215 protein-coding genes, 3 tRNA genes, 3 rRNA genes and 3 pseudogenes (1 of these 224 only partly in view) are annotated in these 230,686 nt (G+C 51.7%); 114 read left to right on the top strand and 110 right to left on the bottom strand.

Annotated elements, in window-relative coordinates; translation table 11 throughout:
- Positions 1–179: 179 nt before the first annotated feature.
- The 4 genes from G006_RS29335 to G006_RS0108360 form a co-directional block, all read right to left on the bottom strand.
- Positions 180–308: a hypothetical protein gene (locus tag G006_RS29335; protein WP_268743566.1), complete on the bottom strand. Its 129-nt coding sequence runs from the start codon at positions 306–308 to the stop codon at positions 180–182.
- A gap of 204 nt (positions 309–512) precedes the next feature.
- Complete coding sequence (locus G006_RS0108370; RefSeq protein WP_020482730.1) at positions 513–1,628, bottom strand: inorganic phosphate transporter; 1,116 nt, start codon at positions 1,626–1,628, stop codon at positions 513–515.
- A 10-nt stretch (positions 1,629–1,638) separates the two neighbouring features.
- A complete protein-coding gene (locus tag G006_RS0108365; RefSeq protein ID WP_020482729.1) occupies positions 1,639–2,268 on the bottom strand; it encodes a DUF47 domain-containing protein in 630 nt (209 codons plus the stop codon).
- A gap of 129 nt (positions 2,269–2,397) precedes the next feature.
- A complete protein-coding gene (locus G006_RS0108360; protein WP_033194129.1) occupies positions 2,398–3,840 on the bottom strand; it encodes a flavin monoamine oxidase family protein in 1,443 nt (480 codons plus the stop codon).
- A 197-nt stretch (positions 3,841–4,037) separates the two neighbouring features.
- Between G006_RS0108360 and G006_RS0108355 the strand changes: the two genes are divergently transcribed.
- Both G006_RS0108355 and eutC read left to right on the top strand, forming a co-directional pair.
- Complete coding sequence (locus G006_RS0108355) at positions 4,038–5,420, top strand: ethanolamine ammonia-lyase subunit EutB (protein WP_020482727.1); 1,383 nt, start codon at positions 4,038–4,040, stop codon at positions 5,418–5,420.
- A 2-nt stretch (positions 5,421–5,422) separates the two neighbouring features.
- The gene (gene eutC / locus G006_RS0108350; protein WP_020482726.1) at positions 5,423–6,196 is read left to right on the top strand and encodes an ethanolamine ammonia-lyase subunit EutC; all 774 of its coding nucleotides are present in this window, start codon (positions 5,423–5,425) and stop codon (positions 6,194–6,196) included.
- A gap of 32 nt (positions 6,197–6,228) precedes the next feature.
- Here eutC and G006_RS0108345 read toward each other — a convergent pair whose 3' ends face one another.
- Positions 6,229–6,900 (bottom strand): phosphate signaling complex PhoU family protein, encoded by a 672-nt coding sequence (locus tag G006_RS0108345; protein ID WP_268743572.1) that lies wholly within the window; start codon positions 6,898–6,900, stop codon positions 6,229–6,231.
- Positions 6,901–7,232: 332 nt separating this feature from the next.
- Here G006_RS0108345 and G006_RS25235 point away from each other — a divergent pair, with 332 nt between their 5' ends.
- The 4 genes from G006_RS25235 (at position 7,233) to G006_RS0108320 (ending at position 11,559) form a co-directional block, all read left to right on the top strand.
- Entirely contained in the window at positions 7,233–9,038 is a 1,806-nt protein-coding gene (locus tag G006_RS25235) for a putative bifunctional diguanylate cyclase/phosphodiesterase (RefSeq protein ID WP_235048844.1), read from the top strand.
- Positions 9,039–9,308: 270 nt separating this feature from the next.
- Complete coding sequence (locus G006_RS0108335) at positions 9,309–9,515, top strand: hypothetical protein (RefSeq protein ID WP_020482723.1); 207 nt, start codon at positions 9,309–9,311, stop codon at positions 9,513–9,515.
- Positions 9,516–9,990: 475 nt separating this feature from the next.
- On the top strand, positions 9,991–10,833 hold the full coding sequence (locus tag G006_RS0108325; protein ID WP_020482721.1) for an endonuclease/exonuclease/phosphatase family protein: 843 nt from the start codon (positions 9,991–9,993) through the stop codon (positions 10,831–10,833).
- A gap of 186 nt (positions 10,834–11,019) precedes the next feature.
- Positions 11,020–11,559: a hypothetical protein gene (locus tag G006_RS0108320; RefSeq protein WP_020482720.1), complete on the top strand. Its 540-nt coding sequence runs from the start codon at positions 11,020–11,022 to the stop codon at positions 11,557–11,559.
- 73 nt (positions 11,560–11,632) lie between these two features.
- Here G006_RS0108320 and G006_RS25230 read toward each other — a convergent pair whose 3' ends face one another.
- Positions 11,633–12,232 carry an HAD family hydrolase gene (locus tag G006_RS25230; protein ID WP_020482719.1) on the bottom strand — a complete coding sequence of 200 codons (600 nt, stop codon included), beginning with the start codon at positions 12,230–12,232 and terminating at the stop codon, positions 11,633–11,635.
- Between the two features lie 499 nt (positions 12,233–12,731).
- On the opposite strand from G006_RS25230, the gene G006_RS0108310 reads away from it, so the two are divergent.
- Both G006_RS0108310 and G006_RS25225 read left to right on the top strand, forming a co-directional pair.
- Positions 12,732–12,944, top strand: a complete 213-nt coding sequence (locus G006_RS0108310) for a DUF6447 family protein (protein ID WP_020482718.1) — start codon at positions 12,732–12,734, stop codon at positions 12,942–12,944.
- Positions 12,945–13,108: 164 nt separating this feature from the next.
- The gene (locus G006_RS25225) at positions 13,109–14,149 is read left to right on the top strand and encodes a hypothetical protein (RefSeq protein ID WP_020482717.1); all 1,041 of its coding nucleotides are present in this window, start codon (positions 13,109–13,111) and stop codon (positions 14,147–14,149) included.
- A 96-nt stretch (positions 14,150–14,245) separates the two neighbouring features.
- On the opposite strand, the gene G006_RS25220 is transcribed toward G006_RS25225, so the two are convergent.
- Entirely contained in the window at positions 14,246–14,626 is a 381-nt protein-coding gene (locus G006_RS25220; RefSeq protein ID WP_020482716.1) for a hypothetical protein, read from the bottom strand.
- 239 nt (positions 14,627–14,865) lie between these two features.
- Here G006_RS25220 and G006_RS0108295 point away from each other — a divergent pair, with 239 nt between their 5' ends.
- Together G006_RS0108295 and G006_RS0108290 are read left to right on the top strand one after the other, a co-directional pair.
- Positions 14,866–16,653: an alkaline phosphatase D family protein gene (locus tag G006_RS0108295; RefSeq protein ID WP_020482715.1), complete on the top strand. Its 1,788-nt coding sequence runs from the start codon at positions 14,866–14,868 to the stop codon at positions 16,651–16,653.
- Positions 16,654–16,868: 215 nt separating this feature from the next.
- The gene (locus tag G006_RS0108290; RefSeq protein ID WP_020482714.1) at positions 16,869–18,110 is read left to right on the top strand and encodes an esterase-like activity of phytase family protein; all 1,242 of its coding nucleotides are present in this window, start codon (positions 16,869–16,871) and stop codon (positions 18,108–18,110) included.
- A 218-nt stretch (positions 18,111–18,328) separates the two neighbouring features.
- Here the strand turns inward: G006_RS0108290 and G006_RS0108285 are convergent, their stop codons facing one another.
- On the bottom strand, positions 18,329–19,510 hold the full coding sequence (locus G006_RS0108285; protein ID WP_160167667.1) for a helix-turn-helix transcriptional regulator: 1,182 nt from the start codon (positions 19,508–19,510) through the stop codon (positions 18,329–18,331).
- Positions 19,511–19,681: 171 nt separating this feature from the next.
- Here G006_RS0108285 and G006_RS0108280 point away from each other — a divergent pair, with 171 nt between their 5' ends.
- The 7 genes from G006_RS0108280 (at position 19,682) to G006_RS0108250 (ending at position 26,330) form a co-directional block, all read left to right on the top strand.
- Positions 19,682–20,545, top strand: coding sequence for a DUF1566 domain-containing protein (locus tag G006_RS0108280; protein WP_020482712.1), 864 nt, complete (start codon positions 19,682–19,684; stop codon positions 20,543–20,545).
- A 153-nt stretch (positions 20,546–20,698) separates the two neighbouring features.
- Positions 20,699–21,493 (top strand): PEP-CTERM sorting domain-containing protein, encoded by a 795-nt coding sequence (locus G006_RS0108275; RefSeq protein WP_020482711.1) that lies wholly within the window; start codon positions 20,699–20,701, stop codon positions 21,491–21,493.
- Between the two features lie 83 nt (positions 21,494–21,576).
- A complete protein-coding gene (locus G006_RS0108270; RefSeq protein WP_020482710.1) occupies positions 21,577–21,912 on the top strand; it encodes a hypothetical protein in 336 nt (111 codons plus the stop codon).
- Between the two features lie 58 nt (positions 21,913–21,970).
- Complete coding sequence (locus tag G006_RS0108265; protein ID WP_081607903.1) at positions 21,971–23,008, top strand: amidohydrolase family protein; 1,038 nt, start codon at positions 21,971–21,973, stop codon at positions 23,006–23,008.
- 454 nt (positions 23,009–23,462) lie between these two features.
- Positions 23,463–24,476, top strand: a complete 1,014-nt coding sequence (locus tag G006_RS0108260; RefSeq protein ID WP_020482708.1) for a hypothetical protein — start codon at positions 23,463–23,465, stop codon at positions 24,474–24,476.
- 56 nt (positions 24,477–24,532) lie between these two features.
- Positions 24,533–25,447: a tellurite resistance TerB family protein gene (locus tag G006_RS0108255; protein WP_033193916.1), complete on the top strand. Its 915-nt coding sequence runs from the start codon at positions 24,533–24,535 to the stop codon at positions 25,445–25,447.
- 232 nt (positions 25,448–25,679) lie between these two features.
- Entirely contained in the window at positions 25,680–26,330 is a 651-nt protein-coding gene (locus G006_RS0108250; protein ID WP_020482706.1) for a hypothetical protein, read from the top strand.
- A gap of 68 nt (positions 26,331–26,398) precedes the next feature.
- Here G006_RS0108250 and G006_RS0108245 read toward each other — a convergent pair whose 3' ends face one another.
- From G006_RS0108245 to G006_RS0108185, 13 genes are all read right to left on the bottom strand, one after another.
- On the bottom strand, positions 26,399–26,860 hold the full coding sequence (locus tag G006_RS0108245; protein WP_020482705.1) for a hydrogenase maturation protease: 462 nt from the start codon (positions 26,858–26,860) through the stop codon (positions 26,399–26,401).
- On the bottom strand, positions 26,857–28,368 hold the full coding sequence (locus tag G006_RS0108240; RefSeq protein WP_020482704.1) for a Ni/Fe hydrogenase subunit alpha: 1,512 nt from the start codon (positions 28,366–28,368) through the stop codon (positions 26,857–26,859). Before G006_RS0108240 ends, G006_RS0108245 begins: the two co-directional genes overlap by 4 nt.
- A gap of 12 nt (positions 28,369–28,380) precedes the next feature.
- Positions 28,381–28,920, bottom strand: a complete 540-nt coding sequence (locus G006_RS0108235; RefSeq protein ID WP_020482703.1) for an NADP oxidoreductase — start codon at positions 28,918–28,920, stop codon at positions 28,381–28,383.
- Positions 28,910–29,749: a 2Fe-2S iron-sulfur cluster-binding protein gene (locus G006_RS0108230; RefSeq protein ID WP_020482702.1), complete on the bottom strand. Its 840-nt coding sequence runs from the start codon at positions 29,747–29,749 to the stop codon at positions 28,910–28,912. The genes G006_RS0108235 and G006_RS0108230 overlap by 11 nt, the downstream gene beginning before the upstream one ends.
- Before the next feature lies 1 nt (position 29,750).
- Positions 29,751–31,532 (bottom strand): NAD(P)H-dependent oxidoreductase subunit E, encoded by a 1,782-nt coding sequence (locus G006_RS0108225; RefSeq protein ID WP_026146927.1) that lies wholly within the window; start codon positions 31,530–31,532, stop codon positions 29,751–29,753.
- A gap of 333 nt (positions 31,533–31,865) precedes the next feature.
- Entirely contained in the window at positions 31,866–32,129 is a 264-nt protein-coding gene (locus tag G006_RS0108220; RefSeq protein ID WP_020482700.1) for a hypothetical protein, read from the bottom strand.
- A gap of 154 nt (positions 32,130–32,283) precedes the next feature.
- On the bottom strand, positions 32,284–32,490 hold the full coding sequence (locus tag G006_RS0108215; RefSeq protein ID WP_020482699.1) for a hypothetical protein: 207 nt from the start codon (positions 32,488–32,490) through the stop codon (positions 32,284–32,286).
- A gap of 53 nt (positions 32,491–32,543) precedes the next feature.
- Complete coding sequence (gene arsB / locus G006_RS0108210) at positions 32,544–33,602, bottom strand: ACR3 family arsenite efflux transporter (protein ID WP_020482698.1); 1,059 nt, start codon at positions 33,600–33,602, stop codon at positions 32,544–32,546.
- Positions 33,603–33,623: 21 nt separating this feature from the next.
- Positions 33,624–34,070, bottom strand: coding sequence for an ArsI/CadI family heavy metal resistance metalloenzyme (locus G006_RS0108205; RefSeq protein WP_020482697.1), 447 nt, complete (start codon positions 34,068–34,070; stop codon positions 33,624–33,626).
- Positions 34,071–34,133: 63 nt separating this feature from the next.
- Positions 34,134–35,933 carry an arsenical pump-driving ATPase gene (arsA, locus tag G006_RS0108200; protein WP_020482696.1) on the bottom strand — a complete coding sequence of 600 codons (1,800 nt, stop codon included), beginning with the start codon at positions 35,931–35,933 and terminating at the stop codon, positions 34,134–34,136.
- Positions 35,927–36,283, bottom strand: coding sequence for an arsenite efflux transporter metallochaperone ArsD (arsD, locus tag G006_RS0108195; protein ID WP_020482695.1), 357 nt, complete (start codon positions 36,281–36,283; stop codon positions 35,927–35,929). The genes arsA and arsD overlap by 7 nt, the downstream gene beginning before the upstream one ends.
- 18 nt (positions 36,284–36,301) lie before the next feature.
- The gene (locus G006_RS0108190) at positions 36,302–36,781 is read right to left on the bottom strand and encodes an arsenate reductase ArsC (RefSeq protein ID WP_020482694.1); all 480 of its coding nucleotides are present in this window, start codon (positions 36,779–36,781) and stop codon (positions 36,302–36,304) included.
- A complete protein-coding gene (locus tag G006_RS0108185; RefSeq protein WP_020482693.1) occupies positions 36,778–37,149 on the bottom strand; it encodes an ArsR/SmtB family transcription factor in 372 nt (123 codons plus the stop codon). Before G006_RS0108185 ends, G006_RS0108190 begins: the two co-directional genes overlap by 4 nt.
- Positions 37,150–37,342: 193 nt before the next feature.
- Between G006_RS0108185 and G006_RS0108180 the strand changes: the two genes are divergently transcribed.
- Both G006_RS0108180 and G006_RS25215 read left to right on the top strand, forming a co-directional pair.
- Positions 37,343–38,956 (top strand): alkaline phosphatase, encoded by a 1,614-nt coding sequence (locus G006_RS0108180; protein WP_020482692.1) that lies wholly within the window; start codon positions 37,343–37,345, stop codon positions 38,954–38,956.
- Between the two features lie 259 nt (positions 38,957–39,215).
- Positions 39,216–39,965, top strand: a complete 750-nt coding sequence (locus tag G006_RS25215) for a hypothetical protein (protein ID WP_020482691.1) — start codon at positions 39,216–39,218, stop codon at positions 39,963–39,965.
- 222 nt (positions 39,966–40,187) lie between these two features.
- Here the strand turns inward: G006_RS25215 and G006_RS0108170 are convergent, their stop codons facing one another.
- From G006_RS0108170 to G006_RS0108135, 6 genes are all read right to left on the bottom strand, one after another.
- Positions 40,188–41,963, bottom strand: coding sequence for a bifunctional metallophosphatase/5'-nucleotidase (locus tag G006_RS0108170; RefSeq protein ID WP_020482690.1), 1,776 nt, complete (start codon positions 41,961–41,963; stop codon positions 40,188–40,190).
- Positions 41,964–41,974: 11 nt separating this feature from the next.
- Entirely contained in the window at positions 41,975–42,529 is a 555-nt protein-coding gene (locus G006_RS0108165) for a hypothetical protein (RefSeq protein ID WP_020482689.1), read from the bottom strand.
- Between the two features lie 1,330 nt (positions 42,530–43,859).
- Positions 43,860–44,621 carry a competence protein CoiA gene (locus G006_RS0108150; RefSeq protein WP_020482686.1) on the bottom strand — a complete coding sequence of 254 codons (762 nt, stop codon included), beginning with the start codon at positions 44,619–44,621 and terminating at the stop codon, positions 43,860–43,862.
- A gap of 725 nt (positions 44,622–45,346) precedes the next feature.
- Complete coding sequence (locus G006_RS25205; protein ID WP_152428824.1) at positions 45,347–45,991, bottom strand: energy transducer TonB; 645 nt, start codon at positions 45,989–45,991, stop codon at positions 45,347–45,349.
- A gap of 344 nt (positions 45,992–46,335) precedes the next feature.
- Positions 46,336–47,322 carry a FecR family protein gene (locus tag G006_RS0108140; protein WP_020482684.1) on the bottom strand — a complete coding sequence of 329 codons (987 nt, stop codon included), beginning with the start codon at positions 47,320–47,322 and terminating at the stop codon, positions 46,336–46,338.
- Positions 47,323–47,395: 73 nt separating this feature from the next.
- On the bottom strand, positions 47,396–47,914 hold the full coding sequence (locus G006_RS0108135) for an RNA polymerase sigma factor (protein ID WP_020482683.1): 519 nt from the start codon (positions 47,912–47,914) through the stop codon (positions 47,396–47,398).
- Positions 47,915–48,327: 413 nt separating this feature from the next.
- Between G006_RS0108135 and G006_RS0108130 the strand changes: the two genes are divergently transcribed.
- Complete coding sequence (locus tag G006_RS0108130; protein WP_235048843.1) at positions 48,328–50,817, top strand: TonB-dependent siderophore receptor; 2,490 nt, start codon at positions 48,328–48,330, stop codon at positions 50,815–50,817.
- Positions 50,818–51,192: 375 nt separating this feature from the next.
- On the opposite strand, the gene G006_RS0108120 is transcribed toward G006_RS0108130, so the two are convergent.
- The 3 genes from G006_RS0108120 to G006_RS25200 form a co-directional block, all read right to left on the bottom strand.
- Positions 51,193–51,696, bottom strand: coding sequence for a hypothetical protein (locus tag G006_RS0108120; protein WP_020482680.1), 504 nt, complete (start codon positions 51,694–51,696; stop codon positions 51,193–51,195).
- Positions 51,697–52,031: 335 nt separating this feature from the next.
- A complete protein-coding gene (locus G006_RS0108115; protein ID WP_020482679.1) occupies positions 52,032–54,557 on the bottom strand; it encodes an ExeM/NucH family extracellular endonuclease in 2,526 nt (841 codons plus the stop codon).
- A gap of 271 nt (positions 54,558–54,828) precedes the next feature.
- Entirely contained in the window at positions 54,829–55,623 is a 795-nt protein-coding gene (locus G006_RS25200) for a UDP-2,3-diacylglucosamine diphosphatase (protein ID WP_020482678.1), read from the bottom strand.
- A gap of 291 nt (positions 55,624–55,914) precedes the next feature.
- Here G006_RS25200 and phoU point away from each other — a divergent pair, with 291 nt between their 5' ends.
- From phoU to G006_RS0108095, 3 genes are read left to right on the top strand one after another with little or no spacing between them, the layout of a single operon-like run.
- Complete coding sequence (gene phoU, locus G006_RS0108105) at positions 55,915–56,652, top strand: phosphate signaling complex protein PhoU (RefSeq protein WP_020482677.1); 738 nt, start codon at positions 55,915–55,917, stop codon at positions 56,650–56,652.
- Positions 56,653–56,692: 40 nt separating this feature from the next.
- The gene (locus G006_RS0108100) at positions 56,693–58,627 is read left to right on the top strand and encodes a pyruvate kinase (protein WP_020482676.1); all 1,935 of its coding nucleotides are present in this window, start codon (positions 56,693–56,695) and stop codon (positions 58,625–58,627) included.
- Positions 58,628–58,647: 20 nt separating this feature from the next.
- Positions 58,648–59,004 (top strand): hypothetical protein, encoded by a 357-nt coding sequence (locus G006_RS0108095; RefSeq protein ID WP_020482675.1) that lies wholly within the window; start codon positions 58,648–58,650, stop codon positions 59,002–59,004.
- 89 nt (positions 59,005–59,093) lie between these two features.
- Here the strand turns inward: G006_RS0108095 and G006_RS0108090 are convergent, their stop codons facing one another.
- Both G006_RS0108090 and G006_RS0108085 read right to left on the bottom strand, forming a co-directional pair.
- On the bottom strand, positions 59,094–59,867 hold the full coding sequence (locus G006_RS0108090) for a ParA family protein (protein WP_020482674.1): 774 nt from the start codon (positions 59,865–59,867) through the stop codon (positions 59,094–59,096).
- Positions 59,868–59,925: 58 nt separating this feature from the next.
- Positions 59,926–60,414 carry a zinc ribbon-containing protein gene (locus G006_RS0108085; protein WP_020482673.1) on the bottom strand — a complete coding sequence of 163 codons (489 nt, stop codon included), beginning with the start codon at positions 60,412–60,414 and terminating at the stop codon, positions 59,926–59,928.
- A 91-nt stretch (positions 60,415–60,505) separates the two neighbouring features.
- Here G006_RS0108085 and leuS point away from each other — a divergent pair, with 91 nt between their 5' ends.
- Genes leuS through holA form a run of 3 tightly spaced genes read left to right on the top strand, consistent with a single transcriptional unit; the run spans position 60,506 to position 64,636 of the window.
- Positions 60,506–63,094, top strand: coding sequence for a leucine--tRNA ligase (gene leuS / locus G006_RS0108080; RefSeq protein WP_020482672.1), 2,589 nt, complete (start codon positions 60,506–60,508; stop codon positions 63,092–63,094).
- Between the two features lie 22 nt (positions 63,095–63,116).
- Positions 63,117–63,620, top strand: a complete 504-nt coding sequence (locus tag G006_RS0108075; RefSeq protein ID WP_033194114.1) for an LPS-assembly lipoprotein LptE — start codon at positions 63,117–63,119, stop codon at positions 63,618–63,620.
- Positions 63,621–63,622: 2 nt separating this feature from the next.
- Positions 63,623–64,636 (top strand): DNA polymerase III subunit delta, encoded by a 1,014-nt coding sequence (holA, locus tag G006_RS0108070; protein ID WP_020482670.1) that lies wholly within the window; start codon positions 63,623–63,625, stop codon positions 64,634–64,636.
- A gap of 78 nt (positions 64,637–64,714) precedes the next feature.
- On the opposite strand, the gene pepA is transcribed toward holA, so the two are convergent.
- Positions 64,715–65,527, bottom strand: a complete 813-nt coding sequence (gene pepA / locus G006_RS0108065; protein WP_020482669.1) for a flocculation-associated PEP-CTERM protein PepA — start codon at positions 65,525–65,527, stop codon at positions 64,715–64,717.
- A gap of 301 nt (positions 65,528–65,828) precedes the next feature.
- Between pepA and cysK the strand changes: the two genes are divergently transcribed.
- The 5 genes from cysK to G006_RS0108040 all read left to right on the top strand — a co-directional run bounded on the left by cysK (position 65,829) and on the right by G006_RS0108040 (position 68,981).
- Complete coding sequence (gene cysK, locus G006_RS0108060) at positions 65,829–66,779, top strand: cysteine synthase A (protein ID WP_020482668.1); 951 nt, start codon at positions 65,829–65,831, stop codon at positions 66,777–66,779.
- Positions 66,780–66,929: 150 nt separating this feature from the next.
- Complete coding sequence (locus tag G006_RS0108055) at positions 66,930–67,346, top strand: YeeE/YedE family protein (protein ID WP_020482667.1); 417 nt, start codon at positions 66,930–66,932, stop codon at positions 67,344–67,346.
- 14 nt (positions 67,347–67,360) lie between these two features.
- Positions 67,361–67,777, top strand: a complete 417-nt coding sequence (locus G006_RS0108050) for a DUF6691 family protein (RefSeq protein ID WP_020482666.1) — start codon at positions 67,361–67,363, stop codon at positions 67,775–67,777.
- Positions 67,778–67,965: 188 nt separating this feature from the next.
- On the top strand, positions 67,966–68,586 hold the full coding sequence (locus G006_RS0108045; RefSeq protein ID WP_020482665.1) for a peptidoglycan recognition protein family protein: 621 nt from the start codon (positions 67,966–67,968) through the stop codon (positions 68,584–68,586).
- 5 nt (positions 68,587–68,591) lie between these two features.
- Positions 68,592–68,981, top strand: coding sequence for a hypothetical protein (locus G006_RS0108040; protein ID WP_020482664.1), 390 nt, complete (start codon positions 68,592–68,594; stop codon positions 68,979–68,981).
- A 33-nt stretch (positions 68,982–69,014) separates the two neighbouring features.
- Here the strand turns inward: G006_RS0108040 and G006_RS25195 are convergent, their stop codons facing one another.
- The 6 genes from G006_RS25195 to G006_RS0108010 all read right to left on the bottom strand — a co-directional run bounded on the left by G006_RS25195 (position 69,015) and on the right by G006_RS0108010 (position 74,066).
- The gene (locus G006_RS25195; protein WP_051067674.1) at positions 69,015–70,373 is read right to left on the bottom strand and encodes a DASH family cryptochrome; all 1,359 of its coding nucleotides are present in this window, start codon (positions 70,371–70,373) and stop codon (positions 69,015–69,017) included.
- A gap of 61 nt (positions 70,374–70,434) precedes the next feature.
- On the bottom strand, positions 70,435–70,980 hold the full coding sequence (locus tag G006_RS0108030) for a glutathione peroxidase (RefSeq protein ID WP_235048842.1): 546 nt from the start codon (positions 70,978–70,980) through the stop codon (positions 70,435–70,437).
- A 72-nt stretch (positions 70,981–71,052) separates the two neighbouring features.
- Positions 71,053–71,670 carry an urease accessory protein UreG gene (gene ureG / locus G006_RS0108025; RefSeq protein WP_020482661.1) on the bottom strand — a complete coding sequence of 206 codons (618 nt, stop codon included), beginning with the start codon at positions 71,668–71,670 and terminating at the stop codon, positions 71,053–71,055.
- An 83-nt stretch (positions 71,671–71,753) separates the two neighbouring features.
- On the bottom strand, positions 71,754–72,428 hold the full coding sequence (locus tag G006_RS0108020) for an urease accessory protein UreF (RefSeq protein WP_020482660.1): 675 nt from the start codon (positions 72,426–72,428) through the stop codon (positions 71,754–71,756).
- Complete coding sequence (gene ureE, locus G006_RS0108015; RefSeq protein WP_020482659.1) at positions 72,418–72,849, bottom strand: urease accessory protein UreE; 432 nt, start codon at positions 72,847–72,849, stop codon at positions 72,418–72,420. The genes G006_RS0108020 and ureE overlap by 11 nt, the downstream gene beginning before the upstream one ends.
- 407 nt (positions 72,850–73,256) lie before the next feature.
- Positions 73,257–74,066, bottom strand: coding sequence for a hypothetical protein (locus G006_RS0108010; protein WP_020482658.1), 810 nt, complete (start codon positions 74,064–74,066; stop codon positions 73,257–73,259).
- Positions 74,067–74,241: 175 nt separating this feature from the next.
- On the opposite strand from G006_RS0108010, the gene G006_RS0108000 reads away from it, so the two are divergent.
- From G006_RS0108000 to G006_RS0107990, 3 genes are all read left to right on the top strand, one after another.
- Positions 74,242–75,425, top strand: a protein-coding gene (locus tag G006_RS0108000; protein ID WP_235048809.1) for an IS3 family transposase whose coding sequence is annotated in 2 segments (ribosomal slippage) — positions 74,242–74,506 and positions 74,506–75,425 — 1,185 coding nt in all. Because the reading frame shifts where the segments join, the coding sequence is not laid out codon by codon here.
- Positions 75,426–76,114: 689 nt separating this feature from the next.
- Positions 76,115–76,471, top strand: a complete 357-nt coding sequence (locus G006_RS0107995) for a hypothetical protein (protein ID WP_020482657.1) — start codon at positions 76,115–76,117, stop codon at positions 76,469–76,471.
- Positions 76,472–76,556: 85 nt separating this feature from the next.
- Entirely contained in the window at positions 76,557–77,126 is a 570-nt protein-coding gene (locus tag G006_RS0107990; RefSeq protein WP_020482656.1) for a hypothetical protein, read from the top strand.
- Between the two features lie 93 nt (positions 77,127–77,219).
- Here the strand turns inward: G006_RS0107990 and ureC are convergent, their stop codons facing one another.
- The 12 genes from ureC to G006_RS0107920 all read right to left on the bottom strand — a co-directional run bounded on the left by ureC (position 77,220) and on the right by G006_RS0107920 (position 90,806).
- Positions 77,220–78,923, bottom strand: a complete 1,704-nt coding sequence (ureC, locus tag G006_RS0107985; protein ID WP_020482655.1) for an urease subunit alpha — start codon at positions 78,921–78,923, stop codon at positions 77,220–77,222.
- Positions 78,920–79,237, bottom strand: coding sequence for an urease subunit beta (locus G006_RS0107980; RefSeq protein ID WP_020482654.1), 318 nt, complete (start codon positions 79,235–79,237; stop codon positions 78,920–78,922). Before G006_RS0107980 ends, ureC begins: the two co-directional genes overlap by 4 nt.
- Positions 79,238–79,367: 130 nt before the next feature.
- Positions 79,368–79,670, bottom strand: coding sequence for an urease subunit gamma (gene ureA, locus G006_RS0107975; RefSeq protein WP_020482653.1), 303 nt, complete (start codon positions 79,668–79,670; stop codon positions 79,368–79,370).
- A gap of 1,285 nt (positions 79,671–80,955) precedes the next feature.
- Positions 80,956–81,807 (bottom strand): urease accessory protein UreD, encoded by an 852-nt coding sequence (locus G006_RS0107960; RefSeq protein ID WP_020482650.1) that lies wholly within the window; start codon positions 81,805–81,807, stop codon positions 80,956–80,958.
- Positions 81,808–81,819: 12 nt separating this feature from the next.
- Positions 81,820–82,128, bottom strand: a complete 309-nt coding sequence (locus G006_RS0107955; RefSeq protein WP_020482649.1) for a hypothetical protein — start codon at positions 82,126–82,128, stop codon at positions 81,820–81,822.
- 113 nt (positions 82,129–82,241) lie between these two features.
- Entirely contained in the window at positions 82,242–83,015 is a 774-nt protein-coding gene (locus tag G006_RS0107950) for an ABC transporter ATP-binding protein (RefSeq protein WP_020482648.1), read from the bottom strand.
- Positions 83,015–83,824: an urea ABC transporter ATP-binding protein UrtD gene (gene urtD / locus G006_RS0107945; protein WP_020482647.1), complete on the bottom strand. Its 810-nt coding sequence runs from the start codon at positions 83,822–83,824 to the stop codon at positions 83,015–83,017. Before urtD ends, G006_RS0107950 begins: the two co-directional genes overlap by 1 nt.
- The gene (urtC, locus tag G006_RS25190) at positions 83,821–84,933 is read right to left on the bottom strand and encodes an urea ABC transporter permease subunit UrtC (RefSeq protein WP_051067673.1); all 1,113 of its coding nucleotides are present in this window, start codon (positions 84,931–84,933) and stop codon (positions 83,821–83,823) included. Before urtC ends, urtD begins: the two co-directional genes overlap by 4 nt.
- 375 nt (positions 84,934–85,308) lie before the next feature.
- On the bottom strand, positions 85,309–85,695 hold the full coding sequence (locus tag G006_RS27650) for a lysozyme inhibitor LprI family protein (protein WP_081607902.1): 387 nt from the start codon (positions 85,693–85,695) through the stop codon (positions 85,309–85,311).
- A gap of 572 nt (positions 85,696–86,267) precedes the next feature.
- Positions 86,268–87,932 carry an urea ABC transporter permease subunit UrtB gene (gene urtB, locus G006_RS0107930; RefSeq protein ID WP_020482644.1) on the bottom strand — a complete coding sequence of 555 codons (1,665 nt, stop codon included), beginning with the start codon at positions 87,930–87,932 and terminating at the stop codon, positions 86,268–86,270.
- 154 nt (positions 87,933–88,086) lie between these two features.
- On the bottom strand, positions 88,087–89,385 hold the full coding sequence (urtA, locus tag G006_RS0107925) for an urea ABC transporter substrate-binding protein (RefSeq protein WP_020482643.1): 1,299 nt from the start codon (positions 89,383–89,385) through the stop codon (positions 88,087–88,089).
- 164 nt (positions 89,386–89,549) lie between these two features.
- Positions 89,550–90,806, bottom strand: a complete 1,257-nt coding sequence (locus G006_RS0107920) for a hypothetical protein (RefSeq protein ID WP_020482642.1) — start codon at positions 90,804–90,806, stop codon at positions 89,550–89,552.
- A 180-nt stretch (positions 90,807–90,986) separates the two neighbouring features.
- Here G006_RS0107920 and G006_RS0107915 point away from each other — a divergent pair, with 180 nt between their 5' ends.
- The 5 genes from G006_RS0107915 to G006_RS0107890 all read left to right on the top strand — a co-directional run bounded on the left by G006_RS0107915 (position 90,987) and on the right by G006_RS0107890 (position 98,229).
- Positions 90,987–91,835: a hypothetical protein gene (locus G006_RS0107915; RefSeq protein WP_020482641.1), complete on the top strand. Its 849-nt coding sequence runs from the start codon at positions 90,987–90,989 to the stop codon at positions 91,833–91,835.
- Between the two features lie 491 nt (positions 91,836–92,326).
- On the top strand, positions 92,327–92,737 hold the full coding sequence (locus G006_RS0107905) for a hypothetical protein (RefSeq protein ID WP_020482639.1): 411 nt from the start codon (positions 92,327–92,329) through the stop codon (positions 92,735–92,737).
- A gap of 76 nt (positions 92,738–92,813) precedes the next feature.
- Positions 92,814–93,152: a transposase gene (locus G006_RS26625; RefSeq protein ID WP_020482638.1), complete on the top strand. Its 339-nt coding sequence runs from the start codon at positions 92,814–92,816 to the stop codon at positions 93,150–93,152.
- 773 nt (positions 93,153–93,925) lie between these two features.
- Positions 93,926–97,303 (top strand): hybrid sensor histidine kinase/response regulator, encoded by a 3,378-nt coding sequence (locus G006_RS0107895; protein WP_020482637.1) that lies wholly within the window; start codon positions 93,926–93,928, stop codon positions 97,301–97,303.
- Complete coding sequence (locus G006_RS0107890; protein WP_020482636.1) at positions 97,300–98,229, top strand: response regulator transcription factor; 930 nt, start codon at positions 97,300–97,302, stop codon at positions 98,227–98,229. The genes G006_RS0107895 and G006_RS0107890 overlap by 4 nt, the downstream gene beginning before the upstream one ends.
- 74 nt (positions 98,230–98,303) lie before the next feature.
- Here G006_RS0107890 and fabG read toward each other — a convergent pair whose 3' ends face one another.
- From fabG to G006_RS0107860, 6 genes are all read right to left on the bottom strand, one after another.
- A complete protein-coding gene (gene fabG / locus G006_RS0107885) occupies positions 98,304–99,032 on the bottom strand; it encodes a 3-oxoacyl-ACP reductase FabG (protein ID WP_020482635.1) in 729 nt (242 codons plus the stop codon).
- Complete coding sequence (fabD, locus tag G006_RS0107880; protein ID WP_020482634.1) at positions 99,025–99,981, bottom strand: ACP S-malonyltransferase; 957 nt, start codon at positions 99,979–99,981, stop codon at positions 99,025–99,027. The genes fabG and fabD overlap by 8 nt, the downstream gene beginning before the upstream one ends.
- Before the next feature lie 2 nt (positions 99,982–99,983).
- Positions 99,984–100,952, bottom strand: coding sequence for a beta-ketoacyl-ACP synthase III (locus tag G006_RS0107875; RefSeq protein ID WP_020482633.1), 969 nt, complete (start codon positions 100,950–100,952; stop codon positions 99,984–99,986).
- On the bottom strand, positions 100,949–101,977 hold the full coding sequence (gene plsX / locus G006_RS0107870) for a phosphate acyltransferase PlsX (RefSeq protein ID WP_026146921.1): 1,029 nt from the start codon (positions 101,975–101,977) through the stop codon (positions 100,949–100,951). The genes G006_RS0107875 and plsX overlap by 4 nt, the downstream gene beginning before the upstream one ends.
- Positions 101,978–102,187: 210 nt before the next feature.
- Positions 102,188–102,370 (bottom strand): 50S ribosomal protein L32, encoded by a 183-nt coding sequence (rpmF, locus tag G006_RS0107865; RefSeq protein ID WP_020482631.1) that lies wholly within the window; start codon positions 102,368–102,370, stop codon positions 102,188–102,190.
- Position 102,371: 1 nt separating this feature from the next.
- Complete coding sequence (locus tag G006_RS0107860) at positions 102,372–102,890, bottom strand: YceD family protein (protein ID WP_020482630.1); 519 nt, start codon at positions 102,888–102,890, stop codon at positions 102,372–102,374.
- Between the two features lie 69 nt (positions 102,891–102,959).
- Here G006_RS0107860 and G006_RS29330 point away from each other — a divergent pair, with 69 nt between their 5' ends.
- Together G006_RS29330 and G006_RS29325 are read left to right on the top strand one after the other, a co-directional pair.
- Positions 102,960–103,160 carry a Maf family protein gene (locus G006_RS29330; protein ID WP_020482629.1) on the top strand — a complete coding sequence of 67 codons (201 nt, stop codon included), beginning with the start codon at positions 102,960–102,962 and terminating at the stop codon, positions 103,158–103,160.
- Between the two features lie 31 nt (positions 103,161–103,191).
- Entirely contained in the window at positions 103,192–103,554 is a 363-nt protein-coding gene (locus tag G006_RS29325; RefSeq protein ID WP_268743565.1) for a Maf family protein, read from the top strand.
- A 44-nt stretch (positions 103,555–103,598) separates the two neighbouring features.
- Here the strand turns inward: G006_RS29325 and G006_RS0107850 are convergent, their stop codons facing one another.
- The 9 genes from G006_RS0107850 to G006_RS0107810 all read right to left on the bottom strand — a co-directional run bounded on the left by G006_RS0107850 (position 103,599) and on the right by G006_RS0107810 (position 111,206).
- Positions 103,599–104,462 carry an HDOD domain-containing protein gene (locus tag G006_RS0107850; RefSeq protein ID WP_020482627.1) on the bottom strand — a complete coding sequence of 288 codons (864 nt, stop codon included), beginning with the start codon at positions 104,460–104,462 and terminating at the stop codon, positions 103,599–103,601.
- On the bottom strand, positions 104,463–105,038 hold the full coding sequence (locus tag G006_RS0107845) for a lytic transglycosylase domain-containing protein (RefSeq protein WP_020482626.1): 576 nt from the start codon (positions 105,036–105,038) through the stop codon (positions 104,463–104,465).
- 24 nt (positions 105,039–105,062) lie between these two features.
- Positions 105,063–106,259 carry a formate-dependent phosphoribosylglycinamide formyltransferase gene (purT, locus tag G006_RS0107840; protein WP_020482625.1) on the bottom strand — a complete coding sequence of 399 codons (1,197 nt, stop codon included), beginning with the start codon at positions 106,257–106,259 and terminating at the stop codon, positions 105,063–105,065.
- Complete coding sequence (locus tag G006_RS0107835; protein ID WP_020482624.1) at positions 106,256–107,848, bottom strand: MutS-related protein; 1,593 nt, start codon at positions 107,846–107,848, stop codon at positions 106,256–106,258. Before G006_RS0107835 ends, purT begins: the two co-directional genes overlap by 4 nt.
- Positions 107,849–107,880: 32 nt before the next feature.
- Complete coding sequence (gene hemH, locus G006_RS0107830; protein WP_020482623.1) at positions 107,881–108,864, bottom strand: ferrochelatase; 984 nt, start codon at positions 108,862–108,864, stop codon at positions 107,881–107,883.
- 2 nt (positions 108,865–108,866) lie between these two features.
- Positions 108,867–109,412: a GTP cyclohydrolase I FolE gene (folE, locus tag G006_RS0107825; RefSeq protein WP_020482622.1), complete on the bottom strand. Its 546-nt coding sequence runs from the start codon at positions 109,410–109,412 to the stop codon at positions 108,867–108,869.
- Positions 109,413–109,451: 39 nt separating this feature from the next.
- Positions 109,452–110,456 carry a tRNA dihydrouridine(20/20a) synthase DusA gene (dusA, locus tag G006_RS0107820; RefSeq protein WP_020482621.1) on the bottom strand — a complete coding sequence of 335 codons (1,005 nt, stop codon included), beginning with the start codon at positions 110,454–110,456 and terminating at the stop codon, positions 109,452–109,454.
- 130 nt (positions 110,457–110,586) lie between these two features.
- A complete protein-coding gene (locus G006_RS28795; protein ID WP_020482620.1) occupies positions 110,587–110,760 on the bottom strand; it encodes a hypothetical protein in 174 nt (57 codons plus the stop codon).
- A 137-nt stretch (positions 110,761–110,897) separates the two neighbouring features.
- Positions 110,898–111,206: a hypothetical protein gene (locus tag G006_RS0107810; protein WP_020482619.1), complete on the bottom strand. Its 309-nt coding sequence runs from the start codon at positions 111,204–111,206 to the stop codon at positions 110,898–110,900.
- A 1,130-nt stretch (positions 111,207–112,336) separates the two neighbouring features.
- Between G006_RS0107810 and G006_RS0107800 the strand changes: the two genes are divergently transcribed.
- Genes G006_RS0107800 through G006_RS0107785 form a run of 4 tightly spaced genes read left to right on the top strand, consistent with a single transcriptional unit; the run spans position 112,337 to position 118,417 of the window.
- The gene (locus G006_RS0107800; protein ID WP_152428823.1) at positions 112,337–113,488 is read left to right on the top strand and encodes a hypothetical protein; all 1,152 of its coding nucleotides are present in this window, start codon (positions 112,337–112,339) and stop codon (positions 113,486–113,488) included.
- A complete protein-coding gene (locus G006_RS0107795; protein WP_020482616.1) occupies positions 113,485–113,943 on the top strand; it encodes a hypothetical protein in 459 nt (152 codons plus the stop codon). Before G006_RS0107800 ends, G006_RS0107795 begins: the two co-directional genes overlap by 4 nt.
- Positions 113,940–116,588, top strand: coding sequence for a hybrid sensor histidine kinase/response regulator (locus G006_RS25170; RefSeq protein WP_020482615.1), 2,649 nt, complete (start codon positions 113,940–113,942; stop codon positions 116,586–116,588). The genes G006_RS0107795 and G006_RS25170 overlap by 4 nt, the downstream gene beginning before the upstream one ends.
- Positions 116,589–116,632: 44 nt before the next feature.
- A complete protein-coding gene (locus G006_RS0107785; protein ID WP_020482614.1) occupies positions 116,633–118,417 on the top strand; it encodes a sigma-54-dependent Fis family transcriptional regulator in 1,785 nt (594 codons plus the stop codon).
- Between the two features lie 6 nt (positions 118,418–118,423).
- Here the strand turns inward: G006_RS0107785 and lolA are convergent, their stop codons facing one another.
- Positions 118,424–119,050 (bottom strand): outer membrane lipoprotein chaperone LolA, encoded by a 627-nt coding sequence (gene lolA, locus G006_RS0107780; protein WP_020482613.1) that lies wholly within the window; start codon positions 119,048–119,050, stop codon positions 118,424–118,426.
- Positions 119,051–119,052: 2 nt separating this feature from the next.
- Complete coding sequence (gene mrcB / locus G006_RS0107775) at positions 119,053–121,380, bottom strand: penicillin-binding protein 1B (RefSeq protein ID WP_020482612.1); 2,328 nt, start codon at positions 121,378–121,380, stop codon at positions 119,053–119,055.
- A gap of 159 nt (positions 121,381–121,539) precedes the next feature.
- On the opposite strand from mrcB, the gene G006_RS0107770 reads away from it, so the two are divergent.
- Positions 121,540–122,781 carry a glutaredoxin family protein gene (locus tag G006_RS0107770; protein WP_020482611.1) on the top strand — a complete coding sequence of 414 codons (1,242 nt, stop codon included), beginning with the start codon at positions 121,540–121,542 and terminating at the stop codon, positions 122,779–122,781.
- A gap of 86 nt (positions 122,782–122,867) precedes the next feature.
- Positions 122,868–123,137, top strand: coding sequence for a PilZ domain-containing protein (locus G006_RS0107765; RefSeq protein WP_020482610.1), 270 nt, complete (start codon positions 122,868–122,870; stop codon positions 123,135–123,137).
- Here the strand turns inward: G006_RS0107765 and G006_RS25165 are convergent, their stop codons facing one another.
- Both G006_RS25165 and queG read right to left on the bottom strand, forming a co-directional pair.
- Positions 123,138–123,659: a putative metalloprotease CJM1_0395 family protein gene (locus tag G006_RS25165; protein ID WP_020482609.1), complete on the bottom strand. Its 522-nt coding sequence runs from the start codon at positions 123,657–123,659 to the stop codon at positions 123,138–123,140.
- A gap of 235 nt (positions 123,660–123,894) precedes the next feature.
- Positions 123,895–124,971 (bottom strand): tRNA epoxyqueuosine(34) reductase QueG, encoded by a 1,077-nt coding sequence (gene queG, locus G006_RS0107755; protein ID WP_020482608.1) that lies wholly within the window; start codon positions 124,969–124,971, stop codon positions 123,895–123,897.
- A gap of 326 nt (positions 124,972–125,297) precedes the next feature.
- On the opposite strand from queG, the gene G006_RS0107750 reads away from it, so the two are divergent.
- From G006_RS0107750 to G006_RS0107725, 6 genes are all read left to right on the top strand, one after another.
- Positions 125,298–125,993, top strand: a complete 696-nt coding sequence (locus G006_RS0107750; protein WP_020482607.1) for a DUF3047 domain-containing protein — start codon at positions 125,298–125,300, stop codon at positions 125,991–125,993.
- Positions 125,994–125,995: 2 nt separating this feature from the next.
- On the top strand, positions 125,996–126,958 hold the full coding sequence (arsS, locus tag G006_RS0107745; protein ID WP_020482606.1) for an arsenosugar biosynthesis radical SAM (seleno)protein ArsS: 963 nt from the start codon (positions 125,996–125,998) through the stop codon (positions 126,956–126,958).
- Positions 126,959–126,967: 9 nt separating this feature from the next.
- Positions 126,968–129,142, top strand: coding sequence for an FAD-dependent oxidoreductase (locus G006_RS0107740; RefSeq protein ID WP_020482605.1), 2,175 nt, complete (start codon positions 126,968–126,970; stop codon positions 129,140–129,142).
- A 3-nt stretch (positions 129,143–129,145) separates the two neighbouring features.
- Positions 129,146–129,763 carry a TIGR04282 family arsenosugar biosynthesis glycosyltransferase gene (locus G006_RS0107735; protein ID WP_020482604.1) on the top strand — a complete coding sequence of 206 codons (618 nt, stop codon included), beginning with the start codon at positions 129,146–129,148 and terminating at the stop codon, positions 129,761–129,763.
- 509 nt (positions 129,764–130,272) lie between these two features.
- A complete protein-coding gene (locus tag G006_RS0107730; RefSeq protein WP_020482603.1) occupies positions 130,273–130,608 on the top strand; it encodes a DUF1508 domain-containing protein in 336 nt (111 codons plus the stop codon).
- A gap of 56 nt (positions 130,609–130,664) precedes the next feature.
- Positions 130,665–131,282: a hypothetical protein gene (locus tag G006_RS0107725; RefSeq protein ID WP_020482602.1), complete on the top strand. Its 618-nt coding sequence runs from the start codon at positions 130,665–130,667 to the stop codon at positions 131,280–131,282.
- A gap of 67 nt (positions 131,283–131,349) precedes the next feature.
- Here G006_RS0107725 and G006_RS0107720 read toward each other — a convergent pair whose 3' ends face one another.
- Complete coding sequence (locus G006_RS0107720; protein ID WP_020482601.1) at positions 131,350–131,862, bottom strand: YgjV family protein; 513 nt, start codon at positions 131,860–131,862, stop codon at positions 131,350–131,352.
- Between the two features lie 43 nt (positions 131,863–131,905).
- Positions 131,906–133,648 carry an NAD-dependent malic enzyme gene (locus G006_RS0107715; protein WP_020482600.1) on the bottom strand — a complete coding sequence of 581 codons (1,743 nt, stop codon included), beginning with the start codon at positions 133,646–133,648 and terminating at the stop codon, positions 131,906–131,908.
- 269 nt (positions 133,649–133,917) lie between these two features.
- On the opposite strand from G006_RS0107715, the gene G006_RS0107710 reads away from it, so the two are divergent.
- Positions 133,918–135,264, top strand: a complete 1,347-nt coding sequence (locus tag G006_RS0107710) for a peptide MFS transporter (RefSeq protein ID WP_020482599.1) — start codon at positions 133,918–133,920, stop codon at positions 135,262–135,264.
- 304 nt (positions 135,265–135,568) lie between these two features.
- On the top strand, positions 135,569–135,871 hold the full coding sequence (locus tag G006_RS28615; protein ID WP_020482598.1) for a hypothetical protein: 303 nt from the start codon (positions 135,569–135,571) through the stop codon (positions 135,869–135,871).
- Between the two features lie 177 nt (positions 135,872–136,048).
- Here the strand turns inward: G006_RS28615 and G006_RS0107700 are convergent, their stop codons facing one another.
- Positions 136,049–136,399, bottom strand: a complete 351-nt coding sequence (locus tag G006_RS0107700; RefSeq protein ID WP_020482597.1) for a type II toxin-antitoxin system PemK/MazF family toxin — start codon at positions 136,397–136,399, stop codon at positions 136,049–136,051.
- A complete protein-coding gene (locus G006_RS0107695; RefSeq protein ID WP_020482596.1) occupies positions 136,377–136,577 on the bottom strand; it encodes a hypothetical protein in 201 nt (66 codons plus the stop codon). The genes G006_RS0107700 and G006_RS0107695 overlap by 23 nt, the downstream gene beginning before the upstream one ends.
- Positions 136,578–136,839: 262 nt before the next feature.
- On the opposite strand from G006_RS0107695, the gene G006_RS0107690 reads away from it, so the two are divergent.
- Positions 136,840–138,201, top strand: a complete 1,362-nt coding sequence (locus G006_RS0107690) for a transposase (protein ID WP_026146917.1) — start codon at positions 136,840–136,842, stop codon at positions 138,199–138,201.
- Positions 138,202–138,301: 100 nt separating this feature from the next.
- On the opposite strand, the gene G006_RS29515 is transcribed toward G006_RS0107690, so the two are convergent.
- Positions 138,302–138,592, bottom strand: a complete 291-nt coding sequence (locus G006_RS29515) for a hypothetical protein (RefSeq protein ID WP_020482594.1) — start codon at positions 138,590–138,592, stop codon at positions 138,302–138,304.
- On the opposite strand from G006_RS29515, the gene G006_RS28785 reads away from it, so the two are divergent.
- Complete coding sequence (locus G006_RS28785) at positions 138,579–139,097, top strand: hypothetical protein (RefSeq protein WP_200860430.1); 519 nt, start codon at positions 138,579–138,581, stop codon at positions 139,095–139,097. The genes G006_RS29515 and G006_RS28785 overlap by 14 nt on opposite strands.
- A complete protein-coding gene (locus G006_RS28780; protein WP_200860429.1) occupies positions 139,004–139,747 on the top strand; it encodes a hypothetical protein in 744 nt (247 codons plus the stop codon). Before G006_RS28785 ends, G006_RS28780 begins: the two co-directional genes overlap by 94 nt.
- Positions 139,748–139,819: 72 nt before the next feature.
- Here the strand turns inward: G006_RS28780 and G006_RS0107670 are convergent.
- Together G006_RS0107670 and G006_RS26610 are read right to left on the bottom strand one after the other, a co-directional pair.
- A pseudogene (locus tag G006_RS0107670) lies at positions 139,820–140,200 on the bottom strand (Tn3 family transposase); the annotation flags it as partial.
- A 6-nt stretch (positions 140,201–140,206) separates the two neighbouring features.
- Positions 140,207–141,538 (bottom strand): RHS repeat protein, encoded by a 1,332-nt coding sequence (locus G006_RS26610; protein ID WP_200860428.1) that lies wholly within the window; start codon positions 141,536–141,538, stop codon positions 140,207–140,209.
- Here G006_RS26610 and G006_RS29510 point away from each other — a divergent pair.
- The 3 genes from G006_RS29510 to G006_RS27635 all read left to right on the top strand — a co-directional run bounded on the left by G006_RS29510 (position 141,525) and on the right by G006_RS27635 (position 142,318).
- The gene (locus G006_RS29510; RefSeq protein ID WP_020482589.1) at positions 141,525–141,740 is read left to right on the top strand and encodes a hypothetical protein; all 216 of its coding nucleotides are present in this window, start codon (positions 141,525–141,527) and stop codon (positions 141,738–141,740) included. The two genes, G006_RS26610 and G006_RS29510, sit on opposite strands and share 14 nt — an antisense overlap.
- A 99-nt stretch (positions 141,741–141,839) precedes the next feature.
- Complete coding sequence (locus G006_RS0107655) at positions 141,840–142,025, top strand: hypothetical protein (protein WP_020482588.1); 186 nt, start codon at positions 141,840–141,842, stop codon at positions 142,023–142,025.
- A complete protein-coding gene (locus tag G006_RS27635) occupies positions 142,019–142,318 on the top strand; it encodes a type II toxin-antitoxin system RelE/ParE family toxin (protein WP_081607899.1) in 300 nt (99 codons plus the stop codon). Before G006_RS0107655 ends, G006_RS27635 begins: the two co-directional genes overlap by 7 nt.
- Here G006_RS27635 and G006_RS0107645 read toward each other — a convergent pair.
- Complete coding sequence (locus tag G006_RS0107645) at positions 142,286–142,507, bottom strand: hypothetical protein (protein ID WP_160167666.1); 222 nt, start codon at positions 142,505–142,507, stop codon at positions 142,286–142,288. The two genes, G006_RS27635 and G006_RS0107645, sit on opposite strands and share 33 nt — an antisense overlap.
- Before the next feature lie 83 nt (positions 142,508–142,590).
- On the opposite strand from G006_RS0107645, the gene G006_RS0107640 reads away from it, so the two are divergent.
- Together G006_RS0107640 and G006_RS29505 are read left to right on the top strand one after the other, a co-directional pair.
- Positions 142,591–142,776 (top strand): hypothetical protein, encoded by a 186-nt coding sequence (locus G006_RS0107640; protein WP_020482585.1) that lies wholly within the window; start codon positions 142,591–142,593, stop codon positions 142,774–142,776.
- Positions 142,763–143,073: pseudogene (locus G006_RS29505) on the top strand (type II toxin-antitoxin system RelE/ParE family toxin). Before G006_RS0107640 ends, G006_RS29505 begins: the two are co-directional and overlap by 14 nt.
- A gap of 64 nt (positions 143,074–143,137) precedes the next feature.
- On the opposite strand, the gene G006_RS0107630 reads toward G006_RS29505, so the two are convergent.
- From G006_RS0107630 to G006_RS0107620, 3 genes are all read right to left on the bottom strand, one after another.
- Entirely contained in the window at positions 143,138–144,181 is a 1,044-nt protein-coding gene (locus G006_RS0107630) for a methyltransferase domain-containing protein (RefSeq protein ID WP_020482583.1), read from the bottom strand.
- Between the two features lie 35 nt (positions 144,182–144,216).
- Entirely contained in the window at positions 144,217–144,444 is a 228-nt protein-coding gene (locus tag G006_RS29500; protein ID WP_442785759.1) for a hypothetical protein, read from the bottom strand.
- A gap of 437 nt (positions 144,445–144,881) precedes the next feature.
- Positions 144,882–145,322 (bottom strand): cupin domain-containing protein, encoded by a 441-nt coding sequence (locus G006_RS0107620; RefSeq protein WP_020482581.1) that lies wholly within the window; start codon positions 145,320–145,322, stop codon positions 144,882–144,884.
- A gap of 363 nt (positions 145,323–145,685) precedes the next feature.
- On the opposite strand from G006_RS0107620, the gene G006_RS26990 reads away from it, so the two are divergent.
- Together G006_RS26990 and G006_RS0107610 are read left to right on the top strand one after the other, a co-directional pair.
- Positions 145,686–146,342: a methyltransferase gene (locus G006_RS26990; protein WP_020482580.1), complete on the top strand. Its 657-nt coding sequence runs from the start codon at positions 145,686–145,688 to the stop codon at positions 146,340–146,342.
- 116 nt (positions 146,343–146,458) lie between these two features.
- The gene (locus tag G006_RS0107610) at positions 146,459–147,166 is read left to right on the top strand and encodes an endonuclease/exonuclease/phosphatase family protein (RefSeq protein WP_020482579.1); all 708 of its coding nucleotides are present in this window, start codon (positions 146,459–146,461) and stop codon (positions 147,164–147,166) included.
- Between the two features lie 95 nt (positions 147,167–147,261).
- Here the strand turns inward: G006_RS0107610 and ylqF are convergent, their stop codons facing one another.
- The gene (gene ylqF, locus G006_RS0107605) at positions 147,262–148,194 is read right to left on the bottom strand and encodes a ribosome biogenesis GTPase YlqF (protein WP_020482578.1); all 933 of its coding nucleotides are present in this window, start codon (positions 148,192–148,194) and stop codon (positions 147,262–147,264) included.
- Between the two features lie 279 nt (positions 148,195–148,473).
- On the opposite strand from ylqF, the gene gap reads away from it, so the two are divergent.
- Together gap and pyk are read left to right on the top strand one after the other, a co-directional pair.
- Positions 148,474–149,487, top strand: a complete 1,014-nt coding sequence (gene gap, locus G006_RS0107600; RefSeq protein WP_020482577.1) for a type I glyceraldehyde-3-phosphate dehydrogenase — start codon at positions 148,474–148,476, stop codon at positions 149,485–149,487.
- 8 nt (positions 149,488–149,495) lie between these two features.
- A complete protein-coding gene (gene pyk / locus G006_RS0107595; RefSeq protein ID WP_020482576.1) occupies positions 149,496–150,929 on the top strand; it encodes a pyruvate kinase in 1,434 nt (477 codons plus the stop codon).
- A gap of 66 nt (positions 150,930–150,995) precedes the next feature.
- On the opposite strand, the gene uvrD is transcribed toward pyk, so the two are convergent.
- Entirely contained in the window at positions 150,996–153,161 is a 2,166-nt protein-coding gene (gene uvrD, locus G006_RS0107590; RefSeq protein ID WP_020482575.1) for a DNA helicase II, read from the bottom strand.
- Between the two features lie 101 nt (positions 153,162–153,262).
- On the opposite strand from uvrD, the gene G006_RS0107585 reads away from it, so the two are divergent.
- Positions 153,263–153,499, top strand: coding sequence for a YgaP family membrane protein (locus G006_RS0107585; RefSeq protein WP_020482574.1), 237 nt, complete (start codon positions 153,263–153,265; stop codon positions 153,497–153,499).
- A gap of 60 nt (positions 153,500–153,559) precedes the next feature.
- Here the strand turns inward: G006_RS0107585 and G006_RS0107580 are convergent, their stop codons facing one another.
- Positions 153,560–154,000: an FxsA family protein gene (locus G006_RS0107580; protein ID WP_020482573.1), complete on the bottom strand. Its 441-nt coding sequence runs from the start codon at positions 153,998–154,000 to the stop codon at positions 153,560–153,562.
- 72 nt (positions 154,001–154,072) lie between these two features.
- Between G006_RS0107580 and cutA the strand changes: the two genes are divergently transcribed.
- From cutA to grxD, 19 genes are all read left to right on the top strand, one after another.
- On the top strand, positions 154,073–154,390 hold the full coding sequence (gene cutA, locus G006_RS0107575) for a divalent-cation tolerance protein CutA (protein ID WP_020482572.1): 318 nt from the start codon (positions 154,073–154,075) through the stop codon (positions 154,388–154,390).
- Positions 154,372–156,588 (top strand): protein-disulfide reductase DsbD, encoded by a 2,217-nt coding sequence (locus G006_RS0107570; protein WP_020482571.1) that lies wholly within the window; start codon positions 154,372–154,374, stop codon positions 156,586–156,588. The genes cutA and G006_RS0107570 overlap by 19 nt, the downstream gene beginning before the upstream one ends.
- Positions 156,585–157,112, top strand: a complete 528-nt coding sequence (locus G006_RS0107565; protein WP_020482570.1) for a TlpA family protein disulfide reductase — start codon at positions 156,585–156,587, stop codon at positions 157,110–157,112. The genes G006_RS0107570 and G006_RS0107565 overlap by 4 nt, the downstream gene beginning before the upstream one ends.
- 112 nt (positions 157,113–157,224) lie before the next feature.
- Complete coding sequence (gene aroQ, locus G006_RS0107560) at positions 157,225–157,686, top strand: type II 3-dehydroquinate dehydratase (protein ID WP_026146914.1); 462 nt, start codon at positions 157,225–157,227, stop codon at positions 157,684–157,686.
- Positions 157,676–158,110 (top strand): acetyl-CoA carboxylase biotin carboxyl carrier protein, encoded by a 435-nt coding sequence (accB, locus tag G006_RS0107555; RefSeq protein WP_020482568.1) that lies wholly within the window; start codon positions 157,676–157,678, stop codon positions 158,108–158,110. Before aroQ ends, accB begins: the two co-directional genes overlap by 11 nt.
- Positions 158,111–158,129: 19 nt before the next feature.
- Positions 158,130–159,473, top strand: coding sequence for an acetyl-CoA carboxylase biotin carboxylase subunit (gene accC, locus G006_RS0107550; protein WP_020482567.1), 1,344 nt, complete (start codon positions 158,130–158,132; stop codon positions 159,471–159,473).
- A 65-nt stretch (positions 159,474–159,538) separates the two neighbouring features.
- Positions 159,539–160,423: a 50S ribosomal protein L11 methyltransferase gene (prmA, locus tag G006_RS0107545; RefSeq protein ID WP_020482566.1), complete on the top strand. Its 885-nt coding sequence runs from the start codon at positions 159,539–159,541 to the stop codon at positions 160,421–160,423.
- Between the two features lie 4 nt (positions 160,424–160,427).
- Entirely contained in the window at positions 160,428–161,072 is a 645-nt protein-coding gene (locus G006_RS26985; RefSeq protein WP_020482565.1) for a zinc-ribbon and DUF3426 domain-containing protein, read from the top strand.
- A 6-nt stretch (positions 161,073–161,078) separates the two neighbouring features.
- A complete protein-coding gene (locus G006_RS0107535) occupies positions 161,079–162,275 on the top strand; it encodes a class I SAM-dependent rRNA methyltransferase (RefSeq protein ID WP_020482564.1) in 1,197 nt (398 codons plus the stop codon).
- Between the two features lie 179 nt (positions 162,276–162,454).
- Positions 162,455–162,982 carry a hypothetical protein gene (locus G006_RS0107525; RefSeq protein WP_020482562.1) on the top strand — a complete coding sequence of 176 codons (528 nt, stop codon included), beginning with the start codon at positions 162,455–162,457 and terminating at the stop codon, positions 162,980–162,982.
- Positions 162,983–163,169: 187 nt separating this feature from the next.
- Positions 163,170–164,771: a VPLPA-CTERM-specific exosortase XrtD gene (gene xrtD / locus G006_RS0107520; protein WP_020482561.1), complete on the top strand. Its 1,602-nt coding sequence runs from the start codon at positions 163,170–163,172 to the stop codon at positions 164,769–164,771.
- 82 nt (positions 164,772–164,853) lie between these two features.
- On the top strand, positions 164,854–165,975 hold the full coding sequence (gene gmd / locus G006_RS0107515; protein WP_020482560.1) for a GDP-mannose 4,6-dehydratase: 1,122 nt from the start codon (positions 164,854–164,856) through the stop codon (positions 165,973–165,975).
- 4 nt (positions 165,976–165,979) lie between these two features.
- Positions 165,980–166,954, top strand: a complete 975-nt coding sequence (fcl, locus tag G006_RS0107510) for a GDP-L-fucose synthase (RefSeq protein WP_020482559.1) — start codon at positions 165,980–165,982, stop codon at positions 166,952–166,954.
- A 457-nt stretch (positions 166,955–167,411) separates the two neighbouring features.
- Positions 167,412–168,945 (top strand): 16S ribosomal RNA (locus G006_RS0107505).
- Positions 168,946–169,005: 60 nt separating this feature from the next.
- Positions 169,006–169,082: transfer RNA gene (locus tag G006_RS0107500), tRNA-Ile, on the top strand.
- Between the two features lie 117 nt (positions 169,083–169,199).
- A tRNA-Ala gene (locus G006_RS0107495) sits at positions 169,200–169,275 on the top strand.
- A 322-nt stretch (positions 169,276–169,597) separates the two neighbouring features.
- Positions 169,598–172,492: ribosomal RNA gene (locus G006_RS0107490) — 23S ribosomal RNA — on the top strand.
- A 151-nt stretch (positions 172,493–172,643) separates the two neighbouring features.
- Positions 172,644–172,759, top strand: a 5S ribosomal RNA gene (rrf, locus tag G006_RS0107485).
- The 16S, 23S and 5S rRNA genes sit together here with 2 tRNA genes alongside, the layout of an rRNA operon.
- A 131-nt stretch (positions 172,760–172,890) precedes the next feature.
- Complete coding sequence (gene grxD / locus G006_RS0107480) at positions 172,891–173,211, top strand: Grx4 family monothiol glutaredoxin (RefSeq protein ID WP_020482558.1); 321 nt, start codon at positions 172,891–172,893, stop codon at positions 173,209–173,211.
- 123 nt (positions 173,212–173,334) lie between these two features.
- Here the strand turns inward: grxD and rnt are convergent, their stop codons facing one another.
- Positions 173,335–173,961 carry a ribonuclease T gene (gene rnt / locus G006_RS0107475; RefSeq protein ID WP_020482557.1) on the bottom strand — a complete coding sequence of 209 codons (627 nt, stop codon included), beginning with the start codon at positions 173,959–173,961 and terminating at the stop codon, positions 173,335–173,337.
- A gap of 91 nt (positions 173,962–174,052) precedes the next feature.
- Here rnt and G006_RS0107470 point away from each other — a divergent pair, with 91 nt between their 5' ends.
- A complete protein-coding gene (locus G006_RS0107470) occupies positions 174,053–174,835 on the top strand; it encodes an MlaA family lipoprotein (protein ID WP_020482556.1) in 783 nt (260 codons plus the stop codon).
- Between the two features lie 66 nt (positions 174,836–174,901).
- Here G006_RS0107470 and mtaB read toward each other — a convergent pair whose 3' ends face one another.
- From mtaB to G006_RS0107445, 5 genes are all read right to left on the bottom strand, one after another.
- Positions 174,902–176,188, bottom strand: a complete 1,287-nt coding sequence (gene mtaB / locus G006_RS0107465) for a tRNA (N(6)-L-threonylcarbamoyladenosine(37)-C(2))-methylthiotransferase MtaB (RefSeq protein ID WP_026146913.1) — start codon at positions 176,186–176,188, stop codon at positions 174,902–174,904.
- Between the two features lie 7 nt (positions 176,189–176,195).
- Complete coding sequence (locus G006_RS0107460) at positions 176,196–177,425, bottom strand: nucleoside recognition domain-containing protein (RefSeq protein ID WP_020482554.1); 1,230 nt, start codon at positions 177,423–177,425, stop codon at positions 176,196–176,198.
- Positions 177,426–177,441: 16 nt separating this feature from the next.
- Complete coding sequence (gene purB, locus G006_RS0107455; RefSeq protein WP_020482553.1) at positions 177,442–178,800, bottom strand: adenylosuccinate lyase; 1,359 nt, start codon at positions 178,798–178,800, stop codon at positions 177,442–177,444.
- Positions 178,801–178,861: 61 nt separating this feature from the next.
- A complete protein-coding gene (gene mnmA / locus G006_RS0107450) occupies positions 178,862–179,956 on the bottom strand; it encodes a tRNA 2-thiouridine(34) synthase MnmA (protein WP_020482552.1) in 1,095 nt (364 codons plus the stop codon).
- Positions 179,953–180,408: an NUDIX hydrolase gene (locus G006_RS0107445; RefSeq protein ID WP_020482551.1), complete on the bottom strand. Its 456-nt coding sequence runs from the start codon at positions 180,406–180,408 to the stop codon at positions 179,953–179,955. Before G006_RS0107445 ends, mnmA begins: the two co-directional genes overlap by 4 nt.
- Before the next feature lie 125 nt (positions 180,409–180,533).
- Between G006_RS0107445 and clpS the strand changes: the two genes are divergently transcribed.
- Both clpS and clpA read left to right on the top strand, forming a co-directional pair.
- Positions 180,534–180,857 (top strand): ATP-dependent Clp protease adapter ClpS, encoded by a 324-nt coding sequence (gene clpS / locus G006_RS0107440; protein WP_020482550.1) that lies wholly within the window; start codon positions 180,534–180,536, stop codon positions 180,855–180,857.
- A 9-nt stretch (positions 180,858–180,866) separates the two neighbouring features.
- Entirely contained in the window at positions 180,867–183,143 is a 2,277-nt protein-coding gene (gene clpA / locus G006_RS0107435; RefSeq protein WP_020482549.1) for an ATP-dependent Clp protease ATP-binding subunit ClpA, read from the top strand.
- A gap of 33 nt (positions 183,144–183,176) precedes the next feature.
- On the opposite strand, the gene infA is transcribed toward clpA, so the two are convergent.
- From infA to G006_RS0107420, 3 genes are all read right to left on the bottom strand, one after another.
- Complete coding sequence (gene infA, locus G006_RS0107430) at positions 183,177–183,395, bottom strand: translation initiation factor IF-1 (RefSeq protein ID WP_013819653.1); 219 nt, start codon at positions 183,393–183,395, stop codon at positions 183,177–183,179.
- A gap of 92 nt (positions 183,396–183,487) precedes the next feature.
- On the bottom strand, positions 183,488–185,602 hold the full coding sequence (locus tag G006_RS0107425; RefSeq protein ID WP_020482548.1) for a RelA/SpoT family protein: 2,115 nt from the start codon (positions 185,600–185,602) through the stop codon (positions 183,488–183,490).
- A gap of 383 nt (positions 185,603–185,985) precedes the next feature.
- The gene (locus tag G006_RS0107420; protein WP_020482547.1) at positions 185,986–186,459 is read right to left on the bottom strand and encodes a hypothetical protein; all 474 of its coding nucleotides are present in this window, start codon (positions 186,457–186,459) and stop codon (positions 185,986–185,988) included.
- A 358-nt stretch (positions 186,460–186,817) separates the two neighbouring features.
- Between G006_RS0107420 and G006_RS0107415 the strand changes: the two genes are divergently transcribed.
- The 20 genes from G006_RS0107415 (at position 186,818) to G006_RS0107310 (ending at position 203,641) form a co-directional block, all read left to right on the top strand.
- Positions 186,818–187,540, top strand: coding sequence for a hypothetical protein (locus G006_RS0107415; protein WP_020482546.1), 723 nt, complete (start codon positions 186,818–186,820; stop codon positions 187,538–187,540).
- Between the two features lie 58 nt (positions 187,541–187,598).
- Positions 187,599–188,861, top strand: coding sequence for a cobyrinate a,c-diamide synthase (locus G006_RS0107410; RefSeq protein WP_020482545.1), 1,263 nt, complete (start codon positions 187,599–187,601; stop codon positions 188,859–188,861).
- 88 nt (positions 188,862–188,949) lie between these two features.
- Positions 188,950–190,002: a recombinase RecA gene (gene recA / locus G006_RS0107405; protein ID WP_020482544.1), complete on the top strand. Its 1,053-nt coding sequence runs from the start codon at positions 188,950–188,952 to the stop codon at positions 190,000–190,002.
- Positions 189,965–190,462: a regulatory protein RecX gene (locus G006_RS0107400; protein WP_152428821.1), complete on the top strand. Its 498-nt coding sequence runs from the start codon at positions 189,965–189,967 to the stop codon at positions 190,460–190,462. Before recA ends, G006_RS0107400 begins: the two co-directional genes overlap by 38 nt.
- A gap of 145 nt (positions 190,463–190,607) precedes the next feature.
- Positions 190,608–190,868 carry a hypothetical protein gene (locus tag G006_RS0107395; protein WP_020482542.1) on the top strand — a complete coding sequence of 87 codons (261 nt, stop codon included), beginning with the start codon at positions 190,608–190,610 and terminating at the stop codon, positions 190,866–190,868.
- Positions 190,865–191,266: a type II toxin-antitoxin system VapC family toxin gene (locus G006_RS0107390; protein ID WP_020482541.1), complete on the top strand. Its 402-nt coding sequence runs from the start codon at positions 190,865–190,867 to the stop codon at positions 191,264–191,266. The genes G006_RS0107395 and G006_RS0107390 overlap by 4 nt, the downstream gene beginning before the upstream one ends.
- A gap of 44 nt (positions 191,267–191,310) precedes the next feature.
- Entirely contained in the window at positions 191,311–193,923 is a 2,613-nt protein-coding gene (gene alaS, locus G006_RS0107385) for an alanine--tRNA ligase (protein WP_020482540.1), read from the top strand.
- A 22-nt stretch (positions 193,924–193,945) separates the two neighbouring features.
- Positions 193,946–194,206: a DUF4160 domain-containing protein gene (locus G006_RS0107380; protein WP_020482539.1), complete on the top strand. Its 261-nt coding sequence runs from the start codon at positions 193,946–193,948 to the stop codon at positions 194,204–194,206.
- A 12-nt stretch (positions 194,207–194,218) separates the two neighbouring features.
- Positions 194,219–194,461, top strand: coding sequence for a DUF2442 domain-containing protein (locus tag G006_RS0107375; protein WP_020482538.1), 243 nt, complete (start codon positions 194,219–194,221; stop codon positions 194,459–194,461).
- A 376-nt stretch (positions 194,462–194,837) separates the two neighbouring features.
- On the top strand, positions 194,838–195,905 hold the full coding sequence (locus tag G006_RS26980) for a DUF4062 domain-containing protein (RefSeq protein WP_020482536.1): 1,068 nt from the start codon (positions 194,838–194,840) through the stop codon (positions 195,903–195,905).
- Between the two features lie 229 nt (positions 195,906–196,134).
- On the top strand, positions 196,135–196,449 hold the full coding sequence (locus G006_RS0107360) for a hypothetical protein (protein ID WP_020482535.1): 315 nt from the start codon (positions 196,135–196,137) through the stop codon (positions 196,447–196,449).
- A complete protein-coding gene (locus G006_RS0107355; protein ID WP_020482534.1) occupies positions 196,446–196,865 on the top strand; it encodes a PIN domain-containing protein in 420 nt (139 codons plus the stop codon). The genes G006_RS0107360 and G006_RS0107355 overlap by 4 nt, the downstream gene beginning before the upstream one ends.
- Before the next feature lie 178 nt (positions 196,866–197,043).
- A complete protein-coding gene (locus tag G006_RS0107350) occupies positions 197,044–198,264 on the top strand; it encodes an aspartate kinase (protein ID WP_020482533.1) in 1,221 nt (406 codons plus the stop codon).
- Between the two features lie 275 nt (positions 198,265–198,539).
- Entirely contained in the window at positions 198,540–198,749 is a 210-nt protein-coding gene (locus tag G006_RS0107345; protein WP_026601374.1) for a hypothetical protein, read from the top strand.
- A 174-nt stretch (positions 198,750–198,923) separates the two neighbouring features.
- On the top strand, positions 198,924–199,109 hold the full coding sequence (locus tag G006_RS0107335; protein WP_020482530.1) for a heavy metal translocating P-type ATPase metal-binding domain-containing protein: 186 nt from the start codon (positions 198,924–198,926) through the stop codon (positions 199,107–199,109).
- 63 nt (positions 199,110–199,172) lie between these two features.
- The gene (locus G006_RS0107330; protein WP_225587427.1) at positions 199,173–199,424 is read left to right on the top strand and encodes a hypothetical protein; all 252 of its coding nucleotides are present in this window, start codon (positions 199,173–199,175) and stop codon (positions 199,422–199,424) included.
- A 90-nt stretch (positions 199,425–199,514) separates the two neighbouring features.
- Complete coding sequence (locus G006_RS0107325) at positions 199,515–200,129, top strand: hypothetical protein (protein ID WP_020482528.1); 615 nt, start codon at positions 199,515–199,517, stop codon at positions 200,127–200,129.
- Between the two features lie 69 nt (positions 200,130–200,198).
- The gene (locus tag G006_RS0107320) at positions 200,199–202,649 is read left to right on the top strand and encodes a heavy metal translocating P-type ATPase (RefSeq protein WP_020482527.1); all 2,451 of its coding nucleotides are present in this window, start codon (positions 200,199–200,201) and stop codon (positions 202,647–202,649) included.
- Complete coding sequence (locus G006_RS0107315) at positions 202,650–203,492, top strand: sulfite exporter TauE/SafE family protein (RefSeq protein WP_235048840.1); 843 nt, start codon at positions 202,650–202,652, stop codon at positions 203,490–203,492.
- A 73-nt stretch (positions 203,493–203,565) separates the two neighbouring features.
- Positions 203,566–203,641, top strand: a tRNA-Thr gene (locus G006_RS0107310).
- A gap of 728 nt (positions 203,642–204,369) precedes the next feature.
- Here the strand turns inward: G006_RS0107310 and G006_RS29415 are convergent.
- The 7 genes and pseudogenes from G006_RS29415 to G006_RS0107270 all read right to left on the bottom strand — a co-directional run bounded on the left by G006_RS29415 (position 204,370) and on the right by G006_RS0107270 (position 209,432).
- A complete protein-coding gene (locus tag G006_RS29415) occupies positions 204,370–204,855 on the bottom strand; it encodes an IS5 family transposase (RefSeq protein ID WP_327036672.1) in 486 nt (161 codons plus the stop codon).
- Between the two features lie 26 nt (positions 204,856–204,881).
- Positions 204,882–205,136, bottom strand: a pseudogene (locus G006_RS29410) (transposase); the annotation flags it as partial.
- Between the two features lie 767 nt (positions 205,137–205,903).
- Positions 205,904–206,332: a hypothetical protein gene (locus tag G006_RS0107295; protein ID WP_020482525.1), complete on the bottom strand. Its 429-nt coding sequence runs from the start codon at positions 206,330–206,332 to the stop codon at positions 205,904–205,906.
- A 16-nt stretch (positions 206,333–206,348) separates the two neighbouring features.
- Positions 206,349–206,759 (bottom strand): helix-turn-helix domain-containing protein, encoded by a 411-nt coding sequence (locus G006_RS25140; protein WP_020482524.1) that lies wholly within the window; start codon positions 206,757–206,759, stop codon positions 206,349–206,351.
- Positions 206,759–207,175 (bottom strand): type II toxin-antitoxin system RelE/ParE family toxin, encoded by a 417-nt coding sequence (locus G006_RS25135; RefSeq protein ID WP_020482523.1) that lies wholly within the window; start codon positions 207,173–207,175, stop codon positions 206,759–206,761. The genes G006_RS25140 and G006_RS25135 overlap by 1 nt, the downstream gene beginning before the upstream one ends.
- Positions 207,176–207,508: 333 nt before the next feature.
- Positions 207,509–208,516, bottom strand: a complete 1,008-nt coding sequence (locus G006_RS26975) for a CFI-box-CTERM domain-containing protein (RefSeq protein ID WP_020482521.1) — start codon at positions 208,514–208,516, stop codon at positions 207,509–207,511.
- A 673-nt stretch (positions 208,517–209,189) separates the two neighbouring features.
- Positions 209,190–209,432: a hypothetical protein gene (locus G006_RS0107270; RefSeq protein ID WP_020482520.1), complete on the bottom strand. Its 243-nt coding sequence runs from the start codon at positions 209,430–209,432 to the stop codon at positions 209,190–209,192.
- Between the two features lie 867 nt (positions 209,433–210,299).
- Between G006_RS0107270 and G006_RS0107260 the strand changes: the two genes are divergently transcribed.
- Together G006_RS0107260 and G006_RS0107255 are read left to right on the top strand one after the other, a co-directional pair.
- Entirely contained in the window at positions 210,300–211,751 is a 1,452-nt protein-coding gene (locus tag G006_RS0107260) for an alkaline phosphatase PhoX (protein ID WP_020482518.1), read from the top strand.
- Positions 211,752–211,882: 131 nt separating this feature from the next.
- On the top strand, positions 211,883–212,632 hold the full coding sequence (locus G006_RS0107255; protein ID WP_020482517.1) for a PEP-CTERM sorting domain-containing protein: 750 nt from the start codon (positions 211,883–211,885) through the stop codon (positions 212,630–212,632).
- Between the two features lie 319 nt (positions 212,633–212,951).
- Here the strand turns inward: G006_RS0107255 and purM are convergent, their stop codons facing one another.
- A complete protein-coding gene (purM, locus tag G006_RS0107250) occupies positions 212,952–213,995 on the bottom strand; it encodes a phosphoribosylformylglycinamidine cyclo-ligase (protein WP_020482516.1) in 1,044 nt (347 codons plus the stop codon).
- Between the two features lie 96 nt (positions 213,996–214,091).
- On the opposite strand from purM, the gene G006_RS0107245 reads away from it, so the two are divergent.
- Entirely contained in the window at positions 214,092–214,907 is an 816-nt protein-coding gene (locus G006_RS0107245) for a DUF2066 domain-containing protein (protein ID WP_152428820.1), read from the top strand.
- Here G006_RS0107245 and G006_RS26605 read toward each other — a convergent pair.
- The 9 genes from G006_RS26605 to putA all read right to left on the bottom strand — a co-directional run bounded on the left by G006_RS26605 (position 214,879) and on the right by putA (position 229,443).
- Entirely contained in the window at positions 214,879–215,388 is a 510-nt protein-coding gene (locus G006_RS26605; RefSeq protein ID WP_051067672.1) for a hypothetical protein, read from the bottom strand. The genes G006_RS0107245 and G006_RS26605 overlap by 29 nt on opposite strands.
- 19 nt (positions 215,389–215,407) lie before the next feature.
- The gene (locus G006_RS0107235) at positions 215,408–216,775 is read right to left on the bottom strand and encodes a hypothetical protein (RefSeq protein ID WP_020482514.1); all 1,368 of its coding nucleotides are present in this window, start codon (positions 216,773–216,775) and stop codon (positions 215,408–215,410) included.
- A gap of 182 nt (positions 216,776–216,957) precedes the next feature.
- Entirely contained in the window at positions 216,958–218,379 is a 1,422-nt protein-coding gene (ntrC, locus tag G006_RS0107230; protein WP_020482513.1) for a nitrogen regulation protein NR(I), read from the bottom strand.
- Positions 218,366–219,421, bottom strand: a complete 1,056-nt coding sequence (gene glnL / locus G006_RS0107225; RefSeq protein ID WP_020482512.1) for a nitrogen regulation protein NR(II) — start codon at positions 219,419–219,421, stop codon at positions 218,366–218,368. The genes ntrC and glnL overlap by 14 nt, the downstream gene beginning before the upstream one ends.
- A gap of 593 nt (positions 219,422–220,014) precedes the next feature.
- Positions 220,015–220,791 (bottom strand): exodeoxyribonuclease III, encoded by a 777-nt coding sequence (locus G006_RS0107220; RefSeq protein WP_020482511.1) that lies wholly within the window; start codon positions 220,789–220,791, stop codon positions 220,015–220,017.
- Positions 220,792–220,956: 165 nt separating this feature from the next.
- On the bottom strand, positions 220,957–221,937 hold the full coding sequence (locus G006_RS0107215; protein WP_033194099.1) for an alpha/beta hydrolase: 981 nt from the start codon (positions 221,935–221,937) through the stop codon (positions 220,957–220,959).
- Positions 221,938–222,141: 204 nt separating this feature from the next.
- Positions 222,142–222,936: a ParB/RepB/Spo0J family partition protein gene (locus G006_RS0107210; protein ID WP_020482509.1), complete on the bottom strand. Its 795-nt coding sequence runs from the start codon at positions 222,934–222,936 to the stop codon at positions 222,142–222,144.
- A 168-nt stretch (positions 222,937–223,104) separates the two neighbouring features.
- A complete protein-coding gene (locus G006_RS0107205; protein WP_020482508.1) occupies positions 223,105–226,185 on the bottom strand; it encodes a hypothetical protein in 3,081 nt (1,026 codons plus the stop codon).
- Between the two features lie 177 nt (positions 226,186–226,362).
- Positions 226,363–229,443, bottom strand: coding sequence for a bifunctional proline dehydrogenase/L-glutamate gamma-semialdehyde dehydrogenase PutA (gene putA / locus G006_RS0107200; RefSeq protein WP_020482507.1), 3,081 nt, complete (start codon positions 229,441–229,443; stop codon positions 226,363–226,365).
- 123 nt (positions 229,444–229,566) lie between these two features.
- Here putA and G006_RS0107195 point away from each other — a divergent pair, with 123 nt between their 5' ends.
- Positions 229,567–230,686 carry the 5' portion of a type VI secretion system contractile sheath domain-containing protein gene (locus tag G006_RS0107195; RefSeq protein WP_020482506.1) on the top strand. 239 nt of this gene lie beyond the right edge of the window, so only the first 1,120 of its 1,359 coding nucleotides appear in the window; it begins with the start codon at positions 229,567–229,569; its stop codon lies beyond the right edge, outside the window.

Genomic DNA, 230,686 nt, shown 5'->3' with positions numbered 1-230,686 from the left:
ACACACTGAAGCACTCGCCTATTCGCCGCGAAGGTATTTGCTAGCCTGCCGCTAAATTACTATCAACTAAGATCTACGGCTGACAAAATATAAACTTATGACAGTCATACTTATTGCTTTGCGATTATGTTGACTGAATCAAACTTAGTTGCTGTTAATAGAACAGGCCCTAAATTAACTCATTCCCTCGGTTCGGTTTTGCCGTCGCTCAGTCTTTCTTGCTTGTCTTTCTCGAACTCGTGTTTCACGAAAAACAGGCCGCCCATCAAACCCAACAACATCACGATTTCCAGTATTTCTCTCATCATTTCAGCTACCTTTAATTTAGGAAAAAGCCTTGTTACTTCAATGAGGTGACTAATGATTATTTGGATGTGCTAAAAGGATATGGGTTCTTGCAACATTAGTGTCCCTCATGTAACAGACTACCTTGGGAATGCCCATAGTCAATTACTAACCTGATCGTCAAATTCACTATAGCCGTCATTCAAATCAGCGATTTGAGTTCGGACTTAATACTGCAACAGCGGCAATAAACTCACCATGCCCCAGGCAATACCGCCGGCGGCTGGAATCGTCAAAATCCAGGCCCAAACAATCCGTTCGATCACGGAAAGTTTCAGGGTATAGGGATTTTTGGCAAAACCTACACCCATGATCGCAGTGGAGATGCTATGCGTCGTGGAAACCGGCATGCCGAAATGGGCGGCGGCCAACAGAATGGTTGCCGAGCTGGTTTCCGCCGCAAAGCCGTTTATCGGGTGTAGCTTGACCATTTTGTGGCCAAGGGTCTTGATAATTCGCCAGCCGCCCACCGAGGTGCCGAGCGCCATGATCAACGCACAACTGAAAACGATCCAGGTGTCTATATCTTTTTCTCCGCCGTCCGGGCGCAGGAATTCCGCCCAACCCGGCAATTGATCCAGCGTACCGGCGTTGTTTGCCGTAAATATGGCTAGCGCGATGATGCCCATGGTTTTTTGCGCATCGTTGCTGCCGTGGGCAAATCCCATATAACCGGCCGATACCAATTGCGCCTTACCGAACAAGGCGTTGATCCATTTCGGCCGCGAAATTTGCCCCAACAGGCCTCCGGCGGCATTCATGCCGCTGATGATCGCCATCAACAAACCCATGATCAAAATGCCCAAGGTAAACCCGGCAATCGGGGAGCTGATCATCGGAATCACCACTTTCCAGAGCAGGCCTTTGTTTTCGGTCCACACTAAAGCGGTTTTCGACCATATCAACACATCGGGATTATTGTGCCCCGCCGCCAGAGCCGCGCCGCATAAGCCGCCGATCAAGGCGTGGCTGGAAGAAGAGGGCAGACCCAAGGCCCAGGTAATCAGGTTCCAGATAATCGCCCCGGTCAGCGCGCAGATCAGTACTTCTGAGGTAATCGTCACCATGCCGGTATCGACTAGCCCTGAGGAAATGGTTTTGGCCACGGCGGTACCGGACAAGGCGCCGACCAAGTTGGTTACCGCAGCCAGTATCACCGCCTGAGTCGGCGTTAGTACTTTGGTGGCAACCACCGTAGCAATAGAGTTGGCAGTGTCGTGGAAACCGTTGACGAACTCGAATATCAGTGCCGCCAGAATGACCAGCAAAAGCAATGTCAGCATGACGGAGCCACTAAGAATTTTTTAATACGATGTGGTAAACCACGTTGCCGGCATCGCGACAGCGGTCAATGGCTTTTTCCAGGATTTCGAACAAATTGGTTTTCACCAGATAACGGATCGGATCGGTTTCGTTGGCATAGACGTCGCGATACAACTCAAGTATTTGATCGTCGGCTTCCGCTTCAATAGTTTGCAGTTGATCGTTAAGTCTTTTGACTTCGTCCAAATCCATACCTTTACGCAACTGGGCAACCATTTGTTCCAAAACTTGGCAGGCTTGTTCCAGCATGACAGCGCGGCTGTTGAAATCGACATCGCCGATACGCTCCGATGCCAGAGTATAACGCTCGGCAAATTTTTCGACGATTTTAGGAATCTTATACAGCGCGCCGTTTAGGGCTTCAATATCTTCGCGGTCCAATACAGTCACGAAGGTGTTGACTAACTCCTCGCTGATTTGGCCGAATAAATTCTTTTCCCGGCGCCGCGCCTGTTTAAATTTTTCTAATGACTGCTGGGTGGTGGGCGTGCTTAGCAGTTCTATCAAGGCCTTGGCCGAAGCGTGTGCAGATTCCGCACTAGCTTCAAGCAAGCCATAAAATTTATCGCCTTTGCCAAAGATGGTTTGTAGAGAGAACATGGTGTTCCTTAATTGTGACGGTTTTGTTACATATTGTATAACAGCGTTACGGCATGTGTAGAAACCGTCGGCAATTTGCCAACCGCATGTGTTGCTGATGTTATCTGGCGCCACACTGCCAGGCGCGGGTTAATCGTGTTTTTGCAAAATGTCCTTAACCGCGCGAATTGCCGATCGGCTCGCGCCGTTGGAGTGGGTATCTTCGGTAAAATCTCCGGCAAAATAGACGCGGCCTTGCGGTTTTCTCAACGACTCGGAAAGGCTATCGAAGCGCGACCGGCCGACGGGCCATGACGCTATCGCGCGCGGATGGTAACGGTAAAAGCTCATCCGTTTGACCGATTGCCGGAAACCCGGCCACTGTTTGTCAAACGCCGCCAGCAAAGCTTCCCGAATCTGGTCCGGATCGCTCATCCGCGAGTTAAACCGCTCCGCGTCCGCACCGCTGACCAATAAATTCAACAGCGCATCTCCGCCGGATTTTGATCCACCCTCATAAATCACCCCTAAAGGACTGTCGGTCATAATCGGCAATATGCTGTCGCCGTCGCGGGTCCAGAAGCTGCTGGCGGCCTTATCCACTGTGACGTGCGCGGTAAAGTAGGCGCCGGCCGATTGAGTTTGTATCGCCTGTTTTCGCTCGGCGCTCAACGGCGGAGCGAACTGAATGTCGTTGAGCCGGAATAATGGAATCGCAGTGATCAAGTACTTGGCGCGGAATATCTTTTGCCGCAAGCTACCTTGGTCGGACGTAAGCACTTCCACATTATTGTCCGTGGCTGTGATGTGGGTGACCTGCTGGTTCAGCAGGATGCGGTCCCGGCCGATAAAATTGGCCAGCGCTTGCGCGGCTCGTTGATTGCCGCCGACTACATGGCGGGGTGCCAGACCATTGCCGGAAAAATAATGCCATTCGGCAATGCCGTCCAGTGCGCTGATTTTTCGCCAGGAGGTAGCGTATTCCGGTTCGGTTTCAATGCGCACCAATTCTTGGGCTTTGGGCGACAGGCCGCTGGTGCTTTCGATCCAGTCGGCGAAGGAAATTTCTTGCAGCGCCAGCATATCCTCGGACAAGGGCCGCAAAGCCAATTGCCGATAAAGCTCGGCCATTTTTGCGTCCCAGCGTTGATAGGCTTGCAATTCGTCGGTATCCAGCACCGAGGCCAGAAACTCCGGATTGGTACTTTGCGTAAACGGATACAGCTTGCCCTGGTAATAAAAACTGGAAAAACTGCTGTAAGCCGTTTCCATTGGCACATGCAAATCCCGGAAAATCTCGATAGCCGGGTTATTTTCCCAAAATTCTTCCAGACCCACTTCGGCATGCGTACCGTCCGGATAAGCAGCGGTGCGGATGCGGCCGCCGATATGTGGACTCATTTCCAGAATCACGGTTGATTTACCGGCTTTTTTTAAATGATACGCGGCGCTTAAACCCGATAGGCCGGCGCCGACGATCAACACATCGGCGGTAAGCGGTTCGGCGGGTAAGGCGGCGGCGGGCTGGCTCAGCGACAGGGCCAAAACAATGAAGATGGAACGGTTGAGTTGCTTGAGGGATAGGGTAGTCATCTGCGTCGCCTCGGCGTGTTTATGGGTTGCAAGCCGCTTAGCCATTGGAATCGGCAGCCAATTCTCGCTACGGTACGAGCTAAATATTGCAGGCAAGTGACTCGAACCTAACTGACCGTCTGCTGCCTGCCGCGTCACATAATAGTCACAAACTTGTCGTATTCTCGGGTTTTCTCCCATCGTAATCTGCCTGACTGATGAATTATTCCGCAACCGCACAAGGCAAAAGCTTTCATTTTCGCGATTTGCGTATCTTGTTGGCTAAGGCTACGCCGCGCCGGGCAGCGGATGAATTGGCCGGTTTGGCGGCGGATTCCGAAGTCGAGCGTGCGGTCGCGCAGCAGGTTTTGGCCGAGGTACCCTTGCGGCGATTTATCGAAGAGCCATTGCTGGCCCCGGAGCGAGACGAAGTTTCCCGCTTGATTCTGGAGCGCCATGATCCGCAGGGGTTTGCGCCGATTGCGAATTTAAGTGTGGGCGAATTTCGCGATTGGCTGTTAACCGAGGATAACGATTTGGCGGCAATCTCTGCCGGGCTGACGCCGGAAATGGTGGCCGCGGTCAGCAAAATCATGCGCAACCAGGATTTGATTGCCGTAGCCCGCCGTTGCCGGATCGTTACCCGCTTTCGCAGCACCATTGGCTTGCCGGGCCGCTTGTCCACCCGTTTGCAACCTAACCATCCGACCGACGATCCGCGCGGTATCGCCGCCAGTATTCTGGATGGTTTGCTGTACGGCAGCGGCGATGCGGTGATCGGCATCAATCCCGCCACCGACAATCTGCACAACGTCCACACCTTGTTGAATTTGTTGGACGAGATCATTGCGCGATACCAAATTCCCACCCAGTCTTGCGTACTGGCCCACGTCACCACCAGCATGGAGCTGATGCAGCGCGGTGCGCCGGTGGATTTGGTGTTTCAATCCATCGCCGGCACCGAAGCGGCTAATCGCAGTTTCGGTATCGACCTGGCAATGCTGCGCGAAGCGAAAGCCATGGCCGAAGCCTTGGGGCGCGGGAATGCCGGCCACCAGTTGATGTATTTCGAAACCGGGCAGGGCAGTGCCTTGTCGGCAAATGCCCATCACGGTATCGATGCGCAAACCTGCGAGGCACGGGCTTATGCGGTAGCCAGGGAGTTCGATCCGTTGCTGGTGAACACCGTGGTCGGCTTCATCGGCCCGGAATATTTATACGATGGTAAGCAAATCATCCGCGCCGGTCTGGAAGACCACTTTTGCGGCAAGCTGCTGGGTCTTCCGATGGGCTGCGATATTTGTTACACCAACCATGCCGAGGCCGATCAGAACGATATGGACACCCTGCTGACGCTGCTGGGTGTGGCCGGCTGCAACTTCGTTATGGGCATACCAGGTGCCGACGACGTGATGCTGGCGTACCAAAGTACCTCGTTTCACGATGCCTTGTATCTGCGGCAAGTATTGGGCTTGCGGCCGGCGCCGGAATTCGAGGCCTGGTTGCAGCGAATGGGTATTTTCGACAGTCAAAACCGCTTGGCCGTTGCTCGCAACGCTGCGCCATTGCTGAGCAACTTTCATGGCTTGCCGAGGGCTTAACGATGAACGATCCGTGGATTACCTTACGGCAATTTACTCAAGCCAGAATTGCGCAAGGTAGGGCAGGGTGCAGTTTGCCGACCAAGGCACTACTGGATTTTCAACTCGCGCATGCCAGCGCTCGCGATGCGGTACAACAAGTCTGGGATGTGACGGCTTTTGCCGGGGAAGTGGAAAAGCTGGCGCTGGAACCACTGATGTTGGCGACGCCGGTTGTAAGTCGCGAGCAGTATCTGCAACGTCCCGATCTTGGTCGTTGTTTGACAAAATCCGGCCATGAAATACTTGACGCGCGGGCAACCCAGGCTATCGACGTGGCTTTGATTGTCAGCAACGGCTTATCCTCGACTGCTGTGGACGAGCATGGCTTGGCCTTGCTTCAAGCCGTGGTGACGGCATATGTCGAACGCGGATTGCGGCTAGGGCCGATCTGTCTGGTGTCTAATGGCCGGGTGGCCTTGGCGGATGAAATTGGGGCATTGCTGGGTGCGCGGCTGGCTGTGATTATCGTTGGCGAGCGGCCGGGTCTCAGTGCCGCCGATAGTTTGGGGATGTATTTAACCTATGCACCCAAGCCAGGCAATACCGATGCCGAACGCAACTGCATCTCCAACATTCGTCCGCCGGCGGGTCTATCTTATAACGCGGCCGCAGCCAAGCTGGCTTACTTGAGCGAACAGGCCTTGCAACGCGGCTTGTCAGGCGTGGTTCTTAAAGATGATATGCCGGAACAATCGCTTACCGAGACTGGTGACGCAATTTTGTTGAAGGAATGAGTGGGTAAAGCATTAGTCATGATGCATCAGTTCTACAAGGGCGAACCCATATAGGCTTTGTCGGAAATCCCGCCCCATGACCAGCTTTTTAAACGGTTTGTATGGCGGACATCTTGACCATCAATCATGAAAATGCAGTACTCGGCCAGGTTTTTACAATGGTCCCGGCATGATTCAAGAGCGTTCAGAATTTGCAGGACGGTTAATCCCGGTCCGACTTGACGTGGATCCTGATTGATAAAACCTAGTTGGTGCCGGACAGCTTCCCATGTGGCATTCTCGCTGTCGATATTGCCTTTCAGTAGCCTGTGAGCGTTGTTGGCGTCCAGGTTGTTCAGCACATACACCAGATGCTCCAGTGCTATGCGGATGTCATCGCTTATTTTTACAATATCTCTGACCAGTTGCGCATTGGGTACGCCGCTTCGGGGTTCATACAGAGCCAGAATCAATTTGCCGATTTTTCGCGTTTCATTCGTGAAATAGAGCAGGGTTCCGGAAATTTTAGAGATAGACAAGACCACTCTCAAGTCCCGAGCCACCGGGTTTTCCTGGGCAAGTAAGTGCATAATGGCTTGATGGGTTTGATTCTCGCGTGCGCGAATTTCTTTGTTGAGGGCGATGACCTCAAGCGCTGATTCCAAATTTGCCTCATCCATGGCTTCCATGACCAACTCCCATTGCACCAAAATCAAGCTGAGCATATCCACGCTTGAGTGATGTAGCCGGTCAAGCTCGACATCGACGTGTTTCAGGATATGGGGCATGGCTAAGACATTATTTTCAGGTGTCATCGTAGGTACCTTATTCGCTGGGCGCGTTTCCGAATATTTCCCTCTCAAGCCTTACCAGCTGAATCGCCGGCGTATTGTTTAAACTACAGAGTGATCTTTTTCAGGGGCGCTAAACGAGGTCATCTTACTGTAACTTTAGAAATATATCTTTAGATAAGCTATGCAAGGACTTTCCGACGCGTTTTGCCATATTCGCCTACATTGCATTAATTCAGTTCATTACGATGTTTTTGCCAGACAAGATGCTAGAAGCAAACGCTAAAGTTGCCAGCCCCCAGTTACAGGCGATGAAAGAGCTGTCCGATGCCGAAACACCATCGGTTCGGCGCTTATTGCATTATGTTGCGCCCGTTGTTACCCAAGAACGCTGTATCGATGTGCTGGACCGTTTTGTTCAGGATAAAGAATTACTGGCCGTTGCGGTTGTCGATCATCAGCGGACCCCGGTTGGCATCGTGGATCGCGGGCTGATCAGTGAAATTTTCCTCAGACCATTTTCCCGCGATTTGTTGCACAACAAACGTGTCGTCGAGATTATGGATGCCAAGCCGATTATCGTGGATATTAACGCGGGCATCGACGATGTCGCGCAGATCATTATCGACGCCGGCATGCGGCATATGGTCAACGGCTTCATCATACTGGAGAACGACGTCTATGTCGGCATGGCAACCGGTCACGCGCTACTGGAAGATATTACGCATCGCCGCCAGCGTGATCTCTACGTACTGGCACATTATGACCAACTGACCGGTTTGCCGAATCGCTTGTTATTTAATGATCGTTTGGAGCAGGGCTGCCGCAATGCGCAGCGTAACCACAAAATGTTGGGCCTGGTTTTTTTTGATCTTGATCGATTTAAATATATCAACGATACGATGGGGCACAGCTTTGGCGATAGGCTATTGCTGGAAGTTGCCGCGCGATTATCGGCAAGCATCCGCCGCAGCGATACCGTCGCCAGATTGGGAGGCGACGAATTTGTGCTTATTTTGCAGAATCTCGAAAGCGAAGCTGATGCCATTGTCGTGTTGACCGGGATTGTCGACAAGCTTCGGGAGCCGATGCCCATTTTCGAGCGCGAAATACAAATCACCGCCAGTTTAGGCATGGCTTTTTTTCCGGACCACGATCGAACCATTGATGGCTTGATTCGTAAAGCCGATGCGGCGATGTACGAAGTGAAAGAGCGCGGGCGTAACGCATTCCTGATTTACAACGCCAAAATGGATCATGGCAAAGTCGAACGCATGAGTTTGGAGACTCAACTGCGCATGGCGCTAAACAATGGCGAATTGTCCTTGTCTTATCAACCGCAGATCAAACTGCCCTCGCTGGCGGTGGTGGGTGTGGAGGCCTTGCTACGCTGGCATCATCCGCAATTGGGCGCGGTCCCACCGAGCACTTTTATTCCGATTGCCGAAGAAACCGGCTTGATTATTTCCATTGGCGAATGGGTGCTTAGGGAAGCTTGCCGTCAGCATTCCAGTTGGATAGAAGAGGGTTTGCCGGCGCTGCGCATGGCTGTGAATATTTCCGGCGTGCAATTCAAGCAGCGGGATTTTTGCACACTGGTAAAGCGCTTGGTTGAAGAGGGCTGCATAGACCCGCAGTATCTGGAATTAGAGTTAACCGAAAGCGTCGTGATGACGCAGGCAGAGCACGCAGTGCAAACTTTAATGGATTTGCGGGCCTTGGGCGTCAAACTGGCGATTGACGATTTCGGCACAGGGTATTCAAGCCTAAGCTATTTACGCAAATTTCCTTTGGATCGAATCAAAATAGATCAGTCCTTTATTCGACATATCAAAAATACACCGGCCAACGAAGCAATTGTGCGCGCCATTATTGCCTTGGGGGAAAGCCTGGGTCTGGAAACTGTCGCGGAGGGCGTGGAAAATAGCGATGAACTGGAATGTGTTACCAGTCATCACTGTCATGAGGTGCAAGGCTATCATTTTGCCAAGCCTTTGCCGGGGAATGATTTTAGTGTGTGGCACCGGCAATTTATTAGTTCCAACCGGTGTTCAGCCGGGAGTAATGTTTAAGTATCGCGCGCGCTCGGAAAAAATCAGGTTGATGGTTTTGCGTTAAGACCATAGTTTTTGCAGCCGACGCTTGTAGCGAGTGTGGGCTTTTTCAAATAGCCGATTAAGCCGGTCTTTTAGTATTGGAGGGGTGCAGAATCCATTTTGGTTGCAACGATTGCAATTTTGCTCAATTAATCGCCTGATGCTTTCTTGCAAACACCAGGCTTGCTCCACTAATTTTTTTACTGATACTTTCACGTAATATTCTTCTTTGATCAGGAGCTTGGTATGTCGGCGGAAAAAACAAAAGATGATAGAAAAAAAGTTTCTTTGAATAAAGAAACGTGTAAAACATTGAATGCGTTTTCCAGGTTAAACGCAGTAAAGCTGCGCTTGGTTATTGATTCCATGGTTGATATTGTCTTAAGTGATGAATATCTCAGCAGTCGGGTAATAGCACTTGCCTCGGAAAAAGAGAATATGGAAAAAGAATAGCAGAGTCAGAAAATTTGCCCGTCATCATCGCGTCATAATCTACCCAAATAATCGGTGGATATTTTTGTTGAATCAATAGCGAGAAAAGTCGTAGATGTTTAGTCGCAGCCGACGACGGTGTTGATATGTGTTGTATTGGCCGGCAATTTGGCCGGTAAAGTCATTTTAAGCGGAACATATGCAAGCTATAGAGATAAGAGCGGAATGGAATAGTGATAAAGCTGCTTGGATAGCCACCAGCAGTCTATTCGACCAGTTTGAAATCGAAGCGGCTACCATCGACGAATTGATCGACTGCCTCAGAGTTCGTATCACGAAGGTTATAGGGCTAGAGCAGATTAGCCGCGCTCCGGCGAGTCAACGAACCTTTATCCTTACCAAAATCTGGCCGGTCAGTAGTCAGGTTTCTCTTATCTAGGATAAGGCTTTAGGTTCAATCTCGGCGGATCAACAAATCAAGAATGATAGATCGGCCATGCAACTCTCGCTGCTAACTCTCAACCTGCACACCTATCAGCAGCATCCCCGACATTGCTGTTTCGACACCATGCATCAGCATGAGCGAGAAGTGCATATCATCGCTGAAGCGATAGCTCACTTGGGAATGGATGTCGTATGTTTTCAGGAGGTGGGCGAGTATTTGCACGACCCCATCACTCAGCCCTATGGCGAATCGCCTTCCAATATGGCTTTCCGGATTTGTCAGAAATTACGTGGGTGGGGGCATTGGTACCACATTCATCAAGACTGGAGTCATATCGGTTTTCATCGCTGGCGGGAGGGCACCGCCATCATGAGTCGATACCCGATGCGACATAACTATTCGGCCTATGTCTCGGACGATTGGCGTAAAGACAATTACATGTCGCGCAATGTCACCGTTTCTTGCATTGATGTGCCTTGGTTCGGCTTGTTGCATGTCGCCAACGCCCATTTGAGTTGGGCGCATCACGGGTTTTTCCAGGAATATTCCCGACTCAAACAACTAGTCGATTCTCGCCGCTATTTCGGTGTTAGAGCCGATTTAATGGTGGGCGATTTCAATGCCCCCGCCGGGGAGCACGCCTACAACCATATCGTAGGCAATGCGGAATATATCGATCAATTTTATGAATTGCATCCACACCATTTTTACCAGCCCAGCTATCACGGCAGGATAGACGGCTGGAAACACAGCCCTCCCAAGCGAATCGACTATATCTTTAAAAGAAATGGGCATCCGCTAAGAATCAAATCCATGGATATTATTTTTAATGATGAATTTTATCCTGTCGTTTCCGACCATTTTGGTTATTTTGCCAAATTCGATTTATTTTAAGTGTTGGGTTGCATAAAATTCTTCGGTTAGCCGTGGGGTGTGATTTATTTAATATAGATGAAATATTTTTCATGTTAAATAAAATCACGCTGGCAAAGCCATCTCAAAGCGCGGTTGTTTTATCGAGATGGCGTCTAATAGAGCTGGTGTTTACCAAGTTTTTGACGCAGGCACTGAGTAATTCATATGAAAATACGGTTTTTGGCTATTTTAATGATTATGGTCTTGCCGGCTTGCGGAACCTTAACGGCAAAAGACCCGATTTGGCCGGATGATTTACCCAGGTATGCTTATTTTTTTAATGAATACCAGCGGGACGTAGTAAATACTAATAGTCAAACACTGGATCAATACTTAACCTGGGTGAAACGCTTTTATCAGGGGTGGGAGCTTTACCCCAGTGGCTGGAATAATATTAAACAAGATTTATTGCTGAGAATTAAAGACCCGGTTTTGGCAGGCGAAGTGAAAGAAAAAATGGATGATTTGGGATTATCTATTTCTCGCGAATGGGCAAAAAATAACGATACCCGAGTTATAAATACCCGGCATGTATCAATCTGGGGCAATGCCTTGCTGAAGTCTTTACAACAAGGTGAAACCTTGGAAATTATCGAGCGGATTGCTGCGGATGTACACGATTTAATTGCCAAGAAGATTTCTGCCGATGTGATCACTGAAAATCGTTTCTATGCAGAGGAAGACATTTTTAAAGATGTCAATTAACAGGTCTTATACCGCGAGATGGTTTGCTTATGCCGGTATGGAAGGTGTCAATTCAAGGCGTACCCAACAGACTCTAAGGCATTAAACCCTGAACATTTAACACGTCTTGGAGCGATTCGAAGCCATCGACATGAAAGGCCGTGATGCCAAGGTTTTGCGCGCTTTGGACATTGGCGGAACAATCATCGAAAAAATAGACTTCAGAAGGCTCAACCTCACACTGGCTTAAGGCCAATGCAAAGATCTCGGGATCGGGCTTGATAGCGCCGAGCAAATGCGAAAACAAGGTGATGTCAAAATCGTCCTCAAGCACACCAAAGTGTTGCCAATGCAGCGGATTCGAGTTGCTTAGACAGCCCACCCTGTAGTTTGTACGTAAATCGCTAAGGGTTTTTCGCGCGCCTGGAAAAAACTGCCGGGGCCAGGATGCAAACTTTTTCAGAAATATCCGTGGCGTAACCCGTAGTCCCCATTCGGCGATGAATCTCTCCGCAAACTCCTCGGGTGTGCTTTCGCCGCGCTCAAATTGCTGGACCGCTGGCGAATGTAACCAGCGCGTCTTAAGTGCTGAGTTTTCGAGAGGCTTGGGCAGCAATCGATTCAAATGCTCGAACATGGAGCTTTCTATCAATACTCCGCCCAAGTCGAATAACAATAGTGAAGGAAAACGCATCTAAATCTCCTAGTATCAAACCCAGCTTGATTACGGCTAATTCGTCACCATGCCGCGCGAACATACTAGGAGAAGAATGTGTCTTGATTATTTCAACGAAGGCCTTTGAAAAAATATTGGTAACGACGGGCGTTGATGCGTCTGTTTTTTAAGCGAACGCTTGGTCTGATTTATTCGAGTTAGGTACTGTATTTTGGTCCCTACAAGCTTGCGGATCAGGATCTAATTCGGCAAGGAAAATAACGCATTATCTGATCTGAAGTTATGTAGTGAGGCTGGTTGCTGTTGTTAAAAAACTGTAACAATTGCCGGGTAAAATTGCCTCCATGATTAAGCATCACCGCTTCTTTTGGAAGACAAAACTTTAAGTTAAAGCTTTATTGATATGGGGACCCCTAAAAGTTTAGAGAGCCCAAGAGATAAATCGCTGGTTATGCGAACTTATTGGTATTGCTGCCTAAAAAAGAAGCTCTTTTAAGCGTAATTAACACAAATTGATATGACCACCGAAACCCCAACAGTCCCCACTTTAACGATAGGCGATAAAACTCACCCTATCGACAGCCTTAGCGAGATCGCTAAAGCGCAAATCACCAATTTGCAAATCGTGGATGCCGAAATTCAACGGCTTCAGCATCAAATCGGCATTGCCCAAGTCGCCCGTGAGAGCTTTCTGGCCACGTTACAAGCCGAATTTGCCAAACTGGGTTAACCCAAGTTTTTGGCCTTACCTGCTGTCACGATACTTACACACGCTCTTTATAAACTTGGCTGGGGTAGCGCGAGTCATGTTGCTCCGATGCTACCCGATAAGCCGTCGCAGTCACCTGGCTAAGGTGGCGATGGTCAATAACAAACAAGTTTCTGGAGTAAGTGATGAAGACTATTAAAGCACTCGGCTGCTGTGTGCTGATTTTCGGTACTACGAATTGTGTTATGGCGGATGCGGATAATCGCCATGAGCGCCGGGAAGCGCCGCATGCCGATAAATTTTCCATCGCCTTGATCGGCGACCTGCCGTATTCCCCGGCCCAAGAACCCGAGTTTGTGAATTTGATGGCCGATCTGGATCACGCCAAGATCGCCTTTACGGTGCATGACGGCGATTTCAAAGGCGGCAGCGTGCCTTGTAAGGACGATTTGTACCAATTGCGCGTGAAGCAATTTAACGATTCGAAACACCCGTTTTTCTACGTGTTCGGCGATAACGAATGGACGGATTGCCATAGAGCCGCTGCCGGCAGTTACAACCCGTTCGAGCGCTTAAGCTATCTGCGCAGCCTGTTCTCCCCCAACGATCAGCGCAGCATGGGGCAAAAACAATTGCCGCTGGAACGCCAAAGCGCCGAATTTCCGGAAAATATCCGCTGGAACTATGGCGGCGTTTTGTTTGTGGGTCTACACGTGCCTGGCAGCAACAACGGTCTGAGCACGCGTGCCGACTTTAAAGCGACCGCCGAGCAAGAGTATGCGCAACGTAACGCCGCCAATCTGCAATGGTTGCAAGACTCTTTCGCCTTGGCCGCCGAACAGCATGCCGCCGGCGTGATGTTGTTTGTGCAGGCTAATATGTGGGACTTTATTCCCGCCGCCAATCTGACCGGCTATGAAGATTTCATCGTGGCCTTGGCAGCCGAAACCAAAGCTTTCGGTAAGCCGGTGGTGCTGGTCAATGGCGACAGTCACTATTTCCGCATCGACAAACCGTTGCCGTCGAAATTGCCGTCTGAAGTTAAAGACAGTGAATTCCCGTTCATCATGCCCTGGGAATCCAGCGCGCCAAGACTGCAAAACTTTACCCGTGTCGAAACCTTCGGCAACCCTAATTCGCATTGGGTGAAAGCTAATATCGATAGACACGATCCCAATGTGTTTTCTTTTGAAGAGCACATTGTTAAGAAAAACATCGCTCCTTAAATGTTAGCTTGGGTCAAAAAGTGCTTGGTATATATGCATCGGCACTTTCTGCGCTGCTATCGACAAGGTGGGCGGTAAGTTCCTAAAATCCGGTTGTTAATCGGTCGAGGAACTTGGCCGTCCAGTAGGTACTTTCTCGACGTTCTCTATGGCTTTTTTGAGTTCGTCGGGATTGGCCTGCGTCAATAAATACAAGCCAGCCCGGAGAATTTCACTTTTCTTCACATGAATTCCAGCCGCTAGGCAGGTTTTTTTCAGTTCCGAAATTTTCCGATAATCGTGTTCCGGGAAGGAAAAACTATCTCGAATGACTTTGGTTTTTTGAGGTTTGCTTTTTTTAGTCAAAGGTTTTTCTTCGCTACCGATGGTTTCGGCGATCAGTTCGGGTTCGGGATTTATTGTTGATCCTTCAATAATGGCTGCTGTCGGCGTAGATTGACTGGCTTTATTATCCGACTTCGATTTCTTGGTGTTCATCACGGTTTCCTATCGGGTGAGGGAGGTTAACAGTATAAACCGTATATACCGTTTTTACAGAAATCTATTCAACTGAAAGATAAGCACAATTGCGTCCTCAGACTATTTTGGGTCGTTATAAAAGCACACTCGGGCTTTTTGAAGGGTTGCGCCATTCATCAAATTGTCACCGAGCGGTTTTAGACTCCGGAGTTGCCAACTCTGTCACGTTTTTTTGTCTTAAATCCTTGGAGACCATCATGAAATTCAAAGTAGTTCGATTAACCGTCGTCGCGACGCTGGTCGTTCTGGGCGGTAAAGCTCAAGCGGCCTTGCCTAACGGTGTGGCTGCCGGCGATGTCAGCCAAACTTCCGCCGTGCTGTGGGGCCGGTCCGATACCATCGGCGATTTAAATTTTCAGTACGCGACCGATAGTGCTTTCACCCAGGTCATCGGTTCCAGTTTTAGAACGGTGAGTGACCCGTTGGCGCCGGTCAAATGGGATGTCTCGGGATTGTCCGCCGATACCACCTATTACTACCGCGCTACTGATAGTGTTGGAGCGGTCGCCAGCGGCCAGTTTAAAACCGCTGCGGCATTGGGAAACACTACTGGTCTGCGTTTTGGTGTATCCGGCGATTGGCGCGGCGAACTGCTGCCTTATCCAGCCGTGAAAAACGCTAGTCAGCGTAACCTGGATTTTTTCGTGGCGATGGGCGATACCATTTACGGTGACGTGGCCTCCAACGCCAACGGCGGTCAACAACAAGCCCAATCCCTGGCCGACTATCGTAACAAGCATGCCGAAGTATACAGCGCCAAGGGTGGCATGAACGGCTTGGCCGATCTGCGCCAATCCACCGCCGTGTTCGCGACGATAGACGACCACGAAGTGACTAACGACTTCGCCGGCGGCGCTGACGTAGCGACCGACGCGCGTTTCAATGCCGATCCGGCCGGCACCTTGATCAATGACAGTACCTTGTACAATAACGGTATCCAGGCTTTTCAGGAATACAATCCGCTTCGCAACGAGACTTACGGTGCCACCGGCGACGCTCGCACTGCCGGCGAAGTAAAGTTGTACCGCAACCAAACTTTCGGCAATGATGCTGCCTTGATGGTGTTGGATGCGCGCTCGTTCCGCGACAAGGAATTGGCCGATGCGAACCCGTTAAGTCAAGCTTCGGTTGGCGGCTTTTTGGCAAATGCGTTTGACCCGAGCCGGACTATGCTGGGCAAGCAGCAAGTCGCCGATCTGAAAGCCGACCTGTTGTCAGCGGAGCAAAATGACGTCACCTGGAAATTCATCGCCGTACCGGAACCGATGCAAAACTTGGGGGTGGTTGGCGCCGGCGACCGCTTTGAAGGGTATGCCGCCGAACGTACCGAGATATTGAAATTTATCGATGACAACAAAATCGATAACGTCGTGTTCCTGTCCGCCGACATCCACGGCACCTTGGTGAATAACCTGACCTACCAAGTCACGCCTTTTAGCGAGCAAAAAGCCACCAATGCCTTCGAAATCACCACCGGTTCCGTAGCCTATGACGCGCCGTTTGGCCCAACGGTTGCGCAACTGGCGGCTGCGGTAGGTTTACTGACTCCGCAACAAAAAGCCTTCTACGACGCGTTGCCCAGCATCGCCGCCAAAGACAGTTTCATCAAGTCGGTAACCAATGGCGCTTTGACGCCGCTGGGTTACGACCCGCTGGGCTTGGATGCCAATCTGGCTAGCGCCGATGGCAAAATCCAAGCCGAATTGCTGCAAGGCGATTACGTCGCCACGCACACCTTTGGCTGGACCGAGTTTGAAATCGATCAGGTCACTCAGCAGTTGCTGGTCACCACCTATGGCATTCCAGCCTACAACGTGGGCGATATTGCCAACGATTTGACCGGCATCGTCAGCCGCACGCCGCAAATCGTCAGCCAATTCAGAATTACACCGACCCCCGTGCAGCCGGTACCGGTTCCAGGCGCGGCCTGGTTGTTTGGTAGTGCGTTGCTGGGCTTGGTGTTCGGCAAGCGCAAAAAAGCCTAGTTAGACGGTTGGCTGGGTATGTCTATTCGTTAAACGTTTGCGCAGTTCTTTCCCCTCTTTGAAAAAGAGGGGCCAGGGGAGATTTTATAAATAAATCCTCCGGTCCCATTAAAAAGGGCAAGCGCCTTAACTAAACGGAATCGGAGTCCTCCTCAGCCAGCCGATTGAGAAATTTTTAGATCAATAGCCAACTTAATTTAATCCGGAGAAACAATATGAAACTTCGCTATACCCTATCCGCCGTTCTGGCAGCGCTGCTCGGCAACACTGCTCAAGCCGCACCTTTTTCCTTGGACTATATTGGTCAAAACATCGTCGCCAGCGGCACCGTGTTCAACGGCACCACAGTGGGCGGTTTGTCGGGGATCGATTACGACAGCGCCAATGGCAGATATTTGGCGATCAGCGATGATCGCTCGGCTTTAAACCCAGCTAGATACTACGACTTGGGCCTGAACCTGGCTCAGTTCAACAAGAATTCGGCGCCGGGGGCGGCCGGCGTGACATTTAATGGTGTCACAAATATTTTGACGCCGAGCGGCAGCACATTTGCGACCAACACCGTCGATCCTGAATCCATGCGTTTGCATAACGGTAGTTTGTTCTGGACCAACGAGGGTCAGCGGGCGACAGCAGGTTTTCAAAACCCCACCGTCCGGGAAATGAATCTGAACGGCAGTTATGTGCGGGATTTCGCCGTGCCAAGTTACTACAATCCCAGTGGCAGTGTCAGCGCGCTGAATGCAGGCGATACCGGTATCCGCAACAACCTGGCGTTTGAAAGTCTGACTTTTTCTAACGATGGTAAAACGTTGTACACCGCTACCGAAAACTCGTTGGCCCAAGACGATGCCTTGCCGGCGACCGTTCTGAACGGCTCCGAGAGCAGAGTATTGGCGTTTGACCGCGCAACTGGCAGTGCGGTTGGTGAATACGTCTATACGACCGACGCTGTGGTGGATGTACCAAACCCAGTCACCAATTTTGCCACCAACGGTTTAGTCGAGTTACTGAACATACCGGGCTTGAGCGATAGTTTTATTGCCGTCGAACGCTCGTTTTCGGCGGGAATTCCCGGCACCGGCAACAACATCCGTCTGTACCTGACCAGTTTAAGCAACGCCAGCAACCTGATAGGTGTTGACGATCTTGACAACGCGCCGGTCTACACCAGCATGACTAAGGAGTTGTTGCTAGATTTAAGCACCCTGACCAACAGCGACGGCACAGCTTTGGCTTTGGACAATATCGAAGCCATTACCTGGGGTGAAACCTTCAACGGCAATCCAACCTTGATCCTGGCCTCGGACAATAACTTTTCCGCTACCCAATTTACCCAGTTCCTGGCCTTCGAAGTAAAGGCCGTGCCGCTGCCAGCGGCTTTTCCGTTGTTCGGCACTGCGTTGTTGGGCATGGGCGTAAATGGTTTGCGGAGAAGAGGCCGGAAACTGGCGTAAGTTATTTACCATAGCTCGGGTGGGCGAGGGTTGATTAAGCCAACCCTCAAATCCCCCAGGGCGGTCATTCCCGCGAAAGCGGGAATCTAGCTTAGAAACTGGGCTCCCGCCTGAGCGGGAGCGACGATATTAAAGGCCGGGAACAATGTCCACCCAGTCAGGATTTGTGTCTGTAGGCATCGGCAAGTAGCCAAAGCCGTTAGATATCTGACGGCCGGTCATCCAAGCTTATTGGAAATCAAAAATAGCCGAATCAAATCCTTTTGACTGTGGCAATGGGTTTTCTGCATCAAGCTGCTTAGCTGGGTGCGCACGGTGTTGCGGCTGACGTCGTCACGCTCCGCGATTTGCTTGGGCGATAGGCCGTCGGTCAAGCCTTGCAATACTTCCGTTTCTCGCCCCGTCAACTGATACGTTTTGGCAAAGCCGGCAACCGGATCGCATTTAGCCACGCCAAGTTTGGACCAATCGCCAAAATCCAGATCAAACGGCTTGGAACCGCTCAGCATCTCGGAATTCTCGGCAATCAGCACCAAGGCCAACGGCCTCTGCCAATCCTTGATCCATTGGCTTGCTGCTGGCAGCGGTGCCACCAAAATTCGGGCGCCCGGCAAGGCATGCAAACACATGCCGCCGCCGAGAGCCGGATGTTTTGTTGCTTGGCGGACTAAAGCCGCCAATTCGTCAGCGGCGCTGGGATCAAAGCAGTGCAAGCGGCCAAACCGGCACGACAAGCCGCCAAAATGCGCCGTCAAAAGTTGTTCCGCTCGCGTGTTCAAGTGCAGGATGCAAGCATCGCCATCGACAATCAGTAAAGGCCATGCCAGGGCCTCAATGGCAGTCACCCCCAGTTCGGCTTTGGCTTGCAGGTGTTGCGTGTGTGAATTTAGCCTGAGTGCCCGTTGCAGATGGGGGCTAATGCGCTTTGCGGCTGCTTGCTCTTGAATGCCGAAAGGCGATTGTTCCTGCGCTCGAAAAAAGCCTAACATGATCTTGCTGTCAGTCGTTTCGTCGACTAAGCCGCCTAACGTATAACGCACGCCGATTGGAATTAAAAATTCCTGGTAAAGCGGATTACGTGCCACGAAGCCATCATCCAGGAATGTGTGGCAAAATCGCCACTCATTAACACCGATATTAGCCATCATTCCCGATGTCATGCGCGGGTCTTCAAGTAGATAGCCATTGACCCAGGCAGTAAAATCCTGACTATCGATATAACTGCCGCCATAAAATTCTTTGCGTATCCTGCCGGTAGCCTTATCGGTTATCAATAAATGCGCGCCATTGGCGCCGATGTAATCAGAGCAATATTCCAAAGTTTCAGTCATACGTTCTGGCGCCATCACCGTCTCGTAAAGCACTCCAATCAACTGCGATAGTTTTTCATCGTCCGCCATTTTGGCTATCCAAATCCAAAGAAAAAATTTTCGTTTTTCATGCAAATGCATGATGACAAACATTTGCGCACTGAATCACACTAGGCCATGAAAATTTAGCTTGACATGGCTAATTTTAGCTTCTCGAGCGTGCAACAGAATTATGAAATCTTGATGACAATTGGAGGAAAAATGAAATCGGTAGGAAAAGTAGCTTGGATGGCGGGCATGGCGTTGGGCTTGAATATGGCGACGGCGGAAGCGGCGTTGACTGCATATAGCCCGAATGGCGTTGAGTTGGTTTACAGTAGCCTGGGTAACGTTACCTGGACGGCCGACGGCAATTTGTTCAAAACCCTGGCTGATGGATATGCCGGTGGCACCTCAGCTTTTTTAAATGCGGTTATTGCCTCGGTGCCGGAAGGGAAGATCAACGATTCACCAAATTATTGGGATACTCCAGCGAATAGTGGCTATCACACCCTGTCCGCCAGCGACTTCAACACCACAACCGGCAGAGTCAATTGGTTTGGTGCCAAAGCCTACGTAACTTACCTGAACAGCATCAACTACGGCGGCAGCAATCAATGGCGCTTGCCAAATTGGACCGACACCGGTGCGGCCGGTCCGCAATATGGCATTAGCGGCACTGATTTTGGCTACAACGTCAACCCTGCTAGCAGCGAGCTGGCCCAACTGTATTACGCAGAGTTGGGTAAAACAGCCTACGTCAACACCAGTGGCGAAGGTCCGCAAAGCAATTACGGTATTCTGGGGAGCAGTACATTTAGCGACACTACCGGTTCCGTTGGCCCATTTAGTAATGTCCATACTTTTGCGTACTGGTTGGGCACTGAGTATACGCCCGATGGTCGCGCTTGGGACTTTTTTACCACCGTTGGTGTCCAGGGCTACGACGGTAAGGACTATCAGTCTTACGCATGGGCAGTCAGCTCCGGACAAGTGGCCGCCGTCCCCCTACCTGGAGCGATGTGGCTGATGGGCACCGGTCTGATCGGTTTGCTTGGCCTGAAATGGCGTGGGCAAGCGGGTTAACAAAGACACCGAAGGTCGGTTTTACTAATTCGAAACCTTGGAATCCAGCCCGATTAGCGCGGTGTTTTGTTCATGAAGGAGTCCAAAACTCGCAACGAAATGCCTCTTTAACCCTGAATTTTTCACTTTTCAAATAAAACACGGAGTAAGGAAATGAGTTTTAAGCAACCGCTAGTCACCCTTGCCTTGGCATTGAGCGCCGCTACGTTTAACGCCAATGCGACATTGAATTCTTACAATGCCAACGGCGTTGATCTGGTTTACAGCAGCGTTAGTAACGTGACCTGGACGAAAGATGCCAATCTGTTGGGCACGTTGCTAAGTAGCACGGGCTTTAGCAATACGGTCAACGCCATTATCGCGGCAAGCCCTATCATCTACGATACGCCCAACGGTTTCGACACACCTGACTACAGTGGGTATCACATTGTAACGGCCTCAGACTTTTCAGGAATCGGCGCTGTCAGCTGGTTCGGTGCCAAAGCCTTTACCTTTTATTTGAATAGTATCAATTACGGCGGCAGCAACCAATGGCGCTTGCCGAGTGCCGGCAGCAATCCAGATTTTGGAATCAACCAAATCGGCAGTGAATTGGGCCAGTTGTACTATAACGAACTTGGCGCCTTGCCTTATCCGGGGACCAACGGCAATGACTATGGCATATTAGGCGATGGTTCGTTCGAAACTTCAGGTTCTGTTGGACCCTTTACCAAGGTACAAACCCTTGGATACTGGTCCAATATGGAACACGCATCTGATCCCAATGTTGGGTGGCATTTCGCGACCAGCTCTGGCGAGCAGTCAGTTGATCTAAAGGTGATGCCTTACTATGCATGGGCAGTCGCCCCCGGACAAGTTAATGCTGTACCAGTACCTGCAGCAGTCTGGCTGATGAGCACGGGCTTGATCGGCTTGCTTAGCTTGAAACGCAGAAAATACGCTGGATGATTGGTTTTTTAAATGCGAAACGCTACGGCTTTTAAGCGATAGGATCATCAATAATTCGTAGGTTTAAATACAAGGGGGAAATAATGTTGTCGATTCTCAAGGTGCTGGCAGTCACAATTCTTATGTTAGGTGTTTTAGTATATGGCGGCTTAATTGTTGGTATATATCATTACGGTATGTGGCCGCAGATCAAGACTGGATGGGAGAAAGCACCCTATTTATGTTTTGGCCTACCGTGTTCTGCTATTGCATCATTTGGCATTGTTTCAATGCTTGAATTGGCCTCTGATTCCAAGGAAACAGAAAAGCTTGCTTTCAAAGCGTTTGGTTTGGATTTTAGTGGTCCGGCAGGCCCAGTAACGCTTTGGATCCTCTGTTTTGTTGCCTTTGTGTGGGCTATCAAGACATTGGCTAAATAGCTTTTCTGTTAGAGCCAAGATGGCTTTCGAGAAAGACTTTCTGTTTATGAGGTAAACCATGCATATCCACAACTGCCACATGCACATCTTCACCGTCGATCATGTGCCGGAAAACTTCCTCCCCTTGGGATTGGCGAAACTGATGAAGCAACCCTATTTGCAAACGCCACTACGCTTCTTGCTGGTCAATTTGAACCCATTTTCCAATCGCGATTTATTTGAGCGTTATGCCAATTTCGTCCGCATTTCCACCAACAAATCGCAGCGAGAGGTATTCGAGGTAGTCAGAGCTTATTATCCCCTGGATACGCGATTTGTCGTGCTGCCGATGGATATGGCGTATATGGGAGCAGGAAAAGTGCCGGTCGAAATCGACGGTCAACACGACGAGTTGGCCCGCCTGGTGCAAAAGTATCCGCAGCAAATCATTCCTTTTGCTGCCGTCGATCCGCGCCGTCCGGGTGTTTTCGAAAGCTTGAAAAGTTGGGTGGAAAACAAGGGATTCAAGGGAATTAAGTTGTATCCGCCGCTAGGTTACATGCCTAATGATCATGGCCTAGTTCCGATTTACGAATATGCACAGGCGAACAATCTACCGGTAATGACGCATTGCTCGCGGGGTGGAGTGAGAAATAAAAAACTGTCGGCTACCGAAGCTGCAAAGTTTTCCGATCCCGATAATTACCGGGAAATCATGGATCGATTCCCTAACCTGAAAATCTGCATGGGGCATGCGGGCGGCGACCAGGATTGGCAACAGTATCTTGACCAGCCTTGGGATGGCAGTGCGCCAAAATCCGAGATGAGCTGGCTTTCGAAAATTCTGGACATTATATGCTCCGGCCAGTATCCCAACTTCTATGCCGATATTTCCTACACCATCTTCCATATTGAAGAAAACGCGCAGATTTTGAAAGTGTTGCTGCAAGACGAGCGGGTAAAAACGCAGATGCTGTTCGGTTCGGATTTTTACATGGTCGAACAGGAAAAATTTCCGGAACGCCGCTTGACCATGTCGCTACGCGCCACATTAGGAGAAGACTTGTTCAGACAAATCGCCGAAACGAATCCAAAGCGGTATTTGGCGCTGCCCTAGATTGAAATAACTACGTTAGGTGGAGACACTCAACGGAAGGATTACTGAAAGGGCCCAAATCCGATTTTGACGTACTCTCTTATTCGCTAGCGAAAATACTTTACCGGACTTTATGAATGCTTTTAAGGAGTTTGCATTGAAATGCCAGAAAACTAATGCTCAATGATTTTTATCTTGATATTTCTGTGTCCAAAAATATTGCCTTGCTCCCAAACTCCAGTTTGGGAGCAAGGTCTTGAAAGCTCGAGCTTTTAGTCGTTTGCTTGAGAAGCAATAGCTTCCGAGCCCATAGCGCCTAAGCTGGAGCTTAGGCTCTAGAAAAATATGGTTTTTCACCAATCTGCTAACAAGGCAGTAAGGCAATGGACTCGCCGATAGGTAATTCGCCAAGGCTAAAAAGCCACACCAATGTATAAATTAATTTAACAGCGGACTTTTCATGGAGAGCAAAACAATGAACTTTATAAAATACGACAAACTTTTACTTGTGGCCGCTTTGTTGTTTGGGCTAGACAACGCTTTTGCTGCTACATCGGCAACAGCAACTGCCGGTTCCGATTCGTCGCGGAACATCAGTTGTTTCGGTGGGGAAGAATGTACCGAAGCGCATGCGATTAGCGGGGCGACGGCTTGGGCCGATGCCTTGGCGATAGCCGGACCCGGTTCGGCAAAAGCCATGGCGAGTGCAACGGCGATCAATACCGGACTTCAAGCAGCCGATGCCAGCGCGATGGTGGAAATTGTCGGAGGCGGAGTGTTGATCAGAGGGGGTGGGGGCATTGGCGATAGAGTAACTGTTAGAGGCAAGGTGGTTGTGGAATCGGCTCTGGACTATGGTTTGTCCGGTATCGCCGGCTCCAATGGCAGTTGTTGTTCAATCAACTCGTTTTTGTCCTTAAGGGTGGCTTTGGAACGAAAAGATCCGGATGTGGGCTATACGGGCGCTGCGGATTTTGAATTCGAGATCGCCGATACTTATGAATCAGTGGCGCCCGCTATCAATGTACCGTTTACCGGTACCCAAGCTGTTTCGATAGTTGAAAACGGCGATGGTGTTTTAAGTCCGAACGCAAAAGGCGCTTACCTAAACGCTGACCCAATAACGTTTGCCTTCACGATGGGGTACGACGAAGAATTTCGGATTCGCGTCGGTTTGGATGTGTCTGCCAAAGCCGACGCCAGCAAAAATCCCGGTTGTGTCATGTACGATCCGGCGTGCGTAATCGACTCCACTCTGGAAGACAATATTGCCTGGATCACGTTGGATGCCGGCCACTCGCTGTATTGGGTTGGTATGGATGCAACGGATGAACAAGGCAATCAGGTCGGTTTTGTTTCAAAAGCCGGTTTCGATTTGTCTCGAAGTTACATTCAACCCGTACCGTTGCCGGGCGCTGCAATGGTTTTTATTTCCGGTGTTAGTTTGGTTTTCGGTCGCCGTAGAAAAATAGTAGCGTTATCGCCTTAACTTTTTCTAAGTATTTTGCGGGCTATCAGCCTTTCATCTTGGACTCACGATTTACTATGGATCAATTAACCCGAAATGACTCATATGTGCCGCTTCTGATGAAGTTGTGCTTTCTTTTGTTGTTAGTCACCAGTGCTTCGGCTGAAGCCAGAAGAGGAAGTGTTAGCGTTTGTTTTGGTACGACTGATCATTTTTACGATTTGGGTGAATTAAAAGTCTCGGATCAGCAAGTCAAACAAACGGGTATGCCGGTCGAATGGACTTCAAGTGAGCATCAATTTGGTATTCATTTACAGGATCACTGTCTGGTTGTTCGGACCGGCACAGAAGTAATCGGCTATGCAATCTATAAAAAAAATTCTAGCCAATATTGGGCTTTAGACGACACTACCATTCAAACATTGCAGAAGTTTGGCGTGCTTCCAAACCCCATGCCGCCGCTGGAGGTGCCAGTGGATGAAACTGTCGGCGGCGAGTGGCTTTGGGCTCTGGCTATCTTGGCTGGTTTGGTTCTAATTGGCGCCTTGGTGACTTTTGTGTCCGATAAGCAGCAACGTCGTGTCGTCGCTAAAGTCGATAAAGTGTTAAATGGTAATTTTGTGCTGCTATTGCGCGAGGTGTTAGTTGATGTTGCGCGGATGGATCGGAATTTTGATGCAAATAAACCTCAGGCGATACTAGCTATTATGCAAAGACTGGGGTTTCACGATAGTTCGCTCGCTACGCTTAACTCAGATGCAGTGTCTTCAGGGAAATTATCAAGAAAGTTATTGATCGCTTATATTAAGGCGGTCGCTGGTAATCTCAACGATCAACAAAGGAATATTTTACTAACCGGGATTGCGACCGTGATTTCGGCGGAAGGTAAATTAGGCAGGAACAAAAAAGCGGTGTTCCGCCAATACATTATCGCCTTGGGTTTTCCAGAAAATCAGGCAGAAAATATCATGGAGATGCTCCTAAATGCTTAATTGATCGGCTTGGCCCCGTTCCCAGGCCGATTCAAAGTGGCTAAGGGTAAATTGCCAATCCATGCGGTTTTTGAAACTCAATTTACCTGGCGGTTTAGGCAGTGGATCTTATTCCGCTTGGACACAAAAAGCGTACCCCTTATTCGACTGATGCGCTATTCGGTTAAATTGAATCTGCCCAAGCGGCTTTATTTTCGGTGTATCCATAAAAATCGTGAATCGGAGAAATCAAGTGATACCTAAATCCCCCGTAACGCATTGTTTGGCTTTGGCTGGCTTGATGTTGGTCGGTTGTCAAAACACGCCCAAACCGTCTCCCACGGCAACAGAAAAGCCGGATGCCGATTTGGTGATGATGCCCGGTGTTGGTGGTCGACAAGCTGCGGGTTCCGCGTTCGGATTGAAGCCGATGACCATGGAGGAATTGACTGCGTGTGGTAAGCGCTTGGTCGCGATGAACCAGGAGTCGGCGCAATTGAAAGTAATCAGTAAACAATTGATCACCAAAAAAGCTGACATTGCACGGCAAGTCGAAGAGCTGGAAGTGGAACGTTCGAAAGTCGATGTGGGTAGCCGGCAAAAAGTCGCCGATTTCAACCGTCGCCTAGAACAAAATCGAGACGTGATTTCCCAATACAATTCACAATCGGAAGATTATAACGGTAAGGTGAACGCGTTGAGCCTTGAAAGCAACCAGTTCAACGCCAATTGTGCCAGCCGAGCCTACCGTGCGTCCGATGCCGAAAAACTGCCCGCAGATTTATTAGCGGCGATGCGGGGTAACTCGCAAGTAACGGATATTCCTTTAATCGATGATGGGTTAAAGTCTGAGAGCCATCCAACTGAGGGAACTCATCTGCCTGGCACTTCATCCAGGCGCTAAAACACTGTGTACCTTTGGTTAAAAAGAAATTTTAGTTTTTACATCTTGGGGCTATTTTACTTTTCGGTTTAATTGCCACGGAAATGCGTTGGTTTCAGAATCTCTTCCAAAAATCGACAAGCTTTTGCTAAATTGGCCGCACAGCGTTCGCTTAACCCGGTGCCCAGTTCGAAGGCTTCGGCCTGGATGCTTAACAAATAGCAAGGAGCAAGCGGTTGCTTGCTGACCGATTGATAGACCGCTAGCAACGCGGCCGGGCTTAGCGCATGGCTGGTGTAGGTGTGGTCTTGGGCCGGGCTTAACGGAGTAAACGCAAAGCTGTTCGGGCAATTTACCGCAGCATCGATAAACACCACCAGCTCGCGGTCTTGCAAATCCAGCGCGTGTTCGATTTGTAACTGAAAGTCGCTAAGCAGCTCGATAGTGCTCAAGTCGAGATGGTCGGCTAAATAGTCCAGTAGCAAGGGGCCAACGGCATCGTCGCCACGGCTGGGGTTGCCGTAACCGAACACCAGAATGGGTTTGGTCATTCGCTACCGTGAATAAATTCGCCGCTGCTATGCCGAATCAGTTTATCCACCAACTTGCCGTCGGCATCGACCAGTTCCAACTGCAAGGGCATCTTGCCGACCGCGTGCGTAGCGCAAGACAAACACGGATCGTAGGCGCGGATCGCCACTTCCAGGTTATTCAGCAAAGGTTCGGTTAATTCCCGGCCGGACAGATATTCCGCTGCCACTTGCCGCACAGATTCGTTCATTGCGGTGTTATTGCTGGTAGTAGAGACGATCAGGTTGGCTTTCGTGACGATGTCGTTTTCGTCGATTTGATAATGATGAAATAGTGTGCCGCGCGGCGCTTCGATTACACCAATGCCTTCTTGGCGCTTTTCGCCCTTGGCCACCAGATCGTTACTCAGCAAATCCGGATCGTCCAGCAAGCTTTGTATGCTTTCGGCACAATGCAGCAATTCGATCATCCGGGTCCAGTGGAAGGCCAGGGTGCTATGCACCATGGCTTCGCCGCTGTGTCGTTTGAATTCCACACGGGCGGCTTCCGCCTGCGGCGTGTCGATAAAATCGCAATTGTTGACGCGTGCCAGCGGTCCCACCCGATACCAGCCTTCGGCTTTACCCAGCGAAGTCAGGTAGGGGAATTTCATGTAGGTCCAGGAGCGCACTTCTTCGCGGATCAGCTCCGGGTAATCGCAATAATCGTAATGGTCGACCAGGGTTTCGCCCTGCTCGTCTTTCACCCGAATCCCGCCGTGATAAAGTTCCAGTGCGCCGTTAGGCTTGGTTAGGCTCAGGTATTTGCTGCGGATGGTGGCGAAGTTGTCGTAGTAGGGAAGGTGGGAGGTGTGGACTTTGGTGACCAGTTGCAAAGCCGCTTGCGCCCAAATCACGATTTGCGCGATGTCTTGCTTTAAATAGTCGCGCTCTTCTTTCGTTAAGGCTTTGTTCATACCGCCGGCAATCGCGCCGGTGCCGTGGATACGCTTGCCGGACACCATGCGAATCACTTCCTGGCCGTATTTGCGCAGTTTTACGCCTTGCAGACCAATATCCGGATAATCGGCCAGCACTGCCATCACGTTACGCTTGCCGATCTCACTTTCAAAACCAAACAGCAAATCCGGGCTGGAGAGGTGGAAAAAATGCAAAGCATGCGATTGCAAGACCTGACCGAAATGCAGCAAGCGGCGTAATTTATCCGCTGCCGGTGGCAAGTTAGCGGGATCGACGCCGACCAATTGGTCGATGGCCTTGGCAGCCGCCAGATGGTGGCTGACCGGGCAGATGCCGCACAAGCGCTGCACCATCACCGGCAGTTCCCAGTAAGGGCGGCCCTGGATGAATTTTTCGAAGCCGCGAAATTCGACGATGTGCAAACGGGCTTGCTGGACTTTATTGTCTTCATCCAGCAGCAGGGTTACTTTGCCGTGGCCTTCGACACGGGAGACCGGATCGACAGCGACCCGTTTTAACTTGCCGGCTGCGACTAAGGCCGGATCGGCGGTTTCAAGGTGTTCGTACACAGCGGTTCCCTACTAGTCGTAATGGACTAATTCATAAGGTAAAGTCGGGTCGCGGCCTTCGATCAATGCGCTGAGGTAGCTCCAGAACACATCGGCGGACGGCGGGCAACCGGGCATAAAGTAATCGATTTTGACGATTTCGTGGACCGGCCGCACCTTATCCAGCAATAAAGGCAATTCCGGATCGTTGGGTATCTGCGGATTGTCCACACCTATGCCGTCTTGGTAGGCTTCCAGCAGACAATCTTCCAGCTTAAAAAAGTTGCGCAGCGCCGGCAGGCCGCCGTTGATGGCACAAGCGCCGACTGCGACCAGAATTTTGCAGTTAGCGCGAAACTCGCGCAGCACATGCACGTTTTCGGAATTGCAAACGCCGCCTTCGATCAAGCCAATGTCGCACGGGCCGCAGTGCTCGATGTCGGTCAGCGGCGAGCGGTCGAATTCGACTACATCCGCCAATTTCAGCAAGCGCTCGTCAATATCCAGAAACGACATATGGCAGCCGAAGCAGCCGGCCAAGGACGTGGTGGCGATTTTAATCTTAGCGGCCATGTTTGATGTCCGGAGCGGGCGGCATGGTGGCGGCATAATGGGAATCGGGTCCGCCATTTTGCTGCGAAGGACTAGGTAGCCTCGTCGGGTCGCAACTGCCATAGCCGCGTGCCTCGCCGGCCTTGATAGCTGCTTTTTCGCAGGCGACCTCGCTGATGGGATGCTGGTCGTAAATGCGTTCGCCGATCGGCGCCAGGTACGCGCTGCGTTTGACCAGGATCGCGCCGGTCGGGCAGACATGGGCGGCCTCGTCGTTGACGCTAATATCGCTGTCTTTCAGCTTGCCGCTGGGGGAGTTGACGATTAGGCGTTTGTTGATGCCGCGCCCGGCGATGCCGAATACCTCTTTGCCGTCTTTTTCCTTGCTGGCGCGCACGCATAGATTGCAGAAAATGCAGCGGTCGTGGTCGATCAAGATATCCGGGTGTGAGGCGTCCAGTTCCCGCTGCGCATAAAAATGCGGGTAGTGGTTATCCAGCATGTTCTGATGGTAGGCCACGGCCTGCAACTGGCAATTGCCGGACTTCTCGCAGGATGGACAGAAATGGTTGCCTTCCACAAATAACATCTGGGTGATGCGCTGGCGGTCGTATTGCAGGTCAGGGCTGTTGCTGATGACGGTTTGGCCGTCGGCAGCCGGCAAGGTACAGGCGGTATTGGTGCGACCGTTGACTTTGACCGTACACAGTTTGCAACTGCCGTAAGGAGCGTAGCCCGGCCGGTGGCACAGATAAGGAATGTACACGCCAGCGCTGCGCGCTGCTTCGATAATGGTTTGGCCGTCGCTGAACGGCACGGTGATGCCGTCAATGCAAAGGGTGCCGCTCATGTCAGTTCTCCACTTGCGATAAATGCGCCGCGTCGTCGTCGCGCTGCGCCATGCGGCGGGCTACCGCCAGGGTAGCGTCCAAATCAAAGCCCGGTGTAAAACTGCTCTGTTTCAACTGACTCAAATACAGGTCCGGATGACTGGCCAGGGTGCTTAAAATCGGATTGGCGGCGGAATCGCCTAGACCGCAATGGCTGTTGTTTTTGACGATCAGGCATAACTCGCTGAGCTCTTCCAGATCGACCGCGGCGCCGTTGCCTTCAACAATTTTCTGCAGCTGATTTTTTAACAGCGAGGTGCCGACCCGGCACGGCGTGCAAAAGCCGCAGCTTTCATGGGCAAAGAAATCGGTAAAGTTCTGGACGATGTCGAAAATATTACGGCTATTGTTGAACACGATAAACGAGCCGGCGGTGGATAGGTCTTCGAAGGCCACGCGGCGTTGCAGCTCCCGGTTGGAAATAAAGGTGCCGGACGGTCCGCCCACTTGCACACCCATCACATCCTCCGCGCCGCAGTCCTGCAAAATATCCTCGATTGTCGTGCCGAAAGGGTATTCGTAAATGCCGGGCCGCGCGCAGTCGCCGCTGATGCTGAGCAGTTTGCTGCCGGTGGATTGTGCGGTGCCCACCTCGGCAAACCATTGCCCACCTTGAATGGCGATGTGCGTGGCCGCGAAAAAAGTTTCGACGTTATCGACCACGGTGGGTTTGCGTTGATAGCCGCAGATCACCGAGTTGGGCGGTTTAACCCGAGGTATGCCGGGCTTGCCTTCCAATGACTCGATTTGCGCGGACGCCTCTCCGCAGATGTAAGCGCCGGCGCCCATGCGGATTTCGATGTCGAAATCAAAGCCGTCCCGGCCAAGGATATTACGACCCAGCAAGCCGCTATCCCGGCGGCGCTTTAACACACGCTGCAATTGCTCGTAGAGAAATAAATACTCAGCGCGTAAATACAATAAACCCTGGTCGGAGCCGATGATCGCCGCACACAGGGTCATGCCTTCAAACACTTGGTCTGCGTAAAGATCGAGCAACATCCGGTCTTTAAAGGTACCCGGTTCGCCTTCGTCGGCGTTACAAATCACGTAGCGTGGGGTAGCTGCTTGGACGGAACAGGTTCGCCATTTCAAGGCTGTTTTAAAGCCAGCTCCGCCGCGGCCGCGCAGGTTCGAACAGTCCACTTCCGCCAGGGTTTCCGCCAAGCCGCGGGCAAAAGTGGCTGACAGCGCCGCGCCGTTATTGAACGGCTGGTTCAGCAGCAAGCCGGGTTTGCGGATCGGCTCGTCAACCGCGAAGAACTCGGTCGGCCAATCAGTCAATGGCGCTTGCTGTTCGACCAGTTCGGCGATTACATCGATTCGGGAATAATCCAGACGCGTCAACGCATAACCGTTAACCAAGCCGGCCGGGCCTTGGTCGCACATGCCGGTGCAGGAGGTGTTGTTAAGACTGACCAGACCGTCCGCCCTGACTTGGCCGACTTTGACCTTCAGTTTTTCCGCCAGGTAATTCAACAATTTTTCCTTACCCAGCATTCTATCGGTAATCGAATCGCTGATATGAATGTCGTAACGGCCCTGCGGCGTTAGGTGCAGGAAACTGTAGAATTCCGCGACGGCAATAATCTGGATGCGGGGGATATGCAGAGCCGAGGCCAATTGTTCGATAGCCGCCTTGGGAACATGCAGGTACTGAGCCTGCACGGCCCTTAGCATCTGCAAGAGCCTTTCGGGTTTATAGTCCGCCTGTGCCAGTACGGACTCAATAAAAGTATTCATCGTCGAGTTACTGGGCAGTTATGTTGAATCGTCGTGTCCCATTGCAATTGAAAAATCATGAGCCACCCCACACACCATTCTTAAATCGGCGCTAGATTTTTCAAATCGTTCACTGGCAGTCTACCTGGAAGAGCGCCCCACAAGATTAGTTGTGGGAGTCGATACATTCCGCTTGCCAAGCGAAAGTGCCTGCCTTGTCTCTCTATGCGTCAATACACACAACTCAGCAGCGCAATGTCTATTGTTCTCGCTGCGGAAGATGCGCAAATTCGCCGTCATCCATGGCGCAATACTAAACAAATTAGCCGGGTGTGGACAGCAAAATATTGCCGATCAAAACGCGGCAATCGGGACGAAGGGCTTGCGGCGTTGGCAGGGAATACGTTTTTTACCGGACTCCCGGATACAGTCGTGCTTGCGGGTTTGATAACAGAGCACGCAACGGTTTAAGCGGCGCTGGTAACGCCCATAAGCATTGGAGACCAAGCGTTCCAGGCGTTCCAATGCACTGTGGTTGGGAGGGAGCAGGCTGGTCTGTCTGGCGTGTAATGCGGCATAAAGCTGCCGGGCTTGATCGATTAAAATGTCATTGTCCATTGTAATCACCTGACTTAATCGCTGATGAGTCGAAAACCGGCGTTGGCATGTGCGATTGAACATGCCGGGTTGAATTATTGCGTGTGCTTATGTTGATAGCTTTGATTTCAATCAACGCAGCTTAAAATTGTTGGTGACTTTGATATGGCGTACGCTAATTAGCTTGCTCGGCATCGGCGGTAAGACACTGCTCGACGACGCGGCGGCTCAGAACCTCGTCTTGCAGCATGATATCCACCATAGACGCCACCACCGTGCGGGTCTTTAACCCGTTAAAGCGGGAAAAGTTTTTCAGTTGGTCGTAAGTCGGTTCTTCCACCGCAATTTTCTTTCTGTCGTTTTTCGATTTATCGGCAGCCATGAGAGAGTGTTCCTTTGTAAGGTTAGGTAAAAGAGTCGTTGGGTAAACGCATGTCAATTTTGAATCAATCCGTGCTTGCGGAAATAGAGGGCAACATTGACCAAGGCGATCATTACCGGCACTTCAATCAATGGTCCTATTACAGCGGCAAACGCCGCACCGCTGTTAATGCCAAACACCGCTACCGCCACCGCAATAGCCAATTCAAAATTATTACTGGCGGCGGTAAATGCCAGCGTGGTGGTTTTGCCGTAGCCGGCGCCGATGGCTCTGCCCATTAAAAAACTGAGCAAAAACATCACCACAAAGTAAATCAAAAGCGGTATCGCAATGCGCACCACGTCCAGAGGTAATTGCACGATCAAATCGCCTTTCAGCGAGAACATCACCACGATGGTAAATAACAGCGCGATTAATGTCAGTGGGCTGATTTTGGGGACGAAAGTTTGCTGATACCAATCTTTGCCTTTGGCTTTAACCAATAGAAAACGTGTGGTAAAGCCGGCCAGAAACGGAATACCCAGATAGATGAATACGCTTTTGGCGATTTCGACTATGGTGATTTCGACCAGGCTGCCTTGCATGCCAAACAAGGGTGGCAACACGGTGATGAACAGCCAGGCATACACGCTGTAAAACAACACCTGAAATACGCTGTTAAACGCCACTAATCCGGCCGCATAGTCGTTATCGCCGTTGGCGAGTTCGTTCCAGACGATGACCATCGCGATGCAACGCGCCAGGCCTATCAAGATCAGGCCGACCATGTAGTCGGGATAATCGCGCAGAAACACGATAGCCAATAAAAACATCAACACCGGGCCGAGCAGCCAGTTTTGTACCAAGGACACGGCCAATATACGCCAGTTGCGAAATACATCGCCGAGTTCTTCATAGCGGACTTTGGCCAGCGGCGGATACATCATCACGATCAAGCCGATGGCAATCGGGATGTTGGTGGTGCCGACGGAAACCGCCGCGTTGAAATCGGTTACTTCGGTCGGAAACAGAAAACCGATGCCTACCCCAAGCGCCATGGCGATGAAAATCCATAGCGTCAGAAAACGGTCCAGAAAGGATAAGCGGGCATTGGGGCATTGTGGGGTGTTCATTGAAATCTCCAAGACAGCTGTTTACTGTTCCGCGCTATCGATTGATGATGGCTTACAGCAACTGCTGGCGGGTGCGAGTTGCACGACTTGATCGTCGCCGAATAAGGGAATGGTCTGCAAGGAATGGAAAGCCTCCCAGGCGATGCCTTGCGGATCGACGGTCCAGTATTTGTCGGACTGGGCATAGCAGCAGTTGGCTTGTTTTTGCGCCGCGACCGGTAACTCGGCGGCAGCCAGGTTTTGCTGGACTGCTTCCAGTTCCGCACCGGACTCGACCTGTATCCCCAAATGATCCAGGCCGGGCTGACGACCGCGACTGGAAATCGCAAAATTGACGCGCGGATCGTTCAGCAGCCACTTGGCGTAATCGGCTTCGCGGACTGTCGGCGCGCTTTGAAACAATGCGTTATAAAAGTCGATGTTTTTCGCCAGATCATCGACGGCGAGATGGATATGCAGGCGCTTCATCGCGTTTACTCCGGGTGAAAGTGGGTAAAGGTGTTCTGTTTTGTTAGCGTTGTTTACTAGTGTTTATTTGCTATGGCCACCGGCTAATGCCAGCAAGCGTTCGACGCCGGTCGGCTCGTCCTGCAACAATGGCACCAGCGCATAGCGGCTGGCATGCCGATTGGCGACGGCAGCGATTTCCGGTAATTCATTGGCGGCGCGTTGCTGCAATAGCGCTGAATGCACGGTGCTAGCGGCCACGCTATTGTTAATCACCCAGGCCCATGGCTCGATGCCGGCCCGGCGTAAATCGTCTTGCAAATGAGCTGCTTCCAACACCGGCGTGGTTTCCGCTAAGGTGACGATCAGCACCTTGGTTTGGCGCGGGTCCTGCAATTGCATCATCGGCGTGGTGAAATGCGTTTTGGAATCGCCCATTTGCCGCGCCACTTCACGATGGTAAGCGCCGGTGGCATCCAATAACAGCAAGGTGTGGCCGGTCGGCGCGGTATCCATCACTACAAATTTCTTCCCGGCTTCGCGGATGATGCGGGAAAAAGCCTGAAACACGGCGATTTCTTCGGTACACGGTGAGCGCAAGTCTTCTTCCAGCAAGGCCCGGCCTGCCTCGTCCAATTTGGCGCCTTTCGTGGCCAGCACATGCTGGCGGTAGCGTTCGGTTTCCGCGTGCGGGTCGATTTTGCTGACTGTCAGGTCCGGCAAAGCGCCGTTCAGTGTGTCCGTTAAATTGGCGGCGGGATCGGACGTAGTGAGATGCACCGGCAAACCGCGCCGCGCCAGTTCCACCGCCAAGGCCGCGGCCATGGTAGTTTTGCCGACGCCACCTTTACCCATCAGCATCACCAAGCCATGTCCATCGGCGGCAATCTCGTCCACCAACGTTGATAGATTAGGCGTGGGTATGGCCCCCATAACATTATTGTCAGGCATTGATAGCGGCGCGGCATCGCTAAGCAATTGTCTGAGAGCCGTCAGTCCAACCAGATTGAAGGGCTTTAGTTCAATGCGGTCCATCGGTAGGCTTCTTAACGTTGCTGGCATATCGGCCAAAGCATGTTGCTCGCGCTGGTAGATGGCGTTGGCTAGAGGGTCTAGTGCGGTTGCGCTCTCCGGCAAGATGCCATTGATTGCCAAAAATTGTTGCGACAAACCGATGGCGTTTAATTCTTCATGGGTGCGCGCCACTTCGCGCAAGGTCGATTGTTGGGCGCGGGCGACCAGGATCAAACGACTGCGTTGCGGATCGGCCAAGGCGTCGACGGCGGCTTTGTATTGGCTGCGCTGTTTTTCCAAACCGGCCAAGGGGCCTAAGCAAGAAGCGTTGCCTTTGCCTTGCTCTAAAAAGCCGCTCCAGGCGCCGGGTAATTGCAATAGGCGGATAGTGTGGCCGGTCGGGGCGGTGTCGAACACGATGTGATCGTAGCCGGCAGTCAAGGCCGAGTCGGTCAATAGTGCGGTAAATTCGTCGAATGCTGCTATTTCCGTGGTACAGGCCCCGGACAGTTGTTCTTCTATGCCTTTGACGATGCTGTCCGGCAACACGCCGCGCACCGGGCCGACGATGCGGTCGCGATAGGCTTGCGCGGCCGCTTGCGGATCGATTTCCAATGCCGCCAAGTTGGGCACGGCCTCAATGGCGGTGATCCGATTGCCGATGGCTATGCCAAATACCTGGCCGACATTCGAGGCCGGATCGGTACTGACCAACAACACCTGTCTGCCGGCATCCGCCAATTGCATCGCCGAGGCACAAGCGATGGAGGTTTTGCCTACGCCGCCTTTGCCGGTAAAAAATAGAAAACGCGGTGCTTGCTCGAGAAATTTGCAATCGCTGTTCACGGCATCATCAATAAAAGTTAACAACAGCTGCTGCCGCTACAACAGCCCGACGGTGCTTGCTGTTTCGTTACGCTAATTGCCGCCCAACGTGCCAATTCGGCGCGATTGGGGTAGCGGCCGGCTAAGGCGACTTCACCATCGACCAAAATCAACGGCAAGGCGTCGGATCCGGAGCGTTCCAGAAAGGCTTTAACCACTGTGTTTTCGGCAAATGCCAACGGGGTTTGCGCCAGGTTAAAGCGCTCAATGTCGGCGCCGTTTTGTTTGGCCCAATCGACATCGGCGGCAAAGCCCACCAATTGCTGATCGACTTCCACGCCGCAAACGCCAGTGCTGCAACACAGGGCCGGGTCAAACACATGAATACTGGTCATGAGGACACTCCTTAACAATTAGGGCAACAAAGTGCCGATGCGATCCAGTTCGGCTTTTAGACGCTCGGGATCGTTTTTTAACTCTTCCAACGGTAAGTCAAAAAACTGTTCGATGCGGTGGCGCAGAATGCGATAAGCGACCATGAAGGCCGCGTCTATTTCCTCGTCAGTACCCTCAACGTGGGCGGGGTCTTCGACTCCCCAATGGCTGCGCATGACCGGGCCCAGGTAGGCGGGGCAGGTTTCGTTGGCGGCATTGCCGCATACGCTTAATACGATGTCCGGCGTTACCGGCAGATCGTTCCAGGACTTGCTGTAATAACCTTCTGTGGAAATGCCTTCTCTGGCCAATAAGGCCAGCGAGCGGGGGTGGATCTTGCCGGTCGGTTTGCTGCCGGCGCTCAGGCCATGCCAGTCCGCCGGCGCCAAGTGATTAAAAGTGGCCTCGCCAAGGACGGAGCGGCAGGAATTGCCGGTACATAGAAATAATACGTTCATGATGGAGTGTCGGTCGGGTTTGAGGGTAAAGAATCGGTGGGCTGGACGTCATTTTCGGAACAGACGGAAAGCGACAAACAGGCATTACCGTTGCAGCAGTTCTCGGTCAGGAACGCCAGCAACTCATTCATCGCCGAAAAGTTGGCGGTATAAATCACGAAACGGCTTTCGTTGCGTGAGCTGACCAAGTTCGCATAAGTCAGCTCTTTCAGATGAAACGACAGGGAAGAGGGCGCAATGCCGGTGGTTTCGCTAATTTTTCCGGCAGCCAGACCTGCCGGGCCAGCCTGGACCAAGGCGCGGTAAATAGCCAAACGGGATTCTTGGGCCAGTGCGGCCAGGGCGGTAACAGCAGTTTTGTTTTCCATATTTCAACAATAGTTGAAATATGGAATCGAGTCAATCCCTGACCTATTTGTTACTCAAAAGTATGCAGTTTCGATGAGACTTGATTAGGACTTAGCGTTGCTTAAACAACGCTTTTAGATGGTGGAATGGTCACGTGACTGTCATATTCGCGCGTTAATGTTGCGGCTCCGAACATCGCTCTAGGGGCAACACATGAAAAAAACACATCCACAAAAATTGGCCGCAGTCGCTGTCGGCGCCTTCGGTTTTACCTTATCGGTAGCCGCGGTAGCCCACGATCATGCGGATCGCGATCACCACAATCATCATAATCCCGCGCAATCCAGCCAAGTACCGACATCCGGCGTAGAGTGGTTCAAAGCCGGCGAAGCAGCGGTATTGGTCAATAAACGAGACGTAGAGCAACTGCGCAAAGCCAAAAATGTCATCTTGTTCGTCGGTGACGGCATGGGTATATCCACTGTCACCGCCGCGCGGATTTTGGAAGGCCAAATGGCCGGGCGCGATGGTGAATTTAACCGTCTGGGTTTTGAAAAGTTTGGCTATATGGCCCATTCAGTGACGGCCAGCGCCAATCAACAAACCTCCGATTCCGCGCCGACCGCTACAGCGATGGTCACGGGTATTAAAGCCAATGACGGCGCTATTTCAGTCGAGCAAAGTATCCTCCGCACTGAAAAAAGCGCGGAAGTGAATGCCGCTAAAAGCGTCAAAACCATCCTGGAACGTGCCGAAGAGCGCGGTATGTCCACCGGTGTCGTCACAACCGCCCGTTTTACCCACGCTACGCCAGCCGTAAACTACGCGCACATTGCCGACCGCGATTGGGAAGCCGACAGCAATCTGCCGGCTGGTGCTACCGTAAAGGATATTGCCCGCCAATTGTTGGAATTCCCTTACGGCGATGGTCTGGAAGTGGCTTTGGGCGGCGGACGTAGTTATTTCATGCCCAATACTGTTGCCGACCCCGAATACCCCACCCAAAAAGGTCGCCGCGCCGATGGCCGCGATCTGACCTTGGAATGGACTTCGCAATACAATAATTCCGACTATGTCTGGAACAAAGCCCAGTTCGACGCGATAAACCCGGCGTCTACCGATCATTTGTTGGGTTTGTTCGAACGTTCGCACATGCGCTATGAAGCCGACCGCGCGCAAGACGCCGCCGGCGAACCGTCCTTGACCGAGATGACCGAAAAAGCCATCAAAATTCTTGAAAAAAACCGCAAAGGTTATTACTTGATGGTGGAAGCCGGCCGGATCGACCATGCTCACCACGCCGGCAATGCCTACCGGGCGCTAACCGATACCGTGGCGCTGTCGGATGCAGTGAAAAAAGCCAAACAACTGACCCGCGACGAAGATACTTTGATCCTGGTTACTGCCGATCATAGCCATGTGTTCACCATCGCCGGCTATCCGTCGCGCGGTAATCCTATCCTGGGTCAAACCGCCGTGGACGGCGTTACCCTGAAGGATTCTTTGGGTTTGCCTTACACTACCTTGTCGTATGCTAACGGTCCGGGTTGGACCGGCGGCTTGCAACGCAAGGAATTTAATCCTGCCAATGAAGGCACCGTGGCCGCCGCTTATACGGGTAGCAAACTGCGTCCTGATTTAACAGCGGTTGATACAGCCAACCCTAACTACATGCAGGAAGCTACAGTACCGATGAGCGCGGAAACCCACGCCGGCGAAGACGTGGCTATCTATGCGGATGGCCCGGGTGCTTATCTGGTCCGTGGTACGCTGGAACAAAACGTGATTTATCATGTGATGGCTGATGCGCTAGGCATGCGCAAATAGTCCGGGAACCATTCCCAAAGCCGAATCAGGGACGCTAGCCGTCCCTGATTTTTTTGTAATTATTCACTACGAAGTACGAAAATCCCTCTCCAGCGGGAGAGGGTAGGGTGAGGGGATGAAAACAAAGTATTTTGCTAGTTTAATTCTCCTCTCCCCAACCCTCTCCATCAGTAGAGGGAGCAATTTCTCGGCGATTTACAGAGTTTTGCAATTCACTGAATAGTTACATTTTTTTGAATACCGTTAAAGTGCAGGAACCATGCTCAACACTATTTTCAAGTTTTTACCCAAACTATTTGCTCTGGGTTTATTGATTGTTTTGGCTGCTTGCAGCCATGTGCCGGCCAAGGATGCCGCTAACACCCAAATTATCGAGCTATCTGCGGCAAACTTGCCGGCGGTAGCCGCCGAGTTTGTCACCACCCGCACTGGCGAAGAGCACGAACACGAAGAACACGAAGCACTGCCCCCAGAAGTCAGCTGGCGCTTCTGGCGCGATAGCCAGCAGATCACCATCGAACGACCGCAACTAGGCTTGGGCGAACTGTGGCAGCGCGACGGCCAGGAGCTGATTCACCGTAAGCTGTATCACCACGACCAGCGGGCGATCGAGTTTCAAGCCGGCGACTTACGCATGCTGGACATCACCCCGTCCTGGCAAAAATTGGCGCTGTTGCTGGATAGCCAACTGTTGGACAAACTCACAGCCGAAGAAATCGAATGGACCGACGGCATCCCGACCCGAGAATATCAAGGTAAAGTCGCGGACACCCAATGGCATGTGGTGATGCGGTTGGATGTGGCCTTGCCGGCGTTGATTGAACGTGAACATGGCGACTTTTCCGAGCGTACCGAATTATTGCACGCTTATCCTCTGAAAGCCGCGCCTTGGCAACCTACACCAGTTAATGGCTACGATGTAATCGATTTTGCCGATTTGGGCGACAAGGAGTCCGATCCGTTCGTGATTAAAGTGCAAGCCCAAATGGGGCATGAACATCATCATTAATTACGTCCTTAAAATCCCTGGATTCGTCATTCCCGCGGAGGCGGGAATCCAGTATAGGTGCTAGGCTCCCGCCTGCGCGGGAGCGACGATATTTGGGGGCCGAATTAATAATCGAGTATCGATGCTGTTTGCTGCTTGACTGAACGGGCAAAAAAAAGCCCGCTGTATCGCGTACCAGCGGGCCCGAGTACCACTACAGAGCTTACAACTAATCCATAAAGCTTAAGGCGCCAGCAAAATCCGATTCTGCGGGCCGGGGGCTACAGTACCGTTAGCGGTAAAGTAGTTTTCCAACGCATCCAGATCCAGCGCGCCGCCCAGGCGGTTGGTGCCTTGCGTCAACACATAGTATTGGTCGCCACCGTCCGCCATGAAATTATTCACAGTAACTCGATAGCTGGCGGCTGGGTCTACCACGACACCGTTGATCTTGATACTGGCTGGATCGACGTTATCGCAAGCTGTGCCTTTTTCTTTCCATTCGTAACTAAAGCCATTAGACACTTGCATGATACGGTTGAACGCTTGGCCCGCAACTGGTGCACCGGCCGGATAGCCGACGGTACAACCGGTGAATTGTTGTTCCAGCAAGGTGTGGATTTGCGCGCCGGTCAAGGTCAGTGTCACCAAGGTATTGCCGAAGGGTTGCACGGTAAAGGCTTCGGCGTATGTCACTTTGCCGTCGCCTTCTGCTGCTGTGCTGGACGGAAAGGTCAAATCGGCACGGATGCCGCCGGGGTTCATAAATGAAACCACCGCTTCGCCAAAGCCGACATTTTGGGTAGCCAACAATTGCGCATCGGCAATCACATCGCCCAAAGCCGATTCGCCGGCAGCGCTAGCGGTTCTGGTAATCGCTGCGCTGATGCTGCCGATCACTCGGTTAGCAATAGGTGTGGACAGGGCTTTGTAATTGTCGACGATGGTTTTAATCGCCGCATTCGGCGTGATGGCCGTGTTGCTGCGATCAACGACAATGTTTTCGGCGCTGACGCTGCTGACTTCGCCGTTGGCGGTGCTGATAGCGACATCAATGTCGGTCAACACCCGGCCTTGCGAATTCGCGCTGGTGACTGAAATCAAGCGGCCGGCTTTGTTGGCGATTTGGCAGTTATAGGCTTGGTGTGTGTGGCCGGAGATCACCAAATCCACTTCGTCGTCCAATTGATTGACGATGGTTTTGATTGGGGAGCCGTTCAAGCCGTCATTACAGTTGTTGATGGTAGAGGCACTTTGGGTGACCGGTATCGTGCCGCCTTGGTGAATCATCACCACCACCGCTTCGACGCCGCGCGCGCGCAATTTTGGGATCAAGGCATTCACAGTCGCCGCTTCGTCTTTGAACTCCAGGCCGGCCACGCCGGTTGGGGTGACGATGGTCGGGGTTTCCTTCAAGGTCATGCCGATAAAGCCCACCCGCACCCCGCCGATGACTTTGATCGCGTATTGCGGGAACAAGGTTTTGCCGGAGGCAGTTTCGACCACATTGGCAGCCAGAAATTTGAAATCCGCGCCTTCAAACGGCACCGGCGTGCCAACTGAAGCGCCTTGGCAGGAGTTAGGATCGGTCGGATGACAGCCGCCGTTTTGCATGCGTTTTAATTCAGTCTTGCCTTCGTCGAACTCGTGATTGCCGACCGCGTTGAATTCCAGGCCCAGACGGTTCATCGTTTCAATGGTCGGTTCGTCGTGAAACAACGCGGAAACCAGCGGCGTGGCGCCGATAATGTCGCCGGCCGAGACCACGACAGTGCTCGGGTTTTGGTTTTTTAATTCGTTGATATAGCCGGCCATCCAATCCACGCCGCCGACCGGGATATTGGTGGATGCCGCGCTGGTGGGTGTTTGCCGGAACGTGCCCGGCGATTCCAATTGGCCGTGGAAATCGTTGAACGCGACGATTTTGATTGTGGTGGTGGGGATGGTGGTCACGGCATTGGCCGCGCCCAGTGTGCCCAAGCCCAATGCGATGCCTATGGCTAGTTTGTTTAATTTCATTGGTTTAACCCTTATTTAGTGGATTTGCGGCGACGAGAGACCAAGCCCAGCAGGCCGGCGCCGGCTGCATATAAACCGGCAGCGGCGGGCAGAGGTACTGCGGTTAGGCTGACAGCACCGACGGTGGCGTTAATCTCGGCGGAGGTATCGTCCAGAGCGGATTGGATCAGCAGGCCGCTGATTTGGTAACTGCCGGCACCCAGCAGAAATTCGCCGCGGCTGTAGTCTGAGCTGGCGTAAGCCAAGTCAAAATCGCTGTAAACAGAAGTTGGATAATTGTTAACGGCGGCCGATGTTTCACCGATTACGCTGGCCGTGTTAAAAATCTTGAATCTATCCCCAGCGAAGCCGGCGTCCACTACGCGCAAAATCGCCGAGCCGGTTAAGGTGAATTCAAAGCTTAAAGCATTGTTATCCAGGTCTATCCATTCCAGACCGCCGGAATTAGACACCGAATTGTCTACGTCGAACGCATGCCAAGCGCCGTCGGCATTAAGGGTAATCGCCTCGGCTTGCGTGCAGATTGCCGACAGCAAGGCCACGGCAAGAACAGATTTTTTGATCATTTAGAATGCTCCGATAAAGACAGCGCGTGCGTTTTTGTTATAAGTCACTGGCTGCTCGTTCATTTGGGGTTGAGAAATTTCCATCGCTATGGGTAAAGCAAGTACAGCCTAAGGAAATTTTGTGATGAACTTGTGATTGCTAAATGAAGATTTCGTGAAATGTAATACAAATGTGTTGCCGGCTTTCTAGCGGCGGTGGTTTCAGACTGTTAGGCCTGAATGTAAGCAATGAAATTCCTGATTAGCAAAGATCTTCAGCTAAGCGTCATACCCGCACGGAAGCGGGTATCCAGTGCCATGGATGGTAAGCTTCGAGTCATCCATGGAGCCTGGATTCCGTCAATCCCTGCCGGAATGACGATCTTTTGGGCGCTAGCTGAAGATTCGTACTAATCAGGATAAAATTTGGGGAATGAGGTGAGCCAGGATTCAGTTGGGGCATCTTGGTTTTCGACTGCTCGAGTTTATAGTTCGAGTGCTGGGCAAAATAACGCCAATGTTGTGGTTCGGAGCTTGGCGGATTGAGTTGTGAAGCAGAATGATTTAGAAAAAAGCTTGGGCATTGGGGTTATTTTCTCCATCGTTCGAGCTCGAAGCTCGGGCATTGGACAAAATTACTCCAATAGTGCGGTATCGAGCTTGGTGGATTGAGTTCTGAACCGGAATGATTGAGAAAATAGCTCGGATGATGGAGGAATTTTTCTCTATTGGTTGAGCTCGGAGCTCGGTCGTTGGACAAAATTACTCCAATGGAGCGGTCCGGAGCTCGATGGATTGAGTTCTGAAGCGGAATGGTCGAGAAAATAGCTTGGGTGATGGTGTTCTGAACTTGAACGATGAACAAAATAACTCCGAAGTTACGGTTCGAAGCTGGATTATTAGGATTCGTGTCGCTATCGCGACGGGTGTTTTGAAGTCGGTTCTCGGACCGACGACCGAGATACTTTCTTTTGCTCCGCCAAAAGAAAGTATCCAAAGAAAAGGCGGCCCGGATGCCGCTTTGATCCTGCGCTCCTCGGGTTCGAACGGGGTTTTCCGAAGGGGCTTCCCAGCCCCTGCGTAAAACGCGATGCATCCCTGCATCGCCCCTAACGGGCTGATCCGTTCAAACCCTCCGGTGCTCGGCGCGGCATACGGGAGAAAACCCCGCCGCGAAGTTTGAAATCCAGCTAATATTTGCGCAGTTTTGTAGGGCGCATTAGCGATAGCGTAATGCGCCGAATGCTTTAAGGCCAACATACGGCGCAATACGGCTGCGCCTATTGACGCCCTACAAATTGCGCCTTAGGGCCTTGCGCGGCTTTTCGCGCAGGTCCGCTCGACTGCCGGGTTATGCCTCGGCTGCGCCACCGTAACAACCGATGAAGTGAGCCTTGCTAACAGCTTCGAGGCAGTACGCGCTGTGGGAATTGAATTTTCTGAGGCGCCATATAACGTCACCGCCAAAATCGAAGAACACGGGTCGGGCTGAACGAAACCAGACAGTTCTTGGTTTCTTCCACGCGAACAAACGGTGTCCGACGTGGGTCTCGTCAATGAAATTCTGAATCCGATGACTTCCGTAGACCTCGACCATGGTAGCGCCCGGCTCGTTCTCGGATATGCGGTGAAAGATAAAGCTTTGCGGTGAGTTTTGCACCGGGCGAACGCACATATCCAATGACTCAGGCAATTCGGGATTAGGTAACATCGCCCCGAATTGAATGTTGGACACAAAGTTCGCTGCATTAACCACCCACGCCATATCTCCGTAAAAACGCTCTCGAGAGATCAGTTCACCATCATTCAGCGGGGAGTTCTGGAATTCCAACACAAAGCCTTCCCGATTCTTTACATCGGCAATGTGTTTTTCACCAGTTAGGCTGTCAAAGTGCACTACCTCCTGAAACTGTTCATTCCAATGCGCCTTCCAATCGCGGTGCCACTGCGTTTCGTTCTCCCACCAGGGGTCGCATGTCTGTTTGATGGAATGCGCCCAGTGCCATACCTTCTGATTCCCGCACTTGGCGATCACGTCATTTCCGCAGAAAAGGCAAACGCCCCTTCCTTTCGGGAAGGCAACGGCTTTTTGTCCATTAACAGCGGAAAACATCACTTGCACTATCTCCGAGAGGCATAACGTAATGTATACGACACTAGATGTCCGATAATCCCGCGCATTTGTCGTATAACTCCAACTGTTTATGTTTAAGTAATTGATTTTATATGTAGGCGTGACTTTAACACCTCAAATGGTGTTGAAAAATACGACACTAGAAGCATGCGGAAATATATCATCCTTGGTACCTTGCTTCTAGGAAATAGAGTATGGAATTCTCTTTGGTTTCGATCAGTCTGTTTTATATCTGTCTGCAATGCGAACTAAGCCGCCAATCCAATAGCTGTCCTATCAGGCCGCTTGGATCGGTTTTTGCTCATCAGTGGAAGGTCAAGTACAAACCGGTTTCCCGGATTATCAGCCGGGTAGGGTGGGCACGTTTTTTGTGCCCACGCGGCATTAAATATACACCGCGAATGGTGGGCAGAAAGAGTTGTCCGCCCTACGTTTTTTGATTTTTCAATAGATTTTGGGAGTGGTTTTTCTCCTCCCATTAAAAAGCAGGGTGAACGCGATAAATATTTTTTTGAATGACACGTGTGTTCTCGAAATGAATGGTAAACGTGTGGGTAAAACAAAATTTCCTGATTTGAGATAAAACGCTGCTAAGCGGTCCACTCCTTCGGATTTGAATCCGCCGTCTTTAACATTAATCAATTTGACTCGAAAACAAGCAACCGCCCAGCTGTTTCCAGCGTGCGGCAAGAAGGGCGGAAAATCTAAAAAGCCGGCGCTTGGTCTTGCAGCGTAAAAATGATCGGCACCAATACCGCGCTGGCTACATTGATTTCCGCTCGTTTGGCCGGCACGAAGCGCCATTGCTTGACTGCTTCGACCGCGGATTCGTCCAGCGATTCGTGGCCACAACTTTGTTCGACGGCAACGCCGACGACCTGGCCTTCCTCGCTGACTTCCACGCGCAAAGTCACTTTGCCCTGCCAGCCTCGGCTTCGGGCGATACTGGGGTACTCCGGCTTGGGATTGTGTTGGTAAGCGGCGTTGAGATACGCCTCGGTATAAGCCGGACTTGGATTGTCGGCGGTTACTTTCTCGGGGATCGACGGCTGAGTGGCATCGTCGATCAGCCGCGGCTGTTGATCAAAAACTTGTTCCTGCATTGAAAAATCGGACGGCGGCGCCTGCGGCGTCACTTTTTTCAACCTGGGTTTGAGTTGCGGCTTTTTAGGTTTGGGTTGGGCAACGCTGGGCGGCGGTGGTTGGGTTCGCTCAAGGCTTGGCTTGATGGCCGGAATCGTGATCGTCGACACCTCCATTTTAATCGGAACGGCCTTTGCCTCCGGCAGGTCGGGGCACAAGAAGCAGCTGACCCCGGCCAAGTGCAGCAACGTAACCGTAACTAACATCAAAAATAGCACGGAGATGTTGACCGAACGTTCTTTATGGCGGGTTGGCTTTAGCAACACCGCATGGCCGACTTCGATGCCAAAGGACGCATCAAGAAAAGATGATGCCGGATTTTGAGCAATAACAAGTCCGATTCGATTAGCTCTAATAAAAGGCACGGTTTTTTAGGACTGGCGGTTAAACATGCGGCGGCTTCCCTGAACTGGCGTCGTTCTTCCAAACAACTAAATTCACCAAATTAAGACAATTTTCAATTAATTATGACAAAAGCCTTGCCGCCAGGAATGCGGCCAATTGCCGCATCGGCGGCTCCGAATATTGCCAGGCTGATTCTGTTTTCGCATCAAGAATGCAAAATTACCAGCCATGGCCCCAACTGAGTCAAACGAATGGCCAAAGATTTTTGCAAGGCGTCCAACATGGCCAAGCTGTCGGTAGGGAACACCCCACTGACGCGCATCTGTTCGATATCCTCACCTTTCAACAGAATCTTGGCTTTTGAATAGCGGTTCAATTCGGCGACCACATCGGCCAGCGTTTGATCGTGGAAAATCAGCTTGCCGCGTTTCCAGGCATTTAACTGATTCAGATTCGCCGCGTGCGGCTTGTCCAGACTACCGCTACCGGCATACAGCAAATGCTGACCTTCTTCGACCCGCATTGGCGCGACATTGGATTTATCGGTCAAGCGCACCGCCACCGCGTGTTCCGTGACACTGACTTCGACAGCACCCGATGCACGCCGTGCTACGTCGAACACCGTCCCTAGGGCCTTGACCGCCGTATCGCCGGCTTCAACCTCAAACGGTCTGTGCGCGTCGGCGGCGACCTTGAATTCGGCTTGCCCCCTCAGCAACACCACCCGGCGTTTGTCTTCCGCCCAGTCCACTGCCAACGCGGTATCGGTATTCAGCAATACGCTACTGCCGTCGGCCAGTTGAATCTGCTTTTGTTCGCCAACCGCTGTCGCATAATCGCTCAGTAACCAATCTTGGAGTATGTCTCGACCAAACAGCACAGCCAACAGCAGCGAAGCCACCAGCGCCAGACCGGACCAAGGGGACCGGCGCCGATTAGCCACCATTTGCCGCACCGAGCCGATTGACTTCGATTGCAAATCGGCGGGCGGCGATCCTTTGACCGCCTGCGCCACCGAACCCCACAGCGCCTCGGCCTCTGCGTAAGCCTGCCGGTGCGCCTGGTCTTGCCGATACCACGCCTCGAATTGGCGACGAGTGGCGTCAGTGACAGCCCCGGAACGCATCTCCACCAACCAGTCTATCGCCTGGTCGGCCAAGCTATCGCCGGAATCGTCTGGGTCGGTATTCATTGAGGCAGGGTGAACAAGAAAAGAGGGGACACACGATATAGCAAGGCCGGCGGAAAATAAACCGTTACCGGCATTAACCCCATTCACGACTGGCGCGGCAATGTTTCAAGGTCTTGGCAATCCGTTTGGCGATAGCCCGCTCGGACACACCCAGACATTCGCCAATTTGCGCGTAGGTCAGACCTTCGACGGCACTTAAATAAAACGCCGTGCGGCACTCTTCCGGCAGCTCGTTCAAGGCCGCATTGACGGCATCCAGATCTTGCCAGATCATCAGGCGTTGTTCGGCATCCGGATCATTGCTGGCGACCGCTTCCAACAGTTCCGCCGACACCTCTTGAGCTGGCGTATAGCGGGCACGCACCGATTCCTTGCGAATATGATCCACCACCAGGTTGCCGGCAATGAAAAAAGCCAGCGCCCGCCTATCCTGGGTGGGCGCGCGTTGCTCGGAAAACAGAATCCGCAAAAAAGTTTCCTGAGCCAGATCCTTGGCGGTATCCGGGCAGTTCAAGCGGCGCAGGAAGAAGCCGATTAAATCGTCCCGGTTTTCCCGAAAGAAGTGATCAATAGTGTCCGGAACTGCGTTCATCTGGGTTTTTAAAAGACTGGGTTAGCAATACAGACGTTTTAAGAAGCAAAATCAGCACCAAGCGCGTTTGTTTCCTCACCGCGTTAAGCCCGCTATCGGCCGGAAATCCCCGCCATTCGGGCTTTGACAGCCGCCTAAGCCGCCGCCAAAAATACAATTTATCAAGAATGAGTAGGATTTGCCCGGACTTTACCATCCATAAAACCGCGCGATATACCGCATATCGTGTGATATGCCGCATTCAGAAAATAAGCCGCGTGCGAACGGGAGGGCCTTGGCTGCGTCTACTATCTATCTCCATCGCGGCGCATGTCCGCAATTTTTCGGGTCCGCTGTTCATGATTTTTGTGCTGAAACGTTGTGAAGAGTAACGCCGGCAATCGGCGCCGCCTTTTACGCATTCAGGAGATTTTATGAGGACACCCACATTCGCGACCATGACCGCGCCTTTTGCCATCACGGCCCTGGCGTTGAGCATTGCCAGCCACACGGTCCACGCAGACACCGCGCAAGATGGCGCCCGAACTTATGCCATTGCCGCCGGCGGCTTGACCGAAGCCCTGACGTCTTTTGCCGACCAGGCCAATCTGAAACTGGTCTTCAACGCCGATTTGACACGCGGCCTGACGGCCCCTGCACTGAATGAGACAGTCACAGTCGAGCAAGGACTGAGCAAATTGCTGAAGGATAGCGGGCTGGGTTATCGCTTGATGGGCAACGATACAGCCATCATCGAAGCTAAACCGGCGGTGAATAGAAGTTCGCCGCAATCGGCTGCCACTATGCCGACGGTAACAGTATTAGGCAAAACCATTTACGAAGCGACCGATCCTTACAACGCGGATTATGTAGTACCCAGCGCCAGCGCCGGCACCAAAATCGATACGCCGGTCATGGAAACGCCGTTGAATGTGCAAAGCGTGTCCAAACAGGTGCTAAAGGATCAGCAGGTCATTACTCTTGATCAGGCTTTGAAAAATGTCAGTGGCGTAACCACTAACAGTTCAGGCGGCCTGGAAGGCGGTTTTTTTGGTGGCACGGGACAATCGATCATCCTGCGTGGTTTTGAATCACAGACCTACTTCCGCAACGGCTTTCGTTTGCAACAAGGTGCATCAAGCCGGGAAATGGCTAATGTCGAATCGGTTGAAGTATTAAAAGGACCGGCAGCGATCCTGTACGGCTTGGTAGAGCCCGGAGGCATGGTCAATGTCGTCACCAAACAGCCATTGGCAACGCCTTACTATGCCGCCAGCCAGCAATTTGGCTCATACGATCATTATCGAACCACATTGGATGCGACTGGCCCACTCAACACCGATAAAAGTTTGCTTTATCGAATGAACCTGTCTTATCAAAACAGTGGCTCGTTTCGCGACTTTGTGGGCAAGGAAGACGTATTCGTAGCGCCAGTCTTGAAATGGCAGATTAGTCCCAAAACCCAAGCCACCTTGGAATTAGAGTATAACCATCAGCATCTTGGCCTTGATACGGCGTTTGTCCCATTATTTGACCGTAAGTTATTCGACATTCCCCGTCGCCGTAATTACAGTGAGTACACGCCAACCACGAGGGAAACGGTCTATGGTGGATTGAATTGGTCGCATCAATTCAACGACGACTGGTCTATTAAACACAGCTTTGCTGTGAATCAGCAAACGATTGATAACCCTCATTTTGTTTATCCTGTCTCCGCTGATAACGCCAGTGTCACCCGACAGCTTTGGGGGGTTGAGAGTCAGTTCAACACCTACTCCACCAATATCGACCTGACAGGCCATTTCGACACCGGCGTGCTCGCACATACCGTATTGTTGGGCGGCGATTATTACCGCTTGGATAATCATCACCACGACGCCACCAGTTTCGCGGACCCAGCAAATTTCATTTGGGACAACTCGTTAGTAGATTTGCTCAGTCCCAACCATCCAGGCACACCCTTTACCCAGCCCTTGCAGTTGATAGGCAATAGTGACAATCGCACCGACCAATTCGGCTTTTATATTCAGGATCAAATCAAATTGCCTTTTGATCTGCACATCATGGGCGGCATCCGTTACCAAAATCTGCATCAACATAATTTGACCGAATTTGGTGATATTTTCGGTGGCGGCACAGACACTTCGGCATCCAGCAATGATGCTGTCACACCTCGCGTCGGGATTTTATGGCAGGCGCAAAACTGGCTGAGTCTTTATGCCAATTATGTTGAGAGTTTCGGTCCCAATACCGCGAACGCCAGACTGGAATCGGGTAAACCGGTGCCGCCGACCAGCGCCGAACAATACGAGGGCGGCATCAAAACCGAGTTTTTCGATGGCCGCCTACGCGCGACGTTCGCCTATTACGATTTAACCAAATCCAATGTTGCTACTGCCAGCCCGACGCTGGCGGCACAGGGTTTGTCGGTAATCACCGGCGCCGTGCGCAGCCGAGGACCGGAGGTGGATGTACAAGGTGAAATTTTGCCCGGTTGGCATGTGATTGCAACCTATGCCCATACCGATGCCCGGATTGCCAAATCCGACGATGAAGGTTATCAAGCGGTCGGCACGCGCTTCTGGAACGTGCCCACTAACACCGGCAGCTTTTGGAATGTTTTTGAGTTTCTGGAGGGCGATCTAAGAAGTTTTAAAGTCGGTGGAGGTGTGACACTGCGTGATGGGCAACGCGCTTGTTGCGATAAACCCGCTCTCACCACTCCCGGTTATGCCACGCTCGATTTATTGGCCGCTTACAGTATCAATTTAGGTAAATCTAAGATCACAGCGCAATTGAATATCAACAATCTATTGGATAAGCACCACTTCACGGGCTTGAATACGATTAGCGATGCGAGTTCGGGAATTGTCGACTTTGGTCAACCTCGCAGTTTTGTAGGCTCAATTAACATTCAATACTAGCTAATCAAATCTACCGGGAGAGTTTTGCAAGGTTTAGAGTTTGAATATCCAAACCTTCCAACCCAGTCGGCAACGGCCTACAAAACCGTCCGCTCCAACAGCCAATATACCGGGTGGGCACGGTTTTTGTGCTTACCCGGCATAAACCTATACCGATAATCGGTTTGCAGAAAAGCGTTGCTCATCCGACGTTTTGTTTTCGCTTGATTTTGGGAGTGGTTTTCTCCCGTTATTCTTTTGGATACTTTTCTTTGGCGGAGCAAAGAAAAGTATCTCGCCTGTCGGTGCGAGAACCGACGTTAGAATAAACCGTCGCGTTAGCGACACAAAATCTTAAGCCGATGGCATCTAGGTAAGCCAGGATTTATCCAGTTTTTAGCCTCGCTTCCGCCGAATCCCCCCCAAACTCACCACCACCCCACTAACAAACATCAATAAAGACGGCGGCAACGGCACCGCAGTGATTTCAACGCCAACGCTGCTATTAATCGCCAGTGCACTTTGATTCAAAAAGATCAAACCCTGATTGAGATCACTCAAATCGCTGGTAATGGCAATATTCAGATTTCCCGCCGTAACAGCTTGAAAATGCAAAACCGCCAGCGAGATCAAGGAACCCACTTCATTGAAACCCAAGCCTGGGAATGCCAAACCAGCAGCGGCCAAGTTCACGCCATCCTGTGTTGAAATATCGGTGAATAACGAGTTGATAGTGCTTCCCAGAAATTGCGCCGCACCCATGCCGCCAAGTTGGGCATTAAAACCAAAGCCCAACACCAATTCGTCTGGACTGGCGTTAGCCAACGGCACGAATGCCACCAATGCAACGTCGAAATAATCGCCAACGTGGGTAAGGCCCGAGGTTTGATTCAATGCCAAAAATGTGGGCTCGCTCGGCGAGATTGGTGATGGGAAATATCCGGTATTTGTAATATTTGTAATAGGTGGAGTCGTAGCTTCAAGTTGAATATTGCCCCCCGGTAAAATAACGATGTCACCCCCTTGAAGCGGTGGCCGTGCAGTTACTTCCAGTCGGGGTCTGGCTATCGACACCGTCCCGCTTATTAGATCCTGATTTTCCGGTACCGAAATACCACTAGCCTGATTCGTACCTGACCAGAACAGACCAACCAGCAAAAGGCATTGACGCCATGTCATATTTTTCATAAAACCTTCTTCAATAAATAAAAATTAATCGGTAATTTATGCGGCGCTTATGGCTTGCTGATAGCCGCGTAGCTATTGAAATAGCCGTACCAAATCCGGTAGTCCGCCATGCTGACGCAACCTGACTTGTCGTAATCCGCTTCCCTGTTAAAGCCAACCTTGCCGCTGCATTTGCCGACCTGAGCTTTGATCAGGCCAGCGTCGTTGTTATCGACATCGCCGTCGTTATCCAGGTCGCCGGGCACGAACAGTTTGATTAACAACGGATCGTGGTCGGATGACCGATAAGCATCGGCCGCGTAGAAACTGCTTACTTGATTCGCCGATTTGAACTCGGTGTTGTAATCCAGGGATCTCGGTTCGTCGGCATTGATATGCCATTCGCCGACGCTTTTGACTTGCGACGCTAGCGAGGCGTTTGCCAGAGCGTGATCCAGATAACCGGCCGCGCCGTCGAACACGTAACTATAAGCCGCCTGATTGCCAATGAAGGTTTCCAGCAGATTTTGATAGCCGGCGTTTTTCAAGGCGCTGATCGGGTCTTCCTGCGCATAGCTGTTTAAGTCACCGATGATCAAGGCATTGCTGGCGCCGTTGTGGGTTGGATCGCTAGCCAACCAACTCGCCAGGGCTTGCGCGGCATCGGTGCGGGTTTGGTTGCAATTGCCTTGGCCGTCGCCAGTATCCGGGTCGTTAACGTCATCGCAAGCCGAACCTTTGGATTTGAGATGGTTAACCGCGATGGTCAGCAGTTTGTTGGAGGCTTTATCCAAGAAGGTTTGCGCAATGGCCGGGCGGTTTTTGGTGTCGAGAAACAAGGGATTGACGGAAGAATCCAAAATCGCCACAGAGCCGGCTGTCGATACCTTTGCGGGTTTATAGATGAGGCCAACCGCGATTTCGTCGGTGCCGATTTTGTTCAAGCCGGGATTGATGAAAGCGTAAGTGCCGGCGCCGGCCAGTTGATTCAAACCGTTCACCAGATCGGCGATGGCGCTGGTGCTGCCGTAACCGTCGTTTTCGATTTCCATCAAACCGATCACGTCAGCATTTAACGCATGGATGGCGGGAATGATTTTGGCGCGCTGACGATTAAACTCCGCGAGCGTATCCGCGCCGCGAGAAGTTGGGAAGCCTACGCCCAGGCCGTTACCGTTAAAGTAGTTCAACACGTTAAAGCTAGCGACTTTCAGAGAACCCAAGCTTGATAAGGTCGGAGCCGGGCTGCGGCTGTTGTCGGCGACAAAGGTCAATGGTTGAGTCGGTTGCAGGCGATACACGCCAAAGTCGTAAGCCAATACACCGGTAGCTCCAACTACCGAGTCGCCGCTGCGCAACGGAGTAGCGGCGCTCAAACCAGTCGGTTGCGGGTAAATTACCGGATCCGGATTTTGTACGTTGATACCGTCGTCTACCAACAGTTGGTTAGCCAAATTTTGTGCGGCGACATCGATAGCGGCCTGGCCGGGTGTGGCTACTTGCGTGGGTGTGAATAAGCGGCCGCCGGACGACAGCAAGAATTCGCCGAAGCGGCCCAGGTTGAAGTTTTCGGTGACGGTCAGGGTTTGCGGCAATTGAATCAGCATGCCTTCCCAGCGCTCGGGATCATTGCCGGCGCTGTCGAAAGGCAGGTTGACTTCAACCGCGGCTGGCAAGGTATTGCCGGAAGAACAGACATCGACCGAGCTGACGGCTTCCATGCGGGTCATAGAGAATGTTTCGGTCACGGTGCCGACGATGTGTACTTTGTCGCCGACATTGACCGGTAAGCTGGATGAGACGAACAATCCTTCCGAGGTGGCAGGGTTCGCATCTGCACCGCTGACTTGTTGCACGAAAAAGCCGTTTAAATTCGTGCTGCCTTGGAAATCGGCGCTAACAACGGCTTCCACATGTTGCACGCTGCCGCTCAAGGGACTAACGCCGCTTGTGCCTTGGATTGCGCTAATTAGCGTTGCGGCTTGGCCGCATTGGGAGACGGGTGGCGGTGGTGGGGTGACGCCGCCGAAGTTCTGGCCGTTGTTGATTGCTGCAAAGGAACTTGTCGATTCCGCGTTCCAGGTAAAGTCTTCGTAACTAGTGCCGCTGCCTTGTAATTGTAGCGATTGGCCGCTGGCTGTAGTGCCGGGTTCCGAAACGCCAATGTCGATGCTGTTCATGCCGGTAGCCGGACCGTCAGCAGCAATGAAAGAACCTTCATAGCTTAAAAATTGTACGACTGTGCTGCCATTGACCAATGCAATTCCGTCTGGTGCGCCATTTTCTATCCCGCTGATAGAAAAGCTTAGAGTGCCAACGCCGTTACCGGATTGGTCGCCGATGGTTCCGCTGAGTGCAGTGGTTTTGTAAACTTTGCGAATGGTGCTGTTCCCGTTGTAAAACACCAACGACCAACCGCTTAAATTAGTACCTGCGGGTCCGACAATCTCCACCGCTTCGCCGGTATCAGCGCCGCCGTTGTCGTAATGTATTTCGTTGATAAACACCGGCGTGGCAGCCTGGGCGTTGCCGAAAAAACTGAGGGCACTCACTGCCGCCAGCAGCGGATAGCTGCGGATATGCTTTGCGATCATGGTCGGATGGTCTCTGTGCTTAAAAATCAGTAAACAGGCCTTGGGCCTGAGCTGACTCGCAGAGAAACGCACTCGTCGGTCTAAGGGGGAAGGCGACGAGCGCGTCATTGGGTAATTTCCCAAAATTCTGCAAGCCCGGTCACATTTTCCGGGATAACAGAGGCGGGAGGGTTAAGATACCGTGACGGTTTAGCGAAGTTTTTGTGACATGTAATACAAACGCCAATCAGACCAGTCGTGCTAAGGGTTTAGCAATTAGCCGGATGACGGTTTAGCCAAGGTGCGGCAATTCTCCGTCATGCTGCTGCGTTAATTGCGGCGTTTCTTGCGCCAGCCAGCGGATCAATTCCAGTCTGCCGTCCTGATGTTCGACTATCGCCGTGCAGCTTTCCACGAAGTCGCCGGTATTGACGTACAAAAAGCCTTCTATTTCCTTGATTTCGGCATGATGGATATGCCCACAGATTACGCCGTCCAGGCCTTCGTTTTTTAGAGTGCGAACAATACTTTCCTCGTAATCGGAAATAAATTGCACCACATTCTTGACTTTGAACTTCACAAACGCCGCTAATGAGAAGTGCGATTGCCTACCGAACAGGCGTCTAAACAGCCGCAGGAAACGGTTGATTTCGATCAGCCAGTCGTAGCCCAAGCTGCCGATCTTTGCCAGCCACTGGTGATGTTTGGCGATAGTGTCGTATTCGTCGCCATGCACGATCAGGAAGCGTTTGCCCTTTGCGGTGGTGTGAATGTCCGAGTTTTTCACGACGATGTCGCCGAACACGTAATCGTCGTAATCGCGGACGTTTTCGTCGTGGTTACCGGGTACGTAGATAATTTGCGTGCCGTGTCTGGCTTTACGCAGGATTTTTTGAATGATGGTGTTGTGGTCGCGCGGCCAATACATTTTTTTGGACAAGGCCCAAAAATCGATGATGTCGCCGACCAGGTACAGTTTTTCGCTGTCGTTATGTTTTAAAAAATCCAGCAGGGCATCGGCCTGGCATTGGGTCGAGCCAATGTGCAGGTCGGAAATCCAGATGGTGCGATAAAAAGAGGTATTCATAAGCAAACGCCAAATATTGGTATCGGACGAAGGCTATTCTTGTCTGCGTTTATGACAACAGCATGACAGAGTCGGCTTGTCGCTTTTTTGCCGGTGAATGTGGGCGACGGATTTTTTTGGGGGCTTTTTGCAGGCTTTAGACTATGGCTGTTAGAAATATGTTTTTTAAAAACAATAGCTAACGAGCCACGTTTCGCGTGTCTGACAGGGTTATGTCACATTCCTGTAATGTACTTGTTCTAAGGTTTGCTTATTACCGAGACCCTGGCTAAACAAGCAAGAGAACTGACGATGACGAAGCAAACAGACACACCCAATAATGTGCATACCTTGCATGCGTATGACACCGATTTGGGGCATATGCACAGTTTGATGCTGGATATGACGGACCTTTTGGTTTATCAGCTGGAGCAGGCGATGCAGGCCCTGGATTACGGCGACGGCGAACTGGCGCAAAAAGTCGTTTCGCGGCATAAAAAGGTCAAACATTTCGAAAGCAAGATTGATGGCGAAGTATTGAACATCATTGCCCGGCATTGTCCGGTGGCAAATGATCTGCGCTATGTATTGTCAACATCGAAAATCGCGGTGGAGCTGGAGAAAATCGGTGTCGAGATTGTCGAGTTCGCCAAGCTGATTACGGTGTTGTTCGACCCGAACACTAGCGACCCCAATCAAAAGCTGCTGACGGACATAGTAAAAATGGGTGGTTTAATCAAGCTGATTTTGGATAAACTGATGGTGGTTTTCGAAAGTCGGGATTCCAAGCAGGCTTACGCCCTGTTGCAATGCGACAGGGATTGCGAGTCGGAATTGCAGGAGGGTATCAAGCATCAACTAACCTTAGTATTGCACGATGCCCGCATGATCCGCCGAGCTCTGGATGTGATGCAAATGATGAAAGCCATGGAGCGTTGCGGAGAGCATTGCCGGAACATCGCCGAGCACGCGATTTTCATGTTGGACGGTATTGATGTGCGGCATGGCGGTCTTGCGATTAAGGAAAGTTGCATTAACAATCCCAGCTGATTAAGCGGACAAGCCGACCGCTTGGCTTTAGAGGCGATCTTTGACAACGAATCCCGTTACCAAAAACACTTATTTGCAAGACGCCGTGGTCGATGAGGTCCTGAGAGAATTGATGGACATTCGCGCGGAAATGATTGCCGAAACCGCGGGGTGTCAACAGCGCATCGATCAAGTGGAGGGCAATAACCGGGATAGCGCCCGTAATATGCTGCATTATCTAGCGCTGCGCCGCCGCGACCTCAGGCCCTTGCAACTAAAACTGGCTGCCCTGGGGCTGTCGTCGTTGGGGCGAGCGGAATCGCATGTATTGGCAACCATCGATGCGGTTTTGGAGGTTTTGCATCGCTTAACCGGACAGGAGTGGGTGCCGCCTAATCAAGAGACGGTAGTGGTGGATTTTGCCGCCGGCGAGCGATTGCTGGTCGACCATACTCATTGCTTGTTGGGGGAGGCTGCAAATGGCCGTGGTGTGCGGATCATGGTGACCATGCCCAGCGAAGCGGCGGAAGACTATTCGCTAATTCACAATCTGCTTGAGCAAGGCATGGATTGTATGCGCATCAATTGCGCCCATGATGACACGGTGGCATGGATGCAAATGATAGCCCATCTGCGACAAGCCGAGCGCGCGCTGGGCAAAACTTGTCGTGTCGTGATGGATCTGGCCGGTCCCAAGTTGCGGACCGGCCCGCTCGATCCGCGATTAGCGGTGCTGCGAATTCGTCCGACGCACGACGACCACGGCCGACTCATCGCGCCGGCGCGCGTCTGGTTAACGGACGTGTCGCAACCCACTGCTCCGCCTTCACCCGCTAATGCCTGTTTGCTATTGCCAGGCGAATGGCTACGCCGTTTATACCTGGGTGAGCAACTGAAATTCACCGATGCCCGCGGCGCGAAACGAAACCTGGCAGTGGTTGACATTACTGAGCAGGGTTATTGGGCGGAGGCGACGCAAAGCGCTTATATCGTTCCCGGCACGGTTTTGAATCACGAGCGTAAGGTGGCTCATGCCGATGATCGCCAAGTGACTATCAATCTGTTACCGCAAGCTGAAAATGCCATTTTGCTAAAACAGGACGATTTGTTGATCTTAACGCGTGACCTGGCGCCCGGTCGGCCGGCAACTTATGACAGTAGCGGCCAGGTGCTGACGCCGGCCATGATCGGTTGCTCCATTCCGGAGATTTTTGACGATGTTCGAGCGGGAGAGCCGATCTGGTTCGATGATGGCAAAATTGGTGGCGTGATCGATAGAGTTGAGTTTGCCCAAGTTCTGGTCAGAATCACCCATGTGCGTGCGCGCGGTGAAAAACTGAGAGGCGATAAGGGGATCAATCTGCCCGAGAGCAGACTAGGGATCAGTGCGTTGACGGCCAAGGATATCGAAGATCTGGGTTTCGTGGTCGAAAACGCTGATGTCGTGGAATTGTCTTTTGCCAATAGCGCGCATGATGTCGAGTTGCTGCATGAGCATATGGCGCGTCTGGGGGATAGACGGCCGGCGATCGTGCTAAAAATTGAAACCAGGCGGGCGTTCGAAAACTTGCCGGCCATGTTGCTGGCTGCTATGCGAGCGCCTTGTTGCGGGGTGATGATTGCTCGTGGCGATTTGGCTGTGGAGTGTGGGTTTGAACGGCTGGCCGAAGTGCAGGAAGAAATATTATGGATCTGCGAAGCTGCCCATGTGCCGGTGATCTGGGCGACGCAGGTTCTGGAAACTCTGGCCAAGGAGGGGATGCCCTCGCGGGCGGAAATTACCGATGCCGCCATGGGCGACCGGGCGGAGTGTGTGATGATCAACAAGGGGCCGCATGTGCTTAGCGCGGTGCGCGTTTTGGACGATATTCTCAGGCGTATGCAGCAGCATCAAGCCAAGAAACGCGCGATGCTTCGCGAACTGCGGCTGGCGCATACGTTGAAGCCCCAACAAGCGTCTATCAACGAGTGTAGCTTGACCGAAATAATTATTTAGCGCAGCTAGGGAGTATGGAAATGAGTCAGATGTTGCAGTTCCCGCTTCAAAATTTTGATGCTTACTGTCAAGATTTACATAAATTGCAGCTTAATCCAGGGTATATCATGTATGCAAACCGGCATGCGGGTAATGATCAACCGGCAGCCCGTTTGATCCCGCCAAATCAACTCGAAGCAGCCTTGGCGCATATCGATGCACCTTCCGACGACACCTTTAAGCAGCTGGTGCGGTTGGGTGTGTTATTGGACACGGAATGGGATCGCAGCACCGAGAATTGGGTGATCGTTTCTTTCGAAGGCTGGGAGGTGTTGCACAAGGCCTTTTGTCGGTTGAACATGAGGGTTGAGAAATCAATGATGGAGTTAATCGGGTAAACCCTACGTTCACGCACCGGTTTGTAGTGTCCTTTAAAACAAAAAAGCCAGCATTGCTGGCTTTTTTAATGTTGGTGTTTGCTAAACGGCTATTTGTGAATTTCCAAATGCAAGGCCCGGTATTCTTCGGTCAACTTATGGGTTGGCGCGTAGTGAATCAAAGGCTGAGCATCGCTATGCGACTCGCGGACTTTCACCGAGGTGGAGATTTTGGTTTCCAGTACCGGCAAACCTTCGGCGATCAGTTCATCAACCAACTGGCGGGGCAGGTTGGCTTGTTTCTGATATTGATTAACGATGACGCCTTCTACTTCCAGTCTGTCGTTATGATCGGCTTTGACTTCAGCGATGGCGCGCATCAGTGTGTACAGTGCTTCGCGGGCGAAGGTGTCGCAGTCGAAGGGAATCAGGCATTTTTCGGCGGCGATTAACGCGGACAGGCTGTAAAAATTCAGGATAGGTGGGGTGTCGATATAGATTTGATCGAAGCCTTCCAGTTTTTCCAGAGCTTCTTTTAATTTGTAGATTTTATGCCGGGATTCCAATCTGCTTTGTAAGCCTTCCAGGTCGGAATGGGATGGCAGCACGTAAAGGTTGGGGAAGGGGGTTTCATGAATCAAACCGTCCAAGCCTTCCTTGCCGCCGCCGAAGAGGCCGAGGCCTAGACTGTCCTTGAAAAAGTGGGCGATGGTCTTGTCGGAATCGGCGACCTTGTTTCCAAGTAAATATTGGGTTGAGTTGCCTTGCACATCGAGATCGATCACCAGGGTTTTTTTACCCTCGACGGCGCTGATGGCTGCCAGGTTACAGGTAATGGTAGATTTACCCACGCCGCCTTTCTGATTGAAAATCACCCTGCGCATAATCGCCCTCGATTGTTAAAAAATAAAAGCCCGCATTATAAGGTTAAAGCCTGCAATATCAAACGCGTGAGAAACTGTCGCCTTTGCACTCGGGGCAGGCCGGTATAACGCTGGTGGACTTGAAGGCGATTTGCTTGCCGCAGGCATCGCAGACGAAAGTGCCGGGGCCGGCTACTTCACCGCTTTTATAGGGGTGGTACAGCTTGGCTTCCATCTCCAGTGCGGCCAGCTTGACCTTGGTTTTGTCGGCGATGTCCATGAAGGCGTCCAAGGCAAAGTTTTCGATCAAATCGATGTCAAACTTCAACCATTCGGACAGCGAGTTGCTGTCGTTTTGTTGCGATGGCGCGGTGGCAACATGCTCCACGTCGCGCATCACGTAGTCGGCGATTTTATTGATTTCTTCTTGGGTATGGCCGCCCAGTGCGCTGGTTTTTTCCTTGGCTATTTCCAACGCGTCGGCGACGGTGTGCAGCGTATCGTCCAACGCTTCGTAAAGATGGCCCATCAGATCGTCGTACGCTTTGATCAGTTTGTTTTCGCCCATGGCTGCTCCCGGTGTTGTTTTAATTTTCACGCTTTAGCTTTAAGCGTCTCTAAGGTATTCTAGCGCCTTTTTACAGCAAAAGACGAATAGGATGGAAGAGCATTACAAGCCGTCGGAAATAGAGCAAAAAGTACAGGCCGACTGGGAAAAATCCGGGGTTTTTACTGCCTCTGAAGATACCGGCAAGGAAAAATACTATTGTCTGTCGATGTTTCCTTATCCCAGCGGCAAGCTGCATATGGGCCATGTCCGCAATTACACCATTGGCGACGTGATCAGCCGTTTTCAAAGGATGCAAGGCAAACATGTACTGCAACCGATGGGCTGGGACGCGTTCGGTTTGCCGGCGGAAAACGCGGCGATGCAAAACAAGGTGCATCCCGCCGACTGGACCTATTCGAATATTGATTATATGCGTGACCAGCTGAAACGGCTGGGTTTTGGTTACGACTGGAGCCGCGAACTGGCGACTTGCGATCCCAGCTATTACCGTTGGGAACAATGGTTCTTCCTGCGTCTGCTGGAAAAAGGCTTGGTTTATAAAAAGACCGCGCCGGTCAACTGGTGTCCGCACGACCAAACCGTACTGGCGAACGAACAGGTGATCGACGGCTGCTGCTGGCGCTGCGACACCCAAGTCGAGAAAAAGGAAATTTCCCAGTGGTTTTTAAAAATCACCGCCTATGCCGACGAGTTGCTGACCTCGCTGGATAAACTGCCCGGCTGGCCGGAGCAGGTCAGAACCATGCAGGCCAACTGGATCGGCCGTTCCGAAGGTGTGGAGATGGATTTTGCGGTCGATGGTTTTGACGCGCCGATTCGCATCTATACCACCCGCCCCGATACCGTGATGGGGGTGACTTACGTTGCGGTGGCCGCCGAACACCCGTTGGCATTGAAAGCGGCGGAGAACAATGCCGACATCGCTGCCTTCATAGAATCCTGCAAGCAGATGGAAACCTCGGAAGCGGCGATGGAAACCATGGAAAAACGCGGTATTGCTTCCGGTTACCACGCCATTCATCCTTTGACTGGCGCATCGGTGCCGGTGTGGATTGCTAACTTCGTATTGATGAACTACGGCACTGGTGCGGTCATGTCGGTACCTGCGCACGATCAGCGCGATTATGAATTTGCGAAGAGATATGGCATTGCCATCAAGGAAGTTATTGCCGCAGCCGATGGTGCGGACGACAGTGTCAGCGAAAAGGCGTTTACCGAAAAAGGTGTGTTGAAAAATTCCGGCGAATTCGACGGCTTGAATTTCAAGCAAGCTTTCGATGCCATCGCCGCCAAACTGGCCGGCTTGGGCAAGGGCGAACGCAAAACTAATTTCAGATTGCGCGACTGGGGCGTTTCTCGGCAACGCTATTGGGGTGCGCCGATTCCTGTGATTTATTGCGATGACTGCGGTACCGTGCCGGTGCCGGACGATCAGTTGCCGGTAACCTTGCCGCGCGACGTAGTGCTGGATGGCTCGCAATCGCCGCTGGCTGCACATCCGACTTTCCCGCATACCACTTGTCCGCAATGCGCCAAGCCGGCGCGGCGCGAGACTGATACCTTCGATACCTTTATGGAATCGTCCTGGTATTTCGCTCGTTACGCCAGCCAGGATTGCGACACCGCGATGCTGGATCAGCGCGCCAATTATTGGTTGCCGGTCGATCATTATATCGGCGGTATCGAACATGCGATTTTGCATTTGCTGTACGCGCGTTTTTTCACCAAGTTGCTACGCGACGAAGGTTTGGTGGTTTGCGACGAGCCGTTCAAGAATCTCCTGACGCAAGGCATGGTGATCGCTGAAACCTTCTATCAAATCGACGATCACGGCCATAAGCGCTATTTCAATCTGACCCAAATCGATGTCGAACGCGACGCCAAAGGCAAGATTATTGGCGCCAAGTTGCTGGAAGATGGTTCGCCAGTCACGGTCGGCGCAGTGGAGAAGATGTCCAAGTCGAAAAACAACGGCGTCGATCCGCAAGTCTTGATCGACAAATACGGCGCCGATACGGTGCGGTTGTACACCATGTTTACTTCGCCGCCGGACCAATCGCTGGAATGGAACGATGCCGGTGTGGAAGGCGCGTTCCGCTTTCTGAAACGTTTGTGGCGGCAAGTCTATCTGCACGTCGAAGCCGGTTTGCCGAATCAGTCATTGGATAAGGCAGCATTGAGCGACGATCAAAAAGTGTTGCGCCGCCAGTTGCATCAGGCCTTGCAAAAAGTCAGCGACGATATGGCCCGTCGCCATACTTTTAACACCGCGATTGCCGCCAACATGGAGTTGGTTAACGCGTTGAATAAATTTGATGACGATAGTGCCAATGGCAGGGCAACTCGCCAGGAACTGCTGGAAGCCATCGTCTTGATGCTGGCCCCGATTATTCCGCACGCGTCACAAGAGCTGTGGAACGAGTTGGGCCACAACGATGACATCGTGGTGGCGGCATGGCCGGTTATTGATGAATCGGCGTTACAACAGGATGCCATCGAGATGGTGGTGCAGGTCAATGGCAAGTTGCGCGGGAAATTATCGGTAGCGGCGACGGCTTCCAAAGAGCAAGTCGAAGCGTTGGCTTTGGCTGACGAGAACGTGCAGCGTTACCTGGAAGGTAAGCCGGTGAAAAAGCTGATTGTAGTGCCGCAAAAACTGGTGAATATCGTTGTTTAAACGCTGGATTTTCGAGAAGCAGATGATTAATCACTTGAGCCGGATGGTCTTGTTTGGAACTTTGGCGCTGCTGCTTGGCTGCGGATACCATCTGCGCGGTTCGATAGAGATGCCGGAAGTGCTGAAAAATATGTATGTATTTGGCGCTTCCCAGCCCTTACAGGGCGAATTGCAAGCGATCATGAAAGCCTCGAAAGGCAAAATCGTCGGTTCTCCCAACGATGCAGGCGTGGTAGTTAAGGTGCTACGGGAAGACATGCGTAACCGGGTGCTGACCATCGGCTCAACCGGTAAATCCAGTGAATCCGAGTTGGAATACTATCTGCGCTTTCAATTTTTCGACAGTAAGGAAAATGCGCTGATGGACGAACAAGTGATCGAAATATCCAGGGAGTTTTTTAACGACCAAACTGCAGTGCTGGCGAAAGGCAACGAAGAGCAATTGATTCGTAACGAAATCTATAAGCAAGTGGCGCGGATGATATTAGCCAGAGCCAGGATAGCCGTCGATACGCAGAAAAAATAAGTATGCGCCTAAAGCTTGACCAGTTAACCGCCGCCTTGCACAAAGAACTGGCACCGGTTTATCTGGTTAGCGGTGACGAGCCTTTACAACTTGGCGAAGCGGCGGACGACATTCGGCGCGCGGCGCGCGAGGCTGGTTTTTCCACTCGCGAGGTCATTGCTGTCGATACCGGCAACGAGTGGCCGCAATTGACTCTCGAAGCCGAATCCCTTTCTATTTTTTCCGACAAAAAGCTCATCGATTTACGCATGCCTTCCGGCAAGCCGGGTTTGGAAGGCAGTAAAGCCCTAAGCGCGTATTGTCAGCGTCCACCCGAAGATACCGTATTGCTGATCACGGCCGGTAAGCTGGATAGTGCGGCTCAGAAGTCGCAATGGTTTCAGGCCTTGGATAAAGTGGCGACCGTCGTGCAGGTGTGGCCGTTACAAGGATCGGAGTTACTAAACTGGTTGCAGCGCAGGGCGGAGCGGAAGGGCATGCATTTGGAAGGGGATGCTCTAAAGAGTCTAGCGGTGCGAGTCGAGGGCAATTTGCTTGCCGCAGCCCAGGAAATTGAAAAGCTCTACATCTTGCACGGCTCGAATAGTATCTGCAAGGCCATGGTTGAGGACGATGTGGCTGATAGCGCCCGCTTCGACGTGTTTAAGTTGATGGACGCTTTGTTGGCGGGCAAGGTCAATCGAGCCGTTAAAATTCTTGCCGGGCTCAGAGCGGAAGGTGTCGCGGCGCCGGTGGTACTGTGGGCTATTAGCCGCGAAGCGCGAACGCTGGTGAATATCAAGACCGAATTGAAACGCGGCGGCAACCCAGAAGTACTTTACAAAAAATATCAGATATGGGATAAGCGCAAACAGTTGGTGCAAGAGGCCTTGCAGAGGTTGAAAAGCAAGGATTTGCAGGGTATTTTGCAGGCCAGCGCCAATGCTGATAGCCAGATCAAAGGCCAACTGCCCGGCGACGAATGGGAAGGCTTGTTTGGGATTTGTTTGTTGTTTTCCAAGGGATTACAGCTTTAGACTTCGGTCCGGAATAATTCATCGCCCAAGCGATAGCGTAGCTTGGGCGATGAATTGGACGTGCTTTAGATATAGAGCTTAAGCAACACTGTTTTTGCGTTTGCCGGCACTAATCAAGCCGATCAGGCCAGTGCCAAACAGCCACACAGCAGCAGGTACAGGTACAGCTGTCAATTGGATCGAGCCATCTACGGCAGCAAGTACGCCGGTGCTTTTGTTTTGGCCCAAAACGCTATTAATTCCCGACAGTAAAGATGAGTTGTTCAAATTGATCGAAAAAATTGAGTGGCCGCCGGTTATGCCTGGGGTGTAGACGTTGGAGTCGTAGCTACCAAAAATACCGGAAAAATTTAAATCCAGTTGCTCGGCGCCTACGCCTGCTGGCGATATGACCCCGGAACCGCCGGTTACGGTGCCGGATAAAATTGCAGCTCCGTTGTTGAAGCCGCTATCGCCCGTAAAACTGTAATCGGGTGTCGTGTCAAAATACAGGTTAACTGCTCCGCTCGAGAAGTTGAAGGATTGGAAACCTGAGAAATTACTGTAGGTGCCGTTCAGGGTTGCAGCCACAGTCAATTCAAAACCCGAGCCCGCGCCGGAGATATTCAATTCCGGAACATTGATGCCGGCATTATTCAGGAAATGACCATCCACCATGGTTTGGAAATAAGCAGTAAAGGTAGTTGCGCTGGTAAATTGCACCAAGGTAATGCCTGAACCAAAATCGTAAGTATCAAATGGGCCTACTATCGCTTCGTCGCCAGTAGCGCCAGGAGCGGCTGTATAATTCGCCGTTCCGGCCCATGTACTCGCCATTGAAACAGGAGCCACCAAGCTTAATCCCGCAGCCAGAAGCATGGTTTGCTTTAAACGATTTGTGAAAATATTCATATTTATACAACCTCAAAAAATAAAAAATTACTCCCCCTTCGCAGAGGCTTATACCTGTTTTTGTTATTCAATTCAAATAACGATTCTATTACACCGTTTGATCACTGGAAGAATACTGATTACAAGCGGTGTGCCACGGGTTTTATGCAAATAAACTACTTGAGAGGTGAATAAAAATAGGCCTGCTGCTTGGATAGCTTTTCTAAGAAAGGCCGTCAGCGAATGGTTTTAGAATCCGGCACAATAGGTCGGGTCATTTTTCTTACACAGAGTAACCCCCGTATCCCACAGGAAACCCGCCATGCCCGCTTGGTACTCAGATAATTCCCAGTCGATAGGTCGAACGCCTTTGGTGCGGATCAATCATATCAGCCAAGGATTGAACGCGACGCTGCTGGTGAAAATTGAAGGCCGCAATCCGTCCTATTCGGTGAAATGTCGGGTCGGTGCGGCGATGGTCTGGGCCGCCGAGCGTCAAGGCTTATTAAAGGCAGGCAAAACTTTACTGGAAGCCACCAGCGGTAATTCCGGTATTGCGTTGGCTGCGGTGGCTGCCGCGCGTGGCATTCCCATCACGTTAACGATGCCGGACAATATGAGCCAGGAGCGCCGCACATTATTATTGGCGTATGGGGCGAACTTGCTGCTGACCGATGGCGCGCTGGGTATGCGCGCAGCAGTGGAAAAGGCTGAGGCGATTGCCGCGGCCGACCCTGAGCATTATCTATTGCTGGAACAATTTAAAAATCCGGCTAATCCGGCGATCCACGAGCAAACCACCGGCCCGGAAATTTGGCGCGATAGCGGCGGCCAGGTCGATATCTTTGTCGCCGGCGTCGGCACCGGCGGTACGATTACCGGTGTGTCGCGTTATCTGAAAAAACATTGCGGTAGACCGGTACTCAGTGTCGCTGTCGAGCCGTCCGGCAGTCCGGTATTAAGCCAGACCCGCGCCGGGTTGCCTTTGCAAGCCTTGCCGCATGGCATTCAAGGCATAGGTGCCGGCTTTGTGCCGCAGATTTTGGATTTGTCGTTGATTGACTTGATCGAGCCGGTGGAAGACGCTGAAGCCATCGCCTATACACGACGCCTTGCTAAGGAAGAGGGCATTATGGCCGGTATTTCCAGCGGCGCGGCGCTTGCTGTTGCAGTGCGTCTGGCCAAGCGTCCGGAACATGCCGGCAAGATTATCGTCGCGGTGTTGCCGGATTCCGGTGAACGTTATTTGAGCTCGTCGCTGTTCGGCGAGTAAAGAGAATGTCAGGGATAGTCGCTGTTAGCGTGCGTGAGCAATTTTAAAATGAGTGTAATCAAAGCGATTTTTATCGGCGTTAAAGTGCGGTAACCCTGGTTTGGTATTGCGGTTTCTGATTCAATACCGGATTTTTGGCAAGACTCACGCATGAATTATTTGACGATTTTATCCGCGCTGGCCGGGGGCGCGATGATCGGGCTATCTGCAGCCCTATTGCTGTTTACCCATAAACATACCGCCGGCATCTCCGGCATCGCGGCAGGCATATTACCGCCTTGGAGCGAGAGCAGTGTCTGGCGTGGCTGGTTTCTGGCCGGCCTGCTGGCCAGCGCGCCCCTGTATCGCTTGAGCGGCGCAGACATCGCGCTGGACTTGGATGCCTCGCCCGGTCTGCTGGCAATTGCCGGCCTATTGGTGGGGTACGGTACGCGGCTTGGCGGCGGTTGCACCAGCGGACATGGTGTTTGCGGTATCGCCCGCTTGTCGGTTCGTTCCATCGTGGCGACGCTGACCTTCATGCTGACTGCCGGTATCACAGTATTTATTGTTCGTCACTTGCTCTAAACCGGACTTTCTTGATGAAAAATACAGTTTATTTATTCGCTTACGGCCTGCTGTTTGGGTTGGGTTTGATTGTGGCCGGCATGAGCAATCCGGCCAAAGTCTTGGCGTTTCTGGATGTGGCGGGGGCATGGGATCCTAGTTTGGCCTTCGTCATGGCTAGTGCTTTGTTGACGCTGGGGCTGGCGCGCTATTTGATGCATCGCAATAATGACGCCGCTGATCGCGAGCAAGAACCTTCCGCTAGCGTACCGACCGGTGTGGATGGCAAACTGATTGCCGGTGCGGCGATATTCGGCGTCGGCTGGGGGCTGTCCGGTTTCTGTCCAGGACCGGCTCTGCTGGGATTAAGCGCCGGGGTGTTGGGTAATTATGCGTTTGTTGCGGCGATGTTTGCCGGGTTTTGGTTGTTTCGCTTGTTGCATCAACGCTAGGTAAGCTGCGGTCTGATAGGGGTATAAAACGCTAGCGGCTGGTTTTGCCGGAGATGCAAAATTGCTCGAATATGCCGGTTTTGGCAAATTATCGGCTTGGCTGGAAAGGCGTTACTACTGGATGGTCACCCGGCCATTCGAACGATCAGGGATGGGGTAGCGTTAAGTAATAATTTTTGGAGATAACGGTGGCGGATAGTGTAAAACCGACATTGAAGGACGGTAAAGTCTTAGCCGCTCAGGTAACCGACAAGATTTCCACGAAGATCGAGAAAGGTAATTTGGTAAACGTGCATGCAATTGTCGTTCACCAAACCGGCAGCAAAACATCGGCTTCGTCCTTCAGCAGCTACGAAAATGGGAAAAACGGCGCGCATTTTCTAATCGACGTTGATGGCAGCATTTATCAAACCGCGCGGGTAAATCAAAAATGTTGGCATGTCGGCGAAATTCGCAGCCGTTGTTATCAGTTTGGAAATTGCAGTACGGACGAGCTGAAAAATGTAAAAGCTATTCTTTTCGAGCAAAAGAAGTCTTACGTGGCGCGGGTAAATAAACTCTATCAGCACGAAAAAGCTAAAACGTATCCAGATCGCTATCCAACGAATGAAGATTCCATAGGCATAGAAATCGTCTCCGGTTTTTCCGCCGATAAGGGTTATGATTTGGTAAGCGACGAGCAAAATGCATCGCTCAAATGGTTGATAGATACCTTGGAGGAATTGTTGGGGTTGACCGCCAACGACATCTATAAACACTCCGAGGTCGGTTATAAACAACCTAGCGAAGCAAGCTCCGCAAAGTGGTAAATGTGATGCGTTCGGTTCCGTCACACACAGTACGCACCGCTTTTTGGGTTTTCGCGGCCATATTCTCGTTAAATGCCTTTGCGATTGATGGGTTTACTCAGGTGCGGGTAGTAATGGCCGGTGCCGACCAGCCTGGGGCGTTCTGCGAGGACTTTAAACTTTCCACGCCGAAAGCAAAAAGCGTTTTGCGCAAAGCCAGACCGATAACATCGGTGGAGTATCTGGAAGGCTATTTCTATTTACCCTGTTTTGTGAAAGGAACTGCGAATTTTCACGGACGTCCCAGCAAATGGACGATACGCGCCGGTGGTAATATTTCCGTAACGCAAGACGATGGGCTGGAATTTTATTTGGGGTGCGAATCCTGCGCGAAAAGTTTTGGAATAAGCCGTTAGCATCTCAGCAAACAGAGGAGTTGGATCGTTAGCCTAAGCCGACAATATAGATGCCAGTTTCGCGGCGGCCGGGTCCACCGGCCAATCGGCGGCATCGACCGAATCCAAGGGTAGATTGCGGATTTCAGCCTGCCACTTATGAATGAACTTCCCGTCTGGATCGTATAACCTGGTTTGTTTTTCCAGATCAAAATGCCGCTGGCCGCGCGGGTCAGCGCCCACCCCGGCTTGATATTGCCAATTACCCCAATTACTGGCCACATCGTAATCCAGCAAATGTTGCTCAAAATAAGCCGCGCCAAAGCGCCAATCCACGGCCAATTCATTGACCAAGCAGCTGGCGACGATTTGCCGACCGCGATTGGACATATAGCCGGTGGCGTTGAGTTGTTTCATGCAGGCGTTTACCAGCGGATAAGGCGTGTAACCGTGACACCATTTTTGAAAGCGTTCCGGATAGAAGCAGGTCAATGGCCGGCGTTGTTTGATGCCGCGAAACGCAAATAGCTGCTTGCCGTACTGATGGCCGTACCATTGAAAATACTCCCGCCAGAGCAATTCAAAATACAGCCAATAGGTTGATTCATTGGCGCCATTGTCTTGTTCGTAGCGGCGTAAACTGGAATAGATCTTTCGTACTGACAGATTGCCGTGGGCCAGCCAGGGCGAAAACTTAGTGGAATTTTCCCAACCGTCCAGTTCGTTGCGCTGGTCTTTGTAACGGCTGGGGTAGCTGCTGTGGAAATACGCTTTAAGATGTTTTTTGCCCGCCGTCTCGCCGCCACGAAAGGCCAACTCCGCATCGAGTGCTGAACTGGCCGGTAAATACACCGGGAAATTCAATAGCCAATCCGATTTGGGCTCGGGGCTGGGCGGCAGAGCATCGGGCGGCGGTAAGGGATGGTCGATGGGCAACTGCTCGACCCTGTCCTTGAATGGGGTAAAGGACTGCGGCAATTGGGCAAAGGGCAGGTCTTTCAGGTTGAACAGGGTTTGCGTGTCCGATTCGACAAAACGCAGGCCCGGCAAAAGCTTTTGCAGGCCCTGCCATTGTTGCCGTTCCTGAAATCCGCAGTGGCGGCTGCGATAAATTACCGAAACGCCGTGTTTTTTGACTAGCGTGCTGATAGCCGTTGCGGGTGCTTCGTAACAAACCAGTAATTGCTGACCGATTTGCTGGAGATTTCTATCCAGGTCCTGCAAGGCTTCTTTTAAAAACCGCCAACGCTGGGCCGACAGGTTGGCCATACCGTACTGGTTGGGTGCCAGCCAGGCAGGGTCCAGACAATAGACGCAAAGCAACTGATCGACGACCGCGCTGGCTTGTTGCAGGTTGGGATTGTCATGCATCCGTAAATCATTACCAAACCAGTAAAGCCCTATTCTGCGCATTGTCGTCTCGTCCGAATAAAAAATGCCGGCATGCCGCCGGCGAGAGGTGAGGTTTACAACACTATTTAGCGGATAGCAAGGCGCTGATCTTCGAATCCAGCTGTTCCGGCGTCACATCGCTGGGAAAGGCCGCCACGCTATTTCCGCTACGATCAATCAAGTATTTGTGAAAATTCCAGGCCGGCGCCTGCCCAGTGGCTTTAACTAACTTTTGGAAAAAACCGTTCGCCCCTGTCCCCTTCACCTGGCTTTTTTCCAGCATGGGGAAGGTCACGCCGTAATTGATATAGCAGACGTTAGCGGTTTTCTCCGCTTCGGCGAACTCCTGATTAAAATCGTTGGATGGGAAGCCGACTACCACCAAACCTTGATCCTTATACTTTTGATACAAGGCTTCCAGACCTTTGAATTGCGGCGTGTAGCCGCAATTGCTGGCGGTATTGACGGCTAGGATCACTTTGCCTTGAAACGCCTGGCAAAAATCGATTTGCTCATGGGAGCGAAGCTTGGTCATTTTGTAATTCAACAATTCCGGGCAAGTCTCGGCTCCGGCTACCGACACGGAGCAAGCCCACAAGCTGGCTATTAAAAACGCGGTTTTCATCATTTTTCCCTCCTAATCCATTATCCTTGAGCATACCAGTGCTGGCTAAAAGTCAACCTTGACTGACTATCGCCATTAATGCGTTTGCAGCATGCCTTGCTTGACAATAAAGTCAGCGACCGCTTCCAAGCCATTGCCGGTTTTGATATTGGTAAACACGAACGGCCGCTCGCCGCGCATCTTTTTCGCATCGCGGTCCATCACTTCCAGCGAGGCGCCGACGTAAGGCGCCAGATCGATTTTATTGATCACCAATAAATCCGAGCGGGTGATGCCGGGGCCGCCCTTGCGCGGAATCTTGTCTCCGGCCGACACGTCGATCACGTAAATCGTCAGGTCAGCCAGTTCCGGGCTAAAGGTGGCGCTGAGATTGTCGCCGCCGCTTTCTACCATTACAAAATCCAGCTCTGGCCAGCGCTCGCACAACTCATCCACCGCTGCCAGATTCATCGACGCGTCTTCGCGGATGGCGGTATGCGGGCAGCCGCCGGTTTCCACGCCCAAAATCCGCTCTTCCGGCAAGGCCTGGCTACGAATCAAGAACTGCTGATCCTCGCGGGTGTAAATATCGTTGGTGACCACGCCGATCTCGTAATCGTCGCGCATCTTCTTGCACAAGGCATCCACCAGCGCTGTCTTACCCGAGCCGACCGGGCCGCCGATGCCTACTCGTAATATTTGTTTATCAGTCATGTTTTCATCCAAAGTAGCCCGGATGTAATCCGGGGTGAAGGTTGCTCAAACCTCGATTGCATCGAGGCTACGTTTTTGTTGTTTCACGATCTGAATAGCCGCGAATATTGCATCTCATGCCGGCTGCTGGCCAGCGTCCAGCCAAAGCAACTGCCGCCGATTTCGGCATCGGTTAATTGCAAAGCCTGATCGACCAAAGCCGGCAATTCCCCCGCCAGACTTTTTAATAGCTTTTGCCCGGCCACTTGCCCCAACGGGACCAATTTGACCGCGCACAACACCTGATTTTCCAGCCAGCCCCATAGATAACCGGTGACTGCGTCAGTTTTGCTGATTTGCCATCGTGTTGCAGCCAGGGCAAACAAAGCCGCCAGGGTGGCATCCGGCCGCTTTTGCCAAGTCTCCGCTTCTGGTAATTCCAAGTTCACCAGTAAGCGTGCTAAGGCTTGGCCGGTTTGTCTATCCTCTGCGCGCAATTCGGCGGTTTCCCGACAGGCCATCAAGGTTTTGCTCCAAAGTTCTACTCCAGCCAAATCGTTCGCGTGCCAGGCGTCGTAAAGCCGAGCCAGAATCGGCGCATCCACTTGGGTTAAGCCATTTTGCAACAAGCCGTGCAGCCAGTCGGCCACTTGCTCGGTGCTGGTAAGCCAGCCATCGTCTACCGCCCGCTCCAGCCCTTGCGAATAGCTGTACATGCCGATCGGCAAGCCGGGGCTGACCAGTTGCAGCAGCCTTATCAGAGACAAATCAGTGACCATGGCTATGATACGCGCCGCTTTCCGGTTCAAAGGGCAGGGTGTGATGTTCGACCGTCAACCCCAAACCCACCAGCATTTGATCCAGCACATGATCGGCCAGGTAACGCAATTCGTCCGGCAGAATTTGCAGGGCGATATGGCGGTTGCCCAGGTGGTAACAGGCTTTGGCGAACAATAATTGGTCGCTGCATTTCACCACCGACAATTGCTCTGGCGCTGCGTCGATGCGCACTTTAAAGCCTTGGCCGTTGGTTAGGATTGCCCCGTGTCTTAGGGTTTGGCCCCGGGGTAAAAATACGCCGACTTGGATGCCGCCTTTTGTGGTTGCCGGTTGGCGGGATTTTTGCCGGGCCTCGAAGGGGAGGGTTAGGGTGTCGTCGGGGGTTTCTTCGGTATTGGTGGTTTCGGTGAGTTTTAGCATTGTTTTACTTTGTGTAGGTTGGGTTAGGCGATAGCCGTAACCCAACACGTTGGCTGTGTCGCTGTCGCGACGGGTTTTGTTTTAAGTCGGTTTCACGAAACACATGCATGTGTTTCGCCCTAAGGGTGCTCCGCATGCAAATCGGTTATCCTACCGATTTGTCGGCCCGACAGCCGAGGTACTTTTCTTTGGGCGGTCAAAGAAAAGTGCCCAAAAGAAAGGCCGCCCCATGCCGCTTTAATCCTGCGCGCCGAAGGGTTTGAACGGGGTGTTTCGAAGGGGCATCCCAGCCCCTGCGAAAAAAGCGCGGATTCCTGCCGCGCCCCTTCGGGCTGATCCGCTCAAACCCTCCCCAAATATAAAGCTCTCCAGTCAATTATCGCTCCGACCCCGACACTCTGGAATCGTTAATCTGACCTACGAGAGCTTAATGGCCCAATTTTCTTCTTAATAAAGGTTATTGAGGTTTCTGGAGGCATCTTATTAATCGTTAAGTCGCTAAGGGTTTTACCATTGTACTGGGCAGAAATTATTTTATCTTCCAGTAACTTTAGATAAATTAGGTTAGGCCTGTCTTTATCAATTAGAAAGTACTCCTGTTCTTGGGCAATTCGTTTGCCTAGGCCATATCCGGAATAAATAGTGAGAAATGAACAAAATAAAAGAAGGCTTAAATTATAAAACTTTATACCGAATGAGTTGAGAATGTTTTGAGCCAATGATTCGCTGCCATTAAATTTTTTTAATTCCTCTTCCTCTAGACTATCAAAATAACTTGCAAAACTTTTTGTCTTATCTTTCCTAAAAATGGGTGGTATAAAATAGATAATGATCCATATGATTAATATGATGGCTATCCAAAAATAATCACGCCACAGCCTAATTCCAAAAGCCATCATTGAAACAATCAACATCAAGCCAAGAGGCAGAAAGTGCTTGAGTAATATGTTTTTTATGGGATCTGATATTTTTATTGTTTTGCCAAATATACTGAATAATGATTGAGCATAAAATGCAATAAAACAAAACACCGAAAGCACATAACCAATAGCGATATAAATATTAACAGTAGATATCGAAATCAATTCAACTGGTATGTCAAAAATTGAATTGTATCCAGCCTCGTAGGCGATTGCCGTTGCGTAAGCAATCAATGGAACAATGGCAATCACTAGTGATTCAGTGACAAGATTACGCAGGTTATTGTTTGCATTCATGAATTAGCCTAGTAGGGTGGGTACGATTTAGTGCTCACGCGGAATTAATGCCAAGTGGTGGGCAAAATTGCCCACCCTACGCCTCAAATTTAACTTTCCAATCTTATCTGTAGTGGTCTAATAAAAACGGACACCCGAATAGGTTGATAAACTATCAACCTTCAAGGTGAAACGAATGAAACGAGAAAGGCGAAGTTTTGATGCGGCGTTCAAGCTGCAAGTAGTACAAATGATCCATGAACAGGGACTCACGGTTCCTCAGGTTTGTCAGGAGCTGAAGCTGGGCGAGACTGCGGTACGTCGCTGGCTGAAGCAGGTGCAGGCCGAGCAATCCGGTCAACCGGGCATAGGTAAGCCGTTAACCCCTGACCAGCAGCGGATTCGGCAGCTGGAATTAGAAAATCGGCAACTGCGTTCGGATAACGAATTGCTAAAAAAGGTTTCGGCCTTCTTTGCCAAGGAACTGCGATGAAACACCAAGTGATTCACCAGTTAACGGCAGAGAAGGTCGTCACGGTGCAGCAGGGTTGTCAGTTACTGGGCGTCAGTCGGTCGGGATGGTATGCGGCCCAGAGACGAGCACGGCAGCCTCAAGCGCTTTGCGGCACGCGGGTTCGACTGCGCAGTCTGTTCGAAGCCACCGGTCAATGCTATGGCAGTCGTCGTCTGCGCAAGGAACTGGCGGAACAGGGAATCGAGATTGGCCGTCATCGGGTGCGCAGCCTGATGAAGGAACTCCAGATCAAGCCGATCTGGAAACCCAAGTTTGTGCATACCACCGATAGCAACCACAACCTGCCGGTGTACGAGAACGTGTTGGATCGCCAGTTTGAGCAAGCCGAGGCCAACCGAGCTTGGGTCTCGGACATTACTTACATACGGACCCTGAGCGGTTGGCTGTATCTGGCGGTGGTGTTGGATCTTTATTCGCGCAAAATCGTCGGTTGGGCCATGGCACCCAACATGCCGACAGAACTGGTCTGCACCGCCTTGCAAATCGCCATCGCCCAGCGCCGACCGCCGCCGGGCCTGATCGTCCATTCCGACCGGGGTAGTCAGTACGCCAGTCACGAATATCGGGCGTTACTGGCCCATCATGGTTTTCAGGGCAGCATGAGTCGTAAGGGCAACTGCTGGGACAATGCCGTAATGGAGCGATTCTTTCTGAATCTTAAAATGGAGCGCGTCTGGCACCGCCAGTATGCCAACCATACCGAGGCCATCCGAGACGTGACCGACTATATCGTCAATTTCTACAACAGTCGGCGCTTGCATTCGTCATTGGGCTACCTGCCGCCCAACGGCTATGAAATGAAAATGGCAGATCAACAACCTATTTTGGTGTCCGAAAAAAGTTGACCACTACAATCTGCCGCGATGGGGTTTATCCCCTGATTTCGCGCAGGGGAGCTCGTAGGCTGGGTAGAGCAACGCGAAACCGAGCGATAAAGCTCAAAGCTGGGTTTACACTATCGTTCCAACCCAGCCTACCAAAAAACCTTTCCTGCACACAATTACCGCTGAAGTGGACTATTCCCGTTATTCCGCCCCGAGCATCGGAGCTTTTGGCGAGATTAGCCCGAAGGGGGAGCGGCAGGGATGCCGCTCGTTTTCGGAGGGGCAGGAAGCCCCTTCCGAAAACCCTCGCCAAAAGCGAGAAGCGCAGGATTAAGGCGGAATTCCGGGTGGCCTTTCTTTTGGTGACTTTTCTTTGGCCAAACAAAGAAAAGTCACTCGGCTGTCGGGCCGAGACCCGACATATAAAACACCCGTCGCGCCAGCGACACAAAAACCCAAAACCCAGCAAAGCTATATCCAATAAAACTGTGAAAAACCTCACACTTTCCCAGCCAACAACTTAACAGATAGCATCTCTCGATTTCCCTAAATTAACACCGTCCCCGCTAATTACGCCGCCAGCAAAACAGCAGCGTAAATGCCGCCGGACATGCTGCCCTTGAATTTCAAAGTAAGCCAATTTTTACCCGAGAAGCAAGTACAGCGTTAATTCATCCACTCGCGTGTTTAATTTACAAAAGGTGAAGGTCATGAAAACAATCAAAAATCTATTCTTAATGCTATCTGTCGTTGCCGCTTCCATGTTCGGTGCCAGTGCTGCCAATGCGGCGAGTTGCAGCGGAGGTTGGACCTATGTATCCGGCGTCTACGAATATAATGTAAACGGTACGACATACGGTTATATCTACACCGTGCCGGAACACAACGTACTGCCAGCCTATACCAACTATTTCGTAACCTATAACAAAGAGGCTTTGATTCAGGCCAAAATGGCGCTGCAAAACCATCAAAGTCTGTATTTGTATGGCGACTCAGGTACTGCTGCCTGCCCAACCACCGGATCTTACCGCTACCTAGGCACTTTAACTTATCTGTACGAATATTAATCGCTGAATCCGATCATGCGGAATCTTTGGTCTGATTCATCCGGCCGAGATTCCGCTCCGAACAAACTCAACCTAGGTCACGATCATGAATAAACTTGTCTCAATACTCGGTGTGGCTAGCGTTTTTGCGAGCGGATATTTTGCCGGTCAGCAATTCCCCGGTCGCGGCGAGAGTCAGCGGGCGGCGCTGCCGGAGAATACCGCTTCAGTTTTCGCACCTGTCATCGCGGTGGGCGCGAACAGAAAGCTCGATATTCCGCCGGCAAACGCCGCAATGTCTCCTGACACTCGATTACCCCCGCACGAGCGGCAGCGGCTGGCGCTCGCCAATAGCTTGTCGCCCGAGGATGAGGCGGCGCGTAGCGAAGCCAATACCGATATGATTGCGTCGATGCGAGCCAATCACTTACCGGAAGAGCAGGTTGCACAGATGGAGCAGACTCTGAAAGAACAAGAGTCAGCCGCAGCCGTTCAGCCTGAAGAACCGGTAGTGGAACGAACCAGCGCGGAATTGAGTGCTGAGTTGCGCGAAAGCCTAAAGCAATCCGGTGCTCCGCCGGAAATCATCAACGCCATGGCTCAGCAAATCGAAGCCGGCGCTACCACCACGGATGAACCGGTTCTACCGCACAAAAACCATACCCCAGGTTCCTAGTTTCAACTGATGGCGAATGCCGCCTCGCTGCCGCTTCATACAGTTTGTTTTCGGCAGGGCCACGGATGGCTCTACCGAAAACCCTGACCCTTCTCAAAACAAAAAATACCTCTGCGCCATCGGCAACACCACCGCAGGTTCGCAAATCAACAACTCCCCATCTGCCCGTACTTGATAAGTTTGCGGACAAACCTCCATCACTGGCTGATAGTCGTTCAACTTCAAATCCGCCTTACCGATATTCCGGGTGTTTTTCACCGTACCCACCCGTTTTTGTAGCCCCAATTGCTCGGCCAAGCCGGAAGTCACAGCCGCTTGCGGCAAAAAGATCATTGAAGTATTCGCGGCGGTGCGGCCAAAACTGCCGAACATCGGCCGGTAATGCACTGGTTGCGGGGTGGGGATGGAGGCGTTGGCGTCGCCCATCGGCGCGGCGGCGATCAGGCCGCCTTTGATGATCAAACTGGGCTTAACCCCGAAAAAGGCCGGTTGCCAGAGCACCAGATCGGCCAGTTTGCCGGCTTCGATGGAGCCCACTTCGTGGCTGATACCGTGGCTGATGGCAGGATTGATGGTGTATTTGGCAATGTAACGCTTGATGCGGAAATTGTCGTTTTGCGCGGTGTCGCTGCCCAAGGCGCCGCGCTGCGCTTTCATTTTGTGCGCGGTTTGCCAGGTGCGGATCACCACTTCGCCGACTCGGCCCATGGCTTGCGAGTCCGATGAAATCATCGAAAACGCGCCCAGGTCGTGCAAGATGTCCTCGGCGGCAATGGTTTCGCGGCGGATGCGCGATTCGGCAAATGCCACGTCTTCCGGGATGCTGGGATCGAGATGGTGGCAGACCATCAGCATGTCCAGATGCTCATCGACAGTGTTGACCGTGTAAGGCCGGGTCGGGTTGGTCGACGACGGTAATACGTTACTCAAACCACAGGCCTTGATGATATCCGGCGCATGACCGCCGCCGGCGCCTTCGGTATGGTAAGTGTGGATGGTGCGGCCCTTGAACGCAGCGAAAGTGTCTTCGACAAACCCCGATTCATTCAAGGTGTCAGTGTGGATCGCCACTTGCACGTCGTAGTCCTCGGCCACGCTTAAGCAGCAATCGATCGCCGCCGGCGTGGTGCCCCAGTCTTCGTGTAGTTTCAGGCCCATTGCTCCGGCTTGGATTTGTTCCTCCAGCGCGCCGGGCAGGCTGGCGTTGCCCTTGCCCAGCAAGCCAAAGTTCATCGGCAAACCGTCCAGCGCGGTCAGCATTTGTTGCAGATGCCACGGCCCCGGTGTGCAGGTGGTGGCGTTGGTGCCGGTGGCCGGGCCGGTGCCGCCGCCGATCATGGTGGTGACGCCGGAGCACAGCGCTTCTTCGATTTGTTGCGGGCAGATGAAATGGATATGGGCGTCGATGCCGCCGGCGGTCAAAATCTGGCCTTCGCCGGCAATGACTTCCGTGCCGGGGCCGACGATGATGTCCACGCCGGGTTGAATGTCGGGATTACCGGCCTTGCCGATCATGAAAATCCTTCCCTGCTTGATGCCGACATCGGCTTTGACGATGCCCCAATAATCGATGATCAAGGCGTTGGTGATCACCAAATCCACGGCCTGATCGTTGCCCAATTGGCTTTGGCCCATGCCGTCGCGGATTACCTTGCCGCCACCGAATTTCACCTCGTCGCCGTAGACGGTGTAATCGGCTTCCACTTCCAGAATCAAATCGGTGTCGGCCAGCCGCAAGCGGTCGCCGGTGGTGGGGCCGAACATGTCGGCATAAGCCGCTCTCGAAATCTTGCTCATGCGGTTTTCTCCAATGCGCCCATCACCTCGCCCCTAAAGCCGTAGACTTTGCGTTCGCCGGCAAAGGCCACCAACTGCACCTCGCGTTGCTGGCCCGGCTCAAAACGCACAGCCGTACCGGCCGGGATGTCCAATCTAAAGCCACGCGCCGCATCGCGGTCGAAATTTAGCGCCGGGTTGGTTTCGTAAAAATGATAATGCGAGCCAACTTGTATTGGCCGGTCGCCGCTGTTGGCAACCAGCACTTTAACGGTGGCGCGACCGGCGTTGAGTTCGATGTCGCCTTCGGCGGGGAAGATTTCTCCAGGAATCATATTGGGCTCCTTTTAAGTTTGTTTTTCCGCGTGGGCACGATAAATCGTGTCCACCCTACATGTTGGGTTTTCTTTGCTTTCTGACGGATTTTCGTAGGGTGGGCACAGGCTTTTTGTGCCCACGCGATGCCTAAACAATCGGCTCATGCACTGTTACCAGTTTGGTACCGTCCGGGAAGGTCGCCTCCACCTGCACCTCGGTCAACATCTCGGCGATGCCGTCCATCACGTCGTCGATGCTCAATAGCGTGCGACCATAAGCCATCAACTCGGCCACGGTCTGACCGTCGCGTGCGCCTTCCATGATCGCGGCGGAGATATACGCTACGGCTTCCGGGTAATTAAGTTTCAAGCCTCTGGCTTTGCGGCGCTCGGCGAGGAGGGCGGCAGTGAAGAGGAGGAGTTTGTCTTTTTCTCTTGGGGTTAATTGCATGGCGGTGCTTTTGTATGTTCGTGTTTGGCTTGGGTTGTGTCGCTAACGCGACGGTTTTTTATATGTCGGTTCGCGGACCGACAACCGCGATACTTTCTTTTGCTTGGCCAAAAGAAAGTATCCAAAGAAAAGGCCGCCCCATGCCGCTTTGATCCTGCGCTCCGAAGGGTTTGAACGGGGTTTTCGGAAGGGCTATCCATAGCCCTCCGAAAACGCGATGCATCCCTGCATCGCCCCTGCGGGCTGATCCGCTCAAACCCTCCGGTGCTCGGCGCGGCATCAGGGGAGAAAACCCTCCCAAAGTCTTAAGTACTAAAATCTGGATAACAGTATCTACCACGCTAGTTATTGTCATTTTGAAAAACTCTTGAGAACAAGGACAAGGGATATGAACACCAGACAGAAAATAAATGAGCGACAAGCGCATATGTAAGTGCTTCGGATGGATGAAGAGGACTAGGTATAAAAAAATACACTGCTGATAAAGTACTTAAAATCGAAAAGACTATTCTCGAAATAGTCATCTTTTCACTTAACTGTGACAGTGCCAAAAGCCAAGGCCAACACGCTATGCCCGCAAGCAACAACAAAACTCCTATTGAAAGTACTAGTTCTGTGCCTCCAAAACTTGAAAACTCGTCATGCATTCCCTGATGCTTAAAGAACGCAATTCCAACTAGCCCAATATTTATAAAGAATGATGTAAGTACAAAAACTTTAATAATAAATATGTTCATGAGCGATTTTTGAATTTGAAAGTTCGCAAGCTGGGCTGAACAAATTGAAGCGCATCGTTCGCGACAGATGCGCCTCCTATCGTCGGCAGCATCCTACAATAGAGCATGAAACTCAAACTACAAAATCATCCAAAAACCTTTGTTCGCGCCACGGGTTTAACACCCTATGCCGCGCCGAGCACCGAAGGGTTTGGACGGATCAGCCCGCAGGGGAGCGGCAGGGATGCCGCTCGTTTTCGGAGGGCTAGGGATAGCCCTTCCGAAAACCCTGTTCAAACCCTTCGGCGCGCAGGATCAAAGCGGCATGGGGTGGCTTTTTCTTTGGGTACTTTCTTTTGGCCAAGCACAAATTCGTCTGGAACGAATTTGAACAGCCGATAGGCTGGCCCGGAGGGCGAAAACCACGGATGGTTTTCGTAGCGAAAGTATCTCGGCTGTCGGGCCGAGACCCGACTTTAAAACAGCCGTCGCGCTAGCGACACTAAGCCCCTCACCCCAACCCTCTCCCGGAGGGCGAGGGAGTTAAACCCCCGAGCAAAATCAAAATTTCATGTCGCCCAAATCCTTGGCGCACAAACCTCTTTCCCAGCAACATCCCCCCTCACCAATCCCCAAACCCTCTCAAAAAAAACCTTCAACAAATCCGCCCTAAGATCCAAGCCCCGACAAATCAACAAACCCTCAATCAAAGTCGCCCCGCGATTAACCTCATCCCCTATCAATTCCTGCACCGCCGCCAACTGCAAAGCCGTAGCCGGATAAACAAACAGCGTTCCGAACGCTGAATGCCCAAACAAACCCCAACGGGCTTGGAAGGCTTCGGCATCCAGGCGCAAGCGTTCCAAGTAAACCAATCGCCCGGCATGGCTAATGCGCCAGTTTAAGGTCGCTGCGCCGTTCTCGAAGCCTTCGCCGGCGGCTGGGCGGCCCAAGGCCAATATTTCCCAGCCGATGAAGTGGGCCTGATCGGCCAAATCGATATTCATGCTGGAATTTAAGCGCGCACCTTCGTAAACGATAGTTTCCTGCGGCAGCCATTCCAAACTGGCGTTTTCAGCAACTGTGAGGTTGATGGTCTGCCGCGCTTCGCCGCCACCGCTGCGATAAAACTTGCCGGCGGCAGGGGTGGTGATGAGTGCTTGGGCATCGTTTTCGACCGTCGCTGAGATAGTCAAATGATCGCCTGCCACGACGCCGCCGGGTGGGTGCAGCAAATACACGTGGCAGACGCCGCCTTCCGGATAGAAGGGGCGTTGCACGGTCAACGGGCCGCGGTGGCTGCGGTTGACCAAGGCGGTTTTGGCACCGCGTTGACTAAAGCCCAGTGTTAATTCGGCTTCCCACGCCGTGGTATCAGTTGAGACCGCGGGATTGGCTGAAGCGACGCAGTTGGCTGGCATGGTGCGATTGGGTTACAAGTTTTTGGTCTTGGGCGCGATGGCCGAGTTTTCCGACAAAGGCGAATGCTGGGGTTTGTTTGCGGTACGCTGCCGCATGATATGCAATATAACCGGGCCGAACACGAATCCCAAAATTAAGATGCTGATCAGCAGGGTCGGTAGGTCCGGGATTTCAAACAAAGGATGCAGTGCGGCGCGGGTCAATTGCAATAGGTTGCCACCACCTTCCATCACCGCTTCGTAACTGGTATGTGCCTCGCTGCGCACTGACCACACCAATAACAAAGCACCCGCCGCCAGCAAAAGTTGTTCGGATTTCATCTTCCTTTCTCCCTGATCCTGCGTTGAATTAACACGATGGGCTATGCCCGTTTTGCAAATCTTCCTTTATGACCTTTAGGTTACTAGCCCCTCTTTTGCAAAGAGGGGAACATTCAGACTGTGAGGTAACGCTTGACCATATCATCGGCCAACTCGTCCATTGCACCGACCGCCACATGCCGGCCGCGATCCATGATGCAGAACTGATTAGCTACTTTACGAGCAAAGGGCAGCTTTTGTTCGACCAACAACACCGTCACCCCCAGTTCTTTATGGATACGGTCGATGGCTTGATGGATTTCGCCGGGTTCCGGTTTGGGAAGCGGTGTCGCCACGCCGCGCGACTTGTTCAGACGAATGATCACGTCGCCGATTTCGCTGACGATGTTGGGCTGGATGCCTTCGGTGGGTTCGTCCAGAATCAGCAGGCGCGGATTCAACACTAAGGCGCGGCCTATGGCCAATTGCTGCTGCTGGCCTCCCGACAGGTCGCCGCCTCGGCGCTTCAGCATTTGTTTCAATACCGGAAAAATCTCGAAGATGCTGTCCGGCACTTTTTTGATGCCGTGCTTGTTGGCGGCGCGCAGGCCGGTTTTCAGGTTTTCCTCCACGGTCAACAGCGGAAAGATTTCCCGGCCTTGCGGCACGTAACCGATGCCCAGTTCGGCGCGGGATTCGGCCTTGGCTTTGGCCAGTTCCACGCCGTCGAATTGAATGCTGCCGTCCGCGACCGGTAACAGGCCCATGATGGCTTTCAGTAAGGTGGTTTTGCCGACGCCGTTGCGGCCCATGAGGCAGACGCAGGCGCCGGCCGGTACGCGCAAATCCAGATCCCACAGGGTGTGGCTGGCGCCGTAGTATTGTTGCAATGCGCTGATATTTAACATCATCCCCCCAGGTAAACTTGGATCACACGCGGATCGTTTTGTACTTCGTCCATGGTGCCTTCGGTCAGTACCGAGCCTTCGTGCAACACTGTCACTTTACGGGCGATGCTGCGCACGAATTCCATGTCGTGCTCGACGACGACGATGGAGTGTTTGCCTTGCAAGGACAACAACAGTTCGGCGGTACGTTCGACTTCCTGATGAGTCATGCCGGCGATGGGTTCGTCGACCAGCATTACTTTCGGGTCCTGCATCAGCAGCATGCCGATTTCCAGCCACTGCTTCTGACCGTGCGACAGCGCGCCGGCCAATTGTCGTTGTTGGGCGGGCAGGGCGATGGTTTGCAGCACATCCTGGATGCGGTCGCGTTGCTCGCCGGTTAATTTATGAAATAAGGTCGGCCAGGTGCGTTTGTCGGTTTTTAAGGCCAGTTCCAGATTTTCGAATACGGTCAGGGCATCGAACACGCTGGGTTTTTGAAACTTGCGGCAAATGCCGGCCTGAGCGATGGCCGGTTCGTCCAGTTCCAGTAAATCGATGGTCTGGCCGAAAAACACCGAGCCGCTGTCGGGTTTGGTTTTACCGGTAATCACATCCATCAGCGTGGTCTTGCCGGCGCCGTTGGGGCCGATCAGGCAGCGCAATTCGCCGTCGTCGATGTACAGCGAGAGATGGTTCAGCGCTCGGAAGCCGTCGAAGCTGACGCTGACGTCTTCCATGTACAGAATCGGGCCGTGGCGCGCGTCGACTTCGCCATCCAGCGGCAGGCTGGCGCCGCCTTCAGTGGTAGTTGCAGCCGAGATCATCATGCCGGTTGTCCTCCGGTAGCGTTAAGAGTGGGTTTGGGTTTGCTGCGACGGCGCAGCAGGCCGACGATGCCGTCCGGCATTAACAAGGTCACCAGAATGAAAGCGCCGCCCAGGCAAAACAGCCAGGCGTCAGGCATCAGGCCGGTCAACACGGTTTTGGCGTAATTGACCAGCACCGCGCCGATGATCGCGCCGTACAAGGTGCCGCGCCCGCCGACCGCCACCCAGATGACGATTTCCAGTGAGTTGAGCGGCGAGAATTCGCTGGGATTGATGATGCCGACTTGCGGCACATACAACGCTCCGGCCAGTCCGGCCAGCATCGCCGCGAATACGAACACCCACAGTTTGAACAATTCCACCCGGTAACCGAGAAAACGCACCCGCGATTCCTGATCGCGAACCGCCGTGACGACGCGGCCCAACTTGCTATTCACGATCCAACGGCACAGCAACAGAGCGCCGATTAGGCTCAGGCCGGTCATCAATAACAACACCGAGCGGACTGCTTCGGATTGGATGTTGAAACCCAGGATGTCTTTAAAGTCGGTGAGGCCATTATTGCCGCCAAAGCCCATTTCGTTACGGAAGAACGCCAGCAGCAAGGCGTAGGTCAAGGCTTGCGTGATGATGGACAGATACACGCCGGTGACCCGCGAGCGAAACGCCAGCCAACCGAACACGAAGGCCAGCAAGCCGGGAGCGAGGAATACCATCAGCATAGCAAACCCGAAGTTCTCAAAGCCGTGCCAATACCAGGGCAGTTCGGTCCAGTTCAGGAACACCATGAAGTCCGGTAATTCGGCATTGCCGTAGACGCCGCGGGTACCGATCTGCCGCATTAGATACATGCCCATCGCGTAGCCACCTAAGGCAAAGAATGCGCCTTGGCCCAGTACCAGAATCCCGGCGTAGCCCCAGACCATGTCTAGCGACAGGCCGAGTAGGGCGAAGGTTAGGTATTTGCCGATTAGGGAGACACTGTAGGCCGAGAAGTGTAGAGCCGAGTCTTCGGGGAAGATTAGGTTACAGAGGGGGATTAATAGGGTGACGCTTGCTAGGGTGATTAGCACTGAAGCGTAGGTTTTGTCTTGGTTGAATATGTTCATAGCTATTCCGTTAAACCAAATTTTGTGTCGCTATCGCGACGGTTTTTTGTAAGTCGGGTCTCGGCCCGACAGCCGAGATACTTTCTTTTGCTCCGCCAAAAGAAAGTACCCAAAGAAAAGGCGGCCCGGATGCCGCTTTGATCCTGCGCGCCGAAGTTTTTGAATGGGGTTGACGGAAGGGGCTTCCTGCCCCTCCGCCAACGCGATGCATCCCTGCATCGCCCCTATCGGGCTGATCCATTCAAAAACTTCGGTGCTCGGCGCGGCATACGGGGTTAAAACCATCAGCCGCCTGAATTTGCGTAGGGTGGACAACTTTGCCCACCTTTGGCTGTTGTTCCGCGTGGGCACTTAATCGTGCCCACCCTACGGCTATTATTCGAAGTTACTTAAAATATTATTCAATTCTCTAATTTGTTGTTCGGCCATACCTGACTTGCAATATGTGTAGGATGATGCAATCCATGATGATGAACCTCCATTGATCCCTGCCTTTACAGAGCAAAACTGTTCTCGATATTTCATCCATGTCATTTGAGATTCCACTAAATCATCAGCTTGTTTTTTATATGAACCGGACTTAGAAAGAATTTCTAATAACTTTTTATATGCAACATCTAGCTTTTTTTCTGCAGTTTCTAAAGTTGATTTAGCATCACAGTCGGACCGTATTCCGCTACCTGTTGTAAGTTCGTCGCATTCATTTGAAAACGTGTTTGACGAAAATAACACTAGAATAAATTGCAATACGATTAATCTCATTGGAAACCCCGTAAATTGAAATATGTTTCAACAGAGTTTAGGAGTTATCTCTTCGTTTTGTACATCCAATAAGCTTTCTCTCGTTCCAACTCGGCGCATATGACGGCTAGCCCTTAGGATGTGCTGAGCGAATGCGACGCGCATCTGTCGCGAGCGATGCGCCTCCTATTGTCGGCACATCCTACAAATTCTTACCATCGTCACGCTGTCCATCCACTCAAAATCTCGCGAGTGGTTTACTCCCCTCTGCCGCGCCGAGCACCGCAGGGTTTGAACGGAATAGCCCGTTAGGGGCGTCGCATGGATGCGGCGCGTTGCATGCAGGGGCTGGGAAGCCCCTTCAGGCAACCCCGTTCAAACCCGAGGAGCGCAGGAAACAAGCGGCGGTGGGGTGGCCTTTTCTTTGGATACTTTCTTTTGGCCAAGCAAAAGAAAGTATCTCGGCTGTCGGGCCGAGACCCGACATCAAAACAACCCGTCGCGATAGCGACACAAAACCCCAAAGCCATCAACCACATCAAAAGCCGTCGTGTTGGGTTACGCTTCGCTAACCCAACCTACATATTTTGGAATTACGATTCAGCAGCTCTCCCTTTCTGCGGAAACAACCCCCTCGGCTTCTTCTGAATAAACAAAATAATAAACACCAGCACCAAAATCTTCGCCAACACCGCCCCGGCATAAGGTTCCAACACCTTATTGGCAATACCCAACGAGAACCCGGCCACCAAGGTCCCGAACAAGTTGCCGACTCCGCCAAACACCACCACCATGAACGAATCCACGATGTAAGCCTGTCCCAAATTAGGTCCAACGTTGGTGATCTGACTCAAGGCCACGCCAGCCACACCGGCGATACCCGATCCCAAGCCAAAAGTCATCGCATCGACGCGCGCCGTGGGGATACCCATAGCTCGAGCCATGCCCCGATTTTGCGCCACGGCGCGGACTTCCAATCCCAATTTTGTGCGTTTCAAGATTTGCAGCAGCGCGGTAAACACCAGCAGGCAGAAGATCAGGATGTAGAAGCGGTTCCAGGTCAGCGAGAGAAAGTCGTTGATCTGCCAGGAGCCGCTCATCCACTCGGGCGTTGAGACGCTGCGGTTCAAGGGTGAAAAGATGGAGCGCACGGCTTGTTGCAAAAACAAACTCACGCCAAAGGTAGCCAGTAAAGTTTCCAGCGGTCTGCCATATAAAAAGCGGATGATGCCTCGTTCGATGGCTATACCGACCAAGGCGGCAACTAAAAACGCCATCGGGATCGACAGGATCAAGGCCGTGCCCAAATAATTCGGCATGATTTGCTGCATCACATAGGTGGTGTAAGCGCCCAGCATCATCAGTTCGCCGTGGGCCATGTTTATCACCCCCATCACCCCAAAGGTGATGGCCAGGCCAATCGCGGATAACACCAGTACCGCGCCCAAACTCAAACCAAAGAACACAGTTTCGGCGACTGCATAGGCTTGCATGCGCTCGCGGATTTTGATCAGTGCCGCTTCCGCCAGATTGCGCACGTCGCTGTCGGCTTCCAGGAAATTGCCGTCGGCGTCTTTGTCGATAACGGCTTGCAGTTTGTTGACCACGTCCTGGCTGTCCAGGTCTTTTAAGGCGGCGATAGCGGCTATGCGTTGGTCTTTTTCCGGGCTGTTGATGTCTTGCAATAACAGCATTTTGTTGATCGCAGCTTTGATGTCGGCATCGGTTTCGTTGGCCAGATGATCGCGTAATAAAATCACGGCTTTGTCGTCTATCTCATTGGCCAATGCTTGTACTGCGATCAGACGCAATACCGGATCTGCGTCGTTCAATTGCAGCAACGCGATGGTTTTGCGCAGCACGCCGCGCAGCTTGTTGTTTAAATTGATTTTGCCTACCGCGCCGCGCTCGACTTCTGCCAATGCCGCGCCGCTGAGCGGATCGCTGAGTTGGTAACCGGCCGCGCTTTCCTGCGCAAGGACCAGCTTGCCTTCCGCTTTGAAGTCGAACAGTTTGCCGTCCTGCAGGGCTTGCAATAATTTCAGGTTATTGCTGTCACCGCCCAGGGTTTCGATGGCGAGTTCGCGCTCTGTCATACTACCTGTTCTGAGTTGCTCCAACGCGCTACCCGCTTCTTGGGCGAGGGCTGTGTGCATATTGAGCAGCAGCATCGCCAGCAAGTAGCCGGTAAATTTGAGAAGCTGTTTAAAAACGCCGCCGACTATTAATCCGGCCTGAGTAGAAGTTTTAGTCATCATGCTCAAGAAGCTGTCCTTGGGGGAACGATAAGCCGGGTGTGAGCCGGGCGGCGTTTTTAAACGGGTTCTGAAACGGGGTGTGTGCATCGTCTGTCCTCTTTTGGGGGCGAGGCCCGCGGCATCCTGCCGTGAACCTCGCGGGTAACATCCGCTGTTAATAGTTCTGTCCCGAACACTTTTTGGTTTTGGTGTTGTAGTTGCCGCAGCTGATCGGCGCGGTCCAGTCGGCGATGATCGGTTTGCTGTCGGGCAGGAAGTCCGACCAGGCGTCGCCATCGACCAGTTTGTTGGTTTGCCAGACGGTGACGAATTGGCCGTCGTCTTGGATTTCGCCAATCAACACCGGTTTGCTGATGTGATGGTTAGGCAGCATTTTCGACATACCGCCGGTCAGGTTGGGGTATTCAACGCCGATCAAAGCTTTTTGTACCGCGTCTGAATCAGTGGTGCCGGCTTTCTCGACCGCTTTCACCCACATGTTAAAGCCGATGTAATGCGCTTCCATCGGGTCGTTGGTGACGCGTTTCGGGTTCTTGATGTAGTCTTTCCATTGCTGAATAAAGGCCGCGTTTTTAGTCGTATCCACGCTCATGAAATAGTTCCAGGCCGCCAAGTGGCCGACCAGCGGTTTGGTGTCCATACCGGAGAGTTCTTCTTCACCCACCGAGAAGGCGATGACCGGGATTTTTTCCGCAGAGATGCCTTGGTTGCCCAGCTCTTTATAGAACGGAATGTTGGCGTCGCCGTTGATGGTGGAGACCACCGCAGTTTTCTTGCCGGTAGAGCCGAATTTTTTAATGTCGGCGACGATGCTTTGCCAGTCGGAATGACCGAATGGCGTGTAGTTGATCATGATGTCCGCGGGTTTAACGCCTTTGGATTTCAGGTATGCTTCCAGGATTTTGTTGGTGGTGCGTGGGTAAACGTAGTCGGTACCGGCCAAGACCCAGCGTTGCACTTTCAGATCGTTCATCAGGTAGTCGACCGCCGGAATCGCTTGCTGGTTAGGCGCCGCGCCGGTGTAGAACACGTTTTTAGACGACTCTTCGCCTTCGTATTGCACAGGGTAGAACAGGATGCTGTTCAACTCTTCGATGACCGGCAACACCGATTTCCGGGATACGGAGGTCCAGCAGCCGAAGATGGAAGCCACTTTGTCCTTGGTGATCAGCTCGCGGGCTTTTTCCGCAAACAAAGGCCAGTTGGAGGCCGGGTCAACGACCACCGCTTCCAGCTTCTTGCCCAGCAGGCCGCCTTTTTTATTTTGTTCGTCGATCAGCATCAGCATCGTGTCTTTTAGAGTGGTTTCGCTGATCGCCATCGTGCCGGACAGGGAGTGCAGTACGCCGACTTTGATGGTGTCTTCGGCGCGGGCGGACGAGGCGCCGAGCAATGCGGCGGACAGGGCCGCAACAGTCGCCAGTTTATGGAAGGAATTGCTCAATATTTTCATCGTAATAATCCTATGTCGAGAAGAAATCGTGGGCTATGGATTGCCCGTTTCGTAGGGTGGGTATGCAATGCCCACGCGTGAAGGCTTCAGCTTCGTGTGGGCACCTAATCGGTGCCCACCCTACGGTTTGTCGCGTTGGTGTAAATTTGCGTACCCCATCATCATTAAATTTGCCACTGGAAGCCGACCATGACTTGGCTGGCGTTCTCGCCGCTGGCGGTGGATTTGTAGTTCAAGCCCTTGGTCAACAAATCGCCGTATTGGTAGCTGGCGAAAATTTTGGCGTTGTGGCCGTCGATGATGTAGTTGACGCCGCCTTCGTAAACTTCGCGGTTGGGGCTGTTATCCGGCGACACATTCACGTAGCGCAAAAACGGTTGGAATTGGCCGATGCCGATTTTTTGCGGGAACAGATACATGCCGCTGACGTCGTAGGCGTTGCCTTCGAACATAGAGAACTGGGCCGGCGCGCCGACAGCACCCTCCGCATCGCGGATGGCTTGGCTATACGGGCCGGTAATACCGTAGTTTTTGTACTCGCCGTTGAAGGTGACGACGCCGCCGCCCGGCAACACTTTTTCCATCAACACGTCGGCGGTGGTGCCGCGGAAGCTGCCGGGAGAACCCAGCGCACCGGCGCCGTCTTCTTGATATTGGTTGGCGACGCCGACGGTCAGAATGTCGCCGCCTTTGCCGTAGTAAGTGCCGGAGGTGTAGTAGCCGGGATTTTTCTCGACGTCCCAGAAGTTGTAGGCAAAGCGTTGCGCGTACAGGATATTGTCATCGACGTTGGCGCCGCCGCGCAGACCGCGGAAGAAACCGGCCGCGTATTGGAAACGACCGTCGAACACCGCGCCCCAGAAGGTGGCACCGTCGTCACGGCCGAATGAGCCGGCCGAGGTGCCGTCGGATTTGATGGTCAGGTTGTAGTCGGAAGGCTCGAACGGCGTGCCGGCGGAGAAGATGTTGTACACCGCACTGTAGAACGGACCGTTCATCTCGCGGCGCTCGGCGGGTACCAGCATCCGGCCTACCCACAAGTTGGCGTAGGGCGTAACCTCGAATTTGCCGATTGCATCCAGCACCCGCACTTCGCCGCCGTTGCCGCAGGTTTGGCAGTCGGTGTTGAATTCGACTTTCAGATATTTATGAATCTGACCGTTGATGTATAAACGGATATTGTCCAGATTAAAATCGTTGCTCCATTTGTCGGCGTTTGCGCCGACCGAGCCTTCCTGGGCCCGGAAACTGGTCCGCAAACCGGCGCCGACGCTGACCCATTTGGTATCGTCGATTTTAAACGTCGCGCCAGCCTGCGCTTCGGGCGCCTGTCCCAGGCCGATGGCGCCCAAGGCCACCCCGCTCAGCAAGCCGATTGCCCGGCCGCTTAGTTTTTGTGGGTTAAAACCAGTCATTTGCATTCCCCTTCATCTGGATTAAACAAACCATTGCCGGCGGCGATGGCGATTGAAAACGTCGGGGAGATTGTTGAATTTTGCAGACAGCGCCACAATCGGGTAAATGACTCATCAGTCATTTGACGTATGGCTGGGAAATTGGGGTTTCCGTAGAGTGATCAGCAAGTTAAAGAGGATATTGCTATGAAAAACTGGTTAAGGCTGAAGTGGTTTTGGGATTTAGAGCGTGCTGAGCGCGGCGGAAGTGGGGGGCGCTTTAACGGCGCCTTGAAGTTTTCGTCGCGGTCAAAGTTCTTTCCGCCCAGGATCAGGCCTTCAATTCTAATCGGCTACGGCGTCTTACTAGCCGCAGGCTTTTCGACAGCCTGGGCCCAAGCCCCTGATGCCGGCAAACCGCTGTCGGCTATCGAATTTGTGGTCAGCGAAGATAACCTGAGCCAGTTTGGCTTTGCGGTGGAATCGCAAGCTCTCGCTGAGCGTGTCCGCGCGAATTTGGCAGAGTGGGAGTTTCCGCTAACCAACAAAGCGCCATACAGCCATAGCCTACAAGCCAAATTGGGCAAAGTTGCTCACCGCGAAACCCCGGTGGGTTTTTCTTTTTCCAGCGGCAATTCCGACCCGCGCGCGACCGATTTTCAAAAAGCCGATGTGTTGCCGATTACCTGTGCCTTGCGCGATGCCGGCAATCAGGCTGTATTGATAGAGCGCGAATCGACCTTTAGCGCCCATGCCCTGGATAAGGATGTGTTGCCGGCGCGGATTGTCGATAAATTGGTCGATCAGATCGGCACCGCCTGTCTGGATGTGCTGGAACACGCGCCGTTGCCGAAACAGGCCGGTCGCGTGAAAACCGAACTGTTCAAACCCAAATGGATGCCGGATGTGCGGGTGGAGGTGAGAGAAGTTCAGGGTCCGGTTGATGCGAATGGGGTGGCGCAGCCGGCGGCTGTGGGCGACGAGCCGAAGAAGGAGATTATTATTCATAACCAGGGAACGCCGGTGATATTTCAGTTTGGATATGAGAGGAAGTGATGTTTAGCTGGGCATGATTTAAGTGTCACGCTTAGAAATATGGTTTATCCATTTGGTTGCGGGAAGGTTTGTTCCTTCTCCCTCAGGGAGAAGGCTAGGATGAGGGGGGTAAGAAGGTGTCGCTGGCGCGACGGCTGATTTTAATGTCGGGTCTCGGCCCGACAGCCGAGTAACTTTTCTTTGTTTGGCCAAAGAAAAGTTACCAAAAGAAAGGCCACCCGGAATTCCGCCTTAATCCTGCGCTTCTCGCTTTTGCCGAGTGTTTTCGGAAGGGGCTTCCCAGCCCCGCCGAAAACGAGCGGCATCCCTGCCGCTCCCCTGCGGGCTGATCTCGCCAAAAGCTGCGATGCTCGGGGCGGAATAACGGGAGTAACCCCGTCGCGGGGATTGGAAGCAATTGGATGATTTTGTATGTTTGGTGTTATGCAGTGTTGTAGGATGCGGCTCTAACTTCTTAAAAGCATATACAACCCAACGAGGTCAATTTACCCATGGACGAAAAATTATTCGCAGTTTTGCTTGGAACTATCGCTGGCGCGATGGGTTACTGGGTAACAACATTCTGGATGAAGCCAATACTCCAGTATAGAGATCTTCGTATTAAGGTTTTCGCCGATTTTATTTTCTATGCCCAAGTTGTGAACGCCGAGGGACTTAATGACCGGATGAAGGTTCTGTACGAAGATCGTATTACATCAAATCGACGTAATTCCGCCGACTTGGCTGCTTGTCTCACTGAATTGCCTTTTTGGTACAGATGGTGGATTCGTGCATGGGGACACGCTCCAGAAAAAGCTGTAAAACACCTTATTGGATTTTCCAATACGACTAACTACGACGCCGCAGAAAAATTAATTCGAGCAATCACGAAAGCTTTGGGTTTCAAGATGGAAATAACGTAGGGTGGGCACACGCTTTTTGTGCCCACGCGGGGGGAACCACAAACCCTGATTTAACCATCAAAAATTAACAACCAAAATGTCCCGTTACCGCCGCTCGCACAATCCCGGTGATACGTATTTTTTCACGGTGGTGACGTATCGGCGGCAAGCGATTCTATGCGATGAACCGGTACGAGAGGCTTTGCGCAAGGCGATTGCAAGCACTCGCGCGAAACGGCCGTTTACCATTGATGCCTGGGTTTTGTTGCCGGACCATTTGCATTCGACTGCATGGATGCAGGAGGTAGGGCAATGCATGGAGCAATTGCCGAGCATTTGGACATTGCCGGTTGATGATGGAGATTTTGCAACCCGTTGGAGCGTGATCAAGCTGCAGGCGAGCGTGGCATGTGGAGATACATACCGGCGGGTCTAATGGATTAACGTATTGAAACAAAAACATCGGGAATCGACCTTATGGCAACGCGGTATTGGGAGCATCAAATGCGCGATGACACCGATTTTGCCCGGCATATGGATTACATTCATTACAACCCGGTGAAGCACCTATGTCGTTAAGATAAGTTTTAGCCAGGTTACTTCCCCTCTTTGAAAAAGAGGGGCCAGGGGAGATTTTTTAAATAAATCCCCCTCAATCCCCCTTTTTCAAAGGGGGAAGCACGGGTATTCAGCAACCAAGCGAATTTCCCAAAGGGTATAAAGGCCTTATTCTGCGTTTCATCGTTATGTTGAAGAAGTGTGTTCGTTGAATCGGGGGGGGGGTGGCGTTGACGATTTGGTTGCGGGGGAATGAGCGGTCTGTCCGCGTGGGCACAAAAAGCCGTGCCCACCCTACGCCTACGAAATTGGGATGGTTTTCGTCCCGTATGCCGCGCCGAGCACCGGAGATTTTGGTGGGAAAAGCCCGAAGGGGTGCGGCAGGGATACCGCACGTTGGCGAAGGGGCAGGAAGCCCCTTTCGCCAACCCCCGCCAAAAGCTTCGGAGCGCAGGATAAATCGGCAGGATAGCCGATTTGCATGCATTGCACCCGTAGGGCGAGGCACATGGATGTGCCGAGTGAGCTAAGCGGCATTCGGGTGTCTTTTCTTTTGGATACTTTTCTTTGGACAAGCAAAGAAAAGTATCGCGGCTGTCGGTCCGCGAACCGACATCTAAAATAACCCGTCGCGTTAGCGACACATCAAAAATGAAAGCCATTCACCAAAACATCACCAAAATCCGCCGCGACTACAACGCCCTGGTTGCCAACGAAACCCTGGAAGACTACGCGCTACGCTACGCGCCGCGCAGTTTCCGGAAATGGAGCGAGTTCCAGGTGGCTAACACCGCGTTCGGCTCGACGTCATTTCTGGTGCTGGAAGCGATCGGTGGCTTTCTGTCGATCAATTACGGCTTTACCAATGCCTGCTGGGCGATTCTGATCGTCGGCATCGTGATTTTCATCACCAGCTTGCCGATCAGTTATTACGCGGCCCGCTACCATATCGACATCGACCTACTTACTCGTGCGGCCGGTTTTGGCTATATAGGCTCCACCGTTACTTCGCTGATTTACGCCTCATTTACCTTCACGCTGTTTGCGCTGGAGGCTTCGATCATGTCGCTGGCGATTGAATTGTATTTCCAGATTCCGCTGGCCGTCGCGCATGTGCTCAGTGCGGTGATTGTGATACCGCTAGTGACTTTCGGTATCACCACCATCAGCCGGATGCAGTTATGGACCCAGCCGATTTGGCTCGCGCTGTTGATTGCACCTTACATAGCCGTGGCGCACGCCGAGCCGGAAGCGCTGATGACCTTAAAGACTTACTTCTGGATTGCTGGCAGCGGCGAAGGATTTGATTGGCTATTGTTCGGAACCGCCACCACCGTGGCATTTTCGATGGTGGCGCAAATCGGCGAGCAGGTGGACTTTCTGCGCTTCATGCCGGATAAGACTAAGGCCAATAAATTCAAGTGGTGGGCGGCGATGCTGGCGGCCGGTCCGGGCTGGATCGTGTTTGGGGTGCTGAGGCAAATCGCCGGTGCTTTGCTGGCGCATTTGGCGATTCGGCACGGCATCAGCCCGCAGCATGCGCACGAACCGACGCAAATGTATCTGGTGGCGTATAACGAGCTGTTCGAGAATCCGCAATGGGCCTTGGCGACCACGACCTTATTCGTGGTTCTCAGCCAGATCAAGATCAACGTCACCAATGCCTATGCCGGCTCGCTGGCCTGGTCGAATTTTTTCTCGCGCTTGACGCACAGCCATCCTGGGCGGGTGGTGTGGTTGCTGTTTAACGTGCTGATCGCCTTGTTGTTGATGGAATTTGGCGTATTCGGCGCGCTGGAAAAGGTGCTGGGCTTGTTTTCGAATATGTCGATTGCCTGGATCAGCGCGGTGGCGGCGGAGTTGATGATCAATAAACCTTTGGGACTCAGCCCGAAGGAAATCGAATTCAAGCGCGCGTATTTGTCCGACCTGAACCCGGTAGGGATGGTCGCGACGTTTGTGGCATCGGTGGTGTCGATTCTGGCTTATGTGGGGCTGTTCGGCGAATGGCCCAAGGCTTTTTCGGCGTTTATCGCGCTCGGATTCTCTTTTGTGCTAGTGCCGGTGATCGCGATGTGTTGCGCCGGCAAACATTATCTGGCCCGAGACCGGAAAAAGCATAATCGCAAATCGCATGACAAATGCTCGATTTGCGAGAACGAATTCGAGCATGATGATATGGCCTATTGTCCCGCTTACGCAGGCAGTATTTGTTCGCTGTGTTGTACGCTGGACGCTCGTTGTCTGGACGCCTGTAAGCCGGGTTTTCGCTTTGATGACTATTTGGAGAGTCTAGCCAGGACTTTGATGCCGGATTTTATCGGCATCACCGCGCGTTTGCGGCTGTTGCGCTTTGGGCTATTGTTCGGTTTTCTGACGATTCTGACCGGGATATTTATCAGCATCATTTATTACCAGGATTTACTGAGCGTCCGACAGAATCAACCGGCCTTTGGCTTGTTGATCAACAACTTCCTGAAAATTTATGCATCCTTGCTGGTGTTTATCGGCCTTTGTACCTGGTGGCTGATTTTGAACGCGGAGAGCCGGCGGGTGGCGCATGAGGAAACCGCCAAGCAAACCCAATTGCTGCTGCAGGAAATCGAACAACACAAGCAAACCGATCTGAAGTTGCAGCAGGCCCGGCGGATGGCCGACGCCGCCAATCAGGCCAAGAGCCGATTCTTGAGCAATATGAGCCACGAGATCCGCTCGCCGCTGAACAGCATTGTCGGCTACGCCCACATTTTAAATCAGGACCCGAATATCCCGGAAAACCGCCGGCAGGCGGTGGACACTTTGAAACGCAGCGGCGAGCACTTGAGTGCGCTGATCGAGGATATTCTGGATATTGCCCGGATCGAGGCACGCAAATTCGATTTTAAATACCAGCCCATCGATTTTCCAGGGTTTATCGAACATCTGGTACATGTTTTCAAAGCGCAAGCAGAAGACAAAGGCTTGAGTTTCAATTGCCAGCTGACCACAGTGCTGCCGCAACGGATACGCGGCGATGAAAAGCGGGTAGGGCAAATCTTGATGAATTTGCTGGGCAATGCCGTCAAGTTCACCAGTCAGGGCGGTGTGGTGTTTCGGATCGGTTACAGCAGCGGCGTCGCCAGCTTCCTGGTGTCGGATACCGGTAGCGGTATTGACGAGCAGCAATTGCAAAATATTTTTCAGCCCTTCACGCGGCTGGATACACCGACCGGCAATGCGGTGTCAGGTAGCGGTTTGGGGCTGACCATCAGCAAAATTTTAACTGAGGTGATGGGTGGCGAGTTGACGGTGCAAAGCCGAGTGGGCGAGGGTTCTACGTTCAGCGTAAGGCTGTTGTTGCCGAGTTTGGGTGTAGAAAATGAAACCGAATCGCACGGGCCTGTCATTGGCTATCAAGGCGCGCGCCGGCGGATCATGGTGGTGGACGACCAGCGAGAACATCGGGAGTTATTGTTGTCCTTGCTCGAGCCATTGGGGTTTTATCTGGAAGAGGCCGATTCCGGCGAGGCTTGCTTGGAGAAAGTGGTGGAACAGCAACCCGATTTGATCTTGCTGGATATTTCCATGAGCGGTATAGACGGTATAGAAACCGCGATGCGTCTGCGCGAGCGCGGTTTACACATGCCGATTGTGGTGCTGAGCGCCAATGCCTATCCCGGTGATCGGCTGGCGGTGTTAAATGCCGGCTGCAACGATTTTCTGTCCAAGCCTATTCAGGTGCCGCAGCTGATGAGCAAGCTGAAGCTATATTTGTCGCTGGCCTGGATCTATCAAGACGACGCCGCGCCGGCGGTTTCCGAAAAACTACCCGAACCGATGCTGGTGCCGCCGCCGGAATTGTTGCAAGCCTGCGTGGAATATGTACGAATCGGCGACTTGTTGGGCTTGAAGAAAGTACTGGCACAACTCGGTCAAACCGAGCCGCGCTACAGCGCCTTCTTTGCGAAGCTGATGGTTTTAGCCAACCAGTTTCGGGTGGGCGAAATCAGGAAGCTTTTGAATATGCACAAACAGGAGGTGTCCCGATGATGGACGTATCCGCCAGCAATGGCACGGTGTTGATAGTCGACGACACACCCGGCAATCTGGCCCTGTTGTCCGATACGCTGTCCGAAGCCAATTATCGGGTATTGGTGGCTACTGACGGTTGTTCGGCCATCGAACAGATTCAATACGTCAAACCCGACATCATTTTGTTGGATGTGATGATGCCGGGCATAGACGGCTTCGAGACCTGCAGCCGGCTGAAAGCCGATCCGACGACCGCGCCGATTCCGGTGTTGTTCATGACCGGTTTGAGCGAGCTGGACGATTTGCTGCGCGGCTTTGGCGAAGGGGCGTTGGACTACATCGTTAAGCCAATTCGGCCGGCGGAAGTGCTGGCGCGCATTGAAGTACATTTGACGCAAACCCGTAATTTACGGCGGGCCGAGAGCTTGCTGGACCATCACGATTTTGCCGCTATAGCCGCAGACGCACTCGGCCGTATCGTATGGTTGACGCCGGCAGCTAAAGAATGGCTGGATGATTTTTGCGAATTGCAGGGATTGGCTCGGGCTGCGAATGACATGCTCCCGGAGTCGCTGCGGGGCTGGTTTCAACGCTGGTTGCGGCAAAGCGGGCGAAATGATGCGGAAGCCGAATCCGAGGCACATCGTTTGGCGCCGGGTTTTACGCTTAGAGTCAGCGCCTGTCAGAATCCGGATGAATATCTGCTGCTGTTGCAACGGGAAGACGCGCAATGGACGCCGGAAACCCTGCGCGACAAACTGAAGCTGACGTTTCGCGAGGCCGAGATTTTGATGTGGATTGCCCGCGGCAAAACCAATAAGGAGATCGGTATCATCCTCACCACCAGTCCCAGAACGGTGAATAAACATCTGGAACATATATTCGAAAAATTGGGTGTTTCCACGCGGGCGGCGGCGGTGGCGATGGTGTTGCAGCGCGGTTAGTTCAAAGCTAACAAAAAGGCCGGCAATCTTATGGATTGCCGGCCTTTTTTGGGTCTGGAGAAACGTTGCCGCCTTTAAGGCATGTACATGCCGCCATTCACATGCAAAGTTTCGCCGGTGATGTAGGAGGCTTGCTCGGAGGCCAGGAAAGACACCGCATGGGCAATTTCTTCCGGCTGACCCAAACGGCCCAGCGCAATCGAACCCAGCAGCGCATTCTTAATGTCTTCCGACAGTTCCTTAGTCATATCGGTATCGATAAATCCGGGTGATACGGTATTTACGGTGATGCCGCGCGAACCGACTTCTTTAGCCATGGATTTAGCAAAGCCGATCATTCCAGCCTTGGCCGCCGCGTAGTTGGCTTGACCGGCATTGCCGGTGGAGCCCACGACAGATGAAATGTTGATGATGCGGCCGTAACGGACTTTCATCATAGCGCGCAACACGGCTTTGCTCATCCGGAAGATCGAGGTCAGGTTGGTGTTGATAATGTCGTCCCATTCCTCGTCTTTCATCCGCATCAACAAGTTGTCGCGGGTGATGCCGGCGTTGTTGACCAATACTGCTGGGGTGCCGTAGGCGTCGCCGGTGGTTTTTATAAAGCTTTCGATGTCGGCGGCGTCGGCGACATTGAGTTTGTAGCCTTTGCCGTTCTCGCCCAGATAAGCGGAAATAGCCTCCGCGCCGCTGTCTGAGGTGGCGGTACCGACGACAAAAAAACCGTCGGCTACTAACTTTTCGGCAATGGCCCGGCCTATGCCGCGGCTGGCGCCGGTAACAATGGCGAGTTTTTTATCCACGGAGTTGCTCCACAACGTTGTTGATGGTTTCGGGGTCGTATAGTGTGTAATGCGCGGCATCCGGCGCTATGCGTTTGTTTAAGCCGACTAATACTTTGCCGGGTCCGCATTCGACAAAGGCGGTAACGCCTTGTTCGTGCATGAATTTGACGCTTTCCACCCAACGTACCGGTTTGAATAATTGTTCTTTCAACGCGTAGCGAATCACTTCCGGCGAACCGTGCGATTTGACGTCGGCGTTGTGGATCAGCGTGCTATTCGGCATCTCGACGTTAAGGCCTTGCAGTATTTCGTTTAGCTTGTCGGACGCGGCTTCCATCAGAGCGCAGTGGGACGGCACACTAACCGGCAACTTTAATGCGCGTTTGGCGCCGAGTGCCTTCAAGGCTTCCATCGCGCGTTCCACCGCAGCGGTTTCGCCGGCGATGACGACTTGGCCAGGCGCGTTGAAATTGGCGGCGGCGACGATGTCGCCATTGGCGACTTCGGCGCAGGTATTGACGACTTGATGATCTTCCAGGCCCAGAATAGCCGCCATCGCGCCTTTTCCTGTCGGTACCGCTTCCTGCATCAGTCGACCGCGCTCGGCCACCAGACGAATGGCGTCTTCATAGCCCAACGCGCCCGAGCAGACCAGGGCGGTGTATTCACCCAAGCTGTGGCCGGCCATCCAGGCGGGTTTGATGTCGGATTTTTCGCACCAGGCCCGCCATACCGCAACGCCGGCCGCCAGCATAGCCGGCTGGGTGTTATGTGTTTGGTTCAAGTCGGTGTCCGGGCCGTTCGCGACCATATTCCACAGATCGAAACCCAGCACGTCGGAAGCTTGTTCGAAAGTTTGCTTGACCAATGGGTTGGCGGCGGCCAGCGTGCCCAGCATGCCGACAGCTTGCGAGCCTTGTCCGGGAAATACGAATGCCAGATTGTAACTTTGTTCTATCGTCGTCATGTTTAGTACCTAATTAATGCGGAACCCCAGGTAAAGCCGGCTCCAAAAGCTTCCATTAATACGGTTTGTCCGCGTTGAATGCGGCCGTCGCGCACACCTTCGTTAAACGCCAATAACACGGAGGCGGAGGAGGTGTTGCCTTGGTTTTCCAGGGTCAGAATCACTTGATCCATGGACATGCCCAGTTTTTTGGCAGTGGCGGCGATAATGCGCGTGTTGGCTTGATGCGGCACCAGCCAATCAATGTCGCTTTGCTGTAAGCCGTTGGCTTCCAAGGTTTCATCGACAATTCGGCCCAGCGTGTTGACGGCGACCTTGAACACTTCGTTGCCGCGCATACTGATGTAAGCTGGCTCGTTTTGTTTAGCCACTGCCGCTACTTGCGGATTGGGGCAATACAATAAATCTTCGTAGCCGCCATCGGAGTGGATATGCGTGGACAATATGCCCGGCTTATCGCTGGAGGTCAGCAAAATCGCGCCGGCGCCGTCGCCGAACAGGATGCAGGTGCCGCGGTCGGTCCAATCGACAATGCGTGAGCAAATTTCCGTGCCCACCACCAGTACGTTTTTGGCAAAACCGGTTTTCAGGTATTGATCGGCGATGCTTAAACCGTAAACGGAACCCGAGCAGGCTGCCTGAATATCGAAACCGACGCATTGCTTGATGCCCAGGCGTTCCTGCAATAGGCAGGCGGTGCTGGGATAGACGCGATCCGGCGTGCCGGTGGCCACGATGATCATGTCAATGTCATCAGCGGCAATCCCGGCCATTTCAATAGCTTGTCTGGCGGCGATTTCCGCCATGCTGGAAGCGGTTTCGTCGGGGCCGGCTATGCGGCGACTTTTGATGCCGGTTCTTTCATAGATCCAGCTGTCGGATGTGTCCACCGTGGCGGAGATTTCGTCATTGGTGCGTATGGTTTCGGGCAGATAGCCGCCCGTACCGATCACATGAGTCCAGCGTGTCATTCATCAACCTTTTGGGTCAGCGCGAGTTCTAGTTTTTCGCTGATTTTACGAATAACGCCCTGCGCCACTTCTACTTCCGCCAAATGGATGGCAGTTTCGAAAGCCAAAGCATCGGCACCGCCGTGGCTTTTGATAACCAGGCCGCGCAGGCCGATGAAACTGGCGCCGTTATAGAGGCGCGGGTCTATGCTGTCTTTGAAGCGCTTTAAAACAGGATAAGCAATCAGGCCGGCTAATTTGGTCAGCCAGTTTTGCGAAAAACTGTCTTTCAGTTTGCCGCCTATCATTTTTGCCGCGCCTTCGATCGATTTCAGGGCCACGTTACCCACGAAACCGTCGGCGACGATCAAATCGACTTTGACGCTGCCGGCGTTGATCGAGTTGCCTTCTACATAACCGATATAATTTAGCCCGGAGTTTTCCAGTAATTTAGCGGCGGCTTTGACCTGCTCGTTGCCTTTCATATCTTCTTCGCCGATGTTCAGCAAGCCGATACGCGGACGCTCGATGTTTTCCACGGCCTTGACCACTTCTTCGCCCATGACGGCAAATTGGTACAGATGTTCGGCGCTGGAGTCGACATTGGCGCCCAGGTCCAGCATGTGGGTGTGGCCGAAAGTAGACGGCAGCGTGGAAATGATCGCCGGGCGTTCGATGCCGGGAATCATTTTCAGCACAAAACGGGCTGTTGCCATCAATGCTCCAGTGTTGCCGGCGCTGACGCAGGCGTCGGCCTTGCCTTCCTGTACCAGATTTATCGCCACGCGCATGGAAGAATCTTTTTTGTTCTTCAAGGCTTTTTGCGGCGCTTCGTCCATTTCGACAACTTGCGAGGCGTGTTGAATACTGATCCGACCTTTAAATTCGACCAGCGCTTGGGATAGCAAGTTACCAAGAACCGCTTCATCGCCAACCATGATCAGATTTAAATCCGGATTTTTTTTTAAACAGGCCAGTGAGGCAGGCACGGTAACTTGAGGACCGAAATCCCCGCCCATGGCATCAATTGAGAGAGTTGAGCTCACGCTTAGGACTAACTCCAGTAGTTGAAAGGAGCCAACTACTGTCCAGCGACGCGTTGGCTTACCCAGAGACTATCAATAAATCAAATATTACTGCCTGTCGTGCTGACGATTGCGTTGGAAAACGCCTTGCTTGCGGCCGGTCTTGCACTGAGGGCTGTTCGACTCGCCTTGCGAATGGGCTGCGAGTCGGACTATGGCAGTTTAAAACGATTAATCTTCGTCGTTGCCGGCAATGATTTGGCGGCCTTTGAAGAAACCGTCCGGCGTCATGTGGTGACGCAGATGGGTTTCGCCGGTCAATGGATCCTGAGCCAGGGTTTTGCCGACTAATGCATCGTGTGAACGACGTTGACCGCGTCTGGAACGCGATACTTTGCTCTTTTGTACTGCCATTTCAATCTCCAGTTTTTTTAAGTTTTGCTAAAACAGAAAAAGGGTTGTTAGCCTTAGTCTGACTATCTATTGCGCTGTAATCGGCATCTTCCGAACGGTTGTGCGCGAGACAATCGTGTTCATGCCGAGGGTAGTCGGGCAATGCCAGCAGGATTTCGTCTTCGATCACGGCGTTTAACGATAGGGTGTCGCCGTCCAGTAATAGCGGTTCGCAATCGTCCAGTTGCTTTGCTTCCTGTAGCGAAGAGACAACAGCCAATTTAAAATCGATATCCAGCGGCCAAGTCAGTGCTTGCAAACAAGACTGACACGCCAATTCCACAACACCCTCGATATGGCCGGCAACGACGATGCGTTTGCCTTCCTTACCAAATTCGATCTTGGCGCTAACGCTGCCGCCATGATCGATCACGCTATCAGACAAGCGCTCGAGCGCAGCGATTTTTATATCCCCGGATAGCGCGCCACGTCTTTCGGCGAACAATAAGGGATCGATATGGTCGGGAAACTTGTCTGACATAACTGTACAATCATACAGATAACTAACTGTTGCGTCAAACGCACACCTACTCAAACCATTACCTAGCCGATGAGCACCATAGTACTTGCCTCGAGTTCGAAATACCGCCGCCAGTTGTTGGAAAAACTGGGTCTTGATTTTCTAAGTTGCAGCAGCGACATCGATGAGAGCCCGCAATCGGGTGAATCGCCGGACGCTTTGGTACACAGATTGTCGCTGGCTAAGGCTGAAGAAGTCGGCAAAACATACCCTAATCATTTAATCATTTAATCATTTAATCATAGGTTCCGATCAGGTTGCCGTGCTAGGCCAAGAGATATTGGGAAAACCCGGCGGGCGCGACGCGGCAATTCAACAACTTGCCAAACAATCCGGCCGGGCTGTGCAATTTTATACTGGTGTCTGTGTTTTGAATAGCGCATCCGGCCGAAGCTTAAGCGATATGGATGTTTGTAGCGTGCATTTCAAAACGCTGACATTGCCGCAGATTGAAAAGTACATCGATATGGATCGGCCCTTCGATTGTGCCGGCAGCTTCAAATCCGAGGGCTTGGGTATCGCGCTATTCAGTAAAATTGTCGGCGAGGATCCTAATGCCTTGGTGGGTTTGCCATTGATAAAGCTGGTGGCGCTGTTGGAAAGGTTTGGCGTCAATATTCTCTGATTTGTCGCGAGTTAAGGGCGGCAGAAATTACTCGCCAGTACCGTTTAGTGAAATTTTTTGTTCGGCCCGAGTAATTCAAACATCTGCAAAAACTCGTCTTCCACCTGCGCCATCATTGAGACAATTTGTTCACGAGTTAAACGCACTAGCGTTAACGATTGATTGGAGAATTCCGCAACGGCTAATTCCAGGCCATCGGCTTGTTGGCCGCTATCGACCAAGCGCGCCGCCATATGCAGCAAGTGAGCGTCCAATTTGTGCGCTTGGGCATCGGTAGGGTTCAGATAGCAACCTATGGTTTCGTACAGGGATTCCGGTAAGCCCCAGGTTTTTAGCAATTCTCCACCGACCTCTGCATGAGTAAAGCCGATCAGTTCTTGTTCGAAGCCGGCCAACAAGGCACGATTATGGTTGGTGGCAAGCAAGGCTCTGAGATATTGCTCGGGCATTTTTTGACTTAGCAGCAGAGAGCCTATGTCATGCAATAGACCGGCTAGAAACAGCCTTTCGGTATGCAGCACAGCGCTGGCTTTTGCCAGCAGCCGGGCAATGACCGCGCAATGTATGCTGCGCATCCAGAACGAGGTCATGTCGATCAGTTCGTCGGGAATTTTTCCGAAGCGATCAACGACTGTGGTAGCCAATACCAGATTACTCAAGTCGTCGATGCCTATCACGGTAACCGCCCGGGAAATGGTGTCGATTTTGGCTTGGAAGCCGTAGAAAGGGCTATTCACCACGCGCAACAAGCGCGCGCTGAGGGCTGGGTCCCTGGCGATAACCTTGCCGATGTCCGCCAGCGAAAAGCGCGAATCGCGGATCATCTCGCTGAGTTGAAAATAAATATCGGGCAGGGAAAACAGTTCGGTCGAGCCGGCAATCAATTGCTTGATGGCAGTGGCTTTCAACTAACTTTTCCGGTATAGCGCCATTACGTGCTGCACATAATGGCGGGTTTCGGGATAAGGCGGCACGCTGTTATTGTATTTCATCACCGCGCCTTCGCCGGCGTTGTAACCGGCCACTGCCAAGGTCAGATTGGAGTTGAACATCGCCAGTAAATCTTTCAAGTAACGGGTACCACCGTCGACATTTTGCTCGGCATCGCGCCGGTCGGTGACACCGTAGCGGCGCGCGGTATCCGGCATTAACTGCATCAAACCCACCGCGCCGGCCGACGATACGGCATTGGGGTTATAAGCCGATTCGGCTTGAATCACCGCGTGCAGCAGTTTGGGGTCCATTTGATGTTTGGCGGCAGCCTTGGCAACCAAGTCGTTAAATTTGAGTTTATTACCGGACATGAACTTTAGGTCACGGCTATAAGTACGCGGCCGGGTGCGGATGATCAAGCGGTAATCGAAGCCTTTTTTCGGCTCATCGGTGTAATACACCCGACCGCTAGGATCGGTGTATTTGAAAATGTCCGCCCCCGCATCGGTGATTAGCGTTATCGATAGTGTGACAATCAGCAGGGGTTTCATCGCGTCACCTTTTACCGATTGAACTCATTCAGTCACGCTAATCAGGCTGGCCGCCCGGACTGCTTTGGCTCGAGCCTCGCTGACGTTGTCGGCCGTGGCGAGTGCTACGCCCATGCGCCTTGACACGAAAGCTTCCGGTTTGCCGAACAGGCGAATGTCGGTATCGGCTATAGCCAATGCTTTTTCCAAGCCCTGATAGGTCACGGCTTTGGCGTCTATGCCGCCCAGAATCACCGCGCTGGCGGCGGTTTTATCCAAAGTGGTGCTGACCGGCAAGCCAAGAATGGCGCGGGCATGTAAATCAAATTCACTTTGCCGTTGGCTGGCCATCGTCACCATGCCGGTGTCGTGCGGTCGGGGACTGACTTCGCTAAACCAGACTTGATCGCCGTCGATGAACAATTCCACGCCGAATAAACCCAAGCCGCCCAAGGCAGTAGTCACTTTGTCGGCGATTTGCTGGGATAAGGTAATAGCCTTTGCGCTCATCGCCTGCGGTTGCCAGCTTTCCCGATAATCGCCGTTTTCTTGGCGGTGGCCGATCGGTTCGCAGAAATAGGTTTGTACCTGGCCGTCGCCATCCAGCGCGCGCACCGTTAGCAACGTAATTTCAAAATCAAAATCGATCTTGGCTTCGACAATCACTTTGCCGGTGTCTGCGCGACCGCCAGCCTTGGCGTAATCCCAGGCGGCTTGCAATTGATCGGCGCTTTTCACCATGGACTGACCCTTGCCGGACGAGGACATCGTTGGCTTGATAAAACACGGGTAGCCAATGCCGCTATCGACCGCGGCTTTCAATTGTTCGAATGTGTCGGCAAAAGCGTACTTCGAGGTGGGTAGGCCGAGCTCAACAGCGGCCAGTTCACGGATGCCCTCGCGATTCATCGTCAATTGAATCGCTCTGGCGTTGGGTACGACGGTAGTTTGGCCTTGGACTTCAATTTCCGCCAGTGCATCGGTGGCAATTGCTTCGATTTCGGGGATGATGTAATGCGGCTGTTCGCTGGCAATCAGCGTTTTCACCGCATTTGCATCGGTCATGTCTATCACATGGCTGCGATGCGCGACTTGCATGGCCGGCGCACCGGCATAGCGATCAACTGCAATCACTTCCACGCCGTAGCGTTGCAGCGAAATGGCGATTTCTTTGCCCAATTCGCCGCTGCCCAGTAATAAAGCTTTGGTGGCGCTGACGCTGTCAGGGGTGCCTATTTTCATGATTTCGCTAAATAGTTATCGATGTCTTGCTTGGAAAAACCAATTTTCTTCGCCACACGGTCGGCGTGACTGACCCGGGAAATGCCAGCGATCAATTTAAAAGTCGGCAAGTCGTCGGCAAATTCCACCTGTTTGGGGACTGCGATTTTTCTTTTCACAAACTCGTCCACCAGTTGATGGTTATGGGTGATTAAAATGGTGCTGTTGCCTTTGCGGTAAAAACCGTCCAGCACGTCGATAGACGACTGCATCTTCTCTTCAAAGGTAGTGCCTTCCGCCATTTCGTCAAGCACCACCAAGCTTTTTGCGGTGCTGGCCAGAAAAATATCGCGAGTGCGTTTCAATTCTGTGCCGAAACGGCCTTCGCCGTCGTCGAGGTGACTAATCTCTGGGCACTGATAGAAAATCCGGTCGGCGACGCTCAAGCTGGCAGCTTGGGCCGGCACGAAACAGCCAATCTGCGCCAACAATTGGATTTGCGTGACGGTTTTGCAAAATGCGGTTTTACCGCCGCTATTGGGACCGGTCACGCACACCAGGCGCTCCTCGTCCATGCTGAAATCGTTGCCGACATAATCTGGGTTTTTCTGGCCCAGTACCGGGTTCTTCGCCGCGACTAATTTTATATTGTGACGTTCGCTGGCATTCATTTCCGGCAGCACCATCTCGCTACCATAATCTTCGGCGTATTTGATAAAGGCCAGCAATTCGTCGAGTTGGCCCAGGCCATCCAACATGTCGCCGAGCGCCTGTGAATTTCGATAGATGTTGCGTAAGGGAATGATGCAGTTGTCCCGATCGTAACCGCCGATTACCGGAATATAAGCCAAGGCCAAAGGCAGAAAAAACACCGAAGCCACGGACAAGCCGTCGCGGGTGACCTGAAACATATCTGTCGGGAAAATCTGCATCAAGCCCCAAATGGCGGCGATCAACAAACCGATTAACATCGGTTTGAACAGAGTGGGGCGGAAGATAGTCGCCGGCGAGAACGAGTTTTTGCGTTCTTCCTTGCTTTGCAGGCCTTTCTCGCTGTTATAGACCGGGCCGACCATCAGCGAGTATTCGTTGCTGTGGGAAAAGTTGCCGATTTTCTCGAAGACGCTTTGCAAATAAGGGCTTTGCGGCTTGCCGGAGTTGTAGATAGCGCCGACCAGATTCAAGACCACGCGCACGCCGCGTACATATTGTTTATAGCCGTAACCTTCGATTTGATGGTCTTCGCGAGCTGTGCCGAAACCACCGAGAAATTCGCCGAATAACAATAAATAAAGCCGGTTTTCCGCTGAGGCAGCGTTGGCGATAATATTTTCGACGTTGGCGCGCACATCTGGATTGTCTTGAATTTCCCGCACCGCTACTTGTTTGGCGGCTATCGCATCCAGATCGTTCAAGGGTTGGCTTAGCGAGCGATACAGCACGGTTTTACCGGCTGTAGTGCTGGCGTAGTTGACGTAATCGAATAGCTCGTCCACTTCTATGGTGTTAAACGCACCCTGATCGATCACGCCTTCACCGGTAGGTAAGGGTTGGCTGGCGCGCACTGCCGGCCATTCGTCATTCCAGCTTTGCAAGATGTTTTGTTGCATATTACCCCCGGTTTTTATGTGCCGCGCTTTGTTTAGTGCACGGTTTTGATTAAATCAAGCATCACCTCGACATGAGCGTCGCTGTCGTTTAAACACGGAATGTAGCGATATGTCTCACCGCCGGCTTCCAGAAAAATTTCTTGGTTGGCGATGGCTATCTCTTCCAGTGTTTCCAGACAGTCTACCGAGAATCCCGGACAAATCACGTCCACGTTCTTGATGCCTTGTTGCGGCAATTCCTGCAACACTTCCACGCAATAGGGCTTCAGCCATTCCGCTTTGCCGAAGCGTGATTGAAACACCAGTTTCCATTGTCGGTCGTTGAGTCCCAATTGCTCGGCGAGCAGGCGACCCGTGGTTTGGCACTGATAGAAATACGGGTCGCCCCATTCGGTCAGCTTGGCAGGCAAGCCGTGAAATGACAGTAGCAACAATTCGGCCTGACCATTAGCCTGCCAATGCTGACGTACTGATTGCGCCAAGGCTTCGATATAACTGGGGTGTTGATGGAAGTCGCTGATGAAATGCAGGCCAGGCATGTGCCGCCAACTGACAAACTCCTCGGCCACCACGTCGAAAATCGAGGCGGTGGTGGTGGAGGAATACTGCGGATACAAGGGCAGAATGACGATCTCGTGGACACCTTGTTTCTGAAAGTTTTGCAGTTTTTCCCGCAAGGCCGGCTTGCCGTAGCGCATCGCGCAATCGATGCTTAAATGGGCGCCATCTACACCGGTGAAACCTTGCAACTTGGCGGTCAGCTTTTCGGTGAATACGATCAAGGGCGAGCCTTGCTCGGTCCAAATCGATTGATAGGCATGCGCCGATTTTTTAGGGCGAAACGGCAGCACGAACAGATTCAGAATCAGCCACCATAAGGGTCTGGGCAGATTGACTACGCGCGGGTCGCCGAGAAATTCGCGCAGGAAGCGGCGCACATCGCCGGTTTTAGGGGAGGCGGGCGAGCCCAGATTGACCAGCAATACTCCGGTCTTTTTTGTGCCGGTTTCGGTCATGATTATTTACGGTTGATCAGGTTCAGGAATTCGGAGCGGGTGCTGATTTCTTCCCTGAAGATGCCCAACATGACCGATGTGGTCATCACCGAGTTTTGTTTTTCCACGCCGCGCATCATCATGCACAAATGTTTAGCTTCGATGACCACTGCCACGCCGCGGGCGTCGATGGCTGTTTCTACCGCCTTGGCGATTTGCCGAGTCAATTGTTCCTGGATTTGCAGGCGGCGACCGTACATATCGACGATCCGTGCCAACTTGGACAAGCCCAAGACTTTGCCTTTCGGCAGGTAGCCGATGTGGCATTTACCGATGAACGGTAATAGATGATGCTCGCATAAGGAGTAAAGCTCGATGTCTTTCACGATCACCATGTCTTCGGTGTCGGCTTGAAATATCGCGCCGTTCAATACCTCTTCCAGGGTTTTTTCGTAACCGTTATTCAGGAATTTAAAGGCTTTTGCGGCCCGTTTCGGCGTGTCCCGCAAACCTTCCCGATTCACGTCTTCGCCTATCGCTTGAATGATTTTGGAGAAATATTCTTCCATTGCCGCCCCCGAGTAAAAAAATGTCGTGAGTATACAGCATCAAACTGTAAATTCTAAGGCGTCCAAAATCACCTGACTGCCGGCTCCAAAACGGGTGGCGTTTTCGCTGAGATGGCGGCGCCAGGCCCGCGCACCATCGACACCATGAAACAGACCCAACATATGCCGGGCAATGCAATGCAGTCTCACGCCTTGTTGCAATTGCTGCTCTATGTAAGGCAGCATTGCCAATACCGTCTCTTGCCGCGACTGGATAGGATGCTCGTCGTTAAACAAGCGCCGGTCTACTTCCGCCAATAAATAGGGATTGTGATACACCTCCCGGCCCAGCATGACGCCGTCGACTTGCGTCAATAAATCCAGCGAGCTATCCAAGGATTCGATGCCGCCATTGATGACGATCTTTAGCATTGAGAAATCTTGCTTCAACTGAAACACCACGTCATAACGCAGCGGCGGCACGTCACGATTCTGTTTGGGCGACAGGCCGGACAACCAGGCTTTGCGGGCATGGACGATAAACGTCTCGCAACCGGCCGCCGCCACAGTCTTTATGAAATGTGTAAGTTCGTCGTAGGAATCGCGATCATCGATACCGATCCGCGACTTCACAGTCACCGGCATCGATACCGCTTGGCGCATCGCTGCCACGCACTCTGCGACCAATTCGGGTTCGGCCATCAAGCAGGCGCCGAAGCGGCCATTTTGCACCCGGTCGCTGGGGCAGCCGACGTTTAAATTGATCTCGTCGTAACCATAGTCGGCGGCAATTTTTGCGCATTCCGCTAAATCCGTTGGATTGCTGCCGCCCAGTTGTAAAGCTAGCGGATGTTCGGCTGCATTAAACTGCAAATGCCGGTCGCGGTTGCCATGTAATATGGCGCCGGTGGTGACCATTTCGGTGTACAGCAAGGCGTGTCGGGATAAGGTTCGATGGAAATACCGACAATGTCGGTCAGTCCAATCCAGCATGGGGGCTACAGAGAATCGGCAGTCTAGGTTTTTGTCAGCTTTGGGCCGGATATGGTCGCGGTCAGCGGTCATCGATGGTTAACGTAGTTGGGAAGTTCAATGTCATTCTGCGGCCCTATTATACTGCGCCGGGCTGATTAACAATCGCTGTATAAAAGACGGCTGTGATGGAGTAAGAATGAAGCGAAAGGATAGGAGAATATCAGCTGGCTTTATCGTTATAGATTTTGTCCACTAGCTCTTTAAACCAACGCGGCCTGAAAATCACTACGTATAAACCGATGCTGCTGGTAATCGGGATGGGGCCGATGCTAAACAGCATAAACACGATAAAGACAATCGCACATTTGATTCTGGTCAGGCTGGTCGGATGCATATTGGCCCGCTGCTATTCAGAGCAAAAAAATCCTCGGTGGCGTTTTGACACAGCCTTGTCGAGTTGCTTGGGTTCGGGATGACTATTTGGGTTGTCCGCGCGGACATTTCAATACTATACAGATAGCCGATAAACGCTCATTTGTATTGTTTGCTTGCTTTGTTTTCGGTCAGGCTACCGGCGCATTTGCTGTAAGCTTGTTTGGTATGAAAATGATGGAGCGAATTACTGACCGGCTGGACCAAAGCGCGCGTGCCGGGTTTAAGCGGGCGTGAGGCAAGCGCGTTAATTGTATCCATACTGCCCATGCATTGCTTGTGCTTCGGGATGGTGGCGGCGGGGGCGTTTTGGGTGGCCAGAAATACGCCGATAATGATTAGCACGAAGCTTATGCCGCAACGCTTCAGTTCGCGTACGCAGGTTTTCAGGATGTCTTCTGAATTCATAGTGTGTCTCCTTATGTTGGGGTTATAAAAACTTAGCGAGCTGACCTTTTTGATGCGCAAACAGCTGCGCATTTTGTGGGATTCGCGCCAATCGGTTCGCTGCGACCGGCAAAGACGTTGAACAACGACGCTATTTCGCGACCCGGTTGAATGTGGTCCCAAGCTTAACGATAGTTATCGGCAGTCTTTTATTGTGGTGCGGCCAGCCTTATAGCAAGGCAATGCTTAAACCAATCTGAAGTGAATTTTTGCCACGCGATTTTTTGCATGTATCTCTTGGTGCATTTCCAGTGCTTCACTACGCATGTGGTCGCAAAATGCACAGAGGTCTTCGTGGGCGGTATGTGATTTTTCATGGGCTGACAATAAGTCGCCGCACCTTTTGCAACGAGTAATCTGCTGGAATGTTTTCATGGTGATCGCCTCGTAATCGGAATGTGTGAAAATAATGCGCTATGGGTTTGTTCGGTATCCGGCTCTTTGTAATTGCAGAGCTACGCTACACATCGCAAAACCAATGCCACTAGAAAATCGGGTGCGCCGTAATTATTCTAAGTAATTGTTTAGGCATTATTTTATGGGCTGATCATTCTGAAAAATAGTGAAAAAATGCACAAGAAATTGTTGATTTCAGCACTAAATATCGTATCGCTTACGAAATGTCGTACAAGGTATGCGGAAGAGTCGATGATCCAGGGGCGGTGGAGGCTTTTGCAGGTTGTTGCTCAATTAAAAGTCGGTATAAAGCTTTGGGTGTATGGGGATCTCGCCAGCGCCGAAGCGAGGATTTTTAGGCGGCGGGGGTGTAAATGGTGGATGGCTAAATCGCCATCGAACTGGTTTTATTGACTCCGCCCCTAAATATCGCCGCTTCGGCGCTGGCGAGAGCCCCGCGCCTATATGGGATTCTCTGCGTGGTCTAACGGCGTCGCGGGAATGACGATTCCAAGGAATTTACGGGCCGGGTTAATAGAAAATCCAACCGGTCTTTAGTCATGCTGCTCAGGCGTTTTACCGGAGGTTAAGTTTTGACGAAATATCGTCAACCATTCAAAAATATGTGATACATTTCGCTTTAAACGTATCGGGAGGATATTCCCATTTAACTAGGTAGTGTAGGTGTCCTACCGATGAAATGCTTGAGAGTCAGCATGCGGCAACGATACTATCCGTCCATACTCAAAACGCTAAACGGCGCTATCGTTTCTTGTGTCTGCGCACTCGCCACCCTAGTGCCTGTCACAGCTGTTGCCGCGGGCCATATGGGACATATGTCCAGCCATGGCGCCACCGGGCTACCGGGTGACTTATTATTGTTTCCGGCCTTGACCGGTATCGTGCGTTTCGATCAAGAGCCTCAAAAAAAGCTCAGTAATAGCGACGTTATCCCCGAAATTAACGTGTTTTACACCACCGACTATCAGCGCTTTCGGTTTCTCGGCGAATGGCTGGTCAGCACCAAAACCCATAATCTGGAAAGATTCCAATTAGGCATGCATGTCGGCGACGAAGCTACTCTTTGGCTGGGCCGCTTCCATAATCCCATCGGTTATTGGAACATGCAATTTCACCATGGCGCATTTCTGCAAACCACCATTAGCCGGCCCGGTATCATGGCATTCGAAACGGCTGGCGGCGTGATACCCAACCATTTGACCGGATTTTTATGGGAAGGCGTCCACGATCTGGGCGAGGGCGGTCTGTATTACACGGTTGGCGCTGGCGCGGGCCCGCAAATCAATAAAGGCTTGGAAGCCTTCAATTTGATCGAGCCGGGCGGATCACGTCGGCCTGGTGTGTCATTTCGGCTGGGCTATCAACCTATCAGCTTCGGTGTCGACGAATTTGGTATTTCCGGGGCTTATAACCAAATTCATTCCGACGAACTGGCCGTTAAAAACGTTAATCAATTTGTTACCAGTGCCTATGCCAACAAGCAAATTCAATCGGTAAGACTATTAAGTGAAATTGTCTACGTTAACAACACCTTGGAGAGTCCGTTGGGCGGCAAAACCCACGACGATTTTCTCAGCGCTTACGGGCAAGTCGAATGGGACCTCAATCCGGCCTGGACTTTGGTCGGGCGCGTCGAAGGCACTTTTGGCGGCAAGGACGATCCCTACCTGGCGATGTTTCCCAAATATGTCGAAGACAGGTTTCTCGGTGGCATACGCTACAAACTCAACCACACGAATGCCTTAAAGCTTGAAGCCTCGCGCGATCATTTGCGCCACGATCATTTCGGGCAAGTGATGTTTCAATGGAGCGCGGTGTTTCCATGAAATTGCTTCGCGGGCTTTGCATCGTTGGTTTGCTATTGCTGCTTGGAGCGCAGAGCCTATGGGCTATTACTCGCCATTCTCTGGTATTGGCCACCAGCGCCAACTCGTCGATACCGGCTTTAACCGTGCAAGAGGCCAGAAAATTGTTTCTGGGCGTACCGCTGGAAAAGGGCGGCGAGCATCCCGTGCCCTTATTGAACATCAGCGATCCGTTAATTTTCGAAGTATTTCTGCAAAAAGTGGCCTTCATGTCGGCGAATGCCTATGAAAGCCAAACCATATCGGTGGTTTTCCGCCTCGGCGGTAAACGTCCGGAGAGTTTTAACGATCTGAAGAGCTTGGTCGATACGCTGCAACAGAATCCGGGCACGGTGACCTATTTGTGGGAAGATCAAGTTCGGTCCAATCAAGGCCTTAAAGCGGTGAATGTGTTATGGCAGGGAGCCCTGGAATGAGTCGATTTTTTCATAGTTTTAACGGCCGAATGATTCTGGCTGTTGTCGGCATTCATTTACTGCTGGTGCCGGTGTTGTTGTTCGGCATTTATCGGGTGATTAAACCCAGTTTGGAAGCGCAGTTTGTCAATTACGTCCGCTCCGATGCCTTGCTGTTCAGTAATCTGGTTACGCCGAGGCTGGAGCATAGCAAGGCCGGCGAATTGCAAGGCTTGTTAGGCGAATTTCTGTTAAATGGCCGTTTGGCGTTTGCGGAAATCGCCACCGAGCGCGGCAATATTCGCGCCGACATCGAACTGAACGCTCAGCAGCAATTTCAGGAAGATTTTTTCTTCGGCGAGCACGACGACGATATTTATTTTCTGGCCGTACCGATTCTGAATCCGGAAGACGGCTCGCTGGCGATGTTAAGGCTGGGCTACGACGAACGGCAGATTCAACGCGACATCGCCACCATCTACCAGCGTAGCGCCTATTTTGTCGCGGTTTACATGGGCTTGACGCTGTTGGTGGTTGGGCTGTTCGGGCGCAAATTGGTTATGCCGCTGGAACGCTTGCGCGACGAAGCCGAACAAATCGCTGCCGGCAATCACACCGGGCAATTTAATTCCGGCACCAAGATTACCGAAGTGGCGGCGTTGGCCGAGCATTTGGAAAAAATGCGCCAAGCCTTGCTTTCCGCCCGCGACGCGGCGTTGCAGGCAGCCGGTGCGAAGAGCGAGTTTCTGGCGAATATGAGCCACGAAATCCGCACGCCGATGAACGGCATCATCGGCATGATAGGCTTGGCCTTGCGCACCGAACTCACCCCGCAGCAGCGCGAGTTTCTGGGGATGGCGAACAGCTCGGCGGATGCTTTGCTGCGCATAGTCAACGATATTTTGGATTTCTCCAAGATCGAGGCCCGTAAACTCGAACTCGATCATGCGCCGTTTAAAGTTCGTGAAAGCCTTGGTGACACCTTAAAACTACTGGCCGGACACGCCCACGAAAAAGACCTGGAACTGATGCTGCGTATCGATCCGGAAACTCCGGACGATTTACTTGGCGATGTCGGTCGCTTGAATCAAGTCATTATCAATTTGGTCGGCAATGCCATCAAATTTACCCAGCACGGCGAAATCGTGGTGCAAGTCAAACCTGAGTCGGTCGATGAAAACAAAGTCTGTCTGCAAATAGCCGTCAGCGATACGGGCATTGGCATTTCCCCCGATAAACAGCAGCTAATTTTCGAAGCCTTTGCGCAAATAGACGCTTCGTCCACCCGAAAATTCGGCGGCACCGGCTTGGGTTTGTCGATTTCTTCGCGCCTGGTCGAGTTGATGGGTGGGCACTTATCGTTGGAAAGCGAGGAACATAAAGGCAGCACTTTTTTCTTTACCGCCGTGTTTGACCGGCACACTAAAAGTGAGCTGGATGCGCCTTTTCAACCCCTGATAGACGTCAAAAACCTGCCGGTGTTGATCGTGGACGACAATGCCATCAATTTACGCGTATTCTCGGAAATCTTGAATCATTGGGGGATGCGGCCGACTACCGTCGATAGTGGCGAGGCCGCCATCGCCGCATTGCGGAATATGGCGGAAACCGGGGAAGCCTATGCCTTGATTTTGCTCGATGCGATGATGCCGATCATGGACGGTTTTATGGTGGCGCAAGCCATCAGAGAGGATCAACGCTTCGAGCCGGTGACCATCATGATGTTGTCGTCTGCCGACCGTCCGGACGATTGCGAACGTTGCCACGATTTGGGCATTAATCTGTACGTGCGTAAACCGGTCAAGCATTCGGAATTGTGGAATGCCATTCAATCGGCGTTGGGTAAATCCGCCAAAGCCTCTGAAGCCTCGCTCACAGTATTGGCCGAGCCGCCTCGTAAATTAAGAATTTTGTTGGCGGAAGATAATCCGGTTAACCAATACATGGCGGTGGTGTTGCTGGAAGAGCGCGGCCATACCGTCAAGGTGGCAAACAACGGCCGGGAAGTGCTGGATATATTGGCTACCGATACTTTGTTCGATCTGATCTTAATGGACGTCCAAATGCCGGTAATGGATGGTTTTCAGGCTACCGAAGCGATTCGGGCCGGCGAGCGCGAGACTGGTAAACATATGCGGATTATCGCGATGACCGCACACGCCCTGAAAGGTGATAAGGAACGCTGTTTGGCCGTTGGCATGGACGATTACATCGCCAAACCGGTGCAGGAGCAGGATTTGTTGGCAATGGTGGAGTGCTGGAATATGGCGGGAGCAGAACAAACGGATAACAACAGCGTGGCGTCGGCGCTCTTGGCCGAGCCGGCACTGGATTGGCAACAAGCCTTAAACCGGGTGCGCGGCAGACAGCAGATGTTGTGCAAAATGATGACTTTATTCCAGGAACAGTCGGCGCCGCTTCTGAATGACATGGCCGATGCGATACAGCGCCAGGATGCTGATTTATTGAGGCTATCCGCGCATACGCTAAAAAGCTCGGCCAACAGCATCGGCGCCTTCCCGTTCGGCAAGATCGCCCAGCAACTGGAGACGATGGGCCACGAGGCTGCCTTCGCTGATGCGGCCGCCAGTTACGAGTTACTGCAACAAGCCGGCATCCGGCTGGAGCCGGCTATTCAGGACTATTTGCACGAGTTTCAGGAATAATGCTGCCGCCGATGTTTTGGATAGGTTAAGTTAAGGAGATAGGCATGACTCATAAGCGCCAGCGCGATAAACCGTTAATCTTGATGTTGGACGACAATCCGGTCAACTTGGAAGAGTTGGCAGGCTTGGTCGATGAAGCCGGGTTTGACGTGTTGCGCGCGGAAACGGGAGAAATTGCTCTGGTCCAAGCCGTGGCCCAGTTGCCCGACCTGATTTTGCTTGATGTACTGATGCCGGGCATGGACGGCTTTACTGTCTGCCAGACCCTGAAAACTATTCCGACGACGCGCGATATTCCGGTGTTATTCATGACCGCCTTGGCGGATACCGCCGATAAATTAAAAGGTTTTCAAGTCGGGGCGGTCGATTACATCACCAAGCCGTTTCAGTACGAAGAAGTGCTTGCGCGTGTGCAAACCCACCTGACGCTGCAAAAGTTAAAGTTAGAATTGCAAGAAAAAGAGCAGCGCCTGTCGCGGATTTTCGAGAATGCGATGGATGCGATTCTGACGCTGGACGAAGCCGGGCGGATCACCTTATTCAACGCGGCGGCGGAACAGATGTTTCGTTGCAAAGCCGCCGACAACATCGGCCGGGCGGTGGATCGATTTTTGTCGCCCGAACTTTACAAAACCCTAACCAATTTTCGCAACGGCGTGCCGGCGGAGCAGGCGATTTGGGTCTCGGAAGGTATGAGCGCGGTGCGCGCTGACGAGAGTACTTTCCCCATCGAAGCCACCATCTCCCGCGTGGAAGCCATCGGCCAGAAACTGTATATTCTGATCCTGCGCGATATCAACGAACGCAAAGCCAGACAGCAGGCGGAAGCGGAATGCAATACCTTGCGCGGCATTAATCTGTATCTACAAGAAGAAGTCTTGGCCAGCCGCGACGGCGAGGAATTGATCGGTAACTCCCCGGCATTGCATCAAGCCATGGATCTGGTCAGGCAGGTAGCTAATACCGACGCAACAGTGTTGATTACCGGAGAGACCGGTACCGGCAAGGAATTGATCGCCCGGGCGATTCACAATCTCAGTGCCCGCAAAGACAAAACCTTGGTGAAATTGAATTGCGCGACGATCCCGGAAAATCTGGCAGAAAGCGAGTTGTTCGGTCACGAGAAAGGTTCGTTTACCGGGGCGATTGCCCGCAAATTGGGACGTTTCGAACTCGCTAACGGCGGTACCTTGTTTCTGGATGAAATCGGCGAACTGCCGTTGGAGATGCAGGCCAAGTTGTTGCGGGTTTTGCAAGAAGGCGAGTTCGAGCGGGTCGGCGGCACGCAAACCCTGACTTGTGATGTGCGGGTCATCGCCGCTACTCACCGGGATTTGGCGCAGTTTTCGCAGCAGGGTAAATTCCGTGCCGACTTGTATTACCGTCTGAATGTTTTCCCCATCAATTTGCCGCCGCTACGCGAGCGCAAGGAAGACGTGCCGTTTTTGGTGAAGCATTTCATCGACAAGTACGCAGCCAAATTCGGCAAGAAAATCCAATCGATTCCGGAACGGATGATGGCCGATCTGCAAAGCTATTTCTGGCCCGGCAACATTCGCGAGCTGCAACATATCATTGAGCGGGCGGTGATTTTAACCAAGGGCAGTCAACTGGCCGCTGTCGATTGCGTGAATGTGATGGGTGCCGGCGCACCGACCGCTGCACCTATCGTCACGCTGGACGAAGCCGAGCGCGCGCATATTCTGAAAGCTTTGGAAGCGACCTCCTGGCGAATTGCCGGAAATCAGGGGGCGGCGAAGATTTTGGGGGTGCCATCCACGACTTTGCGGTCGCGGATGGAGAAGCTGGGGATTAGTAAACCAGCCTGATACTGGTTAGTTTTCAAAGACATCCACGCCTTTCGGCGCTTTGAAATTAAACAAGGCGTCGTCCAGCTTGGGATTGAGCTGGATGTTGGAAAAATATATTCGGGTTAATTGTCCGAAATTGTCGCTCAGTTCCATACCGCCCAATTGGTTGCCGTTCAGGCCGATCAAAATGTACTTGAACCCGCTTTCTTCATTCTTGGGCGATAGTTTCACCCAGTTCATGCCGTCGTCTTCTTTGCCTTGTTCCTGTAGGATAAACTTTTCCTCAATATCCACTTCGCCGGTCAACAACAGGGCGGGAGTGGAGCCTAGCGAATCGTCCAACTGTTTGACCGTCACCTGTTCCAGATCGGCATCGTAAAACCAGACTTTGCCGGCATTGGACACAATCTCTTGCACAAAGGGCTTTTGGTAGTTCCAACGAAATTTACCGGGTCGGCTTAGATAAAATTTGCCGAGGCTGTTTTGCGCCGGACGGCCGCTTTTATCGAAGCTGATTTGTTTAAAATCAGCCGATAAGGCAGCGCTACTGGCTAAAAAATTTTTCAGCCGAGTAATCGGCGCATCGTCGGCCCAGGCTGACTGGGCGGTGGCGATCAGGAAAATCAGAGCAAAAATGTGTTTAAGCAACATAGTTAAAAAGGGTTCAGGTTATTAAGCCAGCTTTCGCCGGATTCCGGACTTGCTCCGCAGTCGGCAAATTGGCTGGGTCCGGAGCCATCCACGAACGGCATCAATTTAGCGCCGGGGCAGCCTTCATTGCTGAGCAAGCCGCTGGCAGTATCTATCCAGGTCATCTGTACATTATCGGGCGGTACCAGGCTGACCGGCTTCTTCGACACTTGCCGCATCAGCTCGGACCAGATTTGCAAGGCGCCGGTTCCGCCGGTCAAGCCGGTCGGTTTGTTGTCGTCGCGGCCAACCCATACCACCGATAGAAAATCGCCGCTAAAACCGGCAAACCAGCTGTCGCGTAATTGATTGGTGGTGCCGGTTTTGCCGACTAAGGCCATGTTCTGCGGCAAATAGTTATACGCGGAATGGCCGGTGCCGGCATACATCACTTCTTGCAAAATGGTGTTGGTAATAAAGGTGGCGGCAGGGTCGACCGCTTGACGCACGGTAAAAGGATAACTTTGCAGGGCTTTGCCGTCGGCGGCGTTTACCGCGCGGATCGAGCGCAGCGGCGTGGCAAAACCGTCGCCGGCCAGGGTTTGGTAAAGCTGCGTGACTTCCAGCGGCGTCAAAGGTTGCGCGCCCAACAGGAAGGACGGAAACAAATCCACCGGCCGGCTGACCCCCATGCTTTTTAAGGTGTTGGCGACTTTAGCCAAGCCAATGTCCATGCCAATCCGCACCGTCGCCATATTGTAGGAGTGGGTGAGGGCGCTATGCAGCGGCACGATGCCGTGTTCCTGATTATCATAGTTGTCCGGCGACCAGGTTTTGCCTCTTTCGGCTGGAATTTCCAAGCGGGTATCGCTGATCGGCGTGGCGATGGTGTAGCGGTCCGGATATTCCAGTGCGGTCAAATAGACCACCGGTTTGATCAGCGAACCTATCGGCCTTACAGCGTCCAAAGCGCGATTGAAACCGGTGTCCTCGGCGTCGCGGCCACCGGCCAGTGCGACAATTTCGCCGCTATCGCGACGGGTTACAATGGCTGCGGTTTCCAGATCGTTACTTTTCGGGCTTCTCTCTAAATGCTTCAGTTTGCTGGCGATGGATTTTTCCAATGTGTCTTGGATGCGGGTATCCAAGGTGGTGACGATGCGCAGGCCTTCCGAGGTCAGATCGTCTTCTTTATATTCCTGTTTCAGTTGGCGTTTCACCAGATCGATAAAACCCGGATAGCGATTGGCGGAGCGATGAATCACCGTCGCGACGCCTATCGGTTGTTTTTTGGCTTCGCTCAGTTGCTGTGCGTCGATAAAACCTTCCGTATGCATCGCATCCAGCACGATGTTGCGGCGTTCCAGCGTGTGTTCAGGATTGCGGCGTGGATCATACTCGGACGGCCCGCGTACCAATGCCACCAATGTAGCAACTTGATGCAAATTCAGGGTTTTTAATGATTGCCCAAAATAAAATTCGCTGGCCAAACCAAAGCCATGTACCGCGCTGGCACCGTCTTGGCCCAGGAAAATTTCATTCAGATAAGCTTCCAGAATTTCGTCCTTGCTGTAGCGATATTCCAGAATAAAGGACATCAAGGCTTCTTTAAGCTTGCGGCGCAGCGTGCGTTTGGGATTCAGGAAAAAGTTTTTCACCAATTGTTGGGTGATGGTACTGCCGCCTTGCACCATGCCGCCGGCTTTCACGTTCGACCACATGGCGCGGACGATGCCTTTGGGCGAGATGCCGAAATGGTTGTAAAAATCTTTGTCTTCGGTGGATAGCAGGCCTTGCACCAAGGTTTGCGGCGCTTCGTCCAGCTTGATCAGAATGCGATCTTCTTTCCGCGTCGGATAAAAACTGCCGATTTGCACCGGGTCCATGCGGACGATGGCCAAGCTCTCGCCGGTGCCGGAGTCGGTAATACTGCCGATGCCGCCACTAGTGAAACTAACGCTGATCTTGCGGCTGTCCTGAGGCGTGTTGCCAAAATTGAAGGCGCGGGTACGGATATTGATCTGGCCGCCCTTGATGTAATACGAGCCTTCGCCAGCCAGTTGATTGTCCTGACGGTAATGCAATTCAAGCAATAAGTCTTCCAGGTTTTTGCTGGAGATTTCATAACCGGCGTACAACTCGACCGGGCTGGCATATACGCGGGCTGGAATGGACCAACGCTTGCCCTCGAATTGCTGACGCACCGTGTAATCTAGGTAGCTGACATACACCGCCAATACGAAAGCCCCAATTAGCAGCAGCGAAACCAGCGAGCGTTTCAGCCATGATGCTTGGGGTTGCGATTTTCTGCGTCTAACGGTCGATTTGCTGCTTCTGGGTCGTCTAGGCATTAAGTCGGTATCTGATCTCGCCAGCAGCAGTTAGCGGCGGCTGTGTGAATGGGGCGAAAATGGCACCGGCTGGTTCGGCGCAGTTCATTTAACTTGTTATTATCTAATAAAATGCGTACTTCCGCACAGATTGCTGGAGTTATTGAGGAGGATAGGCGAGTGCTGATACTAAAACTGTTTCCGGAGTGCTTGGCTCAGCTACCGTCGATACTGATGCGTTTCGGTTTGGTGCTGGTGCTTGCGTTGGCAACCATGCCGACTGTCGGCGCGGTCGAAAACCGGGTTGATATTGAAGCCTTTGTGCGTAACGGTTGTCCGCATTGCCAACAAGCCGAACAATTTTTGGCGGACCTGCAAATAGAGCAACCCGATTTAAGAATCGTTATTCGCAATATCTCTGCCGAGCCGGCCGCTTTGGAACGATTGCAACAGATTGCCGAATCCCGGCAAGCCGGGCCAATCAGATTGCCGACATTTCTGGTGCGTGGCGAATATATCGTCGGTTATTCCGCGGAAGCTGGTAGTAGCGGTTTGATTAGGAATGCCTTGCTTGCCGGTGCGCCGCCGAATGAAGCGTCCGATGCGGAGGCCGGTAGCTGCGAAGTGCAGGTCAGCGAGTCGTGCGACGTGCCGGTTAGCCAGCCGGCGCCGCCCGAACTGGAGGTGTTTGCCGTGAATTTGTTCGGCCGGCGGATCGGTCTTGACGAGGTCGGCTTGCCAGCCTTCACGCTAGCCATGGGCTTGCTGGACGGCTTCAATCCCTGTTCGATGTGGGTGTTGATTTTGATGATTTCGATGTTGGCGCCTATGCAAAACCGGCCCAGGATGTTGGCGGTGGCCGGCACGTTCGTTGTGGTCGAAGGGTTGGCTTATTTCGTGTTTATGGCGGCCTGGTTGAATCTGTTTTTGCTGATAGGCTTATCGCGGGCGTCGGAATTGGCTATTGCCGGCATTGCCGTGTTGGCCGGCGCGATCAATCTGAAAGATTTTTGGGCGTTTGGCGTGGGCGTGTCCCTGTCGATTCCCGCCGCCGCCAAACCCGGCATTTACAACCGGATCCGGCGGATCCTGCAAGCCGACAATTTGGCGGGCGCGATCTTGGGTGCCGTGGTGTTGGCTTTGCTGGTGCAGATTGTCGAGTTACTGTGTACGTCCGGGTTTCCGGCCCTTTACACGCGCATACTCACCTTGCGGGAATTGAACGGCTTGGACTATTACGGTTATTTATTGTTGTACAATCTGGCCTATATGCTGGATGACGTCGTTGTGCTGGGTGTGGGGGTCGTGACACTGAGTCAGCGCCGCTTGCAGCAAAAAGAAGGTCGTTGGCTGAAATTGCTTAGCGGCTTGGCGATGGTAAGTTTGGGATTGTATTTAATTTTGCGCGGTTTAGGCGAGTAGATGGCAGGTTGGCGCGGGTCGCTAATTATCAGCGGTTGCCTTTATCACTACACTTGCGATAGAACCGAAACGAGATAGGAGAATTCGTGATTGATAACAAGCGCAGGCACCCGCGCCTAAAGCACCGTGCCAAAATCAGGATGACGGTGCCGGCATCGGCTGAAGCGGTCGTGGTGGACATGCGGGACTTTTCCGAGACTGGATTGTTTTTACTGTGTGCCAACGAATTAATCCCGCCGATTGGCGCGTTAGTGGAAGTGCAAACTACCGAATTCGACGATGCGCCGATACAAACGGCTATCGTGGTGAGGGTGGAGCCGGACGTAGGCTTCGGTCTGGAGTTTGCGCCGCGTTGATTAGGCGGTCAGGTCGAGGAGTTCGCCGTTACGGCTGGGTTGTTTTTGCGAATTTAACAATTCCCCGCGGGCTTTATTTGCCATTGCCGCAGCCTTGGCGGCGATGCTTTGATCCGGGCCTGATGGACTGGCCGGCGCTAATGCCGCGCGGCGGATAGTGTCCGCTTTACGCAGGGTGGCTTCCGGGTTACCGGAAACCTCCGAGACATCGATATTCACTTCACCGCCGGTAGCGTAACGTTGACCATCCGGCCCCGTCACAAACGTAAAACGCGCACCACTGACGGCGATACCGCCGGCGGCACTTAAATGAGCTTGTTCGTGAGCTCTAACTTCCTGGTCTCGGGCTTTAAGCTCGGCAATTTGGCTTAGCTGTTCCGGACTGTATTGGCCGGATTGGGCGCTTCCGCTTTTCGCGGCTTGGGCGATGGGTTCGGCAGACGCTGGTTCACCGGTCGCGGCTAGGCTGCGGCCGGTCAGCCGATATAGAGAGGTTTGATTGGAAGAGGCGGTGACCAGCATGTTTGGCCTCGAGCGGATTCTGTTAACTGGTTCTAAGAATACACCTTGACTTCATTCGAGTTCAAGTCTTTGCATCATATTTAGCCTGAGTTGTGGCGGTAGGCGCGACTGTGGAAGTCTTGCCTATTTTTACTGCCTGGGGCCGTGATTCCCGCGGATGCGGGAATCCGGTTTGTAATTGCACTGGGCTCCTGCTTGTGCTGGAAAGACGATTATGAATTATCAGAAGTTCCCGCTAAATGCTCAGACTGGTCAATTTCTGCAAAGCCCATTGTGTATGCTCGCGGACCATCTCCGAATCGTTACTCAATCTGCCGCTCAATGCCGTCTTAGCCGCGTCGGTTGCTTTGCCATTACCCAGTGCCACGGCGATATTGCGCAGCCAACGCTGATGGCCGATGCGGCGAATGGCCGAGCCTTCGGTTTTTTGCAGAAATTCGGCTTCGGTCCAGCTAAATAGTTCAAGCAAAGTCGCCTGATCCAAACGATGCCGGGGTTTGAAATCGCTTTCTGCGCTGAGTTTGGCGAAGCGATTCCACGGGCACACCAACTGGCAATCATCGCAACCGTAAATCCGATTGCCGAGCAAAGGCCGCAATTCCACCGGAATGCTGCCGTGCAATTCGATAGTTAAATAGGATACACAACGGCGGGCATCGACCTGATACGGGCCGACGATGGCTTGCGTCGGGCAAATATCCAAACAAGCCCTGCATTGTCCGCAGTGGTTGCCGACTGGCTGATCGCTGGGTAAGGCCAAGTCGGTATAAATTTCCCCGAGAAAAAACCAGGAGCCGGCGCGGCGATTGATTAGATTGCTGTGCTTGCCTATCCAGCCCAAGCCGGCTTTCTCGGCGATGGCTTTTTCCAAAACCGGTGCGCTATCCACAAACGCCCGATAGCCGAACGGACCAATCTCCTCGGCGATTTTGTCCGCCAGTTTTTGCAGTCTATTCCGCAGCAGTTTGTGGTAATCGCGCCCCAAGGCATACCGAGATACGAAGGCGGCGGCCGGGTCGTCTAATAATTGCTTGCTGGTGGTCGATGCTTCCGGCAAATAATCCATTCGTGCCGAGATAATGCTGCGCGTACCTTCCTGCAACAAAGCCGGGCGACTGCGTTTCAAACCGTGTGCGGCCATGTATTGCATCTCGCCGTTAAAGCCCTTGTCCAGCCAGTTGTACAGATGCTCTTCGGCGGTATTCAAATCCGTATCGCTGATACCAATCTGCTGAAATCCCAATTCCTCGCCCCAGTGTTTGATGCGTTCGACAAGTGCTTTAAGATCTTCAGCTGGGGGGGGAGTGTTCAATTAGCAGCGCCTTGGGAAATAGTGGGGGACATTGTCGTAGTTTAATACGGCAGGGTACCCAAATAGCTTGATAAGCTAACCTTATCACCCATGAAGATCAACCGCATCGGCGCTAGTTTTCGCTTATTCACCCGGCCCAGAATTAGGGCCGGGTGAATAATAGTGTGTCGCGCTCCAAGCGCTACACTACTTAAGTCACTTGCAACGAATCCCCGTCAGTCACGACAGATTGCTTAGAAAAGCCAAGCTAGCTTGCCGCGCTCGATTTATTATTGACTGGAAAGGCGTGGTGACATCCGCATCAAGTAAAACTTGGACGACCGACTATGATAATTCTCCTGTATCCGGCTTATATCAGCGCCAGATTGACATTAGTGATGCATAAACTATTGCTGTGCCTGGCGATTTTGCTGTCGCATCATCCAGTGAATGCCGACAATAAACTACCTATCGGCGAGTTCAGCCAGAATCGCCTGGAGGGTTGGAAACATAAAAGCTTTAAAGGCGAAACCCAATACCGATTGCAAACACTCGACGGCGTGACCGCGCTGGTGGCCGATAGCCACGCCGCCGGTTCCGGCCTGTTCAAGGAGCAACGCATCGATCTAACGCAAACGCCATTCCTGAACTGGTCGTGGCGCATCGGTAATCGTTTATCCGGCTTGAACGAACAAAGTAAGGCTGGCGATGATTATGCGGCGCGGGTGTATGTGGTGGTCAAAGGCGGACTGGCATTTTGGCAAACCAAGGCCATCAATTATGTCTGGGCCGGCAACAGCAAAAAGGACAGTGTCTGGCCTAATGCGTTTGCCGGCGATCATGCGATGATGATGGCTTTACGCGATCAGGAAGCACCGTTGAATGTCTGGGAACACGAAAAACGCAATATTAGGGCCGATTTCAAGCAATTCTTCGGTGAAGACCTGTCCGCCATCGATGCCGTCGCCATCATGACCGATACCGACAACAGCGGCGGCCAAGTCTCCGCCGCTTATGGCGACATCTGGTTTTCCAAGGATTAAGCATGCACGATACGAAACCTTTGCTGGTCAACAGCGATTTTCCGGCTATTTTTCGCAAGCCGTTGGAGATTTTGCAAATCAATCTGGGTTATCGGTGCAACTTGAGCTGTGTGCATTGCCATGTCAACGCCGGCCCCAATCGCATCGAGATGATGAGTCGGGAGACTATAGATGAAGTACTTGCGCTTGCCGAAACAGCCAACATTCATACGCTGGATTTGACCGGCGGCGCGCCGGAAATGCATGCAGATTTTCGCTATTTGGTGCGAGCAGCGCGTGATCGAGGCATCGAGGTGATTGATCGTTGCAATCTGACCATTCTGGAAGATCCTGAATACGCCGATCTCGCGACATTTCTGGCCGCGCAGCAGGTCAACATCGTCGCCTCGCTGCCGTGTTATCTGGAAGAAAATGTCGACAAACAACGCGGTAAAGGCGTGTTCAAAGACAGTCTGGCGGCCTTACAGCGTTTGAATCGGTTGGGTTATGGCCAGCCGGACAGCGGACTGGAATTGAATCTGGTGTTCAACCCGCAAGCCGCGGTGTTGCCGCCCGATCAACATAATCTGGAACGGGCATATAAACAGCACTTGCAGCAACATTACGGCATCGTCTTCAACCGCCTGTTTGCCATCGCCAATATGCCGATTCAGCGTTTCGGTAGCACCTTGGTCAGTCATGGCCGCTTCGAATCTTATCTGAGTTTATTGAAAAACAGTTTTCGCGCCGAGAACCTTGAAAACTTGATGTGCCTGAATACTCTCAGCATCGACTGGCAAGGCTATGTCTACGATTGCGATTTCAATCAGATGCTGGGTTTGCCCTTGGGCGCCGTAACCAAACCCAAAACTCATATCAGCGAGTTGCACCTGCACCCACTGCAAGGCGCCCCCATCGCTACCGCCGCCCATTGTTACGGTTGCACCGCCGGCCAAGGCAGCAGTTGCGGCGGGGCTTTAGGCTAATCCAGGGATATGGCCACTCGATGCGCCTACCGCTTGACCCCGTCAAGAATTGCCTTGCTACTGGTAATCGCGGGATTGCTCGGGCTGTTTTTCAGCTTTGATCTCCAGAATTATCTGACTCTGCACAACCTAAAGTCGCAGCAGGCGGCGATAGCCGACTATCGCCACATTAATCCACTGCTGGCGGCGGCACTGTATGCCGCGTTGTATATCGCGGTCACAGCTCTATCGCTGCCGGGGGCAACGATCTTAACGTTGGCCGGCGGCGCGGTGTTCGGTTTGTTATGGGGCACGCTGATCGTCTCGTTTGCCTCTAGCATCGGCGCTACGCTGGCGTTTCTGGCCGCACGATTTTTGTTGCGCGACTGGGTCAAATCTCGGTTTAACGCCCGCTTACGGGCCATTGATGAGGGCGTGAGTCGTGAAGGCCCGTTATATTTGTTTACCTTGCGTCTAGTGCCGTTGTTCCCGTTTTTCATGATCAATCTGGCGATGGGATTGACGCCGATCAAGACCAGGACGTTTTACTGGGTTAGCCAGATCGGCATGCTGGCCGGCACCTTGGTGTACGTCAATGCCGGCACCCAGTTGGCGAAAATCGATTCACTCTCCGGTATTCTGTCTCCAAGCTTGCTGGGTTCGTTTGCCTTGCTCGGTGTGTTTCCCTGGCTGGCTAAACACATGCTCGAATTCTTCAAGCAACGCAAAATTTACGCAAACTGGCCTAAACCCGACCGTTTCGACAACAATCTGATTGTGATCGGCGCCGGCTCAGGCGGTTTAGTGTCGGCCTATATCGCCGCCGCAGTCAAAGCTAAAGTGACCTTGATCGAAAAGCACAAAATGGGCGGCGACTGTCTGAACACCGGTTGCGTGCCGTCTAAGGCACTGATTCGCTCGGCCAAGTTGCTGTCGCAGATCAAACGCGCACCCGAGTACGGTATCGCCAAAGCCGAGGCTGAATTTGCTTTCGCGGACGTGATGGAGCGAGTGCAACAGGTAATCAAATCCGTAGCGCCGCACGATTCCATCGAGCGCTATACCGCGCTGGGCGTGGAAGTTATTACAGGCACTGCCAAAATCGTTTCGCCCTGGGCGGTGGAAGTGACGACAGCCGACGGTGTCAAAACCCTCACCAGCCGTTCCATTGTCATCGCCGCCGGCGCCCGACCATTCGTGCCGCCGATTCCCGGAATGGAAAACATCGATTATCTGACCTCGGATAATATCTGGGACTTACGCGAATTACCCAAGCGCTTGCTGGTGCTGGGTGGCGGGCCGATGGGCTGCGAATTGACGCAAACCTTTAACCGGCTGGGTAGTCAGGTCACGCAGGTGGAAATGGCGCCGCGCCTTATGCTACGCGAAGACCCGGATGTATCGGACATAGTCCAGGCCCGCTTCCGGGCAGAAGGCGTGGACGTCAAAGTCAAGCACACCGCCAAGGAATTTATTGTCGAAAACGGCGAACACATTTTGCTGGCCGAGCATGACGAGCAAATCGTCAGAATCGCCTTCGATAAAGTGTTGATCGCCATCGGCCGTGCGGCCAAGGTGCAAGCTTATGGCGTCGAAGAACTGGGGATTGCCGTGTCACCGCGCCTTACCCTGGAAACCAACCAATTCCAGCAAACCAACTATCCAAATATTTTCGCCGTCGGCGACGTGGCGGGGCCGTATCAATTTACCCACACCGCCGCCCATCAGGCCTGGTATGCAGCGGTCAACGCTTTATTCGGGCATATTAAAAAATTTCGTACCGATTATTCGGTGATTCCCTGGTCGACGTTTACCGATCCGGAATTAGCGCGCGTGGGTTTGAACGAGCAGGAAGCGCAAGCGCAGAATATCGCTTATGAAGTCTCCAAATACGACATAGCCGATCTGGATAGAGCAATTACCGACGGGGAGGCGCATGGCTTTGTTAAAGTGCTGACCGTCCCCGGCAAGGACAAGATTCTCGGCGTGACTATCGTCGGTGAGCATGCTGGGGATTTGCTGGCCGAGTTCGTGCTGGCGATGAAACACAACATTGGTTTGAATAAAATCCTCGGCACTATTCATATCTACCCAACCCTGGCCGAAGCTAATAAATATGTGGCGGGCGTCTGGAAAAGCAATCACGCTCCCAAGCGAATGTTGGAATGGTTGAGCCGTTATCATACTTGGCGGCGCCGGGTTTAAGCCATGCAATCGCTGTATCCCGATAGCGTACTGTTGATTTTTTGCAAAGCGCCGACTCCCGGCCAAGTCAAAACCCGGCTGCAACCAGCCTTAAATGCCGAACAGGCTGCCGCAGCACACCGGCAACTGACTTATATGACCCTGGATCGCGCCTTCCAGCAGTCTTTATGCGCGGTTGAATTGCACTGCGCACCAGACGTCGGCCATGACTTTTTTCAGGATTGTGCGCGGCGTTTTCCACTGACATTGAAAGTCCAACACGACGCCGACTTGGGTGAACGCATGCACCGTGCCTTTGCTGATGCGTTAGGCAGATACCGCCATGCCTTGCTGATGGGTTGCGATTGCCCCAGTTTGACCTCTGACGATCTGCTTCGCGCATTGGCGTTGTTACGCGAAGGTCATGATGCGGTTATCGCGCCGGCCGAGGATGGCGGTTATGTGATGATCGGCTTAAACGAGATACAACCGAGACTGTTCAGCGATATGAGCTGGGGCCATGATCAGGTCATGGCCACCACGCGCAGCCGGGCAAAAGACATCGGTTTGAACCTTTACGAACTGGATAGCCAATGGGATGTGGACACTTACTCCGACTGGCTTCGCTATTCGGCTATGTAAAAATTGCATGACTAGCAAGATCTTCAGCTATGCGTCATACCCGCATGGAAGCGGGTATCCAGTGCCATGCATGGTGGGCTTCGAATCATCCCTGAAGCCTGGATTCCGGCAATCCCTGCCGGAATGACGATCTTTTGGGCGCTAGCTAAAATCAGGAAAAGTTATGAGCGGAATCCAACTTGATTCGCAATATTGCCGAGCAGGATTTGTCGGCATTCAGGCATAGGCTGCAAAGCGAATTGGCCGCTACTTGATGAGAACGGTTCACTGGCTATCAGATCGCCCAATGTCGTGTAGCAAAACCGACAATTGAACATCTGTCGAGTTGTTTCTGGCTGATTTTTAAGGATTTTTTATTGGCATAACGCTTGCTTTTGGATTTATAGCCTCTGCCGGTCACGCTTTAGTTCCTCTGCAATCGCGCTTTTCCGATAGCTTGGGAGTAATCGGGAGACTGAAATTTGATCGGCCACGATCTTCCATTCAACTGTTAACTTCCGGGACAGAATATGCCAGCCACTTTTCAACTTAAAGCCAACGACGACAATCAGTATTCCTTTTCTTTTGTGAACAGTAAGGGCGAACTGATTCTGATCAGCGGCGATTACGACAACAAAGAAGAAGCTCTGCAGGGCATTAAAGAAGTGCGAACCGGCTCCTTAATGAGCAACCAGATTGCCGCCAGCAAGGTTCCTGAAGGCGATACTTTTTTTGTGATTAAAGATGCGGCCGGCGCCATCATTGTCAAAAGCGTTTTATTCAACTCGAACATGGTATTCGACAATGCGCTGCACACGGTTAAAGACAATGCCTGCGTTGCCGAAATCGTCGATCTGACGCTGTAAACTTGGGCTGAAAGCGCTGCTTTAATTTTTACATAGCGAAAATAGGTAAAGACAATATGGGTGTCGAGCTAAAAATTGTTCGAGAATTGGCCACGGTATGCGTTACTGCAAGCGAACTGGTGGCGATTGAAAATCTGATTAAAGGCGAACTGGCCAAGCCGGCATTCATCGAGCAATTCGACAAAATGGCAAACTCAATCAAGGAATGTTACGGCGTAAGCACCGCGAGTTTGCAGACTTGGCTGGCGATGACCACCGAAACCGAATTTTGCGAACAATTCGATGCCGCCTATGCCCACCACAAAGCCACTTACCTCAGTATTACCAACCGGCCGCGGGTGGCATCGGAGCGGGCTTACCTAGATTACATGCTGCTCCGGGAATTTAAGGAGACCCAAACCGCTTATCCGCTGCTAAAACTGACCTTCGCACGGCTGGATGAGTTTATCGATAAATGGATAACAAACGATGCTTGGCTGGCGATGTCCATCGAGAATTTGGTAAAAATGCTCTATCGGTTTCTGACCGAGGTCGCCGAGCTTAAGCAAAAAGACCCAACCGATGCATTCACTATTTATCAAACGCTGATGGCCGCGCTACGCCCGTATTGCGCCTTGCTTGAAAATAACTGGATAGTCCTGGAAGAACCCGTTGCGGAGACAGAAACGGCATAAAGCCATTTCAGAAATGCCGTCATGGGGTAGGGGACGGCTCAAGTGTTTATATTGAAGGGGCGCGTTGTTATTGGGCAAACAGCTTGCGTATCGTCCGCAGATTAAGGCCCATCGCCACGGTTTCGGCTACGAACGCCGGCCAGGCTTGCCAGATGTAATCGTTGCTTATCCATGCCACACTGGAAGCCAACAGCGCAACGCGCATGCGGCGATTATCCAGATAAAACAAAGCCAGTGTAGTGTTGATTACCGCAAAGGCCGGCAGTAAAGAGATGGGGCCTTGCCAAGAGAATGCCGTAAGCGCGCTAAACAAGGCCACGAACCCTGCCGCCGCCCAGTGCTTGTAAAAACCTTTCTGCAAACGGTTGGACAGCAGGGTACGCAGGGCGGTGCTGGCCATGGTCAAGCCGGCGGTCCAGGCATCCAGCAACAGGTATTGCACGGCCCACAGCACGGCCCCGGCCGCGGACCAGCGCCGAAACGCCAGGCCATCCGGCAGACAATAAGCCCGCCATTCCACCAGAATGCCAATCCCGCCAATCAGGTAAGCGAGATTCAGCAGATTCAAATCTAATTGCAAGTGCTAAGTCTTACCGCTGAGCCTTCTTAGTAGGGAAATTCCATCAATTCGTTACCGCTGCCCCGGCATATTTGCAAGGCAGATACTCGGCTTTCCAGAGATTGGCTTTAACGTAAGCTTCCAGATCGATGCCCACTAAATCCTGCCGCGTCGCGGAGCCGTCTTCCAGGGCTTTAGCCAATACCCGATTAGCGACAAATAAACTGACTTGTTTTAGATCGCTCACCGGCGGGAAGATCAGGCCGGCAGTCAAACAATTCTCCGCGATGTAGTCGGCCAAGGCATAGGCAGACTCCAAGACCATCGCGTCGCTAATCCGGCTGCACTCGCCCAACACCGCGGCAAGGCCCAAGCCAGGAAATATAAAGGCATTATTGCCCTGCCCAATCGGATAACGCCGGCCTTGATATTCCACATCGGCGAATGGGCTGCCGGTTGCAACCATTGCCGAGCCTTGCGTCCACTCCAAAATGTCTTCCGGCGTGGCTTCGCAATTGGCGGTGGGGTTGGATAAAGGGAAAATAATCGGCTGCGCGTGGTTTGCCGCCATGGTTTTAATCACGGTTTCGGTGAACAATCCCGGCACGCCAGTTAGTCCGAGCAATACGGTGGGCTTGGCATGAGTGACCACTTCCAGCAGGTTGGGTACCCTATCATCGGGAATATCCCAATCGTGATAACTTTCCTGAGTATGCGACAGCGGCAATTTGTAGGCCTCGGTGGTGGCTTCCTTGACCACCAGACCATGGGCATCGACCACGAAAATCCGCTGCAGAATTTGCTCCATGGTTAAACCTTCGCGCAGCATGCCTTTCTTGATGGTACTGGCCACGCCAAATCCGCCGGCACCGGCGCCTACCACTACCACGGTTTGCTCTGCCAGGGTTTCGCCTTTCTTACGGCAAGCCGACAGCAGGCCAGCCAAGGCCATCGCTCCAGTGCCTTGGATGTCGTCGTTAAAACAGGGCATAACATCTTTGTATTTCGCCAATAAATCGAAGGCCACGTTTTTGGCAAAATCTTCCCATTGGATAATGGCTTTCGGCCAGACTTTCTGTACCGCAGTGACAAATTTATCGACCAATTCGAAATAAGGCTGGTCGTGCAAGCGCGTGCTATGCGCGCCCAAATAGAACGGATCGTCCAGCAATTCGGCGCGGTTGGTGCCCACGTCCAGATTGACTGGCAAGGTTTGAAACGGACACATGCCGCCGCCGACGGTATACAGCCCCAATTTGCCGATGCAAATCGCCAAGCCTCCCATGCCTTGGTCGCCGATACCCAGAATCGACGAGGAATCGGTCACCACAATCATGCGAATATCGTGCAAGGGGTAGTTTTGCAAAATGGTTTCGGCCCGGTCGATATTGGCTGCCGAAAAAGTCAATCCGCGTGTGGTGGTAAAGTTGGAGCTGAACTGCTGCACCGCCAAGCCTATCGTTGGGGTGTAGACTATCGGCACCATTTCGTCCAGATGCCGTTCCAACAGCGCGTAAAACAGTACTTCGGTGCGGTCTTGCAGCGCTCTGAGAAATTGATACTTAGAAATATCATCTGCTTGTTTTTGATAATTGGCGTATAGCCGTTCGAGCTGCTGCTCCATATCCGTCACTTGCGGCGGCAGCAAGCCATCCAAGCCCAGTTCGATGCGTTCCTGCACACTAAACGCTGTGCCTTTATTGGTTGCCGGCAACCTGAGTAAAGTCACGCCCCGGATCGAAACTTCTACATATTTGTTACCGTCGGCATCTAGCCGGTAGTCGAAATAATCGCTTAGCGTTGTCATTAAGTTTCCTTGAAAATATTTAATCGAAATCCAGGGGCTAACCAGGAGCTCGAATAGCGCAAACTATGGCGCCTGTTCCCTTTATAACAGCCTAATCGGCGATGCGGTAGCCGAAAACACGCTGAATGGGCACTTTTTTTGTCGCTAATAGTTGCCGTGTTTCAAGGCGGTGCATTTACTGGGGGTTTACCGTAAAAATGCCCCAGATTGGCGCTTGTGAGATGATGTTCAACACGCTCTCCAAAGAAGCTTAACAACACTTTTCCCACGTGAATCAAAGAAACCTATTTGGTCATCCCATCGGCTTGTTCGTGCTGTTTTTCACCGAAATGTGGGAGCGCTTTTCCTATTACGGGATGCGTGCCTTGTTGGTGCTGTATATGACCCAGCATTTAATTCAAGCTGCGCAAACCGATATGTTGGTGTTCGGATTTGCGCCGTTACAGGCCGGTTTGCAGGGCTTGTTCGGGCCTTTGTCCACGCAAGCCCTGGCCTCACAGATTTACGGTTTATACACCGGCCTGGTGTATTTCACCCCGCTGTTCGGCGGCATTTTGGCCGACCGAGTGTGGGGGCCGCGCAAATGCGTGATAGTGGGCTGCGTGTTGATGGCCATCGGTCATTTTTTGATGGCAGCCGAAGCGTTTTTCTTGTTGGCGCTGCTGTTTTTGATTTTGGGTAACGGTTGTTTCAAACCCAATATTTCGACTCAAGTGGGCAATTTATATCCCCCCGGCGATCTGCGCCGTGACGGCGCGTTTACGATTTTCTATATGGGCATCAATCTGGGGGCGTTTTTCTCGCCGTTGATCTGCGGCACCTTGGGCCAGCGCTACGGCTGGCATTACGGCTTCGGTGCCGCCGGCGTTGGCATGTTGCTGGGTTTGCTGGTGTATTTGTTTGGGCAAAAATATCTGGGTGTGGATCAATTTGTTAAACCTGCGGCTGACGTGATCAAGCCTGAACCGCTGACTACTAAAGAATGGCAGGCACTAGGCGGCTTAACGGCTTTAGCAGTGCTGAATATTTTGTTCTGGGCAGTTTACGAGCAACAAGGCAACACGTTGCAACTGTTCGCCGAGCACAATACCGATTGGCATATCTTGGGTTGGGAAATGCCCTCCACCTGGTTTCAATCGCTGAATCCGGCCTTTATATTCTTGTTGGTACCCTTGATTGACCGCGTATCCCGGTACGGCACCAGTCAAGGCCGGCAAAGTTCCAGCGTCGGCAAAATGGCATTCGGCTCGATATTGTTGGGTGCATCATTCCTGGTGCTGATTTTCGCGATTAGCGGTGTGCAATCCACCGAAAAAATCAGTTTTCTGTGGCTGGCGTTATGTACCTTGATTTACACGCTGGGCGAACTTTATCTATCGCCGGTTGGCTTGTCGCTGGTCAGCAAAGTCTCGCCGCCGCGTTTGGTAGGGATGTTGATGGGCACGTGGTTTCTGTCGACGTTTTTCGGCAATTATTTCTCGGGCTACATCGGCAGTTTTTACGAGCAAATGCCAAGACAGGATTTCTTTCTGCTATTGGCAGTGATGGGCGGTGCTACCGGCTTGGCGATTTTTGCTTTCAAACCGCTGTTAAAAAAAGCGGTCGGGGCGGATTAACTATTGCGGATCAGTGTTGGTCGGACAGTTGCCATTGACAGGTTTGGGGTCTGGCTGCTTTTAGCCGGTACTTGGCAATTATTTTGATTCTTCTCTATTCTTTATCCAACCGGTTTTGCAACTGTCGGTATAGCGATGCTCGGTTTATTGCGGCAACTCGAGCACATCATCACATGAACACCAATCGCTACCCGTTTGCTCAAACAGAGCGGCTTGTTCAAACCAACTGAAACCAGGTCGGTAAAGTTTACTATTAACCCGGTCCTAAACTGTAGCCGACAACAAAAGCTTCAGCTACAACCTGTTGGGCCGCAAAACCGCCGCCAACAAAACCGGCTCCGCCATCGGCTATGTCTGTGACAACGCCGGCGGCAAAATCCTGGCCTATCTGTATGATCCGGCCGATAACCGCTCCCGCACACCTGGCTGGAAGTCACAGCGTTCCGAGTCGCCGCCAGCTACTACACTCTCGCTGTTTCGCTCAATTGATCGGATGAGTCCATCTCAGCAACAGGCGCTGCCAGCTTTGGCCGATTCACTGCCGGGTCCGGGCGCACAATCGAATAAACCAAAATGCCTGGATTTGTCTCCCGATACTTGGAAGTGATCGCCATAGCGGCTGCCTGCCAACCCGTAAGTCGCAATCGGTAGGGCGTCAATAGGCGAAGCCGTATTGCGCCGTATGTTTTAGCCCATTCCGGCAGGCATCCGCCGCTCCGCCTGGCGAAAGCCACTGCGCTAAAACCCGCTCGGTTGTTGCGAGCTTTACGCGGGCGTCATCGCGTTACTCACCCAAAATCGTCTGAAGTACCTTGCCCAGCGCTTCGTGATCAGTTATTGACAAGCGTCCCATCACCTTGACGATCTGAGTTTGCTCTAAGGTAGCGAGCAACGGCTTGAGCACCGAGGGTTTGGCCAACCCCGCTGTCTGCCAGTCTTGCAGAATGGCTTCGCCGGTGGTCAGCGGTTGTCTGATCTGGCTGGTGATGGCCATCAAAATCACATCGGGCCGGTTTTGCTGATAGATTTGGCGGCTGATGATCACAGCGGGGCGCTTCTTGGTGGCTTGCAGATTGGTGAACGGAAAGGCTACCAAAACCACGTCGCCGAAGTCATAGCTGGTCGTAGATAGCATCTTCGTCGTTGTTCCAGAGCTTTGCGAACGCGGCTTCGGAGAGGTGGGCAAAGTCCCGCCGCAAACGGTTGCCCTGATCGCGTTGTTGTAAAAAGTCGATAAAATTGTCCACTTCCGCCAAACGATCCGGCGAGAGGTGTTCCAGTTTCTCCACCATATGTTGAACTTGCGGTTGCATAGTTAATCCTCTTTTAGTCGCTGACGGCATTCTAGGCTTGTCTTGTATTGGTCAGAGCACAGTTGGTAGTGGACATTAGTGTGCTTTCTGAGGCATTATTCTACAAGCTGGACGCCGTGACTACCATAGTTGGGAAACTGGTCTGGTTGTACTCACCATGCCACCAACAAATATGTGCCGATTCTGTTGAAAAAGTCCCCTGATATTCGGCTCCCACCGTAGTAAAATACCGCCAACAGCCACTCAATCATGAGGTGACGCCATGATGGGACAACAATCCGGGATTCAGGAGCAGTTGTTTTTCTGTTTCAGTCTCGAAAACCACATTCCCAAAGAGCATCTGCTGCGAGGCATTAACCATTTTCTTGACTTGGGTGATTTTCGCCAGCAATTGGCGGAGTTTTACAGTCCTATCGGCCGACCATCGATTGCTCCCGAACTGATGATCCGGATGCTAATCCTCGGTTATTGTTTCGGCATTCGTTCCGAACGTCGTCTGTGTGAAGAAGTGCATGTCAACTTGGCTTATCGCTGGTTTTGCAAACTGGATTTAGACGATCCCGTACCGGATCATTCCACCTTTTCCAAGAATCGCCTGGGCCGTTTTCGGGAAAGCCAGGCTTTTCGGCTAGTGTTTGAAACGGTCCTGAAACGATGTATGGCAGAAGGCCTGGTGCGTGGCGAGGGTTTTGCCACCGACGCCAGCATCATCAAAGCCGATGCCCAACGGCAACGTCGAGTAGAAAATGGTGACGACATTGACTGGGGCGATCCCGCTCAAGCAGAACGTCCGGTCCGTGAATATCTCGCGGCACTAGAAGAAACGAATGATCCCAAAGAGTCCACCCGGACGCTTTCACTGACTGATCCGGCGGCTACCTGGACGGCCGCACCCGGTGGCCCCGCATTCTTTGCTTATTCAACCAATTACTTGATCGACTTGGAAGCCGGCATCATCCTTGACGTAGAAGCCTCAGCGGTCAATAAAGCCGCCGAAGTGGAGGCGACTCGGACCATGATTGACCGGGTAGAAGAGACGTTTGGTCTGAAGCCCGAACGTTTGGTGGGCGATACCAACTATGGATCAGCTGCCATGCTCGGATGGTTAGTCGATGAAAAAGACATAGAACCGCATGTACCCGTATTTGATAAGTCAGAACGCAGCGATGGCACCTTCGGCCGCTCTGACTTTACTTATGACGCGGAGAATAATCAGTATATCTGTCCAGCGGGTAAGTGTCTGAAACCCGCTTGGCGCAGCAAACAGAAAAACCCTTATCGCTATCGCGCCAGCCAATTGGATTGCCAAGCCTGTCCGCTCAAAGCGCAGTGCTGTCCTAACATGGCAAATCGGCAAATCGATCGAAGCCCCCACGAATCGGCTCGTGATGTCGCACGAGCCATTACCAAAACCGATGCTTATAAGCAGTCACGCAAGGAACGCAAGAAGGTGGAAATGCTGTTTGCCCATCTCAAGCGCATATTGAAGATGGATAAACTACGTTTACGAGGCTTCAGTAATGCCAAAGATGAGTTCCTATTGGCGGCGACAGCCCAAAATCTAAGGCGAATGGCGAAGAGGTTGGCAATCAATGAACCAGTAACCCAATTGATACCCGCATAACGGCAATATAAGGCGTATTTACGCACCGGAAAGCAAAAAACTCACCTGCCAGCTTCTGCAAAACCACGGCAATCAATCAAAACGCAGTTCCCACTGACTTTCAAAAATCCGCCTTTTTCAACACAATCTGCCGCAAACCGTCATCGCCGATGCCGGCACCGGCAAGCTCAATCTGACCAGCACCTACACCTACGATGCGGTCGGCAACCTGACCCAAGTCAACGGCCCGCGCACCGATGTCACCGACACCGTCGCCACCGCTTATGACAACCAACGGCGGCCGACGCAGCTGACCAACGCGTTGGGCAAACTCACCAAGCAAGCCTACGACGCCGATGGCCGTCTGATCCGCAGCGCAGATCGGTACCCAATGGCTGGTGTCCTGTAACAACTACACCCCGAGCGGCAAATTGCTGAAAGCCTGGGGTCCCGCGCAAACCGCCGCCGACACCACTTGTCCGGCCGCGGCCGCACCGGTGACCGTCGCCGACTACGTCTACGACAACCTGGATAGGCTCAACACCCTGACCGAAAACCTGCCGGTGGCCGACGGCGGCAACCGCGTCACCCAGACGGTCTACAACGCCGACGACAGTGTGCAGATCCTCAAAAAAGCCGTGGGCACCGGTATCGCGCAAAACTATGCGACCTACACCTACAGCAACAATGGCCTACCACTCACCGTCAAGGATGCCAAAAACCAGCTGACCACCTACCAATACGACGGTCACGACCGGAAACTGAAAACCCTGTATCCGGACAAAGTCACCGCCGCGCCTCCTCGGCGACCGACTTCGAACAGGTGGCCTACGACACCAACAGCAACGTCACCAGCTTGCGCAAACGTAACGGTCAAAGCATTACCTTGGCCTACGACAACCTCAACCGCCTGCTGAGCCGGACCTATCCGACCGCCGCCGACAACATCAGCTTCAGTTACGACCTGTTGGGCCGTAAAACCCTGGCCTATCAGTACGATCCGGCCGGCAACCGCACCCGCACCACCTGGCCGGAAGCCACCGCGTTCTACATCACCGCCAGCTATGACGCCCTGAACCGGCCGACCGCCCTGCTGGAGAACGGCACGGTCAGCCTGGCCAGCTATGCCTACGACGACCTGTCGCGGCGCACCACCGTCACCCTGGGTAAAGGCACCACCACCGGCTACGGCTACGACACCCAGTCGGCGCTGGCCAGCCTGACCCAAAACCTGGCCGGCACCGCCCAGGACAACACCTGGAGCTACACCCGCAACCAGGTGCAAGACATCAAAGCGGCCAGCTGGACCAACAACAGCTACCAATGGACCGGCTACACCAACGGCACCCGCAGCTACACCGCCAACGGCCTGAACCAATACGCCACCGCCGCCGGCAGCAGCTTAAGCTACGACGCCAACGGCAACCTGGGCGGCGACGGGGTGTGGACCTATGCCTATTTATGCCCTTTAGGGTACAACCTCGACAACCAGCTGACGGCCGCCAACAAAACCGGCTCGGCCAACAGCCTGGCCTATGACGGCGCCGGTCGCTTGAGGGGGTTCTAAGCCCAAACCCCGGAAATTTTGGAAGTTTAATTATAACAATGCCTTATGAAGTAATGATGCAGTAGGCAGAGATTAATTAAACGTTATGTCGGCCAGCATCGCTTCAAAGTCAATTGGGTTGTGGTTGTTCTTAAAGTCATAATGACCCAAAAAATGGATATGTTGCCAAGCCACAGGAGAAATTTTCTGAAGTTGAACAATTACTTTCTCGTTTCCGGCAGCTTTATACTTATCGACTAGCAGCGATAATATGATCGAATTATAGGCAATTACCACATTGGCGATTAGCCTGCCGCACTGATTGGTGATGGCGACTTCCAAATCAGTTCTGCCGATGAGTTGCTTTTTGCCGCTGACTTGCGATGTAAATGAACGCAATTGGTGGTAGGCTTCAATACGGTTTTGCGAACGGTGTACATCACGCTCTATCTGCGGATCGCGTAAATACTTTAAGGGGTTCTAAGCCCAAACCCCGGAAATTTTCACCAGGTTGCTGTCGTCATAGCTTAGGTTGGTGACGACGCCGGCCAGGGTGGTTTGGCTCAAACGGCCGGCGCCGTCGTAGGCCAGGCTGTTGGCCGAGCCGGTTTTGTTGGCGCTGGTTAATTGGTTGTCGAGGTTGTACCCTAAAGGGCATAAATAGGCATAGGTCCAGACCCCGTCGCCGCCCAGGTTGCCGTTGGCGTCGTAGCTTAAGGTACTGCCGGCGGCCGTGGCGTATTGGTTCAGGCCGTTGGCGGTGTAGCTGCGAGTACCGTTGGTGTAGCCGGTCCATTGGTAGCTGTTGTTGGTCCAGCTGGCCGCTTTGATGTCTTGCACCTGGTTGCGGGTGTAGCTCCAGGTGTTGTCCTGGGCGGTGCCGGCCAGGTTTTGGGTGAGGCTGGCTAGCGCCGACTGGGTGTCGTAACCGTAACCGTAGCCGGTGCTGGTGCCGTTACCCAAGGTGACGGTGGTGCGCCGCGACAGGTCGTCGTAGGCGTAGCTGGCCAGGCTGACCGTGCCGTTCTCCAGCAGAGCAGTCGGCCGGTTCAGGGCGTCGTAGCTGGCGGTGATGTAGAACGCGGTGGCTTCCGGCCAGGTGGTGCGGGTGCGGTTGCCGGCCGGATCGTACTGATAGGCGAGGGTTTTGCCGCCGGCGGTGGTGCTGGTCAGGCGACCGGCGTTGTCGTAGACATAGCCGATGGCGTAGCCGGTTTTGTTGGCGGCGGTTTTACGGCCCAACAGGTCGTAACTGAAGCTGATGTTGTCGGCGGCGGTCGGATAGGTCCGGCTCAGCAGGCGGTTGAGGTTGTCGTAGGCCAAGGTAATGCTTTGACCGTTACGTTTGCGCAAGCTGGTGACGTTGCTGTTGGTGTCGTAGGCCACCTGTTCGAAGTCGGTCGCCGAGGAAGCGCCGGCGGTGACTTTGTCCGGATACAGGGTTTTCAGTTTCCGGTCGTGACCGTCGTATTGGTAGGTGGTCAGCTGGTTTTTGGCATCCTTGACGGTGAGTGGTAGGCCATTGTTGCTGTAGGTGTAGGTCGCATAGTTTTGCGCGATACCGGTGCCCACGGCTTTTTTGAGGATCTGCACACTGTCGTCGGCGTTGTAGACCGTCTGGGTGACGCGGTTGCCGCCGTCGGCCACCGGCAGGTTTTCGGTCAGGGTGTTGAGCCTATCCAGGTTGTCGTAGACGTAGTCGGCGACGGTCATCGGTGCGGCCGCGGCCGGACAAGTGGTGTCGGCGGCGGTTTGCGCGGGACCCCAGGCTTTCAGCAATTTGCCGCTCGGGGTGTAGTTGTTACAGGACACCAGCCATTGGGTACCGATCTGCGCTGCGGATCAGACGGCCGTCGGCGTCGTAAGCTTGTTTGGTGAGTTTGCCCAAAGCGTTGGTCAGCTGAATCGGCCGCCGTTCGTTGTCATAAGCGGTGGCGACGGTGTCGGTGACGTCGGTGCGCGGGCCGTTGACTTGGGTCAGGTTGGTGGCGAAGGCGTCCAGCCTGTAGAATAGTGTCCCAGAAGGTACGCCATGTGCACACTATCTAGCTGTACCCTGACCAATGCCGGACAGGCCCAGAATGCCATCAGCGATTAAAAGGAGAAGTTCACCATGCAGCTACACACCGCTAAACAAGAAGCCCTTGCCATCATTCAGCGTTTACCTGATACCGCCGATATGGAAGAAATTATTTACCGGCTCTATGTGCTGGAAAACATCCGACGCGGCCAAAAAGACGCCGAACAAGGCAAGGCCACACCCACCGAACAGGTACTGAGAGATATTCAAGCGTGGTAAAGTGGACCGATCACGCATTGGCTCAGCTTCGCCACATTCACGACTATATTGCGCAGGATTCACCACTATATGCTAAGCGGGTGACTGAAGCGCTGGTTAGTAAAACGATTGGACTGGATAAACTGCCCCACCTTGGCCGGACGGTGCCGGAACTGAGCGACGAGGCTGTGCGTGAACTTTCGCTCTATTCTTACCGCATTCTTTACGAGATCAAAACGACGCATATCGAAGTGCTCGCGGTCATTCATAAACGCCGCGACTTACAGCCTGACGAGATTCTGCGTGAGCAGTGACTTAGAACGGGGGGTGGCTTCCGGCCAGGTGGTGCGGGGGCGAGTGCCGGCCGGGTCATATTGGTAGGCCAGGGTTTTGCCGCCGGCGGTGGTGCTGGTCAGGCGGCCGGCGTTGTCGGTGCGTGGGCCATCAACCTGGGTCAGGTTGGCTATATCGGTCGGTCGAACCAAGGGGGACCATTTTCTCAACACCGAATGCACCGGTAGATGTCTAAATGCCCGCTTACGTGCAGAGCACCGAGGTCCAATCAGACCAATGAGGACAACTCCCTATGCAAACTGTTAAACAAATTGTCCACGATATTGCCAATCACCTGACCGAGCAGGCTACCTTTGACGATGCCATGTATGCTATCTATGTGCGGCAGAAGCTTGAGCAATCGTTGCAAGCAGCAGCGGAAGGTAAGGTCACATCACAGGAAGACATGGAAAAACGCTATCTACATGATGCGAGTTGAATGGTCTGATCTGGCTCGGGACGATCTTGACGATTTAGTCCGTTACATTAGCCGCGATTCGTCCGTTTATGCCCGACGCTTCGGCCAAAAAATCGTGCTTGCCACTCGACGACTGAAGTCTTTCTGGAAAGCGGTAGGTTGATTCCAGAAGCTGACGATAAATCTATACGAGAAATTATTGTGCAGAGCTATTGCGTAATGTACCGTTTTGAATCGAATCGCGTGTTGATTTTTGCCATCATGCACGGCCGCCGTGATGTCGCTGGACACGAGAAAAAGCCATGGGATGACGTCTAAAAAGGGTATTCGCGCTTGAACCGAATCCTCAAAAATTTCGCTCAATTGATCGGATGAGTCCATCTCAGCAACAGGCGCTGTCAGTCTTGACTGATTCGCTGCCGGGTCCGGGCGAGCAATCGAATAAGCCGAAATGCTGGGTCTTGTCGCCCAATACTCGGAAGTGTTCGCCATAGCGGCTACCGGCCAGCATGTCGGCGGTGTTACCGCAGACTCTTAACGGCCGGCCGGTTTCGAAATGATGATGATCGTCCAAGTCGAAACTGTGCGGGTGTTGCTCAATAGTGCCCAAATAAGTCGCGACTTGGCCGAAGTCCTCGCAACGATCTTCCAATGGCATTTTAAAGGCGCGCACTGTCACTGAATCGAACTTGACCATGCCTATTTTTGCGAACACTTCCGGGTCGTCGATGCTGATGGGATTTTGTTTGACCTTGCGGACATCGGGGCAGCCTAAGTCTTGCAAAATGCGCCGGAAGTCTTCCCAATACAAAGCGCCGCCCAGGCATTCGCCCAATAAAACCGGGTCTTGGCGCAGTTCGAATGGGATGCGGCGGTCGGCAAATACATCGGAAAAATACAGTTCGCCGCCGGGTTTCAATACCCGGAATATTTCCGCCAGCACACTGGGCTTTTCCGGCGATAGATTGATCACGCAGTTGGAGACTACTACGTCGATACTGTCGTCGGCGATACCCACGGTGTGCAGGTTTTCGATGTGACCGTGCAAAAACTCAACATTGGCAAACCCAAAGCGTTCGGCGTGCCAGTTGCGATGACGCACGGCAACTTCCAATTGCTCGGGCGTCATATCCACGCCGATTACCCGTCCTGTCGCGCCGACCAGTTTCGACAGCAGATAGCAGTCGCGGCCGGTGCCGCAGCCCAAATCCAGCACCGTTTTACCAGTCAACGCGGGGGGTAATGGTGATCCGCAGCCGTAAAACCGTTCCAAGATTTCGGGATGCAGGTTGACCAGCAAGGCTTTTAAATAGCTCGGCATGGCGTCGATGCTGCAACAGGCGCTGGTTTTTAGATCGTTGCTGGATTGCAAGACCTGGCCGTAGTAATGGCGGACCGATTCGCTGATTTCGATACTGGTAGTCATGAAAAGCCTCGTATTTTTATTATTGAAGATAAGTGCTAGGCGTATGAAATGGCAGCGGAACAGATAGCCATGCAGGGTAAGGTCAGCAGCCAGGATAAGGCAATCGATGCGATCACTCCAGTATTGGCGTTGCCGCGGCCAAGCCGATACCGAATAAAGAACCCACCGAAACGTGGGGGGGGGAAACCGGCATCCCAAATTTGCTGGCGAAAATTACCAATAATGCGCTGACCAGGTTGGCCGGCAAACCTTGAAGTTGTCATGGTCACCGTTAGCATAGGCGTCTGTCGAGTAAGCTTGTGCACAAATCGGCGGTTTAACCGCTAGATTTTTCATCGACTCTGGAAGACGCGATGGGATGAATTCTCAGCGAGGCCTGGCTTAGCAGATACCCGTCGACGTCCCTCCATCCCGACACCGAACGTCCCCTCGATTCTCTTTAACTTTACCATACAAGCCTATCGAAGGGCACACCCGCCCGGGCTTCGGCGAGCTCAGCCTGAACGGAATACTCGTGATAAATAGGGCCGGGTTAATACATAGTTAAACCCTCAAGCCATGAATAGATGTGGCTGAAACGAGATGACAGCATTAAAGCCTTGAGCAACTGGTTATTGCCGGTACAGCCCAATGCCTCAGCAAACGGTAACCGGGTGTGGGGGGCATTGCACCGGTTCAAAATGCCGACATCGCGCGATTTTTATCCCGTTTGCCCGGACTGTGCTTGGTGTAATGCCACGAAGTCGGACATCGCCAGGCTACCGATAACGTTGGCATCGTCGTCCAGTATGTCGTAAAGCACCCCGGTGCCGCGGATGCTGAACAACAGGATGACGTCAATGTCGCCGCCGCCTTCCCGGTGCGGCACGTCGCTGGCCGGGCTGAGGGTGTAGCTGCCGACCGGCCTGATTTCCTTCAATGTGCCGTCGGCGTGGTAGATTCTATGTTCGCCTTGGATGACAAAAATGTGGTTTGGCGCTTTGTGCCGGTGCAGCACGATTTGTTGGTCGGCGGCAAACTTGAACAAGACGTCGGCAATGTTGGCGTCGGCGTCGATGTTCAGAATGAAATAGCGTAAATGCTCAAATCCCTCCAGGGTTTGCCAATCGATACGGCGGTCGTCGAAAAGATATGTGTTCATGGCGATGTGTTCTGTTTGATAGTGGCTGGGTGTGCGACTGATACGCAGGCTGATGTTTGGGCTCTGAATATCGCGAACTGTTGCAGTTTAGGCGAGACGGCGGCTTGGGTAAGCTGATATTTGCCCGAAAAAGTCGGGCAAATTGCCCGCGCTTACGTGGCTGTCGAGCCGCTTGGCCGACATCAAAGGCGGGCAGTTAGCCAACGCTGCGGACCCTGCGCGGCTGGCGATAACGGCATAGGGTTTGGCTGCCAGCGGCTGTTTGTTGTAGGATTTAAGTGTGAACCGGCCAGCCGTTTACGGCAGGCTCCTAAAATGAACGCGTCCATAAGCGTGGCGCAACTCAACTCAACATAGTGAATTATGAAACAGCCGGAGATGAGCATCGATGCTCGCAAGCAGGAATTGGCCCACTATTTGGATAAACAACCTTATATGACGGAGTTGGATGGCATTAACTTGAAGATTGCCAAAAATGTGTTTCCGTCCGATTTTGGACTGACCAGCTCTTTTTTCGGGAACTTCATTCTGCAACAGCCGCCCGCTGAAATGGCTTTGGATATGGGCTGCGGCAGCGGCTATTTCGCGTTTTTGTTAAAAAAAATGGGCTGCGAAAGCGTGATGGGTGTGGACTTTAATCGGGATGCGGTGCATTGCACCTTCGAAAACACGCGCTTGAATCCTGAATTGGCGCCTATCGATTTTCTGCACAGCGATTTATTTGCCGATGTGCCGCACACGCTGTTTGACCTAATTGTTTTTAATTTCAATTATTACCCGTCCGACGGCACCTTCGGGCTGAACGAAGACGGTGGGCGCGATATATTGAAACGGTTTTTCCACCAAGTTAAAGACTACATTACCGAGCACACGCGGATTTATATTCCCTATTCGGAATTTGTCGGCGAGGAGCACGATCCGAAAAATATCGGCCCGGATTTCGGTTTCTCGGTTACCGTGGAAGAAAGCACCGTTAATCATGCCGGCGCGCATCATATTTATAAGGTCATGAAAGCGTAATTCTTTCGTGACATCTGTAATGTCATTTTCGATGGCACGGGGCCAGCATTTAGCGATAGCGGTTTGCCAGGTGCTTTTAGGAATTCCTTTAACGTCTTTTATCTAATGGTGGAACAATGATTGTCGCTAGCTGGAACATCGAAAAGAACGGGCAGGGCTCGGCAATAGAAAAGCAGGCTTTGGTTTCAGGTTTTATCGACAATATGCTCAAACCTGCCATAGTGGATGTGCTTTTTATATGCGAGGTGCATGGGGCTCGGGAAGATGCTTATGTCAATTTCCTCGATAAAGTATACAACCAGACCGATTGGCCCAGTTATTGTGTGCAGTGCTTGCACGGTGGGCATAGCAATAGCTATGTTGTGGCGATTCGTCGTAAACCTGGCCTGGACTTTGGCTTTCAGGGGGATTTTCTAGGCCTGAACCGAGGGTTGTTTTCGGTCCACGCACATGCATTCGCTCACTATAACGGTTACCTTCATTTTGGACACTTCAAGTCCGGTCAAACCGGATTGACAAAGTATCAATTGAAAACAGCCGCAAGTATGCAGGATGCAACCTGGGCGATCACCGGGGATTTGAATTGGGAAATCGGTAACCACGCGAATTTGGACATTCAGGGATCTCATCCACACGATGTCTGGCAGGGGCAAGGCACGCATAAAGCCAATAGCGGATTGGTTAATACCTTAGACTGGGTTTTGGCTAGCAATTTGGTGCGGATTGAGCCGATTCCGCTGGATCCGAGGGTTTATGATATGGATGCGCCCGATCATCGTCCGTTGCTCTTCAATATAACCTCTGCGGACCAAGTTATCTTCTAAAACACCGGTAGCGAAAAATATGTGGCTTGCGGATTCGAGGTGGATAGCTCCCGTTCTCGGCATTAAACATCTTGTGGCCGATTTTTTGAGTGATGCTATGTGGGCGGGGTTAAATGCGGCCCTACACCGCGCCGCCTAGCTGTTTGTTTGGCGGCTTTTTGCTCGCGGATGGCCGCCAGTTCCAGCATTTCCGCTTCTATCATCTCGGGGGTTTCCAGGGTGATTTGACCCAAGGTACCGGCGCGCAGTTCGTTCATTAATAGCTTGGCGGCTTTGTCCAGTTCGACGATGCCGCCGCTACGCAAACAGCCGCGTTTCGCGCCGATGGCTTCTAGCAGTGCAAGTGGTTCTTCGGGCAAGGGTGTCAAACGATAGCGCTGGCTTAACTGGTCTGGGTAGGCTGTACGCAGATATTCCAGTGCATACAGTGCGATGTCGTCGTGTTGGAAAGCCGTATCCTTGATGGCGCCCGTTACCGCTAGTCGGTAGCCGCTGTGGCGGTTTTCCACATTGGGCCAGAGTACGCCGGGAGTGTCGGATAGTACGATGTTATTACCCATATTGATGCGTTGCTGCTGCTTGGTGACGGCGGGTTCGTTGCCGGTCTTGGCGATGGTACGCCCGGCCAGCACATTAATTATGGTGGATTTGCCGACGTTAGGGATGCCCATGATCATGGTGCGGATGACCTTGTTGGCGGCGGTTTTCTCCGGCAGCATCTTTGCGCACAGATCGATAATCTGTTTGATTTTTTCCGGCTGTTGAGTGGTGACGGCCAGGGTTTTTACCGCCTGTTCCCGTTCCAGGTAGGCTTGCCATTGTTTGGTTAGATCGGGATCGGCCAAATCAGTTTTGCTGAGGACGCGGATGGTGGGTTTGTCGCCGCGCAGACTGGCCAGCATGGGGTTTTGGCTGCTGTAAGGAATGCGGGCATCGAGTATTTCAATCAGCAAATCGATGTCGGGCAAGGCGTGCTTGATCTCCTTGCTGGCCTTGTGCATGTGGCCGGGATACCATTGAATCTGCATGGGTTGTGCTGCGGTAAGTGGAAAGTTGACAGGATTGTACCTTTTATTGAGCCGGCTCTATTGATTACTCGTGTGCCTTTAGGGCTTTTAGGTGCCGGATGGTTAAGCGCCCTTTAACAGGGATGGCGCCCTGGCATGTTTAACGGCGGGATTTCTGCACGCCGCAGCGCGCCGCAGCGGTAGACGTAGAGGGCCGGTTGTTGCTACAATCCAGTCTATTTTTGGTGCTTTTGGCACATCTCGACGCAAGTCTTTCACACTCATCCCGGAGAAAACTCTATGGCAATTAAAGTTGCAATTAACGGTTATGGTCGTATCGGTCGCAATGTCATGCGCGCTTTGTACGAATCAGGTCGCACCAACGAGATCCAAGTTGTCGCTATTAACGATTTGGGCGATTCTAAAACCAACGCGCACTTGACCAAATACGATACCGTACATGGTAAATTTCCATTCGATGTGTCTGTCGACGGCGATTACATCGTGATCAACGGCGACAAAATTCGCGTATTTGCCGAAAGAGATCCTGCCAAATTGCCTTGGGCTGAGTTGGGTATTGACGTTGTGCACGAGTGTACCGGTTTCTTTACCAGCAAAGCTAAAGCGTCCGCCCATATCACTGCCGGCGCAAAAAAAGTCATCATTTCTGCTCCTGGCGGCAATGATGTTGATGCCACCATTGTTTACGGTGTTAACCACCAAACCCTGAAAGCATCCGACACCGTTATCTCCAATGCCTCTTGCACCACCAACTGCTTGGCGCCATTAGTCAAGCCTTTGATGGACACCATCGGTGTTGATCATGGTTTAATGACGACCATCCACTCGTATACTAACGACCAAGTGTTGACCGACGTATACCACAGCGACTTGCACCGCGCGCGTTCCGCTACGCAATCCATGATCCCCACCAAAACCGGTGCGGCTGCGGCGGTAGGTTTGGTATTGCCGGAAATGAAAGGCAAACTTGACGGTTTTGCGATGCGCGTACCGACCATCAACGTTTCTGTGGTGGATTTGTGCTTTCAGGCATCACGTAACACCACTAAAGAAGAAATCGACGGCATTTTGCGCGAAGCGGCTGCCGGTCCATTGAAAGGCATTTTGGCGATCAACGACGAGCCATTGGTGTCTATGGACTTCAACCACAACCCACATTCTTCAATCTACGAAGCGGGTCTGACCAAAGTCACCGGCGGCAATTTCGTGAAAGTCCTGTCCTGGTACGACAACGAATGGGGTTTCTCAAACCGTATGCTCGATACCACGGTTGCTTTGTTCAACGCTAAATAAGGGTTTACATGCTGCTACGAAGAACGAAAATCCTGGCTACGCTGGGACCTGCTACGGACAAGCCCGGTGTACTTGAAGAGTTGTTCGAGGCTGGAATCGATGTTGTAAGGCTTAATTTCTCGCACGGTTCGGCGCAGGATCATATTGATCGCGCCAACCGCGTTCGCGAATTAAGCAAGAAAACCGGCCGCAGGGTCGGTATTCTGGCTGATTTGCAAGGTCCCAAAATCCGTATCGAACGCTTCAAAGACAACAAAGTCTGGCTGGAAGAAGGTCAGGATTTTGCCTTGGATATTAATCTGGGCAAACTTGACGGCGATAATACCCAAGTGGGTATCAGCTACGAACCTTTGGCTCGCGAAGTTAAACCCGGTACCCGTTTGTTGCTGGACGATGGTCGGGTTGTACTGGATGTGGTCGACGTGATCGACAATACTCGCGTCAACACGAAAGTGGTGGTGGGTGGCGATTTGTCCAACAACAAAGGTATCAACTTGTTGGGCGGCGGCTTGTCCGCGGCGGCCTTGACCGATAAGGACAAGGAAGACATCAAAACCATCGCGGTGATTCAAGCCGATTACGTGGCGATTTCCTTTCCACGCACGGCCGCTGATATGAACGAAGCCCGTGAGCTATTGCAAGCAGCCGGTTCTTACGCCGGCTTGGTTGCCAAGGTAGAGCGCGCGGAAGCGATGGAAGTCATCGACGAAATCATCTTGGCCTCCGACGCGATCATGGTCGCGCGTGGCGATTTGGGGGTTGAAATCGGCGACGCCAATCTGCCAGCCGCTCAAAAACTGCTGATCAGTCGTTCGCGTGAACTGAACCGGGCCGTGATTACCGCGACACAGATGATGGAATCGATGATCGAGAATCCGATCCCAACCCGTGCGGAAGTATTCGACGTTGCCAACGCCATTGTTGACGGAACCGATGCCATCATGTTGTCCGCGGAAACTGCCTCCGGCAAGCATCCGGTGAAAACCGTGCAAGCCATGGTGCGTATCTGTCTGGAAACGGAAAAGCAACCTAGCGTGACCAAATCCATGCACCGGATGACCGACAAGTTCGAACGGATGGACGAAGCCATTGCGATGTCTGCAATGTATATGGCGAACCATACCAAAATCGCCGGGATAGCGTCTTTGACCGAATCGGGCTCCACGCCGCTATGGATGTCGCGGATTAGCTCGGATATTCCTATCTTTGCCTTCAGCAGCCAGGAACGCACCCTGGGTCGTGTGACCCTTTACAAAGGTGTATTCCCCATTCCGTTTGCCAAAGAGAAGATGGAATCGGTCAGCGTAACCGACAGTCTGATTAAGGCTTTGAAAGTCCGTGGTGTCGTAAAAGCGGGCGATGCGCTGATTCGCACCAAAGGCGATTTGACCGGCGCCAGCGGCGGCACTAACTCCCTGAAAGTTATCACCGTCACCGACTAATTTTTTAGTCGGCTTGCCTTGTTTCGCGGCGTTCGGTTTATCCGGACGCCGCGTCTTCAACCTATTCTAAGCAGCATCCAGTTTGGCATAAGCCAGCATCAGCCATTTGATGCCCGCGTTGCGGAAGTTGATTTGCACCCGTTCCTGTTCGCCTTCGCCTTCCATTTGCAGGACCACGCCTTCGCCGAATTTCTCGTGCCTGACAGGCTGGCCCAGTTTGTAAGTACCCTTGCTGCCCAGGCTTTTGGTTTGCGATGCGCTATTGGTCGCCGGTCTGCTGACGTTGGCGCGTAACCTGATTTCCTGAATTGATTCCTGCGGTAGTTCGCGCAAAAACCGTGAGGCGCGCGGATAGCTGTCTTTGCCGTACAGGCGCCGGGATTCGGCGTGGGTCAGATACAGCTGTTGCATCGCTCGAGTTATGCCGACGTAGCACAGGCGGCGCTCTTCCTGTAACCGGCTGGCGTCGTCCAGCGCTTGCTGAGAAGGGAATAGGCCTTCTTCTAAGCCCACTAGAAATACCAGCTTGAACTCCAAACCCTTGGCCGAATGTAGCGTCATTAACTGCACGCAATCTTCATCGACTTCGCCTTGCATTTCACCGGCTTCCAATGCGGCGTGTGCTAAAAACATGTCCAACTCGCCCATGTTCTCGGCGTTTTCGCTGTCGTAATCGAACAAACGCGCGGCGTTGACCAGTTCCTCAAGGTTTTCTACCCGGGCTTCGCCCTTGTCTTGCTTTTCCTTTTTATACAGCTCGATTAGGCCGCTGGTCTCGACGACTTGTTTGACCGTTTCATGCAGGCTCAAATCCTTGGTAGTTTCGCCGAGCGCAATGATCAGGTTTAAAAAACCACGTAAGGCATTAGCGGCGCGCGCGGGTAACTGGTTTCGCTCCAGCATTACCAAGGCCGCTTGCCATAGTGATAATTGCTGCTCGCGCGCTAGGATGCGCATGTCGTCCAGGGTTTTCGCGCCGATGCCGCGGGTTGGCGTATTCACTACCCGTTCAAAGGAAGGATCGTCGTGTGGATTAGTCGACAAACGCAGATAGGCGAGGGCGTTTTTGATTTCCATGCGCTCGAAAAAGCGTAGGCCGCCGTAAACCCGGTAGGGCGTGGCGGTGGTCATCAAGCGTTCTTCGAATTGCCGCGATTGGGCGTTGGAGCGATACAGAATCGCCGTGTCGCTACGCAAGCCGCCGTCCTTAACCCATTGCCGAATTTTCTCGACCACGAAATAGGCTTCGTCTTGCTCGTTAAACGCCGAATATAGAGAAATGGCCTGGCCTTCACCGGCATCGGTCCATAATTCCTTGCCCATCCGGTTGTCGTTGTTGGCGATCAAGGTATTGGCGGCTTTCAGGATATGGCCGCTGGAGCGATAGTTCTGCTCCAGGCGGACGATGCCGTGTTCGGGATAATGCTTTTGGAAATTGAAGATGTTTTCGATTTTGGCACCGCGCCAGCCGTAGATCGATTGATCGTCGTCGCCGACCACGAATAGATTGTTGTTGCCTTCGGTGAGTAAGCGCAGCCAGGCGTATTGAATGGTGTTGGTGTCCTGGAATTCGTCGACATGAACTTGTTGGAAGCGCTGCCGATAAAACGCCAATAAATCTTCGTTATCGCGCAGCAATTCGTGAGCTCTGAGCAGTAATTCGGCAAAATCCACCAGGCCGGAGCGTTGGCATACTTCTTCGTACGCCAGATAAACCTGCTTCATCTGCCGGTTATAAAAATCGCCGCTGTCCTGCATGTGCTTGGCGCGGATGCCTTCGTCTTTTTGCGCATTGATAAACCATTGCGCTTGCTTGGGTGGCCATTTGCTGTCGTCCAGATTCAGGTTTTTCATCAGCCGTTTGATGATGCGCAATTGGTCGTCGCTATCCATCACCTGAAAGGTTTCCGGCAGATTGGCTTGCTTGGCGTGTTGCCGCAATAGACGGTGCGCTAAGCCATGAAAAGTCCCTATCCACATAGCGCGGGCTGGGGTCTCGAGCAACTCTTCGATACGGCTGCGCATCTCGTTAGCGGCTTTGTTGGTAAAGGTCACCGCCAGGATGTTGTAAGGCGAAATACCGTTGACCTGGATATGCCAAGCGATGCGATGGACCAGCACCCGGGTTTTGCCGCTACCGGCGCCGGCTAGTACCAGCACGGCTTGCATCGGGGCGGAAACGGCCAGACGTTGATCGTCGTTTAGAGAGGTGATGATAGAAGAGACGTCCATTTTTTATAACTTGCAGATTTTGAAGAGCTGTGTATATTTGCTTGCCTTTAAGGGAAAGCCGTGCGTCGGGACTAATAACTACAACACAGAGAGGATTGGAAATGAGCTTCGATTATAAACGTTTGATCAAATTTGAGCACAACATCGGCGAGAAAGATAAGAAAGTCCGCATGGTTTCAGGGGTGGTACTGCTAAGCGTTTCGCTGTTTACCGCCAGCATATTGATGTTGTTGGTTGGTTTGGCCTTGGTTGCGACCAGTTATTCCGGCTGGTGCCCCGCATATTCCAGTATGGACAAAAATACCTTGGGTACCAATACGGCAGCCGATGGTCAATAAGCCTTAGCGGCTAGCTCCGAATCCGCGCCTTTGGCGCGGTTCGGATTCAAAAACATCTTGTTAATCCTGTTTGTTGTATTCGCCTTCAATAATGGTTTGCGAGTTTCGCGCTTGCTGAAATACCGAGCCTACTTGGGATTGCAGCAAATGATGCTCGATGATGTATTGCGCAATCTTTCTGCGTAAAGTCGGGATTAGGCAAGCAAAACCGAGCATGTCGGTGAAAAATCCCGGTGTTAGTAATAGCGCTCCTCCCACCAGTAATATCGGTCCTTCGATCATTTCATAAGCCGGAATTTCGCCTTGCGCCAACCCGGATTGGACGCGTTGCCAAGTGGCGAAGCCTTGCCGACGCAGCAGCCAAGCGCCCAGTACCGCCGTAAACACCACCAATAGGATTGTAGGGAAGGCGCCGATCAAACCGCCAACTTGCAGTAAAACGTAAATTTCCACAAACGGCACGATCAAAAAAGCGATAAACATAATTTGCATGGTTTTCATGGTGAGCTCGGTTGCGGTAAAAAGCCGCTAATACTAAGAGCATCTTGGTGCAAATTCCAGGATAATATCGCGATGTATCAATTGATTCTTTGTACCTGCCCGGATGTAGAGGTTGCCGACAAGCTTGCCGGCGCTCTGATAACCCAAAAATTAGCCGCCTGCGTGAATATACTGCCGGGTGTGCGCTCGGTTTACGAATGGCAGGGCAAAATCGAAGCCGCCCAGGAACATTTACTGCTCATCAAAAGTCATCAAGACCGCTATGCGGCCATTGAAGCGACGCTGAAAAGCCTGCATCCTTACCAACTCCCGGAAATTATTGCGGTCGCGATAGAAAGCGGCTCGCTGGACTATTTGAAATGGATAGACTCATGCCTTGGCATCGACTGATTTTATTATGTTTGTTGGCTGTTTTTTGGCGCACTGCGGCAGCGCTGGATAGTCAGGATTTTTTACCGCCGGAGCAAGCCTTCAAGTTAACTGCCAGGGCCGAAACCGCCGATAAAGTCGAATTGCATTGGGATATAGTCGAGGGCTATCACCTGTATCGCGATAAAACCAAGTTCCAGTCGCAAACCGAAGCGATTCAGCTGGGTCAGGCAAGCATGCCGGAAGGCGTTACCGAGCATGACCCGAGCCTAGGCGAAGTGGTGGTATATCGGAACGCGCTCGATGTGGTGTTGCCGCTGATTAATCAAAACCGTGAAACCCAATTAAAGCTGCTGGTCAAGTACCAAGGTTGTGCGGATGTCGGCGTTTGTTATCCGCCGCAAAAAGTGCTGCTGGATGTGGCGTTGCCTGCGGCTCAGCCCGCTGCAAACGGTGGGGCGCTTAACCAGTTTGTCAAAGGTCTAAAGGGCTTGACGCCCGGTTTGTTTTCCGAAGAGTTATTGCCGCCGGATCAAGCGTTTCAGTTTTTTGCCAGTCTGAAAGATCCGCATACCGTGCAAGCAAGCTGGCAAATTGCAGAAGGTTATTATCTGTACAAGGATAAGTTGTCGGTTAAATTGCAGGGTGCCACGCAGACGCAATTAACGCCTTTGCAGCTTCCTGAAGGGGCTGCGTACCACGACGCTGAGTTTGGCCAGGTGCAAATCTACCGTAACCAGATCAGTGTCGACATACCGCTATTGCGGGGCAGTTCGGCAGCCGAAACGATCAAGTTGCTGGCAAAGTTTCAGGGTTGCGCTGACCGTGGCGTTTGCTATCCGCCGATGCAAGCTGAAGTGAGTGTGGACTTGCCACCTGCGGACGCCTTGCCGCAAGCCAAACCGGCCGCGGTTGCCGAGTTGTCGGAGCAGGACAAAATCGTCAATGCCTTGCGGCATGATAGTTTAGCGCTGACTTTATTCAGTTTTTTCGGATTCGGCTTGTTGCTGGCATTTACGCCGTGCGTGTTTCCGATGATTCCGATTTTATCCGGGATCATTGTCGGTCATGGCGACCAAATCGGTACGCGCAAGGCCTTTTTGCTGTCTTTGAGCTATGTGTTCGCTTCGGCCTTGATGTATACGCTGTTCGGTATCCTGGCGGCTTTGTTCGGCAGCAATCTGCAAGCGACATTTCAAGAGCCTTGGGTCATCGCAGTGTTTTCGGGTTTGTTCGTGGTGTTATCGCTGTCAATGTTTGGTTTTTACCATTTGGAGCTGCCTAAATCGCTGCAATCTGTCTTACATCATTCCAGCGATAAGCATCGCGATGGTTCTTACCTCGGTGCCGGTATCATGGGGGCGCTATCGTCGCTGATCGTCGGGCCTTGCGTGGCCGCGCCGCTGGCAGCGGCATTGATTTATATCGGTCAAACCGGCGATGTGGTGTTGGGCGGTTCGGCGTTGTTCGTGATGGGGCTGGGCATGGGCGCACCGTTACTATTGCTGGGCGCATCAGCTGGAAAACTGCTGCCCAAGGCCGGTGATTGGCTTAATGCTACCAAAGCGGTATTCGGCGTAGCGATGTTGGCCGTGGCTGTGTGGATGCTATCGCGGATTTTGCCGGCAGCGGTGGCGATGTTTTTGTGGTCTTTATTGTTGGTTATTCCCGCTATATTTCTCGGTGCCATCGATCCGCTGCCGGAATCGGCCACCGGCTGGCGTAAGCTTTGGAAAGGGCTGGGTATCATCATGCTGGTGTTCGGCATATTGCAGCTGATCGGCTTGAGCGCCGGAAACAGCAATCCGCTGCAACCGCTGCAAGGTATGGGTTTGAATGCCCAAGCGCAGCCGGTTGAAGGTATTAGCTTTCAGCGGGTGGCGTCGGTTGCGGAATTGGAGCAACGTATCCAGCAAGCATCGGCCAGCGGAAAATCGGTGATGCTGGATTTCTATGCCGACTGGTGTATTTCCTGTAAGGAAATGGAGGCTTATACCTTCACCGATGCACAGGTTAAGCAACAATTGGCTAATTTTGTGGTATTGCAAGCCGACGTGACCGCTAACAATGAGGCAGATAAAGCCTTGTTAAAACGCTTCGAGCTGGTGGGGCCGCCGGGCATTATATTTTTCGGTACCGATGGCCGTGAACGGGCCGCGCAGCGCGTGATTGGCTATCAGGATGCCGCTACTTTTCTAAAAACTTTGCAACAACTATGAATAAAAAAATCATACTGATAGTCGCCGCCATTGCCTTTATCGCGTTAGCGGCCGGTCTGTTTGCCAGACAATATTTGGTAGTCGCCGAAACCAGTAAGCCGGCCCCGCAATTGAACTTTAGCTTACCGGACCTGGCGGATAAGCCGCAGTCTGTCACGCAATGGCAAGGGAAGATATTGATTATCAACTTCTGGGCAACCTGGTGTCCGCCATGTTTGAAGGAAATTCCCGAGTTCATAAAGCTTCAGGATGAATATAAAGACAAAGGTGTGCAGTTTGTCGGCATAGCCATTGAGGATAAACAGCCGGTAGAAGATTACCTGAAGCGTATCAAGATCAATTATCCGGTGTTGATTGGCGGCGAAGGTGCAACGATGTTGGCTCAACAGTTGGGTAATGTAATCAATACTGTGCCGTTCACGGTAATCATTAATCAACAAGGGCAAATCATGCATCATCAGTTAGGCGAATTGACGCGAGAGAAAGTGTTGGAAGTGATTGGGCCGTTGTTGACGACAAAATGACTGAAAAGTCGCTAAAACGCGGTCTAATGAAGTGAAAAGCGGTTTATCTGGACAAAAACCTACAAATTAGGCAGAATTCCTATTTATTTAGTATTTTTGTTCAGCATCGGCAATGGCAAACCTCACTGTTCTCAATGGACCCAATTTAAATCTGTTAGGCGTTCGAGAACCAGGGCTATACGGTAATAGAACATTGCAGAGCATTCAGCAGGCAATGGAGCAATTGGCCCAAATGCTTGGGCATCAATTAAGCTTTCTGCAAAGCAATGCCGAGCACGAAATTGTTGAACAAATACATCAAGCGTATCAGCAGGGTGTCGATTTCATCATTATCAATCCTGCTGCATTTACCCATACCAGCGTGGCCATTCGCGATGCCTTGCTGGCAACCAAGATTGCATTCATAGAAGTACATTTATCGAACGTGCATGCCCGTGAGCCTTTCAGGAAGCATTCGTATTTTTCGGATATCGCCCTCGGCGTTATCTGCGGATTGGGGGCGAACGGTTACCAATTGGCTTTGCAAGCCGCTCATCAGATATTACTAGAGAGAACTCAGAACAATGGATATTAGAAAAATAAAAAAACTGATTGATCTTATCGAGGAATCGGATATTGCTGAAATAGAGATTCGCGAAGGCGAAGAATCAGTGAAAATCAGCCGTTATTCGGCTGCGGCGCCCGTGCAGTACGCAGCGCCTGTTGCAGCGCCCGTGGCGGCTGCGCCTGTTGCGGCGGCGGCTCCAGTTGAAGAAAAAGTCAGCGGTCATGTGGTTAAGTCGCCCATGGTCGGTACTTTTTACCGTTCGGCGTCACCCGGTTCTGCATCGTTTGTCGAGATTGGTCAGTCGGTCAGCAATGGTCAAACCTTGTGCATTATCGAAGCCATGAAAATTTTGAATCAGATCGAAGCGGATAAAAGCGGCAAAATCAAACAAATTCTGGTTGAAAACGGCCATCCGGTCGAATACGGCCAACCTTTGTTCATCATCGAATAACCGACAAAGGGGCTGGACTATGTTTGAGAAAATTGTTATCGCCAATCGCGGCGAGATTGCTTTGCGCATTTTGCGGGCCTGTCGCGAATTGGGCATTAAAACCGTGGCTGTGTATTCCGAAGCTGACCGCGATTTAAAACACGTAAGACTGGCCGATGAAGCGGTCTGTATCGGGCCGGCTGCGTCCGCCGGCAGCTACTTGAATATTCCGGCGATTATCAGTGCCGCCGAAGTGACGGATGCCGAAGCCATCCATCCCGGTTACGGTTTTTTATCCGAAAATGCCGATTTTTCCGAAAAAGTCAGTCAAAGCGGCTTTGTGTTTATCGGTCCAAGGCCTGAAACCATTCGCATGATGGGTGACAAGATCGCCGCAAAAAAAGCCATGCAGGCGGCGGGTATTCCTTGTGTGCCTGGTAACGGCGATCCTTTGGGCGAAGATGAAGAGACCAATCTGAAAATGGCGCGGGAAATTGGTTATCCGGTCATTATCAAAGCGGCCGGTGGCGGTGGTGGTCGTGGTATGCGCACCGTGCATACCGAAAGCGCGCTGCTGAATGCCATTGCGATGACCAAAGCCGAAGCCGGTACTGCGTTCGGCAATAGTACCGTCTATATGGAAAAGTTTCTGGAAGATCCGCGCCATATCGAGTTTCAGGTGTTGGCCGACTCGCACGGCAATGCGATACATTTGGGTGAACGCGATTGCTCAATGCAGCGCCGCCATCAAAAAGTCGTGGAAGAAGCCCCAGCTCCAGGGATTACCGAAGAACAACGCAAACAGATGGGTGAGCGTTGTGCGCTGGCTTGTCAGGAGATCGGCTATCTGGGTGCTGGTACTTTCGAGTTTCTTTACGAGAAAGGTCAATTTTATTTCATTGAAATGAATACGCGGGTGCAGGTCGAGCATCCCGTGACCGAGATGATTACTGGTTTCGATATAGTGAAGGAACAGCTGCGGATTGCCGCCGGCGAGCCTTTGTCGATTACGCAAGAGCAGGTGAAGTTTACCGGTCATGCAATCGAATGTCGGCTGAATGCCGAGGACCCGAAAACCTTTATGCCTAGCCCTGGCGTGATTGATCAGTTCCATATGCCGGGCGGGCCTGGTATCCGTTGCGAAACGCATATTTATAATGGCTATAAAGTGCCGCCGTATTACGATTCCATGATTGGTAAGCTGATTGCGCACGGCGACGATAGGGCTAGCGCGATTGCCCGAATGAAGACCGCGCTTAGCGAAATGGTGATAGACGGCATCAAAACCAATATCCCCTTGCAACAAAGTATTATGGCTGACGCGGCGTTCGCCCAGGGTGGGCAAAATATCCATTATCTGGAAAAGAAATTGGGTATCCATTAATTCGGCTTGGGCGAGGGGATTATGAAAATGGCGTCTCCTTCCCCAGCTAAAAGCTTTTTATAACTATGGCCTGGCATCAGCTTTCCGTTATCACCGACGAAACCACCGCTCCTGACATATCGGAGTTTTTCAGCGAACTGGGCGCGGTTTCGGTGACTTACAGCGACGCCGATGATGAGCCAGTTTACGAGCCGGCCATTGATCAAACCAAAATCTGGACCCGTACCCGGGTCACCGCCTTGTTCGAGCTCGATACTGATCCGGATATCGTACGCAACTTGCTGTTCAATCAATTCATAGGTCAGCCCTTGCAGGAATGGGTAGCTGAGGTTTTGCAGGATCAGGCTTGGGAACGGGCGTGGATGGAGCATTTCCAAGCAATGAAGTTTGCCAATCGTTTGTGGATTTGTCCCAGTGGCCAGGAACAGCACGAGCCGGACACGGTTTGCATGACTTTGGATCCTGGCTTGGCGTTCGGCACGGGAACCCATCCGACTACTGCATTATGTTTGGAGTGGTTGGCCGGTAACGATATTAAAAATAAAGTATTAATCGACTACGGTTGTGGCTCAGGGATTCTTGCCGTGGCAGCGCTATTACTCGGTGCCAAGCAGGCGCATGCGGTGGATATCGATCCGCAAGCGTTGACTGCCAGTCAATACAACGCCGAAAAAAACCAGGTACAGCAACGAATCGATTATTATCTTCCTGAACAGTTTTCCGCGTTTGCAGCTGATCTGGTCCTTGCCAATATTCTCGCTAAACCGCTGATTGAGCTGGCCTCAACTATTGGCGCATTGGTCAGGCCGGGCGGGCAGTTAGTTTTGTCGGGAATTTTGAACGAACAAGCCGAATCTGTAGCAGCAGCTTATCGCGAGCAGGGCTTCGTTGTTGCGCCGCCGGTCAGTCAGGAAGACTGGTGTCGATTGGACGCCTATAAACCTGACTGAATAGATGTATAGCCGATGTCCACATTGCGCTAAGCAGCACGAAGTTACCGTCGAGCATTTACGGCAAGCGCGTGGGTTGTTGGATTGTTCGGTATGCGGCAAATCTTTCGATGCGTTGCGATTCCTTAGTGAAGACGACGATGCGGTGCTAGCGGATGAATCGCCATATCCGGATGATCAAATTTCAGAAAAGCGGCCGCAGACTCCGGCGGTTTGGTTTGTCGCAACCAACTTGGCGTTGCTGTTATTGCTGGCGCAAATCCTGTATTTCGAGGACTATCGTTTAACTATGCAGCCGCAGCTCAGGGCGGGTTTGGATAAAGTCTGTGCAGCCTTTGCTTGCCGGTTACCGCCGTATAAAAATCTCGAGGAATTCAGCGTTTCGCATAGCGATTTGCGGGTTCAGAGCGATAGCAGCTATTTGTTTAGCGCCTTGCTTAGCAATCAGGCACCATTTGCGCAAGTGGCGCCGGATTTAAAGCTTAGTGTGTTGAATTTTAATGGAGAGGTTATTGCAGAGCGGGTGTTTCGCGCTACTGAGTACCTGTTAAGACCAACGGGACTAGCCCCAGAGCAGACGGTCGAAATCCGTTTGGCTATTGTGGCGCCTGCCGCGTCAATTGGCGGTTACACCTTTACCTTACTTTAGGGCAATATGAGCTACCCGGAACTGTTTCTGAAAAAAAACGAAGACAAACGCCTGCGGCAAGGGCATTTGTGGGTGTTCAGTAACGAGGTTGATAGCCAGCGCAGCCCATTGGAGCATTTTACGGCCGGCGACCTAGTCCTTGTCCACGATTCCGGCGGTAAGGCTTTGGGCATAGCTTATGTCAATCCTCATGCACTCATTTGCGCGCGCTTGTTGACGCGTAAAACCAATATCAAAATCAGTGAAAGTTTTTTTAAAGCGCGCTTGACCCAAGCTTTGGGTTTACGCGAGCGCTTGTTCGATAGACCCTATTATCGCTTGGTGTTCGGCGAAAGCGATGGCCTACCGGGCTTGGTGGTCGACCGCTTCGGTGCTGTGCTTTCCGTGCAAATTACTACTGCGGGAATGGAGCGGTATAAGGATTTGCTGGTCAAGGTTCTACTTGAGCTGCTGGCGCCAACCGCTATTCTGCTGAAAAACGATAATAGTCAGCGCCAGTTGGAAAGTCTGTCCTTGGAACCGGAACTGGCTCACGGTGAAATGCCTGAGCAGTTAATAATCGAAGAAAACGGCCTACGTTTTATAGTCAATGTCGCAGAGGGCCAGAAAACCGGCTGGTTTTACGATCATCGCAACAGCAGGGCGCAGCTTGCGCAAGCTTGTCATGGTTTAAAGGTGTTGGATTTATTCAGTTATGCTGGCGCCTGGGGTATTCCCGCCGCAGTGGCTGGCGCTGCGGAAGTGTGTTGTGTGGATAGTTCAGAGAGCGCGTTGGCTTTAGCCGCGGCTAGTGCCGAGTTGAATCAGGTGCGGGATAAAATGCAATTCGTGCGCAGTGACGTCTTCGAGTTTTTGAAGCAAGCACGTGAACAACAGCAACATTACGACGCGATCATACTGGATCCGCCGGCGTTGATTAAACGCAAAAAAGATTTCAAGGCTGGTTACGAAGCCTATCGGCGCTTGAATCATTTGGCGCTACAAGTCTTGTCGAATAATGGTATTTTGGTCTCGGCATCATGCTCACATCATTTGAGTAGAGATAATCTGCATGAAATTCTGCGTTCTTCGGCGCGCCACATTGATCGACACCTGGTGTTTTTCGGTGCCGGTAGTCAAGGCCCGGATCATCCGATTCATCCCGCCTTGCCGGAGACCGATTATTTGAAAACCTTTTTTTGTGCAGTATCCAGCCGGCTATAGTCAATCATGGTGGATTCCAAGCCCCAATGCGGTTTGTGCGGTCAGCGGGTGTTGATTCCCGGTTTTGAGCTCAATACTTTGCTGGGCGAAAAAAAATTCTGTTGCGAAGGTTGTCGCAGCATTTTTCAACTGCTCAATAGCGAGCAAATAATAATAACGACTCCAGAGGAGAAAGAAACATGAAAGCCTGCGAATCTTGTGCAGACCGCGTCAATATCGGCTGCCATCATAAACAGATGCCGGTAATATCCAGAGCTATCGGTTTGCTGTTTATCTATTTGCCGATTTTGACCTTGCCGTTTGTGATTACCAGTGCTTATTTGACTTATTTCAGTCTGAAATTGGTCGGTGCGGAAAATGTCAAAAAATGGGGCGATTTTTTACCGGCCAGGGCGAGTCACCGGTATGATTTAAAAAATCAGATTACGATGGACGGGTCATTCAAATTCAGCATGGCGCAATCGAAATTATTCTGGATTTTGAATTGCACTTGGTATTGTCCGGTGAGCGTGGGCTTATTCGAATGGCATGCTTACTTGGTGAAAGTGGTGGAAAACTGGTGGTGTCCATTTACCCATGACCGTAAAAACAGCTACACAGACGGTGCTATAGATCAATCTTTTTGGCATATTTACCCTGAAGAAAAAGCTAAATTGAATGAAGAAGACAAAAGAAACCCGATTTTCACTGTCGACCCCGATGCCTAAAGGTATGTTATTTGCCCGTAATGATGTGTCACTTGGCTTTAATAAAGCTCGGGGATAATGGTTAGATTTACCGGTCAGCGCTATTGCGATTGCTCGGGTTAGTAAGTAGGACCAAATTTCCATACCGCGTAACAAATAGTGCCGGTATGGGAGAAATTTAAACATCAATTCTTATTTTCGACACGGAATGAATACAGAGAATACGAAACCGGCCATTGTCTGGTCATTATGGGGTGCGGCTTTATTGCTGCTGTGCGTGGTGTTCAGAGATAGCCTTATCGAAATGGCGACGACATGGACTAACGTCGAAGAATACAGTCACGGCTTTTTCATCCCTGTCATCACTATTTACCTGCTGTGGGCGCGGCGCGGCGAACTGGTTTTGGTCCAAGGATTTAATGCATCGCTGCCCGGGCTTGTCATTATAGGCTTAGGATTGATTCTTTTTATTCTGGGCGGGTTGGCAACCATAAAAACCATGGAGCAGTATGCGTTTCTGGTGGTTTTGACGGGGATGTTTGGCAGTGCTTTTGGTCTACGCGGGTTGCGGGTTGGTGCTATCCCCCTGTTGTTTCTAATTTTCATGGTGCCGTTTCCATCCTTCATACTGAATAACTTGTCTTCAAAGCTGCAATTGATTTCGTCTTGGCTGGGCGTGGAATTCATACGGGCTTGCGACATCATGGTTTACCTGGAAGGGAATGTTATCGATTTAGGCAGCTATAAGTTGCAAGTGGTCGATGCCTGTAGCGGATTGCGTTATTTGTTTCCTTTGGCCAGTTTGGCTTTCCTGTGTGCATATTTGTTTAAAGGCCCTTTCTGGCAGAAATTGCTGATTTTTCTGTCTTCAATGCCGTTGACTATTTTTATGAACAGTTTTCGGATTGGTGTCATCGGGGTTCTAGTCGATAACTGGGGCACGGAGATGGCCGAAGGCTTTTTGCATGATTTTGAAGGTTGGGCAGTGTTTTTACTCTGCATGCTTCTGCTATTTATCGAGATGTGGATTTTTAGCCGAATTAGCGGAAGAAAGCTGGCAATGAGCGAATTGGTGCAGATCCCGGAAGAATGGAGTCATACGGCTCGTCTAGATATTGCCGCAATATTGAACAAGTCGGTTTTTGCCGTGTTGCTTTTGCTTTGTATCGGCGCGGGTGCTTCAGAGGTCTATAAAGGACGGGAAGACATAATTCCCGAGCGCAAAGCATTTTTAACCTTTCCCACGACGTTGGGAAATTGGCAAGGACGCAACGACTATTTAACCCAGTTTTATCTAAACGAGTTGAAATTGACCGATTATGTTATTGTCAATTTTATTCAGCCTGAAACCCGTAATAGCGTCAATTTTTATAGCGCTTATTACCAGTCGCAACGCAAGGGTGCTGTGGTGCATTCTCCACGCAGTTGTATTCCCGGAGACGGTTGGCAAATCAGTAGTTTCGAGCAGCGCGAGTTCACTGATTTGCAATTGGATGGGCAGGCATTGCAGGTAAACCGGGCCATTATCCAAAAAGGCGAAAGCAGACAGTTAGTGTATTTTTGGTTTCAGCAGCGTGGCCGGATGATAACCAACGAATATATGGTCAAATGGTATTTGTTTTATGATGCCATCACCATGAACCGTACCGACGGGGCGCTGATTCGCTTGGTTACCCCCGTAGACAAGGTCGAAGATATTGCTGTCGCCGATAAGCGGCTACATCTATTTTTAAAAGATTTGTTACCGGAATTGCCCGCATATTTGCCCGGTAAGGTAATTGAGCCAGTTAATTCGGCTTTACCGGGCTAAGCAGTTATAACGTCGGCTTAATTGCTTGACGACTTTAAGACTGTTTTACGTCGAATTTGACTCAAAAGAAAAGGAGCTGTAAGTGAGTAGAAAAAAAGCATTGATCACTGGCATAACCGGGCAAGACGGATCCTATCTTGCCGAGTTTTTGTTGGAAAAAGACTATGAAGTACATGGCATAAAACGGCGCTCGTCATTATTTAATACCGAGCGCGTCGATCATATCTATCAAGACCCGCATATCAAAAATCCGCAATTTTTTCTTCATTATGGCGATTTGACGGATAGTTCGAATCTCACCCGTATCCTTAGCGAAATTCGTCCGGATGAAGTCTACAACTTGGGTGCCATGAGCCACGTCGCTGTATCGTTCGAATCTCCCGAATATACCGCAGACGTTGATGCTATGGGTACATTACGGCTTTTGGAAGCCATTCGTTTTCTCGGTATGGAGAAAACTACGCGTTTTTACCAGGCATCAACTTCCGAATTGTACGGTTTAGTCCAGGAAATTCCGCAAAAAGAGACTACGCCGTTTTATCCCCGTTCGCCTTATGCAGTAGCCAAACTCTACGCCTATTGGATCACCGTTAATTATCGTGAAGCCTACGGTATGTATGCGTGTAACGGTATTTTGTTCAACCACGAATCGCCGCGTCGAGGCGAAACTTTCGTGACGCGTAAAATTACTCGCGGTCTCAGCAACATCGCTATTGGCTTGGACAAATGTCTGTATATGGGCAATATGGATTCGCTCAGGGATTGGGGGCATGCCAAGGATTATGTACGGATGCAATGGATGATGTTGCAGCAAGAACAGCCCGAGGATTTTGTGATAGCCACTGGCGTGCAGTATTCGGTAAGACAATTTATCGAAATGTCGGCTAAAGAATTGGGTGTGTCTATTCGTTGGGAAGGCGTGGGAGTAGACGAAAAGGGTTATATCGATGCTATTGTCGGTGACAAAGCGCCTGGAATGGCGGTCGGTCAAAACATCGTCGCTATCGATCCGCGCTATTTTAGACCGGCCGAAGTGGAAACGCTTTTGGGTGACCCTAGTAACGCCAAGAACAAGTTAGGTTGGGTACCGCAAATTACCTTACAGGAAATGGTGTCCGAAATGGTGGCTTATGATCTTGAGCAAGCGCAAAAACATGCTTTGCTGAAAAATCAGGGCTATAACGTGGCGGTCAGTAGGGAGTAACGGTATGCTCGATAAGCAAGATAAAATTTATCTGGCGGGCCATCGAGGTATGGTAGGTTCGGCTATTTATCGGCAATTGATTGAGGCCGGTTATCAAAATATTGTGGTGCGTACGCATGCTGAATTGGATTTGACCGATCAAACGGCTGTGCGGGTCTTCATGGAACAAGAACGTCCGGATCAGGTGATTCTCGCTGCGGCCAAGGTCGGCGGTATTCATGCAAACAATGAATATCCTGCGGAATTTATCTATCAAAATCTGATGATGGAAGCCAATGTGGTTCATCAGACTTGGCGGGTTGGATGCAAGCAACTGCTGTTTTTGGGTAGCTCTTGTATCTATCCGAAATTCGCTGAGCAGCCGATGCGAGAAAGCGCGCTGTTGACAGGCGTTTTAGAGTCGACCAATGAGCCGTATGCAATTTCCAAGATTGCCGGGATTAAGTTGTGTGAGTCATATAACCGGCAGTACGGCGTAGATTATCGGTCGGTAATGCCGACTAATTTGTATGGTGAAAACGATAATTTTCACTTGCAAAATAGCCATGTTATCCCGGCATTAATCAGAAAGTTTCATGATGCCAAGATTAGTAATTCTCCGACTGTCAGTGTGTGGGGAACCGGAAAGGCTATGCGCGAATTTTTGCACGTCGAGGATATGGCGGCTGCTTGTCTGCACGTGATGGCCTTGGGCAAAGAGCAATATCAATCTTGCACTGAACCCATGCTGTCGCATTTGAATGTTGGAACGGGCGATGATGTAACTGTTCGCGAATTGGCTGAAACCATCCAAGATGTCGTTGGTTATCAGGGGCAAATTAGCTGGGACAGTACCAAGCCGGATGGTACTCCGCGAAAACTGATGGATGTCTCAAAGCTAAAATCTTTGGGGTGGCAACCAAAGATACCACTTAAAAAAGGTCTGGAGCTTACCTATCAATGGTTTATAGAAAATCAAGGCCAGTTTAAGGCAGAATAGTGTTGCCCAAATCCATACGCCTGCCAAGCATATATATCAAGTAGGTAAGAGAAAGTTTGCCCGAATAGAAATAATCACTTGACGCGGTGTGTATGGGTGATTAGAATGCACGGCTCTTCACTGCTCATGTTTTTGGGTTTTAGCAGTGAAGCGGTCGGCTTAGTTCGGCGGGTTTAAGGTTGTGAGTGGCGGATTTGTTTTAAGTGTTTCGGTTTTTTGAAATGGCTTAAAAATAAATTTGACAGGAATTGAAAACGCTGTAGAATATGTCGGCTCAACAGGGCGAAATGCTCTGGCTCTTTAACAAACGAAATCGAAATAATTTGTGTGGGTATGTGTAGCGACTATGTGCTGTTAGAAATAGTCGACACAGAAACCACGTCAATTCGCAAGAAAAGATGTTCTGTAGTCGAGACCAAGATTGGTCACTCATCTTATTGAGTGACAAGTTAAAATTAAACTGAAGAGTTTGATCATGGCTCAGATTGAACGCTGGCGGTATGCTTAACACATGCAAGTCGAACGGTAGCAGGCCTTCGGGCGCTGACGAGTGGCGGACGGGTGAGTAATGCATAGGAATCTGCCTATTAGTGGGGGACAACGTGGGGAAACTCACGCTAATACCGCATACGCCCTACGGGGGAAAGCTGGGGATCTTCGGACCTGGCGCTAATAGATGAGCCTATGTTGGATTAGCTAGTTGGTAGGGTAAAGGCCTACCAAGGCGACGATCCATAGCTGGTCTGAGAGGATGATCAGCCACACTGGGACTGAGACACGGCCCAGACTCCTACGGGAGGCAGCAGTGGGGAATATTGGACAATGGGCGAAAGCCTGATCCAGCAATACCGCGTGTGTGAAGAAGGCCTGAGGGTTGTAAAGCACTTTCAATAGGAAGGAATACCTGCCGGTTAATACCCGGTAGACTGACATTACCTATACAAGAAGCACCGGCTAACTCCGTGCCAGCAGCCGCGGTAATACGGAGGGTGCAAGCGTTAATCGGAATTACTGGGCGTAAAGCGTGCGTAGGCGGTTGTTTAAGTCAGATGTGAAAGCCCTGGGCTTAACCTGGGAACTGCATTTGATACTGGGCAACTAGAGTTTAGTAGAGGGGAGTGGAATTTCAGGTGTAGCGGTGAAATGCGTAGAGATCTGAAGGAACACCAGTGGCGAAGGCGGCTCCCTGGACTAAAACTGACGCTGAGGTACGAAAGCGTGGGTAGCAAACAGGATTAGATACCCTGGTAGTCCACGCCGTAAACGATGTCAACTAACTGTTGGGTTCTTAAAGAACTTAGTAGTGGAGCTAACGTATTAAGTTGACCGCCTGGGGAGTACGGCCGCAAGGCTAAAACTCAAATGAATTGACGGGGGCCCGCACAAGCGGTGGAGCATGTGGTTTAATTCGATGCAACGCGAAGAACCTTACCTACCCTTGACATCCAGAGAATCTGTTAGAGATAGTAGAGTGCCTTCGGGAACTCTGAGACAGGTGCTGCATGGCTGTCGTCAGCTCGTGTTGTGAAATGTTGGGTTAAGTCCCGTAACGAGCGCAACCCTTATCCTTAGTTGCCAGCGGGTCATGCCGGGAACTCTAGGGAGACTGCCGGTGATAAACCGGAGGAAGGTGGGGACGACGTCAAGTCATCATGGCCCTTATGGGTAGGGCTACACACGTGCTACAATGGCCGGTACAGAGGGCTGCGAACTCGCGAGAGTAAGCGAATCCCAAAAAGCCGGTCCCAGTCCGGATCGCAGTCTGCAACTCGACTGCGTGAAGTCGGAATCGCTAGTAATCGCGGATCAGAATGCCGCGGTGAATACGTTCCCGGGCCTTGTACACACCGCCCGTCACACCATGGGAGTGGGTTGCAAAAGAAGTAGGTAGTTTAACCTTCGGGAGGGCGCTTACCACTTTGTGATTCATGACTGGGGTGAAGTCGTAACAAGGTAGCCCTAGGGGAACCTGGGGCTGGATCACCTCCTTACAAAGACGGCACACCGTTACACGTACTCACAACAAATTATTTCGATTGAAAGACGCACCTGGGTCTGTAGCTCAGTTGGTTAGAGCGCACCCCTGATAAGGGTGAGGTCGGAGGTTCAACTCCTCCCAGACCCACCAACGCATAAAAGGCGAAAGCAATAAGGCGGAAAACGATCAGACAACACTCCTGGTTAGAATAGGTAAGGTTGTGCATAGTTGGGTTTCGGCTTGAGTCTTGGTCTTTAGTCTGTTTTAGGGGCCATAGCTCAGCTGGGAGAGCGCCTGCCTTGCACGCAGGAGGTCGGGAGTTCGATCCTCCCTGGCTCCACCATCACGCTGAACGCTGAGGGTAAACCAGTACGTCACCAGTAGATAGTCGATGTTAGAACATCAGCGCTATGAGGTTTTATCGTAATCAAGAGATAAAGACTTTATAGCATTGGTATTCGTGCCGATAGCTCTTTAACAATATGGAAATCTGTAACTATAGTAATGATCAGCAATGATCAAAACTAAAACGAGTTGCGGTTTGAATGAAGTCATTCTCCAAAGAGAACGGCGGAAAGCAAACAGCATGTCGTTCTCAAGCAGAAAAAATCAGCGAAAATGTCAGCTGACAGTATAACCAAAGTACAGACGTATTCGGGTTATATGGTCAAGTGAATAAGCGCATACGGTGAATGCCTAGGCAGTAAGAGGCGATGAAGGACGTTGTAGCATGCGAAAAGCTTTGGGGAGCCTGCAAACCGGCTGTGATCCAGAGATGTCCGAATGGGGAAACCCGGCGTGCATAAGCACGTCATCTTTGAGTGAATACATAGCTCACTGAAGCGAACCCGGAGAACTGAAACATCTAAGTACCCGGAGGAAAAGAAATCAACCGAGATTCCCTAAGTAGTGGCGAGCGAACGGGGACTAGCCCTTAAGCTAGGATAAGGTTAGTGGAACGGTCTGGAAAGTCCGGCGATACAGGGTGATAGCCCCGTACACGAAAACCTTTTTTTAGTGAAATCGAGTAGGTCGGAGCACGTGAAACTTTGACTGAATATGGGGGGACCATCCTCCAAGGCTAAATACTCCTTACTGACCGATAGTGAACTAGTACCGTGAGGGAAAGGCGAAAAGAACCGCGGAGAGCGGAGTGAAATAGAACCTGAAACCGTATGCGTACAAGCAGTGGGAGCCCCTTCGTGGGGTGACTGCGTACCTTTTGTATAATGGGTCAGCGACTTACATTTTGTGGCAAGCTTAACCGAATAGGGGAGGCGTAGCGAAAGCGAGTCTTAATAGGGCGTTTAGTCGCAAGGTGTAGACCCGAAACCGGGCGATCTATCCATGGCCAGGCTGAAGGTTGGGTAATACTAACTGGAGGGCCGAACCCACGTCTGTTGAAAAAGACGGGGATGAGCTGTGGATCGGAGTGAAAGGCTAATCAAGCTCGGAGATAGCTGGTTCTCCTCGAAAGCTATTTAGGTAGCGCCTCGTGTATCACTGCTGGGGGTAGAGCACTGTTTCGGCTAGGGGGTCATCCCGACTTACCAACCCGATGCAAACTCCGAATACCAGCAAGTGCAAGCACGGGAGACACACGGCGGGTGATAAGGTCCGTCGTGAAAAGGGAAACAGCCCAGACCGTCAGCTAAGGTCCCCAAATCTATGCTCAGTGGGAAACGATGTGGAAAGGCACAGACAGCCAGGAGGTTGGCTTAGAAGCAGCCATCCTTTAAAGAAAGCGTAATAGCTCACTGGTCGAGTCGGTCTGCGCGGAAGATTTACCGGGGCTAAGCATAGTACCGAAGCTACGGATTTACACGTAAGTGTGAGTGGTAGAGGAGCGTTCCGTACGCCTGCGAAGGTTCATTGAGAAGTGGGCTGGAGGTATCGGAAGTGCGAATGCTGACATAAGTAACGATAAAGGGGGTGAAAAACCCCCTCGCCGAAAACCCAAGGTTTCCTGCGCAACGTTAATCGACGCAGGGTTAGTCGGCACCTAAGGCGAGGCTGAAAAGCGTAGTCGATGGAAAACAGGTTAATATTCCTGTACCAGTAGTAACTGCGATGGGGTGACGGAGAAGGCTATATCAGCTGTCGGTTGGAAGTGGCAGTTTAAGCAGGTAGGCATGCATCTTAGGCAAATCCGGGGTGCTCTATGCCGAGACGTGATGACGAGCGGTTCGAAAGAACAGCGAAGTGATAGATGCCCTGCTTCCAGGAAAAACCTCTAAGCTTCAGGTTACTAGTGGCCGTACCCTAAACCGACACAGGTGGGTGGGATGAAAATTCTAAGGCGCTTGAGAGAACCCAGGTGAAGGAACTAGGCAAAATGATACCGTAACTTCGGGAGAAGGTATGCCCTCATTACGTGAAGGTCCTCGCGACTGGAGCGGAAGGGGGTTGCAAAAAATCGGTGGCTGCGACTGTTTAGCAAAAACATAGCACTCTGCAAACACGAAAGTGGACGTATAGGGTGTGACGCCTGCCCGGTGCTGGAAGGTTAATTGATGGGGTTATCTTCGGAGAAGCTCTTGATCGAAGCCCCAGTAAACGGCGGCCGTAACTATAACGGTCCTAAGGTAGCGAAATTCCTTGTCGGGTAAGTTCCGACCTGCACGAATGGCGTAACGATGGCCACACTGTCTCCACCTGGGACTCAGTGAAATTGAAATCGCTGTGAAGATGCAGTGTACCCGCGGCTAGACGGAAAGACCCCGTGCACCTTTACTATAGCTTGACACTGGACTTTGAACCTACTTGTGTAGGATAGGTGGGAGGCTTTGAAGCGGGAACGCCAGTTCTCGTGGAGCCAACCTTGAAATACCACCCTGGTATGTTTGGAGTTCTAACCTCGACCCGTTATCCGGGTTAGGGACAGTGTCTGGTGGGTAGTTTGACTGGGGCGGTCTCCTCCTAAAGAGTAACGGAGGAGCACGAAGGTACCCTCAGCCTGGTCGGAAATCAGGCAATGAGTGCAAAGGCATAAGGGTGCTTGACTGCGAGACGGACAAGTCGAGCAGGTACGAAAGTAGGTCTTAGTGATCCGGTGGTTCTGTATGGAAGGGCCATCGCTCAACGGATAAAAGGTACGCCGGGGATAACAGGCTGATACCGCCCAAGAGTTCATATCGACGGCGGTGTTTGGCACCTCGATGTCGGCTCATCACATCCTGGGGCTGAAGCAGGTCCCAAGGGTATGGCTGTTCGCCATTTAAAGTGGTACGCGAGCTGGGTTCAGAACGTCGTGAGACAGTTCGGTCCCTATCTGCCGTGGGCGTTTGAGATTTGAGGGAAGCTGCTCCTAGTACGAGAGGACCGGAGTGGACGAACCTCTGGTGTTCCGGTTGTCATGCCAATGGCATTGCCGGGTAGCCACGTTCGGACAGGATAACCGCTGAAAGCATCTAAGCGGGAAGCCCCTCCCAAGATGAGATCTCACTGGGACTTTAAGTCCCCTGAAGGGCCGTCGGAGACTACGACGTTGATAGGCACGGTGTGGAAGCGCAGTAATGTGTGAAGCTAACGTGTACTAATTGCCCGTGAGGCTTGACCATATAACACCCAATGCGTTTGGGTAAAGTCAGACGACAATAGCTGATAAGCCACTGAGAACGACAAACTCGATACAGATTTCCATGAAAGCAGGTCAAAGCGAAACGCTTACAACCTGTGCATGACGGCTGCAACAACAGCCTAACCAGTTTGCTTGGTGAACATAGCAAGCGTGAACCACCCGATCCCATCCCGAACTCGGAAGTGAAACCGCTTAGCGCCGATGATAGTGTGGCAGGTTGCCATGTGAAAGTAGGTCATCGCCAAGCGCCTATCCCAAAAGCCCTGCTAGTAATAGCAGGGCTTTTTTTGTATCAAAATCCCATTCAGATAATCACGCTTCAAATTTGCAGTAGTGGTTGTTAGAATCCCATCTCATCAATGTCTAGCGAGAAAACGCATGAGTGCAATAGATAGAATCCAAGCCCAATTAGCCAGCCATCCCGTCGTCTTGTACATGAAAGGCACCCCTGATTTCCCCCAATGCGGGTTTTCCAGCCGGGTGGTGCAAGCCTTGGAAGCCTGCAACGCTGACTACGCCCACATCAACATCTTCGAAGATCCTGAAGTGCGTGAAGCCTTGAAAGAATACTCGCACTGGCCCACCTATCCCCAACTGTATATTAACGGCGAATTAGTCGGCGGCTGCGATATCGTTATTGACCTGTTTAATAAAGGCCAACTCAATAGTATGCTGGCTGGCATTGGTTCGAAACCTTAGTCTAAAAGAACATCCCAGATCCCTACTCTAGCGATCCTATTCCTCTGGGTCGCAATGGGCTTTCTGCCGACACTTAATAATATGTTTGACTGTAATGTGTTCTAAGTCGCTAATTGGGTAGATTTATGTCGCTTCGTACTCGCTTAATTTTTTCCAGCGGTTGATAATCAGGCAAAACAGTTCGGCAGTTTGTTCGGCATCGTAGAGCGCTGAATGTGCTTTCTCGTTATCCCAGATAATCCCGGCAGCTTGAGCAATTTTTGCTAAAACCGTTTGGCCGTACATTAGCCCGCCTAGTGTGGCGGTATCGAAGCTACTGAATGGATGAAAGGGGCTTCGTTTATAGTTGGTTCTTTCAATCGCGGCGTTCAAAAAGTTGATATCGAAAGCTGGATTGTGACCAACCAAAATGGCCCGCTTGCATTTATTACGTTTTACCGCGGCTTTGATAGGGGTAAACAGCTTGGTAAGTGCATCCTTCTCTTCTATAGCCATGCGGAAAGGATGGTATGGATCGATACCGGTAAATTTGAGCGCGGCATCATCCAGTTCGGAGTTTTTGAAAGGAATGATATTGCAGTGATGTTTTTCGGTGACATGTAACCAACCGTCTTTGTCTGGTTCGACTATTACGGCGGCGATTTCCAATAGTGGGTTTTTTTTCGAATTAAAGCCGGCGGTCTCTATATCGACAATAACAGGAAGGTAACCTCTGAAACGGTTGCCTAACGGATTTAGGTTTATTTCCATTGAGTTGTGGTTGGCTAAAAAAGTCGGTTGTACGTTATGTTACGTGAGTTTTGGATAGGTATAAACAATATTCAATTGGTGAGGTGAAGTTATGCAAGACGGGAAAAAAGGTTGGATGATCTTAGGGTTACTGACTGTATTAAGCGGTTGTGCCACAACCCACGGTGTCGATCCTAAAGATCCTTGGGAGGGCTGGAACAGGGGAGTGCAATCGTTCAATGATGGTGTGGACGATTATGTCATGAAACCGGTTGCCAAAGGCTACGATTGGGTTATGCCCGGTTTTGCGGACCAAGCTGTCACCAACTTCTTCAGCAATGTCGATGACATCGGTGTTTGTACCAACGATGTTTTGCAAGGAAAACTCCTGCAATCGGGTCAGGACGGTGCGCGTTTCTTGGTGAACACCACAATTGGTGTTGCCGGCCTTATAGATGTTGGGACGATGATCGATTTGCCGAAACATAATGAAGATTTTGATCAAACTTTAGGCTATTGGGGAATACCTACCGGTCCTTACTTGGTCCTGCCGTTTTTCGGACCTAGTTCGCCGCGTGGCGTGTTCGGGTTGGTTGGCGATGCCGCGATGAATCCGTTTACTTATGCCGGTATCTACATAAATCCAAATTGGATTGGCGCGGCGGTTTCGATTGGCCCTGGTGCATTAAAAGTAATCGATGCGCGTTCAGATTTGTTGGGCATGGAAAAAGTCGCCACCGAAGCAGCATTGGATCGTTACGAATTTTTCAAAAACGCCTATCTTGCCAGACGCAATTACTTGGTTCACGATGGCAAGGTCCCAGACGAAGATGTGTTGAAATTCGACGAAATGCAGGGTGGCGGGCGTGGACCGCTCGATCCGAATCCGTATTGATTTAAACAGTCCCGCTCTTATGCAAAAAAGCCGTAAAGCAAACAGCTTTGCGGCTTTTTTATGGCTTCAAGTCAAACGAACGAGCACGAAATCCGGTCTAGCTTCTATTAGTTCTCCCGCCACTATCTTATTTTCCAGAATGAAGCCAGGTACTACGTCGCAGGCTACCCTTAGATAATTCGGTGTGTAGCCGAAATGGCGGATCGTGCCATCGCTCTGCGCCTCTTTTTGCCCTTCCCATAAAATATTGGCCCGCTCGCCAAGGTTTTCGGCAATGAACCTGCGCTTCATTGCGTCGGCTAATTCATGCAATTGCTTGCTGCGCTGTTTCTTGGTGTTCTGATCGATTTGATCCGGCAAGCCCGCGGCTTTGGTACCTTCGCGAGGCGAATAGCTAAAAATGTGAATATGACCAAACCCCAGGCTTTTGATGTAATCAAAGCTTTCCTGCCATTCCAATTCGGTTTCGCCCGGAAAGCCGACTATTATGTCGGTAGTGATATTGAAATGCGGGATCGTCGCGCGGGCCAGTTTAACGATCTGGCCGAATTCCTCCGTTTTACAGCGTCTGGCCATGCGTCTTAAGACGCTGTCGCAGCCGCTTTGCAAGGGCAGATGCAGATGGGGCATCAGTCGCGGATTTTTGAATAGCTCGAAGAACCCATCGGGTAATTCCCAAGGTTCAAGGGAGCCAAGACGCAATCGAGGAATTTCAGTCTTATCCAGTATTTCGTTAATCAACTCGACCAGATTACTGGAAATGTCGCTGCCGTAACCACCAAGATGTACGCCGGTGATGATGGCTTCGTTGATGCCTTGGCTATACAAGGTGTTGATTTCTTGAATCACATCTTGAACAGGGCGACTGCTCTCTTCGCCGCGAGCAACGGTAACGATGCAGAAGGTGCAGCGGTAGCGGCAACCGTCCTGGACTTTGACGAAGGCCCGCTGCCGGCCGCGGCTGAACAGTGAGACTTCTCCGGGTTCGGTCGACATGGCCGGCATGCTGTCCAGATTCAGCTCGGCCAGGGTTTTTTCCACCAGCTGGTTTTTATCCTGGTTGCCGACGATCAAGTCCACCCCCATCAATTGCGCGGCTTCTTCCTCATTCAGCGTCGCATAGCAGCCGCTGACCACCAATTTGGCTTGCGGATTGTCGCGGTGGATGCGGCGTATCATTTGTTTGGACTTTTTTACGGCGTCCTGGGTGACCGCGCAGGAATTGATCACCACCAGTTGCGAGTCGCACAAGTTGCGGGTGATAGAGTGACCTTTGGCCTGAAAGGCTTGCGCCCAGGTTTCCAGTTCCGCTTCGTTGAGGCGGCAGCCCAGAGTTTTTAAATGGATTTGCATGTTCGGTTTAACCAAAAAACCAGTAAGTCACAAAAATAGCGGCAGTTATGCCACCGATGTCGGCAATAATTCCACAGGCGGCGGCGTGGCGTATCTGTTTAATGTTCACAGCGCCGAAATAAACCGCCAATACATAAAACGTCGTCTCGGTGCTGCCTTGCACCACTGATGCCAGCCGGCCGGCGAATGAATCGGCGCCGTGAGTCTGCATGGTGTCTATCATCATCGCCCGCGCCCCGCTGCCGCTGAACGGCTTCATCAAAGCGGTCGGCAGGCCGTCGATGAAGCGGTTGTCGATGCCGGCATAGTTGACCAACAGCCTTACGCCATCGGTAATCAATTCCAACGAGCCGCTGGCTCGGAATACGCCGAAAGCCACCAGCATCGCCACCAGATAGGGAATTATGGTGATCGCGGTCTGAAAACCCTGTTTGGCGCCTTCGACGAACAACTCGTAAGCATTCAGCTGTTTGTAAGCGGCAGCGGCAATGAAGGAAATAACCAAGCTGAACAAAATCACATGGCTGACCACGGCCGATTGTTTCAACATCTCGGCTTGATCGAGCCCGGCAAAATAAGCCAGTATGCCGCCGACCAGCAGAGTAATGCCGCCGAGATAGCTCAACACCACCTTGTCCAGCAGATTGATCTTCTGTACGACGGCGACCGCCAGCAAGCCGGTAAACGTTGACATATAAGTAGCAATCAATATCGGGATGAACACGTCGGTTGGGTTCGCCGCGCCGAGCTGTGCTCGATAAGCGAAGATCGTCACCGGAAACAGCGTCACCGAGGCAGTGTTGATCACCAGAAACAAGATTTGCGCATCGGTGGCGCGTTCGGGATGCGGATTCAAGGTCTGCATTTCCTGCATCGCCTTGATGCCCATCGGCGTCGCCGCGTTGTCTAGCCCCAGCATGTTGGCGGCGATGTTCATCACCATCGCACCGAGCGCCGGATGATCCTTCGGGATCTCCGGCATCAGCCGGCTGAATAATGGATTGAGAGCCTTGGTCAACAAATCGATGAAGCCGCTATGCTCGCCGATTTTCATGATGCCCAGCCACAAGGCCAGCACGCCGCTCAGTCCCAGCGAAATCTCGAACGCGGTCTTAGCCAGGCTGAACATCGCATTCATCAAGTCGGAAAACACCTTGGTGTCGCCCAGCACCAGCAGTTTGAAGGCGGCGGTGGCGAATGCGCTCAGGAAGAAGAATATCCAGATGAAGTTCAGCAACTACCTGTCCTAATGCTTAGCCGATTTTCTTGGCTAAATCTGCCGCATAGCCGGTGTAGCTGTGCGGTGTGAGTGCCAGCAGTTCGGCCTTGGCAGTGGCTGGAATGTCTAGCTTTTCGACGAAAGCGCGCATGCCGTCGCCGGTGACGCGCTGGCCACGAGTCAGTTCTTTCAATTTTTCGTACGGCTTTTCGACACCGTAACGGCGCATCACGGTTTGAATCGGCTCGGCCAATACTTCCCAGTTTTGCTCCAGGTCTTGATCGATCAACGCAGGGTTGATTTCCAGTTTGGAAATGCCTTTCAAAGTCGACTGGATCGCGATGCTGGTGTGGGCGATGCCGACGCCGATGTTGCGCAACACGGTGGAGTCAGTCAAATCGCGCTGCCAGCGCGATACCGGCAGTTTGTCGGCCAGGAAGCCGAAAATCGCATTGGCCAATCCCAGATTGCCTTCGGAATTTTCGAAGTCGATCGGGTTGACCTTGTGTGGCATCGTCGAGGAACCTACTTCGCCGGCCACGGTTTTTTGTTTGAAATAACCCAGCGAGATATAGCCCCAGACGTCGCGGTCGAAATCCAACAGGATGGTGTTGAAGCGCGACAGGGCGTGGAAAAACTCGGCCATGTAATCATGAGGTTCAATCTGTATCGTGTAAGGGTTGAAGGCCAAACTCAGCGACTCAACGAAGTTTTGCGCGAATTGCGCCCAATCAACATCCGGATAGGCGACGCTGTGCGCATTGTAATTGCCGACCGCACCGTTGATCTTGCCCAGCAGCTCTACCTTGGCCAATTGCTCGCGCTGGCGTTGTATGCGGGCGACGACGTTAGCGAATTCCTTGCCGACCGTGGTCGGTGTTGCCGATTGGCCGTGAGTGCGAGACAGCATGGGCTGATCGGCGCTATCCAAGGCCAGTTGCTTGATCGCATCTATCGTGGCGTCGATCTCGGCCAGCATCAAACCGCGGCCTTCTTTCAGCATCAAGGCGTAAGACAGGTTATTGATGTCTTCCGAGGTGCAGGCGAAGTGAATGAACTCGTTGACGGCATGCAATTCGGCGTCGCCTTTGATCTTTTCTTTCAGAAAATACTCGACCGCCTTGACGTCATGGTTGGTGGTCTTCTCGATGTCTTTTACGGCTTGGGCGTCGGCTTCGGAGAAATTGCTGACGATGCCGTTCAATACCGCAATTGCATCGGCCGACAAAGCCGGTACTTCGACGATCTTGGCTTCCGCGGCCAACGCTTGCAGCCAGCGTACTTCTACTTTTACGCGATAGCGGATCAAACCGTATTCGCTGAAAATGGGGCGCAAAGCGTCAACTTTGCCGGCATAGCGGCCGTCGATGGGGGAGATGGCGGTGAGTGTCATGATGGTTTCCTGTATTAAGTATGGGATGGACTTAATTTTATTCAGCCCATCCGGCATGGAGTTATCGGTTGTATTTGGATTCGATGATGCCACCACCCAAGCAAATTTCGCCAGCATAAAATACGACCGACTGGCCTGGCGTTATTGCACGTTGCGGTTCGTCGAAGCGGACTTTGACACGGATGCCGCCGGTTATGGGTTCGACGACGCAATCCTGATCGGGCTGGCGGTAACGTGTCTTGGCAGCGCAACGTAGCGGTTCGGTCAAGGGTTGGTTGCTACACCAGTCCAATTGTCCGGCTTCCAGCGTGTTGTGCAGCATCAACGGATGGTCGTGGCCTTGGCCGACGATCAGCACGTTGTTGTCCAGGTCTTTTTCCAGCACGAACCAGGGTTCGTCCGGGGCATCTTTGACGCCGCCTATACCCAAGCCTTGGCGTTGGCCGAGGGTGTAGTACATCAGACCGTGGTGTTTGCCGATATATTGGCCTTCGGGGGTGCGCATTTCGCCGGGTTGGTGGGGCAGGTAGCGCTGCAGAAATTCCTTGAACTTGCGTTCGCCTATAAAGCAGATGCCAGTGCTGTCTTTCTTGCGACTGTTGGCAAAACCGGCCTTATCGGCCAGCGCGCGAATTTCCGGTTTGTGCAGGTGGCCGATCGGGAACAGGGTTTGCGATAGAGCTTTCTGGCCCATCGCATATAAAAAATAGCTTTGCTCCTTGTTTGGGTCTAATCCTTTTAATAATCTAAATTCGCCGTTGTGCTGATCGACGCGGGCATAGTGGCCGGTGGCGATGTATTCGGCGCCCAGATCTTCGGTGGCATAGTCCAAAAAGGCTTTAAATTTGACGTGTTTGTTACAAAGGATGTCGGGATTGGGGGTCCGACCGGCTTTAAACTCCGACAAAAACACTTCAAATACGTCGTCCCAATATTCGGCGGCAAAGTTGACAGTCTTCAGCTCTATGCCCAGTTTGTCGCAAACCTGCTGTGCGTCGGCCAGGTCTTCCATTGCCGTGCAATATTCGGTGCCGTCGTCTTCTTCCCAATTTTTCATGAACAAACCGGTGACCTTATGGCCTTGTTCTTGCAGGATTAATGCAGTGACGGACGAGTCGACGCCGCCGGACATGCCGACGATGATGTGTTTACTCATTCTAAATCGATAAAAGACTGTAAGATGGTAAGCGGGTAACGGTGACCTTTCAGGTATTCGTCCACAGTGGTTAAAACCAAAGGGCTGCGCAATTGTTGGCGTTTTGCGTAAATTTCATTGCGGCTTAACCAGTGAGTGTCGATAATGCCGTCATCGAGAGGTTGTTCTGGGTTGTGGTTGTTGACCGTGCCGGAAAAACAGAAGCGAACAAAACTGGGCATATGTGGATTTCTGCGCCATAGTTGTGTGGCGATTAATGCCTCCGGTTCAAATTGCCAAGCTGTTTCCTCGCAAACTTCGCGTTTGACGGCACTGATTAAATCTTCACCTTCTTCCAAATGACCTGCGGGTTGATTGAACGCAAGGCCTCGTGCCGTTGTCTCTTCAACCAGCAGAAAGCGACCGTCTTTTTCAATCACGGCGGCGACGGTGACGTGAGGTTTCCAAACCATGATGTAGATAGAAAACGGTAAAAGGCGCGCATTTTACTCGAAATGTTTTTTATATGCCCAAAGATTGAAATTTAATGTTGAAGACGCTATTTTTAAGACCACAATGATTCACAGCACCAAAGCTTATGTCAGATTTTGAACCCTTGAAAGATGGCGACGGTAACACCGCGCTGCAAGAAGCCAAGCCGCAGCTGAAAAGACCGCCACTGTATAAGGTTATGTTGCTTAACGACGACTTTACGCCGATGGATTTTGTCGTCGAAATATTGACTGATTTTTTTAACATGAGCCAAGAGAAAGCCACTCAGGTGATGTTACAAGTGCATACACAGGGCGTCGGTGTTTGCGGTACCTATACTAAAGACGTTGCTGAAACGAAAGTACATATTGTTAATGAATATTCCCGCGAGCATCATCACCCGCTGATGTGCACGATGGAAGAGGCGTGAGGGGTAACCATGCTAAGTAAAGAACTTGAAGTGACATTGAACGCTGCTTTTACTGGAGCTCATGCCAAAAGACACGAATTCATCACCGTCGAGCATTTGTTGCTGGCCTTGTTGGATAACGTCACGACGATACCTATTTTGATCGCTTGCGGCTGCAATGTTAATGCGTTGCGGGCCGAATTAACCCGGTTTATAGACGAAACCATTTCCCTGATTCCTGAAGGCATACAGCGAGAAACCCAGCCCACTTTAGGTTTTCAGCGCGTTTTACAGCGTGCGGTGTTTCATGTGCAGGCTTCCGACAAAAAAGAAGTCACCGGCGCGAACTTATTTGTCGCCCTGTTTAGTGAGCAGGATTCACATGCGGTTTATCTGTTGAACAAACAAGACATCACCCGTTTGGATGTGGTCAATTATCTGGCGCATGGGGTTTCCAAAATCGAGCAGTTCAGAAAAGATAGCAGCGAGGAGCCGGAAGCCGACCGTGGCAGTAATGAAGCTTTGTCCAGCCCATTGGAAAAATACGCAACCAACTTGAACGAAGAAGCCCTGAAAGGCAACATCGATCCTCTAATTGGCCGCGAGCTGGAAGTGGAAAGGACCATTCAGGTGCTATGCCGCCGCCGCAAAAATAATCCGCTATTAGTAGGGGAGGCTGGGGTCGGTAAAACCGCTATAGCCGAAGGTTTGGCGAAACGAATTGTCGAAGAACAAGTGCCGGATATATTGTTGAATAGTGTCATTTATTCCTTGGACATGGGCGCACTGGTTGCCGGTACCAAATATCGCGGCGATTTTGAAAAACGACTAAAGGCTTTAATTAGCCAGCTTAAAAAAGAACCCGACTCGATTTTATTTATCGACGAAATTCATACCATTATTGGCGCGGGTTCCGCTTCCGGTGGGGTGATGGATGCGTCCAACTTGATCAAACCGGTGTTGGCATCCGGACAATTGCGTTGCATTGGGTCCACTACTTATCAAGAATATCGTGGTATTTTCGAAAAAGACCATGCTCTAGCGCGGCGCTTCCAGAAAATCGATGTGATAGAGCCATCGATAGAAGATACCGTATTAATCTTGAAGGGTTTGAAGTCACGCTTTGAAGAGCATCATGGCCTGAAATATACCCAAGAAGCGTTGCGACTGGCGGTGGAATTATCAGCACGCTATATCACCGACAGACATTTGCCGGACAAGGCCATTGATGTAATCGACGAGGCCGGGGCCAGGCAGCGTTTGTTTGCCGGTATTGACCGCAAAGATCTAATTGATACCGCAGAGATTGAAGAAATCGTCGCCAAAATTGCCAGAGTGCCGGCCCAATCGGTATCGTCCAACGATATTGATAAACTATCCAACTTGGAAAAAAATCTGAAAATGCTGGTGTTCGGTCAGGACGAGGCTATTTCAGAGTTGGCGTCGGCGATCAAATTGTCACGGGCGGGTTTACGCGATACCACTAAAACCATCGGTTCATTCCTGTTTGCCGGCCCTACCGGTGTCGGTAAAACCGAAGTGACGCGCCAGCTAGCAAAAGTATTGGGCATAGAATTGATTCGTTTCGATATGTCCGAATACATGGAGCGGCATACCGTATCGCGTTTAATCGGTGCGCCTCCGGGTTATGTTGGGTTTGATCAGGGCGGATTACTGACCGAAGCGGTGACCAAACATCCCCATGCAGTATTGTTGTTGGATGAATTGGAAAAAGCCCATCCGGATGTGTTCAATCTATTGCTACAGGTGATGGATCACGGCACCTTGACCGACAATAACGGTCGTAAAGCCGATTTCAGAAACATCATTCTAATTATGACTACCAACGCCGGCGCGGAGGAAAGCAGCCGGGCCTCTATCGGCTTCACTCAGCAAAATCATGCTTCCGATAGCATGAAAGTGATCGAGCGCGGTTTTTCGCCGGAATTTAGAAATCGTCTGGATGCCATCGTGCAATTCAAACCGCTGGATATGGCGGTGGTCGGTAGTGTGGTCGATAAGTTTATTTTCGAGCTGGAAGCCATATTGGCCGATAAGAACGTTACATTGACTTTGGAACCTGCCGCGCGGTCTTGGCTGGCCGAGCACGGTTGCGATCCGAAAATGGGCGCAAGGCCAATGGCGCGTTTGATTCAGGAAAAGATCAAAAAACCGTTGGCGGAAGATTTGTTGTTTGGTCGTTTAGCGAATGGCGGTCACGTACGAGTACATGTCGAGAACGATGCGTTGGCTTTTGCCATCGAGAGCAAACAACTTATCGTTTCGGAATTAAATCAAGTCGTGTAGAACGAGGGAAGCAATCGCTTTCCCGGAGACGGGTTAGCGATTGCGGAAAGTGATACGGCCTTTAGTTAGGTCGTAAGGAGTCATTTCTACGCGGACTTTATCGCCAGTTAGGATGCGGATATAGTGCTTGCGCATTTTGCCGGAGATATGGGCGGTAACGATGTGACCGTTTTCTAGCTCGACGCGAAACATAGTATTGGGCAGTGTGTCGATGACCTTGCCATCCATTTCAATCTGATCTTCTTTTGCCATAGTTAAAGCTCTAAATTTAAAACGGCTATGTTAGCATGAATCGTCTGCCGAGCCGCTAAAAAAGTCTTCCGGATCGTCGAAGTTACGATGATTCAGACTTTCCTCCTCACTTCAATAATATTCGGCAAATGACTGATACGTGTCAGCACCAAACTGAGCTGCTCGGTATTTTCAATTTGAATGGTCATAGTCAGAATGGCCGACAAATCGTCGTGAGTCTTTAGCGACGCATTGCTGATATGTACTTTCCCGGCGGCTAGTACCTGAGAAACGTCGTTCAGCAAATTCTGCGCATTAAAGGCGTGAATCAAAATCGGCACGCTGTGGTGTACGGTTTGTTGACCACTCCAATCGGCTTTCAACAATTGCAATTGTTGCTCGGGTGATAAATGCCGGATATTCTCGCAATCGCGGCGATGAATAGTGATGCCGCGCTTATGCGAGATAAAACCGATTATCTCGTCGCCTTTTACCGGCGAGCAACAATGCGCCAGCGTGGTGACCACGTTATCGATATCGTCGATAGTGATCGCCGATTGGGTCGGGGATTTGCTTGGCACCAACTTAATCGGCGTAGGTTCCAATTCCGGAATTTTCAGTGCGCCGGCCAATTGCCTGTTGTTGATGTCGCCGTGTCCTAGCGCTTCGTAAAAATGTTCTATGTCCGAGAATTTAAAATGCCTTAAAAGCTCGTTGATATCGACGGTTTTTAATCCCAGTCGCTTACTCTCCTTATCCAGCAGCAATTTGCCGGCGGCGATATTTTCGGCCTGCTGTTGTTGCTTGAACCAGCTTTTTACCTTACTGATCGCGCGGGGGGTCTTTAAGTAACCGAGGTTGGGATTCAGCCAGTTGTGATTGGGCTGGCCGTTTTTGACAGTGATAATTTCCACCTGCTCCCCGGAACAAAGCTTGTAGGTCAGTGGCTTGATCTGGCCGTTAACCTTGGCACCGCGGCAGCTATGGCCGACTTCGGTATGAATTGCATAGGCAAAATCCAGTGGAGTAGCGCCCTTGACCAAGTCGATCAGCTTACCGGCCGGGGTGAGTACGAATACCCGATCAGAAAATAGCTCGGTATGAAAGTTTTCCAGTAAGCTGTCGGCGTTATCCTTGTCTTCCAGCAGTTGTCGGAGCGACGCGATGTTCTTCTCGGTGGCAGCGTTGAACTTGGTGCCCTCCTTATAGCGCCAGTGTGCTGCTACCCCCAACTCGGCGAAGTCGTGCATGGCTTTGGTACGGATTTGAATTTCGATACGGTTGCCGTCTTCATCCAAAACCACGGTATGCAGCGATTGATAACCGTTTTCCTTGGGGTTGGCGATGTAATCGTCGAATTCGCGTGGAATATGTTGCCATTGGCTGTGCGCCAAGCCCAGCACCATGTAGCAGGCAGACAAACTGTCCACCACCACCCGCACTGCCAATAAGTCGTAAAGCTCATTTATCGCCAGCTGCTTGCGGTGCATCTTGTTCCAGATGCTATAGATGTGCTTGGGTCTGCCGTAGACCTTGGCCTGTATGCCTTCCTGTTTTAAACGGTCGTTAAGGGTCGTTACAAAGCGTTCGATAAAGGCTTGGCGTTGTTCGCGATTGACCGCCAATGATTCGGTAACGAAGCGGTAATGCTCCGGATCGGCATAGCGAAACGCCAGATCTTCCAATTCCCATTTAAATTGATTAATGCCCAGGCGATTGGCGAGAGGCGCGTAAATATCCAGAGTTTCCCTGGCAATAAAGCGGCGGATATTTTCTTGCTCGTGTTGTAGTCCGCGCAGCCGTTGAATGCGGAAAGCCAATTTAATCAGCACCGCCCGCACGTCGTGGGTCATCGCCAGCAGCATGCGCCGCAAGATCTCGGCTTGATTGGGCTGGTTTGCCATGTCGGTACTGTAAATGCTGACATGATTCAGCCAGCTCACATCCTTAACCAAGTCGGCGACCACCGGCCCGAATTGCTCTCGTATTGCCGAGTCGCTAAGTTTGCCGGCAACGCGTGAATCGCTGAGCAGCGCCGCCAGAATAGTTTCCAGGTCGATATGCACACTCATTAAAATCGCTGCGACATCGACGCCTTTGGGGCGGACGGTGTCGTGGTAGTCCACCGAAAGTTGCTCGACCAGCTTCAGTGCTTGGTCTATCTGTAAGCTATCAGCGTCTGAAAAGCCGGGAAACAGTTTGGCGATGGAAGAATTATTTTGAGTCATACCGATATTGTAAGACCAGCAAGGTGGGGCGGAAAATAGCGGATTTGCTGTGAATTGGATTTTGAATCCACGAATCAGAGTAAACGGCTAGCGATGTGCTTTACTCTGTCCGCTTCCTCCGCGTGTCGATGGTGCTGCCGTTAGTAGTACCGGGCGTCGGCAAAGGCAGTCGGCTTAGATATAAGAAAAACACTGATGAGAATGGCCGGAATTTACTAACCCGGCCCTCAATATCGTCGCTCCCGCGTAGCGCGTAGGCGGGAGACCATTTTTCACGCTGGATTCCCGCTTACGCGGGAATGATGGAACCACGGAATTTAAGAGCCTGGTTAATGGGTCGGAAGTCCTAGGATTCCGGAATAACATGCGTGGAGAGTGAGTCTTTAATAGGCATCTTTGTCCGTGATTTTGCCTTTGTCGTTGACCGCAACTTTCCATTTGCTGCCGCCCACTTCGATAAACAATTCGTATTCTTCGCCCACGCCGTTCGGGTTAATCACCAATTCCGCCTTATGCAGCTTATAGCCGGGGAAGTTATCGGCCAGCACTTTGGTCACATCAGGCGATATTTCCAGGCCGTTTGCCAACAGGATTTCGTTCGCAAACAACGCGCCGTCCGCTCTAAATAACTCATGTTTCAGTTCGTCTTCAGTGTCTTTAAAGCTGACTTCCAGCAGCTGTTGACCAAAGTGGGTTTCCTGAGTCGCTTTCAGGTCCTGTGCTTGCGGATGTCGTTTCAAAATATTGGCCCTGACTTTATCCGGGACTGCCACGCTAGCGGAATCTTGGGCTTGAGCTGTTGATAAGCTGCTGTAAAAGGCGGTAGCGGCAAGTAAGGAAAGTAATAATGTGCGCATGTGTGCTCCTGCTGTGTTGGATTTCCCAATGACTTAAATCGCTGGGGATAGTTTCATCGTTATTTTTGCGGTGTTAGCAAAGGGTGGACGTTGGAAAATTCATTCAAAACCAGAACGTGCTCCCTGATAGCTTGAAGGATTCTTGGCGCTTAACCGTGGTCGATTATGCGATAAAAATAAAAATCGCCGGTAGGATTTTTCCGCGAACTTGGCATAGATCAATATTTGCATATCGATTATTCTAAAAGCCATTTGATGCCATTGAGTAGCTGGGGAGCCGCTCTGGCTTGTTAGAGGCTTCCTCAGCGCCAGTCTAGCACCATGGATCGTGCCCACTTTGTCTTTTTCTTAGTCGCCTATGCCCAAACAATATCGCCGTTTTCGAGATATTTCCACCAGTGAGAAAATATTAAACACCGTATTCCTGTTGACCATTGGCTTAGGCTATCTGATGGCTTTGGTGAATTTGTATTACACCCATCAAGGCCGCGACGGCAAGCGCGGGTTGTCAATCGACGATATCGTCATTATGTACCACGGCTCCACCACTCAATCGCGACTGGGCGCGGCGATCAACGGCATCATGGAGCCCAATCTGAAATACAAAAGCGATAAAGAAGTTATTTTGAAATGGATTCAGGATGGCGCTGAGCAACAGCCTTACGAGCAACAGATTGCGCCGATTTTGAGCCGTGATTGTATTCATTGTCACAATCCTGCCGCCAACCCGAGTCTGCCTAATCTGACCCATTACGCCGGCGTTGCCGAAGTAGCGCATAAAGGCGGGGCGTCAACGCCGGCGCTGGTCAGGGTGTCGCACATTCATTTATTCGGTATCGCCTTCATCCTGTTTTTTATAGGCAAAATTTTTCTGCTCTGCGACATGAATATTTACGTCAAGCGGGTGGCGCTGGTGATTCCGTTTTTTGCGATGCTATTGGACGTGGTGTCCTGGTTTGTGACTAAACATATTTCCGAATTTGCCTATGTGGTGGTGCTCAGTGGTGCGTTGATGGGCTTATCGATGGGCGTGCAAATATTAATGAGTGTTTATCAAATGTGGTTTTACCAAAAGGACTGATATTTTGACTTTTTCTCCCGTTTTATCCACGACTACCGACCCGTGTAATTGTCCGGCTATGTTGATCAGCGCTCCGGCTTCCGGGCAAGGCAAAACTACCGTCACCGCCGCGCTGGCTTATCACCATAGGCAGCAAGGCCGCCGGGTAAGGGTGTTCAAAACCGGCCCGGATTTCATCGATCCGCAGATTTTGGCCCACGCCTGCGGACAGCCTGTCTATCAATTGGATTTATGGATGATGGGCGAGGCGCATTGCCGCGAGTTGTTATATCGAGCCGCCGACGAAGCCGATTTGATCTTGATCGAAGGGGTGATGGGTTTGTTCGACGGTGACAGCAGTAGCGCCGATCTGGCTCAGGCCTTGGCGGTGCCGGTCGCGGCGGTGATCGACGCGCAAGGCATGGCGCAGACCTTTGCTGCCGTGACTTACGGCTTAGCCAATTACCGGCCTGGTTTGCCGTTTGCCGGCGCAATAGCCAACAAGGTCGGCAGTGCCGGTCACGCCAGGATGCTTCAGGAAGCCTTGCCGGCGGGCATGCCTTTGTTGGCCGCAATGAGTCGAGACGACGCGGTGGGTTTGCCGTCCCGGCATTTGGGTTTGCTGCAAGCTGATGAAATTGGCGATCTGGATGCCCGGCTGGCGCGGGCCGCGGAATTATTAAACAGCTTTACGCCCTGTGTTTTGCCGGCCCCAGTCGCGTTTGCCAACGTTTCCGCCAATCCGCCGCCGCGCTTGCTGGCCGGTAAACGCATCGCGGTGGCGCGCGATGCGGCGTTTTCGTTTATCTACCAAGCCAATCTGGATTGTTTGCGAGCGATGGGTGCCGAGTTGGCATTCTTCTCGCCGCTGGCCGATAGTGTCTTGCCGGCGGTCGATAGCGTTTATTTGCCGGGCGGCTACCCTGAACTGCATCTGCAAGCGTTGGCAGACAACGTGGCGATGAAGCAGGCTTTAGCTGCGCATCATCGCGCTGGTAAAGCCATCTATGCCGAATGCGGCGGTTTTTTGTATTTGCTGGATAGTCTGGCGGACAAGGAAGGCCATCGAGCGGCGATGGTGGGTTTGTTATCCGGTAGCGCCGCCATGCAAACTAGGTTAGCCAACCTTGGTATGCATAGTCTGCAATTGGAGCAGGGCGAGATTCGCGGCCACAGCTTTCATTTTTCCAAACTGGAAACCGCGCTGCAGCCGTTCGCTACCTCCACCGCGCAACGCAGCTTTGGGCATGGCGAAGGCTTTTTCCGCAACGGCTCCACGCAAGCCTCGTATCTGCACTTGTATTTTCCGTTCAACCCGCAACTCGCTGCCGGCTTTTTCTAAGGTTTGTAGAGCGATTAAAACTGTTTCACAGCCAGGGTCTATGGGATAATGCGCGGCTTTCACCGGCCAGACAACAGCAGGTACTAAAATGGACGAAAACAAGAAAAAGGCGCTGGGCGCGGCGTTGATGCAGATCGAAAAGCAATTCGGCAAAGGCTCCGTGATGCGGATGGGCGACGTCGCCGCCAGTCGCGATATCGAAGTGGTGTCCACCGGTTCGCTGTCCTTGGATATTGCCCTGGGTGTCGGTGGTTTACCTCGCGGTCGGGTCATCGAAATCTACGGACCGGAATCGTCCGGCAAAACCACTTTAACCCTGCAAACCATCGCGCAAATGCAAAAACTGGGCGGCACGGCGGCGTTTGTCGATGCCGAACACGCCCTGGACCCCGTCTATGCGCAAAAGATCGGCGTCAATATCGAAGACTTATTGGTGTCGCAGCCGGATACCGGCGAGCAGGCCTTGGAAATCACCGACATGTTGGTACGTTCCGGCGCGGTTGACATCGTGGTAATAGACTCGGTGGCGGCCTTGACTCCCAAAGCCGAGATCGAAGGCGACATGGGCGACTCGCACATGGGCTTGCAAGCGCGCTTGATGTCGCAAGCGTTGCGCAAACTCACTGCCAACATCAAACGCTCCAACACCCTGGTGATTTTTATCAACCAATTGCGGATGAAGATTGGGGTGATGTTCGGCAACCCGGAAACCACTACCGGCGGTAATGCACTGAAGTTTTATGCGTCGGTACGTTTGGATATTCGTCGCATCGGTTCGATCAAGAAAGGCGACGAAGTAATCGGCAATGAAACCCGTGTCAAAGTGGTTAAAAACAAAGTCGCACCGCCGTTCAAACAAGCCGATTTCGAGATTCTCTATGGCGAAGGCGTGTCATTCTTCGGCGAGTTGGTGGATTTAGGTGTGGAGTTTGGCTTCGTGCAAAAGTCCGGTTCCTGGTATGCCTACAACAACGAGAAGATCGGTCAGGGCAAGGACAACGCCAAGCAGTTCTTACGGGATAACCCGGACAAGGCCGCCGAATTGGAAAAAGCTATCCGCGAAAAAGCCTTTGCCAAGTTAGCGGCCGCACCGGCAGCAGTCAGTGAAGACGACGACGCCGAGTTTGTCGACGGCGATTGAGCGTCGGCAACAGATCGAGACAGTCTGCCTGAGGTTGTTGTCCAGGCGCGAACATAGCCGCCGGGAGTTACTGGACAAATTGGCTTTGCGTGGATTTAATCGCGATGAGGTTGAGCCGGTCATCTCTGAGATGGCCGAGCAGAATTGGCAGAATGACGAGCGTTATACCGAATGTTATGTTCGGCAGCGTATCCAAAGCGGATACGGACCTACGCGCATACGCTACGAATTGCAACAGCGCGGTATCAATGACGCCGATCCAGATGCCCAAGCCGAAGAACAGGGTGGTTGGCAGAATTTGTTGTTGGACGTGTATTTGGGTAAATACGACGACGAAAAATTGCTGAGCCAAAATGAATGGTTGAAGCGTAGTCGCTTTTTACAGCAACGCGGTTTCAGCGGCGAGATGATTAAACGCTTGTTTGCGGAATTGAAAATCAAATTAAGTAGGTCGGGTTAGCGTAGCGTAACCCGGCGAACAGAGCTTTTAGTTGGGTTACGCTACGCTAACCCAACCTACGTTTGTTGGAACAAAAAAAAGAAGTTCGATAGGATGTGCTGAACAAAGTGAAGCGCATCAATCTCAACCAGCGAGATAAGAAAAAATGACAGCCCATTCCTCAAATGAACTCATAGCGTCGGCTTCGCAATTTAGGCAAGTGTATGACGATGCACCCGAGACAATTGTCATTCCCAAGCACTTGCAACACCACCGTATCGTAGTGACGGTGTCATTGTTGGATGAAAATCAAGCTGCTACGCCAATTAGAAAACGCAGACCGCCTGCGCAATTCGCAGGGCGAGTGAAAGAATTGGGTGATGTCATCAACACACTGTCCGCCAATGACTGGGGGTTGGCTGATTGATTGTATTGGATACGCATATTTGGCATTGGTGGACTAATCAGATTCCGGGGCGTTTGCCGTCCGGCATTGTCGATTTAATCGAGCAAGCCGATGAAGTAGCGGTTTCCGCAATTTCCGTTTTCGAGATGGCGTGGTTGGTTCGGCACGGAAGAATCGAATTGGGTGGCGAATTCGAGCAATGGCTTGAAGATGTTATTGAATCAGATTGTGTCAAATTCCTACCGGTTACGCCGCCGATTGCAAGTTTGGCTGTGGCGTTGCCGGAGCATCATAAAGATCCACAAGATCGTCTGATTATTGCCACGGCCTTAATTGAGAATGCGAGATTGTTGAGTTTTGATACTGCGTTTCCGGCTTATCTTGAGATGCAGGGCCGGCTGATCGGCCGTGATTATTGAATCCAATTTAAAAAATTGAAATTAAATTAACCGAACTAACCACAATGAAAACAATGACCAGCGCCGAATTGCGGACCGCCTTTTTGGAATTCTTTCGCCAACACGGTCACGCCGTGCAATCGTCCAGCTCTCTGGTGCCGGGCAACGACCCCACCCTGTTGTTTACCAACGCCGGGATGGTGCAGTTTAAGGATGTGTTCCTGGGCCGTGAGAAACTCGATTTTACTCGCGCAGCGACCAGTCAACGCTGCGTGCGGGCCGGCGGCAAGCATAACGATTTGGAAAACGTCGGTTATACCGCGCGTCACCATACCTTCTTCGAAATGCTTGGCAACTTCAGCTTTGGCGATTATTTCAAACGCGATGCGATTCATTTTGCTTGGGACTTCCTCACCAAAGAGCTGGGTATTCCTAAGGAAAGACTGTGGGTAACGGTATTCGACGAAGATTCCGAAGCCGAAGCGATCTGGCTGGAAGATGTCAAACACGACCCCAAGCGCTTCTCGCGGATCGGCGCTAAAGATAATTTCTGGTCGATGGGCGATGTTGGCCCTTGCGGCCCTTGCACCGAGATTTTCTACGACCACGGCGAACATGTAGCCGGTGGCCCTCCAGGCAGCCCGGACGAAGACGGTGACCGTTACATCGAAATCTGGAACTTGGTGTTCATGCAATACGACCGCGACAAGGACGGCAACCTGACGCCGTTGCCAGCACCATCGGTCGATACGGGCATGGGCCTGGAGCGGATTTCGGCGGTGATGCAAGGTGTGCACAGCAACTACGAAATCGACCTGTTCCAAAACCTGTTAAAAGTTGCCGCCCAGCTAGCTGGCACCAACGATTTGGCGAATAGTTCGTTGCGGGTAATCGCCGACCATATTCGTTCCTGTGCGTTTTTGGTGGCCGATGGCGTATTGCCTTCCAACGAAGGCCGCGGCTATGTATTGCGCCGCATCGTGCGCCGGGCGATTCGCCACGGTTACCGTTTGGGCATTCAAGACACCTTCTTCTACAAATTGGTTGCGCCGCTGGTCGCGGAAATGGGTGCTGCTTATCCGGAGTTGGCTAAGGCTCAGGAGCAAGTCGAGCGGGTGCTGAAAAAAGAAGAGGAGCGCTTCGCGGAAACCCTGGAGCAGGGCATGAAAATTCTGGAAGCCTGCGTCGCCAAACTGGACGGCCATGTCATCCCCGGCGACGTGGTGTTCTTGTTGTATGACACTTACGGCTTCCCTGTAGATTTGACCGCCGATTTCGCTCGCGAGCATAAACTCAGTGTCGATCATGCCGGTTTCGAAGTGGAAATGGCGGCGCAACGCGATCGGGCGCGCGCCGGCGGTAGTTTCGCAGCCGATTACGATCAAGACATCAAACACGACAGCAGCACCGAATTTACCGGCTATTTCCATCTGGACGGCTCGGTGCAAATTCTGGGCTTGTTCAAGCAAGGCCAGCCGGTCGATGCTTTGGAAGCGGGCGACGAAGGCGTGGTGATTCTGGATCAAACCCCGTTCTATGCCGAGTCCGGCGGCCAAGTCGGCGACACCGGCCGCATCGAATGTGGTGAAGCGGTTTTCGAAGTTCATGATACCCAGAAACAGGGTGGCAAACTATTCCTACATAAAGGTAAAGTGTTGCGTGGCACCCTCAGCGAGGGCCAAGCTTGTGAAGTCAGCGTCGATGCTGAGATTCGTAAAGCCACCGAGCGCAACCATTCCGCCACGCATTTATTGCATGCCGCGTTGCGGGCGACTTTGGGGGAACATGTGGCGCAAAAGGGTTCGCAAGTTAACTCGGAGCGCTTGCGTTTCGATTTCTCTCATTTCGAACCGATGACGCCGGCGGAAATTGCGACCGTCGAACGTTTGGTTAACGAACAAATTCGCTTGAATAACCCGGTCGCTGCCGAAATCATGGCCAAAGATGATGCCGTGAAAGCCGGCGCGATGGCCTTGTTCGGCGAGAAATACGGCGATGAAGTGCGGGTGTTGAAAATCGGCGAGTTCTCCACCGAGCTCTGCGGCGGTACTCACGTCGATAGAGCGGGCGATATCGGCTTGTTTAAAATCGTCGGCGAAACCGGCGTTGCGGCCGGTGTCAGACGTCTGGAAGCCGTGACCGGCCAAGGTGCCTTGGATTGGATAGATCATCGCGAAAAAGCTTTGCTAAGTATCGCCGGCTTGCTGAAAGCCGCGCCAGACAAAGCTGCCGATAAAGTCCACCAATTGCTGGAAAAAACCCGTGGACTGGAAAAAGAACTGGAAAAATTGAAGTCTAAATTAGCCAGCTCGGCGGGCGACGAAATGACCAATCAGGCCGTTGACGTTAATGGCGTGAAAGTGCTGGCTGTGAAACTCGACGACGTCGATCCGAAAGCCCTGCGCGATTTGGCCGACCAGTTGAAAAATAAACTTGGCAGCGCGGCTTTGGTTTTAGCTGCGGTCAGCGGCGATAAAGTCAGTTTGATCGCCAGCGTTTCCAAGGATGCGATGGATAAAGTCAAAGCCGGTGAGTTGGTGAATTTTGTCGCGACCCAAGTCGGTGGGAAAGGCGGCGGCCGGCCGGATATGGCGCAGGCAGGCGGGAATGATCCTGCCGGATTGCCGGCGGCGTTGGCGGCGGTGCCGGAGTGGGTTAGAGAGCGATTAGCCGGTTAGTTTTTTCGAACGGTGGATTACGATGCCTTATGTATCCATGTTTTTTGGAATTATCATTCGGATGTTTCATAACGACCATAATCCACCGCATTTTCATGCTGAATATCAAGGACAGCGGGGTGTGTTCGGTATGGATGGAAATATGATTAAAGGCAACATAAGCTCGAAAACTGCCAAAAAATTGATTCAGGAATGGGCATTACTCCATCAGGAAGAGCTGATGCAGAATTGGCAAAAAGCTAACCAAGGTAAGCAGATTGATAGAATCGAACCTCTCAATTAACGGAGAAAATCTATGCAGTACATGCCCGTTGTTGTTGATGCCGAATATTTAAGCGATTACAAAATTAAATTAACTTTCGATAACGGCGAAAAACGAATTGCCGATTGTTGGAAGTGGCTGCATGGCGAGGTTTTCGAGCCATTGAAGGATAAGCAGTATTTTCAGAGGTTTTTTGTCGATGGCTGGAGTATATCTTGGCCAAATGGGGCGGATATTGCGCCGGAGACTTTGTATGAAGAGGGTGAAATCATATAGTCTTTCGATTTAAAGGCTATTTGATTGGAGTGTGTCGCTGACGCGACGGCTTAATTAGAAGTCGGTTCTCGGACCGACAACCGAGATACTTTTCTTTGCTTGTCCAAAGAAAAGTATCCAAAAGAAAGGACACCCGGACGCCGCTTGTTTCCTGCGCTCCTCGCTTTTGACGGGGGTTGCCGAAAGGGGCATCCTGCCCCTTCGTCAACGCGATGCATCCCTGCATCGCCCCTAACGGGCTATTCCCGCCAAAAGCTTCGGTGCTCGGCGCGGCATACGGGACAAAACCCGCCTCCATGTAGGTTGGATTCTCGATAGTGTTATCCAGTCTTCTGACTAACAAACCTATTAGTTTGGTAAACAGCGGAGATACAATTTGGAAAAGAGGTATCAAGTATTTGTTAGCTCAACTTATGCCGATTTAAAGGATGAAAGACATAAGGTTATTCAGACTTTGATGGAGTTGGATTGTATTCCTGCAGGAATGGAATTGTTTCCGGCTACTGATGAGGATCAATTTGAGTTCATAAAGCGAATAATCGATGACTGTGATTATTATTTATTGATTATTGGTGGAAGGTACGGTTCGGTAACAGAGAAGGGTATTAGTTATACCGAGCAGGAATATGAATATGCACTCGGTCGAGGATTAAAAGTAATTGCATTATTGCATGAGCAGCCAAATCAAATATGTTTTGAAAAATCTGAGCCCGATCCTGATCTCCGTGCTCGCTTACAATCTTTTCGTGAAAAAGTTGCTACAGGCAGATTAGTTAAGTTCTGGAATAGCTCCAAAGAGCTGCCTGGAATTGTGGCACTAAGTATGCCAAAAACAATAAAAATGTTTCCAGCAATTGGTTGGGTTAGAGCCGACAAGGTATCAAGCGAAGAGCTGTTGATTGAAATTAATGAGCTTCGCAAGCAAAACGCAGAACTCAGTAAGGCTTTGTCTGATATTGAGCCGAGTATCTTTACAGGAACTGAAGAAAAGGATTTTACGTATATTCATAGTAGACTTAACCGATTGCATGACATAGTAGTTAAGTCTAATTATGAAAATGATGCTGACAATGTTGTTTCTGGAAAAAAATATTCTGTAAATTTAGCTTCTCTAGTTCCGTTTATTTCAGCATCAGGAAAACATAAGTATGACTGGTTTTCAATTTCAGATATTATAATTAGCGAAATTATTTTTGATGAGAATATAAAGAAGGATAAGTTTTCCGTTGTTCATAATCAAAACTTCTCTGACGAACTTTTAATGTATGGATTCCTTGCAAAAATTTATATTCCACCAGTATCTGGTGGTGAAAATAGTATATTAGGGATGGTAAGGGGTGATACTTTTCGGTTAATCTACTCAGAAAAATTAGAGCGATATAAATATTGGTTAAATGTAAATGGAAAAATGCCCGAGCATGTTGATGTCATCGAAAGTTCTTAGAACGCACGGTTCCAAATTTAGCTGATAGGGGCGATTTAGGGATACATCGAGTTGACGAAGGGTTTGGTCAAGACCCGGCAAAATCGAGGAGCGCGGGGAATAAGCGGCATCCGGGTGTCTTTTCTTTTGGATACTTTTCTTTGGACAAGCAAAGAAAAGTATCTCGGTTGTCGATCCGACAAATCGGCAGGATAGCCGATTTGCATGCGGAGCACCGCAGGCCAAACACATGGATGTGGTTCGTGAAACCGACATTAAAATAACCCGTCGCGATAGCGACACATTATTACGACAGGCTTTAAGTTTTCCAGAAGAGGCCCTAACCATGTTGACTTACCAAGCCACAGACAAAACAGTCAATTTAAGTTTCTCCAAAGAGTTTTTATCGGCTCATGAATTGACAAGATTGATTGAAATGCTGCGCGTTAAGGAGCTGATTTCTAAAAGCCAGATGACCGATGATGATACAAGTTTGCTTGATAATGAATTGAAAGAAAATTGGTGGCGGGAGAATCAGGAAAGGTTTCTGGCAAAAATTAAATGAAACCGGTGATTGTTGATACCAATATCGTTTTTTCGGCATTGGTAAATAAAAACTCCAATATAGCCACATTGTTGTTGAGCTCGGAGCAGCCCTTGTTGATGCCTAAATATGGCTTTGTCGAATTGTTTAAATACAAAGAAAAAATCTGCGCGGTCAGTAAGCATTCCCAGGATGAAGTCCTAGAGCTACTTTATGAGTTGATTCGACATATCGATTTCTTTGATGAAAACAGTATCTCGGTCGAGGCTTTACAAAAAGCGTGGGGCTTGGTGAGAGATGTGGATGCAAAAGATTTGTTGTTTGTCGCGCTGACCATCGAAATGGGCGGTTTGTTATGGACCGGCGACAATCAGTTGAAAATCGGACTTGAATCAAGGGGCTTTAATGCGTTCTTTTCACCGACTGCTGATCCCTGATAATTTTGTCGGGTAAATAGGTATCTCGCGTTAAAATTGCTCGTCATCTTGGCGGTATCAAGCAAAAAATCGCTTAGTAAGTACAAATCTAAAAGATGAGATCGCTGGTGATTCTCTTCACTCCAACCCTCTCCGGTACGGCGAGGGAGTAATAAAAAGCCAAAAGGTCAATAAAAACATGGCATTGTACGTCTATAAATTTGGCGGCACGTCCGTTGGTACGGTGGAACGTATCAAGGCGGTCGCCGAGAAAGTGAAAAAAGCCCGCGATGCGGGCGATCAGATTGTGGTGGTGGTGTCCGCGATGAGCGGGGAGACCAATCGCCTCGTGGCCTTGGCAAAAGAGTTGCAGCCGCAGCCGACCGACCGGGAGTTGGACGTGTTGTTGTCCACCGGCGAGCAAGTCACCATCGCTTTGCTGTCGATGGCCTTGCATCAGCTCGGTTGCGAGGCGCGCTCTTATACCGGCGCGCAAGTGCGGATTCTCACCGATAGCGCGCATACCAAGGCGCGGATACGGGAGATCGACGAAGCCAATATGCGTGCTGATCTCGATGCCGGTCGGGTGGTGGTGGTGGCCGGATTCCAGGGCGTGGACGAGCACGGCAATATTACGACCTTGGGACGCGGCGGCTCGGATACCACGGGTGTGGCGTTGGCGGCGGCTTTGAAAGCCGACGAGTGCCATATCTACACCGACGTGGACGGCGTGTATACCACCGATCCGCGCGTGGTACCGAAAGCCCGCCGCCTGGATAGCATAACTTTTGAAGAAATGCTGGAAATGGCCAGCTTGGGCTCCAAAGTCTTACAAATCCGTTCGGTCGAGTTCGCCGGCAAATACAATGTCAAATTGCGCGTGTTGTCTTCGTTTTTGGAAGGCAACGGCACCCTTATTACCTACGAGGAATCAGAAATGGAAAGAGCGTTAATTTCAGGCATCGCGTTTAACCGGGACGAGGCCAAGCTGACCTTGACCGGCGTGCCTGATCTGCCGGGCGTGGCGTCGAAAATCCTGGGACCGATCGCCGCCGAGAATATCGAGGTGGACATGATCGTGCAGAACATTTCCGCGAATGGCACGACCGATTTCACCTTTACGGTGAATCGCAACGACTTTGCCCGCGCGCAGAAAGTGTTGGAAGGTTTGCGCGCCGACTTGGGCGGTAACACGACCATCATTGGCGATAACAGTATCGTCAAAGTGTCGATTGTCGGCGTCGGTATGCGTTCGCACGCGGGCATCGCCAGCACCATGTTCAAAGTATTGGCCGACGAAGGTATCAATATCCAGATGATCTCGACATCCGAAATCAAGATTTCCGTGGTGGTTGACGAGAAGTACCTGGAGCTGGCAGTGCGCGCACTGCACAAAGCGTTTGGTCTTGATCAGGAGTAGTGTGATACGTTGATTTTTGCTCGTTGCGAGCGCTAGACAATCAATAGTCCCCGGTTTTTGTATCGCATTTAGATACAAGGCTGGGGATTTTTTTGAATGCTCTTTACAAAAAACTATGTTAAATAACTTAAAAATAACGAGGCATTTCCCTTGTTTTTGATAGTTTTTTAATACGTTTTTACTTTTAGTCAATATAATCAAATGATTATATTTTGGCATCTTTTATGCTGTTTACCTCCGGTGGATTTTTAATTTTTTCTGCGTGAGGTATGTTAATGGCTCAAGAATTAATTGTTGTAAATCAAGAAGTCGTGGCACAGCAAATCAATACTGCCGGCTTGGTGCTGGGGGCAGGTTTGGCGGTGGCGTCAATGATATTGGTACCTGCCTTGGCGATGCGTCTTGGTTTGAGCGCAAGTTTGACTGGCGCCCTGAGAATTGCATTGATGAAGGCATCTAGCCGAGCCGCACACGGCAAACGATGACCGCACAGATGTATCTACCTGTTACTGGCTTGGTAAGCGTTAGGGCTATCGATAATTTCCTATTTTTACGGGTCTTGGCGGTGCTTGTTTTGTTTTTGCGCCTGGTGTTTACCAGGTTTATTTAGGCGCTATAATCCTGCAATGTGCACAGGTAATAAGTGAGTTCGTGTAACAATGGATGATAATAAGAAAAGCTGCGATCTTTGCGGGTTAGCCGTTGAAGTGGAAGGGTTTAGATTAAAAACCCTGCAAGGCGACAAGCGCTTTTGCTGCGAGGGCTGCAAGGGGATTTATCAAATGTTGCATGAAGCACAGGTTTTACCTGAAGACGCCGACGATTCAAACCAGCCCCAGTCTTAAACTGTAGCGAGGACGCATATGGCCCATGTTCACAATTCAAAGAAGAGCTCGAACGATTCATCCATGACTAAGCAGGTGGTGGCTGGTACACTAGCCACTGCAACTGTAAACACTGGAGGAAAATTGATGACTAAATTAGCGAAGCACCCTCTATTGGTGTTCGGTGCAGGCATGGTGGCGGGCTATTTTGTTTACAAATACAGAAAGGAAATTATTTCCAGCGCCACAAAAACTATTGATGCCGGCAAGGATTTTGTGTTGCATCAAAAAGAAAATCTCGAAGACATCGTTGCCGAAGCGAAAGAAGGCAATTAACCCCGTTCGATTCTTGGACATTTGGCTGTAACTTGAAACGGGTGGTCGCTGCTAAAGCAGGGCCGCCCGTTTTACTTTTCCCTGTTGACTATGGCTATCCAAAAAGAATTTGTACTACGTTACCGCCATGACGGTCATGTGCGTTTTCAGGTGCCCACGCAAGCTTGTCAACCGACGGTGGCAACATTGATAAGCACCAAGCTTGGTGCGATAAGCGGCGTCCAATCCGTTAGCCTGTATCGCGGGCAGGGCAAATTATCTATCAGATACGATGAGGCTATCTGTGGCTTTACCAGTTTGGCGGCAAAGTTGTTTCAAATCCTTGCCGAATTGGAGCAGCAAGGTTATTTCGACAGTAAACCGTTAGCGGAGAAGGCTAAAAAGTCTGTTCTCGGCATCAAAAAGCGATTGAAAGGTACCCGGATTGGCGGGTGGTTCAATGATAAATATCAAGCCGGCAAGGAAACGGTACAGGCGGCCAAAATTATCGGTAAGGTCAGTACCAAAGGCCCGAAAGCTCTGTTTAAAGATCCCGAAAAAGCCACGATAGATTTTTTGAACGATGTGCTGGTCTTGTATTTGATAAAAACTCACTGGACCCGCATCACGCAGGAGTGGTTGGTCAAACCCATCGTGCATCGTTACGAGTGGATGGCGGTGTTTTATATGTTTTTCTTATTAGTGCGTTCGCGCCGGCCCAAGTAGAGATTGTCAACGCCAATCCTATGATTTCCATAGGATTGGCTCGCTAGCCCATCAAATCCTCAGTCGCCCATGGAAACCGATACTCTAAATTACGTGCATTTTTCCGTTCGACATCAGCTAAAAAATCGGATGCGGATCATTACGCCGGTGTTACTTAACGACCCTGAACGCAGTTATATCCTGGAAATACTGCTGAAAAAGCGCCCGGAAATTAAAAGTGTGCGCTCGGTATTTGAAATCGGTTCAGTGGTGATTGAATTCGATTCCAATCGTTTACCGGCAAAAAACTTGCTGATCATGTTGGACGCAGTGTTGGGTAATATCGCGTTAAAGCAGACTGAGTTAAAAAAAGACAAGAAAAAAGCATTCGATGGGCCCCTGCAAGAAGTTGATTTAGCCGTGCAAGGCATGAGTTGCGCGTCCTGCGCCCTATTGATCGAAATGGTGTTAAACCGCGATGAACGGGTTAAAAAAGCCGGCGTCAATTTTGCCACCGAAACCGTTACGGTGCAGGGCCAGATCAGCAAGGCAGAGGTGATCGATAAAATCGAAAAACTGGGTTATAGCGCGATGCCCATTGATACGCTCTCGCAGCGGAAGAAGCTTATCGAAAAGGAGTTGCAACGAATTGACGTAGCCCGGCGTCGATTTGTATGGGCAGGGCTGTTAACCACTCCGGTGGTGACGATTGCCATGACGATGGGCGGCCGCTCCTGGATGCATTGGTTGCAGTTTGCGCTGACCACGCAGGTGGTATTTGGCACCGGCAGCCAGTTTTTCAGCAAGGCGTATCGGCTGGCTAAGCAGCGCGCGGCCAATATGGATAGCTTGATAGCGCTGGGCGTGGGCTCTGCTTACGGCTACAGCATTCCGTCGCTGTTCCGGCGGCGCGGCCATGTCTATTTCGAAGCGGCGGCGGCGATTATCACTTTTGTACTGCTGGGCCGCTATATGGAAGAACGGGCCAGAGGCAAGGCCGGCGAAGCGATCCGTAAATTGGTCGATCTGCAACCGCAAACCGCGACATTGTTGCTGGATGACGGTAGCGAACGTATTGTCGATGTTGACGACATCAAGATCGAAGATGTGATGCTGGTCAGGCCCGGTGAAAAAATCCCAACCGACGGCGTGGTGATCGCTGGTCTTTCCACGGTCGATGAAGCGATGATCACCGGGGAGAGTATGCCGGTGGTGAAGAGCGTCGGTCATGCGGTAATTGGCGGTTGTGTCAACGGCAACGGCGTGTTGCATATCAAGGCTACAGCGATAGGTATGGATACCGTGCTGGCGGGTATCGTGCATATGGTCGATCAAGCCCAGGCCGCCAAACTGCCGATTCAAAAACAGGTCGATAAAATTTCGGCGGTATTCGTGCCGGCGGTGATGGCTATTTCCGGCGCGACGCTGGTGGGTTGGCTGCTGGCCGGCGCGCCGTTCGCGTTTGCTTTCGGCAATGCCATCACGGTTTTGTTGATCGCTTGTCCCTGCGCGCTTGGACTGGCGACACCGGCGGCAATCATGGTCGGCACCGGCCAAGCCGCCAAGCAGGGCGTGTATATCCGCAACGGCGAAAGCCTGGAGATTGCCAGTAAACTGAATGCTATCGTCTTCGATAAGACCGGCACCATCACCGAGGGTAAGCCCAGGGTGAGCAAGGTCTACAAATTATCCCGTCTGGCCGAGAATAAACTAGTGATGTTGGCGGCATCCGCCGAGAACAATTCCGAACATTTTCTCGGCAAAGCCGTGGTGGCATTCGCCCGCGACGCGGGTGTCGAGTTGCAGGATTGCGCTTATTTTTACAGCGAAACCGGCCACGGCATTCGCGCCGAGGTGGACGGTTACAAATTGCTGCTGGGAAATCGGGGGTGGCTGGAGAATCAGCAAGTTGATGTAAGCCGCTTAGTGGAGCAGGCCGACAATTTTGCCGATCAAGGGCAAACCCCGGTGTACATGGCGATCAACGGCAAGGAGGCTGCGGTTTTTGCAATCGCCGACAATCCGCGTCCGGAAGCTGCGGCAGCTATAGCGCGTCTGCATGAACTGGGCATCAAAACCATGATGGTGACCGGCGACACCGAAAGGACCGCTCATTATATTGCGGAAAAAGTCGGGATAGCCGATGTGGTCGCCAACGCCAAGCCCGAGCAAAAGTTGCAAATTATTCGCCAGTTGCAGGACGAAGGACACAATGTCGGCATGATCGGCGACGGCATCAATGATGCGCCGGCGCTGGCCGCTGCCAATGTTGGTTTTGCAGTCGGCAGCGGTACCGATATTGCCATCGAATCAGCCGATCTGACCCTGGTGCAAGGCGATATCGGTAAGGTCACCGATACCATCGAACTTAGCTCATTTACCATCCGCGTCATCAAACAAAATCTATTTTGGGCGTTTGGTTACAACACTATAGCCATTCCGGTGGCGGCGCTGGGCAAGCTTAATCCGATGATCGCCTCCGCGGCGATGGCCTTGAGTTCTGTGTCGGTCATCGTCAACTCACTTCGATTGAACAAATAAATGGAACACAATATGGAAGGTATGGATCATGCCATGCACGGCATGACCGAAATGGCTGCGGCCACGGGATTCGATTACTCCCTGGCGTTCGTTGCCGGATTCTTGGGCAGCGGGCACTGCTTGGGGATGTGTGGGGCGCTAGTATCCGGTTATTTCATGCGGGCCGGGAAAAGCCGCAGTTATCTACCTTATATAGCTTATCAAGCCGCGCGAATTTCCGTGTATACCTTGATCGGCGTATTAGCTGCTTCTTTGGGCGTGGTGCTGGTATCCAGCGGCTTGTTCGGCAAGATCCAGAGTATCCTACAAATGTTGATGGGCGCGGTCGTGATTGTGTTGGCGCTGGGCGTACTGGGCTGGATACCCTGGCAAGGTTCGATACGTTTGATTCCCATGCAAGTGTTGCGCAAAGGTTATGCTGCGGCTAATCAAAAAGGACCATTGCTAGGTTCAGTTATCGCTGGCCTATTGAATGGTTTGATGCCATGCATGCTGACGTTTGCCATGGCTGTAAAAGCCACCACTGCTGCTACGTTGCTTGAGGGTGGGGCGTTGATGTTGGCATTTGGCGCTGGGACTTTACCGATGATGCTGTTTATCAGCGTCGCCTTCGGCAAAATGAGTGTGAAACTACGCGGTTTAATGTTGAAGGCCGCGGCATTCATCATGTTGTTGATGGGGGCTAATACCATTAACAACGGTTTGAGTTTTTACCAAGATCAAAACTTCAACCACAGTCATTTTCTGGTGTTTGTGCAGGATAAACTTGATGAACTAATTGTTTTTCTGCATGAAACGCTCAATTACATCGGCAGTATGTTGAGCAGTATTCAAGGGGGGTGACTGCAATTCGACGAGCTAAGTGAACTTAGTGCTGGAAATGTTCGAAATAACAGGTATAATGTGCGAATAATTTGCTGGTGTAGCTCAGTTGGTAGAGCAGCTGATTTGTAATCAGCCGGTCGCGGGTTCGAGTCCCATCGCCAGCTCCATATTTATCAAATGGCTTAGGTGTTTTTCACCTAGGCCTTTTTTATTTTGAGTCACCATAGAGTCACCACGCGAAATAGAAACAGGTTGTAATTAGTGGTAATCGCCCACTACCAAAACGACGCAGGGATAATTCCCGCCGTTGCCGGTAATCTCCAATCCCAATCCCCCATTGGGGGATGGTTCAATCCCGGAAAGCGCCACCGATCCAGCCAAGCCGAGCCGATATACTGGCCTTGCGTTAGGTTGGCGAGCTTAGCGCGCAGCCGGCCCGTTCTCCCAAATGATCAGGCCGGCATCTTGTCAGCTCATGAAAATTGCAAGGACGCATAGACCGGCAAGCCCTATACGGTGGGCTTTGCCGGTTTTTTATGTAAGTCAAACCGCCGATTTGGCGGATTGGTGTGATTTGCTGAATAGGCCTAGATTCAATCTAGGGTTATTTCAATCGATACCGCGTTTTTCTGCGACATTCCTTAAGCTCTTGTTTTGCCCAAATAACCGGAATGCCAGTTATTGCGTTCTGAGAAGGGGTACGAATATTGTTCGTACCCTTTTCATCGTCATCTAGCCGGCACACTGCTTTATGTGTTTCTGGAAGCGCCAAAGCCTCGCAAATGTCTGACGCCACAAACCAAGTATCTCAATTTTCATCGGTAATGACGCGAATCGACCTGCCTTCAAATTGGAATGGTCCGCACAGTGCTCGCCCCGTTCCTAGATAGTGTCGTCATAAGATAGCCACCCAAAGAGCGATACAGCGGATTTGTACGGCGGCCAAGAATGATGCTGTGTTTTTAGCGTAGCGGGTAGCGATGCCTCGCCAGCGTTTAAGGTGTAAGAAAGCGTTTTCCACCAAGTGCCGAAGTCTGTAAAGCTCCCGGTCGTATTCGCGAAGTTGTTTGCGATTTCGACGCGGCGGTATCACAACCGCCATATTGCCCGCTTCGGCTTGGGCGACGATAGCATCGCTGTCGTAACCTTTGTCCGCCAACAGATGCTGAGCATCCAGGCCATCGATCAAGGTTGGAGCCTGTGAACAATCCGCAGTGGTACCTGCTGTAACAAGTATTCTGACCGGCATACCATGCGCATCCACGGCCAGATGTATCTTACTATTGAGCCCCCTTTTGTGACCCCCATGTCTTGGTTGCCGCCTTTTGCCCCCGCGGCATGCGGGTGAACCTTGATGTGACTGGCATCGATCATCAGCCATTCATAATCGGGTTCAGTCACCAATTGTTCCAGCAGCGATTCCCAAATGCCTTTATCTCGCCAGCGGCAAAATCGGCGATGAGTGTTCTTCCAATCGCCATAGTCGGGCGGCAAGTCGCGCCACGGCGCACCGGTGCGCAAAATCCAGAAAACGGCATTGATAAACAAGCGGTTATCACGGGCTTTACCGCCCCAGGCACCTTCGCGCCCAGGCAAGCGGGGTTCCAATATTTGCCAGACTCGATCCGATATATCGTGTCGGCGATATGCTGGTTCCACCATCTTTTTCCTTCAAAATTATTGAGATAGAGCAATTATCTCATGATTTTGTGACGACACTATCTAGTGTATTGAAAATAAAGGTAACGCAATTTTGCATTACTGAACCAGGGGGCTGCGTACTATGCAGAGCCTTGGAGTCGGCAATACCAAGCCTAAATCCGATGAACGCAAATTTGCTGGCATCTACATGATGTCGGCAATACCGACGTCACTTGAAATCAGGGCAATAGCCGTCTGCTGGACTCACTAATGTTTAGGGAGTTATATTTCAATAACTTGTATCGCTTGCGACATTAATATAGGAACCGTTAAATTGTACGACTCCTATCAAGGCCTGATTTGAAATCAGGGCAATAACCGGAATTCCGGTTATCTAGCGATAACTACTCAAGCCCAGTAAATTGGGGAACGAGCGGTGTCGATGAGCTTGCAAATCGGAACTCCTGGTTCCGATTTGGCCGGTGATGAGGAACGAAACCTCACCCAACAACTGCTACCGCTTTTGTTCCTTGGCCTTAGCCAACTGCGCCAGGAAGTAGGTATCGTAATTCCAGCCTGGTCGAGGCGGCGGCGGTGTGCGTGGCTTTGGTGCGAGCATTAAAAGTGGCTCCGGCAAAAAATCAAAGTGTAGCCCAAAGTCGCGGAGGTAAATCTGTGATGTTCCGGGTTATTTGAAGCCAACCAAGCACTTAAATCCGCTCGAAATCTGTTGGGTGACACGCATAAAAAACCCGCCGAAGCGGGTTTGTGTTCGAAGTTTTTAAGATTTAGAGTGCAGGAGGCGCAATGGTTATTCTTAGTTTTGGTCCTTCCAGGGTTTCGGCTTCAGTTTTCATGGTGACGACAAGGTATTTACAGCCTTCGGGTATTTCTGCCGGGGCAATAGTCAGGCCAAACATTAAAAATAACGACTTTGCATCCTCGGTTGCTTCAATTGTCGCGATCATTTCTTCCGGATTATCCAAAACCATTTGTGTTAGCAGCGTACCGTCATCACGGGTTACCTGTACTTCAACTTTTTTAAAAGGATTATCAATAGGGGTAGATGCCCAAATGTAGCAGCATAATTTCGGGAAAATAAACGGAGTAAATGGTATGGTGACACCGCCCAAATAAGACCCCATAAAAGAGGGTTTATTACCCACTTCTAATCGAATATCGTCGCACCATAGTGAGTGCAAATAGCGGTTGCTCATGATCGTTCTCGCGTCATTAACATGCAGCAGCTGTCACAGTGCTGGGTATTGAAGAGATACCTGACGGTTGATTTTGGGGGTGTCCTGCCTTGCCATTATAAATTTGCGGCTGCCTGCTTGCTTTGGCAGTTAGTTGTAGCTGACTGGCTGCGGGATGTTGCGGGATAATGAAAATTTGTAGATTTCCATCAACTGAGCGAGCCAGTTTAGTCATGGTTTCGATAGTAAAGTTGGCATCCGCTTTAAAAACCTTGTTGATATAAGCGGGGCTGGTATTCAATTTTTTAGCTAGCTCAACTTGTGTCATACCACTACGCGCAAACATTTTGTTAAACGCAACGGAAAAATCGAGTTTTGCCTTTTCAAACCAAAATGCATCGGTTTGTTTGGCATCCGCCAGTAATTGTTTGAAAGACTTAATCGCCATCAGTTTTCCTCCGATTCTTCTACCAGTCTTATAGATCCCTGATCGTGGGCTGTCTGGTATTGTTTTTTATGTCGAATTGCCTTGGTCTTTTCTTTATCAGGTGTTTTCTGTGATTTCTTGATAAAGCCATGTGAAGCAATTATCAAGACATCGCCATTACCTTTAAAAAATAGCAACCTTAAGTCGCCTTTTATCAATTCAAATATTTTTTCGTTATTGTCCACCATATGCCAAAGCTGGCTAGATAGACCGTCCAGTCCTTCTTTGGCAATACGATCGATTAGCGTAAATAAGCCAGTCGCGCTGGCGTTGTATTTTGCCGAAAGTTCGTTGAAAAATGCTTCCAAATCGCACGAGTCCCCGTTCATAACGGCTGCAATTTTATAGCGCGCGCTGTGGATCACCTTCAGTTTCATATATTAACTTATAAGTTAATTTTAGCAATGTGAAAAAGTCGATTCTGCGTAACTAGATGCGCAAATTCATATAATTATTAGCTTTGCGATGCGCTATTTGTCCTGCATTGGCACAATCACAATGCCTTCATAGTCAAAAAACGCATTGTTTACCCCGTCAATGATGCAGGCATCCACCAGGATAAAGCCCATAAACATTTAATTAGGCTGAAATGTTGGTTCGGCTGAGCCGGAGCCAATCTGCTGGGGGTTTTCGCAGGTAGCGACGAGCGGATTGCCATCGCGGTGCACGTTGTTAACCGCGCCCTGCGGCCTGATCTTGTGTATTCAGCCTCATGTGGACAAAAAACCTATCGGCAGAGTGAAGCCGTTATGGGTTGCTCGCGCAAGGTCATCACCGAATGCCAGCGTCGCATCCATCCAGTCAGGGCATTCACTCATGTCCAGATATCGAGTTAAGTCTGAAACGAGCGTTCTGTAGATGCAATGCGCTTCGTCATTTTTCCCAGCCTGAATGAGTTGAACAGCAGGAACCAAATAGTTCCTGTAAATTACCGAGTAGACCTGTTCGCAATTCGCAAGACTTTCTAGCCGTCTGACGATTGTGGGGGCTTGCTGGTAGTACGCTTCTATGTCGCGTTTTCCTTCGTCAGTCAAGATAAGGACATTGTCACGATACTTTCGAAGTGTCTCAAGTACATCACAATTGTCAGGTAAACCCAAGTACTGACAACACGCCGAGGATATGTAGCAGCATCCCCGTTGCCCCCTAGGATGGGCGACACTAACCGATCCGTTGTTGCGTGGCGCAACGGCCCATTGTGGGGCGTTGACTATATTGCCCCCCAGCGCGCCCCAGTGTCCGCCAAAATCAACGGCAAACGCATTGTGAGAACCACCCGGGGCTGGGCCATTCATCATGTTAACTTGGGCTGGTAGGGTGTTGAATAATTGACAGTTAGGGGCATCTGTGGCTAATGCCGTCCAATTGTAATTTTGACCTTGTTCGTTTCCTTGGGATATCACAAGGACCCACTGGAAATTCCCCCCCGGTTGTGGCAATTGCCTTTCGAGATGTGTGAGAAATTCATTAAGGCGATCGAGGCCAAGCCCACCAGAGGAATGGAACATCGCGAGAAAATCGACTTGCGCGTTATTGGCTTGCCCTCCAAATACCGCTACGCCGTAACAGCCGGACATCCCCCAGGTAGTGAGCCCTTTGGGCGCCTGAATGCCTCGTTGCGCGATTGCCGTATTGTTAACTGAGTAAACAAAGCTGTACACTGCAATTTCATACTGTCCCGCTGAGTCTAAAACAGATTGTGCATTATCGACTTGCATAACTCCTCCTCGGTGGTTTGAGTCCATTTGGAGTTTAAGGTGAGTTTCGATCCTAAAACCATCGTATATCTTCTTGATTTCTGTGTTTTTAGGTCATCAGCTTAGATTATTTGCGCGCCTTCTTCTTATCGGGGCCTTAGGCTAGGTAGTGCAACGCGGAACCCAGCAAACGCTTTGAAATAACCGAGATTTTTTTCGCATTAAAATCTTATTCGAACGACAAAATTTATAACCTTCGAATTTGGGTTTCATTATCATTCAACCCAGCCTACTTTTACAATCCTGACAGATTGCATGGTTGATCACAAGGGATCGACGCCACCAGCCAGCCACAAAAAAAGCCGATAACCCAAGATAGCGCTATCGGCCATTAAGTGTGTAGCAATTGCTCTTTGCCTGACGAACCAAGTCTAGGAGTAGATAGAAAACAGCCAGGAAGTTATGCGCGGAAATAAAACGCTGGTCACAAAAAAGCCGGGGGTTTCCCGGCTGCTGGTCTAGTGGATTGTTTGATCTGATGGGGCGGTATCAAGGAATGTCCGTGCGTTGTAGCAGTAGAGGACCGCTGCGACATGTAACAATATGTCACTGTAACGATCCGAGCTTTCTTTAGTATCGAACTCGAAAACTATAGTATCGCCATCGAATCTGATACCTTCTAGTCCTATTGTTTTTAAATAAAAGTCAACGACATCCAGCGCGAATCGGTCAAGGTTGTATGATTGCCCTCGATCCGCGCCGACCCCAAACTCTCCAGCATGTGGAAAATCGTTTTCAATTGAAAAAACACCTGCGGCGGCGTGGTGCCGCCCAATTGCAAACGCCGCAAATATTCTAGCTCGGTCAACACATCCACCAGCGGCGAATCGAAAGCCGGATTGAGCAAGGTTAAATCATGATGATTAAATGCAGGCATGGTGGCAATTATCTGTAACAGGCTGTTTTGCTATCTTTAATAGCATGCCGTAATAGTAGTCAAATCAAGTAATTGTTTATAGTGGCTCAAAAAATTATCTGTAATCGCTAGCAAGCTTATCTGGTAAAGCGGCTATTAGGAAGTCGAATTTCCTGGCTGCTAAGCTTCAATTCAGGAGTGTCAGTCGAACCACTTTTCTAATTCAGCAAAGCGAGCATCCATCCGTTTAAGCATCAAGACAGAATCTCGCCAGGCGTCGTTAGCGTAATTGAGCTGTTTGCTCAGTAAACGGTGATAGGTGCGCCAGTGCATAGCCGCTCAATTTCGACTCTGGCGCCAATCGAAGCAACTTTTTCGCCGTCGCGCAACCATTGCCAGTTGATCAAATTACCAGGGCGCAACAAGCCATCACGTTGCCAGCGCCTGACATCGATATGGCGATAATCTTCTGTGACTTCACGCCAAGTTTTCGACCGCTACCGTATTACTGTAAAGCTCAAGAATCAGTACTGGTTTTGTTACGCCAAACTTTTGGTAGAGACAGGACTGCAAATATCCGCTATCGAGCGTCTTGTTGCCTAATTGCCATGCTGAGTCCCTGATGTGCATGGCTTTTGTCGACAGGTATCGTTGGGGATTGGATATTTGCTAGGTTGAAGGCAGGGGGCTGCAAGTGAGAGTAGATAAGTTGATTTTAGTCGCGGCAAGCTGGGTTCTAGAGGCGTATTACATGTCACGAAAACTTAACAGAACTGCAACTTTAATTTCTTGAGCGCTGGTTAACATTCTTTCTGCAAATTCTGTGAGGCAGATTTTTGCGGAAGACCAAAAACAATTAACCGACTTTGCTTTAGGAATGTTTATTTTATGAAAGCTTTTAAATTAACTCTGATCGCAGCGGCAGTAGCCTCTGTTGTTTCGCCTTTGACCGCTCAAGCGGCAGACACTTGGTTTGATAATTTTACTCCGCTGACAAGCTCGGCTGGTCCGACCGCTAACGAAGCAACCCCAATTACTTTGTCAAACCCAGGTTTTACTCAAGTCACCATCGCTGATCGTGCCACGCAAAACACCTTGGTACCTGGCTCAAATTCAGGCAACTGGGACATGATCACTGCTAACGAAACCGGCGCTAACGCGGGTCGTTATTTGTTCATGCCGTTTGAAACTGGCACCGGTGGCGTACAACGTATCGATTTGCAAGACAGCAACTACAATACTCGCACTACTACTATCGTTGCACCAGGTACTCAAGGCTTTGTATCAGGTGATGCGTCACGCTGGACACCTTGGGGTAGTTATTTAACTGCCGAAGAATCTTGGGGCGCAAACAGCAGCAAAGGTCGTTTGTTCGAAGTGACCAACGCTACGACTGCAACAGCCAATGGCGGTAACTTCATTCAACGCACTGTTGTTCCGCACGTTTCTCACGAAGGTCTGGCTTTCGACAGCAACAACAGCATGTATTTTATCGATGAGTTGAACGGCGGTTCGATTTTCAAATATGTGTCAGCAAATCCATTAGCCACAACCGGTGACGACTTTTTCGCCGCAGGTCAAACTTTCGCCATGAAAGTGGGCGCTGGTAGCCAGTTCGAAGGTAACAACGGTCCAGCTATTACTGGTGGTTTTACTTGGGAAGCTATCACAAACGCTAGCGGTGGCGCGTTAACTGGTGTTTCTGTTCTGGCTAAAGACGGAAATATCGATGGCCGCGCTTCAGCTACAGCAGTGAGTGCTACCGGCTACAACCGTCCGGAAGATTTGGAAGTTCAAAATTTGGGCGGCAATCAGTTGATTTATTTTGCTACTACAGATTCTGACACCAACGCCAATACTACAGATGGCCGTAGCCGCATTTATAACTTCAACGTAGCTACAAACACCGTTAGCCTGTTTGCCGATTCCAACACCATTGATTTGGCAACCGGTTTGGCGGTGGGTGGCGGCTTGAGAAATGCCGATAACTTGGCAATCGATGCCGAAGGCAATATGTACATCATCGAAGACCGCGATGGTGCTATCGACGACGATATTTGGTTTGCCAAAGACATCAATAAAGACGGTGATTTGTTGGACGCAGGCGAAGGTCTGGCTCGTTGGGCTTCTAACGGCACTGTAGGTTCCGAGTTCACCGGCTTGTACTTCGATAAATTCAACGCAAACGTTGCTTACGTCAACATCCAGCATCCTAACAGTGGCGTTGACCGTACCATGATGATCACTGCTACTCCAGCCGCTGTGCCAGTCCCAGGCGCGGTTTGGTTGTTCGGTTCAGCATTGGCTGGCTTCGTTGGCCTGCGCCGCCGCAAAGCTTAATTGCTTAGGGAGGCAGGAACGCCTCCAATTTTAATGAGGGCTCGGCATTTGCCGGGCCTTTTTTGTATTTCTGAATGACTAGTCGACTTGCCTTTGTTAGGCAAGCGAGCACTCAAAAACTGGAGAATCTCATGTTACGCAAAATTTTATCTGCGGCAGTGCTGATGGCGGCTGGCGTTAATGCCCATGCTGCTTTATCAACTGGCGACATCGCATTTACTTCCTTTAACGCTGATGAAGATGGTTTTTCATTCGTGACTTTCGTTGATCTTGGTGCCAACACCGTGATTCACTTCAACGACAATGAGTGGAACGGCAGCGCGATTGGTGCGGGCGGTGCTTTCAATACCGGCGAAGGTATTATGTCCTGGAACAGTGGCGCTTCGACTATTGCTGCCGGAACTGTCGTGCGTTTCAGCAAATATGATCAACTATCGCGCTCAGTATCGGCGGGTTCTTTGTTCGGTGCGTCCGGCGACAATGGTATGAACGCCACTAACGAAACGATTTATGCCCTATTAGGCTCAACTGCGAATGCACCAACGACATTCTTGGCTGCAGTTTCTAATGGAGGGTTTGGCAGTAACGGTACTTTGACAAATACTGGTTTGGCGGTAGGTACTAGCGCAGTCCAATTGAACAGCAGCACCGACTATGCCGAGTATAGCGGGGTACGTAGTGGAAAAACCACTTTCGCAGAATACAAGACTTTGGTGAACACTAACGCGAATTGGACTAACCTGGGCGATGGCACTTTCGCCGCGCAAGTTCCAAATACCACTAACTTCACTGTCACCGCTGCTCCTGTGCCAGTCCCAGGCGCAGTCTGGTTGTTCGGTTCCGCATTGTTAGGTTTTTTGGGCGTTCGTCGTAAAGCTTAAGTTATCAGCGGATTCAAGCAAGCTTTGAACCGGTTGATTCCGATTGAGGTTAGGCAAACTTACCAAGAACGGAATCAACAACATGCCCTTCGTTTTATGCCCTTGTGGGTATTGAGTCTGTCACAGAACTAAATCACCGTAGTTCAAGATCTTGGCAATTTCTTTGGAAATGGCAATTTGAGGTGGCTTGCTTCAAATCAGTTGGCAACTGACTGATCAGGAAATGACTTTATTGGTGTTGAATTGATCGCAGGTGAAACTGAAGACTTTTTAACGCCGTGCCTGTGAATTCACAGGCACGGCGGAGATAGTCTGAGAGTCAGGAGTAGATTACGTGAGGTTTACCGTCACCAGCGACGATTTCGCCGATGCTGAATGCGGTTTCGCCTTGTTGTTGCAATATTTCCAGCGTGGCGGCTTCATCTTCTGCCGCGACGCAGACAATCATGCCGATGCCGCAGTTGAAAGTAACGAGCATGTCGGCCAATTCGACATTGCCTTGCTCTTGCAGCCAGACGAAAATCTCCGGCAATTGCCAGGCCGATAGTTGCACACTTGCGTTCAGACCGTTGGGTAACACGCGCGGCAGGTTTTCGGTAATGCCGCCGCCGGTGATGTGGGCCATTGCATGCACCGGCACGGTTTTTAACAGTTCCAACAGTGGTTTGACGTAGATGCGAGTCGGAGTTAGCAGGGTCTCGCCGAGTGGTTTGCCGTTGACGCTATCGGTCCAGGCCAGACCGCTACGAGCGACGATTTTGCGAATCAAGGAATAGCCGTTGGAATGCGGGCCGGATGAAGCGAGGGCGATGAGTTTGTCGCCCGCCTGTACTTTGCTGCCGTCGATGATGCGGTCTTTTTCGACGATGCCGACGCAAAAGCCAGCCAAGTCGTAATCGCCATCCGCGTACATGCCGGGCATTTCCGCAGTTTCACCACCAACTAATGCCGCGCCGGACTGTTCGCAGCCTTTGCCTATACCTTCGATGACGCTGGCGGCGGTATCGACTTCCAACTTGCCGGTGGCGAAATAATCCAGAAAAAACAACGGTTCCGCGCCCTGGACGATAATGTCGTTAACGCACATGGCTACTAGGTCGATACCGACGCTGTTGTGGATGTTTAAATCCAGAGCCAGTTTTAATTTGGTGCCGACGCCATCGGTGCCGGATACGAGTACTGGGTGTTTGTAACGGTCCAGCGGTAATTCGAACAGCGAACCGAAGCCGCCTAAACCGGCCATGACGCCCGCATTACGGGTTTTGGCCGCGATGGGTTTGATGCGTTCGACTAAAGCGTTGCCGGCTTCAATATCGACGCCCGCGCTTTTATAATTCAGGCGGTCTTGTTGTTGTTCGCTCAATGTCAGTCTCTCGTTAAAGTTAAGGTTGAAACGGGCGATATTGTACTATAGTTCCCATTAATGCACTGTCAGGGTAGGCTTGTGGTCAAGGTTTTTATGAAGGGTAAATCCGGGTTTTTAAAGCTGTGTTTGTGGGGATTGTTGTGCAATTGCCCATTAGCAGAGGCTGTCGAAGTAAAGGGCTTGTATGAGATTGAGCTGATAGCCAATAGTCAGTCCGCCGAGGATAGAACGCAAGCGATCAAGCAGGCCATGTATGCCGTTCTAAGTCGGGTCTTGGTGTCAGAGGATATTTCCAAAATTCCGGTGGTGCAGCAAGCTTTATCCAGTGCGCAAAACTACGTCAAGCAATCGCAATTTTCCTTGATTTCCGCCGACGAACTGCCCGACACCGACGCGCGTTTGCTGAGAGTGCAGTTTGATGAAGACCAATTGATGGAAGTCATGCGCAAAAGCCAAGTAGGCATTTGGAGCGAGATCAGGCCGGAAACCCTGGTGTGGCTGGTCGTCGATGACGAAGAGGGGCGGCGGTTTTACAACGCTGACAGCATGCCGGAATTGGAAAGCGCATTGGCGTTTGCCTCGAAAATTAAAGGCGTGCCGATGATATTTCCGATGCTGGATTTGGAAGAACAGCAAAAAATCTCGCTGAGCGAAGTGCTAAGCGCTGATTCACGCAATTTACTAGCGGTATCTGCCCGCTACGAAGTCACCTCCGTGATGGCCGGTCGTATCGCCAAGAAAGGCGATTGCTGGCAGGGGGAATGGGCGTTTTATTTCGATGGCAAGATCAAGCAATGGAGCGGGGCTTGTTTACCTTTAAAAGCGGCAGCTGTCGCCGGTGTGCAAGGTGCGTACGATGTGCTGTCCAATTATTACGGGGTTAAACCGGAAGCCTCAGCCGCCCACTAAGCTGTAGATGCCGTAAGCGCCGCCGTAAGTGGTTAGAAAATAAAGACACCACCAGGCTGGCTGGTGTATTCACTTGCAATACGTCCTTAAAGATCCGCGCGACGATTGCCATGTCCCATAGGAAAAACAAAGCCAAGGTTGCATAGCTGGGCGTATCTTCCGCCACGGTTACCCAAAACACGATAGGGATCAGAAAGATCGCGACGACATTTTCACAAAACAAAATGGCCGACGCGACTTGTATGAAGGTATAAAAGGTTTTATTCAGTACTAACACCAGCGCGATAAAGCCCAGGGTTAGCAATACTTCCAAGGCTACCTCGAAGATTGCGTCGATGTCGTCCGACATGTTGAATTGAATAAAAAACACGGCGATAAAATAAAAAATCGCATTGTTTTTAAAAAAGCGCGTCGATCTGGGCAGGTCCAAGACCGAGACATTGAACCAGCACAGCGGGAAATAATGTCTGAAGATTTCCATAACGATGCACGCTAATTAATCAGTTTTCCTCAGAGTCGGCATAAGGATACGCGTCGTATTGGCTGCGATATTCCGGTTGCTGACTATGACTGAACTGGTCGTTCAGAGCTTGCACCAAATCTTTGCTTTGCTCGATAAGACCGTTTAGCTTTTTACGGTTTTTCTTGGTTTTACCGACCGGGTCGGTGATCGGCATCAAAATTCGCCAGAAGCTCAGGCTTTTTTCAAACAACCCCGCCAAATCTTCGCTGAGATTTAACTGTTTTTGCCGCTTGTGCAATTGCTTGATCAGGAATTTGGCATGCACCCGGCTGACGACTATATGTAGCGGCGTCAACACGCCGATCAACACCGCGAGAATGGCGGGGCCTATCAGCGGATCGATCAGTAATTCGAGAATGCCCACGGCGATTTCTGCAAATAACATCAACATCACCACAAAACCCAGCACGATTAAGGTGGAGGCGTTGCATCTATCCTTCCAGGTGGTCAAGGCTTCTTCCACTTCCGGGAAAATGGTGTCGTCGATTGCGCGGATGCTGTTTTCTAGTGTGCCGAGTATGCGGTATGAGCGATCATTATTAATGTTGTTGAAGCGCTGGTCGAACAGCGAGGTATCGCCGGATTGCGATAACACAATGAATTGGCCGGTGTGGATGCCCAGTTCGGCCAAGCGGCGTTGCCAGGACGCGGCGATTTCCTGGCTTTTCAACGCATCGATAGTGATTTCGGAATGATCGATGACGAATATAAATTTGTTGGCATCCTGGTGGGCAACGATCTCTGCCAGGGTGTCCTTGATCAAATCGGCGTCGGCTTCGAATAAGTCGTTAAATACCAGTACCAGATCGGAGATGCCTATCACGTATTTCCGCAGTAGGCCGGACACCGGATTTTCCGCCGCCGGATTTAATACCGGAGTGTCGATCAACAGCTTATTTTTCAATTTGCCGCTATTGACGGTGACCAGTTCCAGGTAACCGTTAAGTTTGCTGCCTTCGCCGTTGGCGGCCAAATCGATTTGACGGCTGATTTGATAAAACGGCAAGCGGTGGTCGGCGTCCAATGCGGTACCGGGCAGTGTAGCGGTATTGGCTTGCGGTGTATATTGCAGTACGGTGAATTTATGGCGGGCGGTGTGCAGTTGTACGCCCAGGTAGCGATTGACAAAGTCTGATTTGGCTGGCGAATAACCGCCCAGGGTGCTGACAATTGGCCACCAACTGGTTTTGCGCGCGGTGGTCTCGTCGTTATCGATCAAACCCAGTTCAAACTCGATTTCATCGAGATCCTGAAATATCTTGGCGGTTTTTTGTAAAACCGGGTCGTTCGCCGCGAACTGTCTTTCAAGATTGGTCAGGTGTTTACTTACCGTTTTATCCGCCATTAGATATAAACCTTCTCTGCTTGTTATTGAGGTTAATCAGACGGCGGGAGTATACACCGATGGCATTTAAACGGATAAAAAAACCTGCCGGTTTTTGCCTGCCAAGATGCCTCAGCAAACGGCTATCCGCGACGCCCCGTGAAGCGGGAAATGGCGGCTTAAAGCAGCAGCGGCCGCCGCTCTTATTCTTTAATATCCAGCTCCTTGATTTTGCGGGTCAAGGTGTTGCGGCCGTAACCCAGCAGCAGAGCCGCTTCGTGTTTGCGGCCATGCGTATGATTCAAGGCCGCCTCAATTAACAGGGTTTCCAAGGTAGGGATGGCCTGTTTGGCGATGTCCACTTTACCGGTCGATAATTGTTGCTTGACCCAGTTTTTAAACTGACTTTCCCAATCTCCCGGTGTTGTTTCGCCGGATGCGGAATCGCCGCTATTGTGGGTCAGTTCCGGCGGCAAATCTTCCAGATGAATTTCCCGGCCGGAGGCCATCACCGTCAGCCAGCGGCAGATATTTTCCAGTTGCCGCACATTACCAGGCCACTTCAAACCACTTAAAAATGCCTCGGTTTCCGGTTTTAACAGTTTGATTTCGGTATTCAGTTCCTTCGCGCTTTGATACAGATAATGCCGCATCAACAAGCCTATATCCTGCCTGCGTTCGCGCAACGGCGGGATATGAATCCGAATCACGTTCAGACGGTGAAACAAGTCTTCCCGAAACCGGCCCTGAGCCACCAGCGCTTCCAAATCCTGATGGGTGGCGGCGATGATGCGCACGTTCACTCTTACCGAGGTGTGAGCACCTACTGGATAAAACTCATTGTCCGCCAGTACCCGCAGCAAGCGGGTTTGTAATTCGGCGGGCATGTCGCCGATTTCATCCAGAAACAATGTGCCGTTGTTGGCTTGTTCGAATCGACCGATACGCCGGGCTTGGGCGCCGGTAAACGCGCCTTTTTCATGGCCGAATAGTTCGGATTCCATCAAATCCTTAGGAATGGCTGCCATGTTCAAGGCTATGAACGGTTGCTCGGCGCGCGGACTGTGACGGTGCAGGGCCTTGGCGACCAGTTCCTTCCCGGTACCCGATTCGCCGTTAATCAGTACGGTGATGTGCGAGCGCGCCAGACGGCCTATCGCCCGAAACACTTCTTGCATGGCCGGCGCTTCGCCGATGATTTCCGGGGTTTCTTCGACGGTAGGTGGTGCTTGCACAATGTCGCTTTGCCGTTGTTTGCTGTGCGCGCAGGCGCGTTGTACGGTTTCGACGACTTCGGTGACATCGAAGGGTTTAGGCAGGTATTCGAACGCCCCGCCGTGAAACGCCGACACCGCGCTTTCCAGGTCGGAATGTGCAGTCATGACGATCACCGGTAAATCCGGATAACTGTTTTGAATGTTCCGCAACAACTCGAAGCCGTCCATGCCCGGCATCCGAATATCAGTGATCAGCACTTGCGGTAGTCCGCCGGGCAACGATTTCAACAATTCGTTGGCGCTGGCGAAGCTTTGCGTATGCACGCCGGCTTTTTGCAAGGCTTTTTCAAGTACCCAGCGGATGGATTTGTCATCATCGACAATCCAGACCTTGTCAGGTATTTGCATGATTCGTCTCCAAAGGTAGGTAGATGGAAAATACGGTATTGCCCGGCTCGCTTTCGCATTCAATCAAGCCGTTATGCTGGTTGATCAAAGATTGAGCAATCGACAGGCCAAGTCCGGTACCCTCGGCGCGGCCGGTGATCATCGGATAAAAAATCTGTCCCATCAGCTCGGGCTTGATGCCCGGACCGTTATCGATAATATCGATTTTGACGGTCAGCTTGTAGCGTTTGCGCCCTATGGTCATATGCCGTTGCACCCGGGTTTTCATGGTAATCACACCGTGGTTCTGTACTGCCTGCACGGCATTGCGGACGATATTCAGAATGGCCTGGATCAGCTGGTTTTTGTCGGCGAAAATCTCCGGGATGCTCGGGTCGTAATTGGTATGCAGCATAATGCCGTGGGCGGCTTCTACCGTGACCAGATGTCGGACGCGTTCCAGTACTTCGTGAATATTCAGCTGGCTTTTATGCGCGGGTTTGTTGGGGCCGAGCATTTTGTCCATTAGATCCTGCAAGCGGTCGGACTCGGCGATAATGATTTGCGTATATTCCTTTAATTCAGGATCTTGCAGTTCCAGGTCCAGCAATTGCGCCGCGCCGCGTAAACCGCCCAGCGGATTCTTGATTTCATGCGCCAAGCCGCGCACCAACATGCGGCTGGTGTTTTGCTGGGCCAGCAATTGTTCTTCCTTGGTAATGCGTAAATGCCGGTCTACCTGTTGCAGTTCGATCAGGATTTCGCTTAATTTTCCGTCCTCGAGCAAAGGTGTAGCGCTTAGGTTAACCGTAATCGATTGACTTAGCCGCTCTAGGATTAATTCTCTATCGACCAGCGGCTCCAGCAAATACAAACGCGGCAACAAATCGTTAAATAGGGTGTTATGCGCGGTTTTGAATAGTTTGTGCGCCGTTTGGCCGAGCAAATGTTTGGCGCTGTCGGCAAGCAGCATCTCGCCGGCGGGGTTGATATAGGTCAGGCGCAAGTCCTTGTCGAACAGCAGGATTGCTTCGTTTAAGTGATCCAGTATCTTTTTGTGCACGGGTTAATTTAAGTTTTAAGGGTTATAGTGAATAAGCAATTTGTACGCCAAGCCTAAAGTTGCCTTATCGGCCCATTTACCGGGTAAAAAACAGCTCGAATGCACAATATAAGTGCGTTCGCCCGAATTGATGGTTCATGTTAGTGCAAAGGTGGGCTAGGGCTGGGGTTTTTATCACTATCCCGGCTTTAAGCCTTATGCGCTGGTATAGGATCAATATCGATCACAGCGGCAAAAATGTTTGAGAAGCCTATCAGCAAACTCCGATACTCGGCTATGCGCTATATGTCTGCACTATATTGGTGCTAGTGAGTTTGAATTGAGTCAAGCGAAGTTCCAGGGTGATAGCGGTCAAGTCTAGCCGTTTGCATCAAGTATGCTGGCCCCTGTGTCTGCGGAAATGACCGCACCATGGGTTGAGGGAGCTGGTTAATAAACCGGTTGGGGGTCTTGGGCGATGTGATTTTTATAGGGTATTTCCCTGTCGATGACAAACTTTGATCTGAATTGGTGCGCCTGTCAGCACGAGTAACCAGGCTGGTGCGTCAATCGAAGAGCTGTGTCGCTAATTCGGTGCACTTGTCGATTGGCGACTAGTCAGCGTAATCGACGATCAACGGCGCATGGTCGCTGAAGCGTTGCTCTTTAAAAATGCTGGTTGACTGCGCTCGGCAGGCAATGCCCGGCGTGGCGACTTGATAATCGATGCGCCAACCGACATTCTTAGCCCAAGCCTGGCCGCGATTGCTCCACCAGGTGTAGCAGGCGTCGGTAGCGTCCGGATGCAGACGGCGATAGACGTCCACCCAGCCCAACTCATCGTAAACTTGGGTCATCCAGGCCCTTTCCGCCGGTAAAAAACCGGAGTTTTTCTGATTGCCGCACCAGTTTTTCAAATCGGCTGCTTTGTGAGCGATATTCCAGTCGCCGCAAATCACCACTTCCCGGCCGCTGGCTTTCAGTTCGGCAAGATGCGGGTAGAAGCGTTCCATCACGCTGTATTTAACGGTTTGTCGCTCCTCGCTGCTGGAGCCTGACGGCAGATACAAGGAAATTACCGATAGATTACCGACTTGCACTTCCAGATAGCGGCCCTCGCTATCGATGTCGGCATGCCCCAAGCCTTCAATCACTTTATCAGCCGGCTGTTTGCTATAGATACCGACGCCGCTGTAGCCCTTCTTTTGGGCATAATGAAAATAACCGTGCAGGCCGTTCGGTGTGAGCATCTCGGCTGTCATATCGCCGGCTTGGGCTTTAAGTTCTTGTAGGCATACAAAATCGGGGGTTTGGGTGTCTAACCAGTCGTAAAAACCTTTTCTGGTTGCCGAACGAATGCCGTTTAGATTGGCGGAGATGATACGGAGCATGGATAGTGGTTGGGATTTATGGGTTCCCGCCCGCGCGGGAGCGACAATATTCAAGGGCCAGGTTAATAATTACGTCGCAGTTTAACAGTTCCAAACGCCATCTCCCCAACCGCGCTTACGGTCGTTTGATCGAGATTCTGCGCGCGTCTGCCAGTGAAAAGGCTTTTAGCCTTTACTTAACAATTGCCGGGCGCGGCTATCCGCACCGGAAGGCAGCTGGTTCGGGCCGGATTTAATCCAGGCCACGATGTCTTGCCAGGCGGTAGGGGCTTGCAGATCGCGGAGCAGCATGTGGTAACCGTTCTGGTAAATAGCCACGGTTTTTTCCGCTGTATCGGTGGTCAGCATTTGCTGCAAGAAAGCATAAGTCGGCTCCTTGGGGATGACTTCGTCTTTCTCGCCGTACAGCATCAGCGTATGCGCCCGTAGCGAGCCGGCGCTGTCGAAGGCAGTGTCCATCAGGTTGGTTAATCCGTATACCGTTTCCACGCGGGTGGCTTTGATCACCATCGGATCGCGGCCCATCGCCCGCAGCATATCGATATTATCCGAAGGCATAATCTCCAGCCCGCTGCCGGTCAAGGTCAGCCAGGGCATGCTGTGCGCCAGCGTCCACAGTAAACTGGTTTGATACCAAGGCATGGTCGACCTGGCCCATAGCGCCGGCGCGGCGAGGATGATGCCGGCCACATCCGGCATATCGTCCTGCTGTACGGCGGTAATCACAATAGCGCCGCCCATGCTTTCGCCCAGTAGGTAAAGCGGTTTGTTCGGGTAGCGCTGTTTCAGCAGGCGGGTTAATTGTTTTAAATCCTGTGCGTAAGCCTCGCTGCCCGCCCACAAGCCGCGCTGTGGTGCTGCGCCAAAACCGCGTTGGTCGTAAGCGAAACAGGCGATGCCGAGTTTGCTGAAATAGTTGCCCGGCGCATCGAAGAAGTGGCTGTAATCGTTAAAGCCGTGCAGCGCGATGATCACTGCATTGGGTTCGGTGTCTGGCAGCCAGCGGCGTAGCGGTAGACTGGCGCCGTCTTCGGTTAGAAAAGTATTCTCGCCCAGCTGCGCGGTATTGGTCTTAGCGCCGGGTGGATAGCTCATCGGCATACAGCCGCTCAGCGAGAGCAGCAATACGCCAGCCAACGGCGGCATGCGTTTCCGATACGGTTTGCGAGCGTTCACTATTTTCAAAATAAGATTTTTCATTGCTAACACATTATTTCAGCATTGAATTTCCCAAAGTTTCCCCCGCTTATGATTCGCTAAGCGGAGGATTGTTCCAGTCAAACTTATCTTAGCTGACGCGGGCAAATGGTTTTATGACAATTCAGGAATGGCTAGTTTCCTGTTATCGAACTATTCATCGTCCCACAAAATAGGAAACGCTTTACGCACCCGTTCGATGGCCTCCTGATCGACGTTTTTGCCGCGCAAGGTCAGCACCAAGGCGTAAATATCCTGGGTGCTGACTTTAAACGTGCGTTTGGGATCGGCTTTAACTGAGCTGGATAAACGTTTGATCGTTGTATGGAAGGGTAGGGGTTTGGCAACCGGCTGCGCGGGTCGGGACAGTTCGCTTTCGATAATGTCTTTTTCATTGCCGGGTGGCGCGTTTAAGGCTTTGCGCAAGATGTCGCGCGCCCTGGCCCAGGACAACTCGCCGCCGGCCAGTTTTTCGCGCATTGCTTCCGTGGTCAGCGGGGCGTAGCGAATGATGTCGTCGATCCAGCTGACACTTTTGTCGAAGAATTCGGCGATGCGCTCTCTGGACCAGTTGGCATTGTTCAAGTAAATCACGGTCTGGAAATAATCGGTGATGCGGGTGTCGACGCGGTCGGAATTCAGTTTTAGATTCAGCGCCTTGATTTCATCCGGGTCGCCGGTGACGATTCTGACGTCCACTCTGTCGAAATAGCCGGGATTGGCGCGGCGAATACCTTGAATGGCCTCCATGCGATGAAAGCCACCGACCAGATAATATTCGCGGTTGTTACGCTCCCAAACCACCAACGGCTCGAACAGGCCATTGACCACGATGTCTTTTTCCAGATGCGCGACCTTGGCCCGATCCAGTTCTCTATGGTTGGTGAGCGTGTGATGAAATTCAATCTGATCGATGGGTAAATATTCGTAGCGTTTGGTAGCGAGCATAGGCGGTTCTCTGGGTTGTCAGGTGTCTATAAAAAGACTTAAGCGAGCTTAAGCCAATATCTTACTAACGCTGGATTTACGGTACCACCATCGCATTTTTTTATACGAAATTCAATCGCGTAGGTCCTCTTGCCGGAGATGCTAACGGCCTAAAATGGAATTGCCCTGTTAGCCAAGCACCTTCAACACGATCGATAAGTAGTCGGTGTAGCCGATGGCGGCGGCCATAATGATTAACAACACGCCCTGAAAAATGGGGCGTTGTACAAAAGGCTTATAAGTGTCCTCGGCATAGCGTTCAGCCAAGTCAGACAGACTTGCCAGTTTGCCGGCTAGTGGAGGGTTGTCGGCGTTACCTTGATTGGCTATGGACAGGCGGCGCAGATTTTTCAGAGATTCGTGTTCGGTTTTATCCGCCACTGCTTTTAGGCGAAAATCACAATAGAACAAATAGGCGATGCAAACGCCGATCACGATCAACAATCCGGGCGGTGTATGCCAGTTATCAAAATAACTCATTCGTGCCAACACCATAAGGGCCGCAGCGAATAGCGGGTAAGAGATCAGGCGGCTGGCTTGTTGCGTCATATCGCCCACTAGACGGATCGTCACCCAATCCTGAAGGTAAGCGTTATCGATATTCAGCGTGGCGCGATATTCTTCCGTCATCGATACCGGCCAGGGCTCGGCACGTGGGATGGAGCGGATAAACTGGATGATCGCTTGCGCTGCTTCGGTGACGCTAATCATCAAAAACAAATAGGTCGGGACTAACACCAATCGTAACAATATAAAGTCGAGGTGATAGACAAACTCGCCGCGATAAGGTGTAAACGGTACGCCCAGTGACAGAATTATGGCAAAGGTGAGTAGCCAGGCTGCTAGCGTCAAGATGCCAACTCTACCCACACTCAAGTTTCGTTCAAGTCGTTTTTGTAATGATTGATCATGCGCATAGCAACGATTGTCAGCAGACACACCAAACTTACCGCTGAAATTCAGCCGTTCCCAAAATAACCGCGGAAACTTGACGGTTTCGATTACCCAAAACACCGTCGCCACCAGCGCCGCAAATCGGATCGCCTCAGTTGACCACATACTGACACCCTCTATTAGCGCTATAGGTTCGGTCTGTTCAGTGTTCAGCACGAATGCCGTTAATCCGCAACCCACTAACAGACAAAACAGCAGCCAAGTTCGTTGCAAACTTAGTACGCTGACTTCTACCGGCAGTTTGGCAGCATCCGCGATTTTTATTTTACGAAGAAAATAAAGCCATAGGCAGGCAAACAACAAGGCGCAGATTAGAATTTTCAGCGCGATACGGAAAAACTTTAAAAAGGGTTGATCCGCTAATAATGGTTGCTGCTCGATGTCCATTCTTCGGGCCTTATCCCTAGTGTTGTCGGCTGCCTGGATAAATCTGGCCATAGGGCCAAGCACCTTGCAATCCTTACGTCTGGTTTGAGGTTCGGAATTCGCATGGCTGAGCGGGAATGCCTTGGTACGACCGATTTCGTGTATCGCTGGGTGGCTGAACACTGTTTGGTCTAATAGGATTTGACTGTCTATGGTATTGCATATTTCCGTTAACGACGCCGGCTCAGAGGAAGCGGGATTGGAGTCCCATAATGCCATTTGCGCGGCTAAAAAATAGGCGGTTTGGTAACTGTCGCGGAATGGCGGAATGCCGTGTTGCAATTCCTGTGGCAGTTGTAAGCCGAAACTGGATACCACAATCAGGTTCCGCGCCCACTCGTTTTGATCTGGGTGTAAAAACCGGGCATCCATGACGTTCGTGAAATACCAAATGTCAGGAAACTTCGCATGTAGTGCTTGCAGTACCAATAGTTTGTCGTAGACATCGCTACCTAGGACCCCGATGGCGCCAATGCTGTGGTTGCTGTCTTCAAGCTTCTCTTCTATGTCTTGGATCTGATTGGTCAGCCGGCGCATGTAGTCGAATTGACTATCGCCGTCGGCATGTTCCATGGCTTTCGATGCCTCGGAGGAATTACTGGATTCATTGTCGCCGGACTTAGTTGCGGTAATCGGTGAGCTTTGGCCTCGCAGCGTTTTGCCGTCCAATCCGCGAAAATAAGTGTATTGGTGTACGTATTGGCGTAGGCAGTCTGATTTTGGAGTTAATTGCCCATCGCAATCCGTAGCCGGATTTTCCCCGTTCATAGCGGTCTTGACTAAGGCATCCGCAAATGTGGTGCCTATATGGTAGGCATACAATGATTCGGTTTCGGAAATCAATACCACGTGCTTAGTGGAATTAGCCAACTTGGCGCGGTTGCCGATTCGGACGCCGCGTAGTGCCAATTCCTTACTCAAGGCCGTGGCTAACTGGCTGTCGGTAGCAGTTGTACGAATAAAAGGCAGGCCAGCTCCGAAATGCTCGGTCAAATTGGTTGGTTCATTCCTATCTGGGGTTCTGGTGCCAAACAGCAATTTACCTTCATCGACTGTCGCTCGAGGCGAATACATTCGAAATAAGGGTTTTCCATCGGATTTAGCGGCCGGCTTGACTGCCCGAGCCATGGTTTGCAATTCATCAGAAGTCGCCGGCCCCAGCACATTGAATTCCAGATTGAATTGACTGTTTTTCAGATAAATCTTGCGGAGATTCTCGAACAAGTCGCGTAGCGGCTGATAGCCGAACAGCTTGTTGTCCAGGTATAACACTAAGATCGGCGGATGTTTATCGTCATCCCGAAGTGAGTACACTGGATTGGGTTTCCACACCAGAGATTCGAAGGCGATTAAGGTACTGGTATCGTTAAGCCGGTAATTGACGTAGCCAATATGCTCCGCGTCACTTGGCCCATACTCGTTGTTTTGGTCGGCCGTGAGTCCGGACAGCACCGCATAGCGAATACGCCGGCGGGTTTCTACGTCTTCCTGATAGTGACCATTCGGCATCAGAGTGGCCATCACAATTTGCCGCGTGTCGCGTAATTCACCCAACTGCTTTTGAACGGTTTTTATCACTTCTTCAGTGTTTTTATATTGCTGATAATTCTCGCGGTTTAAATTTTGGTTGGCGATGGCTTCGAATGGGTCTTGCCACAAACGCGCGTCCACGTCCGATTTAAACCCTGCTTGCTGCTGCGGTATCGGTGCTTTGTTAGGTCTGGAATCGTTGAAGGGGCTTTGACCGACGAACAGGCTGCCACCCAGAATGATCAAGAGCAAACTTAATACGTTTGGAGAAATCAGCGAGGATTTGTTTTCTTTGGACATAAGCGCCAAGCTCTGATTGATATGGAGAGATAGTGGGACATACCCGGTTGTGCTACTAGACTAACACTAGAAGTTTTCGGCTTCAAAGGCAGAAACTAACAACGATTTTTGTAAAATTACACTATCTAGCAGGGTGCGGAATCCAAGTTTCGCGAACCGAGGCCATAAAATCCACGTTTATTTCCGTAACAACCAAGGATTGCCGCCGATGGCGGTGAGGTTGGTGGTGACGGTTTGTTCGTTGGCGAAGCGTTGCAAGTAGTGGGGGCCGCCGGCTTTCGGGCCGGTGCCGGATAAGCCCATGCCGCCGAACGGCTGCACGCCGACTACCGCGCCTATCATATTGCGATTGATGTAAATGTTGCCGACCCTGGCGTGTTGCTGGATGTAGCGCATATTGGCGTTGATGCGGCTGTGGATGCCCAGCGTCAAGCCGTAGCCGCTGGCATTGATGGCCTCTACCACTTTTGCCAGCTCGTTGGCTGGGTAGCGGATAATATGCAGGATAGGGCCGAACACTTCCTGTTCCAGCAACGATAGGGCAGGGATTTCCGCTAAAGTCGGCGGAAAAAAGCATCCATTTATCAGGTCGTCAGGCACTGGCAATTGGAATAACAGCTTGGCTTCGCGGTTAAGCTTCTCGATGTGGTTCAGTAGCTTGGCTAAAGCGTGTCGATCAATAATAGGGCCGACGTCGGTGGCAATATCCAGCGGCGACCCAAGCCGCAGCAAACGCATCGCGCCAATCAAACGCGCAATGACGTCCTCCGCGGTCTCTTCCGGCAGAAACAACACCCGCAACGCCGAGCAACGTTGGCCGGCACTGTTAAACGCCGATTGCAAGGCGTCCGCGACCAGTTGTTCCTGATGTGCGGAGCTATCGGCGATCATCACGTTTTGCCCGCCGGTTTCGGCAATCAAGGTGGCAATCGCGCTGTCACGCTCAGCCAGTTGCCGATTGATAAACTGGGCCGTGGCGCCGGAACCGGTAAAGGCCACGCCTGCGACGCGTTCGTCACTCAACAGTTGCCGGCCAATCTCGGCGCCGTCGCCCGGTAAAAATTGCAAGACATTTTCCGGTATTCCGGCTTCGAGTAACAGGCGGACGCAAGCCATCCCTGTTAACGAAGTCTGCAAAGCCGGTTTGGCGATCACGGTATTGCCGGCCGCCAGCGCAGCGGCGATTTGGCCGATGAAGATGGCAATCGGAAAATTCCATGGGCTGATGCAGACAAACACGCCGCGCCCGACCTGAAACAATTGGTTATCTTCGCCAGTGGGACCGGGCAATCGCAGTGGCTGAGCGAATTGCTCGACCGCGCAGGCCGCGTAATACCGGCATAGATCGACCGCTTCCCGTACTTCCGACAACGCGTCTCGCACGGTTCTGCCGCCTTCACGGATGCACAGCGCCGTCATTTCCAGGCGCTGCTGTTCCAATAAATCCGCTGCTTTACGCAGATACCCGGCGCGGGTTTCGACTGGGCATAAGCGCCAGGCATTGAACGCGCTGGCGGCTTGTTGCAAGGCTTGTTTTATATCGATTGGGGAGCTGAAAACTACCTCACCAACCAAGCTATGTCGGTCATACGGACTATAAACCGGATGCCGTTCGCCCCAAACTTGCCGTCCGGCGACCAATGGTGCGGCTTGCCAATTGTGGTCGGACATGGCGGCCAAGTCCCGTTGCAACTGCTCCAATACCTCAGGATTACTTAAATTCAGCCCCTGCGAATTTCGGCGTTGCGCGCCAAATAACTCGCTGGGTACAGCCAGCGGTTCAGAATCGACTTGGCTTAACTGAGCCGACGGATCGCCGGACAGCACAGCCGCGCTAAGTGCCGGATTTTCGATTTGATTGATGAACGAGGTGTTCGCGCCGTTTTCCAATAAGCGTCTGACCAGATAAGGCAACAAGTCCCGGTAATTGCCGACCGGAGCATATACGCGGCATTTGATAGGGCGCTGATTTAACAACTCGTCATACAAAGCACTACCCATCCCATGCAGACGCTGGAATTCAAATCCCGGATGGCCTTTGCCAAACTCGCAAATCGCCGCTACGCTGTAGGCGTTATGCGTGGCAAATTGCGGATAAAAAGCCTGCGGCTTTGACAGGATCAGTCTGGCGCAAGCCAGATAAGACAAGTCGCTGGCGGCCTTGCGACTAAATACAGGGTAGTCGTCCCAGCCGTTCTCCTGAGCGCGTTTGATCTCGCTATCCCAGTACGCGCCTTTCACCAAACGGATGGGAATGAGGCGTTGCTGCAATTCGGCCACAGTCGCCAGCCATTCGATCACTGTCACAGCGCGTTTTTGGTAAGCCTGTACCGCTAGACCGAAACCCGGCCAGCCGGCCAGTGCCGTATCGTTAAATACCGCTGCGAAAATATCCAAAGACATGTCCAGCCTTTCGGCTTCTTCCGCATCCACGGTCACGGAAATATTCGCGGCGCGGGCCAGCTTGACCAAGGCCAACAGCTTGCTGCTGATTGCCGGCACCGCGTAGCGATGCTGCAAGGGTTCATACCGCGGATAAAGTGCCGAGAGCTTGATGGAAATGCCTGGGTTGGCAAATAAATCCGCGTCAGCAGATTCGGCCAGCGTTACGATGGCATGGCGATAAGCCGCGAAATAGCGTTCCGCATCGTCTTCGGTCAAGGCCGCTTCGCCGAGCATATCGAAGGAATAGCGGTAGGCAGGGTTGCGACCAGCTTGTGCTATAGCGTTTGTTATATCTTCTGCGATAACAAAATGTTGGGCCATTTGCTGCATGGCTTGCTTGATGGCTGTGCGGACCAGCGGCTCGCCCAGCCGGCTTAACAAGCTAGCGAAAACCCGCTGCCGAATCAACGCTTCCATTTTGCCGCTCATCCACAATGCGCTACTGGCCAGATTGACCGCTACTGAATCGCTGTGCAGCCAGTGGCTATACCAGTCGGCATCTGCCAATTTGTCGCGCAGGAACAGGTTTTGCGTGTCGCTATCCGGTATCCGCAACAAGGCTTCGGCAATGCTCATCAACACGATGCCTTCATCGCTACTCAGGCTGTATTCATGCAAGAAAGCTTCGAAAATGCTCGGCTGTTTGTGTTTGGTGCGCACTCCTTCGATCAATGCCTGCGAAGATGCGCCGATGGCCTGACTATCGTAATCTCCCAGCGTAGCGATTAGGCCGGAGATGGCTTGTGGTTCTGCTTGCGTAAATACTTGATTGATGCGCTGGCGCAGTTCGGCTAAACGGTTGGCGTTGCTCATTGTTATCACCTGTTGGGCGGACACTGATAAGCATACCGCTATCCGGAAAAACCGGTTGGCTTGTTGGACTGGGTTTGCTCTGCTACTGTTGATGACAAAGCGTTTAGCACGCGAGGAGAAAATATGTCAGGCAGAATTGATTTTACGATGGGTTTTAACGCGGGAAATGCGGCTAGAGCCGGCAATGGGGATAGCAGCTACCGGGTTTATGTGTTCGGAAATTTTTCCGGTGCCTCCGCTCCCTGGGAACAAAGCAAAATCCGGAAAATCGATGTGGATAACTTCGAACAAGTGATGGCGCAAATCCTGCCGACACTGGAAGTCAGCCCCGGCACTACGCTGCAATTTTCGACGCTGGAGGATTTTCATCCCGATGCCTGGCTAGGAAAAATCAAACTGTTGGCCGATTTGCGGACTTTAAAATCCGAACTGGGTAATCCCAATACCGCCGCGCAGGCGGTGGCGAAAATTCAGGCCTTTTTTCCTGGGGTAACCGCCAGCGAACCAGCAGTGCCTGAACTGGAAACGGAAAGTCAGGACGATATGCTGGAACGTTTGCTAGGGAAAAAGCCGGAGGGCACCGTCCCTGCGTCCGATTCTTTGGATAGTTTGTTGAAACAGATTGTGGAACCGCATGTCGCCAGGGACGCCAACCCGCAGCATCGGGTGTTAATCGATTTGATCGACGCCGCGACCTCGCAGTTTGTGAAAGCCTTATTGCATCGCCAGGATTTTCAAGCACTGGAAGCCTTGTGGCTGGCGACCGACGGCTTGGTGCATGAGGAAGCCGCCGACGCACAACAGCTTTATTTGCTGGATATTAGCCAAGCCCAGTTGCTGGCAGAGCTGGAAAAGGGTAGCGATAGTGTGGTCCAGCGTTTGCAACAACATATGCAAACAGGCGACGGAGAGCAGGACGTATTGTTCGTGGCTGATTATGTGTTTTCCGACAATGCGGAGGACAAGGCTTTGCTGGGTTTTTGTGCCGAATTAGCTGCAAAATGTGGAGCGGGTTTTCTGGCGGGCGCGGGGAACGGTTTGGTGGTTGAGGCATTGCAGAATGCAGCGGATTGGTTGGCATATCGTCAACAGATCCAGGCCGACAGCGTGATCTTAACCTATCCGCGCGTACTGATGCGTTTGCCTTACGGCAGCAAGCGCGAGCCGCTGGAAAGCTTTGCGTTTGAAGAATGCGCCACTGTTCCGCAGAACGATGAATTGCTATGGGGGAATCCGGCCTTTT

The organism is Methylomonas sp. MK1 (assembly GCF_000365425.1).
GTDB lineage: Bacteria > Pseudomonadota > Gammaproteobacteria > Methylococcales > Methylomonadaceae > Methylomonas.
The sequence above is the reverse complement of the archived record's forward strand: the minus strand, read 5'-3'. Positions and strand labels throughout refer to the sequence as shown.

Bases quoted from the DNA above. Each gene is read 5' to 3' on its own strand.
- G006_RS29335 (WP_268743566.1), bottom strand. From the start codon at position 308: ATGATGAGAGAAATACTGGAAATCGTGATGTTGTTGGGTTTGATGGGC.
- G006_RS0108370 (WP_020482730.1), bottom strand. From the start codon at position 1,628: ATGCTGACATTGCTTTTGCTGGTCATTCTGGCGGCACTGATATTCGAG.
- G006_RS0108365 (WP_020482729.1), bottom strand. From the start codon at position 2,268: ATGTTCTCTCTACAAACCATCTTTGGCAAAGGCGATAAATTTTATGGC.
- G006_RS0108360 (WP_033194129.1), bottom strand. From the start codon at position 3,840: ATGACTACCCTATCCCTCAAGCAACTCAACCGTTCCATCTTCATTGTT.
- G006_RS0108355 (WP_020482727.1), top strand. From the start codon at position 4,038: ATGAATTATTCCGCAACCGCACAAGGCAAAAGCTTTCATTTTCGCGAT.
- eutC (WP_020482726.1), top strand. From the start codon at position 5,423: ATGAACGATCCGTGGATTACCTTACGGCAATTTACTCAAGCCAGAATT.
- G006_RS0108345 (WP_268743572.1), bottom strand. From the start codon at position 6,900: ATGCTCAGCTTGATTTTGGTGCAATGGGAGTTGGTCATGGAAGCCATG.
- G006_RS25235 (WP_235048844.1), top strand. From the start codon at position 7,233: ATGCTAGAAGCAAACGCTAAAGTTGCCAGCCCCCAGTTACAGGCGATG.
- G006_RS0108335 (WP_020482723.1), top strand. From the start codon at position 9,309: ATGTCGGCGGAAAAAACAAAAGATGATAGAAAAAAAGTTTCTTTGAAT.
- G006_RS0108325 (WP_020482721.1), top strand. From the start codon at position 9,991: ATGCAACTCTCGCTGCTAACTCTCAACCTGCACACCTATCAGCAGCAT.
- G006_RS0108320 (WP_020482720.1), top strand. From the start codon at position 11,020: ATGAAAATACGGTTTTTGGCTATTTTAATGATTATGGTCTTGCCGGCT.
- G006_RS25230 (WP_020482719.1), bottom strand. From the start codon at position 12,232: ATGCGTTTTCCTTCACTATTGTTATTCGACTTGGGCGGAGTATTGATA.
- G006_RS0108310 (WP_020482718.1), top strand. From the start codon at position 12,732: ATGACCACCGAAACCCCAACAGTCCCCACTTTAACGATAGGCGATAAA.
- G006_RS25225 (WP_020482717.1), top strand. From the start codon at position 13,109: ATGAAGACTATTAAAGCACTCGGCTGCTGTGTGCTGATTTTCGGTACT.
- G006_RS25220 (WP_020482716.1), bottom strand. From the start codon at position 14,626: ATGAACACCAAGAAATCGAAGTCGGATAATAAAGCCAGTCAATCTACG.
- G006_RS0108295 (WP_020482715.1), top strand. From the start codon at position 14,866: ATGAAATTCAAAGTAGTTCGATTAACCGTCGTCGCGACGCTGGTCGTT.
- G006_RS0108290 (WP_020482714.1), top strand. From the start codon at position 16,869: ATGAAACTTCGCTATACCCTATCCGCCGTTCTGGCAGCGCTGCTCGGC.
- G006_RS0108285 (WP_160167667.1), bottom strand. From the start codon at position 19,510: ATGGCGGACGATGAAAAACTATCGCAGTTGATTGGAGTGCTTTACGAG.
- G006_RS0108280 (WP_020482712.1), top strand. From the start codon at position 19,682: ATGAAATCGGTAGGAAAAGTAGCTTGGATGGCGGGCATGGCGTTGGGC.
- G006_RS0108275 (WP_020482711.1), top strand. From the start codon at position 20,699: ATGAGTTTTAAGCAACCGCTAGTCACCCTTGCCTTGGCATTGAGCGCC.
- G006_RS0108270 (WP_020482710.1), top strand. From the start codon at position 21,577: ATGTTGTCGATTCTCAAGGTGCTGGCAGTCACAATTCTTATGTTAGGT.
- G006_RS0108265 (WP_081607903.1), top strand. From the start codon at position 21,971: ATGCATATCCACAACTGCCACATGCACATCTTCACCGTCGATCATGTG.
- G006_RS0108260 (WP_020482708.1), top strand. From the start codon at position 23,463: ATGAACTTTATAAAATACGACAAACTTTTACTTGTGGCCGCTTTGTTG.
- G006_RS0108255 (WP_033193916.1), top strand. From the start codon at position 24,533: ATGGATCAATTAACCCGAAATGACTCATATGTGCCGCTTCTGATGAAG.
- G006_RS0108245 (WP_020482705.1), bottom strand. From the start codon at position 26,860: ATGACCAAACCCATTCTGGTGTTCGGTTACGGCAACCCCAGCCGTGGC.
- G006_RS0108235 (WP_020482703.1), bottom strand. From the start codon at position 28,920: ATGGCCGCTAAGATTAAAATCGCCACCACGTCCTTGGCCGGCTGCTTC.
- G006_RS0108230 (WP_020482702.1), bottom strand. From the start codon at position 29,749: ATGAGCGGCACCCTTTGCATTGACGGCATCACCGTGCCGTTCAGCGAC.
- G006_RS0108225 (WP_026146927.1), bottom strand. From the start codon at position 31,532: ATGAATACTTTTATTGAGTCCGTACTGGCACAGGCGGACTATAAACCC.
- G006_RS0108220 (WP_020482700.1), bottom strand. From the start codon at position 32,129: ATGGACAATGACATTTTAATCGATCAAGCCCGGCAGCTTTATGCCGCA.
- G006_RS0108215 (WP_020482699.1), bottom strand. From the start codon at position 32,490: ATGGCTGCCGATAAATCGAAAAACGACAGAAAGAAAATTGCGGTGGAA.
- arsB (WP_020482698.1), bottom strand. From the start codon at position 33,602: ATGAACACCCCACAATGCCCCAATGCCCGCTTATCCTTTCTGGACCGT.
- G006_RS0108205 (WP_020482697.1), bottom strand. From the start codon at position 34,070: ATGAAGCGCCTGCATATCCATCTCGCCGTCGATGATCTGGCGAAAAAC.
- arsD (WP_020482695.1), bottom strand. From the start codon at position 36,283: ATGACCAGTATTCATGTGTTTGACCCGGCCCTGTGTTGCAGCACTGGC.
- G006_RS0108190 (WP_020482694.1), bottom strand. From the start codon at position 36,781: ATGAACGTATTATTTCTATGTACCGGCAATTCCTGCCGCTCCGTCCTT.
- G006_RS0108185 (WP_020482693.1), bottom strand. From the start codon at position 37,149: ATGGAAAACAAAACTGCTGTTACCGCCCTGGCCGCACTGGCCCAAGAA.
- G006_RS0108180 (WP_020482692.1), top strand. From the start codon at position 37,343: ATGAAAAAAACACATCCACAAAAATTGGCCGCAGTCGCTGTCGGCGCC.
- G006_RS25215 (WP_020482691.1), top strand. From the start codon at position 39,216: ATGCTCAACACTATTTTCAAGTTTTTACCCAAACTATTTGCTCTGGGT.
- G006_RS0108170 (WP_020482690.1), bottom strand. From the start codon at position 41,963: ATGAAATTAAACAAACTAGCCATAGGCATCGCATTGGGCTTGGGCACA.
- G006_RS0108165 (WP_020482689.1), bottom strand. From the start codon at position 42,529: ATGATCAAAAAATCTGTTCTTGCCGTGGCCTTGCTGTCGGCAATCTGC.
- G006_RS0108150 (WP_020482686.1), bottom strand. From the start codon at position 44,621: ATGTTTTCCGCTGTTAATGGACAAAAAGCCGTTGCCTTCCCGAAAGGA.
- G006_RS25205 (WP_152428824.1), bottom strand. From the start codon at position 45,991: ATGTTAGTTACGGTTACGTTGCTGCACTTGGCCGGGGTCAGCTGCTTC.
- G006_RS0108140 (WP_020482684.1), bottom strand. From the start codon at position 47,322: ATGAATACCGACCCAGACGATTCCGGCGATAGCTTGGCCGACCAGGCG.
- G006_RS0108135 (WP_020482683.1), bottom strand. From the start codon at position 47,914: ATGAACGCAGTTCCGGACACTATTGATCACTTCTTTCGGGAAAACCGG.
- G006_RS0108130 (WP_235048843.1), top strand. From the start codon at position 48,328: ATGAGGACACCCACATTCGCGACCATGACCGCGCCTTTTGCCATCACG.
- G006_RS0108115 (WP_020482679.1), bottom strand. From the start codon at position 54,557: ATGATCGCAAAGCATATCCGCAGCTATCCGCTGCTGGCGGCAGTGAGT.
- G006_RS25200 (WP_020482678.1), bottom strand. From the start codon at position 55,623: ATGAATACCTCTTTTTATCGCACCATCTGGATTTCCGACCTGCACATT.
- phoU (WP_020482677.1), top strand. From the start codon at position 55,915: ATGACGAAGCAAACAGACACACCCAATAATGTGCATACCTTGCATGCG.
- G006_RS0108095 (WP_020482675.1), top strand. From the start codon at position 58,648: ATGAGTCAGATGTTGCAGTTCCCGCTTCAAAATTTTGATGCTTACTGT.
- G006_RS0108090 (WP_020482674.1), bottom strand. From the start codon at position 59,867: ATGCGCAGGGTGATTTTCAATCAGAAAGGCGGCGTGGGTAAATCTACC.
- G006_RS0108085 (WP_020482673.1), bottom strand. From the start codon at position 60,414: ATGGGCGAAAACAAACTGATCAAAGCGTACGACGATCTGATGGGCCAT.
- leuS (WP_020482672.1), top strand. From the start codon at position 60,506: ATGGAAGAGCATTACAAGCCGTCGGAAATAGAGCAAAAAGTACAGGCC.
- G006_RS0108075 (WP_033194114.1), top strand. From the start codon at position 63,117: ATGATTAATCACTTGAGCCGGATGGTCTTGTTTGGAACTTTGGCGCTG.
- holA (WP_020482670.1), top strand. From the start codon at position 63,623: ATGCGCCTAAAGCTTGACCAGTTAACCGCCGCCTTGCACAAAGAACTG.
- pepA (WP_020482669.1), bottom strand. From the start codon at position 65,527: ATGAATATTTTCACAAATCGTTTAAAGCAAACCATGCTTCTGGCTGCG.
- cysK (WP_020482668.1), top strand. From the start codon at position 65,829: ATGCCCGCTTGGTACTCAGATAATTCCCAGTCGATAGGTCGAACGCCT.
- G006_RS0108055 (WP_020482667.1), top strand. From the start codon at position 66,930: ATGAATTATTTGACGATTTTATCCGCGCTGGCCGGGGGCGCGATGATC.
- G006_RS0108050 (WP_020482666.1), top strand. From the start codon at position 67,361: ATGAAAAATACAGTTTATTTATTCGCTTACGGCCTGCTGTTTGGGTTG.
- G006_RS0108040 (WP_020482664.1), top strand. From the start codon at position 68,592: ATGCGTTCGGTTCCGTCACACACAGTACGCACCGCTTTTTGGGTTTTC.
- G006_RS25195 (WP_051067674.1), bottom strand. From the start codon at position 70,373: ATGCGCAGAATAGGGCTTTACTGGTTTGGTAATGATTTACGGATGCAT.
- G006_RS0108030 (WP_235048842.1), bottom strand. From the start codon at position 70,980: ATGATGAAAACCGCGTTTTTAATAGCCAGCTTGTGGGCTTGCTCCGTG.
- ureG (WP_020482661.1), bottom strand. From the start codon at position 71,670: ATGACTGATAAACAAATATTACGAGTAGGCATCGGCGGCCCGGTCGGC.
- G006_RS0108020 (WP_020482660.1), bottom strand. From the start codon at position 72,428: ATGGTCACTGATTTGTCTCTGATAAGGCTGCTGCAACTGGTCAGCCCC.
- ureE (WP_020482659.1), bottom strand. From the start codon at position 72,849: ATGCTAAAACTCACCGAAACCACCAATACCGAAGAAACCCCCGACGAC.
- G006_RS0108010 (WP_020482658.1), bottom strand. From the start codon at position 74,066: ATGAATGCAAACAATAACCTGCGTAATCTTGTCACTGAATCACTAGTG.
- G006_RS0107995 (WP_020482657.1), top strand. From the start codon at position 76,115: ATGAAAACAATCAAAAATCTATTCTTAATGCTATCTGTCGTTGCCGCT.
- G006_RS0107990 (WP_020482656.1), top strand. From the start codon at position 76,557: ATGAATAAACTTGTCTCAATACTCGGTGTGGCTAGCGTTTTTGCGAGC.
- ureC (WP_020482655.1), bottom strand. From the start codon at position 78,923: ATGAGCAAGATTTCGAGAGCGGCTTATGCCGACATGTTCGGCCCCACC.
- G006_RS0107980 (WP_020482654.1), bottom strand. From the start codon at position 79,237: ATGATTCCTGGAGAAATCTTCCCCGCCGAAGGCGACATCGAACTCAAC.
- ureA (WP_020482653.1), bottom strand. From the start codon at position 79,670: ATGCAATTAACCCCAAGAGAAAAAGACAAACTCCTCCTCTTCACTGCC.
- G006_RS0107960 (WP_020482650.1), bottom strand. From the start codon at position 81,807: ATGCCAGCCAACTGCGTCGCTTCAGCCAATCCCGCGGTCTCAACTGAT.
- G006_RS0107955 (WP_020482649.1), bottom strand. From the start codon at position 82,128: ATGAAATCCGAACAACTTTTGCTGGCGGCGGGTGCTTTGTTATTGGTG.
- G006_RS0107950 (WP_020482648.1), bottom strand. From the start codon at position 83,015: ATGTTAAATATCAGCGCATTGCAACAATACTACGGCGCCAGCCACACC.
- urtD (WP_020482647.1), bottom strand. From the start codon at position 83,824: ATGATGATCTCGGCTGCAACTACCACTGAAGGCGGCGCCAGCCTGCCG.
- urtC (WP_051067673.1), bottom strand. From the start codon at position 84,933: ATGAACATATTCAACCAAGACAAAACCTACGCTTCAGTGCTAATCACC.
- G006_RS27650 (WP_081607902.1), bottom strand. From the start codon at position 85,695: ATGAGATTAATCGTATTGCAATTTATTCTAGTGTTATTTTCGTCAAAC.
- urtB (WP_020482644.1), bottom strand. From the start codon at position 87,932: ATGATGACTAAAACTTCTACTCAGGCCGGATTAATAGTCGGCGGCGTT.
- urtA (WP_020482643.1), bottom strand. From the start codon at position 89,385: ATGAAAATATTGAGCAATTCCTTCCATAAACTGGCGACTGTTGCGGCC.
- G006_RS0107920 (WP_020482642.1), bottom strand. From the start codon at position 90,806: ATGCAAATGACTGGTTTTAACCCACAAAAACTAAGCGGCCGGGCAATC.
- G006_RS0107915 (WP_020482641.1), top strand. From the start codon at position 90,987: ATGAAAAACTGGTTAAGGCTGAAGTGGTTTTGGGATTTAGAGCGTGCT.
- G006_RS0107905 (WP_020482639.1), top strand. From the start codon at position 92,327: ATGGACGAAAAATTATTCGCAGTTTTGCTTGGAACTATCGCTGGCGCG.
- G006_RS26625 (WP_020482638.1), top strand. From the start codon at position 92,814: ATGTCCCGTTACCGCCGCTCGCACAATCCCGGTGATACGTATTTTTTC.
- G006_RS0107895 (WP_020482637.1), top strand. From the start codon at position 93,926: ATGAAAGCCATTCACCAAAACATCACCAAAATCCGCCGCGACTACAAC.
- G006_RS0107890 (WP_020482636.1), top strand. From the start codon at position 97,300: ATGATGGACGTATCCGCCAGCAATGGCACGGTGTTGATAGTCGACGAC.
- fabD (WP_020482634.1), bottom strand. From the start codon at position 99,981: ATGACGACGATAGAACAAAGTTACAATCTGGCATTCGTATTTCCCGGA.
- G006_RS0107875 (WP_020482633.1), bottom strand. From the start codon at position 100,952: ATGACACGCTGGACTCATGTGATCGGTACGGGCGGCTATCTGCCCGAA.
- rpmF (WP_020482631.1), bottom strand. From the start codon at position 102,370: ATGGCAGTACAAAAGAGCAAAGTATCGCGTTCCAGACGCGGTCAACGT.
- G006_RS0107860 (WP_020482630.1), bottom strand. From the start codon at position 102,890: ATGTCAGACAAGTTTCCCGACCATATCGATCCCTTATTGTTCGCCGAA.
- G006_RS29330 (WP_020482629.1), top strand. From the start codon at position 102,960: ATGAGCACCATAGTACTTGCCTCGAGTTCGAAATACCGCCGCCAGTTG.
- G006_RS0107845 (WP_020482626.1), bottom strand. From the start codon at position 105,038: ATGAAACCCCTGCTGATTGTCACACTATCGATAACGCTAATCACCGAT.
- purT (WP_020482625.1), bottom strand. From the start codon at position 106,259: ATGAAAATAGGCACCCCTGACAGCGTCAGCGCCACCAAAGCTTTATTA.
- G006_RS0107835 (WP_020482624.1), bottom strand. From the start codon at position 107,848: ATGCAACAAAACATCTTGCAAAGCTGGAATGACGAATGGCCGGCAGTG.
- hemH (WP_020482623.1), bottom strand. From the start codon at position 108,864: ATGACCGAAACCGGCACAAAAAAGACCGGAGTATTGCTGGTCAATCTG.
- folE (WP_020482622.1), bottom strand. From the start codon at position 109,412: ATGGAAGAATATTTCTCCAAAATCATTCAAGCGATAGGCGAAGACGTG.
- dusA (WP_020482621.1), bottom strand. From the start codon at position 110,456: ATGACCGCTGACCGCGACCATATCCGGCCCAAAGCTGACAAAAACCTA.
- G006_RS28795 (WP_020482620.1), bottom strand. From the start codon at position 110,760: ATGCATCCGACCAGCCTGACCAGAATCAAATGTGCGATTGTCTTTATC.
- G006_RS0107810 (WP_020482619.1), bottom strand. From the start codon at position 111,206: ATGAATTCAGAAGACATCCTGAAAACCTGCGTACGCGAACTGAAGCGT.
- G006_RS0107800 (WP_152428823.1), top strand. From the start codon at position 112,337: ATGAAATGCTTGAGAGTCAGCATGCGGCAACGATACTATCCGTCCATA.
- G006_RS0107795 (WP_020482616.1), top strand. From the start codon at position 113,485: ATGAAATTGCTTCGCGGGCTTTGCATCGTTGGTTTGCTATTGCTGCTT.
- G006_RS25170 (WP_020482615.1), top strand. From the start codon at position 113,940: ATGAGTCGATTTTTTCATAGTTTTAACGGCCGAATGATTCTGGCTGTT.
- G006_RS0107785 (WP_020482614.1), top strand. From the start codon at position 116,633: ATGACTCATAAGCGCCAGCGCGATAAACCGTTAATCTTGATGTTGGAC.
- lolA (WP_020482613.1), bottom strand. From the start codon at position 119,050: ATGTTGCTTAAACACATTTTTGCTCTGATTTTCCTGATCGCCACCGCC.
- mrcB (WP_020482612.1), bottom strand. From the start codon at position 121,380: ATGCCTAGACGACCCAGAAGCAGCAAATCGACCGTTAGACGCAGAAAA.
- G006_RS25165 (WP_020482609.1), bottom strand. From the start codon at position 123,659: ATGCTGGTCACCGCCTCTTCCAATCAAACCTCTCTATATCGGCTGACC.
- G006_RS0107750 (WP_020482607.1), top strand. From the start codon at position 125,298: ATGATAATTCTCCTGTATCCGGCTTATATCAGCGCCAGATTGACATTA.
- arsS (WP_020482606.1), top strand. From the start codon at position 125,996: ATGCACGATACGAAACCTTTGCTGGTCAACAGCGATTTTCCGGCTATT.
- G006_RS0107740 (WP_020482605.1), top strand. From the start codon at position 126,968: ATGGCCACTCGATGCGCCTACCGCTTGACCCCGTCAAGAATTGCCTTG.
- G006_RS0107735 (WP_020482604.1), top strand. From the start codon at position 129,146: ATGCAATCGCTGTATCCCGATAGCGTACTGTTGATTTTTTGCAAAGCG.
- G006_RS0107730 (WP_020482603.1), top strand. From the start codon at position 130,273: ATGCCAGCCACTTTTCAACTTAAAGCCAACGACGACAATCAGTATTCC.
- G006_RS0107725 (WP_020482602.1), top strand. From the start codon at position 130,665: ATGGGTGTCGAGCTAAAAATTGTTCGAGAATTGGCCACGGTATGCGTT.
- G006_RS0107715 (WP_020482600.1), bottom strand. From the start codon at position 133,648: ATGACAACGCTAAGCGATTATTTCGACTACCGGCTAGATGCCGACGGT.
- G006_RS0107700 (WP_020482597.1), bottom strand. From the start codon at position 136,399: ATGCTATCTACGACCAGCTATGACTTCGGCGACGTGGTTTTGGTAGCC.
- G006_RS0107695 (WP_020482596.1), bottom strand. From the start codon at position 136,577: ATGCAACCGCAAGTTCAACATATGGTGGAGAAACTGGAACACCTCTCG.
- G006_RS0107690 (WP_026146917.1), top strand. From the start codon at position 136,840: ATGATGGGACAACAATCCGGGATTCAGGAGCAGTTGTTTTTCTGTTTC.
- G006_RS0107655 (WP_020482588.1), top strand. From the start codon at position 141,840: ATGCAGCTACACACCGCTAAACAAGAAGCCCTTGCCATCATTCAGCGT.
- G006_RS0107640 (WP_020482585.1), top strand. From the start codon at position 142,591: ATGCAAACTGTTAAACAAATTGTCCACGATATTGCCAATCACCTGACC.
- G006_RS0107630 (WP_020482583.1), bottom strand. From the start codon at position 144,181: ATGACTACCAGTATCGAAATCAGCGAATCGGTCCGCCATTACTACGGC.
- G006_RS29500 (WP_442785759.1), bottom strand. From the start codon at position 144,444: ATGACAACTTCAAGGTTTGCCGGCCAACCTGGTCAGCGCATTATTGGT.
- G006_RS0107620 (WP_020482581.1), bottom strand. From the start codon at position 145,322: ATGAACACATATCTTTTCGACGACCGCCGTATCGATTGGCAAACCCTG.
- G006_RS26990 (WP_020482580.1), top strand. From the start codon at position 145,686: ATGAAACAGCCGGAGATGAGCATCGATGCTCGCAAGCAGGAATTGGCC.
- G006_RS0107610 (WP_020482579.1), top strand. From the start codon at position 146,459: ATGATTGTCGCTAGCTGGAACATCGAAAAGAACGGGCAGGGCTCGGCA.
- ylqF (WP_020482578.1), bottom strand. From the start codon at position 148,194: ATGCAGATTCAATGGTATCCCGGCCACATGCACAAGGCCAGCAAGGAG.
- gap (WP_020482577.1), top strand. From the start codon at position 148,474: ATGGCAATTAAAGTTGCAATTAACGGTTATGGTCGTATCGGTCGCAAT.
- pyk (WP_020482576.1), top strand. From the start codon at position 149,496: ATGCTGCTACGAAGAACGAAAATCCTGGCTACGCTGGGACCTGCTACG.
- uvrD (WP_020482575.1), bottom strand. From the start codon at position 153,161: ATGGACGTCTCTTCTATCATCACCTCTCTAAACGACGATCAACGTCTG.
- G006_RS0107585 (WP_020482574.1), top strand. From the start codon at position 153,263: ATGAGCTTCGATTATAAACGTTTGATCAAATTTGAGCACAACATCGGC.
- G006_RS0107580 (WP_020482573.1), bottom strand. From the start codon at position 154,000: ATGAAAACCATGCAAATTATGTTTATCGCTTTTTTGATCGTGCCGTTT.
- cutA (WP_020482572.1), top strand. From the start codon at position 154,073: ATGTATCAATTGATTCTTTGTACCTGCCCGGATGTAGAGGTTGCCGAC.
- G006_RS0107570 (WP_020482571.1), top strand. From the start codon at position 154,372: ATGCCTTGGCATCGACTGATTTTATTATGTTTGTTGGCTGTTTTTTGG.
- G006_RS0107565 (WP_020482570.1), top strand. From the start codon at position 156,585: ATGAATAAAAAAATCATACTGATAGTCGCCGCCATTGCCTTTATCGCG.
- aroQ (WP_026146914.1), top strand. From the start codon at position 157,225: ATGGCAAACCTCACTGTTCTCAATGGACCCAATTTAAATCTGTTAGGC.
- accB (WP_020482568.1), top strand. From the start codon at position 157,676: ATGGATATTAGAAAAATAAAAAAACTGATTGATCTTATCGAGGAATCG.
- accC (WP_020482567.1), top strand. From the start codon at position 158,130: ATGTTTGAGAAAATTGTTATCGCCAATCGCGGCGAGATTGCTTTGCGC.
- prmA (WP_020482566.1), top strand. From the start codon at position 159,539: ATGGCCTGGCATCAGCTTTCCGTTATCACCGACGAAACCACCGCTCCT.
- G006_RS26985 (WP_020482565.1), top strand. From the start codon at position 160,428: ATGTATAGCCGATGTCCACATTGCGCTAAGCAGCACGAAGTTACCGTC.
- G006_RS0107535 (WP_020482564.1), top strand. From the start codon at position 161,079: ATGAGCTACCCGGAACTGTTTCTGAAAAAAAACGAAGACAAACGCCTG.
- G006_RS0107525 (WP_020482562.1), top strand. From the start codon at position 162,455: ATGAAAGCCTGCGAATCTTGTGCAGACCGCGTCAATATCGGCTGCCAT.
- xrtD (WP_020482561.1), top strand. From the start codon at position 163,170: ATGAATACAGAGAATACGAAACCGGCCATTGTCTGGTCATTATGGGGT.
- fcl (WP_020482559.1), top strand. From the start codon at position 165,980: ATGCTCGATAAGCAAGATAAAATTTATCTGGCGGGCCATCGAGGTATG.
- grxD (WP_020482558.1), top strand. From the start codon at position 172,891: ATGAGTGCAATAGATAGAATCCAAGCCCAATTAGCCAGCCATCCCGTC.
- rnt (WP_020482557.1), bottom strand. From the start codon at position 173,961: ATGGAAATAAACCTAAATCCGTTAGGCAACCGTTTCAGAGGTTACCTT.
- G006_RS0107470 (WP_020482556.1), top strand. From the start codon at position 174,053: ATGCAAGACGGGAAAAAAGGTTGGATGATCTTAGGGTTACTGACTGTA.
- mtaB (WP_026146913.1), bottom strand. From the start codon at position 176,188: ATGCAAATCCATTTAAAAACTCTGGGCTGCCGCCTCAACGAAGCGGAA.
- purB (WP_020482553.1), bottom strand. From the start codon at position 178,800: ATGACACTCACCGCCATCTCCCCCATCGACGGCCGCTATGCCGGCAAA.
- mnmA (WP_020482552.1), bottom strand. From the start codon at position 179,956: ATGAGTAAACACATCATCGTCGGCATGTCCGGCGGCGTCGACTCGTCC.
- G006_RS0107445 (WP_020482551.1), bottom strand. From the start codon at position 180,408: ATGGTTTGGAAACCTCACGTCACCGTCGCCGCCGTGATTGAAAAAGAC.
- clpS (WP_020482550.1), top strand. From the start codon at position 180,534: ATGTCAGATTTTGAACCCTTGAAAGATGGCGACGGTAACACCGCGCTG.
- clpA (WP_020482549.1), top strand. From the start codon at position 180,867: ATGCTAAGTAAAGAACTTGAAGTGACATTGAACGCTGCTTTTACTGGA.
- infA (WP_013819653.1), bottom strand. From the start codon at position 183,395: ATGGCAAAAGAAGATCAGATTGAAATGGATGGCAAGGTCATCGACACA.
- G006_RS0107425 (WP_020482548.1), bottom strand. From the start codon at position 185,602: ATGACTCAAAATAATTCTTCCATCGCCAAACTGTTTCCCGGCTTTTCA.
- G006_RS0107420 (WP_020482547.1), bottom strand. From the start codon at position 186,459: ATGCGCACATTATTACTTTCCTTACTTGCCGCTACCGCCTTTTACAGC.
- G006_RS0107415 (WP_020482546.1), top strand. From the start codon at position 186,818: ATGCCCAAACAATATCGCCGTTTTCGAGATATTTCCACCAGTGAGAAA.
- G006_RS0107410 (WP_020482545.1), top strand. From the start codon at position 187,599: ATGTTGATCAGCGCTCCGGCTTCCGGGCAAGGCAAAACTACCGTCACC.
- recA (WP_020482544.1), top strand. From the start codon at position 188,950: ATGGACGAAAACAAGAAAAAGGCGCTGGGCGCGGCGTTGATGCAGATC.
- G006_RS0107395 (WP_020482542.1), top strand. From the start codon at position 190,608: ATGACAGCCCATTCCTCAAATGAACTCATAGCGTCGGCTTCGCAATTT.
- alaS (WP_020482540.1), top strand. From the start codon at position 191,311: ATGAAAACAATGACCAGCGCCGAATTGCGGACCGCCTTTTTGGAATTC.
- G006_RS0107380 (WP_020482539.1), top strand. From the start codon at position 193,946: ATGCCTTATGTATCCATGTTTTTTGGAATTATCATTCGGATGTTTCAT.
- G006_RS0107375 (WP_020482538.1), top strand. From the start codon at position 194,219: ATGCAGTACATGCCCGTTGTTGTTGATGCCGAATATTTAAGCGATTAC.
- G006_RS0107360 (WP_020482535.1), top strand. From the start codon at position 196,135: ATGGATGTGGTTCGTGAAACCGACATTAAAATAACCCGTCGCGATAGC.
- G006_RS0107355 (WP_020482534.1), top strand. From the start codon at position 196,446: ATGAAACCGGTGATTGTTGATACCAATATCGTTTTTTCGGCATTGGTA.
- G006_RS0107350 (WP_020482533.1), top strand. From the start codon at position 197,044: ATGGCATTGTACGTCTATAAATTTGGCGGCACGTCCGTTGGTACGGTG.
- G006_RS0107345 (WP_026601374.1), top strand. From the start codon at position 198,540: ATGGCTCAAGAATTAATTGTTGTAAATCAAGAAGTCGTGGCACAGCAA.
- G006_RS0107335 (WP_020482530.1), top strand. From the start codon at position 198,924: ATGGATGATAATAAGAAAAGCTGCGATCTTTGCGGGTTAGCCGTTGAA.
- G006_RS0107330 (WP_225587427.1), top strand. From the start codon at position 199,173: ATGACTAAGCAGGTGGTGGCTGGTACACTAGCCACTGCAACTGTAAAC.
- G006_RS0107325 (WP_020482528.1), top strand. From the start codon at position 199,515: ATGGCTATCCAAAAAGAATTTGTACTACGTTACCGCCATGACGGTCAT.
- G006_RS0107320 (WP_020482527.1), top strand. From the start codon at position 200,199: ATGGAAACCGATACTCTAAATTACGTGCATTTTTCCGTTCGACATCAG.
- G006_RS0107315 (WP_235048840.1), top strand. From the start codon at position 202,650: ATGGAACACAATATGGAAGGTATGGATCATGCCATGCACGGCATGACC.
- G006_RS29415 (WP_327036672.1), bottom strand. From the start codon at position 204,855: ATGGCTGATGATCGATGCCAGTCACATCAAGGTTCACCCGCATGCCGC.
- G006_RS0107295 (WP_020482525.1), bottom strand. From the start codon at position 206,332: ATGAGCAACCGCTATTTGCACTCACTATGGTGCGACGATATTCGATTA.
- G006_RS25140 (WP_020482524.1), bottom strand. From the start codon at position 206,759: ATGGCGATTAAGTCTTTCAAACAATTACTGGCGGATGCCAAACAAACC.
- G006_RS25135 (WP_020482523.1), bottom strand. From the start codon at position 207,175: ATGAAACTGAAGGTGATCCACAGCGCGCGCTATAAAATTGCAGCCGTT.
- G006_RS26975 (WP_020482521.1), bottom strand. From the start codon at position 208,516: ATGCAAGTCGATAATGCACAATCTGTTTTAGACTCAGCGGGACAGTAT.
- G006_RS0107270 (WP_020482520.1), bottom strand. From the start codon at position 209,432: ATGCCTGCATTTAATCATCATGATTTAACCTTGCTCAATCCGGCTTTC.
- G006_RS0107260 (WP_020482518.1), top strand. From the start codon at position 210,300: ATGAAAGCTTTTAAATTAACTCTGATCGCAGCGGCAGTAGCCTCTGTT.
- G006_RS0107255 (WP_020482517.1), top strand. From the start codon at position 211,883: ATGTTACGCAAAATTTTATCTGCGGCAGTGCTGATGGCGGCTGGCGTT.
- G006_RS0107245 (WP_152428820.1), top strand. From the start codon at position 214,092: ATGAAGGGTAAATCCGGGTTTTTAAAGCTGTGTTTGTGGGGATTGTTG.
- G006_RS26605 (WP_051067672.1), bottom strand. From the start codon at position 215,388: ATGGAAATCTTCAGACATTATTTCCCGCTGTGCTGGTTCAATGTCTCG.
- G006_RS0107235 (WP_020482514.1), bottom strand. From the start codon at position 216,775: ATGGCGGATAAAACGGTAAGTAAACACCTGACCAATCTTGAAAGACAG.
- ntrC (WP_020482513.1), bottom strand. From the start codon at position 218,379: ATGCAAATACCTGACAAGGTCTGGATTGTCGATGATGACAAATCCATC.
- G006_RS0107220 (WP_020482511.1), bottom strand. From the start codon at position 220,791: ATGCTCCGTATCATCTCCGCCAATCTAAACGGCATTCGTTCGGCAACC.
- G006_RS0107215 (WP_033194099.1), bottom strand. From the start codon at position 221,937: ATGCCGCCGTTGGCTGGCGTATTGCTGCTCTCGCTGAGCGGCTGTATG.
- G006_RS0107210 (WP_020482509.1), bottom strand. From the start codon at position 222,936: ATGCTCGCTACCAAACGCTACGAATATTTACCCATCGATCAGATTGAA.
- G006_RS0107205 (WP_020482508.1), bottom strand. From the start codon at position 226,185: ATGTCCAAAGAAAACAAATCCTCGCTGATTTCTCCAAACGTATTAAGT.
- putA (WP_020482507.1), bottom strand. From the start codon at position 229,443: ATGAGCAACGCCAACCGTTTAGCCGAACTGCGCCAGCGCATCAATCAA.